Here is a 225263-nt window from a genome sequence, read left to right as displayed (position 1 = left end):
GCGCGCGGCGGTGAGGTCGGTGAAGGCGTTGACCGCGGTGTCGGTGCGCTCGATGCGCGCCAGGCTCGCCTGCACCAGCGCCTCGGCCGTCACCGTGCCCGCGCGCACCGCGGCGGCCATGGCGTGTGCCGGCCCGAGGAGCAGCTGGTCCGCGTTCATCGCTGCACCTCGTCGGGGCCGATCGGCACGAAGGCGCCGGCCGGCTCGTCGTGCGGCGCCAGCGGCAGGCCATTGACCAGCGCCGCCATGTCGGCCGCGAGGCCGAAGTAGCGCAGCACGCCGGGCCGGTGCACGGGCGACAGGGGCAGGCCGACGGCCGCCGAGGCGGCGTCGACGTAGGCTTCGATCTGCGCAGGTGTCATCGTCATCTGCGAACCTCCCGCTGGAAGATCTCCAGGCTCAGCTTCTTCGTGGCCACGAACGACGGCTCCGACAGCGTGGCCACGGTGCGCGGCCGCGGGTCGTCGTAGCGCAGGATTTCGGCCACTTTGGTGGGCCGCTTGGTCAGCAGCAGCACCTCGTCGGCCAGGTACACGGCCTCTTCGAGATCATGCGACACCAGCAGCATCGTGGTGCCGGTCTGGATGAACACCTCCTGCAGCTTCTCGCGGATGAAGAGCGTCATCTCGAAGTCGAGCGCCGAGAAGGGCTCGTCGAGGAACAGCACTTCCGGCCCCGGGGCCAGCGCGCGCATGATCGACGCCGTCTGCTGCTGCCCGCCCGACAGCTCGTAGGGGTAGCGGTTGAGGTCGAACTTGACGTCGAACGACGCCACCAGCTCGGCCATGCGCCGGTCCACCTCGGCCTTGCTGCGGCCTTCCAGCTTCAGCGGGTAGGCGATGTTGTCGATCGTGCGCATCCACGGGAACATCGCCTCGCGGTAGTTCTGGAACACGTAGCCGATCTTGGTGTCCTTCAGGCTCTTGCCGTCGAACAGGATCTGGCCCGAGTCGATCGGGATCAGCCCCGCGATCATGTTGATCAGCGTGCTCTTTCCGCAGCCGTTGGGCCCGAACACCGAGACGATCTTGTGCTTGGGGATGTCGAGGTCGAAGTTCTCGTACAGCGGCCAGCCGGCGAAGTACTTCGTCAGCCCGCGGATGGTGATGTGCGTGCCGGCCGGGCCGGGCACGAAGGGCCGTTGCGGAACGTCCGCGACGACCGGGGCGTTGAGGACTGCGCTCATCGGCCGCTCCAGTGGACGATCTTGCGTTCCATCACCAGGAACAGGATGTTGAGCACGTAGCCCAGGATGCCCGCGGCCAGGATGGCGGCGTACATCGTCTTCACGTTCAGCACCTGCTGCGCGTCGATGATGCGGTGGCCCAGGCCGTTGTCGGAGCCGATGAACATCTCGGCCACCACCACGATCACCAGCGCCATCGACACCGCCGAGCGCAGGCCCACGAAGCTGGGCTGCAGGCTTTCCCACACCAGCACGTCCTTGAAGATCTGCCAGCGCGTGGCACCCATCACCTTGGCCGCCATCACCCGCTGCTTGCGCGCGTTGATGACGCCGTAGGCGCTGTTGAACACCACGATCAGCAGCGCACCGAACGCGGCGATGGCCACCTTGTTGATGTCGGACACGCCGAAGATCAGCAGGAAGAGCGGAATCAGCGCCGACGACGGCGTGGAGCGGAAGAAGTCGATCAGGAACTCGACGCTGCGGTAGGCCTTCTCGTTGCTGCCGAGCAGCACGCCCAGCGGCACGCCGACCACCGCCGCGATGAGGAAGGCCTGCACCGTGCGCCACACCGTCACCGCGAAGTCGAGCAGCAGCGGGCCGCCGGCCAGGCCGCTGACCAGCGTGCCCAGCGTGGCCGCGGGCGGCGGCAGCAGGATGGGCTTGATCAACCCGGCGCGCACCACCAGGTCCCACACGATGAAGAGCACCAGCGGCCCGAGGAAGGGCAGCAGCCGCCCCGCGTCGAAGCGCCGGGGCTGGCGCGCCGCGGGGGCGTTGGCCGACGACGCCCAGGGCGCCGCGGCAGAGGACGTGTCGGCCATGTGTCTTACCCCTTGTAGATGAGGGACTGCACGTCGAGCTTCTTCTCGAACACGCCCTTGTCGGTGAACAGGTCGAAGAACTTCTGGAAGGCCGCCACGTCGGCCGGCTTGAACTCGTTGTAGAGCATGTACGAGGCCAGCGGCACCTCGCCCGTCAGCGGCCCTTCGATGGCGGTGTAGCCCTTCAGGTACTGCCGCGCCTCGGCCGGCTGGTTGCGCACCAGCTCGATGCCCTTGGCATACGCCGCGATGTACTTCTTGGTCTCGGCCGGGTACTTCTTGATGAACTCGGTGGTGAGCGCGGCCGAGCCGCCATGCCAGGGTGCCAGCGGGTCGCCGAGGATGTACTTGGCGATCACGCCCGCTTCCAGCACCCGCGTGGTGCCGTTGAGCCGGCCGACGGTGCCGGTGGGCTCGAGCGTGTAGACCGCGTCCACCTGGCCAGCGGCGAGCGCCGCCACGTGCTGGCCGATCGGCAGCTCCGTCACCGTGGTGCCGGGCGCGCCGGCGCGCTCGAGCACGGCCAGCGCCAGCGTCTTGTTCTGGATGCCGGGGCCGCTGGCCACGCGCTTGCCCTTCAGCTCGGCGATGGTCTTCACCGGGCTGTCCTTGGGCACCAGGAACTGGTCGAGCACGTACTTGGCGTTGCTCGGGTTGGTGGCGATGATCTTGAAGAGGCCGGGCGAGGCGATCTCGCCCACGCCCAGGTTGCCCGAGCCGGTGCCGTTGGAGCTGCCGTCGCAGCGGCCGGCCAGCATGGCTTCCATCACCTGCTGCGCGCCGGCGAACTTGAGCGCCTCCACGTCGAGGCCGGCTTCCTTGAAGTAGCCCTTCTCCACGGCGGCGAAGAACGGCAGGCCGGCGGCCACCGGCCAGTAGCCGATGCGGATCTTGGGGCCGGCCTGCGCGCGCACCAGCGCGGGCGCGCCCAGGGCGGCCACCGCGGCGGCGGCGCCGAGCAGCTGGCGCCGCGTCGTGGGCAAGGGGGAACGTCGGTTCATCGTCAACTCCTGGGGGCGAAAGAGAAAAGTCGAAAGGCGGCGCGTCAACGCGGTGCGCTGCGCGCCTTCATGTCGGCGATGTAGGCGCGCCAGCCGCCGAAGGCGGTGACGTCGGTGGCGGCGGCCAGGGCGTGCCCTTCGCAGATGAAGCCGTGCACCTGCGTGCCGTCGGCCAGCTCCAGGCTGCCCAGGCCCAGCGGCGCGGGGATCAACGCGAGGAACGAGCCCACGTGCTTCAGCGGCACGTTCCACACCTCCACCGCGATGGCCGCGCCGCCTTCGGCCACGCGCTGCAGGCCGGGCTTGGGCGGCGTGGTGTTGGGCAGCGCGTAGAGCTTGTAGTGCGGCGCGGTGGTGGTGGCTGCGCGCAGCGTGGCGCTGCGTTCGGTCAGCTGGCCGTTGAGCGGCATGCCCGACAGGTGCGCACCCACCACGGCGATGGGCATCGTCGGCTCGGCGGCGGGCCAGCCGCCGCGCTGCGCCGGTGCGCCGGGGTAGGGCACGTCGGTGGCGCCCAGCGGCAGTGCCAGCGCGGCCTGCCAGCCGGCACCGAAGTGGGCCAGCGCGGCGTCGGCGTTGCCGGGCGCGATGAAGGTCACGCCGAAGGGCAGCCCGCCTTCGGTGAAGCCGGCGGGCAGCGCCAGCGCGCACCAGCCCAGCAGGTTGACGAAGTTGGTGTACGTGCCCAGCCGCGAGTTGGCGCCGATGGGGTCGGCGTCCACCTGCGCGAAGGTGGGGTGGCCCGGCGCGGTGGGCACCATCAGCACGTCGACCTGCTGCCACAGCGCGGCGGCACCCTGCTGCGCCGCGCGCAGTGTGTACTGGCCGCGGAAGGCGTCGGTCGCCGTCATGCCGACGGCCTGCTCGACGACGGTGCGCACCGTGGGGTCGAGCGCCTCGGGCGACTGCTCGAGCAGCGCCTGCACGGCCGCATGGCGCTCGGCCACCCAGGGGCCGCCATACAGCAGCTGGGCCACCGCATGCAGCGGGGCGAAGTCGATCGGCACGATCTCGTGGCCCTGCCGCTGGGCCTGCGCCACCGCAGGCGGCCAGGCGGCGGCGTGCGTAGCATCGAGCACCGGCGTCATCGGCACGCCGATGCGCAGCCGCGCCGGCAGCCGCGCCGGGCCGGGCTCGAAGCGGCTGTAGGCGTCGTCGGCGTCGGGGCCTTCCATCACGGCCAGCACCGCGGCGGCGTCTTCCACCGTCAGCGCGAAGACCGAGACGCAATCGAGGCTGCGGCAGGCAGGCACCACGCCGGTGGTGCTGACGCGGCCCGGCGTGGGCTTGAGCCCGACGATGTTGTTGAAACCCGCGGGCACCCGGCCCGAGCCGGCCGTGTCGGTGCCCAGCGAGAACGCCACGTCGCCGCGTGCGGCCACCACCGCCGAGCCCGAGCTGGAGCCGCCGCTCACGCGGCTGGCATCAAAGGTGCTGGCAGGCCGGCCGTAGGGCGAGCGTGCACCGACGAGCCCCGTGGCGAACTGGTCGAGGTTGGTCTTGCCCATCCACACCGCACCGGCATCGAGCAGGCGCTGCACGGGCACGGCGTGGCGCCCGGCCACGTGGCTGAACGCGGGGCACGCGGCGGTGGTGGGGGCGCCGGCCACGTCGATGTTGTCCTTCACCGCGAAGGGCACGCCGAACAGCGGCAGCGCCTGCCACAGGGCCGCGCGGCCGGCCGGGTCGGCGGCGGTCGCGGCGAGGCGGGCCTCCAGGGCCGCGGCCTGCGTGCCCACCTCGTCCGCGGTGGCGCGGTGGATCCAGGCTTCGCGCGGGCCGTCGGCGAGCCGGCGTGCGAGCGCGCCGAGCAGGTCGGCCGGCGATGCACCGCCGCGGTAGGCGGCGTGCCAGTCGGCCAGCGTCAGGGGCATGTGTTCGTTCATGGTGCACGTATTGGTATACCAGTTGGTGCACTTGCATCATCCGTGCCATGCGGCCCAGTGGCTCTTCCGGCATGTGGCCTCACCGGGGATGCGGGTGCCGGCGCTACGAGGCCGCCCGGGCACCGGAAAGCAGCGCCCGTCCATGGCTTGCTTCTTGCACCCTCCGGGTCGACCAACTGGTATCCCAGTTCGTATGCATCAAATTGGGGAACAGGAGCCACCCGTGCTGACGACTCTCGACGCCGCGCCCGAACCCATCCGCATCGACATCCGCAGGACGGCGGTGGTGATGATCGACATGCAGCGCGACTTCATCGAGCCGGGCGGCTTCGGTGAAAGCCTCGGCAACGACGTCTCGCTGCTGCGCCGAGCCATCGCGCCGTGCCAGGCGCTGCTGTCGGCCGCGCGCGCCGCTGGCATGCTGGTCATCCACACCCGCGAAGGCCACAGGCCCGACCTGCTGGATGCGCCCAAGGCCAAGATCGAGCGCGGCGCACCGAGCGTGCGCATCGGCGCGAAAGGGCCGATGGGCCGCATCCTGATCCGCGGCGAGCCGGGCCACGACATCATCCCCGAGCTGTACCCGCAGGCGGGCGAGCCGGTGATCGACAAACCCGGCAAGGGCGCCTTCTACGCCACCGAACTGGGGCCGATGCTGCACCACCGCGGCATCGAGAACCTCATCGTGTGCGGCGTCACCACCGAGGTCTGCGTGCACACCACGGTGCGCGAGGCCAACGACCGCGGCTACCGCTGCATCGTGCCCGGCGACTGCTGCGCGTCGTACTTCCCCGAGTTCCACGAGACCGCGCTGCGCATGGTGCAGGCACAGGGCGGCATCTTCGGCTGGGTGAGCGATTCGGCCCGCGTGCTCGCGGCGCTCGAGCGGCCCGCCTGACCACGCACCGCCCCGTTTTCTTCGTCCATCCGCCAATCCCCTCCACGACAGGAGCGCTCCATGACGACCACACGCATCGCGTCCACGCCCGCGCCCGGCCCCGGTCCCCGTCTCTGGGTGCCCGGCGACTGGAATGCCTTCTTCGGCTTCGGCACCAACATCCTCGTCAACCTGCTGGTGCTCACCGGCCTGTTGCGCTTCGTGCTGAAGATGCCCGACGACATCGTGTTCGGCCGCATCCTGCCGGCGGCGGGGCTGATGATGTTCCTGTCCACCGCGTACTACGCCTACCTGGCCTGGCAACTCGCCAAGAAGACCGGCCGCAGCGACGTGTGCGCGCTGCCTTCGGGCATCAGCGTGCCGCACATGTTCGTCGTGGTCTTCGTGATCATGCTGCCCATCTCGTTGAAGACGGGCGACCCGATCAAGGGCTGGGAGGCCGGGCTCACCTGGGTCTTCGTGCAGAGCTTCGTGCTGATGATCGGGGGCTTCATCGCGCCGGTGATCCGCCGCATCACGCCGCGCGCCGCGCTGCTGGGCACCCTGGCGGGCGTGTCGATCGCGTTCATCGCCTTGCGCCCCGCGCTGGAGATGTTCATGACGCCGCTGCTCGGCGTGGTGTGCTTCGCGATCATCCTGGTGAGCTGGTTCGGCGGCGTGCGCTGGTTCCGCGGCATCCCGGCCGGGCTGGTGGCCATCGCGGTGGGTTGCCTGATCGCCTGGGGCTCCACCGCGCTGGGCATGCCCGTCGGCGGCATGAGCCTCGCCAACCTCGCGGCCTCGTTCTCGAACTTCGGCTTCTCCGTGCCGCTGCCGGCGGTGGGCCATGTGTTCTCGGGCTTCGAGTTCCTCGCCATCATCCTCGTCACCGCCATCCCCTTCGGCATCTACGACCTCGTGGAAGCGATGGACAACGTGGAAAGCGCGGCCGCGGGCGGCGACAGCTTCCCGACCACCCGCGTGCTGACGGCCGACGGCGTGGTGAGCCTCATCGGCTGCCTGATGGGCAACCCGTTCATCAACGCCGTGTACATCGGCCACCCGGGCTGGAAGTCGATGGGCGGGCGCATTGGCTACTCGGCGGCCACCGGCATCGCGGTGCTGCTGATGTGCTGGCTGGGCATCATCGCGGTGATGACCTCGCTGATCCCGGTGGTCGCCATCGCGCCCATCCTGCTCTACATCGGCATGCTGATCGGCGCGCAGGCCTTCCAGGAGACGCCGCGCAGCCACGCGCCGGCCGTCATCCTCGCCTTCATGCCGCACCTGGCCGCGTGGGGCAAGCTGCAGATCGACAACGCGCTGGGCGCCGCCGGCACCAGCGCCGCGGCGGTGGGCTTCGACAAGCTGGGGCAGATGGGCGTGCTGTACCACGGGCTCGAGGTGCTGGGCGGCGGCGCCATCCTCGGCGGGCTGATCCTGGGCGCGATCGCCGTCTTCATCATCGACCGCGAGCTGGTGAAGGCCGCGGCCTTTGCGGTGGCCGGCGCGTTGCTCACGTTCTTCGGCTTCATGCACGGCGAGCGCATCGGCATCGGCCAGAGCCTGTCGGTGGCGGTGAGCTACCTGGGCTTCGCCGCCGTGCTGCTGGCCTGCGCGAAGTTCGCGGTGGTGGAGCCGAAGGGCGCGGAGCATGGGCATGCGGAGCCGGCGGAGGAGGGAGGGCATCCCGCCGTGGCCTGAGGCCGCGCTTCTCCTTTGTGTCGGCGCTGGCATCAGCCAGCGTAGTGTCTGTGCAGGTCGCAGCCGTGGCCACGTCCAGCGCCATGCTGGCCCCGACGGCTGCGGGCAGCCGCGCCGTGCGGTTGACGGTCGTCAACGACCTGGGCAAGCACGCCACGATCTACGCGACGGTGGCGGCCGTGAGGAGTGGCACGTTGGGCGACGGGTGGGGCATCGCTCGATATGCTGCCGGCTCTGCTGGAGGCTGCTGCGACGCTGGGCCTTGGCCACGCGGGTGCTGGTCAGCTCAGCTGCCGAAAGCTCATTAACAACCTGGGTTTTGAAGGCTCCAGATTTCGGTAGAAGTTTGAGAGGTTGAAACTCGCAGTGAAATCAAAAGGTTGAGAGAAGTGTGTTCCCCACGCGGGTGGGGATGAACCGTACAGCGGATAGTCTCGCGCGACGCCACCGATGTGTTCTCCACGCGGGTGGGGATGAACCGCCGACGCTGTACAAGGCCGGCGCTGAGAAGTTGTGTTCCCCACGCGGGTGGGGATGAACCGTTGTCGAGGATCTGGCCGGCCTTGGCCTTGTCGTGTTCCCCACGCGAGTGGGGATGAACCATATTCCTTCAAGGGCTTCGCTTCCGGGTAGGTCGTGTTCCCCACGCGGGTGACCCTGGCACCAACCTCGAGGCCATGACAACGGACGCCCCTTCCTCATGCCGAGGGGATGTAGCACCTTCGCAATACCAGATCCTGCGCCGCCCTGCACAATCGGCAGCCCGCGGCGCCACAGCCGCAGCGCCGAGAAGAACGATGGAGACCACCGCCCCGGCCGTGCATCGGCCCGATTCCCGCTACGCCCTGTTCCGGCTGGCGCTCACGCTGCTGATCATGACGGTTGGCAGCAGCGGCATGTATGTCGTGTCGGTGGTGCTGCCGGCCGTGCAGGCCGAGTTCGGCGTGGCGCGGGCCGATGCCTCGCTGCCCTACACGCTGCTGATGCTTGGCTTCGGCCTGGGCGGCATGGTCATGGGGCGGCTGGCCGACCGGTGGGGTGTGATGTGGCCCTTGCTGATCGGCGCGGCCAGCCTGGGCATCGGCTATGTGGCCTGCGGCCTGGCCGGTGGCATCGTCGCCTTTACGGTGGCGCAGGCGCTGCTGGTGGGCATGTTCGGAAGCGCGGCGGCCTTCGCGCCGCTGGTGGCCGATACGTCCCTCTGGTTCGTCAAGCGGCGCGGCATCGCGGTGGCGGTATGCGCCAGCGGCAACTACGTGGCCGGCGCGGTCTGGCCGCCGATCGTGCAGCACTTCGTCGAGCAGGTCGGCTGGCGGCAGACCTACATCGGCATGGGCCTCTTCTGCGGCGTGACGATGGCGGCGCTGGCGCTCTTCATGCGGGCCCGCCCGCCCGCCCTGGCCGAGTCCGGCGCCACGCCCGCCATGGCCAAGGCCGGCGCGGCGCCGGTCGGCAACGCCCTGCGCCCCTTCGGCTTCAGCATCGGCACCGCCCAGGGCCTGCTGTGCGTGGCGGGCGTGGCCTGCTGCGTGGCGATGGCGATGCCGCAGGTGCACATCGTGGCCTACTGCGCCGACCTCGGCTACGGGCCGGCGCGCGGGGCGCAGATGCTGTCGCTGATGCTCGGCTTCGGCGTGGTGAGCCGGCTGGTCTCCGGCGCCATCTGCGACCGCATCGGCGGCCTGCGCACGCTGCTGCTGGGCGGCGCGCTGCAGTGCGTGGCGCTGATCCTCTTCCTGCCCTTCGACGGGCTGGTGTCGCTCTACGTGGTCTCGGCGCTGTTCGGGCTGTTCCAGGGCGGCATCGTGCCGTCCTACGCGATCATCGTGCGAGAGCACTTCCCGCCGGCCGAGGCCGGTGCGCGCGTGGGCACGGTGCTGATGTTCACGCTCTTCGGCATGGCGCTGGGCGGCTGGATGTCGGGCAAGGTGTTCGACCTTACCGGCAGCTACGACGCAGCCTTCCTGAACGGCATCGCCTGGAACCTGCTGAACCTGGCGATCGCCGTCACGCTGCTGGTGCGCACGCGGCGCCGCGGCGGGGCCGTGCCTGCGGCAGCCTGAGCGGCCGCGAAAGGGTTCAGCCCGCGGTCTCGATCGCGAGCAGCTCGGCCGCCAGCGCCTCGGCCACTTCGATGCCGTCGACGCCGGCCGACATGATGCCGCCGGCGTAACCCGCGCCCTCGCCGGCCGGATACAGGCCGGCGACGTTCAGGCTCTGGTACTTGCGGTTGCGCGTGATGCGCAGCGGCGACGAGGTGCGCGTCTCGACGCCCGTGAGCACCGCGTCGGGCATCGAGAAACCACGGATCTGGCGTTCGAAGGCCGGCAGCGCCTCGCGGATGGCGGCCAGCGCGTAGTCCGGCAGGCTGCCGCGGCCGGGCTCGGCCAGGTCGGTGAAGTGCACGCCCGGTTTGTACGACGGCAGCACGTCGCCGGCGGCGCTGGAGCGCTGGCCCTGGATGAAGTCACCCACCAGCTGCCCCGGCGCGTGGTAGCCGCCGCCGCCGAGCTCGAAGGCCCGCGACTCCCAGTGGCGCTGGAAGGCGATGCCGTCGAGCGGGTTCACCGGCCCGTCGCCGAGGCCATCCTGGCGGTAGTCCTGCGGCGTGATGCCGACGACGATGCCGGCATTGGCGTTGCGCTCGTTGCGGCTGTACTGGCTCATGCCGTTGGTCACCACCCGGCCTTCTTCCGAGGTCGCGGCGACGACGGTGCCGCCCGGGCACATGCAGAAGCTGTAGACGGAGCGGCCGTTGCGGGCGTGGTGCACCAGCTTGTAGTCGGCCGCGCCGAGGATCGGGTGGCCTGCATTGGGGCCGAAGCGGGCGCGGTCGATCACGCCCTGCGGGTGCTCGACGCGGAAGCCGATCGAAAACGGCTTGGCCTCGAGGAACACCCCGCGTTGCTGCAGCATCGCGAAGGTGTCGCGGGCGCTGTGCCCCAGGGCGAGCACCACGTGGTCGGCGGCGAGCTCCTCGCCCGAGGCCAGCGTCAGCCCGCGCAGGCGGCCGCCTTCGATCAGCAGGTCCGTCACGCGCTGCTCGAAGCGGATCTCGCCGCCCAGCGCCTCGATCTCGGCCCGCATCTTCTCGATCATGCTGACCAGGCGGAAGGTGCCGATGTGCGGCTTGCTGACGTAGAGGATCTCTTCCGGCGCGCCGGCCTTGACGAACTCGGTGAGCACCTTGCGCGTCAGGTGGCGCGGGTCGCTGATCTGGCTCCACAGCTTGCCGTCGCTGAAGGTGCCGGCGCCGCCCTCGCCGAACTGGACGTTCGAGTCCGGATCGAGCACGCCCTGGCGCCACAGGCCCCAGGTGTCCTTGGTGCGCTCGCGCACGGCCCGCCCGCGCTCGAGCACGATGGGCCGCAGACCCATCTGCGCCAGCACCAGCGCGGCGAACAGGCCGCAGGGGCCGAAGCCGACGACGACGGGCCGCGGCCGGCCGGCGGCATAAAAGTCCACCGGCGCGTGGCCGATGAAACGGTAGCGGGTGTCGGGGCTGGGCCGCACCTGCGGGTCGCCCTGGAAGCGCTGCAGCAGCGCGGCCTCGTCGACGCCCGGGGCCAGTTCGCAGTCCAGGGTGTAGCTGAGCACCACCGCGGACTTCTTGCGGGCGTCGTACCCGCGGCGGAAGACGGTGAAGTCCTTCAGCTCGGCGTCGGCCAGGCCCAGCCGTGCGCACGCCGCCGGGCGCAGCGCGTCGGCGGCGTGGTCGAGCGGGAGGCGAAGTTCGGTGATCCGCAGCATCGTGGAGTCAAGGCTGGGGCCGTGAGCACGGCATCAGCGGATCAGGCAGCGCTCAGCCGCCCTTCTTCGCCCGCTTGCCGGGGTTCTTCTTGCTGCGGGTGTGCGAGCCGCGTTCCAGGCTGACGCGCTGGCCGCCGCCGCTGCGCCGGGTTCCCGGCACGGGAGGGGTCGCCTTGCGTTCGGCTTCGGTTCTGTACTTGGTGGCCATCGGATGGTGCTCCGTCAATGAATCGACAACCCGCAATTAGGCCACAAGGGCGGGGCGCCCCGGCGGGGGCGGGCGGGGCCGCCGGCCGTACGCCATCCGGCGTATGGTCCAACCCCGGGGTCGTCCCTAACCTGCCGGTGTCCGATTTCTCGCGGTCACCACCAAGTTCAAAGGGGCAACCATGACCACTCGCCGTTCCTTCTCGATCTCGCTCACCGCCGTCGCGCTGGCCGCGCTCGGCGCCACCGCCGCCCATGCACAGGAGACCATCAAGGTCGGCATCCTGCACTCGCTGTCGGGCACCATGGCCATCTCCGAGACCGTCCTGAAGGACGTCGCGCTGATGACGATCGACGAGATCAACGCCAAGGGCGGCGTGCTCGGCAAGAAGCTGGAGCCGGTGGTGGTCGACCCCGCGTCCAACTGGCCCCTCTTCGCGGAGAAGGCGCGCCAGCTCATCACCAAGGACAAGGTCGCCGCGACCTTCGGCTGCTGGACCTCGGTGAGCCGCAAGTCGGTGCTGCCGGTGTACGAAGAGCTGAACAGCCTGCTCTTCTACCCGGTGCAGTACGAAGGCGAGGAGCTCAGCAAGAACGTCTTCTACACCGGCGCCGCGCCCAACCAGCAGGCCATCCCGGCGGTCGAGTACCTGATGAGCAAGGACGGCGGCAGCGCCAAGCGCTTCGTGCTGCTGGGCACCGACTACGTCTACCCCCGCACCACCAACAAGATCCTGCGCGCCTTCCTGAAGAGCAAGGGCGTGGCCGAGGCCGACATCATGGAGGAGTACACCCCCTTCGGCCACTCGGACTACCAGAGCATCATCGCCAAGATCAAGAAGTTCTCTTCCGAAGGCAAGAAGACCGCGGTGGTCTCCACCATCAACGGCGACTCCAACGTGCCCTTCTACAAGGAACTGGGCAACCAGGGCCTGAAGGCGACCGACGTGCCGGTGGTGGCCTTCTCGGTGGGTGAGGAGGAGCTGCGCGGCGTCGACACCAAGCCGCTGGTGGGCCACCTGGCCGCGTGGAACTACTTCATGTCGGTGAAGAACCCGACGAACGACGCCTTCATCAAGGCCTGGAGCGACTACGCCAAGGCCAAGAACATCCCCGGCCACAAGGACAAGCCGCTGACCAACGACCCGATGGAAGCCACCTACATCGGCATCCACATGTGGGCGCAGGCCGTCACCAAGGCCAAGAGCACCGACACCGACAAGGTTATCGCCGCGATGGCCGGCCAGACCTTCAAGGCGCCGGGCGGCTTCACCAGCACGATGGACAAGGAGAACCACCACCTGCACAAGCCGGTGTTCATCGGCGAGGTGAAGGCCGACGGCCAGTTCAACGTGGTCTGGAAGACGCCGGGCCCGGTCGTGGCCGATCCGTGGAGCGACTACATCCCCGAGAACAAGGGCAAGAAGAACGTGCCCGAGAAGAAGTGAGCTGAGAAGACTGGAACCGGGCCGGCCGGCCCGCTCCCGGCGGGAGCGCGGCCGGCCTCTTGTTGGGGAGTGGAACGTGAAGCAGGTGCTCTTGATCGCCCTGGGGCTGCTCGCGCTCGTCGGCAGTCCGGCGGTGCAGGCGCTGACGCCGCAGCAGGCGCGAGCGATCGCCACCGGCGACAGCGACGACCGCATCGCCGCGATGCAGGCGGCGCTGGCCGCGGGCGATGCGGGGCTGGCGCCGCTGGCGCAGGCCCTGATGGACGACGCCGTGAAGCTCACGCCCGAGCGCGTGCTGATCGTGCGCGACGGCCAGGCCACCGATGCCGCCACCGGCCAGGCCGTGGCCGCGGTGCCCGACGACGCGGAAGACCCCGTCAACAACAACCGCATCCGGCGTGCGCTGCAGGCCGCGCTGGCATCGCTGAAGCTCTTTTCCGCCGACCGCGGGGAGCGCGCGCAGGCCATCGCGCAGTTGCGCGACCAGGCCGACGAAGGCCTGATGCCGCTGCTCGACAAGGCCGAGGCCGCCGAGCCCGACGCCGCGCTGAAGAAGCAACTCGGCCTGCTGAAGGCCGGCGTGCTGGTCGCCTCGCCCGATGCCGCCAAGCGCCTGGCCGCGGCGCAGCTGCTGGAAGCCAGCGACGACCCCAACACCCGCAGCCTGCTGCTCGAGCGCCTGGCGACCGGCGGCGAGAGCGATCCCGCGGTGCGCGCCGCGCTGCAGGAGGCGCTGTCGTCGGTCGAGACGCGGCTCGCGCTCGGCGAGTGGCTGGGCGTGCTGTTCACCGGCGCGAGCCTGGGCTCCATCCTGCTGCTGGTGGCGCTGGGCCTGGCCATCACCTACGGCCTGATGGGCGTCATCAACATGGCGCACGGCGAGCTGATGATGATCGGCGCCTACGCCACCTTCGTGGTGCAGAACGTGTTCCGCACGTACTTCCCCGGTGCGTTCGACTGGTACGTGCTGGCGGCCATCCCGCTGTCCTTCCTGGCGAGCGCGCTGGTGGGTGCGGCGCTGGAGCGCAGCGTGATCCGCTGGCTCTACGGCCGGCCGCTGGAGACGCTGCTGGCCACCTGGGGCATCAGCCTGATGCTGATGCAGGCGGTGCGTTCGCTCTTCGGCGCGCAGAACGTGCCGGTCGAGAACCCGGCATGGCTGTCGGGCGGCCTGCAGGTGATGAGCAACCTCACGCTGCCCTACAACCGCCTCGCGATCCTGGCTTTCGCGTTCATCGTGCTCGGCGGCGTGGCGCTGCTGATCGCGAAGACGCGGTTGGGCCTCTTCGTGCGCGGCGTCACGCAGAACCGCCGCATGGCGTCCTGCGTGGGCGTGAACACGGCGCGTGTGGACACCTATGCCTTCGCGCTGGGGGCCGGCATCGCCGGGCTGGCCGGCTGCGCGCTGTCGCAGGTCGGCAACGTGGGCCCCGACCTGGGCCAGAGCTACATCGTCGATTCGTTCATGGTGGTGGTGCTGGGCGGCGTGGGCCAGCTCGCGGGCACCGTCGTCGCGGGGCTGGGCCTGGGCGTGCTGAACAAGCTGCTCGAAGGCTGGGCCGGTGCCGTGCTCGCCAAGATCATGGTGCTGGTGTTCATCGTCGTCTTCATCCAGAAGCGGCCGCAGGGGTTGTTCGCAATGAAAGGCCGGAGTGCGGAAGCATGACTACGATTTCCTTGAACCTGCCGCAACCCAAGCGCGGCGCGCTGCTCGGCCCCAAGGGCTGGACCGGCGTATTCGCCGCGCTGCTCGCCATCTGCGTGCTCGCGCCGGTGCTGAACCTGGTGGTGCCCGAGGGCAACGTGTTCCACCTCAGCGACTACTCGGTGGGCCTGATCGGCAAGATCATGTGCTACGCCATCTGCGCGCTGGCGATGGACCTGATCTGGGGCTACACGGGCATCCTGAGCCTGGGCCACGGGCTGTTCTTCGCGCTGGGCGGCTACGCGATGGGCATGTACCTCATGCGCCAGATCGGCCGCGACGGCAACTACAAGAGCGACCTGCCCGACTTCATGGTGTTCCTCGACTGGAAGGAGCTGCCGTGGCACTGGGCGCTGAGCGATTCGTTCATCGCGCAGATGCTGCTGGTGGTCCTGGTGCCCGGCGCGCTGGCCTTCGTGTTCGGCTTCTTCGCGTTCCGTTCGCGCATCAAGGGCGTGTACTTCTCGATCATCACGCAGGCGATGACCTTCGCGGCGATGCTGCTGTTCTTCCGCAACGAGACCGGCTTCGGCGGCAACAACGGCTTCACCGACTTCAAGCGCATCCTCGGCATGCCCATCGCCACGCCAGGCATGCGCATCACCCTCTTCGTGCTGACGGGGCTGGTGCTGGTGGGCTTCTTCCTGATGGCGCGCTGGATCGTCGGCAGCAAGTACGGCCGCGTGCTGCAGGCCATCCGCGACGCAGAGAGCCGCGTGATGTTCACCGGCTACGACCCGCTGGCCTACAAGCTCAGCATCTGGACGCTGTCTGCCGTGATGTGCGGCGTGGCCGGTGCCTTGTACGTGCCGCAGGTGGGCATCATCAACCCGGGCGAGATGTCGGCCGCGGCCGGCATCGAGATGGCCATCTGGGCCGCGGTGGGCGGGCGCGCCACGCTGATCGGCCCGATCGTCGGCGCCTTCTTCGTCAACGGCGCCAAGAGCTGGCTGACGGTGGTGGCGCCCGAGTACTGGCTCTACTTCCTCGGCGCCCTCTTCATTGCCGTGACGCTGTTCCTGCCGCAGGGCATCGTGGGGCTGTTCCGCAAGGTCAAGCAGGAGAAGAAACTGTGACCCCTGATCTGATGGAAGCGGGCGCCAAGGTGCGCGCCGAGCACGATGCGCGGCTGGATGCCTACGGCGGCGGCTCCGGCGGCGGGGCCACCTACGGCCGCGTGGCCCGCGCCGGCGTGCCCGAGTTCGCGCAGGGCGTGGCGCTGTACGTCGACGACATCACCGTCAGCTTCGACGGTTTCCGCGCGCTGAACGCCTTGTCGCTGACGATCAATGTGGGCGAGCTGCGCTGCATCATCGGCCCCAACGGCGCCGGCAAGACCACGATGATGGACGTCATCACCGGCAAGACGCGGCCCGACAAGGGCAAGGTGCACTTCGGCTCCAACATCGACCTGCTGCGCCTGCGCGAGAACGACATCGCGCAGATCGGCATCGGCCGCAAGTTCCAGAAGCCGACGGTGTACGAGGAGCTGAGCGTGTTCGAGAACCTCGAGCTCGCGCTCAAGGCCGACCGCCGCGCGCGCGCGAGCCTCTTCCACCGCCTCACCGGCGAGCAGCTCGACCGCATCGGCGAGATCCTGGCGCTGATCCACCTGAAGGAATCGGCGCAGCGCACCGCGGGCCTCCTGAGCCACGGCCAGAAGCAGTGGCTGGAGATCGGCATGCTGCTGATGCAGGACCCGAAGCTGCTGCTGCTCGACGAGCCCGTGGCCGGCATGACCGACGAGGAGACCGAGCGCACCGCCGAGCTCTTCCTGTCGCTCGAAGGCCAGCATTCGCTGGTGGTCGTCGAGCACGACATGAAGTTCGTCGACGAGCTGACGCAGGGCCGCAAGAAGGTGACGGTGCTGCACGAAGGCAGCGTGCTGGCCGAAGGGCTGCTGTCGGAAGTGCAGGCCAACGAGAAGGTCGTCGAGGTCTACCTCGGCCGCTGACCAGAACGGGGGACAACATGCTGAATGTCGAAGGCCTGAACCAGTACTACGGCGGTTCGCACATCCTGCGCAACCTGTCGTTCGAAGCGAAGATCGGCGAGGTCACGGTGATCCTCGGCCGCAACGGCGTGGGCAAGACCACGCTGCTGAAGAGCCTGATGGGCGTGGTGCCGATCAAGACCGGCAGCATCAAGCTCGACGGCCAGGAGATGGGCAAGGAGCGGCCCTACGAGCGCGTGAAGCGCGGCGTGGGCTACGTTCCGCAGGGCCGCGAGATCTTCGGCCGGCTGACGGTGGAGGACAACCTGCGCATGGGCCTGGCCTACAAGTCGGGCAGCACGCCGATCCCGCCGGAGACCTTCGAGCTGTTCCCGGTGCTCAAGCAGATGATCAACCGCCGCGGCGGCGACCTGTCGGGCGGGCAGCAGCAGCAGCTGGCCATCGGCCGCGCGCTGGCGGCGGGCCCCAAGCTGCTGATCCTGGACGAGCCGACAGAAGGCATCCAGCCGTCGATCATCAAGGACATCGGCCGCGTGATCCGCATGCTGGCCGACCGCAAGACGATGGCCATCGTGCTGGTGGAGCAGTACTACGACTTCGCCGAAGAGCTGGCCGACCAGTACCTGGTGATGGAGCGCGGCGAGATCATCGCCCGCGGCCGCGGCAGCGAGATGCAGGCCAACGGCGTGCGCGAGCTGATGTCGATCTGAGGTCCGCTACTTCGCGAGCACCTTGTCCAGCGCGGTGGCCAGGTGGCCCACCGTGCGGTCGACGTTGCGCCACTTCTCCAGCCCGAACAGGCCGATGCGGAAGCTCATGAAGTCCGGCCCCTCGTCGCATTGCAGCGGCACGCCGGAGGCGGTCTGCAGGCCGGCCTCGATGAACTTCTTCGCGCTCTGGATGCCGGGGTCGGTGGTGTAGCTCACCACCACGCCGGGGGCCTTGAAGCCTTCGGCGGCGACGCTGGGAAAGCCCCTGGACTCGAGCAGCGCGCGCACCTTGGCGCCCAGCTCGACCTGCGCGTCGCGCACCGGCCCGAAGCCCCATTCGCGCGTTTCGCGCATCACGTCGCGCAGGCGCACCAGCGCGTCCGTCGGCATCGTGGTGTGGTACGCGTGCTGGCCCTTTTCATAGCCTTCGGCGATCTGCATCCACTTCTTCAGGTCGCAGGAGAAGCTGCTGCTCGTGGTGCCGTCGATGGCCTGGCGCGCGCGTTCGCTCAGCATCACCATCGCGCAGCAGGGCGAGCCGCTCCAGCCTTTCTGCGGCGCGCTGATCAGCACGTCGACGCCGGTGGCCTGCATGTCGACCCACATCGCGCCGGAGGCCACGCAGTCGAGCACGAAGAGGGCGCCCACCTCGTGCGCGGCGTCGCTGACGGTGCGCAGGTAGTCGTCGGGCAGCAGGATGCCGCTGGCCGTTTCCACGTGCGGCGCGAACACGACCTTGGGCTTCTCGGCGCGGATGGCGGCGGCCACTTCGGCGGCCGGGCACGGGGCCCACGGCGCCTGCGGGCCGTCGCCCTGGCGGCGGGCCTTGCAGACCACCGCGCCGCCGCCAAGGTTTCCTGCATCGAAGATCTGGCTCCAGCGGTAGCTGAACCAGCCGTTGCGCACGATCAGCACCTTCTCGCGGTTGGCGAACTGGCGCGCCACCGCCTCCATGCCGAAAGTGCCGCTGCCAGGCACCAGCACCGCCGTGTGTGCGTGGTACACCTCCTTCAGCATCGCGAGGATGTCCTGCACCACGCCGGTGAAGCGCTTGGACATGTGGTTCAACGCGCGGTCGGTGTAGACCACCGAGAACTCGAGCAGGCCGTCGGGGTCGATGTCGGGAAGCAGGCCGGGCATGGGTGTCGTCTCCGTGGTGGTTGGACGGGCGCCGGGGCCGGTGCGCGGGGCATCGGCAGGGGGGCGCCGCGGGGCTACGAGTGTAGCCAGCACCCTGCGCTCGGCGGGGGCGGTGGCCGGGGCTGTGCGCGGCCTGGCTCAGCCGCCTCGCCGGTACTGCCAGACCCCCACCGCGGCGATCACGGGCAGGGCGCATTCGCCGATCTCCTCCAGCGCCGACAGCACGGTGTCGACGCTCGCCGACATCACGATGCCGAAGTCCTCGGCCAGGATCGCGAACGAGCGGTCGATGATCTTGGTGGCCACCAGCGTCACGATGAACGCCGCGACCGTCACGGCCAGCGGGCGGCGCAGGCGCAACTGTTGCCACACCGGCTTCGCGAAGCGCACGAGCAGCCAGAGGCCGGCCGCCGCGATCGCCAGCACGATGGGCAGCGCGATCAGCTTCTGGTGCAGGGGTGCGTCGCGCAGGTAGAAGCTGACCTTGAGCACGCTGGTGCCCGTCAAGGCCTTGTGCAGGTCGAGTTCGCGCGCCGCGAACGCCAGCAGCATCACGCCCACGCCGATGCGGCCCAGGCGCTCGTCGGCCGGGCCGCCCACCCACCACAGCGCGGCCACGGCCAGCACGTACAGCAGCACCGTCAGGTTCTCGATCGGCCCGCCCTCGTGGATGAGGTCGATCACGGTGTCGCGGGGCAGCGCCAGCCAGAGCAGCAGCGACAGCACCACCGCGAACAGCGCGGGCGCGAAGCCGGCGGCGGTGTAGGCCCAGGAGGCGCGGCGGGGCGCCGCGGTGGGCTGGGCGGCGGTGGAAGAGGGGCTGGTCATGTCGTGGGGGCCTGTCATCGGGCCGTCATGTTAGAGGCCGCCCGCAGGCGCTGCAGGCACGCGGGCAACAGCCTTGCCCGCGGCGCGGCGCCCATCGCGGGCGCGCTCATTGCCAGGGGGAGCCGCCGATACCATCTCCCCATGCAGCCTCCCACCGCCTCCTCCGCCACGGCCGGCCGCGCCGCCGGTGCCCCGTTCCCGCGCCTCGTCGGCGACGTCGGCGGCACGAACGCCCGCTTCGCGGTCTGCCGCGCACCCGATGCGCCGCCGTCCGACGTGCAGGCGCTGTCGGGCAGCGACTTTCCCACGCTGCAGGCGGCGCTGCGCCGCTACCTCGATGGATGGGAAGGGCCGCCGCCGAAGGTCTGCGCCATCGCGATCGCCAACCCGGTCCAGGGCGACCGGGTGCAGATGACCAACCACACCTGGTCGTTCTCGATCGAGGCGGTGCGGCGCGAGTTCGGATTCGACCGTTTTGTCGTCGTCAACGACTTCGTCGCGCTGGCGCTGGCGCTGCCGACGCTGGCGGCGCACGACCTGCGGCCGGTGGGCGGCGGGGCGGCCGTCCCGGGCGCGACGTGCGGCCTGCTCGGCGCCGGCACGGGCCTCGGGGTCGCGTCGCTCGCCTTCACGCACCGCGGCGAGGCGGTGGCCGTCGGCGGCGAAGGCGGCCACGTGACGCTGCCGGCCAGCCACGAGGGTCCGCCCGAGGAGGCCGCCGTGGTGGCGCGGCTGCATGCCCGTTTCGGCCATGCGTCGGCCGAGCGCGCGCTGTCGGGGCCGGGCATCGTCAACCTCTATGGCGCGCTGGCCGAGGTGCGCGGCGTCGCGGCGCCGCTGGACGATCCGGCCGACATCCTCGCCGCGGCGCGCGGCGGGCAGGACGCCCTGGCCAGCGCCGTGCAGGCCATGTTCTGCGGCCTGCTGGGCAGCGTGGCGGGCAACCTCGCGCTGACGGTGGGCGCGCAGGGCGGCCTGTACATCGGCGGCGGCATCGTGCCGCGGCTGGGCGATGCGCTGGCGCAATCGACGTTCCGGGCGCGCTTCGAAGCCAAGGGCCGCTTCCGCGGCTACCTGGAGCGCATCCCCAGCTGGGTGATCACCGCGGAGCAGTCGCCGGCGCTGCTCGGCGCGTCGCAGGCGCTCGACGCTGCCTGATGGGGGCGGCGGCCGGGCCGGCGCGCGTCAGGTGCGCCAGATGCGCGGCAGCGGCGCCGGCATCTGCCAGGCGGCACCGCGCCAGGCGGCCCATACCGCGGTGAGCAGGTTCAACGCGGGCTCGACCCGGCCGGCCAGCACCCGCAGCACCACCACCTCCGGCTGCGGCGCGCTGGCGCCGGCGGGGCAGGCTGCGGCGTGGCCTTCGCAGACCTGCCGTGCAGCGTCGAGCAAGGCATCCCGCCGGGCGGCGGCCAGCGGCTCGCCCGCCGCGAACCACAGGGTCGCCATCACGCGCCGGCCCGCCAGGCCCAGCGGCGAATCGAGCAGCGCGGCGTCGGCGGCGGCGATCGTCGCGCGTTCCAGCCAGCGGCCGGGCAGTTCCAGGTGCTGCCGGAAACGCCCGTGCGCGAAGGCCGCGCCGGTGGCCGGCAGGCCGAGCGCCAGCACGTCCCAGCCCATCATCTCGCCGCCGGGCGCCAGGTCGAACCGCATGCGGTTCTCGGCCTCGCAGCCGCTGTAGGCGATGGCTTCGAGCGGCAGCCATTCCAGGCGTGCGCCGGCCTCGACCCGGCAGTCGCATGATTGCAGGGCCGGCTCGCCGGCGCTGCGGTAGAAGCGCGTGGCCCCGGGCGTGGTGATCAGTGCATGCGTGCCGGGCTCCAGCCGCGCATCCAGCCGCAGCACGTCGCCCCCGACGACGCCGCCCGGCGGGTGCACCAGCACGTGGTGGCACACGGCCGGGCCTTCGGGGTAGAGGCGCTGCAGCACGCGCAGCGGGCCCTCGTGGCGGTCGAGCGCCACCGTGCGCTCGCCGTCGCGGGTGTAGTGCAGTTGCAGGTGGCCTGTCCAGCCCATGGCAGAAGAAACAGCGCGAAAGGGCCGGCACTCTACCCGGTGCGCTGCGTGGCGGCCCCGCAACGGCCTATAGTCCGCGCTCTGTTGCGGTGCAGCAATCCTGTCACGAAAGTTGCTTAGGGTGGCGTACCGTACCTGCAGGAGGCCGGCAGCAGACCGGGCCCTGGCGGGTTTGTCCGTCGTATGCCGTTCAGGGGGAATGTGATGACCGGTAAGCTGAAGATCGTCGCGCGCGGCTTGTGGACGCTGGCCGCGTTGGGGGCCGCGGGTGCCGCGCACGCCGCGCTGGAGCCGGCGCCCGCGGAGACGCGGGCCGTCGTGGTGGCGCACGGCCTGCCCGCGCTGGCCGGGGAGCCCGCGCACGCGGTGGCCGCGCCGGCCGAGGCGCGCGCCGAGGGCGTCGCCGCGTCCGACCTGGCGTTGCTGCTCGGCGGCATGGGTGCCGTCGGCTTCGTCGCCATGCGCCGCCGGGGCCCGGACGCCTGACGCGCCCGGCCGCCGCGGGCCGGCCGGCCCGCGGCAGTGCGCTCAGTACTCCCAGAAGATCCGCTGCAGCTCCGCAGTGGTTTGCGGCCGGGTCAGCGCGACCGCGGCCAGGATCTTGGCCTTCTGCGGGTTCAGGTCGTGCGCGACGACCCAGTCGTACTTGTCGTCGGGCTGCTCCGCGTTGCGCAGCACGAAGCCGCCTTCGCCGACCCGCGTCGAGCGCACGATCATCACGCCCTTGTCGCGGATGGCCTTGAGCTTGTCGACCGCGTAGTTCGGCACCGAGCCGTTGCCGGTGCCGGCGTGCACGATCGCCTTGGCGCCGCCCTGCACGGCGGCGTCGTACAGCGCCGGGTTCATGCTGCCGGAGCCGTAGACGATGGCCACTTCCGGCAGCGCCTCGATCTCGTCGATGTTGAACTCGGAGCCGGCGGTGTGGCGCTTGGCCAGCGTGCGGAACCAGTAGGTCTTGCCCTCGACCACCATGCCCAGCGGCCCCCAGGGGCTGGAGAACGCGCTGGTCTTGATGTTGACGCGCTTGCTCGCGTCGCGGCCCGACAGGATGTCGTCGTTCATCGCCACCAGCACGCCCTTGCCCTTGGCGCTGGGCGAGGCGGCGAGCACCACCGCGTCGTAGAGGTTGAGCATGCCGTCGGCCGACATCGCGCTGCCCGGCCGCATCGAGCCGACGACGACGATGGGCTTGTCGGTGCGGACCACCAGGTTCAGGAAGAACGAGGTCTCCTCCAGCGTGTCGGTGCCGTGGGTGACCACCACGCCGCTCACCGCGGGGTCCTTCAGCAGCGTCGACACCCGCTTGCCGAGCGTGACGAGCTTGTCGTTGGTGAAGCTCTCCGAGGCGATCTGGAAGGCCTGCTCCCCGCGCACGTTGGCGACGCTGGACAGCTCCGGCAGCCCGGCGATGAGCTGGTCGACCGGCACCTTGGCCGCCTGGTAGGTGGCGCTGTTGAGGGCCGACGCGCCGGCCCCGGCGATGGTGCCGCCGGTGGCGACGATGACCACCGTGGGCTTGGCGGCGCCAGGGGGCGGGGTCTGGGCCAGCGCCGGGCCGGCCGCAAGGCCGCCGGCGGCCGACAGCAGCAGGACGCACGCGGCGCGGCGGGTGAGATGGACAAGCTTCATGCACGCTCTCCTCGTTGTGAAAGGCGAAGCAGTAGATGCGAAAAACGGGCCGGCCACCGATACGGCTTGTGCATCCGGTCCATCGTGTTGTGCATGCTCAGCCCGTTCCGCGGGGCATCGTCGTGACGAGGGCGTCGTCCAGCGACGTCACGTTGCCGCAGGCATCGGGCTCGTAGCCCGGCAGCTGCTCCACCGCGGCGCGGAAGGCGTCGCTGCGCACCACCGCCAGCAGCGCCTGCAGCAGCGGCGCCTGCAGCGCGGCCGGCTTGCAGGCGAGGAAGTAGCGCTCGGCCTGCACGGGGATGAACTCCAGCCCGAAGCGCCGCGCAGCGGTCTCCACGCCGAAGGCCACGTCGGCCATGCCGCTGGCGACGTAGGCGGCCACCGCCGCGTGGGTGTGTTCGCCCTGCTCGTAGCCCGCCACGGCGGCGCCGTCGAGCCCGCGCTGCGCGAGCAGCAGCTCCAGCAGCAGCCGCGTGCCCGAGCCGCGCTCCCGGTTGATGAAGCGCAGGCCGGGCCGGGCGAGGTCGTCCACCGCATAGACCTTCTTCGGGTTGCCGGCGGCCACCATCAGCCCCTGCCGGCGCACCACGAGGTGGATGGCGCGCATGTCGCCGCGCAGCCAGCGGGCATGGTGCGCGAGCACCTTGGCGCCCAGCGGCCCCAGCGGCAGGTGCAGCCCGGCGACGTCGCAGCTGCCGCCGTGCACGGCCGCGGCGGCCTGCTCGGTGTTGCAGTACTTCAGCTCCAGCGGCAGCTGCGCCGCCTCCAGCTGGTGCGCCAGCGCCTCCACCGCGAAGCCGTGGCTCGCGAAGAGCCGCAGCGTGGTGCCGTTGGATGCCAGCAGCGTGTGCAGCTCGGCCTCCAGCTCCGAGGCCAGGCTTTCGAGCACCGGGGACAGCCGGGCACCGACGCGGCGGTCGGCCCACACGAGCGCACGCGCCAGCGGCGTCAGCACCGAGCCCTTGCCCCGCTGCATCGCCAGCAGCGGAGCGCCCAGCACGGCCTCGGCTTCGCGCAGGAGCTTCCAGGCATGGCGGTACGAGCCGCCCTCCTGCGTGCAGGCGGCCGAGAGGCTGCCGTGGTCCTCGACCAGCGACAGCAGTGCCAGCACCTTGACGGGCAGCGCCTGGCCGGTGGCGTTGCGGATGTGCCATTGCGGCTGGATCGAGACATGCAGCATGGGCGGCGGGGGGCAAAGGGCTATATATGCTCACATAAGCATAATGGGAGTGCAGGCACCGCCCCATTGAGAAAACTAGTGGCAAACCCTAGAGTCCGGGCTTCGATTTTCATGTGCTGCACAGTGCATATATGAGCGAACAACGGATCGAGTTCTACAAGGGCCCCGCTGGCGGCTGGGGCGCCTTGCGCAGCGTGGCGCACCAGCTGCGCCAGCACCGCATCGCGCTGAAAGGGCCGCGCACGCTGCTGTCCGCCAACCAACCCGGCGGCTTCGACTGCCCCGGCTGCGCGTGGCCCGACAGCAACTCGCGCACGGTGGATTTCTGCGAGAACGGCGTGAAGGCGGTGGCGGCCGAGATCACCGCAGACCGCGCCACGCCCGAGCTCGTCGGCAGCCACACGGTGGCCGAGCTCGCCACCTGGAGCGACCACCGGCTCGAAGCGCTCGGGCGCCTGACGCATCCGATGGCCTACGACGCCGCCGCCGACCGCTACCGCCCGATCGCCTGGGACGAGGCCTTCGCGCGCATCGCCCGGCACCTGCAGGCGCTCGACCACCCGGACCAGGCGGTGTTCTACACCTCGGGCCGCACGAGCAACGAGGCGGCCTTCCTTTACCAGCTCTTTGCGCGGGCGTTCGGCACCAACAACTTCCCCGACTGCTCGAACATGTGCCACGAGCCCAGCGGCCTGGGCATGAAGGCGAGCCTGGGCGTGGGCAAGGGGACGGTGGCGCTGCACGATTTCGGGCTGGCGGACGCCATCTTCATCTTCGGGCAGAACCCCGGCACCAACCATCCGCGCATGCTCGGCGAGCTGCGCGAGGCCGCGCGCCGCGGCGCCCGCATCGTCAGCTTCAACCCGCTGCGCGAGCGCGGGCTCGAGCGCTTCGCCGATCCGCAGAGCCCGTTGGAGATGGCCACGGGGGGCGCCACGCCGATCAGCAGCGCCTACCACCAGGTGCGCATCGGCGGCGACCTCGCCGTGCTGAAGGGGCTGTGCAAGCGCCTGTTCGAGCTGGACGACGCCGCGCAGGCGTGCGGCGCGCCGCGGGTGCTCGACGTCGCGTTCCTCGCGCAGCACACGGAGGGGCTGGCGGCCTTCGAGGCCGATCTCCGCGCCGAGCCCTGGGAAGCGATCGTCGAGGCCTGCGGCCTCACGCTGGCGCAGCTGCACGCCGCCGCCGCGGTGTATGCCGGCGCCGAGCGCGCGATCGTCTGCTGGGGCATGGGCATCACCCAGCATCCCCAGGCGGTGGCCGCGGTGCGCATGATCTGCAGCCTGCTGCTGTTGCGCGGGCAGGTCGGCAAGCCCGGCGCCGGCGCCTGCCCGGTGCGCGGGCACAGCAACGTGCAGGGCGACCGCACCATGGGCATCGACGAGCGGCCGACCGCGGCGTTCCTCGACCGGCTGCGCGACGTGTTCGGCTTCGAGCCGCCGCGCCGGGCGGGCCACGACACGCTCGCGGCGATCGAGGCGATGGCCCGCGGCGAGGCCAAGGTGTTCATCGGCATGGGCGGCAACTTCGCCGCCGCGGCGCCCGACACCCACGTGACCGCCGCCGCGCTGCGGCGCTGCGCATTGACGGTGCAGGTGTCGACCAAGCTGAACCGCAGCCACCTCGTGCACGGGCGGGAGGCGCTGATCCTGCCCTGCCTGGGCCGCACCGAGGTCGACCTGCAGGCCACGGGGCCGCAGGGCGTGACGGTGGAGGATTCGATGAGCATGGTCCACCTGTCGACGGGCGTGAACACGCCGGCGTCGCCGCACCTGCTGTCGGAGCCGATGATCGTCGCGCGCATGGCGGCCGCCGCGCTGCCGTCCAGCCGCGTGCCCTGGATCGACCTGGCGGGCGACTACGACCGCATCCGCGACCTCATCGCACGGGTGTTCGACGACTTCGCCGGCTTCAACGCGCGGGTGCGCGTGCCGGGCGGCTTCCGGCTGCCCAACGCTGCGGCCGAACGCCGGTGGGAGACGGCCAGCGGCAAGGCGCAGTTCAGCGTGCAGGCCTTGCCGCCGGCCGCACCTCCCGCGGCAGGGCGCAAGGTGTTCACCCTCGCCACCGTCCGCTCGCACGACCAGTACAACACCACCGTCTACGGCCTGGACGACCGCTACCGCGGCGTGTTCGGCCAGCGGCGCGTGGTCTTCATCCACCCGGACGACCGGCGCGAGCTCGGCCTGCCGCAGGCCGGCTGGGTGGACATCACCAGCGTGTTCGGCGACGATGACAGCCGACGCATCGAACGCTTCCTGCTGGTGGACTACGACCTCCCTCGCGGCTGCCTGGCCGGCTACTACCCCGAAACCAACCCGCTGGTGGCCCTGGCCCACCACGCGCAGGGCGCGCGCACGCCCGCCTCCAAGGCCGTGCCGGTCGTGCTGACGCCGCACGCCGCCACGCCGCGGGCAGCACGCCGGCCCCAGCCCGCCGAGGCGGCACCGGCCGATGCCTGAACCGGTCGCCGCTCCCACCGACGACGACGGCCGGCCGCTGCCGCCGGCCGTGCAGGCGGTCGAGGTGCAGCGCTGCCGTGCGCAGGGCGGGCCGCCGGCCGACGACACCGATGCCATCGCCGCCGAGGTGCCGGTCGCGCTCAGCTTCAATGGCCTGTCGCACGCGGTGATGATGGCCACGCCGGCCGACCTGCCGGCGATGGCGCTGGGCTTCGCGCTCTCCGAAGGGCTGATCGCGTCGGCCGCCCAGTGCTACGAGATCGAGGTGACGGCGGGCACGCTGGGCTGCCAGGTCGAGCTGCGCATCGCGCAGCAGGCCTTCGCGGGGTTGAAGGAACACCGGCGCGCGATGGAGGGCCGCACCGGCTGCGGCCTGTGCGGCGTGGAGAGCCTGGCCGCGCTCGACCTGGCGCCTGCGCCGCTGCCGCCGTCGCCGCCCGTCGAGGTGGCCGCCGTGTTGCGCGCGATGGCGCAGCTGGCGGCGCACCAGCCCATCAATGCGCAGACCGGCGGCTGCCACGCCGCGGGCTGGGCCCTGCCCGACGGCACGCTGCAGTTCGCGATGGAGGACGTGGGCCGCCACAACGCGCTCGACAAGCTCATCGGCCGCCTCGCGCAGGCGCGGCAGCTCGGCACGCCGGGCTTCGTCGTGATGTCGAGCCGCGCCAGCTACGAGCTGGTGCGCAAGTGCGCGCGCGTGGGCATCGCCACGCTCGCCACCGTGTCGGCGCCCAGCTCGCTCGCGGTGCGCATCGCGAGCGAGGCGGGCATCACGCTCTACGGCTTCTGCCGCGGCGAGCGGGCCGTGCGCTACGCCGGCGCGCCGGCGCTCAGCGGCGGTCGCGGTCCAGCGTGAACTTCTGCAGCCGCTTGGAGGTGTCGACCTCGCCGGTGTAGAGGTTGCCGCGCGAGTCGGTCGCCGCCTGGTGCAGCCAGTGGAACTGCCCGGCATTGCGGCCGTTGTGGAACTGCTTGTCCAGCACCGCGCCGCTGCTGCGGTCCAGCGTCCACACCACGTTGTTCTCGCCGTCCATCACCAGCAGGTAGCGCTGGTTGCGGTCGTTCGAGAAGGTGATGTCCCACACCGAGCCGTTGCCGCGCGTCTCCGGCCGCACGAAGAACTCCTTCAGGAACCGGCCGGCCTTGGTGAAGACCTGCACCCGGTTGTTCACGCGGTCGCAGACGTAGACGAAGCCGTCGTCCGACAGGCGCACGCAGTGCACCGGGTTGCGGAACTGCGTGGCCACCGGCGCCGTCGGGTCGTACGGACCGGGCGGCGTGTCGACCGGCGCGTTGCCGTAGGCGCCCCACAGGCGCTTGAAGGCGCCGGTGCGGGAATCGAAGACGATCACGCGCTTGTTGCCGTAGCCGTCGGCGAGGTAGACCTCGTTGGCGCGGTCGTCCACCGTCAGCGAGGCCACCTGCCCGAGGATGTCGGTGCGCAGGCTGTCTAGCGGGTCGGTGGAGGGCTGGCCGATCTGCATCAGGAAGCGGCCGCTGGACGTGAACTTGAGGATCTGCCGGTCCGCCGCGCCGTTGCCGCCGATCCAGACGTTGTTCTGGTTGTCGACCCAGATGCCGTGTTCGGTGGCCGGCCAGTTGTAGCCCGGACCGTCGCCGCCCCAGGAATTGATGACGTTGCCCTCGCGGTCGAACACCAGCACCGGCGGCGCCGGGAAGCAGCATTCGGACCGGGGAGGCGTCTGGGCGGCGCCCAGTTCGTCGACGGTGTTGCTGCGGGGCCGGTGCAGCACCCAGACGTTGTCGTAGCGGTCGACGGCGACGCCGGCCACCTGCCCGAGGATCCAGTTGTTGGGCAGCTGCTTCGGCCAGGCGGGGTCGACGGTGTAGTCGGGCAGGCCGCGCATCCTTTGCCACGAGCGGTCGGTCTGCCCGTCGTGCGCCCAGGCGGGCGGCGCGAACGCGCCCGCGACGACGGCGATACCGGCGAGCGCAAGCGTGCACAGAAGGGACGATGCCCTCCGGGTGGTCTTCTTTCTCACGTTGTCTCCTTCACCAATCGCGTGGGCTTGTGTGCCGCGGAGTCCGGCCACGCGTCGGGCTTTCTTCGGCCCTTTTGCAAGAAGGGTGCGGCGTTGTCCGTGAGCCTGCAGTTCTTGCTGCTGTGTGAAGAAGATATGAGCTGGCGCCCGAACTTCCGTTTTCTTCTGTAACGCCGGGAAGCGAACGGTTTCAGCTGGCGACAGCAGGGGGGGCCGCCGGCGGTTCGCGCAGCACCATCGCCGGCGCCTTCCACATCGGAACCCCCGCCGCGGGCAGCGCCTGCAGCACGGTGAACAGCAGCGTGCTCTTCACGCCGTAGGACTGCCGCGGGGAGCCGACGAAGCCGGTGGCATTGAAGACGACGTTGCCGGTGGCGTCGATGCCGTCGAGCTGCACGTTGGGCGCGGGCGTGTCCAGCACGTCGGGATGCTGCTGGAAGGCCTCGAGCAGGATCGTGCGCACCTTTTCGGTGTCCGTGTCCAGCGGCATCGGCAGCTTGATCTGCACGAGGCCGAGCGGGCTCTGGTGCGTCACGTTGCGCACGACCTTGGTGATGAACTCCGAATTCGGCACGATCACCGTCGAGCGGTCGCCCATCTGGATCTCGGTCGCACGCACGTTGATCCGGCGGATGTCGCCCTCCACCCCGCCCAGCGCCACCCAGTCGCCCACCTTCACCGGCCGCTCGGCCAGCAGGATCAGGCCGGAGACGAAGTTCGACACCACCGCCTGCAGCCCGAAACCAATGCCCACCGACAGCGCGCTGGCGATCCAGGCCACCTTGTCGAGCGCCAGGCCGATGGCCGAGAGCCCCAGCCCGATCGCCACCACCGTGCCCAGGAAGCCGACCAGCGTGCTGACCGAGCTGCGCATGCCGGCGTCGAGCGAGGTCGTCGGCAGGAAGCTGTCGGCCAGCCAGCGCCTGAGCGCGCGCATCGCCACCGTGGCGACGAGGAACACCACCACCGCCTGCAGCACCGCGGTGGGCCGCAGCTGCAGTTCGCCGACGCTGATGCCGGCGCTCAGCTGCTCGGTGCGGCGCAGCAGGTCCGACGGGCCCTCGCCGTAGGGCGCCAGGATCAGCACCAGCGCCACGAGCGCGACGGTCAGCCGCAGCGCGCCCGACAGCAGCACCGCGGCCTGCCTCCGCAGGCGCGCGGCGGGCGGCGGCAGTGCGCCGTCGCCCGCGGCGTCGCCCTGCCCGCCGAGCCAGGCATTGAAGGCGTCGCCGATCAGCGCGTTGACGATGAACGCCGTCATCGCCAGCACCGCGATCCAGGTGACCTGGCGGACCATGAAGGCGCCCAGCGCCACGTAGCCCACCAGCACCCCGAGCAGGCTCACGACCAGCACCGTCCAGGCGGTGACCAGCGCGGCCGTCATCCAGAACGGGCGGGGAGGCACCTTGGCGTCGGCCTCGGCGTCCGCGCCCGCCGCGCGGCGCTGCCGTTCGGCCAGGCGCACCGTGTGGGCCATCACCAGGCCCAGCGCCAGCGCGAACAGGCCGTTGATGGCGACCTCGGTCGCCAGCGTGGTCTGCACCACGGCGCCCAGCCGCTGCAGCAGCCAGCCCAGGAAGATCACCAGCCCGACCAGCGTCGGCTGCCAGCGCAGGCCAGTGGCCACCGCGTCCGGCAGCGGCAGCAACCGCCACGAGGGCCGCTTCGCTTCCAGCAGCGCCGAGCCGAGGCCGGCGACGTAGGCCGAGAAGCACACCGCGCCCACCCCGTTGGCCAGCAGCACGCGCGTGGGATCGTCCCGCTCCAGCGTCCAGCTCAGGCCGCGCATCGCCGCATAGGCGGCGATGCCGGGCACCATCATCGCGAGCAGGGCCTGCGCGACGGCATAGAGCGAGCGCCGCACGCGGCCGGAGGGCGCGCGTTCCGCCGCGATCTCCACCAGGTGCCGGCTCAGCCAGCGGCGCAGCGCGAACATGGCCGCGACGAGCGCGCCCAGCGCGGCCCAGGCCGCCGCGGGCGTGCGGGCCGCGCTGGCCTGCAGCTCGGCACCGAAGCGCGCCAGGCGCTGCAGGTCGCGCGGCAGGCTCACGCGCAGGTCGACCCAGAAGGACGGCGAGAGGATCGAGTCGGTGCGCTCGAACAGCTGCGCGCGGAAGCGTTCGCGCCGCTGGGCGCTGGCCTGGTCGGCGAGCTGCCCGCTTTCCACCACCAGCAGGCGCGCGAGCTTGATGCGGGCGTCCAGCGTCTCGACGGTCTTCTGCAGGCCCTTGCGCTGCTCGGCCACGTCGGCCGCCTCGGTGCCGTCGGCCGGCGGGCTGCCCAGTTCCGACAGCCTGGCCTGCGCGCTGGCCAGCTCCGGCGCCTGTTCGGCGGCCACCTGGTCCGCCTGCTCCAGCGTGCGCAGCAGCTGCGCACGCGCCTCGGCCAGCTCGGCGTCGGTGATCTTGTCGTCACCCAGGCGCGATTCGATGCGCTCGACCTGGCGGCGCGCCTCGTCGAGCACGGCATCCGGCCCCTCGGCGGCGCGGGCGGGATGCAGCGCCGCCAGCCCCAGCCAGGCCAGCAGCACCAGGGCCCTGAACACCGCCGGCCAGCCGGCCGGCCACGGCAGGGCCCGGCGGGGGGTCATGCGGCCAGGATGGAGACGGACTTGGTGTTGAGGTACGCCTCCACCGCCTCCGGCCCGCCTTCGGAGCCGTAGCCCGAATCCTTCACGCCGCCGAAGGGCATCTCGGCCGACGGCGCGGCCGGCTGGTTGACCCACAGCATGCCCAGCTCGAGCTCCTGCGCCAGCCGGTGCGCGTTCTTGATCGAGCGCGTGAACGCGTAGCCTGCCAGGCCGTAGGGCAGGCGGTTGGCCTCGGTGATCGCCTCGCCGAGGTCGTCGAACACACGGATCGCGGCGACGGGGCCGAAGGGCTCGTTGTTGAACACGTCGGCTTCCAGCGGTACGTCGGTCAGCACGGTGGGCGCGAAGAAGTTGCCGGTGCTGCCCACCCGCTCGCCGCCGGTGGCGATGCGGGCGCCCTTGCTGCGCGCATCCTCCATCACCTTGGCCATCGCGCTGACGCGCCGCGCGTTGGCCAGCGGGCCGAGCGTGGTGCCTTCGGCCAGGCCGTCGCCGACCTTCAGCCCCTCGGCGTACTTGACCAGCGCCTGCGCGAACTCGTCCTTCAGGCTGCGGTGGACCAGGAAGCGGGTCGGGGAGATGCAGACCTGGCCGGCGTTGCGGAACTTGGCCGCGCCGGTGGCCTTGACGGCCAGCGCGACGTCGGCGTCGTCGGCGACGATCACCGGGGCGTGGCCGCCCAGCTCCATCGTCACGCGCTTCATGTGGCGGCCGGCGAGCGCTGCCAGCTCCTTGCCCACCGGCGTCGAGCCGGTGAAGGTCACCTTGCGGATCGTGGGATGCGCGATCAGGTAGCTGGAGATCTCGGCCGGGTTGCCGAAGACCAGGCCCACCGTGCCCGCGGGCACGCCGGCATCGACGAACGCGCCCAGCAGCGCCGCCGGGGAGGCGGGGGTCTCCTCGGGCGCCTTGACCAGGAAGGAGCACCCGGTGGTGAGCGCCGCGCCCAGCTTGCGCACGACCTGGTTGATCGGGAAGTTCCACGGCGTGAAGGCGGCGACGGGGCCCACGGGCTCCTTCAGCACCAGCTGCTGCGCGGCCAGGTTGCGCGAGGGCACGATGCGGCCGTAGACGCGGCGGCCCTCGTCGGCGAACCAGTCGATGATGTCGGCGCCGGCCAGCACCTCGCCGCGCGCTTCAGCCAGCGGCTTGCCCTGCTCCTGCGTGAGCAGGCGGGCGATGGTGTCGGCGCGCTCGCGCAGCAGGCCCGCGGCGCGGCGCATGACGGCGGCGCGCTCGTGGGCCGAGACCTTCTTCCAGGCATCGAAGCCGCGCTGCGCGGCCGCCAGCGCCCGGTCGAGGTCCACCGTGCCGGCATGCGCCACCTTGCCGATGGGGGCGCCGGTGGCGGGGTTGATCACATCGAGCGTCTTGCCGCTGGCGGCATCGACCCATTGGTTGTCGATGAGCAGGCGCGTGTCGGGATAGGAGGCGGTCATCAGGAGTCTTTCGTCATCGGAGCCGGGGAACGGCGCACTTTACTGAACAAGCCATGGCAGTGCAGGTCAGGGGGTGAGCGCCGCCCCGGCGCAGGCCGCCGACACCACCGAGGCGATGGTGCGCACGTGGTTCCAGCGCCGCCATTCCCGCAGGTAGACCGGCCAGTACGCCGCGGCCTCGGGCGATGCGCTGTCCAGGCGCGCCAGGCGCTCGTTGCGTGGCACGTTGAACGCCGCCGTGACGCCGAACGAGCCCAGCAGATAGCACAGCCCGGCCACCAGCAGCAGCGCCGAGCGGCGCGTGCCCCACGGCACGAAGCCCGCGAAGACGCACAGGCCCGCGAACACCGCCGTCCCGACGAAGAGGCCGAGGAACAGCGGGTTGAGCACGACGGCGTTGATGCGCTGCATGGCCGCCACGCCTTGCGCGGCGGGGAGCTGCGACAGCGCCTTCATCACGAAGGTGGAGAACGCGAAGAACACGCCCCCCACGAGGCCCGCGCCCAGGGCGACCAGCAGGGGCAGCGTCGTCAGCATGGGATGGCGGCTCCTCGAGGATGGTTGAGCGCCATCCTATATGCGGCCGCGACGTGCGGCCTCACAGGCGCGTGTAGGTCAGCAGCCTTCCCTTGTAGGCCGCCTCGGTGGCCGAGGCGGGGCGGTCGAGCTTCTCCTCCGCCATGTCGAAGCCCTGCGCCGCCATCTCGCGGTTGAAGGCGGGCCGGTTGCCGCGGTTGGGGTCGACGATCCACACCTGCGCCGCCGGCGCCGCATGCAGGTCGATGAAGGCGGCCAGCGCGGCGCCGGTGCCGCGCTCGTAGAGCAGGTCGCTGCCGATCAGCAGGTCGAACAGGCCGCTCACCGCCTGCAGCACCGGCAGGCCCTCGCGCACCGGCTGCGGCAGGCTCCAGTGGCCGTAGCGGTACTTCATCGGCAGCAGGCCGTTGAGCCGCAGGTTCTCCGCGAGGAAGCCGCCCGCCAGCGGATGGCAGTCGCTGGCCGTCACGTCCGCGCCGCGGCGGTGGCTCACCAGGCTGGCGAGGCCGAGGCCGCAGCCGATCTCGAGGATGCGCTCCGACGCGCGCACCGGGCGCGTGGCCATGCGGGCGGCGAGCTGCGCCCCCGACGGCCACAGCAACCCGAAGAGCGGCCATGCCGCGGACGAGATGCCGATGCTTTCAGCATCGCCGAAGGGGTCGCTGAACTGCTGGCGATCGAGCAGCGAGCGGATGACGAGGTCATCCACGCCGGCCACCTCGACGCATTCTTGCTTGGTTTCATAGCCGGGCATCGCAGCGCATGCGAAGCCGGCATCCAAGAGGCTTCGGTCGGGGAAGGAAGGGCGCGAGTATGCGCCCTTCCCGTGCCGGCCCTACCTGGCGGCGATCACCGCCTCGACGATGGCGCGTGGCGCCTCGGCGTAGTGCTTGAACTCCATCGTGTACGTGGCGCGGCCCTGCGTGAGCGAGCGCAGCGTGGTCGAGTAGCCGAACATCTCCGACAGCGGCACCTCGGCCTTCACCAGCTTGCCGCCGCCGCCGGGCATGTCGTCCATGCCCTGCACCATGCCGCGCCGCGACGAGAGGTCGCCCATCACGTTGCCCATGAAGTCCTCGGGCGTCTCCACCTCCACGGCCATCATCGGCTCGAGCAGCACCGGCTTGGCGCGCCGCATCGCCTCCTTGAAGGCCATGGAGCCCGCCATGCGGAAGGCGTTCTCGTTCGAGTCGACGTCGTGGTACGAGCCGAAGGTGAGCGTGACCTTCACGTCCACCACCGGGTAGCCGGCCAGCACGCCGGCCTTCAGCGTCTCCTGCACGCCCTTGTCCACAGCCGGGATGTACTCCCGCGGGATGACGCCGCCCTTGATCGCGTCGACGAACTCGTAGCCCTTGCCCGGCGCCTGTGGCTCCAGCGTGATGACGGCGTGGCCGTACTGGCCGCGCCCGCCCGACTGCTTGACGAACTTGCCTTCCACGTCGGCTGCGGTCTGGCGGATCGTCTCGCGGTACGCCACCTGCGGCTTGCCCACGTTGGCTTCCACGCCGAACTCGCGCTTCATGCGGTCGACCAGGATCTCCAGGTGCAGCTCGCCCATGCCGGCGATGATGGTCTGGCCACTTTCCTCGTCGGTGCGCACGCGGAAGCTCGGGTCTTCCTGCGCCAGGCGGTTCAGCGCCACGCCCATCTTCTCCTGGTCGACCTTGGTCTTGGGCTCCACGGCCTGGCTGATCACCGGCTCGGGGAACACCATGCGCTCGAGGATGATGACCTTCTCGGGGTCGCACAGCGTGTCGCCCGTGGTCGCGTCCTTCAGGCCCACGGCCGCGGCGATGTCGCCGGCGCGCACTTCCTTGATCTCCTCGCGCTGGTTGGCGTGCATCTGCAGGATGCGGCCCAGCCGCTCCTTCTTGCCCTTGACCGGGTTGAAGACGGAGTCGCCCGCCTTCACCACGCCCGAATAGACGCGGAAGAAGATGAGCTGGCCGACGTACGGGTCGGTCATGATCTTGAAGGCCAGCGCGGAGAACGGCTCGTCGTCGGCCGGATGCCGCTCGGCCTGGCCGTCGTCCTCGGTGTGGCCCAGGATCGCGGGCACGTCGGCCGGCGAAGGCAGGTAGTCGATCACCGCGTCGAGCATGGCCTGCACGCCTTTGTTCTTGAACGCGCTGCCGCACAGCATGGGCACGATCTCGCCGGCGATGGTGCGCTGGCGGATCGCCTGCTTGATCTCGTCCTCGCTCAGTGCCTCGCCGCCCAGGTACTTGCCGAGCAGGGCTTCGCTGGCCTCGGCCGCGGCCTCGACCATCTTGTCGCGCCACTCCTGGGCCGTGGCCTGCAGCTCGGCGGGGATGTCGCGGTACTCGAAGCGCACGCCCTGGCCGGCCTCGTCCCAGTAGATGGCCTTCATCTTCACCAGGTCGACGACGCCCTGGAAGTGGTCTTCCGCGCCGACCGGGATCTGCACGGGCACGGCCACGCCCTTCAGGCGCTCGCCGATCTGCCGCTGCACGCGGAAGAAGTCGGCGCCGGTGCGGTCCATCTTGTTGACGAAGGCCATGCGCGGCACCTTGTATTTGTTGGCCTGGCGCCAGACGGTCTCGGACTGCGGCTGCACGCCGCCCACCGAGTCGTAGACCATCACCGCGCCGTCGAGCACGCGCATGCTGCGCTCCACCTCGATGGTGAAGTCGACGTGCCCGGGCGTGTCGATGATGTTGATGCGGTGCTCGGGGTAGTTGCCGGCCATGCCCTTCCAGAACGCCGTGGTGGCCGCGGAAGTGATGGTGATGCCGCGCTCCTGCTCCTGCTCCATCCAGTCCATCGTCGCGGCGCCGTCGTGCACCTCGCCGATCTTGTGGTTCACGCCGGTGTAGAACAGGATGCGCTCGGTCGTCGTCGTCTTGCCGGCGTCGATGTGGGCGCTGATGCCGATGTTGCGGTAGCGCTCGATGGGAGTCTTGCGGGACATGGTGGTCTTTCTGCAGGCCGCACCGTGCAGGGGTTGGGGTGCGGCGGTCCGAGAAGCGGCCCGGGTGCAGCGGTGCACCCGGCCGGCGCGTCATGGCTTGCGCAAAGCGCCCGAAGCCGGGCGGCACCAAACGCCAAAGCGTGCGCGCAAGCCGCCGCCCGCCTTGGCGGCTTGAATCGTGGCGATCAGCTTGTCATAGGTGCGCATGAGGTTTCTCGGCAGCCCAACCGATGTGGGGGCTGCAGGAAGCTTGCCAAGGGCGTGCGCAGCTTAGCGCGCTGTGCAATGGTCTGTTGCGCGGCAAGGCCTTGACCGGCCCGCCGGCGGGTCACCGCGCCCCGAAGCTTGCGTTTTCGAACAGATGCTTCAACGCGCGCGGCTGCGAGCGCCAGTACTGCGGTGGTGCCTTCACCTGTGCGCCCAGCTTCGCGGCGGCGTGCCAGGGCCAGCGCGGGTCGTACAGCATCGCGCGGGCCAGCGAGACGGCGTCCGCCTGCCCGGCGGCGACGATGGCCTCGGCCTGCTCGGGCTCGGTGATCAGGCCCACGGCGACCGTCGTGATGCCGGTCTCGGCCTTCACCTGCTGCGCCAGCGGCACCTGGTAGCCGGGGCCGAGCGGGATCGCCTGCTGCGGCGATACGCCGCCGCTGGACACGTGCATGGCCGCGCAGCCGCGGGCCTTCAGCGCTTCGGCGAAAGCGACGGTGCTGTCGATGTCCCAGCCGCCCGGCACCCAGTCGGTGCCCGAGACGCGCACCCAGACCGGCCGGTCGGCCGGGAAGGCGGCGCGCACCGCGTCGAACACCTCCAGCGGAAAGCGCATGCGGTTGGCCAGGCTGCCGCCGTAGTCGTCGGTGCGCTGGTTGGCGATCGGCGAGAGGAACTGGTGCAGCAGGTAGCCGTGGGCGGCGTGGATCTCGATGCCGTCGATGCCCAGCCGCGCCGCGCGGCGGGCCGCCTCGGCAAAGGCCTCGCGGGTGCGCGCGAGGCCGGCGGCGTCCAGCGCGATCGGCGGCACTTCGTCCGGCGCGTGCGGCAGCGCCGAAGGGGCCACGGCCTGCCAGCCCTGCGGCTCGCCGGGGCGGATCTGCGAGCCGCCGTCCCACGGCGCGCGGCTCGATGCCTTGCGGCCCGCGTGGCCGAGCTGGATCGCCACCTTGATCGGCGAATGCGCCCGGGCCGCGCGCAGCACGCCGGCCAGGCCCTCCTCGTTGGCGTCGCTGTACAGGCCCAGGTCGGCGGGCGAGATGCGGCCTTCGGCCAGCACCGCCGTGGCTTCCAGGATCAGCAGGCCCGCGCCCGACAGCGCCAGCGTGCCCAGGTGCACGGTGTGCCAGTCGCCGGGCGTGCCGTCGGTGGCCGAGTATTGGCACATCGGCGCCACGATGATGCGGTTGTCCAGCCGCAGGGGGCCGAGGTGCAGGGGCTCGAAAAGCAAACTCATGAAGTGGCCTTGCAAGGGGGAAGGGCGGCGCGCGGGGTCGGCACGCCGGGGGTGGCGGGAGAAAGCGTGGGGGAAGCCGGCGACCGGCTGGCGGCGGTATGCACGAGCAGCGCCGTCACCACCATCGCGATGCCGAGCAGCTCGGCCGCGGTGGGCGGCTTGCCCAGCGCCACGCTCATCAGCAGCGCCGACACCGGCACGAAGTTGAGGAACGCGGTGGCCGTGACCGCGCCGAGTCGGCGCACGCCGTGGTTGAAGGCCAGCACCGCGACGGCGGACGACAGCACCCCGGCGAACAGCAGCCCGTGCCACGAGCTCTGCAGCCCTTCGGCGCCGGGCGCGGCGGACAGCCCCACCGCGGTGGCGGCCAGCGTGCCCAGCAGCAGCAGCGGCCACGAGGCCAGCACCGTCAGCGCGGTGTACTCGACGACGTCGAGTTCCGGCATGCGCGCCGCGCCGCGGGTGTAGGCGATCCACCCCAGCGTGCCGGCCAGCGCGAGTGCATCGCCTAGCAGGTAGCCGGTGTTGAACGCGTCGCCCGACGAGAAGACGCCGGCCACCGTGGCCACGCCCGCCAGCGCCAGCACGGCGGTGAGCACGGCGGTGCGGGTGGGCCGCACGCCGTCGAGCGCCCAGCGCAGCAACTGCGTGGTCATCGGCACCGTGGCCATGATGACGGCGCCGTGCGAGGGCGCGGAATGCGACAGCCCTTCGAGCAGCATCACGCTGAAGACGCCGAAGCCCGCCACGCCGCGCCACGCGAGCGGGCCGGCATGCCGGCGCAGGCGTTGCCAAGGCGCCGCGCCGCGCGGCAGCAGCAGCATGGCGAACAGCAGGGCCGACAGGGTGTAGCGCACGAGCGTGAACCAGAACGGGTCGACGTGCTGGAGCACGTCCTTGCCGACCAGGAACATCGCGCCCCAGCTCGAGGTGGCGAGCAGCAGCGAGGCGATGCCGAGCGAGCGGGGCGAAAGCGGTGCGGTGGTGGCGTTCATGTGGGGCGATCCGGGACGCATTGGACCGTGGAAGCATCGTTGCTGCAGCGCGGCATGGCCATTCGCTTCTTTGGAGCCGGGTCTCAGCTTTTGCGAACGGACGGATGGCGCACGCGCGCACAGAATGCGCAGCCATGGAGCTCTACCAGCTGAAGACCTTCGTCGCGATCGCCCAGGAAGGCAGCCTCACGCGGGCCGCCGAGCGGGTGTTCACCAGCGCGCCGGCCGTCAGCGCACAGCTCAAGGCGCTGGAAGACGAGCTGGGCGTCAAGCTCTTCGAGCGCACGCCGCGCGGCATGTCGCTCACGCAGCCGGGCGAAGGCCTGCTGGCCGAGGCGCAGCGCACGCTGGAGGCCGCCGCGCGCATGCGCTCGACCGCCGAGCAGATCCGCGGCATGGCGCAGGGCGTGGTGCGCTTCGGCACCGTGGCCGACCCGACCACGCTGCGGCTGGGCGACGCGCTGGTGAAGCTGGCCGAGCGCCACCCGCAGGTGACGCTGCAGCTGAGCCAGGGCCTGTCGTACGAAACCATGCAGGCCGTGCAGCGCGGCGAGCTGGACTGCGCCTTCGCGCTGAGCGACAGCGAGGAGGCCGAGGGCCTGTCGCTGCACCGGCTGGGCCGCGTGGAGCTGGCCGTGGCGGTGCCGCGGCGCATGGCCGAGGCCCACCCGGACCTGTCGCTGGCGCAGGTGGCCAGCCTGCCGTGGGTCGGCACGCCGCCGTCCTGCATCCTGCGGGCGCACGTGGACCAGCTCTTCGCGGCGGCCGGCCGCGAGTTCCGCCAGGGCGCCACGTCGGACAGCGAGACCACCACGCGCAGCATGGTGGCCAGCGGCATCGGCGCGGGGCTGCTGCGGCGCGCCCATGCCGAGCAGGCCGAGCGCAACGGCGAGCTGGCCATCTGGCCCGGCTGGCGCTCGCACACCTGGGTGTGCTGGGTGTCGCCGGCCGGCCGCCAGCCGCCGGCGGTGGCCGCGGTGCGCGAGGCGGTGCTGGAATCCTGGGCCTAAAGTGTCGGCCGGGCTGCCGGCACGGCTGGCACCGAATTCGCTAGCGCTCGAGACAAGTGGCGATTGCCGGGAGGAGACACGGTGGCCAAGATTCCGCAAGGCGTAGGTCCGCGCCTGCCGCAGGTGGTGGTGCTGGTGGGTGCCACCGGCGACCTGGCGCGGCGCAAGCTGCTGCCCGGGCTGTTCCACCTGGCCAGCGCGGGCTTCATCCCCGGCTGCCGGATCATCGGCGTCTCGCTCGATGACCTGGACGCAGACGGCTTCCGCCAGGTGGCGCGCGGCGCGCTCGACGAGTTCGGCGCGCGCAAGGTGAGCGCCGAGGCCTGGGAGGCCTTCGCCGCGTCGCTCGACTACGTGCCGCTGTCGGGCGGCGCGCCGGCGCTGAAGGCCGCGGTGGAGCGGGCCGAGCAGTCGCTGGGCACCGAGAGCCAGCGCCTGCACTACCTGAGCGTGCCGCCCAACGCGGCGCTGCCGGTGGTGCGCATGCTGGGCGAGGCGGGGCTGGTGGCGCGTTCACGCATCGTGATGGAGAAGCCCTTCGGCACCGACCTGGCCAGCGCCGTGTCGCTGAACGCCCGGCTGCACGAGGTGTTCGCCGAGGAGCAGATCTTCCGCATCGACCACTTCCTGGGCAAGGAGCCGGCGCAGAACATCCTCGCTTTCCGCTTCGCCAACGGGCTGTTCGAGCCGATCTGGAACCGCAACTTCATCGATCACGTGCAGATCGACGTGCCGGAGACGCTGGGCCTGGGCAAGCGCGCGGGCTTCTACGAGCAGACCGGCGCCTACCGCGACATGGTGGTGACGCACCTGTTCCAGATCCTCGCCTTCATGGCGATGGAGCCGCCCACCGCGCTGGAGCCGCAGCCCATCAGCGAGGAGAAGAACAAGGTCTTCCGCAGCATGCTGCCGATCAACCCGGGCGACGTGGTGCGCGGCCAGTACAGCGGCTACCGCAGCGAGGAAGGCGTCGACCCCGAGAGCGACACCGAGACCTTCATCGCGCTGAAGTGCCACATCGACAACTGGCGCTGGGCCGGCGTGCCCTTCTACCTGCGCACCGGCAAGCGCCTGGCCGAGGGCCAGCGCATCATCTCCATCGCGTTCCGCGAGCCGCCGAAGAGCATGTTCCCGCCCAACTCGGGCGTGGGCTCGCAGGGCCCCGACCACCTGACCTTCGACCTGGCCGACGCCTCGAAGATGTCGCTCTCTTTCTACGGCAAGCGTCCCGGCCCCGGCATGCGGCTCGACAAGCTGAGCCTGCAGTTCGCGATGCGCGACACCGGCCTGATCGGCGACGTGCTCGAAGCCTACGAGCGCCTGATCCTCGACGCGATGCGCGGCGACCGCACCCTCTTCACCACCGCCGAAGGCATCGAGCGGCTGTGGCAGGTGTCGACGCCGCTGCTCGAATCACCGCCGCCGGTGCGCTTGTACGCCCAGGGCTCGTGGGGGCCGAAGCCGGTGCACCAGCTCATCGCGCCGCACGCGTGGCGGCTGCCGTTCGAGCGCGTGTGGCGGGATCCGAACGCGATGGGGAGCTGACCGCCTGCTGCAGGCCGTGTCCGCGGCGGTCAGGCCCTCGGCCGCACGGCGGCTCCCGCCTCGGCGGCGATCTCGTACGAGCGCAGCCGCGCGGCATGGTCGTACATCCCGCTGGCGACGATGACCTCGTCGACCCCGGTGCGGTCGACGAAGGCCTGCATGCCGGCCTGCACCGATTCGCGCGTACCGATGGCGGTGCACGAGAGCACCGAGTCGAGCAGCGCGTTTTCCGCGGGGCCGATGCGGTCGCGGTAGCCCGCGACCGGCGGCGGCAGGCGGCCGGGCCGGCCGCTGCGCAGGTTGACGAAGGACTGCTGCCACGAGCTGGCCAGCAGGTGGGCCTCGGCCTCGTCGTCGGCGGCGAACACGTTGAAGCCGGCCATCACGTAGGGCTTGTCCAGGAAGGCCGAGGGCTTGAACGTCTCGCGGTAGATGCCGATCGCCGCGATGAGCTGCTGCGGCGCGAAGTGCGATGCGAAGGCATAGGGCAGGCCCAGGTGGGCGGCGAGCTGCGCGCCGAAGGTGCTGCTGCCGAGGATCCACACCGGCACCTGCGTGCCCTGGCCCGGCACGGCCAGCACGGCCTGCCGCGGCGATTCGCTCATGAAGTCGATCAGTTCGACCACGTCCTGCGGGAACTGGTCGGCGTCGGACTGCAGGTCGCGCCGCAGTGCGCGGGCGGTGCGCTGGTCGGAGCCCGGCGCGCGGCCGAGGCCCAGGTCGATGCGGCCGGGGTACAGCGATTCGAGCGTGCCGAACTGTTCGGCGATGACCAGCGGCGAATGGTTGGGCAGCATCACGCCGCCGGCGCCGATGCGGATCGTCGACGTGCCCGCGCCGATGAAGGCCAGCAGCGTCGAGGTGGCCGCGCTGGCGATGCCGGGCATGCCGTGGTGCTCGGCGAGCCAGTAGCGCCGGTAGCCGAGCTTCTCGCCGTGCTGCGCGAGCGACAGCGAATTGCGGAAGGACTGGCCCGCGCTGCCGCCTTCGCAGATCGGCGACAGGTCGAGGATGGAGAGGGTGACAGCGGAGGACGAGGAAGGCGTGGCGGATGGCATGTCCGCATGATCCGCCGAAAGCAAAGAACGCAGCTGCGGCAGGGCGATCGCGCCGGGGCGCGGCTCAGCGCCGCCGGCCGCGCAGGCTCATCGGCCGCTGGCCGATGGCACGGAGCCGGCCTGCGCTTCGGCACCCGCCGCATCCTCGATGGCCATGTGCAGGCGCGCCACCGCCTCCTTCTCGCCCTTGATCGCGTAGGTGTCGTGGCCGCATTGCGGGCAGTGCGCCTCGAAGGCCGCGTCGATGCCCGGCAGCTCGGCGACGTCGACGGCATTGATGTCGGTCAGCTCCGTCTGGCAGTTGTTGCAGATGATGTGCTTCGGGCGCAGCGACAGCTGCTTCTCGATGGCGGCCTGCTTGCGCTGCTCCGGCGTGCCGCGGAGTTTGGCTTGTCCCATGGGCGACGGCTGTGTGGAGGGTTGATGTGGCGGCCTGGCCATGCCTCAGCCAAGCCTGTTGGCCGCGAGCGTACATGCATTCGTGGTTTGCGATTCGTCGACCGGTTGATCGCCAGACGCAAGCGGCGGCGGAGCCTTGGTTTCTGATTCTCCGAAATCGACCGCCGCCGCTGGTACAGGCTCTACGGCGTTTCTGGAGTTCCGAAACAAGGTCGGCGCTGCATCAGCACCGCGTGGTCAGCCCACCGGCACGTCGAACAGGCTCGTCGCCTCCAGCTCCAGCACCTGAACACCGTGCTGGTTCAGCAGCGACCAGCGCCAGCGCAGGATGCACAGGTTCGGCCGGCTCCCCGAACGCCGCGATTCCAGCACCTCGGCCCTCAGCCGCAGCACATCGCCCGGGCGCACCGGCGCCGGCCACTTCACGTACTGCAGACCGGGCGACGCGAACGATTCGGAGCCGGCCAGCGCGGCATCGGCCACCAGGCGCATCGCGATGCCGCAGGTGTGCCAGCCGCTGGCGATCAGGCCCTCGAAGGGGCCGCGGGCGGCGGCCTCGGGGTCGGTGTGGAACCACTGCGGATCGTAGGCGCGTGCGAACTGCAGCACCTCGGCCTCGGTGACCTCGTAGGGCCCGGCCTCGATGACCTGGCCGGGGTGGAAGTCGGCGAACCTCAAGTCGTCTCCAGGTGAAGGATCAGTAGGTCTCCAGGTGGAGACGGCCCTCCGCCTTCAGCATCGGCCCGAGGGTGTCCCACGCCAGCCCGGCCTGCTGCGCGACGTCGCGCAGCGCCAGCACCACGCCTTCTTCCATGCTCTTCAGGCCGCAGACGTAGATGTGCGTGTGGCCGTCCTTCAGCAGCTCGGCCAGGTCGGCGCTGCGCTCCCGGATCAGGTCCTGCACGTAGCGCTTGGGCTGTTCGGGCTGGCGCGAGAAGGCGAGGTTGATGTCGATGAAGTCCTTCGGCAGGTTCTGCAGCGGGCCGAAGTAAGGCAGCTCCTGCGGCGTGCGCGCGCCGAAGAACAGCATCAGCTTGCCGCCCTCGAACTTGCCCGTCTTGCGCAGGCGGCGGCGCCATTCGGTCATCGCGCGCATCGGCGCGCTGCCGGTGCCGGTGCAGATCATCACGATGTTCGAGCGCGGGTGGTTCGGCATCAGGAAGCTGTTGCCGAACGGGCCCACCACCTGCACCTTGTCGCCCACCTTCAGGTCGCACACGTAGTTCGACGCCACGCCGCGCACCGGGCGGCCCTGGTGGTCCTCGGTCACGCGCTTCACGGTGAGCGCGAGGTTGTTGTAGCCGGGCCGCTCGCCGTTGCGCGGGCTGGCCACCGAGTACTGGCGCGCGAAGTGCGCCTTGCCGTTGGCATCGACGCCCGGCGGCACGATGCCGATCGACTGGCCTTCGAGCACCGGGAAGGGCATGCCGCCGAAGTCGAGCACGATGTGGTGCGTCTCGCTGGCGAAGCCGCTCTCGGTGCAGTTGAAGTTCCCGACCACGGTGGCGGTGGTCGGCTTCTTCGGCGGATAGAGGTTGGTGTAGGCGTGCGCGGCCGACCACGGCGGCACGGTCGCGCCGTAGGCGGCCGAGTTGAACGGGGCGTTGATCGCCGAAGCGGCGGTCTCCACCACCGGCACGGGCTCGGCGGCCTGCGCCTCGTCGCCCACGCCGGCCTCGGCCAGTTGCTCGGGGGTCAGCTCGGCCGGGAGTTCGTCCCAGGTGAGCTGCTCCTCGATGCTGTAGGCGCGGGCGCGCGGCATCGTGCGCCAGTTGTCGATCGAGCCCGTGGGGCACGGCGAGATGCAGGCCATGCAGCCGTTGCACACGTCGGCCTTGACCACGTAGTTGCGGTCATCGTGCGTGATGGCGTCGACCGGGCACGTCGCCTCGCAGGTGTTGCAGCGGATGCAGATCTCGGGGTCGATCAGGTGCTGCTGGATGACGGCGACGTTGGTGGCCATGTCCATCTCAATCTCCGGTCAGGCGAATCGCACGTACTCGAAATCCACCGGCTGGCGGTTGATGCCCATCACCGGCGGGGTGATCCAGTTGGCGAACTTGCCGGGCTCCACGACGCGGCCCATCAGCGAAGCCACGAAGGCGCGGTCGTCGGGGGTCGGCAGCCATTCGGCCTTCTTGGCCTCCCATTCGACCTCGCCCACCACGCGGCCGTCGGGCGACATCCTGATGCCGGCCAGTGCGCCGATCTGGCGGTTGAACGCCTTGTGCGGCACCTGCAGGCGGAACGGGATGCCGGCCTTCTCGATGACCTTGTTCCAGCGGTTCACGCCGGCCACCGAGTCCTTGATGAAGTCGTCGCGCAGCACTTCGTTCAGCGCGTTGAGCATCGGCACTTCCTTCTCGACGAGCTGGCCGTTCTGCACTTCCAGCACCTTGTAGGTCTGGCCCTTCAGCACGTGGTCGTCGTCGCGCTTGCCTTCCTCGTAGCGGCCCTTCAGGCCCGAGCTGTAGAAGATGGCGGCGTTGCTCGACTGGTCGGCCCCGAAGAGGTCGATCGTCACCGAGTAGTGGAAGTTCAGGTAGCGCTGGATCGTCGGCAGGTCGATCGCGCCGGCCGCGCGGATCTTGTTGACGTCGTCGGTCTTCAGCTCGTTCATCACCTGGCAGGTGCGCGCGATGACGCGGCTCACGCCGCTCTCGCCCACGAACATGTGGTGGGCTTCTTCCGTCAGCATGAACTTGGTGGTGCGCGCCAGCGGATCGAACGCGCTTTCCGACAGCGCGGCGAGCTGGAACTTGCCGTCGCGGTCGGTGAAGTACGTGAACATGAAGAAGCTCAGCCAGTCGGGCGTCTTCTCGTTGAACGCGCCCAGGATGCGCGGGTTGTTCTCGTCGCCCGAGGTGCGCTGCAGCAGCGCGTCGGCTTCTTCGCGGCCGTCGCGGCCGAAGTGCTTCTGGAGCAGGTAGACCATCGCCCACAGGTGGCGGCCTTCTTCCACGTTGATCTGGAAGAGGTTGCGCAGGTCGTACATGCTGGGCGCGGTCAGGCCCAGGTGGCGCTGCTGCTCCACCGACGCGGGCTCGGTGTCGCCCTGCGTCACGATGATGCGGCGCAGGTTGGCGCGGTGTTCGCCGGGCACGTCCTGCCAGGCCTTCTCGCCCTTGTGGTCGCCGAAGTGGATCTCGCGGTTGGCGTCGCCCGGGTTCAGGAAGATGCCCCAGCGGTAGTCGCGCATCTTCACGTGGCCGAACTGGGCCCAGCCCTGCGGGTCGACGCTGACCGCGGTGCGCAGGTACACGTCGTAGTTGGTGGAGCCCTCGGGGCCGACGTCGTCCCACCAGTTGATGAAGTTCGGCTGCCAGCCCTCGAGCGCGCGCTGCAGCGTGCGGTCTTCGCTCAGGTTGACGTTGTTGGGGATCTTCTCGCTGTAGTTGATCGTGCTCATGTCCGGTTCCTCGTGCTGATCGTCGTAAGGCGCGTGGTGGGGCGTGGCTCTGGGCTAGACACGGTTCAAGTCGAAGGCGGCCTTGTCGCCCTTGCCGTAGACCTTCAGCGCGCCCTTCTCGCCGACGGCGTTGGGGCGGTTGAAGATCCAGTTCTGCCAGGCGCTCAAGCGGCCGAACACGCGGGTGACCATGTTTTCCTTGCTGCAGAAGCGCAGGTTGGCTTCCAGGCCGGTGAGGGCGTCGGGCGACATGGCGGCGCGTTCCTCGATGGCGATGCGGATCTCGTCGGCCCAATCGATGTCGTCGGGCGCGGCGGTCACCAGGCCCAGCTTCAGCGCCTCGTCGGCGTCGAGCGCGCGGCCCGCCGCAGCGCCGGCGGCATCGAGCGGCCCGCTTTCGTCGTAGAAGCGGCGCTGCAGGCGGCTCTGGTCGGTGACCAGCGGCAGCAGGCCGAAGTTGAACTCGTCGAGCGTGATGCGGGGCGCCTGGTCCGGGTCGTCCGGCAGCGCGAGCATGTAGGCGCGGTCGGCGGCGAAGGCCAGCTCGGCCAGCATGCCGGCGAAGCACGAGCCGCTCTCGATCAGGGCGAACAGCGAGCGCGACGACACGTCGAGGCGGGCGAAGGTGCGGCGCAGCAGGCCGATGGTCTCGCGCACCAGCCAGTGCTCGCGGTTCGCGAGCATCGTCGCGTCGGCGGCCAGCACCGCGGCGGCGTCGCCTTCGGTCTTCAGCAGCCAGGTGCCGATGTCGAGTTCGTTGGTGCGCAGCGAGAGGATGGCGTCGTCGAGCTGGCGGCCCATCGCGAGGGGCCACCAGGCGGCGCCCGCGGCCTCGATGCCGGCGATGTCGGTCGGCTGGGCGCCCGCGGGGGCCTTCACCGTCAGCGTGGCGGTGCGGCGGGTGCGGTCGATCTCGACCGCCACGTGCTCGTAGCGCAGGCTGTCGGCGCTCTCTTCGCGCTCGATGCGCGGCAGCGCGATGCCCTTGGCAGCGGTGGCCCGGCCGCCGGCATCGCCCAGCTTGGCGGCACGTTCCTGCACCACGGCGCCGAACTGCGCGGGCTTGGCCACCGCGTCGACCAGGCGCCATTCGACGGCACGCTGTCCGCGCACGCCTTCGACGCTGGTGCAGAAGATGTCGGCCAGGTCGTGGCGCACCTTGCGCTTGTCGGTCACGCGGGTCAGGCCGCCGGTGCCGGGCAGCACGCCCAGCAGCGGCACTTCGGGCAGCGAGACGGCGGAGGATCGGTCGTCCACCAGCACGATGTCGTCGCAGGCCAGCGCCAGCTCGTAGCCGCCGCCGGCGCAGGCGCCGTTCACCGCGGCCAGGAACTTCAGGCCTTCGTGCTTCGACGAGTCTTCGATGCCGTTGCGGGTCTCGTTGGTGAACTTGCAGAAGTTCACCTTCCAGGCGTGGGTCGACAGGCCCAGCATGAAGATGTTGGCGCCCGAGCAGAAGATGCGGTCCTTGGCGCTGGTGACGATCACCGTCTTCACCTCGGGGTGCTCGAAGCGCACGCGGTTGAGCGCGTCGTGCAGCTCGATGTCGACGCCCAGGTCGTAGCTGTTGAGCTTGAGCTTGTAGCCGGGGCGGATGCCACCGTCCTCGGCGATGTCGAGCGACAGGCGCGCAATGGCGCCGTCGGTGCTGAGCGACCAGTGCTTGTACTGCGCTGGTTCGATGCGGTAGTCCACGCGGGGCTGGGCGGCAGTGTTTGAGGTCGGGTCGCTCATGCAGGTCTCCTTGGAGCGGTGCGAAGCAAAGTGCTTCTTCAGGATTCGATGAAATGCATGATAGTGCCTGTATTGGGGCGAGTCAAGGCGTGTTGGTGTGCAGTAAAGTGCATGCAAACCCGAACTTGGTCGAACGGCGCGAGAAAGGCCGCGCTCAGGCCGGCAGGGCGAGCACCTCGCGCGCCATCCCCCGCAGCGCGGCGAAGCTCTGGCCGAGCGACTGGCCGCTGGTGTCGAGCTTGAGGTCAGCCTTGGAATAAAAAGCGGCCCGGCCGCCGAGGATGCGGCGCAGGTCTTCCATCGCTTCCTTGCTGGCGGCCATCGGGCGCAGGTCGCCCTGTTCCGCCACGCGGGCCATGTGCTCCTCGGGCGATGCCTGCAGCCAGATGGTGGTGCAGTGCGCCAGCAGCAGGTTGAAGGTGGCGGGGTCGGAGACGATGCCGCCCGGCGTGGCGATCACCACGTCGGCGTAGATCTGCACGGTTTCCTCCAGCGCCCGGCGCTCGTAGCGGCGGTACGCGGCGGTGCCGTACAGGTCGTGAATCTCGCGGATGCTGCAGCCCGCCACTTTCTCGATCTCGCGGCTCAACTCGATGAAGGGCAGGTCGAGGTCGTCGGCCAGCATCTGGCCGAGCGTCGATTTGCCGGCGCCACGCAGCCCGATCAGGGCGATCCTGCCGCCGCGCGCCGCGTCGCCGCCCGGCTGGCCCAGCAGTTCGGTGAGCGCGATGCGCGCGCGGCGCAGTTCGGCTTCGCTGCGGTGCTCCAGCATCTCGCGGATCAACAGCCACTCGGGCGAACTGGTGGTCACGTCGCCCAGCAGCTCGGCCAAAGAGCACTGCAGCGCCAGCGCCACCTGCTGCAGCACCAGGATCGACGCGTTGCCGATGCCGTATTCCAGGTTGGCGAAGTGGCGCTCCGAGACATCCGCCGCCATCGCCGCCTGCTTGCGGGTGAGCCCCCGCCGCGCACGCAGCGTGCGCACACGCTCACCCAGTGCCAGCAGCAGTGGGTTCTTGCCTTCCTCCGCTGCCGCGTCGCCGGTGTCGGTCGCGGCGCCCTCGGGTCGCACTTCAGCCCTGTCGTTCATGTTGTGGAGTGGTTGGGGGCTAGGGGTAATCACCAGAACTGCACTATATTGCTTGACGCTGCATGGTCGGGTCGCTATCTTCACGCCACAGGCAAGATACTTCATTGCCTCGAGTGCATCAAGCGAGAACAGCAGCCGGGAGCCCGCCAGCATGTCGCAAGCCCTATTTCACCAACTGATCGCCGACGTGGCCGCGCAGGTGGCCGGCCGGCCGCTCGACGGCGAACTGGACCGCTGGCTGAACGCCGAGATGGGCCCCGACACCCCCGTGTACCGCGGCCTCCGCCAGGCCTGCATCGACGGCGTGGCCGAAGGCTGGATGTGCGACCGTGAAGGCGGCGGCATCCGCTACGGCCGCGTGTTCAAGGCGGCTGACGACCTGCACCGCTTCTCCGTCGACGTGGTCGAGATGCAGGACATCGCCGGCCCGCACCATGTGCACCCGCAGGGCGAGATCGACCTGATCATGCCGCTGGAAGGCGATGCCCGCTTCGACGGCCGCCCGGCCGGTTGGTGCGTCTACCCCCCCGGCAGCGCCCACCGCCCCACGGTGAGCGGCGGCCGCGCGCTCGTGCTCTACCTGCTGCCCGAAGGGCAGATCGAGTTCACCCGGGCCGGCGCTTGAACGCCCCCTTCGAGGACCGCCACGTGACTGAATTGCTCTCCAACCACCTCGCGGGTCGCTGGCAGGCCGGCCGCGGCCATGGCTCGCCGCTGTTCGATCCCGTGCTGGGCCACGAACTGGTGCGCGTCGATGCCGAGGGCCTCGACCTGGCCGAGGGCTTCGCCTTCGCCCGCGACACCGGCGGCGCCGCGCTGCGCGCGATGCGCTACGGCGAACGCGCCGCGATGCTGTCGGCCGCCCTCAAGGTCATGCAGGGCCGGCGCGCGCACTATGAAGAGATCGCGATCGCCAACTCGGGCACGGTGAAGAACGACACCGCGGTCGACGTGGACGGCGGGCTCTTCACGTTGGGGCAGTACGCCAAGTGGGGCGCCGCGCTGGGCGATGCGCGCTTCCTGCGCGACGGCGACGCGGTGCGGCTCGGCAAGGAGCCCCTCTTCCAGTCGCAGCACCTGCAGGTGCCCACGCGCGGCGTGGCGCTCTTCATCAACGCCTTCAACTTCCCCTCGTGGGGCCTGTGGGAGAAGGCGGCGCCGGCGTTGCTGTCGGGCGTGCCGGTGATCGTGAAGCCCGCCACCGCCACCGCCTGGCTTACGCAGCAGATGGTGAAGGACGTGATCGATGCGGGCGTGCTGCCGCCGGGCGCGCTCAGCATCGTCTGCGGCAGCGCCAAGGGCCTGCTCGACCAGCTCCGGCCGTTCGACGTGCTCTCGTTCACCGGCTCGGCGGCCACCGCCGCGGTGATCCGCTCGCACCCCGCGGTGGCCGAGCGCTCGGTGCGCGTGAACATCGAGGCCGACAGCCTGAACTCCGCACTGCTGCTGCCCGATGCCGAGCCTGGCAGCCCGGCGTTCGACCTGCTGGTGCGCGAGGTGGTGCGCGAGATGACGGTGAAGTCGGGCCAGAAGTGCACCGCCATCCGCCGCATCTTCGTGCCCGAGGCGCTGTACGGCGCGGCGGCCGAGGCCCTCGGCGCCAGGCTGGCCAAGACCACCGTCGGCAACCCACGCAACGAGACGGTGCGCATGGGCGCGCTGGTGAACCGCGAGCAGTTCGACAACGTGAAGGCCGGCATCGCGCAATTGCGCGAACAGGCCGACGTGCTGCACGACGGCAGCGCCGCACCGCTGGTTGATGCCGACCCGGCCGTGGCCGCCTGCCTGGGACCGGTGCTGCTGGGCACCGGCCGCCGCGACGTCGACGGCGCCGCAGCGGTGCACGACGTGGAAGTGTTCGGCCCCGTCGCCACGCTGGTGCCCTACCGCAGCCTGGCGCAGGCGCATGCGCTGGTGCAGCGCGGCCAGGGCTCGCTGGTGTCGTCGCTGTACGGCGACGACGCGCAGGCCTTGGCCGCGACGGCCGTGGAACTGGCCGCCTGCAACGGCCGCGTGCACGTGGTCACCCCCGACGTGGCCCAGGCCCACACCGGCCACGGCAACGTGATGCCCCATTCGCTGCACGGCGGCCCCGGCCGCGCGGGCGGCGGCGAGGAACTGGGCGGCCTGCGCGCGCTGAACTTCTACCACCGGCGCGCCGCGGTGCAGGCGAGCGAAGCCGTGCTGGCCAAGATATGACCCACCCCCGTAGCGCCTGCGGCGCTCCCCCTCCAGGGGGCGCCACCAGCGGACCGGCGAAGCCGGATCCGCGGTGGCCGCTGGGTCTTCGGCGCATGCCGGGGTCAGCGAGCAAAGAGGTGGACATGCCTGTGCGAGGAGATATGAGATGACGTTGCCCAGTACCTTCAACTTCGCGCAGCACCTGCTCGACCTGAACGCCGGGCGTTCGGGCAAGACGGTCTACATCGACGACCACGGCGCGCTCACCTACGGCCAGTTCGACGAGCGGGTGCGCCGCCTGTCGGCCGCGCTGCAGGCGCTCGGCCTGCGCCGCGAGGAGCGTGTGCTGCTGCTGATGCACGACGTGAACCACTGGCCGGTGAGCTTCCTCGGTGCGATGCACGCCGGCGTGGTCCCGGTGGCCGTCAACACGTTGCTCACGCCCGACGACTACGCCTACATGCTGGCCAACAGCCGCGCGCAGGCGGCGCTGGTGTCGGGCGCGCTGCTGTCCACGCTGCAGGCCGCGATGGAGAAGGCGCCGAACGAGCTGCGGCACCTCATCGTCTCGCACCCCACCGGCGAGCTTCCGGCCGGCGCGCAGGCGTTCGATGCGCTGCTGGCCGCCCATGCGCCGGCCGTGGCACCGGCACCCACCAGCCCCGACGATCCCGGCTTCTGGCTCTTCTCGTCGGGCTCCACCGGCAAGCCCAAGGGCACTGTGCACACGCACGGCAATCCCTACTGGACGGCCGAGCTGTACGGCAAGCCGGTGCTCGGCCTGACGGAAGACGACGTGTGCTTCTCGGCCGCCAAGCTGTACTTCGCGTACGGCCTGGGCAATGCGCTCACCTTCCCGCTCAGCGTGGGCGCGAGCGTGGTGCTGATGGCCGAGCGGCCGACGCCGGCCGCCACCTTCCGCCGCTGGCAGGGTGCCAGCGAAGCGCAGGCCGGCCTCAAGCCGACCGTGTTCTTCGGCGCGCCCACGGGCTTTGCCGGCATGCTGGCCTCGCCCGACCTGCCGGCGAAGGACGCGGTGGCCCTGCGCATGTGCTCCTCGGCGGGTGAGGCGCTGCCGGCCGAGATCGGCCAGCGCTTCAAGGCGCACTTCGGCGCCGAGATCATCGACGGCATCGGCTCCACCGAGATGCTGCACATCTTCATCTCCAACCGGCCGGGCGACATCCGCTACGGCACCACCGGCCGGCCGGTGGAAGGCTACGAGATCGAGCTGCGCGACGAGGCCGGCCAGCCGGTGCCGGTCGGCGAGGTGGGCGACCTCTACATCAAGGGCCCCAGTTCGGCGCTGATGTACTGGGCCAACCGGGAGAAGAGCCGCGAGACCTTCCAGGGCGGCTGGACCAAGAGCGGCGACAAGTACAGCCGCGACGCCGACGGCTACTACACCTATGCCGGCCGCAGCGACGACATGCTCAAGGTCAGCGGCATCTACGTCTCGCCGTTCGAGGTCGAGGCCACGCTGATGCAGCACCCCGCGGTGCTGGAGAGCGCGGTCATCGGCAAGGAGGACGACGAGGGCCTCACCAAGACCAAGGCCTTCGTGGTGCTCAAGCCCGGCGCGGCCGCCACCGACGCCGAGCTGAAGGCCTTCGTGAAGGAGCGGCTCGCCCCCTACAAGTACCCGCGTTTCATCGAGTTCGTCGACGAGCTGCCCAAGACCGCCACCGGCAAGATCCAGCGCTTCCGGCTGCGCGAGCGCGAGAAGCAGGCATGAGCGGTACGGCGTTCGTCACCATCCACTGGCGCGGCCAGCCCGTGCGCATCGAGCATGCCTGGCTGCGGGCGCAGGACAGCGCGGCACCGCTGGTCGTGTTCCTGCACGAAGGGCTCGGTTCGGTGTCGATGTGGAAGGACTTCCCGCAGCGCTTCTGCGAGGAGCTGGGCGTGCGCGGGCTCGTGTTCTCGCGCCCCGGCTACGGCCGCTCCACGCCGCGCGCGGCCGACGAGCGCTGGGCGCCCGACTTCATGCACCGGCAGGCCGACGAGGTGCTGCCGGCGCTGTTCGATGCGCTGGAGATCGACACGCCCTGGCTCTTCGGCCACAGCGACGGCGGCTCGATCGCGCTGCTGTACGCCGCGCGCCACGCGGTGGCCGGCGCCATGGTGCTGGCGCCCCACCTCTTCGTCGAAGCGCTGTCGGTCACCAGCATCGAAGGCGCGAAGCAGGCCTACCTCACCACCGACCTGAAGCAGCGCCTGGCGCGTTACCACGACGACCCGGATTCGGCGTTCTGGGGCTGGAACGGCATCTGGCTCGACCCCGCGTTCCGCAGCTGGAACATCGAGGCCGAGGTGGCGCGCATCGAGGCGCCGCTGCTCGCCGTGCAGGGGCTCGACGACGAATACGGCACGCTCGAACAGATCCGTACCATCCAGCGGCTGCGCCCGGGCACGCAGCTGCTGGAGCTTCCCGCGTGCGGCCACTCGCCGCATCGCGACCAGCCGGTGGCGGTGATCGCTGCCGCCCAGGCCTTCATCCGCACCAACCACACCACAAGGGGACCACGATGATCCGATCGACCGCATTCGCTGCCTCGGCACTCGCCGCCGCGCTGGCCCTGGCCTCTCCGCTCGCGATGGCGCAAGGCGCCAAGCTCAAGGTCGGGCTGATGCTGCCCTACAGCGGCACCTTCACCGCGCTCGGGGTGGCGATCGAGAACGGCTTCAAGCTCTACGTCGACGAACAGGGCGGCAAGATCGGCGGCCGCGAGATCGAGTTCTTCAAGGTCGACGACGAATCCGACCCCGCCAAGGCCACCGACAACGTCAACAAGCTCATCAAGCGCGACAACGTCGACGTGATCGTCGGCACCGTGCACTCGGGCGTGGCGATGGCCATGGCGCGCGCGGCCAAAGAAAGCGGCACCCTGCTGATCGTGCCCAACGCCGGCTCCGATGCGGTGACGGGCCCGATGTGCGCACCGAACATCTTCCGCAGCTCGTTCTCGAACTGGCAGTCTTCCTACGGCATGGGCACCGTCGCTGCCAAGCAGGAGAAGAAGAAGACCGCGATGACCATCACCTGGAAATACGCGGCCGGCGAGGAGATGACCAACGCCTTCAAGGAAGGCTTCGAGAAGGAGGGCGGCAAGGTCTCGAAGCAGATCACGCTGCCGTTCCCGAACGTGGAGTTCCAGGCGCTGCTGACCGAGATCGCCGCGGCCAAGCCCGATGCGGTGTTCGCGTTCTTCGCCGGTGGCGGCGCGGTGAAGTTCGTCAAGGACTATGCCGCGGCCGGCCTGAACAAGACCATCCCGCTGTACGGCCCGGGCTTCCTCACCGACGGCACGCTGGAGGCGCAGGGCGACGCGGCGCAGGGCCTGCTGACCACGCTGCACTACGCCGACGGCCTGAACACGCCGAAGGACAACGCCTTCCGACTGGCCTATGCCAAGTCGTTCAAGATCCAGCCCGACGTGTACGCGGTGCAGGGCTACGACGCGGCGCAGATCCTGGCCACGGGCCTGAACGCGGTGAAGGGCGACGTGAGCAAGAAGGCCGAGTTCGCGGCGGCGGTGGAGAAGGCGAAGTTCGACAGCCCGCGCGGCGTGTTCACGATGTCCAAGTCGCACAACCCGATCCAGGACATCTACCTGCGCAAGGTCGACGGCAAGGAGAACAAGGTGGTCGGCATCGCTTCCAAGCAGCTGTCCGACCCCGCCCGCGGCTGCAGGAACTGAGCCCACTCGCGGCTGAGAGCGTGACATGGACATCGCGACCTTCCTGGTCCAGTGCCTGAACTCGGTTCAGTACGGGCTGCTGCTGTTCCTGCTGGCGTCGGGGCTGACGCTGATCTTCGGGATCATGGGCGTCATCAACCTGGCCCACGGCAGCTTCTACATGCTGGGCGCCTACATGGCGTTTGCGCTGAGCCCGCTGTTCGGCGACCAGTTCCTGGTGATGCTGGCGGTAGGCGTGGCGCTGGCGGCGGTGTTCGGCTACCTGCTGGAGTGGGCGTTCTACAGCTACCTGTACCAGCGTGAACATCTTCAGCAGGTGCTGATGACCTACGCGCTGATCCTGGTGTTCGAGGAGCTGCGTTCCATCCTGGTGGGCAACGATGTGCACGGCGTCAAGGTGCCGCCGTGGCTGGAAGGCAGCTTCGCGCTCGGCGACGTGATGAGCTACCCGTGGTATCGGCTCTTCGCCTCGGGCGCCTGCATCGTGCTGGCGGTGGCGCTGTACTGGGTGGTCAACCGCACCAAGCTCGGCATGATGATCCGCGCCGGCGCCAGCAACCGCGACATGGTGCGGGGCCTGGGCATCGACATCCAGCGCCTGTACCGCATCGTGTTCGCGGCCGGCGTGGCGCTGGCCGCGCTGGCCGGCATGATCGCGGCGCCCATGTCGAGCGTGTACCCGGGCATGGGCGGCAGCGTGCTGATCATCTGCTTCGTGGTGGTGGTGATCGGCGGCATCGGCTCGATCACCGGCGCGCTCGTCGCCTCGCTGCTGGTGGGCTTCGTCGACACCTTCGGCAAGGTGTTCTTCGCCGAACTCAGCGGCATGGGCATCTACGTGCTGATGGCCATCGTGCTGATCTGGCGCCCCGAAGGCCTGATGGGCCGCAAGGCCTGAGCGGGGGAGAAGGCATGACCACGTCCCTGCAAGCCCCGCTGCCGTTGAAAAAGCCCTCCCAAGGCCCCTCCATGCAAGCGTCGAACCTCAAGTCGATGGCGGTGCCGCTGCTGGTGGTGGCCGCGCTCGGCGCACTCGCCCCCACCCTCAGCCCCTACCTCACCGACCTGGTGCTGAAGGTGATGATCCTCGCGATCTTCGCGCTCAGCCTGGAGCTCGTCGTCGGCATGACCGGCCTGGTGAGCCTGGGCCATGCGGCGTTCTACGGCATCGGCGCCTACGTGACGGTGCTCGGCTCGGGCGACAGCGGCGGCTCCATCGCCGTGCTGCTGCCGCTGGCCATGCTGGGCGCCGCGGGCTACGCGCTCTTCGTCGGCGCCCTGGGCCTGCGCACCAAGGGCGTGTACTTCATCATGGTGACGCTGGCCTTCGCGCAGATGGCGTACTTCGTGTTCCACGACACGAGCCTCGGCGGCGGCAGCGACGGCATCTACCTTTACGTGCGCCCGTCGGTCGGCCCCATCGACCTGGAGAACCGGCTCACGCTCTTCTACGTGGCGCTGGCCGGCCTGGCCGGCACCTACGGGCTGCTGGCGCTGATCCGCCGTTCGCGTTTTGGCGCGGCGCTGGCGGGCATCCGCGTCAACGAGCAGCGCATGCGCGCCACCGGCTTCCCGACCTACGGCTACAAGCTCGCGGCCTTCGTCATCGCCGGTGCGCTGGCCGGTCTGGCGGGCTTTCTCGTGGCGTCGCGCGACGGCGTCGTGAACCCCGAGATGCTGTCGTGGCACGTGTCGGGCGACGTGCTGTTGATGATCATCCTCGGCGGCCTGGGCCACCTGCGCGGCGCTGTGATCGGCGCGGTGGCGTTCACGCTGCTGAAGGAACTGTTCTCCACCCACGCGCTGGTCGGGCCGCTCGCCGACCACTGGCAGCTCTCGCTGGGCATCACCATCATCGTGTTCGTCGCGCTGCTGCCCAAGGGCCTGATCGGCTTGATGGAGCGCCTGTCACCGAAGGGGAATGCCTGATGAGCGCCGTGATGCCGATGCTCCGTGTCGAAGCCCTCACGCGCCGCTTCGGCGGGCTGGTGGCGGTGGGCAACGTCGCGCTCGACCTGCACGTGGGCGAGGTGCATGCCGTGATCGGCACCAACGGCGCCGGCAAGTCGACGCTGATCAACATGCTGTCGGGCGAGATCGCGGCGTCGTCCGGCCGCATCCACTTCGACGGGCAGGACATCACCGGCTGGTCGCAGCCGCGCCGTGCGCTGGCCGGTGTGGGGCGCAGCTACCAGCGCACGACGATCTTCCCGGAGTTCACCGTGCACGAGAACTGCCGCCTCGCCGCGCAGGCCGCGCACGCGAAGCCCTGGGCGCTGTGGCAGGCGTCGGCCGCGTGCGAACGCAGCAACGCGGCGGCCCACGCGGCGCTCGAAGCCGCCGGCCTGGCCGACGAGGCCTTGCGCATCGCAGGCACGATGAGCCACGGCGGCAAGCGCCAGCTCGAAGTGGCGATGTGCTTGGCCACGTCACCCCGCGTGCTGCTGCTCGACGAGCCGCTGGCCGGCATGGGCGCGGAAGAAACCGACCGCATGCTCTCGCTGCTGCAGCGCCTGAAGGCATCGCACGCGGTGCTGCTCGTGGAGCACGACATGGACGCGGTGTTCCGCATCGCCGACCGCATCACGGTGATGGTCAACGGCAGCGTGATCGCGACCGGCGAACCGGGCTACATCCGCACGCACCCCGAGGTATTGACGGCGTACCTCGGCGACCACGAAGCGGCGCATTGAGATGGACCGTTGCCTTGGCTTGCTGGTGAGGCGGGCGGGCGCGGCAGGCGGTGCCCGCTGGGGGCTCATGCCGGGGTGGTCGGCCCTGCGGGCCGACTCCGCTGCGATGCTCGGGCCGAGGTCGTGCCGCATAACTCGCTACGTTCGCTTCGCTCACTGCGCTCAAACAGACGCGGCAAGTCAGATGTTGAAGCGCGCTGCGCGCGCCGACCTCGACCCTGCGCTTCTCGCCACCCCAGAAATCGCCCCCAGCGGGCACCGCCTGCCGCGCAGGCACCGGTGGTTCTGTTTGCCGAAGAACCCCACGCACCTGCTCGACGGTGTACGAGGCGAAGCGAGTACGCCAGCAGCGCGAATCACCAACATGTCTGCGGAGGGCCCCATCGACCGAGCACCGCAAGGAAGTCGGCGCAACGCGCCGACCGCCTCGGTCGCACGCTCCCGCATAACCGCCCACCCCGCAGCCCGTCACCTCACCAACCCCAGCGCCAAACAAGGCAGCCAGGCCAAGGAAACCCAACCATGCTGAAGATCCAGGGCCTCAACACCTACTACGGCGACAGCCACATCCTGCGTGGCGTCGACGTGGAGATCCCCGCGGCCACGTCGGTCGGCCTGCTCGGCCGCAACGGCATGGGCAAGACCACGCTGATCCGCTCGCTGATGGGTTACGTGAAGCCCGCCTCGGGCCGCGTGCAGGTCGACGGCAAGGACGTGACCGGCCAGCCGCCCGAGAAGATGGCGCGGCTGGGCATCGGCTACGTGCCCGAAGGGCGCGGCATCTTCCCGAACCTGAGCGTGCGCGAGAACCTCGTGATGAGCGAGCGACCCGGCCTCGACGGCCGCCGCGAGTGGACCTTCGACCGCGTGATGCAGACCTTCCCGCGGCTGTCGGAACGGCTGGACCACGGCGGCCAGCAGTTGTCGGGCGGCGAGCAGCAGATGCTGTCCATCGGCCGTGCGCTAATGACCAACCCGCGCCTGATCATCCTCGACGAAGCCACGGAGGGCCTGGCGCCGCTGATCGTGGCCGAGATCTGGCGCGTGATCGGCGAGATCCGCGCCACCGGCATCGCGACGCTGATCGTCGACCGCGACTGGCGCAAGGTGCTGGCACACACCGAGCAGGCGGTGGTGATGCAGAAGGGCCGGATCGAACTGGCCGGGCCTTCGCGTGAACTGGCCGAGGCGAAGGACCGCCTGGCCGACTACCTGGGCGTCTGACGCGCACCGACATGGCAGAGATGCAGGCGGTGCGCCGCGCTGTCTGCGTGGATGCCGACCAGGCGCGCGACGCCGAGGGCGCGCTGCTGCTGCCGCAGCCGCCGAACTGGGGCGGCGTGCCGGTGCGCTGGAACAGCATCCCGGCCCAGGAGGTGCGCGGGCCCACCTACTGCGACGCGCCCACCGTGCTCGTCGCCACCGAAGGCACCGGCCGGCGCTGGTACCGCACCGGCCTGCGCGAGCTGGCGCTGCACACCGCGCCGCGCATGGTCGAGCTGTACGGCACCGGCTACGAGATGGACCGCTCGGAGTGGAAGGGCAGCGAAGGCCGGTGCATCGCGCTCCAGTTCACGGCCGACCTGCTGGAGCCCCTGCTGCACGAGGCCGCGCCCGGCTTCACGCTGCAGACCCGCCACGAGCTGTTCGACGAGCGCATCGCGGGCCTCGCATTCCTGCTGTTCGAGGAGGCGCGGCAGGGTGCGCCCGCCGGCCGGCTCTATGCCGAGGGGCTGACGCTCGCGCTGCTGGGCTGCCTGCAGCAGGCGCATGCGGCCCCGAAGCCCGAGGCCGCGCCGCGCCGGGCGGCGGCGCTGTCGGCCCTGCAGCGGCAACGCGTGGTGGCGCTCATCGACGGCCACCTCGGTGAAGACCTCAGCGTGTCGCGCTTGGCCGGCGAGGTGGCGCTGAGCCCTTTCCACTTCGCGCGGGCGTTCAAGGGCAGTTTCGGCATCACCCCGCACCGCTTCGTGCAGCAGCGGCGCATCGACCGCGCGGTGCAGTGGCTGACGCAGCAGCCCGAGCGGCCGATCGTGGACATCGCGCTCGACCTGGGCTTTGCGACCCAGGCCCATTTCACCGAGGCTTTCCGCCGCATCACCGGCGTGACGCCGGCCCGCCTGCGGCGCCGGTAGGCGCATCGCGAAACCCAGCTTTCCGACAAGCCGCGCAGCAATCCGACAGACGGCGAAGGGGTGTGCTTCTTATCGTGGCCGCGGCCCGGCCAACGGGGCTGGGCGATGGACCCCACGACGAGGAGACAACGATGACGAAGACCTTCGCGACCGCTCAGGGCCGCGACACCACGGCCCGCCGCAGGGCGCTGCTGGGCGCCTGGGCCGCGGCGGCCGCGGGCACGTCCCTGCTGGCGGCCTGCGGCGGCGATGGCGGCGGCGGCAGCCCCGCGCCCGCCACGCCGGTGGCGCTGGCCTGCGACGAGAGCCTGAAGACCGCGTTCAAGCCCAATGCCGACACCACCGTGACGCTGGTCAAGGCCTTCAAGCAGGGCGACGTGCTCACCTTGTCGGGCGCCGCCAGTGGCACCAAGGCCGCCAGCGACGTGTGCCTGGTCAAGCTGATGGTGGGCCCGGGCCATCCGGGGCCGGCCGATGCGCCGTCGACCTCGGCCGGCATCGGCATCGAGGTGTGGCTGCCGGCGCAGGCGAAGTGGAACAACCGCGTGCGCGTGCTGGGCGGCGGCGGCTGGGCCGGCGGCTCGGCCATCAGCTCGCTGACGGCCATCGGCGGCCTGAACGCGGCCACGCTCGCCGCCTCCGAAGGCTCGGTGACGGCCGTGACCGACACCGGCCACACGGTGTCGGGCACCGGCTCGTTCGCGATGAACCCCGACGGCAGCATCAACACGACGCTGTGGAAGGACTTCTCCGAACGCGGCATCCACGAGATGGCGGTGAAGACCAAGGCGCTGGCCACCGGCTTCTTCCTCTCGGCGCCGAAGTATTCGTACTGGGACGGCTGCTCCACCGGCGGCCGCCAGGGCCACAAGGAGGCGCAGGCCAATCCGGCGGATTTCGACGGCATCCTGGCCGGCGCGCCGGCCTTCAACTGGACGAAGTTCATCACCGCCGAGCTGTACCCGCAGGTGGTGATGCAGCGCGACCTGGGCGGCGTGCCGCTGACGCCCGCGCAGCTCGCGCTGGTGTCGGCCGCGGCGGTGAGCGCCTGCGACACGCAGCTCAACGGCCAGCACGACGGCTATGTCAGCGACCCCGCGCAATGCCGCTACGATCCGACGCAGGACGCCTCGGTGCTGTGCACGGCCAGCGGCGGCACCAACGCCACGGCCGCCTGCGTGAGCACGGTGCAGGCGCAGGCCTTCAACAAGATCTGGTACGGGCAGACGGCCGACGGCTCGGTGCCTTCGCCGGCGGCGGACGTGGGCTACAACCTGTACCCCGCGTCGAACCAGCTCTGGTACGGCCTCACGCGCGGTACGGCGCTGAACGGGCTGGCGGGCTCGGCCAACGGCGTGCCGGCGCCGTTCACCATCGCGTCGGACACCGTGGCGCTGAGCCTGCAGGATGCGCGTTACGCCACGCCGGGCTTCGTCAACGCGACCGGCAACGGCGCGGACCGCTGGAAGACGCTGACCTACGCGGAGCTGGCCAACGCCTCCGCGCAGGGCGTGGCGCTGCAGGCCTCGTTCGCGAACATCAACACCGACAACCCCGACCTCACGGCCTTCCGGGACCGCGGCGGCAAGATGCTGATGTACCACGGGCTGGCCGACGTGCTGATCCCGCCGCAAGGCTCGATCAACTACTACACGCGGGCGTCCAACGTCGTGGGGGGCTACGCGGCGGCGCAGCAGTTCTACCGGCTCTTCATGGTGCCCGGCATGGGCCACTGCTCGGGCGTGGGCTCCGCCAACGGCGTGGCCGGGGTCAGCCCCGCGGCCAACCCGCCGTTGCCGGCCCCGAACCAGCTGTTCAACGTGCTGGTGGACTGGGTGGAGAACGGCAGGGCGCCGGAGACCATCGTGGTCGAGACCGCCGACAAGGCCGTCAGCCGGCCGCTGTGCCTGTACCCGAAGAAGCTGGCGTACGTCGGCGGCGACGTCAAAGCGGCGGCGAGCTACGCCTGCCGGTGAGATGAAGTGATGCCGCAGACGTCATGAAGGAGGCCGCGCCAGCGATCGGCGCGGCCTTTGGCTTCACGCCTTGCCGTCGGAATCGGCGGGCTTCGGGTCGGCCTTCGGTTCGGCGCCCGAGGGGGTGCCCGATGCAGCAGGGCCTTCAGGTTGCCGGCGCGGGGCGGGCCGGTCGTCGTGCTGCCGCGCGGGGCGGGGCCGCGGTTGGCCGGCAGGCTGCCCGGCGGCTCGTTCGGGCCGGCCGGGCCGGTCGCCACCGGGCCGGCCGGGGCCTTCACGGCGGGGCGGACGGTTGCCGTCGCCACGCCGGTCACGCGGCGGCCGATCGCCCCCCGGCCGGCCTTCAGGCCGTGGCCCGTCCTGCGGGCCGCGATGGCCCGCATGGCGCTGGCCGGGCGGTTGCGCGGGGCGGGGCGGCCGTTCGGCTTCTTCCTTGCGGGCCTGGGCCAGCACGGCTTCCAGCGCCTCGAGCGTCATGCCCTTGAGCGCGGCGAAGTTTGCCAGCGTCAGCGGCGTGCGCTGCGAGGCGTAGAGCAGGTCGGCGCGTTCGCGGCGTTCCTTGTCCGCCTCGACGGCCTGGCGTTGCTGCGCCCGCGCGGCCTTCTCGGCCTGGGCTTCCTGCTGGCGGCGGGCCTTGGCCGCTTCGATCTCGCGTTCACGGCGGGCCTGGTTCTCCTGCTGGCGCCGTTCCTGGTGCAGGGCCTTGCGGCGCGCCAGCTCGGTGGCCGCGGCGTTGCGGTGCTCTTCGCTCAGCTCGCCGGCCGGCTGGCCGTCGAGGTCGAACCGTTCGGTCGACGTCGACAGCGCCTTCAGGTAGGCGTTGCCCGTGGTGAAGCGATGCAGGAAGGCCGACAGCGCGCGCTTGGTGAAGACGCCGGGCGCGCGCTGTTGGATGTCGGCCTGGATGCGCAGCTTGAGCGGCTTCGGGGTGGCGCCGAAGAGCGCCGGGAAGCGTTCGGCCAGCAGCGCGCCGCAGGCAGCGGGCGACAGTTCGTTCGCGGCAGCAGGGGCCTGGGCAGCACCTTCGGCCGGGGCCTCGGCTGGTGCAGCCTCGCCAGCCGCCTGCGGTGCAGGTGCCGCGGTGGGCGCCTCTGGCACGTCGGGCACCTCCGGCGCGGCGGCGTCTGCCGCAGCGGCCGTCGGCGTGGCAGGGGCGTCCTGTGGCGCGGGCGCCGGGGCGGCCGTGTCGATGGCGGCAGGCGCGGGCACGGGGGTGCCGTCGTCTTGCGGTGGCTGGGCAGGGGTATCGGAAGCGTTCGCGGTCATGGCAGGCGTCGGTCAAATCGGCGCGAAGGGCGGATTGTGCCTGCCGCCACCCGCCGACCCCCCGCCGCACCCGCCCGCCGTTCGCCAATAGGGAAAGCCCCAAGCAGGACGACCCTCGATCGACTTGATTGCACCCATTTTTTGTATACAAATATCGCATGCGTCGCTGCAGTCCGCGGCACGCAGCGGCAGGCGGTTCTTCCGCTGCAGTTCCACCGCCCGCCGACCCCCTTCCCGCAGAGGAGCTTTCCATGACGACAGCCATCAGTGCAGGCGCGGCCCCGGCGGCCGCCCCCGCGCACACGGAATCCAACGCGTTGATCAAGCCGGGCTACGACCCGCGCCTGACCAACGAGGACCTTGCGCCGCTGAAGAAGCAGACCTGGGGCCAATACAACATCTTCGCGTTCTGGATGTCCGACGTGCACAGCGTCGGCGGCTACATCACCGCGGGCAGCCTGTTCGCGCTCGGCCTGTCGAGCTGGCAGGTGCTGGTGGCGCTGCTGGTGGGCATCGTCATCGTGCAGTTCTTCTGCAACCTGGTGGCCAAGCCCAGCCAGGTGACCGGGGCGCCGTACCCGGTGGTGTGCCGCGCATCGTTCGGCGTGCTGGGGGCCAACATCCCGGCCATCATCCGCGGGCTGATCGCGGTGGCCTGGTACGGCATCCAGACCTACCTGGCGTCGAGCGCCTTCATGATCCTGGCGCTGCACTTCTTCCCGAACCTGGCGCCGTACGCCGACGTCACGCAGCACGGCTTCGTGGGCCTGTCGACGCTGGGCTGGGTCGCCTTCATGGTGATGTGGGTGCTGCAGGCCTTCGTGTTCTGGCACGGCATGGAAGCCATCCGCAAGTTCATCGACTGGGCGGGCCCCGGCGTGTACGTGGTGATGGCCATCCTGTGCGGCTGGCTGGTGTGGAAGGCGGGCTGGCGGAACATCGACCTGAACCTGGGCGGCGTGAAGTTCCAGGGCTGGGACGCACTGCCGGTGATGCTCTCGGCCATCGCGCTGGTGGTGAGCTACTTCAGCGGCCCGATGCTGAACTTCGGCGACTTCTCGCGCTACGGCAAGAGCTTCGACGCGGTGAAGAAGGGCAACTTCTGGGGCCTGCCGGTCAACTTCGTTTTCTTCTCGCTGCTGACGGTCATCACCACCGCCGCCACGCTGCCGGTCTTCGGCGAGCTCATCACCGACCCGGTGCACACCGTCGGCAAGATCGACAGCACCACCGCCGTGGTGCTGGGCGCGCTCACCTTCATGATCGCGACCGTCGGCATCAACATCGTGGCCAACTTCGTGTCGCCGGCCTTCGACTTCAGCAACGTCGCGCCGCAGCACATCAGCTGGCGCACCGGCGGGATGATCGCCGCGGTCGGCTCGATCTTCCTGACGCCCTGGAACCTCTACAACAACCCCGAGGTCATCCACTACACGCTGGACGTGCTGGGTTCGTTCATCGGCCCGCTGTTCGGCATCCTGATCGCCGACTACTACATCGTGCGCCGCCAGCGCATCGTCGTCGACGACCTCTACACGATGGACCGCCAGGGCAGCTACTGGTATCGCAACGGCTACAACCCGAAGGCGGTGCTCGCGATGATCCCGTCGGCGCTGATCCCCATCCTGTGCGTGATCGTGCCGGCTTGGCGAGGCGCCGCGAACTACGCCTGGTTCATCGGCATGGGCTTGGGCTTCGTCATCTACGCCCTGCTCAACCGCAAGGGCTGACTTCTCCAGAGACCACCATGCGCATCAAGATCATCAACCCCAACACCACCTGGAGCATGACCGAGAAGATCGGCGCCTGCGCCCGCGCCGTGGCGCGGCCGGGCACGCAGATCGTCGCGGTCAGCCCCGCGATGGGGCCGGCGTCCATCGAAAGCCACTACGACGAGGCGCTGGCCGTGCCCGGCCTGCTGCAGGAGATCGCGGCCGGCGAGCGCGACGGCATCGACGGCTACGTCATCGCGTGTTTCGGCGACCCGGGGCTGAAGGCCGCGCGCGAGCTGGCGCGCGGGCCGGTGATCGGCATCGCCGAGGCCGCGATGCACATGGCGAGCTTCATCGGCAGCCGCTTCAGCGTGGTCACCACACTGGGCCGCACCATCGGGCAGGCACGCCACCTGGCCGAGGCCTACGGCATGGAGCGCTTCTGCGCCAACGTGCGGGCCTGCGAGCTGCCGGTGCTCGAACTGGAGGAACCCGGTTCGCAGGCCCGAGAGCGCATCGTCGCCGAATGCCGGCGCGCGCTGGACGAGGACGGTTCCGACGTCATCGTGCTCGGCTGCGCCGGCATGGCCGACCTGTGCGAACACGTGGCGGACGTGCTGGGCGTGCCGGTGATCGACGGCGTGACGGCAGCGACGCAGCTGGTGGAGTCGCTGGTGGCGCTGCGCCTGCGCACCAGCAAGCGCGGCGAGCTGGCGCGGCCCCTGCCGAAGCCGATGGCCGGCCTGCTGGAGGGCTTCTCGCTGGCCCGATGAGCCGCGGCCCGGCGCGGCGCCCTGGCTGGTGGGCCACAATGCCGGCCATGCCGCGCGCCCGCAAGAACCCCGAGTCTTCGCCGCCTGCCGCCGTGGAGCCCGCAGGCGGCGTGGCCGACAAGCAGGCCTCGGTGGAGGGCATCGCGCAGGACCTGGCAACCGCCATCGTCGAGAAGCGGCTGCCGCCCGGCACCTGGCTGCGCGAGGAGGCGCTGGGCCGCGTGTACGCGGTGAGCCGCACCAAGGTGCGCGCGGCGCTGCTGATGCTGTCGAAGGACAAGCTGATCGAGATCATTCCCGACAAGGGCGCGTTCGTCAGCCGCCCCACCGTGCAGGAGGCGCGCGAGGTGTTCGGCGTGCGCCGCATCCTGGAGGCGGAGGTGGTGCGCCTCTTCGTCGCCTGCGCGAAGCCGCGCGACTTCCAGATGCTGGAGCAGCACATCCGCGTCGAGCGCAACACGCTGCGCGAATCCGCTGCCACCGGCACCACCGTGCGCGAGAGGCTGCTGGGCGATTTCCACGTCGTGCTGGCGGAGGCGGCCGGCAACCGCGTGCTGGCCGAACTGGTGCGTGAGCTGGTGGCGCGCAGTTCGCTGATCGCGATGCTGTACCACTCTGCCAACGATCCGCATTGCTCGTCGGACGAGCACGCGGAGTTCCTGCGCCTGTGCCGCCGGGGCGATGCCGACGCGGCCGTCGCCAGCATGATCGGCCACCTGGACCGCATCGAAGCCAGCCTGCAGCTCGACGCGGAACGCGGCGATCGGCAGCTCGACCTGGTGAAGGCGCTTCTGGCCTGAGGACGCCGCCCCGCCGCAGGGGCTTCCGTGGCTGTTGCCGTCAGCGTATGCGCTGGGTATCGAAGCCCTGCGCGTTCATCGTCGAGATGATCGTGTCGACGTGCGCATCGCCGCGGGTCTGGATCACCACGTCGATTTGCGCGCGCTCCACCGGCAGCGAGCTGAAGGCGCGCTGGTGCTGCACTTCCTCGATGTTGGCGCCCATCTCGCTGAGCAGGCGCGCCACCACCGCGAGGGAACCGGGCACGTCGCGCACGTTGACGCGCAGCCGCACCAGCCGGCCCGACTTGACCATGCCCCGGTGGATGATCTCGGCCAGGAGCAGGGGCTCGATGTTGCCGCCCGAGAGCACCAGGCCCACCTTGCGGCCCGCGAACCGGGCGCGGTGGGCGAGCAGCGCCGCGAGGCCGACGGCGCCGGCCCCCTCGACGACGGTCTTCTCGATCTCCAGCAGCATCAGGATGGCCTGCTCGATCGTGTCCTCGCCCACCAGCAACACGTCGTCGACGAGCTGCCGGATCAGCGGCACGGTGAGTGCGCCGGGGGCGCTGACGCCGATGCCGTCGGCGACGGTGGTCTGCGCGCAGGCGCGCTGCTCGCCGTGCTTGGCGTTGAAGACCGCCGGGAAGCGATCGGTCTGCACGCCGACGATCTGCATCCCGGGCCGCATCGCCCGGGCCGCCACGGCCAGCCCGCTGATCAGGCCACCGCCGCCGATCGACACGACCAGCGTGTCGATGTCGGGCTGCTGGGCCAGCATCTCCAGGCCGATGGTGCCCTGGCCGGCGGCGATGTCGAGATCGTCGTAGGGGTGCACGAGCGTCAGGCCGCGTTGTTCGGCCAGCTGCAGGCCATGGGCGCGTGCCTCGTCGAAGGTCTCACCCTCCAGCACCACCGTGGCGCCGAACCGGCGCGTGTTGTCCACCTTCACCGCGGGTGCGAAACGCGGCATCACGATGGTGGCGGGGGTTGCCATGCGCTGAGCGTGGTAGGCCACGCCCTGGGCGTGGTTGCCCGCCGAGACGGCCAGCACGCCGCGGCGGCGTTCGTCTTCCGTCAGCAGCGAGAGCTTGTTCAGTGCGCCGCGCTCCTTGAAGGAGGCCGTGAACTGCAGGTTCTCGAACTTGAGGAACACCTCGCAGCCGGCGATGGCCGACAGCGTCCGCGAGGGCAGGCAGGGGGTTTCGAGCAGATGGCCACGCAGCCGACCGGCGGCGGCGTGGATGTCTTGCACGGTGAGCGTCGCTGTCACGATCGTTTCCTTCGACGGGCCGGCGGCGTGCGCCGAGGTCCGTCAATGATCGCAGCTTGTTCGCCCGGGAGGCGGCCACGGCGCGTTGCGCCGCAGGCGCCGGCCGATCAGCGCGGCTGGCGGCGGCGGCGAGCCACCATGCCCAGCGCGGCCAGGCCACCCAGCATCAGCGCGTAGGTTTCGGGCTCGGGCACCGGCGTCGTCAGCGAGATGTTGTCCAGCGAGCCGCCGTGCGTATCGCTCTTGCCGAGCGCCCAGAACGACAGCACGGTGGAGTGGCCGTAGGAGCCGGTCACGTCGAAGCTGTAGGTGCTCCACTGGTGCTCGGACGTCGCGTTCGTGGCGCTCAGCAGCGTGATCGGCTTGAGCCCCCACATCACCAGGATGTCGTTGCTGTGCGCGCCCAGCGAGGCCGTGCCCGGACGGGCGGAGTACGAGAAGCTCAGCGTGTAGTGCTCGCCGAACGACGTGGCGATGGCCTGGGCGATGAAGCTGTTGCCCGTGGTGTCGAGCTCGATGAAGTTGTTGCCGTCGAACGCCGAGCCGGCCACGTCGTTGCGCAGTTCCACGCCGCGCGGGCCACTGGTCCAGCCCGGCAGGCTGCTGTAGATGTTCCAGGTGCCGGCGGCCTGCGTCGTGGCTTCGAAGCTGCCGTTCGTGACGAGGTTGGTGGCAGCATTCGCGGAGAAGCCGGTCACGGCCAGAGCGGCGACGGCGGAGGCGAGGAGGTACTTCATGGAGGGCCCTGCGAGGTGGTGGTACTGCACGCTCCCGAGGTCCGGGAGCGAAGGGCTGCAGTATCAAAACGTGTCCGCGCCGGCGCGCCCCCGCGAACCAAGGGCCGACGCCGTGGGGCGCATCGGTTTGCCAAATCGTCCGCGGTTGCGCCGCTTCGGTGGCGCTGCTTCGCGGGGCGCCGTAGCGCCGTAGCCACAGTGTGTTGACCGCAAAGGCGGCGTCTCGCGCCTTAAACTGTGGGTTATGTCGTGTGCCATCACCCTCATCAGCGCCGCTGCAGCCCCCAAGGTTGCGGGTGGGCACGATGGCGCGTGCGTTCTCGCCGGAAACCGACGGGCAACGCCCCGTCCCATGGCCGCACAGGCCTGAGCCCGGCGACCAGCCCTTCCTCTCTTCGCGCAGTTCTCCAGGTCGCCGGGCTCCCACCCACCCGCGCCACCCCTATTCCGGAGCACCCCATGGAAGCCGCAGTGCTGGAACGCACGTTGACCGAACTCGACCACATTCGCCTGACCCGGCTCGTCCAGCGAGCCGCTGGATCCGCCCTCGCGCAGGCGAACCATCCCTTGTGCAAGCTGCTCGACGCTGCCGACGTCGTGCCGTCGCAGGCGATCCCGCGCGATGTGGTGACGATGAACTCGCGCGTCGAACTGTGGGATCCGGCGACCGAGCAGTGCAGCACCATGACGCTGCGCTACCCGGCGGACGCGGATCCGGCGTCGGGTGCGGTGTCGGTGATGTCTCCGTTGGGCATGGAACTGCTGGGCCTGCCGGCCGGCAGCACCGTGCGATGGGGGACGGCGGACGGACGCAGCCATGGCGCCGCGCTGGTTTCCGTGCTGTTCCAACCCGAAGCCGCGGGGGATTACCTCGCCTGATGCCGGCCGCAGCGACCGGAGCGTGACGCGTCCCCACCCAAAAAGCTTCACAGTCCAAAAAGCTGTGCTATAGTCATGGACTCGGTTGCACGGCAACGCGCAGCCGGTCAGTGGTCTCTTCGCAGCAATGCGGACGCCGCAGGAGTGGTAGTTCAGTTGGTTAGAATACCGGCCTGTCACGCCGGGGGTCGCGGGTTCGAGCCCCGTCCACTCCGCCAACAAAATCAACGGGTTGCAGCAGAGATGCTGCAGCCCGTTGTGCTTTTTGGCCCACGCGCTGCGGCCTGCCGCAGCCTCGGACCCCGTGGGCCCCCGGGGGTCGATCGGCACGTCAGCACATCACCAGGTCCGTGTGGCCAAAGCCCTGGGTGTAGTCCAGCACGGAGATGACCACGGGCGACACGCGGAACACTGCGACGTCGGCGGCCGTGGGCATGGGGCCGGGCATCGACTTCTGGGGCGGGTATTTCGCCATCATCAGCTGCAGGGCTTTCTCCGCTTCGGCCGGGTCATCCACCGCGCGGGCGCGTGCCGCCATCGACAGGCCCGTGATGTCCATCACCTGCGGCGTGTCGTCGTCGATCGTCAGCGACACGCGGTCGTCGTGCGCGAGGTTGGCCGCCTTCTGGCTGTCCTTTCCGCAGATGAAGTAAAGCGTCAGGCCCTCGCTCGCATAGCCCACCGTCGTCGCCTGCGGCCAGCCGTCGGGCCGCAGCGTGGCGATCGTCATGACACGGTGCTGCTCCAACAGCGCCAGGATCTTGCGTTGGGTCGCGGCGTCCATCGCGGTCACTCCGCGGCCTGCCGCCAGACCAGCACCGGGATCGCCGAGTGGGTCAGCACCAGCTGCGTCTGGCTGGCCAGCAGCATGCCCGCCACGCCGCGGCGGCCGTGCGAGGCCATCGCGATGCAGTCGCATCCCCTGCGCCTGGCCTCGTCGAGGATGCATTCATAGACGTGGTCGTTGACGCAGCGCACGGTGTCGCAGGCGATGCCGCTCTCCGAGGCCGCCTTCGTGACGAACGCGAGGTAGCGGTCGGCGTGCGCCTGGCTGTCGCGCTCGTACTCGTCTCGCGTGTCCTCGAGCACTTCCGCGCGGTAGCTCAGCACGTGGAACTCGGGGCTCACGTGCAACGCGGTGATGCGAGCGCCGAGCGCGCGCGCGAACTGGACGCTTCTCAAGGCCGCGCCTTCCGAAAGCGGCGAGCCGTCGGTGGGAACGAGGATGTGCTTGAACATGGCGATCTCCCGGATGAAGTGCGTCCAAGCGTAGTGCGGCGATGCGGCGGGGCATTGACGCGGCGCAAGCGCGCGCCATCCGGCCGGGCAACGCAACAACCAGCGCCTTGCGCTGGATCAGAGCGCATGCCGCGCGCCGCGCCGATAGTGGCCAGTGGAACGGCCCCGGACCACCGTGCGGCGCACAGGAGCAAGCCATGTCCATCGAACTCCAGACGGAAGACGCCCCGGCCCACCTGCTGGCGCTGATGCTTGCCGCTGCCCACGGCCAGGGCGACGTGATGCAGCGGCTCGACGCGCTCGACGCCTTCGCCCGCCTTGGTGTGAGCCGAGACCGCTTCGCCGAGGTGCTCGGCCCGCCAGGCGACGCGCCCGGCACGCATTGGGGCGACTGCTCCTGGCTGCCCCAGGCGGAGGAGGAGCAGCTCGATCGGTGGCTGGATGCCGTCGTCGATCGGCCGCAGCGCCTGCTGTTGTGCCGGCTGGCGGCCGACGTGCTGGGCGCCGACGACAGCGTGGCACACAGCCGCCGACTGGTGCTCGACCACGCGCTGGCGCGCTGGCACGTCGATCCGGCTGAGCTGCGGGCTCAGCGCACGACCAGCACCGGCACCTGGCCGAGGTGCACCACCTTGTAGGCGACCGAGCCGAGGAGGAGCGACTCCGCCGCCGTGAGGCCGTGCGAACCGATCGCGATGCCGCGGCTGCCGAGTTCACGGGACAGCGCCACGATCCGCTCGGCCGCGTCGCCCATGCGCACGTGGAGCCGCCAGCCGATGTCCGCGCGCTCCACCAGGGCGCGCGCGGCAGCGGACGCGTGCCAGGCGCGCGGCAGCATCCCGGCCTCCGCGGCCTCCTTGACCAGCCAGGGTTGCACATGCACCAGGTCGACCGTGGCAGGCGCTTCGCGGGCAACGACCTGCACCACCATCGCTGCGGCGCGCAGGGCGCCTTCAGAGCCGTCGATCGCGACCAGCCAGGTGTCGGTGCGCCCGGTGCGGTCCGCCGGGACCGTGCCCCAGCTGGCGGCGACCAGGCGGCCGAGCTCGTCGCGCGCCGTCCAGTCCGGCGCGGGCATTGCGGGAGGCGTCGTGGCGCTCATGTCGCGCGATGGTCGAGCTTGCGGTCGGCGAACCGCAGGCTGAGCAGCACGGAGGCCAGGATCACCGAGCCGACGATCGCCAGCGACCACTGGACCGGCAGGTGGAACCAGGGCGCTGCCAGCATCTTGCCGCCGATGAACACGAGCACCAGCGCGAGCCCGTACTTGAGCAGATGGAAGCGCTCGGCCATGTCCGCGAGCAGGAAGTACAGCGCCCGCAAACCCATGATGGCGAAGATGTTCGAAGTGAAGACGATGAACGGGTCGGTCGTCACCGCGAAGATCGCCGGGATGCTGTCGACCGCGAAAACCAGGTCGCTGGCCTCGATCATCACCAGCACCAGGAACATCGGCGTGGCCCACCGCACGCCGTCGATGCGGACGAAGAACTTCTCGCCGTGGAACCCCGGCGTGATGCGCATGTGCCCGCGCAGCCAGCGCAGCAGCGGGTTCTTCTCCAGGTCCGGCTTGTGCTCCGCGAAGACCAGCATCTTGATCCCGGTGATGATGAGGAACGCGCCGAACACGTACAGGATCCACGCGAACTCGCTCACCAGCCAGACCCCCGCGAGGATCATGCCGGCGCGCATCACGATCGCGCCGAGCACGCCGTACAGCAGCACCCGCCGCTGCAGCTCCGGCGGCACGGCGAAGTAGCTGAAGATCATCACGAAGACGAACATGTTGTCGACCGACAGCGACTGTTCGATCAGGTAGCCGGTGATGAACTCGAGCGCCTTGCGGTTGGCCATCTCGCGGCCGGCGGCGGCGTCGAGGTACCACCACAGCAGCGCCGCGAAGCTGAAGGCCATCGTGACCCAGGCCGCCACCCAGCAGCCGGCTTCCTTGACCGAGACGCGGTGCGCCTTGTTGCCACCGAGCACGAAGAGGTCGAGGGCCAGCATCGCAACGACGAAGAGGATGAATCCGCCCCACATCGGGCCGGTGGCGAAGGAGTCGATGTTCATGGTGTGTTGGTGAGGGGGTGCTCCGTACAGCGGGTGCGGAAGGGCGGGTCCTCAGGAGCCGCTCGCCCAGAGCAGTGCCATGCCGGCACCCACGCCGGCCGGGATGCCCACCCGTTCGATCATGCCCGCCGGTGCGCCGCCGATGACCTCGACCGGCACCGGGCAGCACTCGAGCAGCTGGTTGGTGAGCGAGTTCTCCACCGCGCGCACGAGCGCGCTCTTGCGCGCGGTGCCGATGAGGACACGGTCGCAGCGCAGCCGGCGCGCCGCTTCGGCGATGGAGCGGGTCCTGTCGCCCACCTCGATGTGCACGCCGTAGGGCACGCCCGCGGCATCGAGCAGTTGCCGGGCGCCGGCGAGCGCCTCGTCGGCCCGTTCACGGTGGAACTCGGCGCACACCTCGTGGTCGACGTGGCGCGCGACGTGCGCCGAGAAGGGCGGCTGCACGTTCAGCAGATGGACCCACCGCACATCACCGCGGTGGAAGGCGTCGATCGCGTGCTGCACCGCCAGCAGCGCGCTGGGCGATCCGTCGCAAGGCAGAAGGAGCGTGACCATGTCGATTCTCCAGGCAGGGTGGGGGCGTACGCCGGCTCGGCGGTGCCGCGTCGGTGGCCTGTCGACAATCTAGGACCATGTACCGTCCGTGAAAATCAGATTGTTTCGGGTGGATGTTCCGAGAAAACCTGACAATCGTGCCGCTGCCATGAACTACAAGCATCTGCATTACTTCTTCCAGGTGGCCAGGCTCGGCGGGGTGGCGCGCGCCAGCGAACACCTGCACCTGTCGCCGCAGACGATCAGCGGCCAGATCCAGGCACTGGAGGAAGCGCTCGGTACGCCGCTCTTCACCAAGAGCGGGCGCGGCCTGGCGCTCACCGAGGCCGGGCGCATGGTGCTCGGCTACGCCGAGGCCATCTTCTCGATCGGCGCCGAGCTGGAAGAGGCCGTCCGGGAGCACCCCGGCCGGGGCAAGCTGCTGGAGTTCCGTGTCGGCGTGGCCGATGCGGTGCCCAAGACCATCGCCTGCCGGCTGATCGAGCCCGCCACGCAGCTGCCGGAGCCGGTGCGCATCGTCTGCCGTGAATGGAAGCTCGACATGCTGCTCGGGGAATTGGCGCTGCACCGCCTCGACCTGGTGATCGCCGATGCACCCATCCCCACCGCCGTCAGCGTGCGCGCGTTCAACCACCCGTTGGGCAGTTGCGGCATCAGCTTTTTCGCCGCGCCCTCGTTGCTCGCATCCTCGGGCCGGCGCTTCCCGGCCTGCCTCGACGGCGCCCCGATGCTGATGCCGGCCGAGGAGTCGGCGGTCGGGCAGCGCCTGCGCGTGTGGTTGCAGGCGCGGTCGCTGCGCCCCCGGGTGGTCGCCGAGTGCGACGACAGCGCCCTCGTCAAGGAATTCGGGCGGCGGGGCATGGGCGTCTTCATCGGCCCCACGGTGCTCGAGCGCGACATCGAGAAGCAGTACGGCGTGCGCGCGCTCGGTGCGACGCCCGAGGTGGTGGAGACGTTCTTCGCGATCTCGGTCGAGCGCCGGATCACGCATCCGTGCGTGACGGCGATCACCGAGGCGGCGCGCAACGAGCTGTTCGCGCCGCCTGCACGGCGGCGTGCGAGGCGTGCCGCCGCCTGAGCGCTTCGCCACCGGCGCTGCGCGTCATGCGATCCGCCGATCGAGGTAATTCAGCAGGGCGAGGTCGACCTGTTCGCACAGCGGCGCTGCGCGTCGAACACGTGCATGGAGCCCGCCGCGCCCACGGCTGCAGCCTTCGCGCTTGCCGAACATCTCGGCCATCAGCGCGGCCATGGGCACGCCGCGGGCCAGCGCATGGCCGTGCTCCCGGTACGTGGCCAGGATGTTGTCGTCGTCGTGCAGCCCGGGCATCGCGCCGGCCGCCACCGCCTCCTGGCCGATGCACAGGTGCAGGAAGCCGCGGATCTTGCCGGCGCCGTAGAGCTCGGCACAGGCTTCCTCGAAGCGCCGGATGCGCAGCATCTGCCGCAGCAGCGCCAGGGCGTCGTCGCTGGTGGCGCCCAGGGGAGCGCCCGCGGCCCGGTGCTCGGTTGGCGGGCGGGTCGACGCAGCGCGTCTCATGCAGCCTCCAGTGCCGATGTGTCGCCTTCGGGGAGGCCGAGTTCGCGCGCCTTCAGCAGCCTGCGCATGATCTTGCCGCTGCGGGTCTTGGGCAGCGCCTCGGCGAAGGCGATTTCCTTCGGTGCCACGGCCGCCCCGAGCCGCGTGCGCGCGAACCCGAGCAGTTCCCGCTGCAGGGCGTCGCTCGCGGCGATGCCGGGCTTCAGCGCGACGAAGGCCTTCACGGCCTCGCCGATCAGCGGGTCGGGCTTGCCGATCACGGCCGCCTCGAGCACCGCCGGGTGCGCCATCAGCACCGACTCGACCTCGTACGGCCCGATCAGGTGACCGGCGGACTTGATCATGTCGTCGGCGCGGCCGACGAACCAGTAGTAGCCGTCGGCGTCCCGGCGCGCAAGGTCGCCGGTGAGGTACCAGTCGCCGGCGAAGCACCGCGCGTAACGGGCCTCGTCGTTCAGGTAGCCGCGGAACATCGACGGCCAGCCGCGCTTCAGTGCCAGCTCGCCGTCGAGGCCGGGTTCCTCGATCGGCGCCACCCCTCCGTCGGCCTCGCGCCGCACGACGGCCGCGGTCACGCCCGGCAGCGGACGCCCCATCGACCCCGGACGCACCGCCATCCCCGCGCAGTTGGCGATCATGATGCCGCCCGTCTCGGTCTGCCACCAGTTGTCGTGGATGGGCAGCCCGAACGCCTCCATCCCCCAGGCCACGGCCTGCGGATGGAGCGGCTCGCCGACGCTGGCGATGAAACGCAGCGCGGCATACCGATGCGCACGCGCCGTGGCCGCGCCGCCCTTCATCATCATGCGCACGGCGGTGGGCGCCGTGTACCAGACGTTCACCCGTTCGCGTTCGAGCGTGGCGTACCAGCGCAGCGCGTCGAACTCGCCTTCGTCGACGATCACCGTGAGGCCGTGCGAGAGCGGCGCGATGATCCCGTAGGAGGTGCCGGTGACCCAGCCGGGGTCGGCCGTGCACCAGAAGACGTCCCCGTCACGGAGATCCAGCGCGTACAGGGCCGTCGCGTGGTGGGCGACCACCGCCTCGTGCACGTGCAACGCGCCTTTCGGGGCGCCGGTGGTGCCGCTGGTGAAGTGCAGCAGCGCAGGGCTCTGCGGGTCGGTGGGGCCGATCTCGTAGGCCGGGCTGGCCGATGCCAGCAAGGCCTGCCAGTCCAGCGTGGCCGTCGGCAGTCCGTCCCGTTCGTCGTCCTGCACGACGATCACGTGCGCCAGGGCCGGCAGCTGTTGGCGGATGCCTTCGACCTTGCGCCGGTACAGCGTGCTCGTGGTGACGAGCACCCTGGCGTTTCCCAGCGCCAGGCGGGTGGCCACCGGCTGCGGCCCGAAGGCGGAGAACAACGGCGTCACGACGCAGCGATGCTTGAGCGCACCCAGCAGCGCGACGTGCAGCGTGCCCACGCGGCCCAGCAGCGTGAACACGTGGTCGCCCGCGGCCACCCCCAGCCCGCCGAGGGCGTTGGCGAAGCGGCTCGATCGCGCGCCGAGCTCCGCATAGCTCAGGTCCTGCGCCGTGCCGTCCTTGCGGATGCAGCGCAGCGCCGTGCGGCCGGCGTGGGGCCCTGCAGCATGGCGGTCGACGGCTTCATGCGCGATGTTCAGCCCACGGCCCCGCGGCAGCCCCTGCAGCCAGCCTCGCGCCATGTCCCACGAGAAGCGCGCGCGATCGGTGCCGGGATCGGCCGGGATCGGCGCAGGGGTGCGTACCGGTTCCATCACAGGCAGGTTATGCAGGGTGCTGCACAGGGCCTTGCGCCAGGGCAAGCGCGGTGCCGCTCAGCGCGCGATGATGCTGCCGACCGATTCACCGGCGGGTTGCAGCGGGCCCAGCGGGTTGACCTGCCGTTCGGTGCGGTCGATGCGGGGCTCGCCGGCGTGGCTGCGAAACAGCACCGTCCCGTCGCGTACCGCGACCAGGCCTTCGAAGCGCCAGCCGGCGATGCGGGTCACGCGCCGGAAGTTCAGGAAATCCAGCAGGAAGCCGCCTTCCCGGCGGCGCTGAACGACGCCGAAGTGGAATTCGTAGGCGACGCAGGCCTCGCGCGCGAGGATGCAGTCGCGGATGCCGCGGTCCAGCGCCTCGAACGGCACGCCCGGGTCGGGCGACAGCCGCGCCGTGAGCCGCGGATACGGGATGCGGGTGACGTTCTTGCTGTGTTCGAGGTCGTAGCCCAGCGCCTTCAACTGGTCGATCCCGGTCTCGTAGGGAACGACCCGCTCCAGTGCGAGCGCCGCGGCCTCGAAGCTGTCGAAGCCGGAGGCGCTCACCGCCTGGCCGCGGGGCAGCAGCCCGGCGCAGCCGGCCAGGCAGAGGCTGCAGGCGCACGCGGCCAGCGCGGCCCGGGGGAGAACGCGGCAGGGGAGTCGCTCGGGCACCATGTGCCCATTGGATGCATGCCGGGCTCCGCAGGGCTTGCGTTGCGTCAAGGCGCGCTGCCGTCACGTGCCGCGAGCGGCGGTGCCTTGGAGGTCGCGCACCACGCGCATCGTCCTGCGGTCGCCGGGATCCTGCTGCACGCTGAACTGCAGCTGGCGGGCGAACTTCAGCATCTCGTGGTTGCTGGCCAGCACCAGCCCTTCCATTCGGGCGAGGCCATGGGCCCGCGCCGTGTCGATCAACGCCTGCATCAGCAGGCCGGCCACCCCGCTGCCCTGCCAGGCGTCGTCGACGGCGATGGCGAATTCGCAGCCCGTGCCAGACGCGTCGACGACGTAGCGGGCCACGCCCAGCGGCACCTCGCGGCCTTCGCGTAGCACGGTGGCGATCAGCGCCACATGGGCGACGCCGTCGACCTGCGTGAGCTGCCTGAGCTTGTCCGCCGGCAAGGTGTGCAGCGCCACCATGAACCGCCTGTAGCGGGACTCGTCGGAGAGGTGCGCGACGAACTCGACCTCCAGCGCGGCATCCGCCGGCCCCATCGGCCGCAGCGTCACGGCCGAGCCGTCGCGCAGGCGCCGGGTGCATGGCTGCGATGCAGCCGCCTGTGCGCGGGGGGCCGGGGGCGCTCGGCGGTTCCGGTGCGATGCGATGTAGGCCACCATCGCATCGAGGGTCGCGACCCGGCCCTGGTCCACGGCGGGGATCTCGACCTGCAGCCGCTCGTGCAGCGCCGAGATCAGGTTGAGCCAGTCCAACGAGTCGAGCTCGATCTGGTCGCGCAGGGGGGCTGACGGCAGGATCCGGCCGACCTCGCATTCCGGGGCGATCGAGGCGATCGTGGCGCAGACGGCGGCGCGGATGCCGTCGGCGTCCCGGCGGGTGCGTACGCCGCTGCTGCCCATGCCTCAGTGCAGCGCGTCGCAGAGCGCTTGCGCGAGCGCGTCGCGGCTGTACGGCTTGCGCAGCAGCGGCCAGCGCGCGGGCATGTCGAGCATTTCCGTCGAGTACCCGGACATCAGCAGCACCTTCAGGGCCGGCCACCGCTCGCCCGCCTGCCGCGCGAGCGCGGTCCCCCGCATGCCGCGGCCGAGCGCGATGTCGGTGAGCAGGAGATCGAAGGGCTGCGCCCGCGGGCCGCGCTCCAGCAGGGCCAGGGCCTCCTCCGCCGTGGCGCAGGCCGTGACATCGCAGCCGATCGCGGCCAGCAGGCGCGTGGTGACCGCCCGCACTTCGAGCTCATCCTCCACCACCAGCACGCGCAGCCCCGGCGGCACGCTGGAGGCTGTCTTCGCGGGGCCGTCGGGCCGGCCTGCCGCCAGCGGCTGGGGCAGGTAGACCGTGACCGTGGTGCCACGGCCGGGCGCGCTCTGCAGCGCCACAGCCCCCCGGGACTGCGTCACGAAGCCATACACGGTGCTCAGGCCCAGCCCGGTGCCGCGCCCGGCCTCCTTGGTCGTGAAGAAGGGCTCGAAGGCGCGCTCCGTCACCGCCTCCGACATGCCGCTGCCGGTGTCCCGCATCGCGACCGCGACGTAGCGTGTGCCCGGGGCGGCCTGCTCGGGCTGCGCCACGCCTTCGGGCAGCTTGTCCACCACCTGCGCGGTGAACGTGAGCGTCCCGCCGTCGGGCATGGCGTCGCGCGCGTTGATCGCGACGTTCAGCAACGCCGACTCGAGCTGCGTGCGGTCGGCGAGGCAGTGCAGCCCGTCGTCGTCGGGCAGCATCACCTCGATGCGGATGCGCTGGTCCAGGGTGCGGCGAAGCATGTCGGCCAGCGAATGGACGAGCCGCCCGATGTCGATGCAGGAGGGCTGCAGCACCTGGCGGCGCGAGAACGCCAGCAGCTTCTCCGTCAACTCGGCAGCCCGCCGGGACGCCTTCGCGGCGGCGCCCACCATCTGCTGCAGCGCCGGATCCCGGACGACGGCCGGCACCTCCAGCATCGCCTGCAGGTTGCCGGAGATCACCGTGAGCAGGTTGTTGAAGTCGTGCGCGATCCCGCCTGTGAGCTGGCCGACGCTCTCCAGCCGCTGGGCATGGTTGAGTGCCTCGTCGCTGCGAGCACGCTGCAGCCCCGTCGCCACCAGGCTCGCCAGCGCCTGCAGGAAGCGCAGTTCCTCGTCGCCGAAGGACGCCTGCGGTCCCCCTCGCACCGCCAGCACGCCGATGGTCTGGCCCCGGTCGGTCAACGGAACCGCCAGGGCGCTCGTCAGTCCTGCCTCCCGGTACGGCGCGGCCACCTGGAAGGTGGGCCGGTGCTCGGCGTCGGCCACCAGGGCCTCCCGGCCGGAGGCGACCATGTGCCCGGGCAGGCTGTCTTCGCTGTTGGGCACCTGCATGCCCACACCCAGCGCCGGCAGCAGGCCCACGCCGCTCGCGAGCGTGAAGTGCAGGCGGTGGGGCGCCAGCAGGTAGACGGCCGCATGCGGCACGCGCAGCGTGTCGGCGGCCACCCGAGGCGCCTCGTCGAGCAGCTGTTGCGGGTCCCGGCTGTCGACCGCCAGCCGCCCGAACTGGGCCACCCGGTCGCTGTAGCGTGCCCGTTGCAGCGCCTGCTGCACACGCGGGTAGCCCTCGATGCCCCGTACCGCCGCCACGACGTACGGCAGGCCCTGTTCCTGCAGGGGGCTGAGGGCGATCTCGACCATCACCTGCGTGCCGTCGCGCCGCTTGGCGACCAGCTCCGTGCGGGTGCCCATGGGCCTCGCGCGGGGCGCACGGGCGTATGCGGACCGGTAGGCCGCATGGCGCGGCCGGATGGCGTCCGGGACGAGTTCGTCGACCGAGAGCCCCGTCAGCTCCTCGATCGCGTAGCCGAGGAGCTCGGCCGCCGCGGGGTTGGCCATCACGATCTGGCCGCTGGCGTCGACCAGCAGCAAGGCGTCGGGGTAGGCCGTGAACAGCAGGCGGAAAACGGTCTGCTCGTCGATCGAAGGGGGCGCGACATCCATCCGGCACTCCAGGCCCGGCATTCCCGCCGAAGATCCGTTCCTGGAAACTTACGCCGCGGATCGGCCGCCGTCCAGTGGGAGCCCGCCGGCGCACAGGCGCCGGTCACAGCAGCACGCCAGCGGCGCGCGGCTCCAGCAGGCGCTGCACGAAGCCCGCCAGCGCCTCGGTGCTGGCGATGTGCAGGTGGCGGCGGCCGCGTTCGGTGAACCGGATGTGTCCCTCGCGCGCCAGGCGGCTCAGGGCCCGGCTGACGCTCTCGAGCGTCATCCCGAGGTAGCTGCCGATCTCCGCGCGCGTCATGCGCAGCGTGATCTGGTCGGTGCGCAGCCCGCACTGGCCCAGCGAGTCGGCCCAGTGGCGCAGGAACTCGGCGACGCGGGCGTCCGCCGGCAGCGTGCACAGCGACAACAGCGATTCGCGGTCGCGCGTGATGGCCTGGCTCATCGCGCCGTGCAGCAGCGCCAGCAGCGCGGGGCAGTCGACGCCGGCCTGCAGCAGCGTGTCGTAGCGGATGCTCCAGACCTCGCTGGTGTCCATCGCGATGGCCTCGCAGGCATGGCGGCCCGCGGCGATGCCGTCGAAGCCGAGCCAGTCGCCCTTGAACTGCAGGGCGACCACTTGCTCGCGGCCGTCGGCCGTGATGTTGACAACCTTGAAGCAGCCCGAATGCACCAGGTGCAGGCTGCTGAACGGCTCGCCGGCGCGGCAGGGCGCGTCCCCGGCGTGCAGCAGCCGGCGCTGCAGGGGCACGCGCTGCTCCAGCAGTGCGAAGACGTCAAAGAGGCCCGTCTCGGTGCATGCGCCGGTGCTTCGGGCGGGTGGGGTGGCGTGACGCAGATCCATTCGCTGCTCCTTCCGACATGAAAGGCAGCTTAGGCAGCGCCTGCAAACGCTCCGGCAATGCCCGGCACCGGTGAGTAACGCTCTGTGAACCGTCGATGAACGGCGTGTGTCCGGCCGCGCGCTGGCCGGCCGGCCCCTTGTCCCGTCCGCGTGGCGGCCGCGACGCGCGCCGCCATGGCGGGCCGTTCCGCAGCGGCGGCGGCCCGGCGAGGCGTCATGGTCGATTCACACAGCGATACACGGCGACGCGGTGCATTGATGCCCGGTTGTTCCCGCGATGAGGGGCGCGGCTATGCGTTTCCCTGCGACGAGGTCGGGCACGTCGACATGGACACGCTGAGCCCGCAGGCGCTGGACAACTACTTCTATGCGCGCGCCGTCGTCGGCCGTGAGCTTTCCTTCCCGGTGGTCGAGGTGCCCGCCCGCTGATGCGCGCCGCGACCCGCCTTGCGCAAGATCAAATGCCGCCAGCGGTGTCCGGCGCACCATGGCGGCACAGGACGGCAGGTTGCGATCGCCCCCCTGATCTTGCGCTGACGCCTGGAGGAATGCGAGATGGACCTGCCCACCCAGAACCACCTGACCCAATTGCGCGACCTGCTGTCGTACCGCCTGCGGGCGTTGCGCTCGGAGATCGACGCGGCCGGGCAGCGCCGCATGGAGATGCCCGACGGCGGGCCGCGCGATGTGCGTGATCGCAAGGAGGATGCCGCAGAGGCGATGTCCTCCGGGATCGAAGCCGCCGAGGTCGAGCGCGACGTCGAGGAGATGGCCCAGGTCGAGGCGGCGTTGCGTCGGCTGGACGAGGGCGTCTACGGCGACTGCCTGGACTGCGGCGAGCCCATCCCGTTGCAGCGCCTGTTCGTCCAGCCCGCGGCCGAGCGCTGCGCGGCTTGTCAGGCGGCAAAGGAACGGCTCGCCCTGCACGACCGATGAGGCAAGGCCCCGCCGCGAGATGGATCAACAGGACCTGCCCATCCGCCGCGTCGCCATCGACACCTGGCGCGAGAACGTCGCCTACTTGCACCGCGAGTGCCCCGTCGTGCGGGCCGCGGGGTTCCAGGCACTGTCCAAGGTGACGGTGCGGGTGGGCGACGGCCAGATCAACGCCGTGCTCAATGTGGTGGACGACGAGCAGGTGGTCCGGGTCTGCGAACTCGGCCTGTCGGAGGATGCCTTTGCCCGGCTGGGCGCCGCGGACGGCGCGCTCGGCGCCGTCGCCCCGGCGGTGGAGGCGGCATCGATGCCCGCGCTGCGCCGGCGCATCGCCGGCGAGCGGCTGGCACGCGACGACTGGCACGCGGTCGTCCGCGACATCGCACAGGCGCGTTACTCGAAGATCGAGCTGGCCGCCTTCATCGTCGCGGCCACCGGCTACGAGCTCGACCGGGAGGAGGTGCTCTACCTGACCGAGGCGATGATCGCGGCGGGTCGCCGGCTCGATTGGCAGCGTCACGTGCGCGGCGGGCCCGTCGTCGACAAGCACTGCATCGGCGGCATCCCGGGCAACCGCACGTCGATGCTGGTCGTGCCCATCGTCGCGGCGCACGGCATGCTGTGCCCGAAGACGTCGTCGCGGGCGATCACCTCGCCGGCGGGCACCGCCGACACGATGGAAGTGCTGGCCGACGTGGAACTGCCCCTCGCCCGGCTGGAGCAGATCGTGCGCGACACCAACGGCTGCCTCGCGTGGGGCGGCAGCGCCGATCTGTCCCCGGCGGATGACATCCTCATCTCCGTGGAGCGGCCCCTGGGCATCGACTCGCCCGGGCAGATGGTCGCGTCCATCCTGTCGAAGAAGATCGCCGCGGGCTCCACCCACCTGGTGCTCGACATCCCGGTCGGCCCCACCGCCAAGGTGCGGTCGATGCAGGCGGCGCTGCGCCTGCGCAAGCTGTTCGAGTACGTGGCCGATCGGCTTGGCCTGGTGCTGGACGTGGTGATCAGCGACGGCCTGCAGCCGGTCGGCCGCGGCATCGGGCCGGTGCTCGAGGCGCGCGACGTGATGGCGGTGCTGCGCAACGACCCCGCCGCGCCGTCGGACCTGCGCGAGAAGGCGCTGCGCCTGGCCGGGCGGGTGATCGAGTTCGACGCGGACGTGCGCGGCGGCGGCGGCTGGCGCATCGCCCGCGACATCCTCGAGAGCGGCCGCGCCCTCGCGAAGATGGAGGCCATCATCGACGCCCAGGGGCGCCGCGCACCGCCTGCGCTCGGCGGGCTGACGCACGAGGTCCGTGCGGAGCGCGCCGGCCGCGTGCTCGCCATCGACAACCTGCAGCTGGCGCGCATCGCCCGGCTGGCTGGCGCGCCGCAGGTGGCGGGCGCGGGCGTGGACCTGTTGCGCAAGGTCGGCGACGCCGTCGAGCCCGGCGCACCGCTGTACCGGCTGTACGCGCAGTACCCGGCCGACCTCGCGTTTGCGCTGGCGCGTGCCGAACTGGCGAGCGGCTACGTGCTGGGCGACATGGCGGCGCCATGCGCGGCCTGACGCAGCTGCTGGTCTTCGACGACACCGAGCGGCCTGCCGCGCAGAGGCTCGGCGCGGCGCTGGGCGTGCCGGTCGCCGGCGTGCAGCGCCACCGGTTCCCCGATGGCGAGCTGCGGTTGCGGCTGCCGCCGCGCCTGGCGGGCCACGTCGGGCTGTGGCGCAGCCTCGGCCGGCCGAACGAGAAGCTGGTCGAGTTGCTGATCGCAGCACCGGCGGCACGGGCGCTGGGTGCCCGCGAGCTCACCCTGGTCTGCCCGTACCTCGCCTACATGCGCCAGGACGCCGCGTTCACGCCCGGCGAGGCGGTCAGCCAGCGGCACGTCGGCCGGTGGCTCGCCGGCCTGTTTGACACCGTGGCGACCGTCGATCCCCACCTCCACCGCGTGGCCACGCTGGACGAGGTGCTCCCCGGCTGCCGGTGCATCACCGCGTCGGCGGCCGGTGCGCTGGGCGAGCATGCGGCCCGCAGGCTCGGCGATCCCCTGCTGCTCGGGCCGGACGAGGAAAGCCTGCCCTGGGTGCATGCCGCTGCGCGGGCAGGGGGCGCCTGCCGCGGCGGCGATGCGCCGCTGGACCATGCGGTGTGCATCAAGGTCCGTGGCGGCGACCGCGAGGTGCGGGTCACGCTGCCCGCGGCCTTGGACCTGAGGGGGCGCGAGGTCGTGCTGGTCGACGATGTCGCCAGCACCGGCGCCACCCTCCGCGCCGCGGCGCGCCTGTGCCTTGCGCAGGGGGCGAGCAGCGTCGACGTGGCCGTGGTGCATGCGCTGCTGTCGCCGGCCGGCAGCGCCGGCTTGCATGCCGCCGGCGTGCGCGGCCTCTGGAGCACTGACAGCATCGTGCATCCGAGCAACACGATCGACATCGTGCCCGCGTTGCTCGCGGCGTTCGAGGCCGCCGGGATCAGCCGCTCGCCCGCTGCTTGATCTCCGTCAAGCCCCGTCCTGGCACGGTTGCGGAGACTGGCGTTCGACGCAAGGCAACGCCCCGGATGGGAGGTGTCCATGGCTGACGCATTCGACCCATGGCAATCGGCTGCGATCGCAGCCGATGTCGTGGCGGCAGGCGCGAGCCCGCAGGCGCTGGCGCAGCGCCGTGCCTCGCGGCTGGCGACGTTGCTGAGGGCGGCGCGGCGGCGCTCTCCGCTCTGCCGGGAGATGCTTGCGCCCTACGGCGACCTGGCCGGCGTGGCGCTGCAGGATCTGCCCGTGATGCGCAAGCCGCAGCTGATGGCCCGGTTCGACGACTGGGTGGGCGACCGGGCGCTGTCCCTGCCCGCGTTGCGCCGATTCGTGGCCGACCGCACACGCATCGCGCAGCCGTTCCTCGGGCGCTACACCGTCTGGGAGAGCTCGGGCAGCAGCGGCGAGCCGGGCCTGTTCGTCCAGGATCCGCAGGCGATGGCGGTGTACGACGCGCTGGAGGCCTGGCGCCGGCCCCTCGTGCGGCCGTTGCTGCGCCTCGTCGATCCGCTGTACCTGGGCGAGCGCATCGCCTTCGTCGGGGCGATCGACGGGCACTTCGCGACGACGGTGTCGCTGCAGCGGCTGCGCCGGCTCAACCCGGCATGGGGTGCGGTGCTGCGCTTCGTCTCCTTCCTGCAGGCCACGCCCGCGCTGGTGGCCGCACTGGACGCCTACCGCCCGACCATCGTGGCGACCTACCCCAGCGCGGCGGTGATGCTGGCGCAGGAGCACCGGGTGGGCCGGTTGCGCCATGCACCCGCCGAAGTGTGGATGGGCGGCGAGACGCTCACCCCTGCCATGCGCCGCTTCGTCACGGAGACCTTCGGCTGCGCCGTGGTCAACAGCTACGGCGCCTCGGAGTTCCTCGCGTTGGCGAGCGAATGCAGCCACGGCAGCCTGCACCTGAACAGCGACTGGGCCATTCTCGAGCCGGTGGACGGCGCCGGCCGCCCGGTGCCGGCGGGCGAGACCGGCTCGACCGCGCTGCTGACCAACCTCGCCAACCATGTGCAGCCGCTCATCCGCTACGACCTGGGCGACCGCGTCACCTTGCGGCCGCAGGGCTGTGCCTGCGGCTCGGCGCGGCCTGTGGTCGAGGTGGAGGGCCGCTGCGACGACACGCTGTACGTTCCCGCGGCGCAGGGCGGCCGGGTGAGCATCCTGCCGCTGGCGGTCTGCACCGTGCTGGAGGAGGCGGCGGGCCTGTTCGACTTCCAGCTCGTGCAGGTGCGGCCCGGCCGCCTCGTGCTGTCGACGGCGCAGCCGGGCCGCACCGGCGACGACGCGCTGCAGCGCGCCCGCGCCTCGCTGGCGGCTTTCCTGTCGGCGCAGGGCGCGCCGCACGTGCAGATCGCGTGCCGCCATGCAGGGCCGGACGTGCGCGGTCGCAGCGGCAAGGTGCAGCGTGTGGTCTCGCTCGTGGCACCGCACCGGGCCGCGACGCCATGACCCGGCGGATCCTCATCGTGCAGGGCCACCCGGATCCGGCCGCGGCCCACTTCGGCCACGCATTGGCGCAGGCGTATGCGGAGGCTGCCAGCGGCGCGGGCCACACGGTGCGGACGGTCACGGTCGCACAGCTCGACTTCCCGCTGCTGCGCAGCCAGGAGGCGTGGGCCCACGGCCCCGTGCCCGCTGCCCTGGCGCCGGCACAGCAGGCCATCCTGTGGGCCGAGCACCTGGTGGTGTTCTTTCCGCTGTGGCTCGGCGGCATGCCGGCGGTGCTGAAGGGGTTCTTCGAGCAGGTCGCCCGACCGGGCTTTGCGATCTCGCAGGAGCGCAACGCGCTGGGCCTGCCCGAGAAGCTGCTGGCCGGACGGTCCGCCAGGATCGTCGTCACCATGGGCATGCCGGCGCCGGTCTACCGCTGGGTCTTCCACGCGCACAGCGTCAAGGCGCTGGAGCGCAACATCCTCGGCTTCGTCGGCATTGCGCCGGTGCATGAGACGCTGGTCGGCATGGTGGAGGGCCGGCCCGAGGGGCGCGAACGCGCGCTCGCGCGCATGGCCCAGCTCGGCCGACGCGGCGCTTGAACGGCCACGAACGGCCCCTCACGACAGCGCATCGAGCAGCACCGCCTGGATCAGCGCGCAGCGGCGTTCGGCCGGCGTGCCGAGGGCGACGCTGCCGACCGGCGCCGCGGCCCAGGCATCGGCCAGCGTGGCGATCGGATGGCCCGGGGTGCCGATGCTGTCGAAGACCGGGATGCCGGCGTTCTTCCCGAGGCCGTGCACCAGGTCCGGTTCCACACCGAGGCAGACCACGGCGTCGTAGAGCCGGCCGAGCAGCTGCGCCGAGGCCTGCAGCCGCTGCGGCGTGCTGCCGGAAGGCAGGTCCGGGCCGACGCGCGCGACCCGGCACCCGAGCGCTGCGGCAGCCTGCGTGAGCAGGGCGATGTCGCTGGCGTCGGCCGCCGCGCCGCACAGCAGCCCGATGTTCCTGCCGTGCAGCGCCGGCGGCACGGCGCCCGTCCGGCGGGTATCGCTCAGGGCCTGCGCACTGGCCAGCAGCGCCGACTTCTCCTGTGGGCTCAGGGACGCGAAGTCGTCGGCACAGCGGTGCGGCAGGTGGCTGGTCATGTTGCGGCGCCGGTCGGCCCTCACATCGCGTCAGGGCTCGGTGCCAAGACTAGCGGTCGTGCGGGGCGGCGGCTTGACGCGCATCAAGCCATCCTCGCGTCGGCGCGGCGGCCTCCGGCGAGATCAGCGCCTCGTCACCGGGGCGACGAGGATATAGCCGGCGCCGCGCACCGACTTGATGATCTGCGGGTCGTCCGGTTCGTCCTCGAGCTTCCTGCGCAGCCGGCCCACCTGGACGTCGATGGTGCGGTCGAACGGCGCGCCTTCGCGCCCACGGGTCTGCTCCAGCAGGAAGTCGCGCGACAGCACGCGGCCGGGATGGCGCACGAAGGCGCACAGCAGGTCGAACTCGCCGCCGGTCAACGGGATCTGGCGGCCCTGCGGGTCGGTCAGGCGGCGTGCAGCCATGTCCAGGCGCCACGACGCGAAGACATGCTCGCCGCCCTCGCGCGGCGCGGGGTCCGCCCCGGCCGCTGGCGGCGCGCCGGCAGGCTCCAGCCGGCGCAGCACGGCCTTGATCCGTGCAAGCAGCTCGCGCAGGTCGAACGGCTTGGTGACGTAGTCGTCGGCGCCGACCTCGAGGCCGACCACCTTGTCGACCGAGTCGCCGCGGCCGGTGACGATCACCAGGCCGCAACGCCAGTGTTCGCGCAGCCGGCGCGCGATCCCGAAGCCGTCGTCGCCCGGCAGGCCCAGGTCCAGCAGCACCACGGCCGGGGCGTCGCGGGCCATCAGCGCCATCAGGGCCGGCCCGTCGTGCAGCTGCGTGACCCGGTAGCCGTGGCCCTGCAGGTAGTTGGCCAGCAGCAGCGTGATGCCCTCTTCGTCGTCGACGACGGCGAGGTGGGTTCGGGCGGGTGTCGCTGCCGGTGGGAACGTCACGCGTGGAAGCGTAGCAGTTCGGTCGGTGGTGGGCAAAACACGCGAGGCCCGGCCAACTGGGCGGGATTCCTGCGCCTTATCCGCGGTTCGGGCCGTTTTCGTTTCGTACAATGGAACGTAACGAGAGCCCTTAAGCAGGCTGGGTCCCTCGCTCCTTCGAGCTTCCAGGAACCAGCATGCTTTCCATCCGGCAGCACGGCTTCGACTTTTTCCATTCCGTGGCGGCATGCGCCGGCCGGGCGCTCCCGGCGGCCGCGCTCCGCGGTCCGGACCCCTCCGCATCCCCCTCGGCCGCCACGCGCGTCCTCCGCCGCACGCGGCCTCGCGCCGCCGGCGCGTACCCGCCTTCTCGGCAGCAGGGCGTCACGCTGATCGTCGTCCTGGTGTTGCTGCTGGTCACCCTGCTGGGCGGCCTGTCGATGGCACGCATGAGCGAAGTCGGCTCCCTCGTGGCGGGCAACGTCGCCTTCAAGGAGCGCGCGCTGCAGGCGTCCGAGGTCGGCGTCAATACCGCCTTCGCAGCCGTGCTGGCGCTGGCCAACGACAACGGCGACCAGGGCGGCTGGTACTCCGCGACCCTGCGTGCCCCCAACGAGGACGGCGTGCCGGCCGTCGACTGGGACCGCATGCCGCTGGTCCAGGTCGGCAGCCGCGGCGAATTCCAGGTGCGCTACTTCGTCGACCGCCAATGCACGGCGGCCATCGTGAGCGACGTGATGCGCCAGTGCCTGCTGCGGGAGAGCGCGTCCAAGGGCGCCGTCTCGGCCAACAACGACGGCACGGATGCCCTCGATCCCGCCGCCGGACAGCAGTTCCGCATCACGGTGCGCGTGACGGGTCCCGGCGGTTCCACCACGTTCGTGCAGTCGCTGGTGACCAAGGGGGCCACGGGGCCTGTCTAGACATCTCCCTGTCCAATCCAACGGGTACACCCAGGATGAAGAAACTCGCCTGCATCGCACGATCCTGGATCGCACTGGCCGGCCTGGCATTGAGCACGGCGGCCTGCGCCACCGACGTGTCCAAACGCCCGCTGCGGGTCGACAGCAACGTCAAGCCGAACGTCATCTTCGGCATGGACGACTCCGGCTCGATGGACTGGGAGATCCTGGTGTCGGCCGACAGCGGCCTGATCTGGTGGGATAGGACCACCAAAAGCTACTGGGGCGACGGCGGCTTCCTGCGCACCGGTTGGTACTACATGTACTACCTGTTCCCGGTAGATTGGGGCAACGGCGGCAATTTGTATTCGGAGTACTCCGGCGTCGTGCCGCCGTCGCCCCAGTTCGCGCCTGCGCGGTCCGCCGCGTACAACCCGCTTTACTACAACCCCAGCGTGACCTACGCGCCTTGGCCCACGGCCTTCCACGATTCGCAGGTCCAGGTCTACCAGAACGCGGATCCCACCGCCGCGAAGTCGCATCCCGCGGTGCCGGCGTCGATCACCATGAACCTCACGGCGGACCGGAGCTTCGACATCTACTATGAGGCGGGCATGCTCAGGCCGGACGGCACCATCGGAGAGGATTGGGCGTACATCTCCACGTCGTACTTCCCTGCGACCTACTGGGTGCTCGACGACAGCTGCGTCGCGTCCAGCCACTGGGCGAGCACCTGCGTCGTGGCGCCCGACGGGCGCAAGCTGCGCAAGTACGAGATCCGGCCCGGCAACACCTTCCCGTCCGGCCGCAACTACGCCAACGAAATCCAGAACTTCGCCAACTGGTGGAGCTACTACCGAAAGCGCAAGCTGATGCTGGCCGGCGCGATGGGCACCGTGCTCGACGACCTGACGGGCATGCGCCTGGGCGTCGTCCACTTCAACAGCTACAACCGCGTCGCGCTGACCATGTACGACGCCGACAGCGGCGACAGCGCCAGCAACCGCCACCGCGTGGCCGGGATGTTCTACACCAACCCCGCCGACGGCAGAACGCCCACCGCCAGCACGCTCAACGAGATCGGGCAGCGCTACCTCACCGACAACCAGGTCATCCAGTACTCCTGCCAGCGCAACAACGCCTTCATCGTGACGGACGGCTTTGCCAACGACAGCTACACCCCGCCCGCCTACGATGCCGGCCTGTACGGCAGCGGCGCGCCCTACCAGACCACCACTCCCGGATCCATCGCCGACGTCGCGCTTTCGTACTTCACGCTGAACCTGCGCAACGGCCGCACCGCGTCCGGCGAAGGGCGCGCCTTGTCCGACGGGCGCGTGCCGCTCACCAACCAGGGCGTTAAGAACCCGGACAAGAACCAGAACCTGCACATGAACACGTACGGGATCACGCTGGGCGCACGCGGCACGATCTGGCCCGGCATCACCGATCCCTTCGCCGCCACCTTCGCCTGGCCCTACCCCGCACCGGATACCGCGGCCTCCATCGACGACCTGTGGCATGCCACGATCAACGGCCGGGGCCAGATGTATGTGGCGGACGACGCGCAGCAGGCGGCGATCAACATCCGCGACGGTCTGAACGACATGATCAACCAGACCGGCGCGCAGTCCGCCGTGGCGGTCAGCTCCCCCAACCTGGCCCGCAGCGACGGCAAGGCCTACATGGGCCTGTACACCACGGGGAGCTGGGGCGGCGATGTGACGGCCAACACCCTTAACACCTCGACGGGCGCCATCACGACGCAGGTCTGGTCGGCTGCCGAGCAGCTGAACCAGCGCACGTCCCCGCGGGTGATCAGCACGTTCAGGAGCCCGTTCACCGCGGCGGCCGTCGGATCGCGGGTCAGCGCTAACGCGGCCGGCCGGGCCGCGCTCTTCGACTTCCTGCGGGGCAGCCGCAGCGGCGAAGGCACGACCTACCGCCGCCGTACCAGCGTGCTGGGCGCGGTGATCAACGCCAAGCCGGTGGTGCTGGACAAGGTGGTCTACGCCGCCTCGGGCGAGGGCATGCTGCATGCCTTCGACGCAGACACGGGCAGCGAGTTGTGGGCGTACGTGCCCGGCTTCGTGCTGAGCGGCATGGCGGCCACCGCCTCGCGCAACTACTACTTCGAGACGCTGCTCGACGGCACGCCCTCGGTGGCGGCGCTGTCATCGACGCAGAAGGTGCTGGTGGCGGGGCGGGGCGCCGGGGGCGGCGGCTACTACGCGCTGGACATCAGCGCCGCCCGGCAGGCGATGACGGAGCAACAGCGGGGCGACACCGCCCTCTGGGAGATCGTGCACGGCGGCGACTTCATCCTCGGCCAGTCAGTGGGCCGTCCCGTGGTCGTCAATACGCGCAGCCATGGCTGGGTGGCGCTGATCACCCAGGGCTACAACGGGAGCACCGACGGCCGCGGCCGCCTCTACATGGTCAGCGCGACCACGGGCGCGCTGCTGCGGACCTTCACCGTCAGCGGCGACAGCGCGGGTGATCTCGGCCTCGCGCAGGTCACCGCCGCGTTGGAGTCCGATGGGCGGGCGGTCCACGTGTATGGCGGCGATCTCCAGGGCAATCTCTGGCACTTCAACCTCGAGGACGGCACCGCAGCGCGGATGGCCACCTTCATGTTCTGCCAGCAAGTCCAACCCATCACGGCCGCGCCCGAGATCGTGCTCGTGGGCAAGCAGCGCGTGGTGCTGGTCGGCACGGGCAGGATGCTCGGCCCGAGCGACTTCAACGCGACCACGACGCAGAGCTTCTACGCCATCAAGGACGACGGTGCCACCCTGGCGGCCGAGGCCGTCCGCAACGCGCTGGTGCAGCGCACCGTGGCCACGAACGGCAGCGCGCAGACCATGACCGGGCCTGCGCTGGACTGGAGCCAGAAGTCCGGCTGGTACTTCGACCTGCCGTCGAACCTGCAGGTGACGACCACGCCCACGGCAGCCTATGGCGGTGCGGTGTTCACCGGCAACAAGACCAACACGGCCGACTGCTGGGCGGCGTCGTCGCTGTTCGTCATCGACTTCACCACCGGCAAGAACCTCGGGAGGTCGGAGTGGGTCATGACGGCGCTGAGCGAGCGCAGCACCGCGTCGGCGGCGCTCGTCTTCAATCCTGACAAGCGCTGCACCGGCGAATGCAGCAGCGGGGTCGGTGCGCCCCCGCCGCCCAAGCCCCCGTGTGCCAGCGTCGTCAAGAGCGACGGCACGACGGAGTGCAAGGAGATCGACCCCGACACCGGCGTCGAGAGCCGCCGCAACGCCTGGCGTCAGATCCGGCTGGGCGACCGGTAGCCGTCGCGGCGGCTCAGTCGCGGGCCAGCCGCCGGTTGAGGCCCAGTGCGCCCAGCGTGCACACCGCGCCGGACAGCAGATAGACGCTGACGTAGGCGAGCCCGAAGTGGGCCGAGAGCCCCAGCGCCACCAGCGGCGCGAAGGCGGCGCCGATGAGCCAGGCGACGTCGGCCGTGAGCGCGGCACCGGTGTAGCGGTACTTCGACGCGAAGTTGGCCGTCACCGCGCCTGCGGCCTGCCCATACGACAGGCCCAGCAGGACGAAGCCCACCAGGATGAAGACATCCTGCCCGAGCGTGCCGCCGTCCAGCAGCGTCGGGGCGAAGCCGCTGAACACGGCGATCAGGCCGGCCGCGCCCGCGAGCGTCCGCCGGCGCCCCACGCGGTCGGCGATCCTGCCCGAGGCCACCATGCTGATCGCGGCCAGCACGCCGCCGATGATCTGGATCACCAGGAACTCGCTGACCGATTGGTCGGCGTACAGCAGGATCCATGACAGCGGGAACACCGTGACGATGTGGAACAGCGCGTAGCTGGCGAGGGCGGCGAAGGCGCCGATCAGGATGTTCTCGCCCTGCGACCTGAACAGCTCCACCACGCCGGTGGGCTCCAGTTCGCGTTCGTTCAGCTGCTGCTCGTACTCGTGCGTCACGACCAGGCGCAGCCGCGCGAAGAGCGCCACGACGTTGATCGCGAAGGCGACGAAGAACGGATAGCGCCAGCCCCAGGCCAGGAAGTCCTGCGAGGACAGGCTGGAGTACAGCAGCGCGAACAGCCCGCTGGCGAGGATGAAGCCGATCGGCGCGCCCAGCTGGCCCAGCATCGCGTACCAGCCGCGGCGGTCCTTCGGGGCGTTGAGGGCCAGCAGCGAGGGCAGCCCGTCCCACGAGCCGCCGAGCGCGACGCCCTGCGCGATCCGGAACACCGACAGCAGCACGATGGAGGTGAAGCCCAGGCTGGCATAGCCGGGCAGGAAGGCCATGCCGGCGGTCGACGTGCCCAGCAGGAAGAGCGCGGCGGTCAGCTTGGTACTGCGGTCCCAGCGGCGCTGCATCCACATGAACAGCGCCGTGCCGAAGGGCCGTGCGATGAACGCGAAGGAAAAGATCAGGAAGGAATACAGGGTGCCGGTCAGCCGGGTTTCCTGCGGGAAGAACACCGCCGGGAACACCAGCACGGCGGCGATGCCGAAGACGAAGAAGTCGAAGTACTCGGAGGCGCGCCCGATGACGACGCCGACGGCGATCTCTCCGGGGGCGACCTTGGCATGTTCGGCAGCGCTGCGCTGGCCGTACGGCGAGGGGGAGGGCAGGGCGTGGCTGGCTGTGGACATCGTTTCAGCAGGGGAGGGAGACCGGACACATCAGGATAGGACAAAACGTCCAATCGCCGGTTCCGAACAATTCGCCTACATTCGGCGCCCATCCGCAATCCGCGTTTTCCCGGTACACGTTTTTTCCTGGTCCGGCAATGACCCTCCTCAAGAAATCCCGCGGACTGCTGCTGCTGCCCGCCCTGCTGCTGGCAGGCTGCGACCTCGTGCTGCTGAACCCCTCCGGCGACATCGCCGCGCAACAGGGGAGGCTGATCGTCGTGTCGACGCTGCTGATGCTGCTGATCATCGTGCCGGTGATGGCGCTCACGGTGTTCTTCGCCTGGCGCTACCGGCAGTCGAACACCCGGGCCACCTACGCCCCGGACTGGGACCATTCCACCCAGCTCGAGCTGGTGATTTGGGCGGCGCCGCTGCTGATCATCATCGTGCTGGGCGCGATCACCTGGATCAGCACCCACACGCTCGACCCCTACCGCCCGCTGGACCGCATTGGCGCCGGCCGGCCCGTGGAACCCGGCACCCAGCCGCTGGTGATCGAGGTGGTGGCGCTGGACTGGAAGTGGCTCTTCCTCTACCCCGAGCAGGGCGTGGCGACCGTCAACGAGGTCGCGGCGCCGGTGGACGTGCCCATCCAGTTCCGCATCACCTCCTCGACGGTGATGAATTCGTTCTTCATCCCCGCGCTGGCCGGCCAGATATACGCGATGCCCGGCATGGAGACCAAGCTCCATGCCGTCATCAACAAGCCGGGCGACTACGAAGGCTTCTCGGCCAACTTCAGCGGCGACGGCTTCTCCGGCATGCGCTTCCGCTTCCACGGCATGGACCAGGCCGGCTTCGAGCGCTGGGTGCAGAAGACCAAGGCGGAGGGCGGCGAGCTGAGCCGCCAGGCCTATCTGGAACTGGAGAAGCCGAGCCAGCGCGAGGCCGTGCGCCGCTACGCGAGCGTGGCCGACGGCCTGTACGACGCCATCGTCAACCGCTGCGTGGAGGCCGGCAAGATGTGCATGAAGCACATGATGGCGATCGATGCGCAGGGCGGCCTGGGCCTGGCCGGCACCACCAACATCGCGTCGGCCGCCTGGCGCGACAGCGAGCTGCAGCGCCGCTACGTCGAGGCGCTGTGCACGCCAGACAACCCGACCGGCCTGTCGCTCGCCGGCGGCGCGGCACCGCTGGTGCGCTGAGCCTGCACCCCGCGCTCCCATGAAGCTCCGGGCGGCACGCCGTGCCGCCCCACCCTTGGCACCCGAGATCCACGATGTCTGACCAACCCGACCTGACGAAGCTCCTCTTCGGTCGCCTGTCCTGGGACGCGATCCCGTTCCACGACCCCATCCTGCTGGGCACCTTCATCGCCGTGGCGCTGGGCGGCGCCGGGCTGCTGGGCGCGCTGACGTACTACCGCGTCTGGGGCACGCTGTGGCGCGACTGGTTCACCAGCATCGACCACAAGAAGATCGGCATCATGTACGTCGTGCTCGGCCTCGTGATGCTGCTGCGCGGCTTCGCCGACGCGGTCATGATGCGCATGCAGCAGGCCGTCGCCTTCGGCGACAACGCCGGCTTCCTGCCGCCGCACCACTACGACCAGATCTTCACCGCCCACGGCGTGATCATGATCTTCTTCGTGGCGATGCCGCTGGTCACGGGCCTGATGAACTACGTGGTGCCGCTGCAGATCGGCGCACGCGACGTGGCCTTCCCGTTCCTGAACAACTTCAGTTTCTGGATGACCACCAGCGGCGCCGTGCTGGTGATGATGTCGCTGTTCGTCGGCGAGTTCGCGCGCACCGGCTGGCTGGCCTATCCGCCGCTGTCCGGCATCATCCACAGCCCCGACGTGGGGGTCGACTACTACATCTGGTCGCTGCAGATCGCGGGGGTCGGGACGCTGCTGTCGGGCATCAACCTGCTGGCCACCATCGTCAAGATGCGCGCACCGGGCATGACGATGATGAAGATGCCCGTCTTCACCTGGACCTCGCTGTGCACCAACGTGCTGATCGTCGCCGCGTTCCCGGTGCTGACGGCCGTGCTGGCGCTGCTCTCGCTCGACCGCTACGCCGGGACCAACTTCTTCACCAACGACCTTGGCGGCAACGCCATGATGTACGTGAACCTGATCTGGATCTGGGGCCACCCCGAGGTCTACATCCTGGTGCTGCCGGTGTTCGGCATCTTCTCGGAGGTGGTGTCCACCTTCTGCAGCAAGCGCCTGTTCGGCTACGCGTCGATGGTCTACGCCACCGTCGTCATCACGATCCTGTCGTACCTGGTGTGGCTGCACCACTTCTTCACGATGGGCTCGGGAGCGAGCGTCAACTCGTTCTTCGGGATCACGACGATGATCATCTCGATCCCGACCGGCGCGAAGATCTTCAACTGGCTGTTCACGATGTACCGCGGCCGCATCCGCTTCGACGTGCCGATGATGTGGACGGTGGGCTTCATGCTGACCTTCGTGGTCGGCGGCATGACCGGCGTGCTGCTCGCGGTGCCGCCGGCCGACTTCGTGCTGCACAACAGCCTGTTCCTGGTCGCGCACTTCCACAACGTCATCATCGGCGGCGTGCTGTTCGGGCTGATGGCCGGCATCACCTACTGGTTCCCGAAGGCCTTCGGCTACAAGCTCGATCCGTTCTGGGGCAAGTGCTCCTTCTGGTTCTGGCAGATCGGCTTCCTCTTCGCCTTCATGCCGCTGTACGTGCTCGGCCTGATGGGCGTGACGCGGCGGGTCAGCCACTTCGAGGACGCCTCGCTGCAGATCTGGTTCCAGATCGCCGCGTTCGGCGCCTTCCTGATCGCCCTGGGCATCGCGGCGTTCCTGATCCAGCTGGTCGTCAGCTTCCGCCGCCGCGAGTCGCTGCGCGACCACACGGGCGATCCGTGGGACGGCCGCACGCTCGAATGGTCGACCTCGTCGCCGCCGCCGGTCTACAACTTCGCGTTCACGCCGCAGGTGCACGACAACGACGCCTGGTGGGACATGAAGCGCCGCGGCTACGAACGCCCGCTCGACGGCTACCGCCCGATCCACATGCCCAGGAACACGGCGGCCGGGGTCGTGCTGGCGGGCCTGAGCACGGTGCTCGGGTTCGCGCTGATCTGGCACATGTGGCCCCTGGCGGTGCTGTCGTTCGCGGTCATCGTGATCTACACCATCGTCCATACCTTCAACTACCAGCGCGACTACTACATCCCGGCGGACGAGGTCGTCCGCACCGAGGCTGAACGCACCCGACTGCTGGCCGCCCATGTCTGACATCACCGCCCCCTCCGTTCCCGGCGCCCTGGGCGCCGCGCCGCGCCCGGCCTTCCACGTGACCGGGGACCACCATCCCCAGAACGGCACGCTGCTCGGGTTCTGGCTGTACCTGATGAGCGACTGCCTCATCTTCGCGTGCCTGTTCGCGGTCTACGGCGTGCTGGGCCGCAGCTACGCGGCCGGCCCGTCGGGTGCCGACCTGTTCGACCTGCCGCTGGTGGCGATCAACACCTCGCTGCTGCTGCTGTCGTCGATCACCTACGGCTTCGCGATGCTCGAGATGCAGCGCCACCGGATGCGGCCGACCCTCGTGTGGCTGGGCGTGACCGGCCTGCTGGGGGCCGGCTTCATCGGGCTGGAGCTGTACGAGTTCGCCCACCTGATCCACGTCGGCGCCGGCCCGCAGCGCAGCGCGTTCCTGTCGGCGTTCTTCGCGCTGGTCGGCACGCACGGCCTGCACGTGACCTTCGGGATCGTCTGGCTCGTCGTGCTGATGGTGCAGCTGCGCCAGCGCGGCTTCGTGCCCGAGAACAAGCGCCGCCTGATGTGCCTGTCGATGTTCTGGCACTTCCTGGACGTCGTCTGGATCGGCGTGTTCACCTTCGTGTACCTGATGGGAGTGCTGCCATGAGCGCGGACAACGGCCACCAAGACGACCACCACCACGACCACCACGAAGACGACGGCGCCAGCCACGGCACGTTCAGGGGCTACGTCACCGGCTTCCTGCTCTCGGTGGTCCTGACGGCCATCCCGTTCTGGCTCGTGATGGGCAAGGTGCTCGACAAGCCGAGCACGACCGCGCTCGTGATCCTCGGCTTCGCGGCGGTGCAGATCGTCGTGCACATGGTGTACTTCCTGCACATGAACGCCCGGTCGGAGGGCGGCTGGACGATGCTCGCGCTGATCTTCACCTTCGTGCTGGTGGTGATCACGCTGAGCGGCTCGCTGTGGGTGATGTACCACCTCAACCACAACATGATGCCGGCGTCGGCGCACGACATGCGCAACATGCCGTGAGCGGCCGCGCCGCCGTGCCGCGCCGGCCGCGTTCGCGCGCCTTCCTGGCCGTGTGCGCGGTGCTCGCGCTGGCGCTGGTGGCGGGGCTCGCCGCGCTCGGCACCTGGCAGGTCGAGCGCCGGGCCTGGAAGCTGGACCTCATCCAGCGCGTGGCCGAGCGGGCGCACGCGCCGGCGGTGCCGGCCCCCGGCCCCGCGCAGTGGCCCGGCATCCGGGCGGCCAGCGACGAATACCGGCGCGTCAGCGTCGCCGGCACCTTCCTGCACGACCGGGAGACGCGGGTCCAGGCCACCACCGCGCGGGGCGCGGGCTACTGGCTGCTGACGCCGCTGCGCACGGCCGACGGCAGCATCGTGATCGTCAACCGCGGCTTCGTGTCCTCGTCCAGCGGCCCCGCCGCGCGCAGCGCCGGGGCCGTCACGGTGACCGGCCTGCTGCGCATCTCCGAGCCCGGCGGCGGCTTCCTGCGGCGCAACGACCCTGCAGCCGACCGCTGGTACTCCCGCGACGTGCAGGCCATCGCGGCGGCGCGCGGCCTGTCGCCGGTGGCGCCGTACTTCATCGATGCCGAGGCCGCGCCAGCGCCGGCCCCGCTGGCGCAAGGGGAGGCACCGGTCGCCGGCCTGACGGTGATCGCCTTCCATAACAATCACCTGGTGTATGCGATCACCTGGTACGCGCTCGCGCTGATGGCCGCCGCTGCCGCCACCTTCGTGGCGCTGGACGAGCGGCGGCTGCGCCGTGGCTGCGCCGGCCGTGGAGGCGAGGGTGGCGCTGCGGACTGAAGCCGCCGTCGCGGGCGAGCTCGAGCACGCCACCGGCCGCAAGAACCTGCTGCAGCTCATCCAGCTGCGCTGGATCGCGGTGGTGGGCCAGGTCGCGACCATCTCGGTCGTGCATTTCGGGTTCGGCATCCGGCTGCCGCTGGAGTCGATGCTGGCCGTGCTGGCCTGCCTGGTGGCCTTCAACATCGCGGGGCTGCTGCGCGCCCGGGCACGGCGGCCCGTCACCAACTATGAGCTGTTCCTGGCGCTGCTGGTCGACGTCGGCGGCCTTACCGCGCAGCTCTATCTCAGCGGCGGCGCGACGAACCCGTTCGTGTTCCTCTACCTGCTGCAGGTCATCCTGGGCGCGATCCTGCTCCAGCCCTGGTCGACCTGGACCATCGTCGCGGCCACGGTCGCCTGCATGGCCGGGCTGGCGCTGTTCGGCCGGCCGCTGGCGCTGCCGCCGGACCACGACCGCGGCCTGCAGAGTCCGTACATCCAGGGCCTGCTGATCTGCTTCGCCCTCAATGCCCTGCTGCTGGTGATCTTCGTCGGGCGCATCGGCCGCAACCTGCGCGAGCGCGACGAGCGCCTGGCGGACCTGCGGCAGCGGGCCGCGGAGGAGGAGCACATCGTCCGCATGGGCCTGCTGGCCTCGGGGGCGGCGCACGAGCTGGGCACGCCGCTGTCGACGCTGGCGGTGATCCTCGGCGATTGGCGCCGCATGCCGCAGTTCACCGAGGATCCGGACCTGCTCCAGGAGATCAGCGAGATGCAGGCCCAGGTGCTGCGGTGCAAGGCCATCGTCGGAGGCATCCTGCTGTCGGCGGGCGAGGCGCGCGGCGAGGCGCCTGCCGAAACCACGCTGCGCACCTTCATCGACGGACTCGCGCAGGCGTGGTGCAGCACGCGCTCGACCCCCTCGTTCGTCTACGACAACCGGATCGACCCGGACCTGCCCATGGTCTCGGACTCGGCGATCCAGCAGATGGTCTGCAACGTGCTCGACAATGCGCTGGAGGCCTCGCCGCACTGGCTGCGCCTGGAGGCGGAGCTGGAGGGCGGCACGCTGAAGCTGACGGTGATGGACGCCGGCCCGGGCTTCACGCCGCAGATGCTCGCGGAGTTCGGCAAGCCCTACCTGTCGAGCAAGGGCCGGCCCGGCGGGGGGCTCGGGCTGTTCCTCGTCGTCAACGTGGCGCGCACGCTCGGCGGCAGCGTGTCGGCCCACAACCGCCCCGGCGGCGGCGCCGTGGTGGTGCTGCGGCTGCCGCTGGCGGCCATCGCCCTCGAGCAACATGATGGATCCGGAAGCTGAAGAACGGTCGCTGCTGGTCGTCGAGGACGACGCGGCCTTTGCGCGCACGCTGAGCCGCTCCCTCGAGCGGCGCGGCTACAAGGTGCTGCTCGCGGCGAGCCTGGGCGAGGTGGAGGCGGTGCTGGAGCGGCATTCGCCGCAGCGCGCGGTGGTCGACCTCAAGCTGCAGGGCGACGCTTCCGGGCTTGCCTGCGTCCGGGCGCTGCATGCCCACGACCCGGAGATGCTGATCGTCGTGCTGACCGGCTTCGCGAGCATCGCCACCGCCGTCGAGGCGATCAAGCTCGGTGCCTGCCACTACCTGGCCAAGCCCTCGAACACCGACGACATCGAGGCCGCCTTCGGCCGTGCGGCGGGGGATGCGGAGGTCGAAGTGCAAGGCCGCTCCACGTCGATCAAGACGCTCGAATGGGAGCGCATCCACGAGACGCTGGCGGAAACCGGCTTCAACATCTCCGAGACGGCGCGGCGCCTGGGCATGCACCGCCGCACGCTGGCGCGCAAGCTGGAGAAGCAGCGCGTGAAGTGAGTTGCCGCCGGCGCCCGGCAGCGCTTCAGTTCCAGCGCCAGGGCTGCACGATCTTCTCGACACTGCCGGCCGCGAGCGTGTAGACGCTGGTGCCCATCACCGAGTCGACGCGCCGCGCCTGCAGCGGGCCGCGCACCCAGACGGCGTCCATCGCGTGCAGGTTCGCCGCCGGCTCGGCCAGCGTCACGTGCACGATCTGGTTGGCCGGCGGCGGCGGGGTGTGGATGCAGGCGCCGAAATGCGGCACCAGCAGGAACTCCTTCAGTGCGCGGCCGGCCTGCTGCAGCGGCACCACGTAGCCCGCCAGGTTGACCGGCAGGCCGTCCATGGCGGCATGGGGCGGGGCCTCGTCCCAGCGCATGCGCTGCATCAGCTCGACGGCGCGCGGGTCGTCATCCCGCAGCGCGCCGATGTCCTCGGCCGACAGCCCCTCGTGCGGGTGCCAGCCGGGCGGCAGCAGGTCGGCCCAGGTGATGGTCCTGTAGCCGGGCACCGACGGCACGGGTGGTGCCTCGGCCGCCTGCGGTTCGGCCTCGCGCCAGGGCGCGGCCAGCCACAGGGCCGCCGCTGCGAGCACGAGCGCACCGGCGGCAAGGGGCGGCAGCAACTGGCGGCGGTGGATCTTCATGCAGGTGCTCCGTGGCGCAGTTCACTCGCTGTGACGCATGAACCGTGCCGATGACGGGGGGCCCGTGCCTCAGCGTCCGCTGTCCCACGGCAACCTGGCCGGCGGGCCCCAGGGGGCGAGGGCGGGGGCCGCCACGGGTGGGGGCGGGCTCGGCGGGGGTGCCGGGGGCGGCCCGGCAGGCGGCCCGGGCGCCGGCGGCGGCGGTGGTGGAGAAGGCGGTGGAGGAGGAGGCGGTGGCGGCGACGGCGGCGGGGGTGCGGGCGGCAGCACCCGGGACTCGATCGCCTGCAGCATCTGCGCCTCGCTGATGCCGTACTCGAACACCACCTGCACCGGCTGCGACGGCAGGTACTTCTGCTGCCCTGCCGAGACGGCGGGCGACCACAGCTCCAGCGTGACCATGTAGGCGCCGGCCGGCGGGCTGCCGATGGCGCTGCAGGCGGTCGTCGCAACGCTGTCGGCGGCCGCGGTGATCTTCCAGTCGAGGTGCGCGTGGATGCCGCCCCCGCTGCCGGCGCGCGCGATGGCCGCGGTGAGTGGGCCGGAGACGCCCGAGGCCGCGAAGCGCGTGCCGCGCAGCCAGTAGTGGTACTCGTTGGTCCACTGGGCCGGATCGCGGATGTAGTTGCGCAGCACCTCGGGCGGCACCGCGCCGAAGAGCGCGATGCTCACGCCTGCCGGCGCCGGCCCCCACGCCGCGGTCTGCGGGTTCCAGTACAGCAGCGTGCCCAGCGCGCGGAAGTGCACCTCCTCGTTCTGCAGGAAGTGGCCGCCGAAGGCCTGGAAGCCCGGATCGTCGGTGGCGCAGTCGCCGCCCTCGAAGTCGCCGAAGTAGCCGGGAAAGATCTTCTGCCCGGTCTGGTGGTCGATCGGCAGCCGGCCGGCCAGGCCCAGGTCGCCGAAGAACTCGGTGGCGATGCGGCTGCCCGCCTGGGGACCCTGGCTGGTGCGCAGCTCGATGTCGAAGTGAAGGGCCCACGCGGGTGATGCGACCTGCATCGCAACGACGAGCAGCCTCGCGTAGCGCAGCGACGGTGATCGCGTGTGCATGGCGTGGGTGCCGCGGGCACCGGCGCGGCCGTGCGGCACGGGCCGGCGGATCATGCTCAGCGGGCCGAGCGGCGGCGGGCCGCCATGCCCACGGCGCCCAGGCCGAGCAGCATCAGCGCGTAGGTGCCGGGCTCGGGCACCGCCGTCACCAGGGAATCGACCGCCAGCTCGAAGTCCTCGTGGCTGAGCCCGTAGTTGAACGCGATGTAGAACGGGGTCGACGAGGCGTAGTCCGGCGAGGTGAGCTGCAGCTGGATCAGGTAGGCGCCCTCGGTGCCGAGCGGGTTGGTGCTGAAGGGCACGTGGGCGTGGACGCCGCCGCCGGCGTCGACCCGCGCGATGTAAGACGAGGCGCCGGCGGCCACGCCGCTGCCGGTCCATTGCGTGTCCTGGCCCGCGGCGTCGCGGATCGAGACGTAGTCGCCGGCGGCGGCCGTGCCCCACGCGGTGCCGTTCCAGAAGCCCAGCGCGCCCACGCCCGCGAAGCTCAGGAAGGTGCCCGGCAGCAGCGCGGCGCCGTCCTGCGTCTGGAAGCCGGGGTTGCTGGTCTGGTAGTAGACGAACTGGTCGCCGAACTCGGCCTCGTAGAGCTTGTGGCCGCTGGCGGTGGTCTGGAAGCCGCCGCCCAGGACCAGCTGGCCGCCGACCGCCGACACGGCGACGTCGCCGGCATGGTCGTGCTCGCCGACGGCGTGCGCTGCGAAGGGGACGAGGCTGCCCGCGGCCAGCAGGCCGGCGATGGCGAATCGATCGAACATGGTTTTTCTCCTGGGCGTTGGTTCATGTCATGCAACGTTGTTGCAATGTACATTAAAAGCAACTCAGTTGCACTATAGTCCGGAACATGCAACATGATTGCGAATCCAAGCCGGCGCCGGCCGAAGCCGCCCGCGCACGCCGCCGCCTGCCGTGGCCCGCGCTGGTGGTGGCGGCCGGGGTGCTGGCGGAAGGCGCGCGCGCCGCGCCGCAGCCGCCCGAGCTCCCGGCGTCCGGGGCCGCGCCTGCCGAGCCGTCGGTCACCGTCACGGTGACGGGCTCGCGCAACGCGCCGCCCCCGCAGGGCGCCGGCCCGCACTCGGTGCTGAGCGGCCCCGGGCTGCGCGGGCGCGTGTCGTCCACGCTGGGCGCGACGCTGCAGGACGAGCTGGGCGTCGGCAACGCCAGCTTCGGCCCCAACGTGGGCCTGCCGGTGATCCGCGGGCAGGGCGGCTCGCGCACACGGGTGATGCAGGGCGGCCTCGGCACGCACGATGCCTCGTCGGTCAGCGCCGACCACGGGGTGATGGTGGAGCCGGCGCTCGCCGAGCACATCGTCGTGCACCGCGGCCCTGCGGCGGTGCGCTTCGGCGGCAGCGCGATCGGCGGCGCGGTGGAGATCGACGAGCAGCGCATCCCGATGCGCCGGCCGGCCCGGCTGCGCTCGCGCGCCGAGGCGCGTGCGGGCACCGACGGCCGCCTCGGCCTCGTCCGCCTCGACGGCCCGGCGGGCGAGTCGCTGGCCTGGCACGTCGACGTGCACGGACGGCACAGCCCGCGCACCCGCATCCCGGGCTGGGCGCTCGACGAGGCTGCGATCCGCGAGCAGTTCCAGCTCGTCAACGGCCGCAACACCCGAGGCCACATCGACAACACCGACGCCCGCACCGAAGGCGGCGCGCTGGCGCTCAGCCGCGTGTACGGCGACGGCGCCTTCGGCCTCTCGGTCTCGCGGCTGAGCCAGGGCTACGGCATCCCGCCGGGGGCGCACTCGCACGGCCCCGGCGCCCCTGGCGCCGCAGTGCCCGAGGAGCGGGTGCGCATCCAGGCGCAGCAGCGCCGCGTCGACTTCCAGGGCGAGTTCGACCTGCCGGCCGAGGCCGCGCCGCAGCTGCGCGTGCGGCTCACGCACGTGGACTACGGCCACGACGAGGTGGACGGCGGCCTCGTCACCACGCGCTTCCGCAACCGGGTGCTCGAAGGCCGCGCCGAGCTCGACCACGCCTGGGCCGCGAGCGGCTCGGGCACGCTGGGCCTGCAATGGCAGGACAGGCTGTTCTCTGCGCTGGGCCAGGAGGCCTTCGTGCCGCGCACCCGCGTGCGCAGCGTCGGCGTCTTCGCGGTCGAGCGCGTGGGCTGGGGCCGCTGGCAGCTCGAGGGCGGCCTGCGCGCGGAGTACCAGGAGAGCCGTCCGCCCGACACCTTTCCCATCGAGGCGCTGGGCGGCGAGGTGCCGCTGCAGACGCGCCGCTTCTGGCCCGGCAGCCTCTCGCTCGCGCTGCAGCGCGCCTACGGCGCGCCGGCGACGGCCGCGGCGCCGGAGCAGGCCGTGCCGGCCGCCGCGCCCGGCGGCAGCGTCACGCTGACCCACTGGCGCGTCAGCCGCGCACCCGACGTGCAGGAGCTGTATGCCGGCGGCCCGCACATCGCCACGCGCAGCTTCGACCTCGGCAACACCGGGCTCGACATCGAGAAGCTCATCGGCTGGGACCTGGGCTGGCAGCACGCCCAGGGCCGCGTGTCCTGGCGCGCCAACGCCTACCGCTACCACAGCGACAGCTACATCTACCAGCGCAGCCTGGGCTGGTTCTACCGGCCCGAGGAAGGCAAGGCGACGCTGCTGTGCGTGCGGCTCGACCATTGCCTGCCCGCCACCAAGTACGAGCAGGCGCCGGCCCGGCTGCACGGCTACGAGGCCGAGCTGGCCTACCGCCTGCCCTGGGCGGCGGCGGGCGATCCGCGGCTGGTGCTGTTCTCCGACGCCGTGCGGGCGCGGCTGGATGGCGGGCACGACGTGCCGCGCATGCCTCCGCAGCGGTACGGCCTCAGCCTGCAGGTGCAGCAGGGGGCGTGGTTCGGCGACCTGCGCGCGACCCGCGCACGCGCGCAGCGGCGGCCCGGCGAGAACGAGACCGCGACGAAGGGCTACTTCCAGCTCAACGCCAACCTGCGCTGGTCGACGCGCCTGGACGGCGGCCGGCTGCTGAGCCTGTTCCTGGCCGGCCGCAACCTGACGGACCAGGCGATACGCAACAGCGCTTCATTCATACGCAACTACGCACCCGAGCCGGGGCGCAGCGTGCATGCCGGCCTGGAGGTGCGGCTGTGAGGATCATGCGGACCTTCTGGCACGCCGCCTGGTGGGCGGCGTGCATCGCGCTGGCGGCCTGCGGCGGCGGCGACGGCCGGGGCGAAGACGCCATCGCCACGCCCGAGCCCTCGTCGCGCTGCGAGGGCTGCCAGCGCGGGCGCCTCACCGGCACCGTGAGCATCGGCCTGCCGCTGGCCGGCGCGCAGGTCGTGGTGCGCGATGCGGCCGGCGGGCAGGCGGCGGGGGCCACCGACGACGCCGGCCGCTACGACATCGACGTGTCGGCGCTCGAGGGCACGCTGGTGGTGCAGGCGCTGGGCAGCGCGGGCGGCCAGGCGCAGCTGCTGCATGGCACGGCGCTGCGCAGCGAGGTGGGGGTCGCCGTCGTGAATGTCACGCCGCTGACCGAGATGGTGCTGGCCCAGGCGCTGGGCGGCCACCCCGCCGACCTGCTGCAGGCCGGCCGGGCCGAGTTCCTGCGGATCGACGGCGGCCTGCCGGAGGCCCACCGCCGCGTCGCGCAGGCGGTGGGCGGGGTCCTCGAGGCAGCCGGCGTCCCTGCCGGCGCCGACCTGCGCACATCGCCCATGGAGCGCCTGCCCGCGCTGGCGCGCGCATTGGCGCTGCTCGACGTCGCGCGGGCCGAAGGGGGCCACGCGGTGCGCCACCTGGCGATGGCCCCCGGCGATGCGCTGGCCTTGCGCTTCGCGGGGGCGGGCGAGCCGGCGACACTGCCGCCGCCCGGGCCCGGCCTGTTCACGGTGCTCGATGCGGCCCGGTCGGCGCTGCCGGGGCTGCAGCAGCGCCTGGACGCGCTGGCGGCGCTCTACGCAACCGGCGTCCCGCCGGCATCGGCGCTGGAAGACTTCGTGGCGCCTTCGCTCCACCACGCCGGGCTGGATGCGCAGGGCTTCCTGGCCCAGGTGCTGCGCAGGCAGGACGCCGTCGCACGGGGCGGCTTCAGCCTGCAGGGCGTGCGCTTCGACGAGCTGCGCCTGCGCGGCGTGGGCGACGGCGGGCAACGCCTGTACGTGAGCTGGCGCGTCGTGCCCCGCCCGCCGCACGCGCCGTACGACGAGACGATGTGGTTCTCGCAGGCCGACGGCCGCTGGCGGATGCTGGGCGACGGCCTGGCGGCGCGCGTGCGGGTGCGCAACGCGGCGCTGCTGGGCCCGCGCGCGCGCAGCGAAGGCGCGGTGCGCAGCCTGGCGGGCGTGGCCTGCCACGAGGCCGCTGGGGGAGTGGCCGGCGCGGCGCGCGAGCGGTGCAGCATCGAAGGCGGCCTGGGCGATGTGCCCGCCGGCGGCTGGCTCGACCTGGGCGAGGTCGGCGATCCGCGCTTCGGCGTGCGCACCCTCTATTGGTCGGACGCCGCCTCGCCGCTGCAGCGCCTGGCCGACCATCGGCAGCGCAGCAGGCTGCTCGGAGAGCCCAGCGCGCAGGTCGTCAATCACCTGCTGTTCGAGCTGGACGCCCTGCAGGTCGATCCGCGTGCGGTGCGCGCCGTCGTCACCGGCCCGGGCCTGCCCGCGACGGGGCTCGCGCTGTACCCGCCGAAGCACGAAGCCGCTTCGCTGCCCTTCGCGCACTGGACGCTCGACCCCGAGGGCCTGCAGGACTGGCATGCAGTGCGGCTGCCCGACGCCGGCCCGCCGGGCAGCGGCGCCCCGTACCGCTTCCTGCTGCTCGACGCCGCCGGCGCCGCCGTGCAGGCCGTCGAGGCGAGCCTGCCGAGCGCACCCCTCGACGAGGCCAGCCTCTTCGCGCAGCGCGACCGGCTGTTCGCGCAGTGGGACCTGGCGGCGCAGCCGCTGGCCCAGCCCACGCTGGCGAGGCTGCTGGCGTCGGACAGCGCCGAGGGCGATGCGCTGGCGGTGTCCCAGCCGTGGCGTGCGCCCGCCGGACATGGGGTGCGCAGCCTGCACGTCGATCTCGAGTGGCACCGTGCGGCGCTGCCCCCCGACGCGGCACCGCGGCAGACGCTGCGGCAGCGCTGGGCGGTCGACGGCGGCGACCGGTTGCTGCAGGCCGCGCTGCCGGCGCGCGAAGGCCATCGCACGGTGTGGCTGAACGTCGTGCTCAGCGCGGGCGATGCGTTGGGCAACCGCTACCTCCACCACGTGTCGCCCGACAACCCGCATTGACGACGCTGGCATGGGCCCTGCATGAACGCCGGAGAGTGCGCGACCTACAATTTGGGCCATGCCCGCCCGAAAATCTTCCCGTACCAGCCGCGATGCCCAGGCGCTCGAAGCGCGCCGCGAGGCCCATCGCCAGCAGCTGGCGGATGCGGGCCTGCGCGTCACGGCGGCGCGGCTCGCGGTGCTGGAGGCGGTGGAATCGGCGCAGGCTGCCGTCAGCCATGCCGACATCGAGGCGGCGCTGGCGGAGCCGCTGGACCGGGTCACGCTCTACCGCACGCTGGACAGCTGCGTCGAGGCCGGCCTGCTGACCAAGTCGGTCGGCAGCGACCGCGTGAGCCGCTTCGCGCTGCTGTCGCCGAACGGCGGCGACCATGCCGAACACGCCCATTTCCACTGTGACGACTGCGGGCGGGTCTATTGCCTGCCCAGCCGCCCGCCGCGCCCGCCGGCCGTGCCCGACGGCTTCGCGGTGGAGGGCGTCGACCTGCACGTGCACGGGCATTGCGCCGCGTGCCAGCCGGCCCCGTCGGGCCGGCACCGCTGACGGGCCGGCCCCCGCCGCGTCAGTGTGCGCGGCGGCGGTGGCGCGCGAGCGCGGCGGCGGCCGCCAGGCCCGCCAGCATCAGCGCCCAGGTGCCGGGCTCGGGCACCGGCGCCGCGACCGAGAAGTCGTAGTAGAAGCTGCCGCCGTCGCGCACCGCGCCGTTGCTGCCCAGGTTGACCAGCGAGAACTGCGCGCTGTAAGTGCCCGGCGCCGCCGCGCCGTCGGTGTAGAAGGTCGGCAGGAACGACAGCGCGCTGCCGCTGCCCAGCGTGAACACGCTGCCCGCGCCGCCGCTGAACACATCGAGGTGGTCGCCCACGGCCACCTTGAGGCCGTCGCTGATGCCTTCGAGCCTGAGGCCCACGACCACGTCGCCGTAGGCCGCATTCCAGCGGCCGCCGCTGCTGCCGTAGAGCACCTCGGCGGCATCGCCCCGGCCGACGAGCGACTGGATGGAGGCCGCGCCGAGGTAGCTGTAGTCCGCCGCCGGCGTGCCTTCGGGCAGCACCCCGCTCACCCACTGGCCCGCGAAGGCGCCGGTGCCGGCCTGCAACGCGATCGACGAGGCGGCCTCCGTGACGCGCGAGCTCATCTCGGGCAGGCGGTTGTTGGCGCTGGTCGGCAGCACCACCGGCGAGGCCGCCGTGCCGCCGTAGCTGTAGGCGCCGATGCCGTGGAAGTGGTTGCCGTGGTCCAGCAGCAGGGTCAGGCGCCCGGCGTTGGGGTTCGCCATGCCGGCGAAGGTGCCCGAGGCCACCGTCGCGAGGCTGTCGACCCCGATGTAGAAGCCGATGCCCTCGGCCGCGCGGATGCCCGAGGCGTGGGCCGGGGCCGCGAGGGCCGCCGCGGCGGCGATGGCGGCCGCGAACCGGCCGATGGTGTGGGGTGCTTGCATGTACTCCGTCCTGTCTTGATGGGGGTTGTCGCCGCCCTCCGGCAGCGGCATTGATTATGCAACTAAGTTGCATTTAAGGCGACCAGACACAGGCTGTTGACAGCCGCGCGCTATCCTGCGCGCCGCGCGGCCGGTGCCGCCGTTTCCGGAGCCTCGATGACTTGTTCCTTGAACCGCCTGGCCGGCGCCGCGATGCTGTGGCTGGCCGCCGCTGCCGCCCCCTGCCACGCCGACAGCCTGGCCTCTTCCGCCTTGAGCGCAGGCTCGGCCTCGGTCGGCAGCGTGTCCGATTCGATCAGCGGCTCCAGCAACAGCTCGTCGCGCAACGACCGCGTGGCCGAAGGCGACTACCGCATCGTCGAGGTGGCCGCCGCCGGGCGGCCCGGCGGGTTGCGGCTGACGCTGCAGCCGGCCGATCCGCGGCCCGGCGCGGAAGACTTCGTGCTCGACCTGCCCGCGCGGACCGGCGGGACCTGGGCCCTGGCACAAGGCGACCTCATCACCGCGCGGCACCGGCCCTACGGGCTGGAGTTCGCGCGGGCCGACACCCGCGAGGCCTTCTTCCTCGCGCTGGCCGACGACTGGTTCCGCGAACTCGCGCCGAAGGCCGTGCCGCTGTGAGGTCGAGCCTGCGGCAGGCGCTGGTGCTGGCCGCGGGCCTCGCCGGCTGCGTGGCGGCCTGCAACGCAGCCTCCGCGGCGCCGCTGCTGTGCGACCGCGGCGTGCCGATGACGGCGGCGCAGCAGGACCGGCTGCTGCGCTTCGCGGCCATCGTCAAGCAGGCGCTCGACGGCTCCGGCCGCGAGGTGGCGCTGGTCGCCCGCTCGGGCCTGGACCTGCAGCGCTTCGGCATCCGCTACTCCCATGCCGGTGTCAGCCTCCAGGCCAGCGGCAACGGGCCGTGGTCGGTGCGCCAGCTCTACTTCGCCTGCGAGGAAGGCCGGCCGCGTCTCTATGACCAGGGCATGGCCGGCTTTGTGCTGGGCACCAGCCGGCCGGAGATCGGCTACATCTCCGCCGTGTTGCTGCCGGCGGCACCGGGTGCGGGGCTGGCCCGGGCCGCGCTCGACGACCCGCTCGCCGTTCGGCTGCTCGCGCCGCGGTACAGCGCCAATGCCCACGCGTTCGGCCTGCGCTACCAGAACTGCAACCAGTGGGTGATGGAGATGCTGGCGGCGGCCTGGGGCTCGCTCGGCGAGGGCGACGACCTGCGCCCGCAGGCCCAGCGGTGGCTCGCCGCCAACGGCTATGCGCCGGAGCCGGTCGACGTCGGCTCGCACCTGCTGATGGCAGCGGGCGCCTTCGTCCCCTGGGTGCACTACGACGACCATCCCGAGGAGGACCGCTTCGCGCTGAAGCTGCGCGTCAGCCTGCCGGCCTCCATCGAGGCCTTCGTGCGCGAGCACGTGCCGGGAGCCGAGCGCATCGAGCTGTGCCACGACGGCCGGCAGGCCGTGGTGCGCCGCGGCTGGGCGCCGGTGGCCGAAGGCTGCCGGCCGGAGGCCGGCGACGAGGTGATCGCGCTGGATTGAGGTGCCCGGCCGCGCCGCCGGCGTGACGGGTTCTTGATCTGCATCATGGCGCGGGCGCATCGGCACCGCGCAGGCGGAACCGCCGCGCGCGGCGGCAGGTCGTCCCGGTGTGGCGTGTCGGGAGCACGCCGAGGAGGACCCGACCATGCCCGACCCCCGCGCCCGAGAGACCGGCGGCACCGCCGACGTGCCGCTCTGGCACACGCTGCCGGCCGAGCAGGCGCAGGCGCTGTTGCGCACCGGCGTCCAGGGCCTGGACGCCGCAGAGGCGGCGCGGCGCCTTGCGCAGCACGGGCCCAACCGCCTGGCCCCGCCGCGCCGGCGCAGCGCGCTGATGCGGCTGCTGCTGCAGTTCCACAACATCCTGCTCTACGTGATGCTCGGCGCGGCGGTGGTCACCGCGGCGCTGGGGCACTGGCTCGACACCACCGTGCTGCTGGCCGCGGTGCTCATCAACGCCGCCATCGGCTTCATCCAGGAGGGCAAGGCGGAGGATGCGCTCGAGGGCATCCGCGCGATGCTGTCGCCGCACGCGATGGTGCTGCGCGGCGGCGAGCGCCGCGAGATCGATGCCGCCGGCCTGGTGCCGGGCGACGTGGTGGCCGTGGCCTCCGGCGACCGCATCCCCGCCGACCTGCGGCTGCTCGCCGCGCATGAGCTGCGGGTGGAGGAGGCGGCGCTGACCGGCGAGTCGATGCCGGTCGAGAAGGACACCGCGGCGGTGGCCGCCGACGCCCCGCTCGGCGACCGCAGCGGCATGGCCTACGCCGGCACGCTCGTCGTGCACGGGCAGGCCACGGGCCTGGTCGTGGCCACCGGCGGCGCGACCGAGCTGGGCCGGATCAACCGCATGCTGGCCGGCATCGAGGCGCAGACGACGCCGCTGCTGCGGCAGATCGACCGCTTCGGCAGGGTGCTGGCGGTGGCCATCCTGGCGCTGGCCGCCGCCACCTTCGCGCTCGGCACGCTGTGGCGCGGCCACCCGCCTGCCGAGATGTTCATGATGGTGGTGGCGCTCGCGGCCTCGGCCATCCCGGAGGGGCTGCCGGCGATCATGACCGTCACGCTCGCGCTCGGCGTGCAGCGCATGGCCCGGCGGCAGGCCATCGTGCGGCGGCTGCCGGCGGTGGAGGCGCTGGGCGCCGTCACGGTGGTGTGTTCCGACAAGACCGGCACGCTCACCCGCAACGAGATGACGGTGCAGCGCGTGGTGTGCAGCGGCCAGGTGTTCGACGTCGGCGGCGTGGGCTATTCCCCGGTGGGCGGCTTCAGCCTCGACGGCCGCGCCGTGCCGGCGGACCGCCATCCCGCGCTGGCGCTGGCCGTGCAGGTGGGCGTGCTGTGCAACGACGCACGGCTGCGCGAGGCGGCGGGGCAGTGGCACGTCGAGGGCGATCCGACCGAAGGCGCGCTGCTCGTGCTCGGCCGCAAGGCGGGCCTGGCGCAGGGCGACGCGCAGGCGCGGTGGCCGCGGTGCGGCGTCATCCCCTTCGAGTCCGAGCACCGCTTCATGGCGACCCACCATGTCGATGCCGGCGGCCAACCCTGGCTCTTCGTCAAGGGCGCACCGGAGCGTGTGCTGGACCTGTGCCATGCCGAGGTCGGGCCCGGCGGCGAGCCGCAGCCGCTGGAGATCGACACCTGGCGCCGCTGGGCGACCGACACCGCCGCGCAGGGGCTGCGCCTGCTCGGCCTGGCCTGCAAGCGCGGCGCGCCGGCCGGCGAACGGCTCGCGTTCGCCGACGTGGAGGGCGGCTACACCATGCTCGCGCTGGTCGGCATCGTCGACCCGCCGCGTGCCGAGGCGGTGCAGGCGGTGCGCCAGTGCCACCAGGCGGGCATCCGCGTGAAGATGATCACCGGCGACCATGCCGAGACCGCACGCGCCATCGGTGCGCAGCTGGCCATCGGCGTGGGCCGGCCGGCCGTCACTGGCGCCGAGATCGCGCTGATGGACGACGCGGCGCTGCGCCGCACCGTGCACGACGTGGATGTGTTCGCCCGCGCCAGCCCGGAGCACAAGCTGCGCCTCGTGCAGGCGATGCAGGACAGCGGCCACGTGGTGGCGATGACCGGCGACGGCGTCAACGATGCGCCGGCGCTCAAGCGCGCCGACGTCGGTGTCGCGATGGGCCTCAAGGGCACCGAGGCGGCCAAGGAGGCCGCCGACATGGTGCTGGCCGACGACAACTTCGCGACCATCGCGCGGGCCGTGCGCGAGGGCCGCGCGGTCTACGACAACCTGAAGAAGTTCATCCTCTTCATGCTGCCGACCAACGGCGGCGAGGCGCTGGTGGTGATCGCGGCCATCCTCTTCGAGCTGACGCTGCCGCTCACGGCCGCGCAGGTGCTGTGGATCAACATGGTGACCTCCAGCACCCTGGGCCTCGCGCTGGCGTTCGAGCCGCCCGAGGGCGACGTGATGCAACGCCGCCCCCGCCCGCCAGCGGCGGCGCTGCTGTCGGGCTTCTTCGTGTGGCGGGTGCTGATGGTGGCCACGCTGATGATGGCGTGCTCGCTCGGCCTCTTCCTGTGGGAGCTGTCGCAGGGCACCGACCTCGCGGTCGCGCGCACGCTGGCGGTCAATGCCATCGTCGTGGCCGAGATGTTCTATCTCGTCAACAGCCGGCATTTCTTCGCGCCGGTGCTGAATCGGCAGGGCCTGACCGGCAACCGCTACGTGCTGCTGGCGATCGCCGCCTGCGTGCCGCTGCAGCTCGCCTTCACCTACCTGCCGGCGATGCAGGCATTCTTCGGATCGGCCGGGCTGTCGGCGCTGGAGTGGCTCAAGGTGCTGGGTGCGGGGCTGTTCGTCTTCCTCGCCGCGGAACTGGAGAAGCTCGTCATCCGTCGTACCGGCATCGTTGCGTGAACACACCGTCTGGAGGAAACCATGACCCTGCCCGTCCTGCCGCCGTGGATGTCCGGCCCACCCGTGCGGATGCTGCTCGCCACCGACCTCAGCGCCCGTTGCGACCGCGCGCTCGACCGTGCCGTGCAACTCGCCGAGGCCTGGGGGGCCGACCTGGTCGTGCTGCACGTCGTGGAGGTGCCGCGCGCGCCCGACCTGGTGCTGAACTGGGTCGACGGCGAGGATGACCGCGAGCGCCTCGCGCAGGCACGCGAGCAGTTGAAGACCGAACTGGCCGGGCTGCAGGCCCATGGGCGCGTGGTGCTGGCGCATGGCGCCACGGCCGCCGTCATCGCCGAGGTGGCCGCGCGCGAAGGCTGCGGCCTCATCGTCACCGGCATGGCACGCGACGAGCCCTTCGGCCGCTTCCTCGTCGGCTCCACGGTCGAGAAGCTGGCGCGCAGCGTGCCGCAGCCGCTGCTGGTGGTGCGCAACCGCCCGCGTGCACCCTACCGCAAGGTGGTGGTGGCGAGCGACTTCTCGCCGCCGTCGCGCCATGCGCTGCACGCCGCGAGCCGCTTCTTCCCGCAGGCGGCCTTCACGCTCTACAACGCGCAGCCGCCGGCCCGGCCCGACCTGGATGCGCAGCGCAGCCTCGTCGCGGCGCGCGCCGAGGCTGAGGAGTTCATCGCCGGCAGCGACCTGCCCGAGGCGCTGCACCGCCGGCTGCCGGCGGTGGTCGACGCGGGCGCGATCGAGAGCCTGCTCACCCGCTACGTGCGCGACAACGGCATCGACCTCGCGGTGATCGGCACGCACGGCCGCGGCGGGCTGCTGGGCGCGCTGCTCGGCAGCGTGGCGGCGCAGCTGCTCGACTGGCTGCCGTGCGATACCCTGATCGTGCGGGCGCCGTGACGACGTCCCTGCCTGCGAGCCATGCGCTACGAACTCACCGACCTCAAGCTTTTCCTGGAGATCGCCCAGGCCCGCAGCCTGTCTGCCGGTGCCGCAGGCGTGCACATCACGGCGTCGTCCGCGAGCTATCGCCTGAAGAACCTCGAGCAGGCCATGGGGGCGCCGCTGTTCGTGCGCACCCCGCGCGGCATGGACCTGACGCCCGCCGGCGAGGCGATGCTGGAGCATGTGCGCGAGCTGTTCGAAGGCGTCGAGCGCATGCACGGCGACGTCGGCCGCTATGTGTCGGGCCTCAAGGGGCACGTGCGGATCGCTGCCAACAGCAGCGCGCTGAACGGCTTTGCCACCGCGTCCATCGGCCGCTTCCTCGTGCTGAACCCCGACGTCGACGCCGACATCGAGGAGCGTCAGAGCGAGACCATTCCCGCCGCGGTGCTGGCCCGCGAGGTGGACATCGGCATCTTCGCCGGCGGCACCGAGGTCGGCGGGCTGGAGGTCCACCGCTATGCGATGGACCAGCTGGCCATCGTGGTGCCGTCGAACCACGTGCTCGCCGCGGAGCCGGAGGTCAAGCTGGGTGCCGCGCTCGAATTCGACTTCGTCTGCATGAGCCGCACGAGCAGCAACTTCCTCTTCCTGCGCGACGCGGCGATCCGCGTCGGCAAGCCGGTGCGGGCACGGCTGCACGCACACAGCTTCGAGGCGGTGCTCTCGCTGGTGGCCGCGGGGCTGGGCATCGCGCTGGTACCCAGCAGCCTGCTGGCCAAGCCGCCGGCCGGCATCGCCACGCTGCGCCTGGCCGAGCCCTGGGCCCGCCGCGAACTCAACCTGGCCGTGCGTGCGGAAGGGCGCCTGCCGCTCTTCGCCACCGCGCTGCTGCAGTTCCTGCTGGACGATCCGCGGGTCGCCATGACGCGCGAAGCGCCCTGAACGAAGCCTAGGGGTTTCCACCGGGGCTTTGACGGGCTCGAAACACCGCTTCGAATCTTTCGGATGGATCGGCCGCGGGCCGATTTCTACACTGACTCCGCACTGGTACGGGGCCGGCAGCCCCGGCTCGACAGCACTACTCGGAGACAGCATGACTCACGCCGCTCAACGGCCCGGCAAGCTCGCCGCAGCCCTCGTCCGTTCCCTCTTCGGCATCGCAGCGCTGGCGGGTGCCGCCGGTGCGTTCGCGCAGCAGGGCTACCCGCACAAGCCGGTGACCATCGTCGTGGCCTTCGCGCCCGGCGGCATGACCGACATCGTCAGCCGCGCCCTGGCGAAGGAGCTGGGCGAGGCCTACAAGCAGACCTTCATCATCGAGAACCGCGCCGGCGCGGCGGGCCAGATCGGCACCGAGTACGTGGCCCGGCAGCCGGCCGACGGCTACACGCTGCTGGTGAGCGCCACGGGCCACGTGATCGGCCCGGTCCTGCAGAAGAAGGTGAACTATGACCCGGTGAAGGACTTCGAGGCGATCGGCATCCTCGCCAAGGCGCCCAACCTGCTCGTCGTCAACCCGGGCGTGCCGGCCAAGACGGTGCCCGAGTTCGTCGCCTGGGCGAAGACGCAGCGCAGCGTTCCCTACGCGACCGCCGGGGCCGGCGGCTCGACGCACCTGGGCGGCGAACTGCTGCGCCACCTGAGCGGCCTGCCGCTCACGCACGTGCCCTACAAGGGCGCGGCGCCCGGCACGACGGCGGTGCTGGCCGGCGAGGTGCCCGTGGCGTTCCAGGACTCGATGAGCGTCTCCAGCTTCATCGCCTCCGACAGGCTGCGCCCCATCGCCATCGCCAGCGGCGAGCGCAGCGCGGTGTTCCCGCATCTGCCGACGCTGAAGGAGTCGGGCTACAAGAACTTCGACGTCTACACCTGGCTCGGCCTGTATGCCCCCGCCGGCACCCCGCACGAGATCGTCAGCCAGCTCAACCAGACGGTGAACCGGATCATGAACTCGCCCGCGATGGCCGAGCGCCTGCGCGCCCAGTACAGCGAGCCGGCCGGCGTGATGGACCTGGCGCAGACCAGGGACTACGTCGTCCGCGAGGTCGCCAAGTGGCGCGAACTGGTCAAGGTGACCGGCGTCAAGGCCGAAGACTGACGAGGGGCCGAGCATGCAAGAACAGGCCGGTGCCTCGCTGCAGGCGTTTGCGCAGGAGGCGCGCTACTTCGCCACGTTGGCCCAGGGCGTCTTCGAGATCCCGTGCTGCCAGGACTGCGGCCGGTGGCACTTCTATCCCCGGGCCTGCTGCCCCTACTGCCACTCCGAGTCGCTGGCCTGGCGCCGCCCTTCGGGGCGGGGAACGGTCTACTCGACGACCACGGTCCGCAAGCCTGCGGGCGGCGACTATTGCGTCTGCCTCGTCGACCTGGACGAAGGCCCGCGCCTCATGAGCACGGTCGTCGATACGCCGCCGGCCGAGGTGCGGATCGGGCAGCGGGTCGAGGCACGGGTGCAGGTCGACGGGGATGCAGCGCTGCTCGTCTTCGCGCCCGCCGGAGGCCGGCCATGACGACGTCTCTGCGCGGGCAGGTGGCCATCCTCGGCACGGGGCTCGCCGGCATGGGCCATGCCGGCGGCGCCACCGAGCAGGAGATCATCTCGCGGGCCGCCCATGCCGCCGTGCGCGCCAGCGGCCTGCGCATGGCCGACATCGACGGGATCATCACCTCGAGCCTGACGTCGCCCTGGTGGGTGATGCGCATGGCCGAGTACCTGGGCCTGCGGCCGCGGTTCTCCGACAGCACCATGTTCGGCGGCTCGTCGTTCATCGCGGACCTGCAGGTGGCGGCGATGGCCATCCTGTCCGGCCGCTGCAACCATGTGCTGGTCTGCTACGGCGCGACGCCGCGCAGCGCGCCGAGCAGCAGCAAGATCAACCAGATGCGCGCGGAGCTGGACCCCCAGCCCTACGAGCACCCGTACAAGCCCTTCAACCCGGTCTCCAGCTACGCGCTGGCCGCCGCGCGCCACATGCACGAGTACGGCACGACGCGTGAGCAGCTGGCCGAAGTGGCGGTCGCCGCGCGCCGGTGGGCGATGCTGAACCCGGACGCGTTCATGCGCGAGCCGCTGTCCATCGAGGACGTGCTGGGCTCGAAGATGATCTCGGACCCCCTCACCGTGCGCGACTGCTGCCTGGTCACCGACGGGGCCGGCGCCTTCGTCGTCAGCGCATCGCCGCGGGCGAGAGACCTGCACCCCGCGCCCGTCTACGTGCTCGGCACCGGCCACGCGCACTGGCACCGCCAAATCTCCTGCATGGAGGACCTCACGGTCACGCCCGCCCGCGACTCCGGCGCCGCCGCGTTCGCCGAGGCAGGGCTCGCACCCGCGGACATCGACGTCGTCGAGCTCTACGACGCCTTCACCATCAACCCCATCCTGTTCCTCGAGGACCTGGGGTTCTGCAAGAAGGGGGAGGGCGGCGCGTTCGTCTCCGGCGGCCGCATCGCACCGGGCGGCGCATTCCCGCTCAACACGAACGGCGGGGGCCTGTCCTGCACCCATCCCGGCATGTACAGCATCTTCCTCGTGATCGAGGCCGTCACCCAGCTGCGTGCGCAGGCCGGGGCCCGCCAGGTGGCCGGTGCCCGGACGGCCCTCGTCCACGGCAACGGGGGCGTCCTGTCCAGCCAGGCCACCGCCATCCTTTCCACCCAGCACTGAGAGACCGAGGGTGATCGACAAGTTCATCGAGAGCGTGGAGGCGGCGGTCGCCGACATCCACGACGGGGCCACCGTGCTCGTCAGCGGCTTCGGCCTGGCCGGGCAGCCGGTCGAGCTGCTGGATGCCCTGTGCCGCCAGGGCGCACGCGACCTCACCGTGGTGTGCAACAACAGCGGCAGCCATGACGGCGGCCTGGCCCGGCTGATCCGCCTCGGGCGGGTGCGCCGCCTGATCGCCTCGTACCCGCGCGGCGCGGAGGCGGGCGCGTTCGAGCAGGCGTACGCCGAAGGCCGCATCGAGTTCGAGTGCGTGCCGCAGGGCACCCTGGCCGAGCGGCTGCGCGCCGGCGGGGCGGGCCTGGGGGGCTTCTTCACGCCCACGGCCTACGGCACCCGGCTCGCCGACGGCAAGGAAACGCGTGTCATCGACGGCCGCGGCCATGTCTTCGAGCACCCGCTGCGAGGCGACTTCGCCTTGGTCAAGGCGCTGGCAGGCGACCGTTGGGGCAACCTGGTCTACCGGAAGGCCGCGCGCAACTTCGGGCCCGTCATGTGCATGGCCGCCCGCAAGGCGGTGGTCCAGGTTGCGCAGCGGCGCGCGCTCGGCGAGCTCGACCCGGAAGCCATCGTGACGCCGGGTATCTTCGTCGCGCGGCTCGTTTGTGTCGGCGCGGGCTCCGCACCGGCGTCCGTGGACGAACCAGCGGAGGCGCTGGCATGACGCCGCGGCGCAGCAGGCAGGAGATGGCGCGGGCCGTCGCCCTCGACATCCCGGACGGCTCGTACGTCAACCTCGGCATCGGCCTGCCGGTGATGGTCGTCGCGCATTGGCGCGCGGAGCAGGAGATCATGGTGCACAGCGAGAACGGCATCCTGGGGATGCGCTCGCTCGATGCTTCGGAGCCGGTCGACCCCGAGATGATGAATGCCGCCAAGCAGCCGGTGGCGCTGGTGGAGGGCGGGTCGTTCTTCCACCACGCGGACTCCTTCGCGATGATGCGAGGCGGCCACCTCGACTTCTCGGTGCTGGGCGGCTACCAGGTCTCCCAGGCGGGCGACCTGGCCAACTGGTCGCTGGGGCAGCCCGGCGTGGCGGCGGCGGTCGGCGGGGCGATGGACCTGGTGGTCGGCGCGCGGCAGGTCTACGTGCTGATGGAGCACACCACGCGCGACGGCCAGCCTCGCCTCGTGCGCGAATGCGACCTGCCCCTCACCGGCGTGCGGTGCGTGACGCGCGTCTATACCGACCTCGGCACCTTCGAGGTCCAGCCGCAGGGGCTCCGTGTCATCGACATGGTGGCAGGGCTGACCCGCGATGCGCTGGTGGCGTGCACCGGCGCCGCGTTGATCTTCGATTGAGCGCAGCGGCCATGTCGTCAACGGGCTCGCTGGATGCCTTCCGCGCGGAGGTGCGCGGCTTCCTGGCCCGACGAAACCGAGATCGGCCGCGGCGTGAAGCGCCTGCTGGACCTCGAGCACAGCTTCGGCGGCGAACGCCACCACCTCGCCCGCGTGGCGCGGGCCTCCGGCTGCAGCGCCGCCATTTCCTCCTGAAGCCATGATGACGACCGAAGCACCCGACACCCTCTCCGACACCGTCCGCCTGCACACGCAGGACGGGGTGGTCGTCCTGACCATCGACAACCCGCCGGTCAACGGCCTGGGCAATACCGTGCGGGCGGGCCTGTTCCGCGGCCTCGAGTACGCGATCGCCGAGCCGCAGGTGCGTGCCGTCGTCATCGCGGGGGCGGGCAGCATGTTCTGCGGCGGCGCCGACATCCGCCAGTTCAACACGCCGGCGGCCGCCGAACTTCCGCTGTCGCGCGACGTCCAGGCGCTGATCCGGCATGCGAACAAGCCGGTCGTCGCGGCCATCCACGGCGCTGCGCTGGGCGGCGGGCTCGAGCTGGCCCTGGCCTGCCACTTCCGCGTGGCGAGCGCGCAGGCGTCGCTGGGCCTGCCCGAGGTGCAGCTGGGCCTGGTCCCGGGCGGCGGTGGCACGCAGCGCCTGCCCCGGCTCATCGGGGCGCGCGCCGCGCTGGAAATGATCGTGCAGGGCAGGCCAGTGGATGCCGCGAAGGCCTGCGCCCTGGGGCTCGTGGATGCCGTCGCGCAGGGACAGCTGCTGGCATTCGCCACGGCGTTTGCGCTCGAGCAGGCGGCCGCCGAGGGCAGCCTGCCCGATCTGCACGGCCGCATGCCGGCGCTCGACGAGGTGGACTTCGCCGCCGTGCGCGCCGGCCTCGATCCCAGGGCGCGCAACCACAAGGCCCAGAAGGCTGCGGTCGATTGTGTCGAGATGGCCTGCCAGCACGAGCTGGCACACGGGCTCGACCTGGAATGCGAGGTGTTCCTGAAGCTCGTGGCGGGCCCGGAGTCGCACGCGCTGCGCCATCTCTTCTTCGCCGAACGCCAGGCGCCGAAGTTCGAAGCGCGCATCCCCGCCGACACGCCGGCCATCGCTTCGGTGGCCGTGCTCGGCGCCGGCACCATGGGGGGCGGCATCGCCATGGCCTTCGCGAACGCCGGCCTCCCGGTCACGCTGGTGGAGCGCGACCAGGCGGCCCTGGATCGGGGCCTGTCGCTCGTCCGCCGCAACTACGGCGTGACGGTGGAGAAGGGCAAGCTGTCGCCGGCCGAGGTGGAGGCCCGCCTCGCGCGCATCCGCTCCAGCCTCCGCCTGGAGGACGTGGCCGAGGCCGACCTGGTGATCGAGGCCGTGTTCGAGGACATGGCCGTCAAGCAGGAGCTCTTCGGCCGCCTCGACACCCTGTGCAAGCCCGGCGCCATCCTGGCGAGCAACACCTCGCGGCTCGACATCGACCGCATCGCGTCGGCGACCGGCCGCCCCGAGGACGTCATCGGCCTGCACTTCTTCAGCCCGGCCAACGTGATGCGCCTGCTGGAGGTGGTGCGCGGCGAGCGCACCTCCGACGCCGTGATCGCGCGCTGCATGGCCATGGCCCAGGCCATCGGCAAGATCCCGGTGCTGGTGGGCGTCTGCGAGGGCTTCGTCGGCAACCGCATGCTGACCGGCTACTGGCGCGAAGCCTGGTTCATGCTGGAGGAGGGCGCCCGGCCCGAGCAGATTGACGCGGCCATGAAGCGGTTCGGCATGGCGATGGGCCCGCTCGCCATGGCCGACCTCGCGGGGCTGGACATCAACTGGGCGACGCGCCAGAGGCTTCTGGCCACCTGGCCGCCGGGCCTGCGGTATCCGCGCGTGGCCGACCGCATCTGCGAGGCGGGCCGGCTGGGGCAGAAGACCGGCGCGGGCTACTACCGCTACGACAACGGCAGCCGCCTCCCGCAACCCGATCCGCAGGCGATGGCCATCATCGAGGCCGCCGGCGCGGAGGCGGGTTTCACGCGACGCGCGTTCACCGACGAGGAGATCGTCGAGCGCTGCGTGCTCGCCCTGGTCAACGAAGGGGCCCGCATCCTGGACGACGGCATCGCCCGCCGGGCGTCGGACATCGACGTCGTGTACGTGCACGGCTACGGCTTCCCCGCATGGCGCGGCGGGCCGATGCACTACGCCGGCACGCTGGGCCTGGAAGCGGTACTCGCACGCCTGCGGGCGCTGGAGGCGGCGCACGGCGCGCAGTGGACGCCGGCGCCGCTGATCCAGCGGCTCGTGGCCGACGGCCAGGCCGGCTTCTGACGACTTCCTTGGAGACCCCCATGCTCGACAACGCCCTTGCCGGCATCAAAGTCATCGACCTGTCCCGCATCCTGGCCGGGCCCTGGTGCACGCAGAACCTGGCCGACCTCGGGGCCGAGGTCATCAAGGTCGAGCAGCCCGGCCGCGGCGACGACACCCGCCAGTGGGGGCCGCCGTACCTGGAAGACAAAGCGACGGGCGAGCAGCTCTCGGCCTACTTCTCGTGCTGCAACCGGGGCAAGGTCTCGGTCGCCGTCGACTTCTCCTCGGCGGAAGGCGCCGCGGCCATCCGCGAGCTCGTCCGGGACGCCGACGTGCTGGTGGAGAACTACAAGGCCGGATCACTGGCGAAGTACGGTCTCGACTTCCCGAGCCTGCAGGCCCTGAACCCCCGGCTCGTCTACCTGTCGATCACCGGCTACGGCCAGACCGGGCCCATGGCGGACAAGCCCGGCTACGACTACGTCTTCCAGGGCATGGGCGGCCTGATGAGCTACACCGGCCAGCCCGACGGCGAGCCGGGCGCGGGCCCGCTGCGCACCGGCGTGGCCGTCATCGACCTGTCCACGGGCCTGTACGCCACTTCCGCCCTGCTTGCCGCGCTGTTCCAGCGGCACACGACGGGGCGGGGGCAGTACATCGACATCGCGCTGCTCGACGTGGCCGTGGCCATGAACGCCAACCAGGGCGCCAACTACCTCGTCTCCGGCAAGAACCCCGAGCGCAGCGGCAACGCCCACCCGAACTGCGCGCCCTACGAGGTGTTCCGCTGCGCGGACGGGCACCTGATCCTCGCCATCGGCAACGACGGCCAGTTCCGGCGCTTCTGCGCGGTGGCCGGCCATCCCGAGTGGGCGGACGACCCCCGGTTCCGAAGCAATGCGCTGCGCATCGTGAACCTGCCGGCGCTGCGGGGGCTGCTGCAGGAGGCCTTTCCCACGCGCACCCGCCGCGCGTGGACCGACGCCTTCGACCAGGCCAACGTGCCCTGGGGCCCGATCCACAGCCTGCAGGAAGTCTTCGCGCACCCGCAGGTGAAGCACCGCCGGCTGCTGCAGGTCGTGCACGACCCCCGGCTCGGCGAGGTGCCCACGGTCCGCAACCCGATGTTGAGCGGAAGCGGCAGGAATCCGTCCTCGGTGCTGGCGCCGCCGTTGCTGTCCGGCGCCTTGCACCTGCCACCCCCTGCGGGCCTCGAGCAGAGCGCCCCCGCCACCCGCCACCCCTCCACCTCCTCATCATGAACAGACGCGATCTCCTGCAGGCCGGCATGGCCCTGGCCTGCACCTGCGCCACCGGGCCCGCCCGGGCAGCGGGTTACCCGGACAAGCCGGTCAGGCTCATCGTCCCGTATGCCCCGGGCGGCACGACCGACCTCCTGGCCCGCATCGTCGCCACACGGCTGCAGGCGGCATTCAAGCAGAGTGTCCTGGTGGAAAACCGCCCCGGCACCGGCGGCGGACTGGGCACGGCCCACGCCGCCAGGCAGCCCGCCGACGGCTACACGCTGGTCATGCTCGTCGAGAGCTCGCACGCCGTGAACCCGAACGTCTACCAGAAGACGGCGTACGACCCGGTGAAGGACTTCGCCCCCATCAGCAACATCGCCGATGTGCCGAACGTGCTGGTGGTCAACCCGAAGCTGCCGGTGCAGGACCTGCAGGGGCTGATCGCGCTGTTGAAGGCCAACCCCGACAAGCATTCCTTCGGCTCCTCGGGCAACGGCGGCCTGAGCCACCTGAACGGCGAGATCTTCAAGCACGTCACCGGCACGCAGATGCTGCATGTGCCGTACAAGGGCCTGGGGCCGGCGCTCGTCGACCTGGTGGCCGGGCAGATCGACGTGGTGTTCGACAACATCCCGTCGTCGGCCGGCATGCTGGCGGCGGGGCAGACGCGCGCGCTGGCGGTGGCCGCGCCGTCCCGCCTGAAGCTGCTGCCGCAGGTGCCGACGTATGCGCAAGCCGGCCTGCCGCAGCTCAACACGCCGTCCTGGTTCGGCATCGGCGCGCCGGCCGGGACACCCGAGGCCGTGCTCGACGTGCTCAACCAGGCCGTGCGGGCCGTGCTGGCGGAACCCGACGTGGTGGCCGCCATCGAGAAACAGGGTGCGCTTCCCAGCCCGATGTCGCGCGCGGCGTTCACTGCGTTGGTGCAGCGCGAGAACGGCCGATGGAAGCAGCTCGTCCAGGACATCGGCTTCGAGAAGATGTGAAAGAGAACACCATGAATGCCACTCCCGAGTGGACGCATGCGGCCGTCGACGTGGACGGCCAGGGCGTCGCGACCGTCACCATCCGCAACGCGGGCAGCCTGAACCTCCTGGGCACGCCGGTCATCGCGGACCTGCGCGGGGCCTTCGAGCGCCTCGCCGACCGAGAGGACCTGCGTGCCGTCGTGCTCCGGGGCACGGGCGACAAGGCGTTCGTGGCAGGCGCCGACATCAAGGAGATGGGCACCCTGGTGCCCGAGTCCGCACGCACGTTCATCGAGGGGCTGCGGCAGCTCTGCGAGGCGGTGCGGCAGTGCCCCGTGCCGGTGATCGCGCGGCTCGCGGGCTGGACGCTGGGCGGCGGCCTGGAGCTGGCGGCGGCGTGCGACGTGCGCATCGCCTCCAACCGTGCGCAGTTCGGCATGCCCGAGGTCAAGGTCGGCATCCCGTCCATCATCCATGCAGCCCTGCTGCCGCGGCTGATCGGGCAGGCCCGCGCGGGCTGGCTGCTGCTCACCGGCGAGAACATCGACGCCGCGCAGGCGCTGTCGTGGGCCCTGGTCGACGGCGTGGTGCCGCTGGACCGCCTGGACGACGAGGTGGCGCGCCAGGCGGGCAGTTTTGCCTCGTGCGGGGCGCACGTGCTGCGCCAGCAGAAGCGGCTGCTGCGGGAGTGGCAGGCGCAGGACCTGGACACCGCCATCCGGCGCGGCGTCGACGAGTTCGCATCCGCCTTCGCGACCGGCGAGCCGGCACGGTTCATGGCCCCCTACCTCCGGCACCGGAAGGCCTGATGGCCGTCGACCTCGGCAGCGTGGGCCGGTCGCTCGGCCCGCGCGAGGTGCACTGGTCGGCACGCGACGTGATGCTCTACGCGCTCGGCGTCGGGGCCGGCCAGGCCGATGCCTGCCAGGAGCTCGAGTACACGACCGAGAACAGCACCGGCGTGGCACTGAAGGTGCTGCCGACGTTTGCGCTGACCCTCGTGCAACGCGCGGCGCTGCGTCCAGGCTTCGGCGATGTCGACCTCTCCGACATCGTGCATGCCGGCCAGCGCCTGAGCCTGCACCAGCCGCTGGACATCGACGGCACCGTGGCCGTCAGCGCCGCCATCGGCGCGGTCGAGCCCAAGCGCTCGGGGACGCTGGTGCACGTGGACTCGGACCTGAGGAGCCCGCGGGGGTCCCTCGTCGCGCAGGCCCGGTCCACGCTCTTCGTGCGTCGGTGCGCCGATGGGGCGAGGCTGCCGGGCCGGACGGCGCAGGAGGTCGAGGCGCCCGGGCCGGATGCGCCGGCCGTGCGGCGCATCCTGGCCCCGACGAGGCCGGACCAGGCGCTGCTGTACCGGCTCGCGGGCGACGTCAATCCGCTGCACAGCGACCCGCTCGTCGCCGAACGGGCGGGGCATGGCCGGCCGATCCTGCACGGGCTCTGCAGCCTGGGCACGGCGGTGCGGCGCCTGCTGTCCGAGTTCCGGCTTGATGCCGGCGCGGTGCGCGGCGTGGAGGCGCGGTTCACCGGGCCGGTGTGGCCCGGCGAAACGCTGGCCATCGACGCGGTCCGGGCGGACCAGGCGCTCAGGTTTTCCGCCAGGGCGGAAGGAGGCCGACCGGTGCTGGCCGCCGGCGTGCTGCACTTCGACGGGGCCCTGCGGCCCACCGGCCTCGCAGCGGTTAACCTGCGCCGATGCTGAAGACCCTGAAAGAGCTGTTCGACGCCCTGCGCACGCCGGCGGCCGGCGGCGGCGCGCCGCACCAGCTGGAGCTGGCCACCGCGGTGATGCTGGTGGAGGTGATGCGCGCCGACGCGGAGATGTCCGATGCGGAGCGCGACGCCGTCATCGCCGGACTGCGCGACAAGTTCCACCTGGCCGACGACGAGCTGGCGCAGCTGGTGGCGCTGGCCCACCAGGCCTCCCGCGAGGCCAGCGACTATTTCCGGTTCACGTCGATGATCAACGACGGCTTCGACATGCCGCAGAAGCTGCGCATGGTCGAGCACATGTGGCGCGTGGCCTATGCCGATGGCGTGCTCAGCGCGCACGAGAACCATGTGATGCGCCGGCTCGCCGACCTGCTGCACATCCCGCACGGCGCCTACGTGCACGCGAAGATGCGGGCTCAGGCGGCACAGGGGCTCTGACATGGCCGCCCTGCCGGCGCAGGCCGGCCGTGCCGACCGGCTCGACGCCCTGCGCGGCGCGGCGATGGTCTGGATGGCGGCGTTCCACTTCTGCTTCGACCTGAACTTCCTGCGCTTCATCCCGCCGCAGGACTTCTACAACGATCCGCGCTGGACGCTGCAGCGGCTGTGCATCGTCAGCCTGTTCCTCGCCTGCGCGGGCGTGTCGCAGGCGCTGGCGCTGCGGCAGGGCCAGCGCTGGGGGCGCTTCTGGCGGCGCTGGCTGCAACTGGCCGGCTGCGCGCTGCTGGTGAGCGTGGGCTCGTGGTTCATGTTCCCGGCCTCCTTCATCAGCTTCGGCGTGCTGCATGGGCTGGCGGTGATGCTGGTCGTCACGCGGCTGACGGCGCGCGCGGGGGCCTGGCTGTGGCCGGCCGGCCTGGCGGCGGTGCTGCTGCCGCAGTGGGTGCAGCATCCGTTCTTCGATTCGCGCTGGACCGACTGGATCGGCCTGGTCACGCACAAGCCGGCGGTCGAGGACTACGTGCCGCTGCTGCCGTGGCTCGGCGTCGTGTGGTGGGGCCTGGCGGCCGGCCAGTGGCTGGCCGCCAGCCGGCCCGCGTGGCTGATGGGGCGGCTGCCGCGGCCGCTGCGCGGCCTGGCGGCGCTGGGCCGCTGGCCGCTGACCTTCTACATGCTGCACCAGCCGGTGCTGATCGGCCTGCTGTTGCTGGCCGACGCGCTGCGGCGCTGAGCCGCAGCGGCCCGCGCGGCTCAGACCTCGTGCTTGTCCGCCTCGCTGGTGAAGGCGTCGGCGTAGAACTCCTCTTCCGGCAGGCGGCACTGCGCGACGAGGTCGCGCTGCGCCGACTCGACCATCACCGGCGCGCCGCAGGCATAGACCTGCCAGCCCGAGAGGTCCGGCAGGTCGGCCATCACCGCCTGGTGGACGAAGCCGGTGCGCCCGGTCCAGCCGTCCTCGGGCCGGGCCTCGCTCAGCACCGGGATGTACTCGAGGTTCGGCAGCGCGGCCGCGGCCTGCACGGCCCAGTCGTGCAGGTAGAGGTCGGCACGGCTGCGGCAACCCCAGTACAGCCGGGCCGGCCGGGTGATGCCCTTGGCCTGCATCAGCTCGACGATCGCCTTGATCGGTGCGAAGCCGGTGCCCGAGGCCAGCAGCACCATCGGCTTGTCGCTCTCCTCGCGCAGGAAGAAGCTGCCGAAGGGGCCTTCGATCCGCAGGATCTCGCGTTCCTTCATCGCGCCGAACACGTGGTCGGTGAACTTGCCGCCGGGCAGGTGGCGCAGGTGCAGCTCGATCGAGCCGGCGGGCGGCGGCGTGCCGCCGGCCGCCGGCCGGGGGGTCAGCGGCGCGTTGGCCATGCTGTAGCTGCGGCGGGCCCCGTCGCGCAGGATGAACTCGACGTACTGCCCCGCGTGGTACTGGAAGGCCACGTTGGCCGGCAGCTGCAGGCGCATGACGATCACGTCGGGCGCGGCACGCTCCAGCGTGCTGACGCGGGCGGGCATCTTCAGCACCGGGAACTCGCCGGCGCCCGGCACCGTGCGCGCCTCCAGCACGCAATCGGTCTGCGGCGTCGCGCAGCAGGTGAGGATCAGGCCCTGCTCCTCCTCGGCCGGCGTCAGCGCCTTGACCTGGTGGGCGCCGTGGATCACGCGGCCTTCGAGCAGGCGGCTCTTGCAGGAGCCGCAGGCACCGTCCTTGCAGCCGTAGGGCAGCCCGATGCCGGAGCGGATGGCGGCGGCGAGGATGGTGTCGTCGCGCGGCACGTCGAACGACACGCCGGCGGGCTGCACGGAGATGGAAAACGTCATGATGGAAGCGAAGGGATACGCGGCCTCTAAACTCGTCCGGCCGATTGTGCCCGCCCCCTCCCGACCCTCCGCCCGTCCCCGTCTCGCCATGCGCCTCCACCGTCCTGACCTGCTCATCGTCGGCTGCGGCGACGTCGGCCTGCGCGTGCTGCGCCTGCTGGGCCGCCGCTGGCGCGTGCTGGCGCTGACCTCGCAGCCGGCCCGCTGCGCCGAGCTGCGGGCCGCGGGCGCGCTGCCGCTGGTGGCCGACCTCGACAACGCTGCCAGCCTGCGGCGTGCCGCGGGGCTGGCGCCGCGGGTGCTGCACCTGGCGCCGCCGCCCGCGCAGGGCGAGGCGGACCGCCGCACCGCCCACCTGCTGCAGGCGCTCGCGCGCACGGGCGTGGTGGAGCGGCTGGTCTACGTCAGCACCAGCGGCGTGTACGGGGACGCGGCCGGGGCGCGCTTCGACGAGACACGCACCCCGCGGCCCGCGACCGCGCGCGGCCGGCGGCGGGTCGATGCCGAACGCCGGGTGCGGGCCTTCGGGCGGGCGGCCGGGGCGTCCGTCTGCGTGCTGCGCGTGCCGGGCATCTACGCGCTCGACCGCGAGGGCGGCGATCCGCGCGAGCGCGTGCGTCGCGGCACGCCGGTGCTCGCCGCGGTCGACGACGTCTACACCAACCACATCCATGCCGACGACCTGGCGCGGGCCTGCGTCGCGGCGCTGCTGCGCGGCGCGCCCCAGCGCATCTACCACGCCAGCGACGACACCGAGCTGCGCATGGGCGACTACTTCGACCTCGTGGCCGACCTGCACGGCCTGCCGCGCCCGCCGCGGCTGTCGCGTGCCGAGGCCGCGGCGCGGCTGTCGCCGGTGCAGATGAGCTTCCTGTCCGAGTCGCGCCGGCTGGACAACCGGCGGCTCACGCACGAGCTGGGCGTGCGCCTGCGCCATCCGACGGTGCGAGAGGGCCTGCTGGCGCGCTGAGCGTGCCCGCAGCGCGCGGCCCCCGCGGGGCGCTCAATGCGTGGCGCTCGGCGCGTTCTGGCGCAGCCTCATCACCGCCAGCTGCAGCGTGCGTGCGTCGTTGCTGGCGCGGTGGCGCGTCACGCGCAGCTCCTCGCTGGCGGCGCGCCGCGCATCGTCGAACGACGAGGTCTGGGCCTCGTCGAGCAGCATCCGCAGGTGTTCGAGCCGGAAACGCGGCCGCAGGCCGGCGGCCTCGAACAAGGTGGCCAGCCAGACGTAGTCGTGCGCCCAGGCGTCGGTGTAGACCGTGCGGCCCTCCAGCTCCGTGTTCAGCAGCTCGGCCACCGCCCGTGCGCTGCGGCCGTGCAGCAGGGCGGTTTCGCGGGAGATGCCGTGCAGGTGCTGCGCGGCGTCGTCCCAGTGTGTCCACTCGGGCTGGGGCCGCACCAGCGTGCACAGGGCCCGGCCGTCGGGCAGGGCCACGCCGACCTCGACCGGGTAGCTGTGCCGGCCGAACCCGGAGGCCTCCACGTCCAGCACGCAGGGGGCCTCGCTCGGGATGTCGGTGTCGTTCATGCCCGAGCATAGCGGCCCTGTCGCCGGGGCGACAAGCTGCGCGGCCGCGGCCTCAGGCCAGAAGGTCCTGCGTCTCGGGATGCCTTCGCATGTAGGACGCCACGTAGCTGCAGGTCGGGCGCACGCGCCAGCCAGCCTCGCGTGCGTGGGCGAGCGCCGCGCGCACCAGCGCGCCGGCGATGCCGCGGCCTTCGAGGGCCGGCGGCACCAGCGTGTGGTGCATCACCGCGGTGCGGCCCTGCAGCGTGTATTCGGCGACGCAAAGCAGGCCGTCGATGGTGGCCTCGAAGCGCCCGGCCGCGGTGTTGTGGATGACCTCCACGGCGGGCGAGGGGCTGCCGCTCATGGCGCCGCCTTCGTGGCGTGGGCCGGCGCGCGGCCCAGCTGCTGCCACAGGAACACGTAGCCCAGCGCCATCATCTCGGCGCGCTGCGCGTTGTCGGCGGCGCCGCCGTGGCCGCCCTCGATGTTCTCGTAATAGAGCGTCGCATGGCCCAGGGCCATCATGCGGGCGGCCATCTTGCGGGCGTGGCCGGGGTGCACGCGGTCGTCGCGGGTCGAGGTGGTGAAGAGCACCGGCGGCAGCGCCGTGCCGGGCGCCAGGCCCGCCAGCACCTGGTATGGGCTGTAGCGGGAGATCACCGCCCAGTCCGCCGGATCGTCGGGATTGCCGTACTCGCCCATCCAGCTCGCGCCGGCCAGCAGCAGGTGGTAGCGCTTCATGTCGAGCAGCGGCACCTGGCACAGCACGGCGTTGAAGAGCTCCGGCCGCTGCAGCATCACCGCGCCGACCAGCAGGCCGCCGTTGCTGCCGCCCTGGATGCCCAGGCGCGCCGGCCGGGTCACCTTGTTCGCGACGAGGTCCTCGGCGACCGCGATGAAGTCGTCGTAGCTCTTCTGCTTGTCGGCCTTGATCGCGGCCTGGTGCCAGCCCGGCCCGAACTCGCCGCCGCCGCGGATGTTGGCGACGACGAACACGCCGCCGTGCGCCCCCCAGACGTTGCCGCTGGCCGCGGCATACCAGGGCTGCAGCGGCACCTCGAAGCCGCCGTAGCCGTACAGCAGCGTGGGGTTGTCGCCGTCGGCGACGGCGCCCTTGGGCCAGACGACGAAGTAGGGCACGCGCGTGCCGTCCTTCGACTTCGCGAAGCGCTGCTCCACGCGCATGCCGGCGGCGTCGAAGAAGCGCGGCGAGGACTTCAGCGTCTCCCGCTCGTCGGTGCCGGCCTGGCCGAGCGACAAGGTGTCGGGCGTCAGGAAGTCGACGGCCGACAGCAGGTAGTGCTCGCCAAGCGGGTCCTTCGGCAGCAGCGGGTCGTGCAGCGTGGAGACGCCCAGCGTGCCCGGGTAGGGGGCGTCGACCGGGCGGCGTTCCCATCCGCCTTCGGCGGGGCGCAGTTCCTCGAGCCGGCTGGCGACGTTGTCGCTGACGGTGAGCACCAGCCGCGTGGCCGTGGTCGCGTAGCCGGCGAGCGAGCGCGTGGGCGTCGGGGCGAAGAGGCTCGTGTAGCACCGTGCGTCCCTGCCCTTCGGGTCGAGGTAGGCGGCGGCGTCGGTGACCAGCAGCGAGCCGCGCGGGAAGAGCGTGTCGCCGGCCCGCAGGTCGCTGCGCAGTTCCACCAGCAGCTTCTCGCGCCAGAAGCTCAGCGTCGCGTCGGTAGGCTTGTCGATCGGCAGCAGCCGGTCCTCGCCGGCGGCCTGCTCGAGCAGGAACTCGAGCGAGTTGTAGAAGTCGGTGGCGCGGCTGAACACCGTGCGCTCGTAGCCGGGCGTGCGGTCGACGCTCACGCTGACGGAGACGTCGCCGCGCTCGCCCTCGAACACCGTGCGGGCCTCGGCCAGCGGCTGGCCGCGCCGCCAGCGCTTGATCACCCGAGGGTAGCCGGAGTCGGTGAGCGAGCCGGGGCCGAAGTCGGAGGCGACGTACAGCGTGTCCTCGTCGATCCACTCCAGGCGCGACTTGGCCTCGGGCAGCACGAAGCCGCCGTCGACGAAGCGCTTGTCGACGCTGTCGAACTCGCGGGTGACGGTGGCGTCGGCCCCCCCGCGCGACAGCGACAGCAGGCACCGCCGGTAGTCCGGCCCGAGGCAGGTGGCGCCGGCCCAGACCCAGTTCTCGCCCTCGTCGGCGGCCAGCTTGTCGAGGTCGAGCACGGTTTCCCAGGCGGGTTCGGCGCGGCGGTACTCGGCGAGCGTGGTGCGCCGCCACAGGCCGCGCGGGTGGTTCTCGTCGCGCCAGAAGTTGTAGAGCGCGTCGCCGCGGCGCGCCACGGCGGGGATGCGCGCCTTGGAGTCGAGGATCTCCCTCAGCCGGTCGCGCATCGGTGCGAAGCGTTCGTCGCCTTCGAGCTGCCGGCGGGCGACGGCATTGCGTTCGCGCACCCAGGCGAGCGCCTGCTCGCCCTGCACGTCTTCAAGCCAGAGGTACGGGTCTTCGGGAGGAGTTTGGGCGGTCACGGGGCTCAGGAAGGTCAGGCAGGACAGGAGGAGGGCGAGGCTGCGGCGCATGGCGGATGGGCCGGCCCGGCGCGGGCCGATGGCGGTCGATGATAGGGGGCGCGGTGGATTGGAAATATGATCCTCAATGTTCGATATGAAAGAGGTCTTGTGGCATCTCGATCGGATCGGGCGAGACAACAACATCAGGAGGATCCCCCGATGAGCCATTGGTTCGACCCGGGGCGCGCCACGGCGCGCGCCCTGTTCTGCGGCGCGACGCTGGCGGCGCTCGCGCCGTGCGTGCTTGCACACGACCCGGCCGTGCTGCGCAGCCTGCGGCCCGGCCACCCCACCGGCCACCTCCAGCGGCCCGGCAGCGCGGTCTGGCCGCCGCAGCCGCAGGGCATCACCGACGTGATCGACCATTCCGACCCCGGCGCGGAGCAGCGCCGGTCGTTGGGCCGCAGCCTGGCATTCAGCCGCGTCGAACAGCGCTTTGGCGAGGAGCCCGCGCTGCGGCCCTTGCGCGAGCGCCGGCTCACGCCGCTGGCGGTGGTGGAGGTGAGCGACCCGGCGCGTGGCATCGTCACCGAGCGCCGCTTCCAGTTCTTCGACCGGCAGGCCAATGCCACCGTCACCGTGGCGGAGCCCATCGTCGGTGACACGACGGTATCGACGACGCCGGCGGCCGAGTACCAGCCCGAGATCACCGCCGACGAGGAGCGCGAGGCGATCGCGCTGGCGCGGGCGTTTTTCCTGCGCCGGGGTGACGGCCGCGTGGGGCGGCTCGAGGGCTTCGCGATCCAGGCCTACAAGCCCGAAGGCCGCGGCTTCTACGACGGTCGCGTCGTCTACGTCTCCTTCCATGTCGACAACGACGCGAACCCCGAGTACGTCGCCTGGGTCGACCTGAGCGCCCAGCGTGTCATCAAGAGCCGCAAGGAGCCGCAATGAGCGGCCGGTCGAGTGCATGGCGCGGCCTGGCCGCGGGCCTGGTGGCCGGGGCGGCCCTCGGTGGTGCCTGGGCGCAGAGCGGCACGGTCGACTGGAACGGCTGGCGCTTCCAGTACAACGTGAGCGGCCTGTCGGATGGGCTGTCGCTGTCGGGCGTCAGCTACAACGGCCGGCCGCTGATCGACAAGATCAGCATGCCTGTGATGCGTGTGTTCTACGAGAACAATGCCTGTGGCCCCTACGCCGACCGCCTGGGCGGCGCGCTGTCGGCCATCCCGTGGGCGAGCGGCGCGACGCTGGCGCGGCGCGAGTTCACGCTCGACGGCCGCCGCTGGTACGAGATCGGCATCCGCGACCAGATCGGGGCCTACGACCTCTACCAGGCCTACTACATCAGCAGCGACGGCGTCATCGACGCACACGTCTACGGCAAGGGGCTGCAGTGCGTGGTCACGCATGTGCACTACCCCAACTGGCGCATCGACTTCGGCCTCGACGGGGCCGCGGCGCAGGTGGTCGAGCGTGATGCGGGCAGCGGCTACGGCCAGATGGCGAGCGAGTTCGATGCGGCCGCGGGCAGCGCGGCGCAGCACCGCTGGCGCGTGCGCAACCCCTCGACGGGGCTGGCGATGAAGGTGCTGCCCGGCTTCACCGGGTTCACGATTCCCGACAGCAACAACAGCCCGGTGCCCGGCCACGATCGCAACACCGTGTTCGGCCGCGTCTACCAGGCCGCCGAGGACGTGGGCTGGACGCAGGGCCCGAACGTGCAGGTGCCCTACGGCAACGGCGAATCGCTGGTCGGCCGCGACGTGGTGCTCTGGTACGAGGCCTACATGCCGCACACCGCGGCGGAGGGCGCCAACCTCTGGCATTCGGTCGGCGTGCGGATGGAGGTCGAGGATGCGGACGCACCGCCCCCGCCACCGCCGCCCCCTCCACCCCCTCCGCCGCCGCCCGCGAACACGGTCGCCGAGCACGAGCCGAACGACACGATCGGCTCGGCGCAGCGGCTTGCCCTGGGTTCGACGCTGCGCGGCACGATGACCGCGCGCGGCCAGAACGACTATTTCGCGGTCACGGTGCCGGCCGGCGCCACGGTGCGTGCGACGCTGACGCCGCCCGCCGGCGCGGACCACGACCTGTACGGCTACTCCGGCCGGGGGTCGCAGGTGGCCGCCAGCCGCCTGGGCGGCAGCGCGGTCGACGAGATCACGGTCACCAACAGCGGCCGCCGCGATGCGGTGTATTACCTGCGCGTGGAATCGTATTCCCACGTGCGCGGCAGCACCGCCGGCTACACGCTGGCCGTGGTGCGCACGCGCTGACGTGTCAGGCGGCGGCCTTCAGCACCTGGGGCGTCACTTCCACCGACTGCTGGCCGTCGCCCACCCACACCGTGCCGTCCTGCACCGTGAACTGCAGCTGCATCGTGCGCTGTGCGAGCGCGGCCAGGGCCTGGCTCTGTTCGGCCGGCACCTGCCACACGGCCAGCCGGGGGGCGCGCGCGACCTTGTTCTGCAGGCCGGCCCACCAGATCGGCGTGCTGGCGGCATAGGCGATCACGGTCACGCGGTCGGCCCGGCCGGCCGCCTTGATCATGCGGCGGTCGTCCGGCTGGCCCACCTCCACCCAGTGCAGCAGCTGGCCGCTGAGGTCGTGCTGCCAGAAGTCGGGTTCGTCGGTGTCCGAGATGCCCTTGGCGGCCTCGAGCCGCCCGTGCTCGTCGGTGGCGGGCACGTTCAGCGCGAACGCGAGGATGCGCATGAGCAGCCGCTCGTCGGTCTCGGAGGGGTGGCGCGCGAGCGTGAGCGCATGGTCGGCGTAGACGCCGCGATCCATGTCGGCGATCTGCAGTTGCGCCTTGAAGATGGTGGACTTGATGGCCATGAGGGGCGCCACTGTGCCACAGCGCGCCGTGTGCGATCTGCGCACGCGGCCCGGGTAATCCCGTTCGGGCCGGCCGCCGCGCCTGATGGACACTGCGCCCGTTTCAAATTTCACCCGGAGACTGCCGATGAGCTCGTTCACGCAACGTCTGGCACTGGGCCTGGCCGCCGCCGCGGCCATCGGCGGCAGTGCCCATGCCCAGGAAGTGACGCTGAAGGTGCACCACTTCTGGCCGCCGGCCGCCATGCCACCGACCAAGATCCTGCAGCCTTTCTGCGACCAGATCGCCGCGGACTCCAACAACCGCATGAAGTGCCAGGTGTTCCCGGCCATGCAGCTGGGCGGCACGCCGGCGCAGCTGATCGACCAGGCGCGCGACGGCGTGGTCGACATCGCCTTCACGCTGCCGGGCTACACCGCGGGCCGCTTCCCGATCATGGAGGTCTTCGAGCTGCCCTTCATGAACAACTCGGCCGAGGCGGGCGCCAAGGCGTCCTGGGACTACTACCAGAAGTACGCGACCAAGGAGTTCCCGGGCCTCAAGCCGCTGATGTTCAGCATCCACGACGAGGGCTACCTGCACACCCGCGACAAGCAGATCAAGTCGCTGGCCGACCTGAAGGGCCTGAAGCTGCGCGCGCCCACGCGCCAGACCAACAAGCTGCTGGCGGCGCTGGGTGCCACGCCGGTGGGCATGCCGCTGCCGGCGGTGGCCGACGCGGTGAGCAAGGGCACGATCGACGGCTTCGCACTGCCGTGGGAGGTGATCCCCTCGGTCAAGCTGCACGAGATGGTGAAGTTCCACACCGAGACGGATCCGTCGCGCCCGGCGCTGTATTCGGCGGGCTTCATCCTGGCGATGAACCAGGCGAAGTACGACGGCCTGCCGCCCGACCTGAAGGCCATCATCGACAAGCGCAGCGGCGCGGTGCTGTCGGCCTTCGCCGGCAAGGTGTGGGACGAGAGCCAGGCCGTGGGCCGCAAGCCCGCGGTCGACCGCGGCAACACCTTCTACACGCTGCCCGCCGCCGAGGTCGACCAGTGGATCAAGGCCAGCGCGCCGTTGTACGAGGAATGGGTGGCCGACATGAACAAGCGGGGCCTGCCCGGCCAGCAGATGCTGCAGGACGCACGCGACCTGCTGGTCAAGTACAAGAAGTGATGCCCGGCACGATGCCTATCGTGCTGCGCCGGCTCGCGGCGTGGTTCGCCTGCGCGGGCGGTGTCGTGGCCTGCGCCGTTGCGCTGATGGTCGTGGCCAGCATCGCCGGCCGCGCGGCGATGTCGCAGCCCATCCCGGGCGACGTGGAGCTGACGCAGTTCGGCATCGGCCTGGCGATCGCGCTGTGCCTGCCCTGGGCGCAGCTGCGCGGCGCGAACATCATCGTCGACTTCTTCACCCAGCGCGCCGGCGCCGGCGCGCTGCGCCGGCTCGACGGGCTGGGCAGCCTGCTGCTGGCGGCGATGGTGGGCGTGCTCGCGTGGCGGTCGGCCGTCGGCGCGGCATCGGTCGCCGAGGCGCAGGAGCAGACGATGATCCTGGGCCTGCCGATGTGGTGGTCCTACGCGATCCTCTCGCCCGGCCTGGCGCTCACCGCGGTGATCGCGCTGGTGCAGGCGGTGCTGCACTGGGGCGGCCGGCCGGCCTTCGTGGAGGCCGAATGAGAGGCCCTGTGCCAACCCAGCTGCGGGCCGAGCGCCGGGCCGCTCCCAAGCCGGCCCGCATCCCCCTGGGGGATCGACCGACGTATTCGGCGGGCGAGGGGCTGTCATGAGTGCGGTCACGGTGGGCCTGGTGATGTTCGGCGCCATGCTGGCGCTGATGGCGATCCGCACGCCGATCGCGGTCGCGATGTTCGTGCCCGGGGCCATCGGCTACTGGGCGATGACCAACGACGTCGCGCTGCTCAATGCGCTCAAGGGCAGTGCGGTCGCGCGGCTGACGGTCTACGACCTGAGCGTGATCCCGCTTTTCCTGCTGATGGGCCAGTTCGCGACGCAGGGCGGGCTGAGCCGCGACCTGTTCCGGGCGGCGGCCGCGTTCGTGGGGCACATCCGCGGCGGCCTGGCGATGGCGGCCATCATGAGCGCGGCGGCCTTCGGCGCGGTGTGCGGCTCGTCGGTGGCGACCTCGGCGACGATCACGCAGGTGGCCTACCCGGAGATGCGCAAGCACGGCTACCACGGGCGCCTCTCGACCGCGGCGCTGGCCACGGGCGGCACGCTGGGCATCCTGATCCCGCCTTCGGTGCCGCTGGTGGTGTACGCGATCCTGACCGAGCAGAACATCGCCAAGCTCTTCGCGGCGGCGATGGTGCCCGGCCTCATCGCGACCCTGGGCTACGTGGTGGTGGTGGCGCTGTACTGCCGCCTGCGCCCCGCGCTGGCCACGCCGAGCGAGCCGATGCCGTGGGCCGGCCGCTGGCGCGCGCTGCTGGGCATCTGGCCGGTGGCGGCGCTGTTCGCGCTGGTGTTCGGCGGCATCTACGGCGGCATGTTCTCGCCCACCGAAGGTGCCGCGGTCGGGGCGCTGGGCACCTTCGTCATCGGGCTGCTGCGCGGCGAACTGGGCTGGGCGGCGCTGCGTCGCAGCTTCCTCGGCGCGGCGGAGACCTCGGCGATGGTCTTCATGATCTTCCTCGGCGCGGACATGATGAACGCCTCGCTCGCACTCACGCAGATGCCGGCGCAGCTCGCCGACTGGGTGGGCCACCTGCAGGTGCCGCCGCTGGCGATCGTCGGTGCCATCCTCGTGTGCTACGTCATCCTCGGCTGCGTGATGGACGAGCTGTCGATGCTGCTGCTGACCATCCCGGTGATCTTCCCGACGGTGATGGCGCTCGATCTCTGGGGCCTGGCGCCCGAGGGCAAGGCCATCTGGTTCGGCATCCTGGTGCTGATGACGGTGGGCATCGGCCTCATCGCGCCACCGGTGGGGCTCAACGTCTACGTGGTCAACAGCATCGCCAAGGAAGTGCCGATGTCGGAGACCTACAAGGGCGTGTTCCCGTTCCTCGCGAGCGACGTGCTGCGCGTGCTGGCGCTGCTGATGTTCCCGGCGCTGAGCCTGGGGCTGGTGCAGGCGCTGTTCTAGCGCGGCGCGGCGGACGCGCCCCGCGTCAGGCGGTGACGTAGTCCGGGAAGCGCTCCCGGATGTCGTCGACCCGCCCGAGCGTGCCCGACAGGTGCTCGCGCAGCGCCTCCTGCGCGGCCTCCGGCGCGCGCTTGGCGATCGCGTCGACGATGCGGCGGTGGTCGCGCACCACGCGCTTCGCCTTGCCGTCCGACGGCAGGTCGAGCCGGCGCAGGCGGTCGATGTGGCCGCTCATGCGCCGCACCAGGTCGTAGAGGTCGGGTGCGCCCGCGGCCACGTACATCATGCGGTGGAAGGCGTGGTCGGCGGCGATGAACTCCTCCGGCTCGCCGCCGGCCAGCGCGGCCTGCAGGTCGACCTGCGCCCGCAGCTTCGCGACGATCGCGTCGTCGTCGTCGAGCGCGAGCGTGCGCACCACCTCCAGCTCGATCGCGCAGCGCAGGAAGTGCGCCTGCTGGGCCGACGGCAGGTGGATGCGGCTGACCAGGGTGGCGTGCTGCGGAAAGATGTCCACCAGGCCTTCCTGGCCCAGCTGCATCAGCGCATCGCGCACCGGCGTCTGGCTGACCTGGAAGCGCTCGGCCAGCTCGGCCCGCGACAGCACCGTGCCGGGCGCCAGCTCGAGCGAGACGATCATCTCGCGCAGGCGCTCGAAGACCTGCGGGGCGGCTTGCCGGGTTCGGTCGAGCTTGTGCGGTGGCTTCATGGCGTGGGCGGTCAGGGCTCGAAATTCTAGTGGGATGCCTCGTTGACACACTAATACATTAGTGCTTCACTAGCGCCGCACCCAACGACATCCCCTGACGGAGACAACCCCATGAATCGCCGATCCGCCCTGCTTGCGGCCGCCTGTGCCTGCGCCTTCTCTTCGGTAGGTGCCCAGGCGCCGGAGTGGCCGGCCGCCAAGCCGATCACCTACGTGGTGCCCTTCACCGCTGGCGGCTCGACCGACGTGGTCGGCCGCACCATCGCCCAGAAGCTCCAGGAGTCGCTGAAGCAGACGGTGGTGGTCGAGAACAAGCCCGGCCAGGGCGGCGGCATCGGCGCGAGCTACGTCGCGAAGGCGCCGGCCGACGGCTACACGCTGTTCGGCGGCACCATCAGCACCCACGCGATCAACGCCAGCCTCTACAAGAAGCTACCCTACGACCCGGTGAAGGACTTCGAGCCGGTGGCGCTGATCGCCTTCCTGCCCAACGTGCTGCTGGTCGACCCGAACCTCGGCGTCAACTCGGTGGCCGAGCTGATCGCGCTGCTGAAGAAGGACGAGAAGAAGCGCACCTTCGCCTCGTCCGGCGCCGGCACCTCCACCCACCTCGCCGGCGAGATGTTCGCCGACCTCATCGGCATCCCGCTCACGCACGTGGCCTACAAGGGCACGCCGCCTGCGATGGTCGACGTCTCGTCCGGCCAGGTCACCTTCATGTTCGACCAGATGACCGCGGCGCTGCCGCTGCTGCAGGCCGGCAAGCTCAAGCTGCTGGCGGTCACTACCGGCAAGCGCATCGCCCTCTCGCCCGAGACGCCCACGATGGTCGAGGCCGGCGTGCCAGGCTTCGAGATGTCGTCCTGGCAGGCCGTGTACGCGCCCAAGGGCACGCCCAGGCCCGTGGTGCAGCGGCTCCACGGCGAGATCGCCAAGGCCCTCAGGCAGCCCGACGTGCAGGCCAAGCTGGGCGGCCAGCTCGGCATGGAGATCGCCGCAGGCAGCCCCGAGGAACTCGCTGCGCTGATGCAGAAGGAGATCCCGCGGTGGGCCGCGCTGGTCAAGAAGTCCGGCGCGTCCGCCGATTGACGCCACAGCCCCGACACCCCCCCCAACGATCATGCGCCGCGACATCCGCATCACCGACATCCGCATCACGCCCATCGCCTTCCGCGACGGCCCGTTGCTCAACGCCGCCGGCATCCACGAGCCCTGGGCGCTGCGCGCCATCCTGGAGTTCGAGACCTCCGACGGCCGCATCGGCATCTCCGAGACCTACGGCGACGCGCCGATGCTGGCGGTGCTGGCGCAGGCGCGGCCGGTGATCGTCGGGCTCTCGCCGTTCGACCTCAACGTGATGGAGGAGCGGGTGCGCGCCACCGTGCGGCCGGTGGCCGGCGCGGTCGAGTTCACGCTGGCACCGGGCTCGCACAGCGCGAAGAACGCGGCCAAGGTGATCAGCGCGTTCGAGGTGGCGATGCTCGACCTGCAGGGCCAGATCGTCGGCGCGCCGGTGGTCGACCTGCTCGGCGGCGCGGTGCGCGACCGTGTGCCCTACAGCGCGTACCTTTTCTTCAAGTACGCCGAGCACCATGGCAAGCCCTACGCGCCCGACGCCTGGGGCGAAGGCCTGAGCCCGGCGCAGATCGTCGAGCAGGCGCGGCGCATGATCGGCCTCTACGGTTTCCGCAGCATCAAGCTCAAGGGCGGCGTGTTCGAGCCCGCGCACGAGATCGCCTGCATCCGTGCATTGAGCGAAGCCTTCCCCGGCATGCCGTTGCGGCTCGACCCCAATGCCAACTGGTCGCTGCAGACCAGCATCGCCGCCGCGCCCGAGCTCGATGAGCTGCTGGAGTACTACGAAGACCCGACGCCGGGCCTCGAAGGCATGGCCGAGCTGGCGCGCCACACGCGGCTGCCGCTGGCCACCAACATGGTGGTCACCACCTTCGACGAATTCCGGCGCGGCGTGGCGCTCGGCTCGGTGAAGGTGGTGCTGTCCGACCACCACTACTGGGGCGGGCTGCGCGCCACGCGTGAGCTGGCGCGCATGTGCGAGGTGTGGGGCCTGGGCATCTCGATGCACTCCAACTCGCACCTGGGCATCAGCCTGATGGCGATGACCCACGTGGCGGCCAGCGTCTCCAACCTCGGCTATGCATGCGACACGCACTACCCGTGGCAGGAGGAGGAGGTGATCGCCGGCGGTCGCGTGGCCTTCGATGAGGGCGCCGTCAGGCTGCCCGCCTCGCCCGGCCTGGGCGTGCAGCTCGACCGCGAGGCGCTGGCCCGGCTGCACGAGCAGTACCTCGCCTGCGGCGTGAGGCAGCGCGATGACCTGGCGCAGATGCGCAAGTACCAGCCGGATTTCGCGGGCACGTCGCCGCGGTTCTGAGGCGCGCCGCGCCTCCGCGGGCTACCGCACCCGCAGCACCCGCATCCCGACTTGCTCGCCCGCCGGGCGGTCGAGGATGCGGATCGTCGTCTCGCGCGGGGTGAAGCCGTCGGGCAGCGGCACGCTGCCGCGCACCACCTGGTGCCCGTTGATCTGGATCGTCACCGGCGGCGCCTTGACGGTGGATTCCGCGCCGCGGGCCTCGCCGGCCACCACGAGCTGCAGCACGCCGCTCATCGGCTTGCCGCTGCTGCGGCCGTCGCGCGTGAGGACGAGGTCGTAGTCGAGCGCCGAACCGGTCGCCTTGAACTGCCCGGCGCGGATCTCGACGCGGCCGCCGCGCGGGTCGGAGGGCAGCGCGGCGACGACCGCCGCCAGGTCTTCGCGCAGCCGCGCCACTTCGGCGCGGCTCGACTCGAGCGTGCCGGCCGCCTGGGCGCTGCCTTTCTGCGCGGCGTCGAGCTTGGCCGTGGTCTCGGCGAGCTGGCGCTGCAGTGCGTCGCGCTGTGCGCTGGCCTGCTCGTGCGATGTGCGCAGCGCGGCCGATTCGCTGGCGGACAACCGCGGGGGCAGGTACTTCTGCTGCACCACCACCACGCCGGCGCCGCCGATGGCCACGCCGCTGAGCCAGAGCCACAGCCACGGCGGGATCAGCCGGCGCTGGCGGCGGCGGCCGTAGGGGTCGAAGGGAACGGGCTTGAATCTGCTGAACATCCCGCAAGCCTACAACCCCCCTCCACACGTTTCGATACGCCCGTGCAGACCTGTAACGAGCGTGCGGGGCGCAGGCTCAACTTGTATCAGGCTGTTAAGCTTCCGCGCCGATGCGGCCCACGACGGCGACCGCGCTTCAGCCCGCGATGGATCGATGCCTTACCTCGTGCCTGGCCTGCTCCCGTTGTTGCGATCGACAGGCGCCCTGGCGCTGCTGGTGTGCGGCCTGTTCCTGCTCCCTGGCGAGGCGATGGCGCAGGATGCCGCAACCGCCGCCCGGTCGCCGCTGCACCTCACCGACGCACAGCACGCCTGGATCGCGCGGCACCCGGTGGTGCGCGTGGGCATGTCGACGGAGTCGCCGCCCTACTACTTCGCCGACCGGCAGGGGCGCTACGAAGGCTTCGTGATCGAGCTGATGAACCGCCTGGCCGAGCGGGCGGGCCTGCGCATGGAGTACCACCGCTACGCCCGCTTCGGCGACACGCTGCAGGCCATGCAGCGGGGCGAGATCGACCTCACGCCCTTCACTGCCGAAACCGCCTCCCGGCGCGAGCTGCTGCACTTCGTGCGGCCGCTGTTCTCCACGCAGATGGTCTACGTGGCCGACCGGCGCCTGGGCGACGTCACCGCCGATGCGCGGTTCAGCGGCTACCGCGTCGCGGCCGAGCGCCTGTCGACGGCGGCCGAACTGCTTGCCGAGCACTACCCGCAGGCCCGTGTGCAGCATTACGACTCGGCCGAGCAGGCGCTGCTGGCGGTCGCCAGCGGGGAGGCGGACGTCTTCATAGGCTTCCGGCAGGTCGCGGTGTACTACATGGAGAAGCACCTGACGGCCAACCTCGCGCTGCGCGGCGCCATCGCCACGCCGGGCACCGCGCTCGGGCCGGCGGTGCGCAAGGACCTGCCGGAGCTGGCGGCCATCCTCGACCAGGCGGTCGCCGGTCTCGGCACCGACGAGATCGCCGCAGTGGCCGCCAAATGGCTGCCGCGCAGCGTGCTCGGGGCCGACGTGCGGCCGCAGACCACGCTCACCGACGCACAGCGGGCATGGATCCGCGCCCACGGCAGCCTGCGCGTGGGGTTCGATGCGGCCTTCGCGCCGATCGCGTTCACCAGCCTGGCCGGCGGTTTCGACGGCCTGGCCGCCGACATCACACGGGCCGTGGCCGGCAAGGTGGGGCTGATCGTCGCGGTCGAGGAAAGCGGCAGCTTCGCCGACGTCTATGCGCGGGCGCTGCGCGGCGACATCGACGTGATCGCGGCGGCCGCCCGCAACAACGAGCGCGGACGGGACTTCGACTTCGTGGGCCCGTTCCTGCGGGTGCCGACCGTGGTCGTCGCGGCCTCGGACCGCGACCTCGACGCCGGCCTCGACGCACCGGGCCGCCGGCGCCTGGCGCTGCTGCGCGAGCACTTCCTGCTGCCGCTGCTGCGCTCGCGCCACCCGAACCTCGCGCTGCAGGAGTACGCGACGCAGGCCGAGGTGCTGCAGGCCGTGCGGCGCGGCGATGCGGAGCTGGCGATCGGCAACATGAAGGTCGTCAACGAGCTGCTCGAGGCACGGCATGCCGGCGCGCTGCGCACCATCGGCACCGTGCCGCAGGGCGACAGCGAGCTGTACTTCGCCGTGCGCAAGAGTCTGCCGGAGATGGCCGGCGTGCTGCGCGCCGGCCTTGATGCGATGACGCCCGCGGAGCGGGCGGCGATCGACAACCGGTGGCTGCGCGTGCAGTTGAACCAGGGCGTGCCCTGGGGGCGCGTGCTGGCGATCGGCGCGGCCGGCACCGCGCTCGCGGGGCTGGTGATCGGCAGCCTGTGGATCGGCAACCGGCGTCTGCGGCAGGCGCAGCGCACGCTCGACGATGCACGGCGGCTGGCCGAGGAGCAGGTGGCCGCCCGCGCGGCTTTCACCGCCTACCTCAGCCACGAACTGCGCGGCACGCTGGGCGGCATCGTCGGCGGGTTGGGCCTGCTGGAGGCGGGCGCGATGGGGGCCGACCGGCAGCGCCAGCTGCTCGGCGCGATGCGGGCGTCGTCCGGCGGCCTGCTGGACCTGTGCGAACGCACGCTGGATTTCGAGCGCATGCTGCAGGGCGGGCTCGACCTGCAGCCCGCGCCGGTGCTGCTGAAGGAGGTCATCGACACCGCGCTGGCGCCGTGGCGCGTGCAGGCCGAGCTCAAGGGCCTGGCGCTGCAGGCCAGCCTGCGGTTCGCCCCGGACCTGCGCGTGCACTGCGACGCGGTGCGGCTGACGCAGGTGCTGCAGAACCTCGTGGGCAATGCGGTGAAGTTCACCGTGAAGGGCAGTGTCGAGATGGCGGTCGCCGTCGAGCGGGGGGGGCCGGCGGGCCTGGTGCTGCGCGTGACGGTGGCCGACACCGGCCCGGGCATCGCGGCGGACGATGTCGCGCAGCTCTTCAGCGCCTTCACGCAGGGTGAAGCCGGGCGGCGCTCGCGGCGCGGGGCGGGGCTGGGGCTGTCGATCTGCGCGCGCATCGTGTCGGCGATGGGCGGCACGATCGAGCTGGCCGAGTCGTCGTTCGCGGGCAGCACCTTCGCGCTGCAGCTGCCGTTGAGGCGGGCGCCGACGGCGGGAGTGGATGCGCCGGCAGCGGCGGATTGCGTGGCGCCGGGCTGACCGCATCGATCAGCCGGCCTGGCCGCCCAGCTCCTCGACGGCCTTGTGCAGGAAGGCCGCGATCTCCTCCTTGCCGGGCAACTGCACCTGGTAGCGTGACACGAAGAGCTGGTTGCTCATGCCCGCCAGCGCGTACTGCACCAGTTCGGTGTTCTTGCCCGTGCACAGCAGGATGCCGATGGGCGGCTGGTCGCCGTCGCTCATCTCGTGCTGCCGGTAGTAGCCCACGTAGCTGTTGAGCTGGCCCAGGTGCTCGTGGCGGAAGGCGTCGTTCTTCAGTTCGATGAGCACATGGCACTTGAGCACGCGGTGGTAGAAGACCAGGTCCACGAAGAAGTGCTCGCCGCCGATCAGCAGCCGCTTTTGCCGTGCCTCGAAGCAGAAGCCGTGGCCCAGCTCCAGCAGGAAGGCCTGGAGCTTGTCGAGCAGGGCGTCTTCGAGCTCACCTTCGGTCACCACCTCCTGGGCCTTGAGGCCCAGGAACTCGAACACGTAGGGGTCGCGGATGAGCTGCTGCGGTGCGGCCCGCTCGGCGCTGGCATGGGCGCGCTTCGACAACGCGGCCTTGTTCGTGGACAAGCCGCTGCGCTGGTAGTACTGCGTGGCGATCTGGCGCTTGAGTTCGCGCACGGACCAGGTGCCGCGCAGAGTTTCGGCTTCATAGAAGGCGCGCTGCTGCTTGTCGTCCAGGTCCACCAGTTGTTCGAAGTGGCTGTATGAGAGGCGGTTGACGAGCAGTGCCGGGTACGCTGCGGACACGGCCGGCGATTGTGCGGACGGCGTCCGCACTTTCTCGCCGCGCGGCGGCGCCGGCTGCAGCGCTGCGAATGGTGCGGACACCGTCCGCACAATCTGCGGGTAGGCCCGGTAGAACGCCAGGTAGCCGTAGAGCTGGCGCCGGCCGCTGTTGCTGACGCCATGGCTGCGCAAGGCTTCGGACAGTTCGGCCAGCAACCGGTCGCCATAGGTGGCCCGGTCCGCGCCCTGCAGTTCGTAGTGGTGGATGTGCGCACCGATCAGCCAGTTGCGAAAGGTCAGGCTGATGTTGACGGCCCGCGTGGCTTGGCTGGCGCACTCCTGGTGCACCTGGCGGATGCTGGCCACCAGCGCGGCAAAACCCGGTGCCGACGGTGGCTTCGTGGGGCTGCGCCTAGACGGCATGGCCCGGCGCGGCGACGTTTTTGCGGATATCCCAGATCTCCGACATCGCCTCCGCGAAGCTGTCAGCCACCGCCTGCGCTCCCGCATGCCGGTGTGCGCTGACGACCCAGCGCCCCGCCACCATCACGTCCCGCCAGGGGCGGCCCGGGCTGGAGAACACCAGCGCGTCCAGCAGGTGCGTGGGCGGGATGCCCCTCAGCGCGTGGTCCTGCAGGTCGGCCACCAGCAGGTCGGCCCGCGCGCCGGCCTGCAGGCCCCAGGGGCCGAGGCCGGCCGCCGCGCCGCTGCCGGCCTGCACACGCGCCCACAGCCGCTCGGCGGTGGCCGGCTGCCCGGCCTCGGGGGCGGCGCTCACGTTGCGCTGCCGGCGTGCCAGGCGCTGGCCGTATTCGAGCAGGCGCAGCTCTTCGCGCCAGGCGCGTGTCACGTGGCTGTCGGAGCCGAGCGCCAGCGGGGCCCCGCTCGCCAGCCAGCCGGGCAGGTCGGCCAGGCCGTCGCCGAGGTTGGCCTCGGTGCTGGGGCACAGCACCGCGCCGGCGCCGGCCGCGGCCACCGCGTCGATCTCGGACGGCGTGGTGTGCGTGGCGTGCACGAGCTGCCAGCGTGCATCCAGCAGCCCCTGCCGCGCGAGCCATTCGATCGGCCGCTGGCCAGTGTGGCGCAGGCAGTCGTCGACCTCCGAGGTCTGCTCGGCCACGTGGATGTGGATCGGCCCGTCGAAGCCCTCGGCCAGCGTGCGCAGCCGGCCGATGGCCTCGGGCGGCGCGGCGCGCAGCGAGTGCAACGCCAGGCCTGCGGTGAGCAGCGGGCGGCCCGATGCGGCCAGCCGCTGCCGCGTGGCCCAGATGCCCTCGGCCGTGCTCGCGAAGCGCCGCTGGTCGGGCCGCAGCGCCGGCTGCGCGAAGCCCGCCCGTTCGTACAGCACCGGCAGCATCGTCAGGCCGATGCCGGCGTCGGCCGCGGCATCGGCCAGCGCCCAGCTCATCGCGAGCGGGTCGCCGTAGGGGCTGCCGTCCTCGTCGTGCTGCAGGTAATGGAACTCGCACACCTGCGTGTAGCCGCCGCGCAGCAGCTCCACGTACAGGTGCGTGGCGATCGCGCGCAGTTGCCCGGGCGTGATGCGCAGCGCCACCTGGTACATGCGGTCGCGCCAGCTCCAGAAGTCATCGGCCGCCTGCTCGCGCCGCTCGGCCAGGCCCGCGAAGGCGCGCTGGAAGGCGTGGCTGTGCGCATTGACCAAGCCCGGCAGCACCGGGCCGGCGAGGCGCTGCGCGTCCGGGGGGGGCTCGGCCACGCCGGGCCGCACCTCGGCCCAATGGCCTTGCGCGTCGACGGCCAGCAGCACGCCGTCATGCCAGCCGGCGGGCAGCCAAGCACGCGGCGCCCACCATCGGGCGGCCACGCTCAAGCCGGCCTCCAGTCGAGCATGGCCTGCAGCAGGCGGCGCAGCAGCGGCGTGATCTCGCCGGCGCGCAGCGCATGCCACTCCGCGGGGCTGCTTTCCTCCAAGTAGCAGCGCCAGCACATCTCGAGCTGCACCGCGTGCACGCCCCGGGCGGGCGCGCCGTAGAAGCGGGTGATGTGGCCGCCCTTGAAGCGGCCGTCGACCACATGGCTGTGCTGCGTCTGGCTGGCCAGCACCGCGGCCAGCGCGTCGCGCAGCGACGGGTCGCAGGCCGTGCCGCCGGCCGTGCCGAGGTTGAGCGCCGGCAGCGTGCCTTCGAAGAGCCAGGGCAGCTCGCTCTTGATGCTGTGGCCGTCGAACAGCACGACGTGGCCATGCTCGGCACGCAGCCGTGCCAGTTCGCCCGCCAGCGCCTCGTGGTAGGGGCGCCAGAAGAGGTCGACGCGCTGCTGCACCTCGATGTCGCCGGGCGCCTGGCCCTCGCGGTACAGCGGCTCGCCGGTGAAGAAGCGGGTCGGGCAGAGTTCGGTGTTGTTTGCGCCCGGGTACATCGGCGTGTTGTCGGGCGGCCGGTTCAGGTCGACCACGTAGCGGCTGAAGTGCGGCACGAGCAGGCTGGCACCCAATTCCTGCGCAAAGCCGTACAGCCGGTCGAGGTGCCAATCGGTGTCTTCGACGGCCAGCGCGCGCGGCACGAAGCGCCCGCGCAGTTCGGGCGGGATCTCCCGGCCCGCATGGGGCACGCTGACCAGCAGCGGCCGCCGGCCCGGGTGCAGGGTGAACACGGTGTGATCGGTCATGCTGTCTCCTTGCGCGTGTGGCGGCATACGTCCGGGCCGCCGGGCGCGCCGTGCAGACTGTGCCCGATCCAGAAGCCGCACGGGCCGGCGTCGCCGCCACCGCCATCGTCCGCGATGGGGTCATAGCGGCAGGGGGCGCCGCCTTCGTGCCACAGCAGGGTGAACGGCGCGACCGGCACGGCCTCGCCGCCGGCGGCCCGCCAGGTGCCGGCGGCCAGCGCGAACAGGCCGCGCGCCTCGAAGGGCTCGCACCATTCGACGCCCGGCACCACCGTGCGCAGCACGCCGCTGCCGCGTTGCACCATCACGTTGAGGTTGCGCGTGGGCCCGTCGATCAGGCGGCAGCCGGGCGCCGCCGCACCATCGAAGGCCAGCGGGGGGTCGCTGCGCGTCTGCCGCACGCGGCCCGCCGGCAGCGCGAGCAGCACGCCGGCCCCTTCGAGCATCGCGAACCAGCGCTGCACGCCCGGGAAGGCGGAGAAGTCGCCGTCGCGCTCGACGTCCGCCACGCTGATGCGCAGGGCCCAGCCGTCGTCCTGCGGACTGGCGCCTGCTGCCGGCCGGCGCAGCAGCTCGCGCGTGTGCCCGCCCCCGTTGCGCCAGGGCAGGGGCGCCTGCGCGTGCAGGGGGATGAGCGAGGCGGTCACGGCTTGAAGTGGCCTTCGATGAGGTAGCGCGAGCCCGGGTGCACCAGCCGCGCGAGGGTGATGCCGACGCCGCGGCTCTCGGTGCGGCGCACGATCACGAGGCAGGCCTCGTCGCGGCGGATGCCGAGCAGCCGTGCCTCCTCGGCCGTCGGCGGGCTGGCCTCGATCGCGTAGTGCGCTTCCCAGGTCGGGGCGACCGTGCGCAGGTAGTTCGTCGGGGTGGTCTGCTCGAAGTCGACGCCCAGGTAGCCGGGCGCGCAGGCGGGGTTGACGTAGCGGTCCTCGCACTGCAGCGGCACGCCGTTGTCGAGGTGCACGATCCGCGTATGGAACACCTTCGCGCCCTCGGCCATGCCGAGCTGGTGGGCGAGTTCGGCGGTGGCGCGCTCCGCCTGCTTGAGGTGGACCACCGCGCGGTGCTCGTGGCCGCGCGCGCCGATTTCCTCGTGCAGGTCGCGGATGGTCAGCCGCGACGACACCCCGTGCAGCTGCGCCGCGTAGGTGCCCGAACCCTGCACGCGGTCGACCAGCCCTTCGCTCTGCAGTTCGCGCAGCGCACGGTTGACCGTCATGCGGCTGACCGAGAAGCGCTGCACCAGCTCGGCCTCCGAGGGCATCAGCGTGCCGGGCGTCCAGCGCCCGCGCGCCAGCTCGCGCTTGAGGTACTGCTTGACCCTGGCATACGGCGGCAGGGGCGCGGGGGAGGTCTTGATGGCCATGGGCAACATCCTACTTGCCTGAAGTTGTATAGACAAATAGAGTCTGCAGGATGGCGACCCTCGAAATCGATCCCGGCCGGCTGACGCTCGATGCGCTCCAGGCCATCCATGCCGGCGGCGTCGAACTGTCGGTTGCCCCGCACGCCGCCGCTGCCGTGCAGGCGAGCGCCGCCGTGGTGCAGGCCGCGGCCGCGGGCGAGGCTCCTGTATACGGCGTCAACACCGGTTTTGGCAAGCTCGCCAACCAGCGCATCAGCGAGCAGGACCTCGACACCCTGCAGCTCAACCTGATCCGCTCGCACAGCGTGGGGGTGGGGGCGCCGTTGCAGCCGGCGGTGGTGCGGCTGATGCTGGCGCTCAAGGCCGCCAGCCTGGCGCGCGGCCATTCCGGTGTGCGGCCGGTCGTCATCGAGACGCTGCTGGCGGTGCACAACGCCGGGCTGGTCCCCTATGTGCCCAGCCAGGGCTCGGTGGGCGCCTCGGGCGACCTGGCGCCGCTGGCGCACATGACGCTGGCGCTGATGGGCGAGGGCGACGTGCTCACCGCCGACGGCGGCCGCCGCCCCGCCGCCGCCGCGTTGCAGCAGGCCGGCATCGCACCGCTGAAGCTCGCCGCCAAGGAGGGCCTGGCGCTGATCAACGGCACGCAGACCTCCACCGCGCTGGCGCTGCACGCGCTGCTGGCCTTCGAGCCGGTGCTCGAATCGGCGCTGGTGGTGGGGGCGCTCACCGTCGATGCCGCCCGCGGCAGCGACGGCCCGTTCGATCCGCGCATCCACGCGCTGCGCGGCCAGCCCGGGCAGATCGACGTGGCGCAGTACTACCGCGCACTGCTTCAGGGCAGCCCGATCCGGGCTTCCCACGTCCAGGGCCCCAAGTCGGGCGCTGCGCGTCCGCCGTCCCCCGAGGGGAGCGGGCCTCGCTGGAGCGGCCAGTCGCTGGCCGAGGGCGACGACCGCGTGCAGGACCCGTACTGCCTGCGCTGCCAGCCGCAGGTGGTGGGCGCTTGTCTAGACCAGTTGCGGCATGCGGCGCTCGTCCTGGTGCGCGAGGCCAATGCGGTGACGGACAACCCGCTGGTGTTTGCCGAAGACGGGGCGATGGACCCGGCGCTGGGCCGCCCCGAGCCGGGTCGCGCCCCCTCGGGGGGCCGCGAGCGCAGCGAGCTTGGGGGCACCATGATCTCCGGCGGCAACTTCCACGCGGAGCCCGTGGCACTGGCGGCCGACGCGATGGCGCTGGCGATCGCCGAGGTGGGCGCCATCGCCGAGCGGCGCATCGCCATGCTGATCGACACCGGCGTATCGCGCCTGCCGCCCTTCCTCACCGCCAACGCGGGCCTGAACAGCGGCTTCATGATCGCGCACGTCACCGCGGCGTCGCTGGCCAGCGAGAACAAGTCGCTCGCCCACCCCGCCAGCGTGGACAGCCTGCCCACCTCGGCCAACCAGGAAGACCACGTCTCGATGGCCACCTTCGCGGCGCGCCGGCTGCAGCCCATGATCGCCAACACCGCGCACATCCTCGGCATCGAGCTGCTGGCAGCGGCGCAGGGCATCGAGTTCCTGCGGCCGCTGCGCAGCTCCGGCGCGCTGGAGCAGGTGCATGCGCTGCTGCGCAGCCAGTGCCCCAGCGTCGACGTGGACCGCTACCTCGCGCCCGACATCGAGCGCGCGACGGCGCTCGTCACCAGCGGGGCGCTGGCGCGCATCTTGCGAACGCTGCCCGCCTTGCCGGTGCTGTGGATTCCGGCCTGACCCATCCCACCCGAGAGAAAGAATCACCATGAAGCTCAAGCCCGCGCTGATGGCGTCCCTGGTTGCCGCGGCCTGCGCCGCCGTGGCGCCGATGGCGTCCGCCCAGGAAACCAAGGTCGCCATCGGCATCTCCGGCTGGACGGGCTTCGCGCCGCTCACGCTGGCCAAGGAAGCCGGCCTCTTCAAGAAGCACGGGCTCGACGTCACGATCAAGAAGATTCCGCAGAAGGACCGCCACCTCGCGCTGGCCTCGGGCGACATCCAGTGCGCGGCCACCACGGTCGAGACCTGGGTGGTCTGGAACGCCAACGGCGTGGCCAGCACGCAGATCTTCCAGATGGACAAGAGCTACGGCGCCGATGGCCTGGTGGTCAAGCCGGGCATCGAGAAGATCACCGACCTGAAGGGCAAGACCCTCGCCGCCAGCGCGCCCGGCACCGCGCCGTACTTCGGCGCCGCATGGATCCTGAAGAAGAACGGCATGTCGATCAAGGACGTGAAGGTGCTGACGCTGGAGCCGCAGCCGGTGGCCAACGCGTTCCTGGCCGGCACCGGCGGCATCGACGCCGGCATGACCTACGAGCCGTACCTGTCGAGCGTGCGCGCCAAGCCCGAGGCGGGCAAGATCATCGCCACGACGATCGACTACCCGATGGTGATGGACACCTTCGGCTGCACGCCGAAGTTCCTGGCCGAGAACCCGAAGGCGGCCAAGGGCTTCGCCGACGCGTACTTCGATGCGGTCGAGATGATCAAGGCCGAGCCCAAGAAGAGCTTCGAGATCATGGGCGCCGACGTCAAGCAGACGGCCGAGGCCTTCGAAGCCTCGCAGAAGTTCCTGCGCTGGCAGGACAAGGCGGCGAACCAGAAGTTCTTCGCCGGGGAGTTCCAGCAGTTCACCAAGGAGGCGGCCGACCTGCTGCTGGAGGTGGGCATCATCCGCCAGATCCCCGACCTGACGAAGCTGGCCGACACGCAGTTCATCAAGTAACGCAGGGCCTGCCACACCTCGCCCATGACGCCGCTCAAGCCCGTCAGCCCCGGCCTGCGCATCGCGCTCGGGGCCGCCTTCTTCGTCCTCTTCTTCGCCGTCTGGGCCATCGCCACGCTGGGCGGCCACGTCAGCAAGACCTTCCTGGCCGACCCAATCACGATGGTGAAGAGCGGCTGGACGCTGCTCACCGAGATGGGCTTCGCCGTCGACATCGGCATGACGGTGTGGCGCGTGCTGGGCGGCTTCACCATCGCCGCGGTGCTGGCGTTGCCGCTGGGCGTGGCCATGGGTGCGTACAAGCCGATCGAGGCGTTCTTCGAGCCCTTCGTCAGCTTCGCGCGCTACCTGCCGGCCAGCGCGTTCATCCCGCTGCTCATCCTGTGGGCGGGCCTGGGCGAGGCGCAGAAGCTCTCCGTCATCTTCATCGGCAGCTTCTTCAACCTGGTGCTGATGATCGCGGTGGCGGTGGGCAACACGCGGCGCGACCTGGTGGAGGCCGCCTACACGCTGGGTTGCGGCGACCGGGGCGTGGTGCGGCGGGTGCTGATCCCCGGCGCGGCGCCGGAGATCGCCGAGATCCTGCGCATGGTGCTGGGCTGGGCCTGGACGTACGTGATCGTCGCCGAGCTGATCGGCGCGTCCAGCGGCATCGGCCACATGATCACCGACAGCCAGGCGCTGCTCGCCACCGACCAGATCATCTTCGGCATCATCGTGATCGGGCTCATCGGGCTGGCGAGCGATCTGCTGTTCAAGACGGTCAACCGCAAGGTGTTTGCCTGGGCGGCACTGGGAAGGTGATCGAGGGCCTATGGCAGAGAGGCCGACGTTGTTGCTCTGCGGACCCTGGGCCGTGCCTGAGCGCCCCGTCGTCCCGCGACCGCGCCGTTGACCTCCGAAGCCACTGAACGGGAAAGCCCATGACCATCCTCCTCGAAGTCAAAGGCGTCGAACGCCGCTTCCAGTCGAGCCACGGCAGCACGTTGGCGCTGTCGGCCACCGACCTGCAGGTGGCCGAGAACGACTTCATCACCATCCTCGGCCCGTCGGGCTGCGGCAAGAGCACGCTGCTGCGCATCGTGGCCGGGCTCGACCACCCGACCGCCGGCGAGGTGCTGCTCGACGGCCGGCGCGTCACCGGCCCCGGGGCCGACCGCGGCATGGTGTTCCAGAGCTACACGCTGTTCCCCTGGCTCACGGTGCGCGACAACGTCTGCTTCGGCCTGCGCGAGCGCGGCCTGCCGCGGGCCCAGCAGATCGAGATCGCGCAGGGCTTCATCCAGAAGGTGGGCCTGACCGGCTTCGAGCACCACTACCCGAAGCAGCTTTCCGGCGGCATGCAGCAGCGCACGGCGCTGGCCCGCGCGCTGGCCAACGGCCCTCGCATGCTGCTGATGGACGAGCCCTTCGGCGCACTCGACCACCAGACGCGCGAGCTGATGCAGGAGCTGCTGCTCGGCATCTGGGAAGCTGAGCGCACCACGGTGCTTTTCGTCACCCACGACATCGACGAGGCCGTCTTCATGGGCAGCCGGGTGATGGTGATGAGCGCGCGGCCCGGCCGCATCAAGCTCGACCGGCCGGTGCCCATCCCGCACCCCCGCCACTACGCCGTGAAGACCACCCCGGCGTTCTCGGCGCTGAAGGCCGAGCTGACCGAGCAGGTGCGCATCGAGGTGCTGGCCGCCCAGGCGGCGATGGCCTGACGAACGTGCGCCGGGCCGCTGGCGCCCGGCAGGCGCCGCGACTCAGCGCCGGCCGAAGGCGCCGCGCAGGCCTTCGGTGGCCTGCAGCGTGCCGACCTCGATGCCGTTCCAGTTGCGCAGCACCCCGCGGCTCAGGCTGGCGAGCAGGCTCGCCTGCGCGTCGTCCAGCGGCAGCAGCGCCTCGATCACCGCCGCCATCGCCACCTCGGCCGCGCGTGCGTTGTTGCCGTCGTCCATCTTGATCGCCACGCCCAAGCCCAATGTGGGCAGCGCGGCGCAGAAGACGCCTTCGGCGCCCACCTTGCAGAACACCCGCTCGCCCAGGCGCTCCATCACGCGGGTGTCGAAACGGCCGGTGCCCGCGACCATGAACGGCGCGGCCGCCACGGCACGCCGCAGCCGGGCCGCGGCCTGTGCGCGGCCGGGCGAGAGGCCCTGGCCGGTGGCCACGCGCGCAAAACCCCGGGCCAGCTGCCGCAGCGGGATGCCGTAGGTGGGGATCGAGCAGCCGTCGGTGCCCATGGGCGCCCGCGAGAGGTCGCAGCCGGTGGCCGCCTGCAGCGCGGCCGTCACCTCGCGCATCACCGGATGCCCCGGCTGCAGGTAGCCGCCGACGAAGCCGCCGGGCTCCCGGCCGGCCTGCCGCGCCATCAGGCAGCCCAGGCACACTAAGCCCGCGTGCTTGCCGGAGCAGTTGTTGTGCAGCGCGCTCGGCGCCTGGCCCGCTGCGGCCAGGGCACGGGCCGCGCCCTCGTGCCCCGGCCAGTGGGCGCCGCATTCGAGCGCCGCGGGGTCCAGGCCGGCCTTGGCGAGCATCGACGCGGCCGTGCGCACGTGCGCGGGCTCGCCGTTGTGCGAGGCGCAGGCCAGCGCAAGCTCCTCGTCGGTCAGCCCGAAGTGCTCGGCCGCGCCGCTGTCCACCAGCGGCAGCGCCTGCAGCACCTTCACCGCGGAGCGCGGGAACACCGGCCGGTCGATGTCGCCGAGCGCGGTGTGCAGCGCGCCGTCGGCCTGCGCGATCGCCAGCGCCCCGCGGTGGAAGGACTCGACCACGCCGCCGCGGGTGGCCTCGACCAGGATGGGGTGCTGCTGCATCGTCGTCTCCTCCGCCGGCGTGCCGGGCCGGGCCACTGTAGCGCCGGCATCGACAATCCCGGTGATGGATGTCCTGGGGATCGACTTCACCAGCCGCCCGACGGCGCGCAAGCCCATCGTCGTCGCGCAGGGCCGGCTCGAAGGGGTGCGGCTCGGCCTGCAGCGGCTGGAGGCACACCCCAGCTTCGAAGCCTTCAGCCAGCGGCTGGAGGTGCCCGGGCCCTGGGTCGGCGGCTTCGACCTCCCCTTCGGCCTGCCCCGCGCGCTGGTGGAGGCGCTGGGGTGGCCCGGCGACTGGGCCGCGCTGATGTCGCACTACGCGGGCCTGCCGCGCGACGAGGTGCGGCGCGCGTTCGCCGCCTTCTGCGCGGCGCGGCCCGCCGGCAGCAAGTTCGTGCACCGCGCCTGCGACGGGCCGGCCGGCTCCTCGCCGTCGATGAAGTGGGTCAACCCGCCGGTGGCGCTGATGATGCACGCGGGCGTGCCGCTGCTGCGTGCGGCCGGGCTGCACCTGCCGGGCCTGCAGGCGGGCGACCCGACCCGCGTGGCGCTGGAGGCCTACCCCGGGCTGCTGGCGCGCGAGCTGATCGGGCGCCGCTCGTACAAGAGCGACGACCGTGCGAAGCAGACGCCCGAGCGGCTCATTGCCCGCAAGGATGCCCTGGAGGCGCTGGAACAGGGCCGCACGCGCCTGGGCCTGCGCCTGAGGCTCAGCCACGCGCAGCGCGACCAACTTGCCGACGATCCCTCGGGCGACCGGCTCGATGCCGTGCTGTGCATGGTGCAGGCCGCCTGGGCGAGCCGGCAGCCGGACTGGGGGCTCCCGCAGCCCATGGACCCGCTCGAGGGGTGGATCGTCAGCGCGCCCGCCGGCGGCTGAGCTGGTCGCTGGGCCGGCAGGCGCAGGCGCTTCGGCGCCGCATCGCGGCGGCTGCGCCGTTAGTCGATGGTTGGCCGTTCCTGTGTTGCCGCTTCATTGCCAATGAAAGCAAATGTGTTTTTTTGGGTGGCGGTTATGCGGTACACCGCACTTTTCCATCCGGGTTAACACCTCGCTTGCATTTTGACCAAAGTCCATACAGTCAACTTCGCACAGCGCTGGTGCGAAATTACAACAGCCGCCCATGCAGCGCACCATCCAGGTGCGTTCTCGGCGGCATACAGGAGACAACTCGAATGGCTAACCGATCCTCGTTGCGTCGGCTGGGGCTGGCGTGCGCGATGCCCCTGCTCCTCAGTGCCTGTGCGGGCATGCACCACCACGGAGGGGGTGCCCATCCCGGCGGGGGCAAGGCCGTCGTCGCCACCAGCGACGCCCCGGCTGCCATCGGCCCCTACTCCCAGGCCATACGGCATGGCAACACGCTGTACCTGGCGGGGCAGATCCCGATCGACCCGAAGACCAACCAGCTCAACACCGGCACGATCGAGGAGCAGACGCGCCTCGTACTCGACAACCTGAAGGCCGTGCTGGCGGCCAGCGGGATGACGATGGACAACGTCGTGCTGACCCACGTCTTCATGAAGGACCTGAACGACTTCGCGAAGATGAACGCGGTCTACGCGACCTACTTCACCGACAAGCCGCCGGCCCGTGCCACGGTGCAGGTGGCTCGGCTGCCGCGCGACGTGGCCGTCGAGATCTCCGCCGTCGCGGTGCGCTAGCCGAGCGCGCCGGCTGCGCCGCTGCGGCGGCGCGCCGGCTTTCCCGACCTGTTCGTTCCGACCGTTTTCGACGCGCCGGGCGCCGCGTTGCGCCCATCTGGACCCCCGTGTGTTCATTCCACCCCGACGTTAGGAAGGAAGATCCCATGTCCGAGCACGAAACATCCCTGTCGTTCGAACCTGAAGCGACGCCGCAGCGGCGCAGCTTCTTCAAGCTGGTGGGCGCCGGCGCCGGCGCGATGACGCTGGGCGCGCTGCCGCTGGTCAGCAAGGAGGCCTTCGCGGCCACCAACCACGTGATGGGCGAACCCTTGCCCGCCTTCACGCTGGACCCGTCCATTCTCTACATGAACATCGGCACGACCGGCTCCACGCCGGCGCACCTGCTGAAGGCCTTCGACGACTACAACCGCCTGGTGGCGCGCGATCCGCGCGAGAGCCTGGGCGGCACGACGCCGATGCGCGCGGCCATCGCCCCCGGCTTCGGCTGCGAGACCGAAGAAATCGTGATGAGCTACAACACGACGGACGGGATGAACAAGATCCTGGCCGGCGTGGAGCTCAACGCCGGCGACGAGATCATCACCACCAACCACGAGCACCCGGGTGGCAACGGCCCGATGAACCTGCTGGCCTGGCGCAAGGGCGTGGTGATCAAGCGGGTGAACCTGCCGGTGGGCAACAACCAGACCGCGCAGGACTACGTGAACCTGTTCGCCGCGGCGATCACGCCGGCCACCAAGGCCTTCGTGTTCTCGGCGCCCACGTACCTCACCGGCACGATGCTGCCGTACAAGCGCCTGGCCGCGCTGGCGCAGCAGCACAACATCATGACCATCGTCGACGGTGCCCACATCACCGGGATGATGAACATCAAGTTCCACGAGACCGGGATCGACTTCTGGGGCTGCTCGGGCCACAAGTGGCAGTGCGGGCCCGGCGGCACCGGCATCCTCTACATCCGCAACCGCGTGAGCCAGTACAACCCGCTGCCGCTGTTCAACTTCTGGCCGAGCAACACCAACAACACCGCGCTCACCGGCCCGCGCACCAACGCCAACGCGGCCACCTACACCATCGGCACGCGCGTGCAGAGCATCGGCAACCCCAACTACCCGATGCTGAAGGTCTTCTCCGAGTGCTGCACCTACTGGGACGAGATCGGCCGCGCGGCGATCGAGGCGCACGACCTGGCGCTCTCGGCCTACCTGAAGCAGAAGATCGCGCAGTACTGGGGCGTCTCGCGGCTGTATTCGCCGATGGGCGATCCGGAACTGGTCTCGGCGCTGACCTCGTTCAGCCCCTTCCACGCCTCCAACCTGGTGCTGGCCACCGGCTCGGCGGCGACGGCGGAGACCACGCAGTCCAACCAGTTCGTGGAGCGGCTGCGCACGCAGTACGGCATCGTGGTGCGCAACACGGCCGTGCCGGTGATCGGCTCGCCGGCACCGCACCACCCGCTGCGCATCTCGACCCATCTGTTCCATTCGGCGCAGGACGTCGACCGCCTCGTCGCCTCGATGCGCGAGCTGACCAAGCTGATGCTTTCGGGCCGCTGAACAAGACCATTCCTGCAGGAGAGAAACCCATGAACACCAAGCACACCATGATGGCGCTGGCGATCGGTGCCGCCTTCCTCACCACGGGCGCGCAGGCGGCCATGCTCGACTTCAGCGGCACCACCGCTGGCGGGCCGACCTTCGACCGGCCCCTCGAGACACTGGACTTCCTGCCCTTGATCGGCGAGGACGCGCGCTACAACGCGTTCCAGTTCACCGTCGACACCAGCGGCTTCTACAACTTCCTCAGTACCGTCACCGGCTGGGACAACTTCACGCTGCTCTACGGCCCCGGCTTCAACGCCGCGTCGCCGCTGACCAACGCGCTGGCGGCCAACGACGATTTTGGCGCCCCGGGCCAGTCGGGCTTCTCGTTCGGCCTGACGGCCGGCGTCGCGTACACCTTCGTGACGACGGGCTTCGACGGGGCGGTGGACTTCGGCGCCTTCAACAACAGCATCGCGGGGCCGGGCAGCATCGCGGCGGTGCCGGAGGCGGGCACGCTGGCCATGATGGCGATGGGGCTGGCGCTGGTCGGGCTGCTGCGCCGCCGGCGCTGAGGGCGCGTTCGCCCGGGCGGGCGGACGGCGGCGGCTTCGGTAGGATGGCCTGATCAAGACGCCACCTTTCCGACCCGCCGCCTGGTTCACCCGCCAGCACTGGAAGCCCTTCGCCTTCCAGCGCGAGGTATGGGCCGCCATGGCCGCTGGCGACAGCGGCCTGCTGCACGCCACCACCGGCGCAGGCAAGACCTACGCGGTGTGGTTCGGCGCGCTGGCGCGCGCGCAGGCGATGGGCGTGCCGATGGCCGGCCGCGCCCCGCCGCCGCTGGGCGTGCTGTGGCTCACGCCCATGCGCGCGCTGGCCGCAGACACCACGCGGGCCCTGGAGGCGCCGCTGGCCGAGGTGGCGCCCGCCTGGACGGTCGGCCGGCGCACCGGCGACACCGCGGCGGCGGAGCGTTCCCGCCAGGACCGCCGCATGCCGACGGCGCTCGTCACCACGCCCGAATCGCTCACGCTGATGCTCACGCGGGCCGCCGCGCGGGACGATCTCGGCCAGGTGCACACCGTCATCGTCGACGAATGGCACGAGCTGATCGGCAACAAGCGCGGCGTGCAGGTGCAGCTCGCGCTGGCCCGGCTGCGGCGCTGGAACCCCGGCCTGGTGGTGTGGGGCCTCTCGGCGACGCTGGGCAATTCGCAGGAGGCGATGGCCGTGCTCGTCGGCGGGCCCGGCGGGCGGCTGGTGCGCGGCCGCGTGCCCAAGGTGCTGGCGATCGACACGCTGCTGCCGGCCGATCCCGGCCGCTTCTCCTGGGGCGGCCACCTGGGCGCGCAGATGCAGCAGCCGGTGGTGGAGGAGATCGACCGCTCGGGCACCACGCTGGTCTTCACCAACGTGCGCTCCCAGGCCGAGGCCTGGTACCAGCTGCTGCTGTCGGCGCGGCCCGACTGGGCGGGCGTCGTGGCCCTGCACCACGGCTCGCTCGACAAGAGCGTGCGCGAGTGGGTGGAGCTCGGCCTGAAGGAGGGGCGGCTCAAGGCCGTCGTCGCCACCTCCAGCCTCGACCTGGGCGTCGATTTCCTGCCGGTGGAGCGGGTGCTGCAGATCGGCAGCGCCAAGGGCGTCGCCCGCCTGCTGCAGCGTGCGGGCCGCAGCGGCCATGCGCCGGGGCGGCCCAGCCGCGTGACGCTGGTGCCCACGCAGGCGCTGGAGCTGGTGGAAGGCGCCGCGGCCCGCCGGGCCGCGCGGGCCGGCCAGGTCGAGGGCCGGCACTCACCGGCCAAGCCGCTCGACGTGCTGGTGCAGCACCTCGTCAGCGTGGCGCTGGGCGGGGGCTTCGAGGCCGACGCGCTGTTCGACGAGGTGCGCAGCGCGCCGGCCTATGCCGCGCTGACGCGCGAGGAGTTCGACTGGGCCGTCGCCTTCGTCGAGCGCGGCGGCGACAGCCTCGGCGCCTACCCCGACTACCACCGTGTGCAGCGCGACGAGCACGGGGTGTACCGCGTGCCCGACGCGGGCATCGCGCGCCGCCACCGCATGGGCGTCGGCACCATCGTCAGCGATTCGACGATGCCCATCGAATGGGTGTCGGGCGGCCGGCTCGGGCACATGGAAGAGAGCTTCGTCGCGCGGCTGAAGCCGGGCGACTGCTTCGTCTTCGCCGGGCGTGCGCTCGAGTACGTGCGCACGCGCGACATGACCGCCTACGTGCGCAAGGCGAGCAGCCGGCGCGGCGTGATGGCCTCGTGGAGCGGCAGCAAGATGCCCTTGTCGAGCGAGCTGGCCGATGCCGTGCTGGCCCTACTGCACGACGCCGCGCAGGCTGCCGCCGACGCGGGCGGCGCCGCCGCGGGCCGGCCACCGCCGCGCCGCGGCGCCTTCGCGGAGCCCGAGATGCGGGCCGCCTGGCCGATGCTGCAGGCCCAGCTGCGCCTGTCGCACCTGCCGCGGCCGGGGCGGCTGCTGGCAGAGCGCTACCGCTCGCGCGAGGGGCATCACCTCTACCTCTACCCGTTCGGCGGCCGCAACGTGCACCTCGGGCTCGCGCAGCTGCTGGCCTGGCGCTTCGCGCGCGGCCAGCCCAACACCTTCTCGATCTCGATCAACGACTACGGCTTCGAACTGCTGAGCGCGCTGCCGCTGGACCTGGCGCCGCTGCTCGACGGCAGCGTGCTGGCCGCCGAGGCGCTGATGCACGACGTGCTGGCCAGCCTCAATTCCAGCGCGCTGGCGCGCAAGCGGTTCCGCGAGATCGCGCGTGTGGCCGGGCTGGTGTTCAGCGGCTATCCCGGTGCGCCCAAGAGCACGCGCCAGCTGCAGGCCTCGTCGACGCTCTTCTACGAGGTCTTCCGCAAGTACGACGCCGGCAACCGGCTGCTGTCGCAGGCCGAGGAGGAGGTGCTCGCGCAGGAGCTGGAACTCGGCCGCCTGGGCGACACGCTGGCGCGCATGCGCACGCAGCGCATCGACCTGGTCGAACTGCCGGCGCCCAGCCCCTTCAGCCTGCCGCTGATGGTGGAGCGCTTCCGCGAGCAGCTCAGCACCGAGAAGCTCGCCGACCGGCTGGCCCGGGTGCTGGCGGCGGCCGAGGCGGCACTCGACGCGCCGCCCGCCCGTACCATCGCGCGCCATGACATCGCGCCGAAAGCCTGAAGAAGCTCCGCCACCCGCTGCCCCGGCGCCCGCGCCGCGCCGCCGCTCGAACAGCGTGACGGTCAACGACGTGGCGCGCGTGGCCGGCGTGTCGGCGATGACCGTGTCCCGCGCCGTCAACGTGCCCGAGCGCCTGCCGCCGGCGACGCTGGCGCGGGTGCAGGCCGCCATCGCGCAGACCGGCTACGTGCCCAACCTGCTGGCCGGCGGGCTGCGCTCCAACAGGAGCCGGCTCGTCGCCGCGCTGGTCCCCACGCTGGACAGCCCGGTCTTCGCCGAGCTCGTGCAGGGGCTGACGGCCGCCCTGCATGCCCGCGGCTACCAGCTGATGCTGGGCCAGACGGGCTACACCGAATCGCACGAGGACGAGTTGCTGCGCGCGGTGATCGGCCGCCGTCCCGACGGCATCCTGCTCACCGGCGTGCGGCATTCGCCGCAGGCCCGCCAACGCCTGGCGGCGGCCGGCATCCCGGTGGTCGAGACCTGGGACCTGACCGACCAGCCGATCGACATGCTGGTGGGCTTCTCCCACCCCGCGGTGGGCGAGGCGGTGTGCCGCTACCTGCACGGCCGCGGCCGCCGCCGGCTGGCGGTGATCGGCGGCAACGACGAGCGTTCGCGCCGCCGCAGCGATGCGTTCTGCGCCACCGCGCGGGCGCTGGGGCTGGCACCGCCCGTGGTTCAGGAGGTGCCGGCGCCGACCACGCTGGGCAGCGGCCGGGCGGCGCTGCTCGCGCTGCGCCGCGCCGACGCAGCGGTCGACGGCATCTTCTGCAGCTCCGACCTGCTGGCGCTCGGCGTGCTGACCGAGGCGATGGTGCAGGGCGTGCGCATTCCGGAGCAACTGGCCGTCGTGGGCTTCGGCGACCTCGCGTTTGCGCGCGACCTGCATCCGGCGCTGACCACCGTGCGCATCGACGGCACCCGCATCGGAGAGGAGGCCGCGCGCTGCCTCGTCGACCGGGCGGAAGGGCGGACGGCGCCCGCCGACGGCGCCCCGGTGGTGGACACCGGCTTCTCCATCGTCGAGCGCGCCAGCGCCTGAGGGCCGCCGCAGACGGCAGGCACCCGCACCGCGGCGGATGGCATCATCCCGGGCCCGACGCCTTCTGCCGCCCGATCCCGTGAAGCGCTTGTCCTCCCTGCTGTTCGCCAGCCTGCTGTTCCTGCCCTTGGTGCCCGCCGCCCAGCCTGCCCCGGGCCCGAACGCGCAGGCCCCCCTGCTGACCCGCGATCAACTGCGTGCCTGCATGGACCGCGAATCGCGGGTGGAGGGCGGCCGCGCCGACCTCGCGCAGCGCAAGGCCGCGCTCGACGCACAGCGGGCCGGCATCGTGGAACTCGCGGACGAACTGCGCGGGTTGAAGGCGGAGGCTGACGCGCAGCAGGCGGCCGTGGCCCGGCGCAACGAGCGCATGCGGGCGCTGGCGGGCCGCATCGAGTCGTTCAACGAGCGTGCCGGCAGGCCGCCCGCCGATGCCGCCGCGCGCGAGGCGCTGCTGGCCGAGCAGGCCGCGCTGAAGACCGAATCGCAGGCGCTGGAAGCCGACGGGCCTGCGCTGAAGGCGGCCTACGAGGCGGCCGTCGAGGCATTGAATGCCAAGGCCCAGGTGCACGACGAGCGTGCCGGCGCCTGGAACGGCCTGCAGGCGCGCCTGGCGGCCGACAGCCGCGGCCTGGAGGAAGCGCGCCAGGCCTGGCTGCGCGAGTGTGCCGACCGTCGTTTCCGCGAGGACGACGAGAAGGCCATCAAGGCCGGCCGATGAGCCACCCCCCGCCGATGGGCCCCCGCCGGTCCGATGCCGATGCGGTGGTGGCCGCCACCCGCGCCTGGCTGGAACACGCGGTGATCGGCCTCAACCTGTGCCCTTTCGCCAAGGCGGTGCACGTGCGCGGGCAGGTCCGCTATGCGGTGAGCGATGCGGCCGACACGCACACGCTGCTGGAGGCGCTGCGGGCCGAGCTGCTGTCACTGGCCGCCGCCGATCCGGCGCAGGTCGACACCTGCCTGCTGGTCCATCCCGGCGTGCTGAACGACTTCGACGACTACAACCAATTCCTCGGCGCGGCCGACGCGCTGCTGGCGCAGCTCGGGCTGGACGGCGAGCTGCAGATCGCGAGCTTCCACCCCCACTACCGCTTCGCCGGCACCGAGGCCGACGACGTCACCAACGCCACCAACCAGTCGCCGTACCCGATGCTGCACCTGCTGCGCGAAGCGAGCATCGACCGCGCCGTCGCGGCGTTCCCCGAGCCCGAGGCGATCTACGAATCGAACATGCGCACGCTGCAGGCCATGGGTCCGGACGGCTGGGCAGCGCTGCGCAGGCAGTGGGAGCCTGCCGCGCAGGAGCCGCCGCCGGGCGGCACGCCACGCGATTGAGCCAGCGCGCGCAGCGCCGCCCGCTACCATCGCGCGCCCGTTCACGCTCAACAACCCACAGGTGCCCTATGGCCGGTTCCAGCCTGCTCGCATTGATCGACGACATCGCGTCGGTGCTCGACGACGTCGCGGTGCTGACCAAGCTCGCGACGAAGAAGACCGCCGGCGTGCTGGGCGACGACCTGGCGCTCAACGCGCAGCAGGTCACCGGGGTCAACGCCGACCGCGAGCTGCCGGTCGTCTGGGCGGTGGCCAAGGGCTCGCTGCTCAACAAGGCGATCCTGGTGCCGGCGGCGCTGGCGATCAGCGCCTTCGCACCCTGGGCCGTCACGCCGCTGTTGATGCTGGGCGGCGCCTTCCTGTGCTTCGAGGGAGCTGAAAAGCTGGCGCACCGTTTCCTGCATCCGGCCGACGCCTCGGCGCAGGCGCACAAGCAGGCGGTGGCGGACCCGTCGGTCGACCTGGTCGCCTTCGAGAAAGGGAAGATCAAGGGCGCGGTGCGCACCGATTTCATCCTGTCGGCGGAGATCATCGCCATCACGCTGGGCACGGTGGCCGGCTCGCCGTTCACCACGCAGGTCGCGGTGCTGGTGGGCATCGCGTTGTTGATGACGGTGGGCGTGTACGGCCTGGTGGCCGGCATCGTGAAGCTCGACGACGCCGGCCTGGCGCTGAGCCGCGGCGCCAGCGCGGGCACCCGGGCGCTCGGCCGCGGCATCCTCGCGGCGGCGCCCTGGCTGATGAAGGGCCTGTCGGTGGCCGGCACGGCCGCGATGTTCCTGGTGGGCGGCGGCATCCTCGTGCACGGCCTGGCGCCGGTGCACCATGCCATCGAGGCGTTCACCGCGCCGCTGGGCGGCATCGTGGGCTGGCTGGCCGAGGCGCTGGCGAATGCGGGCGTGGGCCTGCTGGCCGGGGCGGCCGTGCTGCTCGTGGTGACCGCGGTGCAGCGCCTGCGCGGCGGCCGGGCGCACTGACCAAGCCCGCGGCGGAGAAGAGATGCGCCTGCTGCTCGCGCCCATGGAGGGGCTGCTCGATTTCCCGCTGCGCGACGCGCTGACACGCGTGGGCGGCATCGACCGCTGTGTCTCGGAGTTCATCCGCGTCACCGGCACGCTGTTGCCGGAGCGGGCGTTCCTGCGCGTCGTGCCCGAGCTGAACCACGGCGGCCGCACCCGCGCCGGCGTGCCGGTGCGCGCGCAGCTGCTGGGCTCCGATCCGGCCTGCCTGGCCGACAACGCGGCGCGCCTGGCGTCGCTCGGGCCGGCAGGCATCGACCTCAACTTCGGCTGCCCGGCCAAGGTCGTCAACCGCCATGGCGGCGGCGCGGCGCTGCTGGACGAGCCCGAGCTGATCGCGCGCATCGTCGCCGAGGTGCGGCGCGCGGTGCCTGCGCAGATGCCGGTGTCGGCCAAGATGCGGCTGGGCTTCAACGACGACGCCCGGGCGATCGATTGCGCGCAGGCGATCGAAGCCGGCGGCGCCTGCGAGCTGGTCGTGCACGCACGCACCAAGGCGCATGGCTACCGTCCGCCGGCGTACTGGGAGCGCATCGCCGACATCCGCGCCGCGGTGCGCCTGCCCGTCGTCGCCAACGGCGAGGTGTGGACGGTGCAGGATGCCCGGCGCTGCCTGGAGGTGTCCGGCTGCCAAGCGCTGATGCTGGGCCGCGGCATGGTGGCCGATCCGGGCCTGGCCCTGGCGGTGCGCGGCGCGCTCGAGCCCGTCGACTGGGCCGTGCTGCTCCCGCTGATCGCGGATTTCTGGCAGCTGGTGGCCACCCGCGTCGAGCCGCGGCACCGGGCGGGGCGGCTGAAGCAGTGGCTCAATTTCCTACGCCGGCGCCACCCCGAGGCGGAGGCGGCGTACCAGGCAGTGCGCACCGTCAACGATCCCACGCGCGTCGCGCAGCTGCTGTTCGATGGGGCGGCGCCTCACAACGTGTCAGCCAAACTGCTACATCCCGCGTAGCAGAGAGCCGACACACCCTTGCGGTGGGGGGAGATGGCTCTCCCGAGGGGTGGTGTCTACGCTTGCGAGCAAGGACGATGTGATTACAGCCCATCCCTCTTGGAGCGACGCCATGACCCCACTTGCATTGCATGCCGAGCCCGCGACTTACGAGCTGCGTTTCGAATCCCTGTTCCACGCCGGTCGGGCCCTCACGTTCCCGTGCGACGAACATGGCGCCGTTCAGATGGATGCGCTGAGCCCCCGTGCCCTCGACAACTACCTGTACGCCCGCGCGGTCGTCGGCCGCGAGTTCTGCCCGCCGGCCGTCTGCTTGAGCGATCGCCTGCACTGATCCCGGTTCAACCGCGCGGCGACGCGCGGATGCGTGGTCACCGGTGCACGGCGTGGGCGGCCTGCAGCAGCTGGGCCACGACCCCCACGGCGATCACCTCCGGCTCCTTGCCAGGAATGCCCTCCACGCCGATGGGGCAGGTCATGCGGGCCAAGGTGCCTGCCGCGACGCCCTTGTCTTCCATCCGGTGTGTGAACCGGGCGCGCTTGGTCGCCGAGCCGATCAGCCCGAAATAGCCGAAATCGCCGCGGCGCAGGATCGCTTCCGTGATGCGCAGGTCCAGGTCGTGGCTGTGGGTCAGCACCAGGTAGAACGCCCCGGGCGGGGCCTGCGCCACCTCCGCCTCCACCGCATCGACCGCCAACGCGCGGATGTGGTCGCAGGGCGTGAAGGCGGTGGCGCCCGGAAACTGGTCTTCCCGCTCGTCGATCCAGTCCACACGGCAGTCCAGTGTCGACAGCAGCCGCGCGATGGCCTGGCCGACGTGGCCGGCGCCGTAGAGCTGCAGATGGAACATCGGGGGCGGCTCGGGCCATGCTGCGAGCGCGGCGTCGTCGAGCCAGTCGAAGGCCAGCGTCACGGCCCCGCCGCAGCACTGGCCCAGTGCGGGCCCCAGGGGGTAGTGGCGCTGGAAGGGCGCCTGGCCCTCGGCGAGCATGCTGCGCGCGGCCTCGATGGCCTTCAACTCCAGGTGCCCCCCGCCGATGGTGCCGATGGCCTCCCGCTGCGACACGAGCATGCGCGTGCCCGCATGGCGGGGCGCCGAGCCGCGCGAGGCGAGCACCTGCACCACGATGGCCGGGTGCTGCGCAGCGCGGCGCCAGGCCTGCGCGGTGCGGCGGACGTTGCGGTCCATGGCGCGGCCCGCGTGCTCAGGCTGCGGCCTTCACCGCGGTGATGGCCGCCAGGATCGCCTCCGACGTCGCCGGCGCGCGCAGCGGCGGATCGATGCGGTGGCCGCCCACGGCCGACACGGCGTCGCGGATCGCGAAGAACACCGAGAACGGCAGCAGCAGCGGCGGCTCGCCCACGGCCTTGCTGCGGTGGATCGAATCCTCCGCGTTGCGGCCCTCGAAGAGCCGCACGTTGAAGACGGGCGGGCAGTCGTTGGCGGTCGGGATCTTGTAGGTGCTGGGCGCATGCGTGGTGAGCTTGCCGGTCTGCGGGTGCCAGACCAGTTCCTCCGTCGTCAGCCAACCCATGCCCTGGATGAAGGCGCCTTCCACCTGGCCCACGTCGACCGCCGGATTCAGCGAGCGCCCCACGTCGTGCAGCACGTCGGCACGCAGCAGCTTCCATTCGCCGGTGAGCGTGTCCACCAGCACCTCGCTCACGGCCGCGCCGTAGGCAAAGTAGTAGAACGGCCGGCCCTGCATCTTCTCGCGGTCCCAGCTCAGGCCAGGTGTCGCGTAGAAGCCGTCGGACCAGAGCTGCACCCGGTCGAGGTACGCCTGCGCGACGACGGCGTCGAAGGGCAGCGTGCGGCCGTTCACCTGCACCTGGTCGTTGGCGAAGACCACGGCCGACGGCTCGCCGCCGTGGTGGCCGGCGATGCAGGCGGCGAGCCGCTCGCGAATCTGGCGGGCGGCGTCCTGCGCGGCCTTGCCGTTCAGGTCGGCGCCGGTGGAAGCGGCGGTGGCCGAGGTGTTGGCGACCTTCTGCGTGTCGGTTGCGGTCACCCGCACCTTCTCGAAGCTCACGCCCAGCTCGTGGGCGACCACCTGCGCCACCTTGGTGTTCAGGCCCTGGCCCATCTCGGTGCCGCCGTGGTTCACGAGGATGGAGCCGTCGTTGTAGACGTGCACCAGCGCACCGGCCTGGTTGAAGTGCTTGACGTTGAACGAGATGCCGAACTTCAGCGGCACCAGCGCGATGCCGCGCTTGAGCACCGGGCTGGTGTCGTTGAAGGCGGCCACGGCCGCGCGGCGTGCGCTGTAGCCGCTGCCCGCTGCAAGCTGGTCGACCAGTTCGTGGATGACGTTGTCGGTCACCGTCTGCAGGTAGGGCGTGACGTTGCGCTCGGTGGTGCCGTAGAAGTTGGCGCGCCGCACGGCCAGCGGGTCGCGGCCCAGCTGCCGCGCCACGCCGTCGAGGATGTTCTCGATCGCGATCGCGCCCTGCGGTCCCCCGAAGCCGCGGAAGGCGGTGTTGCTCTGCGTGTTGGTCTTGCCCGAGAAGCCGTGCATCGCCACGTCGGGCAGCCAGTAGGCATTGTCGAAGTGGCAGAGCGCGCGGGTCATCACCGGGCCGGAGAGGTCGGCCGAATGGCCCGCGCGCGAGACCATCGTGATCTCGGCCCCGAGGATGCGGCCTTCGTCGTCGAAACCCACCTCGTAGTCGTACCAGAAGCAGTGGCGCCGGCCGGTGACCATGAAGTCGTCGTCGCGGTCGAGCCGCAGCTTGACGGGGCGGTTCAGCCGCTTCGCCGCGATCGCGGCCACGCAGGCGAACAGGCCCGATTGCGATTCCTTGCCGCCGAAGCCACCGCCCATGCGCCGGCACTCCACCTGCACGTGGTGCGCATGCAGCTTCAGCGCATGCGCCACCAGGTGCTGCATCTCGCTGGGGTGCTGCGTCGAGCAGAAGACGTGCATGCCGTCGTTCTCCTTCGGCACCGCGTAGCTGATCTGGCCTTCGAGGTAGAACTGCTCCTGCCCGCCGACGTCGAACGTGCCTTTCAGCCGGTGCGGCGCCTTGGCGATGGCGGCCTGCGCGCCGCCGTCGTTGGTGCTGCGCACCAGGTGCATCGGCGGCACCACGTACTGCTGCTTGGCATGCGCGTCCTGCGGCGTCAGCACGGGCGGCAGCGCGTCGATCTGCAGCACGTCCTTGGCCTTGGCGGCGGCGCGGCGGGCCTGGTCGCGTGTTTCGGCAATCACCGCGAAGACGGGCTGGCCAAGGTAGCGGATCTCGCCGTCGCAGAGGATCGGGTCGTCGTGGACGATCGAGCCGCAGTCGTTCGTGCCGGGCACGTCGGCGGCGGTGAGCACCGCCACCACGCCGGGCAGGGCGCGGATCGGGTCGAGCTCGGCCGATCTCAGCGTGCCGTGGGCGACCGGCGAGAGGCCCAGTGCGCAGTGCAGCGTGCCGGCCAGTTCGGGCAGGTCGTCGATGTAGGTGGCCTCGCCGGCCACGTGCAGGTGGGCCGACTCGTGCGGCCGGCTGATGCCCACGCGCGCGCCGGCCTTCAGCCGGGCCGCCTCGGCGTTTTCGTCGATGCGGTAGGCGGTGTTCTTCAGGTAATCGGCGAAGGCCTCGTCGGGCTGCAGCAGGCTGGGGGCGATGGGCTTGTTCATGGCGTTGCGCTCCTTCCGTCAGACTGCCGCATGCGGCATCACGCTGAACACGCTGGTGGCCGCGGCCGGCAGCGGATCGGCCGTGCGCGTCTCCAGCCAGAAGCGCTGCAACAGGTTTTGCGCCACCTGCATCCGGTACGCAGCGCTGGCGCGCATGTCGGTCAGCGGCTTGAAGTCCTGGACCAGCGCGGCCTGCGCGGCCTCGACACTCGCTTCGGTCCAGGGCTGGCCGACCAGCGCGGCTTCCGCGCCCGCGGCCCGCTTCACCGTCGCCGCCATGCCGCCGAAGGCCAGCCGCACGCTGCGCACGGTGTCGCCGTCCAGCTCGATCGCGAAGCCCCCGCACAGCGCGGAGATGTCGCAATCGAAGCGCTTGCTGATCTTGTAGGCCCGCACCTGCCGCTCGAACGCCGCGGCCGGGATGGACAGGCCCTGCACGAACTCGCCGGGCTCGAGCCGGTTCTTCATGTAGTCGATGTAGAACGCGGGCAGCGGCATGCGGCGCACGCGCTCGCCCAGGCGCAGCTCGATCTCGGCGTCGAGCGCCATCAGCACCGGCGGTGAATCACCGATGGGCGAGCCGTTGGCGACGTTGCCGCCCATGGTGCCGGCATGGCGGATCGGCGGCGAGGCGAAGCGCAGCCACACGTCGGTGAGCGACGGCGCGCGTGCCGCCAGGGCCTGCCAGGCCTCTTCGAGCGACGCACCCGCGCCGATGTAGAGTGCCTCGCCGGCCGCGTCGCGACGCACTTCGATCACTTTCAGCGCTTCGACGTTGCCGAGGTAGAGGATCGTGCCCAACTCGCGGAACTGCTTGTTCACCCACAGGCCGATGTCGGTCGAGCCGGCCAGCAGCGTGGCCTGGGGATGGGCGACGCGCAGCGCAGCCAGCTCGGCGAGCGAGGTCGGGGCCAGCAGCTTGTCGGCCTGCTCGCCGGAGCCGCGGGCGCCGGCGTATTCGAGCGCGGCCTGGGCCTGCAGCGATTGCAGCGCGGCCACCACCGGCGCGGTGTCCAGCCGCGCCGCCGGCAGGTCGAACATGCGCTGGCCGGCGTCGAGGATGGGCCGGTAGCCCGTGCAGCGGCACAGGTTGCCCGACAGCTCGTCGGCCATCTGCTGGCGCGTGGGTTGCGTGCCGGCTGCCTGGTGGTGCTCGTAGGCCGACCACATCGACATCACGAAGCCCGGGGTGCAGAAGCCGCACTGCGAGCCGTGGCACTCGACCATCGCCTGCTGCACCGGGTGCAGCGCGCTGGCCTGGATCTCCTTGAGGTCCTCGACCGTGAACAGCGCCTTGCCGTGCAGCGTGGGCACGAACTGGATGCAGGCGTTGACCGACTGCAGGCGCAGGCCGCCGACGGCGCCCGGCGTGCCGGGGGCCGCGAGCTCGCCGATGACCACGGTGCAGGCGCCGCAATCGCCCTCGTTGCAGCCTTCCTTGGTGCCGGTGCAGCGCGCGTCCTCGCGCAGCCAGTCGAGCACGCTGCGGGTGGGATGCACGCCGCCGACGTCGACGACGCGGCCACGGTGCCAGAAGCGGACAGGTTGGGTTGTCATGGGGTGTGAACTTACTCGCGATCGGCCGGGGCGTGAATACGATCACCCCCATAGCACCTATCGAGCCAGCCATATGACGCAGCGCGCCGAGTTCGACAAGATCGAGCTGTACCTCATCCGCGTCCTCCATACCGTGATCGTCGAACGCAGCGTTTCCCGCGCCGCCCTGCGCTTGCAGAGCACGCAGCCGGCCGTCAGCGCCCAGCTCAAGCGGCTGCGCGAGCTGACGGGCGACCCGCTGCTCGTGCGCGCCGGCAACGGCATGACGCCGACTGCCGCGGCGCTGCAGCTCGTCGGCCCCGCCGCCAGCCTGCTGCAGGCGGCCGACGCGATCTTCAGCCCGCGGGTGCGCGGCGCCGCCTTCGATCCGCAGGCAACCACCGCCACCTTCCGCGTCGCCGCCAGCGATTACATGGACCCCACCTTCCTGCCCGAACTCGTCGCGCAGGTGCACGAGGCGGCGCCGCACGCGCGGCTGGAGCTGCTGCCGCTGTCGGGCGATTTCGACTACCGCCGCGCGCTGGCCGCCGGCGAAGTCGACCTCGTGGTCGGCAACTGGCTGCACCCGCCGGAGGAGCTGCACCTCGGCCGGCTGATGTCCGACGAGATCGTCTGCCTGGTGGCGCAGGGCCACCCCGTGGTGAGGCTGGCCGAAGGCACGGGCTGGACGATCGAGAAATACCTCGGCTGCGAGCATGTGGCGCCTGCCCCGTTCAGCCCGGGCGCCCCCGGCGTGATCGAGGACCACCTCGCGTCGCTGGGCGTCAAGCGCCACCTGGCGGTGCGCAGCGCGCACTTCAGCCTGATTCCCCTGATGGTGGCGCGCAGCCGCCTGCTGCTGACCACCGGGCGCCTGTTCTGCACGCGTTACGCTGGCGTCCTGCCCGTGCGCATCGTGCGCTGCCCGGCGCCGTTTCCGCCGCTCACCTACTACCAGCTGTGGCACGACCTGACGCACGCGTCGCCGTCCATGCGCTGGCTGCGCGACCAGGTGCGCGAAGTTGCCCGGCGCGTGGCCGGCCAGCCGGCTCCCCCGGCGCCGCACTGACTCCCCGACACCATGACACAGCCCAACGCCATGCCCCGACGCCTTGCCCTCCGCGGCGACCTGCTCGATTTCACCGCGACGCCGGAATGGGGCGCGGTCGACACGCCCGCACTGCGCTGGCGCCCCGACCACTGGCTGCTGGTGGAAGATGGCCGCGTCGCCGGCGTGCAGCCCGGCCACCAGCCGCCCCCCGAAGGCTGGCAGCAGCACGACCACCGCGGCCGGCTCATCCTGCCCGGCTTCATCGACACGCACGTGCACAGCCCGCAGCTCGACGTGATCGGCAGCTACGGCACCGAGCTGCTCGACTGGCTGAACACCTACACCTTCCCCGCCGAGAGCCGCTTTGCCGACCGGGCCGAGGCCGAGGCCGGCGCCGCGCGCTTCGTCGATGCGTTGCTGGCCCAGGGCACCACCACGGCGGTGGTGTTCCCGACCGTGCACAAGGTGAGTGCCGAGGCGCTGTTCGCCGAAGCCCATCGCCGCGGCATGCGGCTGGTGACCGGCAAGGTGCTGATGGACCGCCATGCGCCCGACAACCTGCGCGACGACGTGGTGCAGGCCGAGCGCGACTGCATTGACCTGATCGAGCGCTGGCACGGCCGCGGCCGGCTGTCGTACGCGGTGACCGTGCGCTTCGCGCCCACCAGCACGCCGGAGCAGCTGGCCATGGCGGGCGCGCTGTGCGCCGCCTACCCCGGCCTCTACATGCAGACCCACGTCGCCGAGAACCGCGACGAGGTGCGCTGGGTGCACGAGCTCTTTCCCGAGGCGCGCAGCTACCTCGACGTCTACGCCCGCGCCGGCCTGATGAACGAGCGCAGCGTGCTGGCGCACGGCATCTGGCTCGATGACGGCGACCGCGCGGCGCTGCGCGCCTCGGGGGCGCAGATCGCGCACAGCCCCTCGTCCAACCTCTTCCTCGGCAGCGGCCTCTTCGACTGGCGAGCCACCGAGGCGGCCGGCGGCGCGGTGTCGCTGGCGACCGACGTCGGCGGCGGCACCAGCCTGTCGATGTTGCGCACCATGCTCGATGCCTACAAGGTGCAGGCGATGCAGGGCCAGCGGCTCACCGCCTGGAAGGCGCTGCACGCCGCCACGCTGGGGGCTGCGCAGGCGCTGGGCCTCGGCGACGAGATCGGCGCCTTCGAGCCCGGGCGTGCCGCCGACCTGTGCGTGTGGGACTGGGCGGCCGACCCGGTGGCCGAGCGCCGCATGGCCGTGGCGCAGGGCCTGCACGAAAAAGTGTTCGCCTGGATCACGCTGGCCGACGACCGCAACCTGGCTGCCGCCTACGTCCAGGGCCTGCCGCAGTACGAACGGCGTGGAGGCGCCATGGCGGCGGTGCCCTGACGTCCCGGCGCGCCAGCGCCTTCCGGTGAACACGACAACACACAACCGGCCGAGAGCCGGAGGAGACAGCCATGCCCTTGCTCGAACGCCTGTTCCACCTGCGCGACCACAACACGACGGTGCGCACCGAACTGATCGCCGGCCTGACGACCTTCCTGACGATGGCGTACATCATGTTCGTCAATCCGTCGATCCTCGGCGACGCCGGCATGCCCAAGGGCGCGGTGTTCGTCGCCACCTGCCTGATCGCGGCGCTGGGCTCCACCATCATGGGCCTCTACGCCAACTACCCGATCGCGCTGGCGCCGGGCATGGGGCTCAACGCCTACTTCGCCTACGTGGTGGTGATGCACATGGGCTTCACCTGGCAGGCGGCGCTGGGGGCGGTGTTCGTCTCGGGCTGCCTGTTCTTCGCCGTCACGGTGCTGCGGCTGCGGGAGCTGATCCTCAAGGCCATACCGCAGCCGCTGCGCATCGGCATCACGGTGGGCATCGGGCTCTTCCTGGCGATCATCGCGCTGAAGAGCGCCGGCATCGTCGCACCCTCCAAGGCCACCTACATCACGCTGGGCAACCTGCACACGCCGGGCGTGGCGCTGGCCACGCTGGGCTTCTTTGCCATCGTGGTGCTCGACCGGCTGAAGGTGCCCGGCGCGATCCTGATCGGCATGCTGGCGGTCACGGCGCTGTCGTTCTGGGTGGGCGGCAACACCTTCGCCGGGGTGTTCTCGGCGCCGCCGTCCATCGCGCCCACCTTCCTGCAGCTCGACATCGCCGGCGCGCTGAAGGGCGGCATCCTGAACGTGATCCTGGTGTTCTTCCTGGTCGAGCTGTTCGATGCCACCGGCACGCTGATGGGCGTGGCCAAGCGCGCCGGCCTGCTGGTGCCCGGCCGCATGGACCGGATGAACAAGGCGCTGATGGCCGACAGCGGCGCCATCTTCGCCGGCTCGCTGCTCGGCACCTCCAGCACCACCGCCTACGTGGAGAGCGCCGCCGGCGTGCAGGCCGGCGGGCGCACCGGCCTGACCGCCATCACGGTCGCGGTGCTGTTCCTGGCCTGCCTCTTCATCTCGCCGCTGGCGGGCTCGGTGCCGTCCTATGCCACCGCGCCGGCGCTCTTCTTCGTGGCCTGTTTAATGCTTAGGGAGATCACCGAACTGGACTGGGACGAGACCACCGACGTGGTCCCGGCCGCGGTGACGGCGCTGATGATGCCGTTCACCTACTCCATTGCCCACGGGCTGGCCTTCGGCTTCATCACCTACGCGGTGCTGAAGCTGCTGACCGGGCGCGGCCGCGAGGTGCATTGGATGGTCTGGGTGATCGGGTGTATTTTCCTGTTCAAGTACATCTACCTTGGCGGCGAATGACGACGACAGACAAAGGGATCATCGAGGGGGAGGGCGGCGTGCTGAGACTCGAGCTTTCCAACATCAGCAAGCAGTATCCGGCGGTCAAGGCCAACGACGGGGTGAGCCTGCGCGTGAAGCCGGGCGAGATCCACGCCGTGCTGGGCGAGAACGGCGCCGGCAAGAGCACGCTGATGAAGATCATCTACGGCGCGGTGCGGCCGGACGAAGGCGTGATCCGCTGGAACGGCCAGGCGGTGAACATCCGCAATCCGCAGGAGGCGCGGGCGCTGGGCATCAGCATGGTGTTCCAGCACTTCTCGCTCTTCGACACGCTGACCGCGGCCGAGAACGTCTGGCTCGGCCTCGACAAGAGCATGACGCTGGCCGAGGTGACCGAGCGCATCCGCAAGGTCTCGCACGCCTACGGGCTCGAGGTCGACCCGCTGCGCCCGGTGCACAGCCTGTCGGTGGGCGAGCGCCAGCGCGTCGAGATCGTGCGCGCGCTGCTGACCGACCCGAAGCTGCTGATCCTCGACGAACCCACTTCGGTGCTGACGCCGCAGGCGGTGCAGAAGCTCTTCGTCACGCTGCGCCAGCTGTCGGCCGACGGCTGCGCCATCCTCTACATCAGCCACAAGCTCGACGAGATCCGCGCGCTGTGCCACCACTGCACCGTGCTGCGCGGCGGCAAGGTCACGGGCGAGGTCGACCCGTCGACCGAGACCAACGCCGGCCTGTCGCGCCTGATGATCGGCGCCGAGCCGCCGCAGCTGAAGCACAACCAGTCCCACCCCGGCGCCGTGGCGCTGGAACTGAAGGGCCTGACGCTGGCCAAGCAGAGCCCCTTCGGCACCTCGCTGGCCGACATCGCGCTGCAGGTGCGGGCGGGCGAGATCGTCGGCGTGGCCGGCGTCTCGGGCAACGGCCAGCAGGAGCTGATGGCGGCGCTGTCGGGCGAGGACCGGCGTGCCGTGCCGGGGTCGATCACGCTTTTCGGCCACGATATCGCGGGCGCCAGCCCGTCGAAGCGCCGGCACCTGGGGCTGCACTTCGTGCCCGAGGAACGCCTGGGCCGCGGCGCGGTGCCCACGCTCAGCCTGGCACAGAACACGCTGCTGACGCGCACCGAGGCGGTGGGCGCGGGCGGCTGGATCCGCGTCGGCCAGGTGCAGAAGCTGGCCGAGGATTTGATCCGCCGCTTCAACGTGAAGGCCGGCGGGCCGGGCGCGGCGGCCAAATCGCTGTCGGGCGGCAACCTGCAGAAGTTCATCGTCGGCCGCGAGATCGACGCCAAGCCCAAGGTCTTCATCGTCTCGCAGCCCACCTGGGGCGTGGACGTGGGCGCCGCGGCGCAGATCCGCGCCGCGCTGCTGCAGCTGCGCGACGAGGGCTGCGCGCTGCTGGTGGTGAGCGAGGAGCTGGACGAACTCTTCGAGGTATCCGACCGGCTGGTCGTCATCGCACAGGGCAAGCTGTCGCCCAGCGTGCCGGCCGCGGAGGCGACCATCGAGACGATCGGGGAGTGGATGTCGGGCCTGTGGCCCGGCGCGGAACGCACCAAGGCCGCGGAGGTGGACCATGCTCAAGCTTGAGGCGCGCCCGCAGCCTTCGAAGGTGATGTCGCTCGGCTCGCCGCTGATCGCGCTCGCGCTCACGGTGGTGCTGGCGAGCCTGCTGTTCGTCGCGCTCGGCAAGGATCCGGCGCGCGGCCTCGCGATCTTCTTCGTCGAGCCGCTCAACGGCCTGCGCGCCACCGCCGAGGTGCTGCTGAAGGCGACGCCGCTGATGCTGTGCGCGCTGGGCCTGGCGGTGTGCTACCGGGCCAACGTGTGGAACATCGGCGCGGAAGGCCAGTTCCTGCTCGGTGCCATCGCCGGCGGCGGCGTGGCGCTGTGGCTCACCAACCTGGGTGTCACCGGCGTGCGCGGGCTCTACGCGCCGCTGGTGCTGCTGGCCGGGGTGGTGGGCGGCGCGGCGTGGGCGGCCATCACCGCGCTGCTGCGCGACCGCTTCAACGCGAGCGAGATCCTCGTCAGCCTGATGCTGGTGTACGTGGCGCAGCAGCTGCTGAACTACCTGGTCTTCGGCCCGTGGAAAGACCCGATGGGCTTCAATTTCCCGCAGACCAAGACCTTCGACGCCAGCACCTGGCTGCCGGTGATGCTCACCGGCACGCGGCTGCACTGGGGCATCGTGGTCGCGGTGGTGATGGTGGCGCTGTTCTGGGTGTTCCTGTTCCGCATGTACCGCGGCTACCAGCTGCAGGTGGGCGGGCTCGCACCCATGGCCGCGCGCTACGCCGGCTTCTCGTCGCGCTCGGCCCTGTGGACGGCGCTGCTCGTCTCCGGCGGCATGGCCGGCCTGGCCGGCGCGATGGAGGCGGCCGGGCCGCTGCGGCAGCTCACGCCGCACGTGTCCACCGGCTACGGCTTCACGGCCATCATCGTCTGCTTCGTCGGCCGGCTGCATCCGGTGGGCATCGTGTTCTCGAGCGTGCTGCTGTCGATGATGCTGATCGGCGGCGAGCTGGGCCAGTCGCGCCTGGGCCTGCCCAACGCGCTGACCGGCGTGTTCCAGGGTTCGCTGCTCTTCCTGCTGCTGGCCTGCGACACCCTGATCCACTACCGGGTGAAGTGGCGCGCGGCGCCCCGGCCCGTGGCCTCGCCCCCCTCGGTCGCCACCCCCGCATCGGCCCTGAAGGAGGCCCAGCCGTGAACGAAATCGCCCTGCTCGTGGCCGCCACGCTGGCCTCCGGCACGCCGCTGGCCGTGGCCGGCCTGGGCCTGCTGCTGAATGAAAAGGCCGGGGTGCTGAACCTCGGCGCCGAGGGGATGATGCTGGTGGCCGCCATCGCGGGCTTCGCGGCCGCCCTGTCCACCGGCAGCGACACGCTGGCCTTCCTGGCCGGCGCGGGCGCCGGGGCGCTGATGGCGGCGGTGTTCGGCCTGCTGGTGATCGGGCTCAACACCAACCAGTACGCCACCGGCCTGGCGCTCAGCCTCTTCGGCGGCGGGTTCTCGGCCTTCGTGGGCGTCTCTTTTGTTGGCAAGAAGCTCGCCGACCGCGTGCCGTTTGAGGTGCCGCTGCTGGCCGACATCCCGTTCATCGGGCCGGCGCTGTTCAGGCAGCACCCGATGGTCTACGTGGCGATCGCGCTGGTGGCCGGCCTCGCGTGGTTCCTCTACCGCAGCCGCGCCGGCCTGGTGCTGCGCGCGGTGGGCGAGTCGCCCGAGTCGGCGCACGCGCTGGGCTACCCGGTGCGGTTGATCCGCTTCGCGGCGGTGCTGGGCGGCGGCGCGCTCTGCGGCGTGGCGGGGGCCTTCCTGTCGGTGGTGTATGCGCCGCTGTGGGTCGAGGGGCTGGTGGCCGGCCGGGGCTGGATCGCGCTGGCGCTGACCACCTTCGCGACCTGGCGTCCGGCACGTGTCTTGCTCGGCGCCTACCTGTTCGGCGGCGTCACGATGCTGCAGTTCGCGCTGCAGAGCGCGGGCGTGGAAGTGTCGAGCCAGCTGCTGTCGATGCTGCCGTACCTGGCCACGATCGTGGTGCTGGCGTTGATCTCGCGCAACCCGCTGTGGATCCGCATCAACATGCCGGCCTCGCTCGGCAAGCCGTTCCATCCCGGCGCCTAACATACGCGTCCCGTCCGTCCGATTCCTGTTTCCTTCGAGGAGCCAACATGACTGTTCTGAGCAAGCGCAACCTGCTGAAGTGGGCTGCGCTGTCGTCCGTGGCCGCGGCCGCGCTGGTGGGTTGCGGCAAGAAGGAGGAGCCCGCGCCGGTGGCCGCCGCTCCCGAGTCCGCGTCCGCGCCGGCCCCCGCGCCCGAGCCGCTCAAGGCCGCATGGGTGTACGTCGGCCCGGTGGGCGACGCAGGCTGGACGTTTGCGCATGACCAGGGCCGCAAGGCCGTCGAGGCCGAGTTCGGCGACAAGGTCAAGACCACCTTCGTCGAGAAGGTGCCCGAGGGCGCCGACGCCGAGCGGGTGATCCGCGACCTGGCGACGCAGGGCAACAAGATCATCTTCGCGACCTCGTTCGGCTTCATGGAGCCGATGCTGAAGGTGGCGGCCGAGTTCCCCGACGTGAAGTTCGAGCACGCCACGGGCTACAAGACCGCGGAGAACATGCGCATCTACGATGCCAAGTTCTTCGAGGATGCCTACCTCGCCGGCATCATCGCCGGCACGATGAGCAAGACGGGCACCATCGGCTTCGTCGGCTCGTTCCCGATCCCCGAGGTGCTGCGCAACATCAACGCCTACACCCTGGGTGCGCAGTCGGTGAACCCGAAGATCAAGACCAAGGTCGTCTGGGTCAGCACCTGGTTCGATCCGCCGAAGGAAGGCGAGGCCGCGCAGAGCCTGATCAACGGCGGCGCCGACGTGCTGCTGCAGAACACCGACTCGTCGGCCGTGCTGCAGACCGCCGAGAAGAACGGCAAGTACGCCTTCGGCTGGGACAGCGACATGAGCGCCTTCGCGCCCAAGGCCCACCTGGGCTCGGCCGTCGCGCTGTGGGGCGGCTACTACAAGAAGGCCATCAAGGACGTGATGGACGGCACCTGGAAGACCGAGCGCACCGTGTGGGGCGTCAAGGAAGGCCAGAACGACCTGGTCAAGGTGGCCGACGTGGTGCCCGAGGACACCCGCAAGAAGATCGACGAGATCAAGGTGCAGATGAAGGCGGGCGACTTCGAGGTGTTCACCGGCCCCGTGGTGGACAACGCCGGCAAGGAACGCCTGCCGCAGGGCAGCAAGGCCGACCAGGACTGGAAGGACAAGATCGACTTCTACGTCAAGGGCGTCGAAGGCAAGATCCCGTCCGCCAAGTAAGCTGCATCCCCCGCCGGGCCGCCCGCCAGCCGTCAGGCCGGGCGGCCTTTTTCATTCCCGGAGCCTGCCACGATGACCGAAGCCGGCCTTGCCCACGTCGCCCATTTCCACCCCGTGCTGCTCGCCAGCAGGCTCGACGACGCGCGCGCCGACGGCCGCCGCTGCCCGGTGCAGGCGCACCTGCTGGGCACCGACCTGGCGATCTGGCGCGACGATGCCGGCCGCGTGCACGCCTTCGACGACCGCTGCCCGCACCGCGGCGCATCGCTCTCGATGGGCCGCATCGAGGACGACCGGCTCGAGTGCGCGTACCACGGCTGGCGCTTCCGGGCCGGCGGCCAGTGCACCCACGTGCCCGCCGTGCCCGACTGGGCGCCGCCGGCCGGCCACCGCGTGCAGGCCTACCTCGCCCGCGAGGCCTACGGCCTGGTGTGGGTGGCGCTGAAGCCCGCCGTGGCGGGCGAGCCCGAGCCGCCGCTGCCGGCCTTCGCGGCCGAGGGCGACCCGCACCTGCGCAAGGTGAACTGCGGGCCGTACGACGTGGAGACCAGCGCGCCGCGCATCGTCGAGAACTTCCTCGACATGGCGCATTTCGGCTACGTGCACGAAGGCTGGCTGGGCGCGCGCGACCACACCGCGCTGGAGCCCTACCGCGTCACCGCCACCGACACCGGGTTCATCGCGACCGAATGCCGTGCGTGGCAGCCGCAGTCGAGCGTGCAGGCCAAGGCGGGGGCGATGGTCGAGTACACCTACGAGGTGAACGCGCCCTACACCGCCATCCTCACCAAGGTGCCCGATGCGGCCACGGTGAAGGTGGCAGGCTTCCGCGAATCGATCGCGATGTTCGTGTGCCCGCTGTCGCCCGAGCGCAGCCGCGCGTGGATCCGCCTGGCCATGCTCGACTGGGACTCGACCGACGCGCACCTGCAGGGCTTCCAGCACACCATCTTCATGCAGGACAAGCCGGTGCTCGAATCGCAGCGCCCGCGCCTGCTGCCCATCTCGCCGCAGGCGCCGGTGACCGAACTGCACAGCGCGGCCGACCGTGCTTCCACCGCCTACCGCCGCTACCTGCGCGAGAGCGGCATCACCTTCGGCGTCTGCTGATCGCCCTGAATTCCCTGGAGACCGACATGCCCCTCGAACTTGCTTCCCGCCTCGACAAGATCGGCCGCGACAAGCTGCCCGGGCTGCTGCACGGCATGCCCAAGTGCGAGCTGCACATCCACATCGAAGGCTCGCTGGAGCCGGAGCTGATCTTCGCGCTGGCGCAACGCAACGGCGTCACGATCCCGTACGCCAGCGTCGAGGCGCTGCGCGAGGCCTACGCCTTCACCGACCTGCAGAGCTTCCTCGACATCTACTACGCGGGTGCCAGCGTGCTGCTGAAGGAGGAAGACTTCTTCGACATGGCGATGGCCTACTTCCACCGGGCCAAGGCCGACAACGTCGTGCATGCCGAGCTGTTCTTCGACCCGCAGACCCACACCGACCGCGGCGTGCCGTTCCAGACCGTCATCGACGGCCTGACGCGGGCCGGCGAGACCGCCCAGCGCGAGCTGGGCGTGAGCAGCGCGCTGATCATGTGCTTCCTGCGCCACCTGAGCGAAGAGGCCGCGTTCGAGACGCTGGCGCAGGCCATGCCGTTCAAGGACCGCTTCATCGGCGTCGGCCTCGACAGCGGTGAGCGCGGCAATCCGCCCGAGAAGTTCGCGCGTGTGTTCGAGCAGTGCCGCCAACTGGGGCTCCACCTCGTCGCGCATGCCGGCGAGGAGGGCCCCGCCGCCTACATCGAGACCGCGCTCGACGTGCTGAAGGTCGAGCGCATCGACCACGGCGTGCGCTGCGTCGAGAGCCCCGCGCTGGTCGAGCGCCTCGCGCGCGAGCAGGTGCCGCTGACCGTGTGCCCGCTGTCGAACGTCAAGCTCTGCGTGTTCGACACGATGGACCGGCACAACCTGGCCGCGCTGCTGGAGGCCGGGCTCAAGGTGACGGTGAACTCGGACGATCCGGCCTACTTCGGCGGCTACATGAACGCCAACTTCGACGCCACGTTCGACGGCCTGCCGCAGCTCGGGCCGCGGCACGCCTACGTGCTGGCGCGCAACAGCATCGAGGCGAGCTTTGCCGCCGAAAGCGCCAAGGCCGAGTGGATCGAGCAGCTCGACCGGGTGTTCGCCGACGCGGCCTGAAGCGGCTGCGCCGCCGGCCTCAGGCCGGCACCGAGGGCGGCTGCGGCTTGCCGCGCAGCAGCACGACCATCAGCGTGCCGAGGCCGGCCATCCCGGCCAGCGCGGCAGCCCCCAGGCCCCAGACCAGCCACACCACGAAGCCGGCCGAGGCGCCCAGCCAGCCCAGGCCGGCCTGCACCAGGTCGAGCGCGAGCTGCAGCATCGCCTGCCAGCCGGGCACCCAGCGGTCGATCCACTCCCCGAACGGGATCTGCTCGATCAGCGGGCGGAGGTCGGCCGCCCAGCCGGCGCCGTGCACGAGCAGCACGTGCAGCCCCCAGGCGGTGAGCGACCACAGGCCGAGCAGGACGGCGGTGACGATCCAGATGGCGATGATCATGGTGGTGAGGGGCGGCCGAGGCGTAGAAGGGTGAACGGAGGTGTTGGAGCGCCCTGCGTGCCAGGGTTCCCTAGAATGCGCGCCTTCATCAGGCCGGCGGGTGCGCCACCACCCGCCGGCTTTTCCATTGTGGCCATGTCGAGGACAACCATGTTCAAAAACCTCATCCGGGCGCTGGTGCGCCCGGCCCGGCGCATCGCGCTGTCCGCCGTCTTCTGTGCCCTGGTGCCGCAGCCCGTGCTCGCGCAGCAGGCGCCGCTGAAGATCGGCTTCGTCTACGTCACGCCCATCGGCAGCGCCGGCTGGACCTACCAACACGAGCAGGCCCGCCAGGCCATGCAGCGCACGCTGGGCAGCCAGGTGTCGAGCGTGTTCGTCGAATCCGTGGCCGAAGGCCCCGATGCCGAGCGCGTGATGCGCGACCTGGCGGCACAGGGCTGCCGGCTCATCGTCGCGACGAGCTTCGGCTACCTCGACCCGGCGCTGCGTGCCGCCGCCGATCTGCCGGACGTGAAGTTCGAGCACGCCGGCGGCTACAAGCGGGCTGCCAACCTCGCGACCTACAACGCGCGCTTCTACGAGGGCCGCTGGCTGGCCGGCTACCTGGCGGGCCGCACGAGCCGCAGCGGCGTCGCCGGTTACGTGGCGGGCTTCCCGGTGCCGGAGGTGATCCAGGGCGTCAACGCGTTCACCCTGGGCATGCGCGCCGCCAACCCGCGCGCGACCGTGCGGGTGCTGTGGCTCAACACCTGGTTCGATCCGCCGCGCGAGCGGGAGGCGGCGCTGTCGCTGGTCAACGCCGGTGCCGACGTGCTCACCAACCACAGCGGGTCGCCGGCGGTGCCGCAGCTGGCCGAGGAGAAGGGCGTGCGGTTGATCGCGTACCAGAGCGACATGCGGGCGTTTGCGCCCCGTGCGCAGCTGGCCGCGATCACCAGCGACTGGAGCGCCTACTACACGCGCCGTGCGCAGCAGGTGGTCGGCGGCCAATGGTCGTCCTCCAACACCTGGGGGGGCGTCAAGGATGGCATGGTCCAGCTCGCCGCGATCGACCCGTCGGTGCCGCAGGCGGTGCGGGCCGAGGTGGCGCAACGCCGCCAGGCGCTGGTGGCCGGCCAGGCCGTGCCGTTCTCGGGCCGCCTGGTGGACCAGTCCGGCGTGGTGCGGCTGGCCTCGGGCGCGCTCGACGACGCCGCCATCGCCAGCATGGATTGGTTCGTCGAAGGCGTTGTTGGCAGCCTGCCGGCGCGTTGACTACCAATTGTTTCAAATTCACTGATATGAATTGATTAATGACATTTAATTAGGGCTGTTTCCGACTCGGTACTTCTGATAATGCAGCCGTTGCTGCTCTGGAGAACCGGGTTTGAAGCTGACGCTGGAAACCAAGGCGGCCTGGGTCGGCGCTGCCTTGGTCGTTGCGCTCATGGGCGTGGTGGGCAGCATCCAGCACAGGTACATCGCACGCGATGTGAAGACGCTGCTGCAGGCACAGCAGGCGGCGCTGGCCGAGTCGGTGGCCGACAGCCTCGGCGACAAGGTGGAGCTCTACCGCGGCGTGCTCGAACTGAGCGCCACCCCGATCGACGCGGCGCTGCTGTCCGACGAACCGCGGCTGCGGCGCTTCCTGACGCGTGCCACCGGCCTGCAGGCGTTGTTCGAGGGCACGTTCGTCGTGTCGCCGTCGGGCGACGTGCTGCTGTCGGAGCCGCGGCGCGGCGACGGCCGGCCAATCAACGTGGCCGACCGCGATTACTTCGTGGGTGCCATGCGGACCGGCCAGGTGAGCCTGTCCGCCCCGGTGATGAGCCGCGTGCGCAACCAGGCCGCGGTGTTGATGGCGGCCCCGCTGCGGGCCCGCGACGGCAGCTTCCTCGGGGTGCTGGGCGGGGGCATCGAGATCGAGCGCGACAACCTGCTGGGCCGCCTCGGTGCGCTGCCGGTCGGCCGGACGGGGCACTACGAGATCGTCACGCGTGGCGGCACGCCGGTGTACGTGGCGCATCCCGACCGCGCGCTGCTGCTGCAGCCCGAGCGCGGCGGCTACGGCGCCGGCGACATCGTGACCCGCAAGGCCGTGCGCAACACCGACTGGGAGCTGCGGGCCGTGCTGCCGGCCTGGGAGGTCGAGGCGCCGATCCAGCAGGCGCAGCGCCGGCTGCTGCTGCAGCTCACGCTGCTGGGCGGTGCGATGGCCGCGCTCGCCTGGCTGGCCATGCACCGGCTGCTGCGCCCGCTGACCGCGCTGCACCAGGCGATGCGGGCGTGGCGCGCGTCGCCGGATGCGCCGCTGCGCCTGCAGACGACGCTGCGCGACGAGCGCGGCGATCTCGCCCGCGAGTTCGAGGCGATGGTCAAGGAGTGGCGCCAGCGCCAGGCGGAGGTGGCCGCGGTGAGCGACGCCTCGCCGCTGGGCCTGTTCCGTGCCGGCGTCGACGGGGCGATCACCTATGCCAACGACGCCTACCTGCGCATGCATGGCCTGCCGCCCGCCGGACCCGGCGCGCCGGGCCTGTGGATGGCGCCGGACCAGCGCGATGCGGCGCTGGCGTCCTGGCGCGAGGCGGCGCAGCGGCGCGAGGGCGTGCGCAGCGTGCGCTGCGTCCAGCACGGCGACAGGCGCGCCACCCTGTCGCTGCGCTGCGCCCCGCTCGTGGTCGACGGCCGCCTGGAGGGGTTCGTCGGCACGGTGGAAGACATCACCGAGCGCGCCGCGGCGGACGAACGGCTGAAGGCCGTCAATGCGATCTTCGATGCCACGACCGACTACGTGGTGCAGGCCCGGCTGGACGGCCACCTGATCTACATGAACCCGGCGGCACGCCGCGCGGCGCGCATCGGGCCGCACGATGCGGTCGGCCACCGGCACTTCAGCGAATTCCATCCGGTCTCGGTGCGCGAGCGGTTCGCCGCGGAGATCCTGCCCCACGTGAGGCAGCACGGCGTCTGGGTGGGCGAGACCGCGGTGATCGACGGCAGCGGGCGCGAGGCGGTGGCCAGCCACATCGTGCTGGGCCACCGCGGCTCGGACGGCCGCCTCAGCCATTTCTCGGCCATGCTGCGCGACGTGTCGGGCGAGCGCGCCACGCAGCAGGAGCAGCGCCGGCAGGCCGCGACGCTGCGCTCGGTCACCGAGGCGATCCCGGCGATGGTGGCCGCGGTGGGCCACGACGGGCGCTACCGGTTCGTCAACAGCGCCTTCGAGCGCTGGCATGGCGTGTCGCGCGACAAGGTGATCGGCCGCACGGTGCGCGAGGTCTTCGGCGACGCGGAGCACCGGCGCCACGAGGCGTGGGTGGAGCGGGTGCTGGCTGGCGAGAGCGTGCGGTACGAAGCCGGCGACGCCGGGCCCCAGGCGCAGCGCCACCTGCTGATCAACCTGGTGCCGCTGCGCCTGGACGACGCCAGCATCGACGGCTACGTCAGCGTCGGCTACGACATCAGCGAGCACAAGGAGCATGCGGCGCGGCTGGAGGCGCTGTCACGCACCGACGCGCTGACGGGGGTGCTCAACCGCGCGGGGCTGCAGCACCGCCTGGACAAGCTGCTGCAGGACCGGCGGTGCGGCCAGCTCGCGCTGCTCTACATCGATCTCGACCATTTCAAGCCTGTCAACGACCAGCACGGCCACCAGGCGGGCGACACGCTGCTGCGGCAGTTCGCACAGCGCATCCAGGCCCTGGTGCGCCCGACCGACAGCGTGGCGCGGTTGGGCGGCGACGAGTTCGCGATCCTGCTGAGCCACCTGCGCGAGCCGGGCAACGCCGACCGCGTGGCCGGCAAGGTGGTGGAAGCGGCGCAGCGGCCGTTCGACATCGACGGGCTGCGGCTGCGGGTGGGCGCGAGCGTCGGGGTGGTGCTCGCGGCTGTCGAGGAGGGCGCGCGGCCCGATGCCACCGCGCTGATCGCCCAGGCCGACGCGATGCTCTACCAGGCCAAGCGCGCCGGCCGCGGGCGTCACATGCTCGCGGCGTCGACCTGGAGCGAGCTCGCCTGAAGCGCCTCGGCGAGGCGCGCCGCGCCCGGGCCGAACGCGTAGGCGTCCATGCCCAGCGCCCCGAAGGTCACCGCCTCGTGCAGGCGCTGCGGCGTGGCGTCACGCCCGCCTGCGCCGGCCGCCACGTACCAGGGCAGCAGGTGCTCGTCCGTCGGGTGCATCAGCGCGGCATGCGGGGCGCTGCTGCGGTAGTCGAGCAGGGCGTCCCAGTCGCGCGCGGCCGACCGGGCCGCCATCCAGGCGCGGAACTCGGCGCTTTCGGCCATCTCGGGCTGCCCCACGCCCTGGTTCGCGACAAAACGGCCCAGCAGGCGCAGGTTGTGCGTGATGCTGCCCGTCCCGATGATCAGCACGCCCTCGTCGGCCAGCGGCGCGAGCGCGCGCCCCAGCGCGAACTGCTCGGCAGGGCGCCACGTGGGCACGTAGGCCAGCGGCAGCACGGGGATGTCCGCTGCGGGGTAGATCCATCGCAGCGGCGTCCAGATGCCGTGGTCCAGCCCGCCGTCGTCCAGGCGGTGCGCCGCGATGCCCTCGGCCGCCAGCAAGGCCTGCACGCGGGTGGCCAGCGCCGGATCGCCGGCCGCGTCGTAGCGCAGACGGTACAGGGCATCGGGGAAGCCCCCGAAGTCGTACACCGCGGTGTGGCGCGGCGCCGCCAGCAATGCGGGTTCGCGCGTCAGCGAGTGCGCCGAAACCGCCAGAATGGCGCTCGGCCGTCCGGTGGCTGCATCGATCGCGGTCCCGAGGCGCTGCCAGAAGCGGCCGGTCTCGCCGGGCTCGAGCGCCGTCATCGGCGAGCCGTGCGACAGGAAGAGGGCGGGAAGGGAGGTGTCCATCGTGAGCCTATTGCAGCAGGGGCGGCGCCCACGGCGGTTCGACGGCTTTGCACGCGGCGTTGCAGCGCGGTGATGGGGCGGGCGCCGCCCTCCTGGCCGGGCGCGCCGATTGCTCGCGGCATCGCGTGGCCCCCGCTGCAGGGCTGCGCATGTCGATCCTCCCGGAGGCCACCATGACCGCTTCACCATGCGCCCTGCCGTGACCTCGCCCAGCAGCCTTGCGCCGCCTCCCCGTCTCGGCTACCTGCAGTCGCGGCTGCTGTGGATCGTGCTGGCGGTCGCCGCGCCGCTGACCGTGCTGCTCGCCCTGTCGATCCTCGATGCACGGCGGGCGGCCGAGCACGAGGCCTTCACCTCGCTGCGGCAGCGCGCGGACCAGGCGGCCGACCGCATGTTCGACATGCTCGAGAAGACCGAGCACCTGCTCGACTTCATGGCGAGCCGCCAGCGGCTGCGGGAGATGCGCCGCGATGCGTGCGAAAGCATGGTGGCCGGCGTGTCCGGCTCCAACACCTTCTACACGAACATCGGGCTCATCGACACCGGCGGCGTGATGGTGTGCTCGTCGGCGCCCAGCCCCGGCCGCACCCGGTTCGGCGATTTCGCCTGGTTCCGCGCCGGCTTCGCGGCCGACGGCATCTGGCTCAGCGATCCGCTGCGCGGGCCCATCAGCGGGCGCATGGTCCAGTACATGACGCTGGCGGTGCGGGACGCCTCGGGCGCCAAGGTGGGGCTGCTGGCGGCGTCCATCGACCTGGCGCCGCTGAACCGTGCGCTCGAGCCGCTGGTCTCGCCGCCCGGGGCGTCGGTCGGCATCCGCAAGGACGCGGTGTTCGTCACCCGCCTGCCGCAGCCCGAGCGCTGGATGGGCCGGCCGGTCCCGGCCACGCTGCTCGAACCCGAGCGGCTGGGCGATACGCAGGTCCGGGTGGGGATCGGCGTGGACGGCACCCGCCGGGCCTTCGCGGTGGCGCCGCTGCCGAAGTACGGCCTCGAAGCGGCCGCCGGCATGCCGGAGCACGCCGTGTACGAGGAGGCCAATGCCGAGGCGCTGCGCCGCGCGTTGGCTGCGGCGCTGACGATCGCGGTGGCGCTGATCGGCGCGTCGCTGGCGGCGCGGCGCCTCGCCGGCTCCCTCAGGAGCATCGCGGACACTGCGCGCCGCCTGCATGCCGGCGCCACCGACGTGCGGGCGGACGCCACGCTGCCGGGGGAGTTCGGCGAGGTGGCGGTGGAGTTCAACCGGCTGATGGACCGCAACGACGAGCGGGCCGCGCAGCTGGTGCAGTCCGAGCAGCGGGCCGTGCGGCTGCGGCGCTTCCATGAGACCCTGTCGGCCGTCGGCCAGGCCATCGCGCGGCAGGCCGCGCCGGCCGAGCTCTACGAGGAGGTCTGCCGGGCGTGCACCCAGTCGGGCCTGGCCACCGCGGCGTGGATCAGCCGGCCGGCGCAGGAGGATCTGCGCATCGTCGCGCAGGCTCCAGGCGCCGCTGCCGGACTGCCCGTGCACTGGGGGCAGCGCGAGGCTGGTGTGACCCGGGCCGCCGTGCGCCGGCGCGGGCCGGTGCAGGAGGCGTGCGGGGAGGGCGTGTGCGTCGCGGCCATTCCCCTGCTCTCCGCGGATGACGTGACGGGGGCCCTGACCTTGCGGGGCGACCACGGCATGCGCTTCGACGGCGAGCTGGCGCAGCTGCTGGCCGCGCTGGCGCGGGAGATCTCGTTCGGCCTCGACCTGGAGAAGCACCGGGCCGAACGGGTGGCGCTCGACGCCGCGAAGGCGGAGAGCCGCGCGAAGACCACCTTCCTGTCCCACGTGAGCCACGAGCTGCGCACGCCGCTGAACGCGGTGCTCGGCTTCTCCCAGCTCGTGCGGACGAAGGCGGAGGCCCGCGCGGACGAGGAGGATCGCGAGCACCTCGGCCACGTGCTCGCGGCGGGCCGCCAGCTCAAGGCGCTGATCGACGACCTGATGGACGTGTCGCGCATCGAGGTCGGCGAACTGGCGGTCTCAATGGCCGACGTCGACGTGGTCGGCAAGCTGGCCGGCGTGCTGCAGCTCAGCCGGCCCGTGGCGGAGCTGCACCGGGTGTCCCTGCACCTCGAGGCCGGCGATGCCTCGGCGCTGGTCGTGAGGACGGATCCGGTGCGGCTGCGCCAGGTGTTGATGAACCTCGTGTCCAACGCCATCAAGTACAACCGGCCCGGCGGGCATGTGTGGGCCGGCGTGCAGGCCGATGCCCGCCAGGTGCACATCCGCATCCGCGACGACGGTGTCGGCATGGCGCCGGCCCAGCTCGACGGCCTGTTCCAGGCCTTCAACCGGCTGGGCCGAGAGCGGTCGGGCATCGAGGGCACCGGGATCGGCCTGGTCATCACGCGGCGACTGGTCGAGCTGCTGGGCGGCCGGCTCGCCGTCGAAAGCCGGGAGGGGGCGGGCACGACGGTGGCCGTGACGCTGCCGAACGAGAAGCCCCTGGGCGAGGCGGTGCCGAGCGTGCTTGGCGACCTGGCCGCGGCGCCCGAGGCGCAGCCGGCCGAAGGGCTGGTGCTCTACATCGAGGACCACCCGGTGAACGCGGTGCTGGTCGAGCAGGTGCTGGCGCAGGTGCCGGGCGTGGAGGTCATGGTCTGCGCCACCGGCGAGGAAGGCCTGCGCTTCGCCGCGGAATGCCAGCCCCACCTCGTGCTGCTGGACATGCAGCTGCCCGACATCCAGGGGATCGAGGTCCTGGCGCGCCTGCGGTCGAGCGCCCGCACGGCCTCGATACGCGTCATCGCGCTGTCGGCCAGCGCCATGCCGCAGGAGGTGGAGGCCGCGCTGCGTGCCGGCGCGCAGGCCTACTGGACCAAGCCGATCGATTTCCACCAGCTGCGCTCGGGCGTCGCGAAGGTGCTGCGGGAGGAGTCGGCCCGCCGGCAGCGCGCCGCCGCCAGCGCACAAAAAAAAGCGGGCCCCGAGGGGCCCGCATGAAGCACACGGAATGTGCCAGGAGGAGACAACAAAGAAACGGTGCGTCAGGCGGCCTCTTGGTGGCGGCCGGCCATCAGGATGGAGGCGTGCAGGCGGTTGACCGCGTCGTTGGCGGAGGCCTTGCCATGGTTGGAGAGCAGGTTCCAGACGAGTTCGTCGTCCATGCGGAAGCGGCACAGCAGGGTGTTGCCCGAGGCGATCTTCATGATCTGGGCGGCCGACAGCGTGCCGATGAGCGTGGCGGTGTCCTCGCTGATGCCCAGGCGGTACAGGGCCTGCTCGCGGTCCGCGCGGATCAGGCTCTGCGCCAGCATCAGGTAGCTGAGGTTGGCTTCGCGGATTTCGGCAAGGATTTGGTCGGCGGTCATGGCGGGCTCTTCCTGTTGGGGTGCAGCGGTGTCGCTGCGATGGAATGAACTGTAGGCACCGGAACGGCTTGGCAAAAGCGGCCTTGCTCGGTCCGTGCTGTCTCCGTTGTTCGGGAGGTCTGTCAGTGAACTTCCTACAGGTTTACCCGGGCGCCTGTCGGGGACGGCGGCCTGGTGTACCGTGCCGTCCATGACACCCAGCCCTTCCTCCACGAGCGTCCCGTCGTCTGCGCCTTCGGTGTGGCTGCTGGCGTGGCGCCAGACCGTGCGCGACTTCCGGGCCGGCGAGCTGCGCCTGCTGGTCGTCGCGGTGATGCTGGCCGTGGCGGCGCTGACGGCGGTCGGCTTCTTCGCGAACCGGCTCAACGGCGGGCTGGAGCGCGACGCGGCGCAGTTGCTGGGCGGCGATGCGGTGGTCGCCAGCGACAAGCCGACGCCCGCAGCGCTGATCGAGGACGCCCGTGCCCGCGGACTGCGCACGGCCACCAGCGCCGTGTTCCCGAGCATGGGCCGTGCGCCGGACGCGCTCGGCGGTGCGTCCCGGCTCGTGGCGGTCAAGGCGGTGGGCGAGGGCTATCCGCTGCGCGGCCGGCTGCGGGTCAAGTCCGCAATGGATGCGCAGGAGCAGGCCGCCACGGGCGGGCCGTCGCCCGGCACGGTATGGGTCGATGCCGCGGTGCTGGAATCGCTGGCGCTGCGGGTCGGCGATGCGCTGCTGCTGGGCGACGCATCGCTGCGCATCGACCGCATCATCACGATCGAGCCCGACCGCGGCGCCGGCTTCGTCAGCTTCGCGCCGCGGGTGATGCTCGCCGAGGCCGACCTCCCCGCCACCGGCCTGATCCAGCCGGCGAGCCGCGTGACCTACCGGCTCGCCGTCGCGGCGCCCGGCAGCAGCCTGGCCGAGGTGGGGCGCTACGTGCGCGACGTGCGCCAGCGCATCGACGGCGACCACCTGCGCGGCGTCGAGATCGAATCGCTGGAGAACGGCAGCCCGCAGATGCGGCGCACGCTCGACCGCGGCGAGAAGTTCCTCAACCTGGTGGCGCTGCTCTCGGCGCTGCTCGCGGCGGTGGCGGTGGCCATCGCGGCGCGCGACTTCGCCAACCGCCACCTGGACGACTGCGCGATGCTGCGTGTGCTGGGCCAGCCGCAGCGGTCGATCGCGCTGTCGTACGGCCTGGAGTTCGGGTTCGTCGGCCTGGTGGCCAGCGCGCTGGGGGTGGTGGTCGGCTTCGGGGTGCACCACGTGTTCGTCTGGCTGCTCGCCGGCCTGGTGCAGGCGGAGCTGCCTGCGCCGGGCGCCTGGCCGGCGCTGTTCGGCCTGGGCGTCGGCCTGACCCTGCTGCTGGGCTTCGGCCTGCCGCCGGTGCTGCAGCTGGCGCGCGTACCGCCGCTGCGGGTGATCCGGCGTGATGTCGGGGCGCTCAAGGCCTCGTCGCTGCTGGTGCTGGCGGCCGGCACGCTCGGCTTCGCGGGGCTGCTGCTCGCGGTGTCGTCCGACCTGACGCTGGGGCTGATCGCCGTGGGCGGCTTCGCGGCGGCGGTGGTGGTGTTCGCCGCGCTGTCCTGGGTGGCCGTGCAGGTGCTGCGCCGGGCCGTGCCAGAGGCGCGCGCGCCGCGCTGGCTCGTGCTCGCGACGCGGCAGATCGCCGCGCGGCCCGCCTTTGCGGTGCTGCAGGTGTCGGCGCTGTCGGTCGGGCTGCTGGCCCTGGCGCTGCTGGTGCTGCTGCGCACCGACCTGATCGACAGCTGGCGCAGCGCCACGCCGCCCGACGCGCCGAACCGTTTCGTGATCAACCTGCAGCCCGACCAGGCCACGGCCTTCCGCGGCGCGCTCGCCGAGGCCGGCGTGCAGCGCTACGACTGGTTCCCGATGATCCGCGGCCGGCTGGTGGCGATCAACGGGCGCGCGATCACGCCGGAGAGCTACACCGACGACCGCGCGCGCCGCCTGGTCGACCGCGAATTCAACTTGAGCCACGACGCCGTGCTGCCGCAGCACAACCAGGTGATCGCCGGCCGCTGGATCGCCGACGAACCCGATGCCGTCAGCGTCGAGAGCGGCCTGGCCGAGACGCTGGGCCTGAAGCTGGGCGACCGCATGCGCTTCGACATCGGCGGGCAGCTGCGCGAAGGGCGCATCACCAGCCTGCGCAAGCTCGACTTCGCGTCGATGCGCGTCAACTTCTTCGTGATGTTCCCGCTCGCGCAGATGGACGACGTGGGCACCACGTACATCAGCGCGTTCCGTGCGCCGGACACGCCGGGCTTCGACAACCGGCTGTCGCGCGATTTCCCCAACATCACCAACGTGAACGTGTCGGCCTCGCTAGCGCAGGTGCAGCAGGTGCTGGACCAGGTGATACGCGCGGTCGAGTTCCTGTTCGGCTTCACGCTCGCGGCCGGGCTGGTGGTGCTGTTCGCCGCCGTCACCGCGACGCGCGAGGCACGCTCGCGCGAGTTCGCGATCATGCGGGCCATGGGGGCCGGCCGCACGCTGCTGGCCAGGGTGCAGCGCACCGAGCTGCTGGGGGTCGGTGCGCTCGCGGGCCTGCTCGCGTCCGGTGCCGCGATGGGCGTGGGCTGGGCGCTGGCGCGCTATGCGTTCGAGTTCAACTGGACGGCGCCGTGGTGGGTGCCGGTGGCGGGCACCGCGGCGGGTGCGCTGCTGGCGCTGATGGCCGGCTGGTGGGGCCTGCGGGAGGTGCTGCAGCGCCCCGTCGTCGAGACCTTGCGGCGCGCGCAGGCCTGATCCCCGGGGGCGGCTGGGGCGGGGCGGCGGCCCGCTACAGCCGGGGCGGCAGGCGGCCGATAAGCGGGGCTGTTGTCGTCGAGTTGTCCATGAACGCTTTCTTCTCCCCAGCCGTCCGGCTGATGTCCCGCCTGCGGCTGAAAGGCAAGTTCCTGCTGGCCGGCGTGCCCCTCGTGCTGCTGCTGGTGTGGATGGCCTGGCTGTCCGCGGCCTCGCTCGGCGCCCGTGTGCAGGGCCTGGAGCGCAAGCGCGTCGCGATCGCGCTGATGGGCGATCTGGTGGCATGGAACAAGGCGCTCATCGACAGCCGCCGCGCGGCGATCACCGGCCAGCCTGGCGATCCCGCGGTCATGGCGGCCTTCACGCGGCAGGCCGAGGCGGTCGAGCGGCAGCTGGCCGTGCTGGGCGCGCACGTCGAGTCGGCCCGCCCGCAGGTCGACATGCGCGAGGAACTGCACGGCCTGCAGCAGGGCTGGAAGGCGCTGCGCCAGGCGGTGCAGGCGCTGCCGCCCGATGCCGGGTTCCCGCAGAAGGCGTTCGCGGCACATGCGCCGGAATACAGCCGCCTGTATGCCTTCATGCGCGATCTCGGCAAGAAGTCGGGCCTGTCGCAGGACGCCGACGCCGACCTGTTCTACCTCGGCTACGCGCTGGCGAACAACACGCCGTCGACCGCCGGCATCACCGTGCGGATCGCGGCCTACGCGACGCTGAACGTCAACCGCGGCACCGTCGACGCGAAGGACAGGATGTTCTACGAGGTCACCGACGCCCGCCTGAACGACACGTTCGGGGGCGTCGAGACCCTGCTGTCGCAGGCGATGGCGGCCAACCCCGTGGTCGACGAGGCGCTGGGCCAGCGCATCGAAGCGTTGAAGGGCAGCTCCAAGCAGCTGCTCGCCTTCGTGCGTGAACGCTTCACCTCGGTGGACCAGGTCGGCGCGACGCAGCAGGACGTGGCCCGGGCGGCGGCGGCCACGACCGACGCGGCCTGGGAGCTGGTCGACCGCAACCGCGCGGTGCTGGAGCAACTCGTGGTCGAGCGTGCCGCGCAGGCTGCACGCCACCGGATGCTGCTGATGGCCGCGGTGTGTATCGGCATGCTGGGCACGTTGTGGCTCTACGTCGGCATCTTCCTCAGCATGGCCGGCAGCCTGCGCCAGGCCTCGGCGGCGGCACGGGCGATCGCGGCAGGCGAAATCGGCACCGTGCCGGTGCCGGCCACGGCGGACGAGTTCGCCACGCTGATGCAGGACCTGCGCGCGGCGGACCAGGCGCTGGCCGGCGTGATCTCGGGGGTGCAGCAATCGTCGGATTCGATCGCGACCGCGTCGTCCGAGATCGCCCAGGGCACGCAGGACCTGAGCCACCGTACCGAGGAAACGGCCAGCAGCCTGCAGCAGACCGCGAGCTCGATGGCGGAGGTCAAGCAGAACGTCGACCAGGGCGCCGGCGCGGCCACCTCGGCGCAGGCGTTGGCGGCCCAGGCGGCTGCCGTCGCGCAACGCGGCGGGGAGGCCGTGGCGCAGGTGGTCAGCACCATGGGGGCGATCAGCAGCAGCAGCCAGAAGATCAGCGACATCATCGGCGTGATCGACGGCATCGCCTTCCAGACCAACATCCTGGCGCTGAATGCCGCGGTGGAGGCGGCCCGCGCCGGCGAGCAGGGCCGCGGCTTCGCGGTGGTGGCCGGCGAGGTGCGCACGCTGGCCCAGCGCAGCGCCGACGCGGCCAAGGAGATCAAGGCCCTGATCGGCAGCAGCGTGGCCCAGGTGGACACCGGCAGCCGGCTCGTCGGCGATGCCGGAAGGACCATCCGCGAACTGGTCGATGCAGTCGACGGCGTGCACACGATGATCTCGGAGATCACCCGCAGCACCCAGCAGCAGACGGTCGGCATCGGTGAGGTGAACACGGCGGTCGGCGCGCTCGACCAGGCCACGCAGCAGAACGCCGCGCTGGTCGAGCAGAGTGCTGCGGCGGCCGAGAGCCTGAAGGCCCAGGCACGGCAGCTGGCGGCGCTGGTAGGCCGGTTCCGCCTGCACAGCGCCTGAGCGAGGGCCGGCGGCTGCGCCGTTACGGCGCAGGCCCCGTGGCCCGTGGCGCGGGGCCTTCCAGGCCGCCCGGCGCTGCGAACGCGAGCGCCTGGATGCCGTGGGCGAGGTACGCCGCCTCCACCACGATCGTCTGCGCGGTCGCGGCGCCTGCCATGAAGCGGCCGTCGTCGCGCATGAACAGCCGGTCGCTGCTGCCATCGGCGGGGCGGACGGCGGGCAGCACGAAGGGTGGCTCGGCATCGAAGCGGATGCGCACCTGGCAGAAGTCGGGCCCGACGGGGCAGACGAACCGGCCCTGCTCGGTGCGCAGCGAGAGCTGGATGCCCCCGGGGAAGTGGCCCGTGCGCATCACGAGCTGCCCCTTGCGGCCAACGCCGCCGGATGCGCCGGGTGGGGAGGCCGTGCTCGACAGGGTGTACCTGCGGTACGACTCGCCGGTCTTGTCGTCCTTGATGAGTTCCTTTGTCCACTGTGCCGTGGCGACCGGGCAGGCGAGGGTGGTCAAGGCGGCGAGCGCGAGGGCGGCGGCGGGGGATTTCATCGGCTGATGGGTGAAGGCGTCGGCTGCCTACGCGGCGTCCGCGGTATACCCGAATCGGCACAAAAAAAAAGCCATCGACGGGTTGTGTTCGCGGCGTGCCTGTGGGGCGGGCGACGTTCCTGCCGCGTTCCGTGATCTGGTTGGCACCACTTGGCACTGCAGCCGCCGCAACCCCTGCCCCGCGGGGGGGTGGTCATGTGCGCTCACTTCTTTCGGGTGGCAGGATCGGTTCATCCTTCCACCAAACCCCTCGAGCGGGATAACGATCATGAAGTTGAAGACGTGCCGCATCTTCGTCACCCAGGGTTGGCGCACGACCCCCCGCAACGTCGACTTGCTGCTGGCAGCGGACCGGCCGCCAGCAGCGGTTTTCGAATGGCTGGACTCTCCTGACGGGGACAGCAGCCCTGCACTGGCCGTGGAGCTCGAGCCGGAGTGGCTCTACGAGATCTGCGGCCGCCACGACGTGACGCACCTCTACGAGCTGCCCGTCCACTCGCCGACGGCGATGACCGTTGCCTGAGGCTGCGAAATCTCAAAACAAAAAAGCCCCGTTTGCCGGGGCTTTTTGCTGCGGCTTCAGAGGTGATCTGAAGGCCTGCGTGTCTGGCGGAAAGGGTGGGATTCGAACCCACGGTACGGTATAACCGTACACCGGATTTCGAGTCCGGCGCATTCGACCACTCTGCCACCTTTCCGGGTATTTACTGCGTGGTCTCGCTGTGTCAGCGAAGCCGCGCAGTATAGCCGATCATCCGCGCAGGATGTCCAGTCCGCCCATGTACGGGCGCAAAACCTCAGGCACGCGGATGGCGCCGTCGGCTTCCTGGTAGTTCTCCAGCACCGCCACCAGCGCACGTCCCACCGCCAGGCCAGAGCCGTTCAGCGTGTGCACGAGTTCGGGCTTGCCTTGTGCGTTGCGGAAGCGCGCCTGCATGCGGCGGGCCTGGAAGGCTTCGCAGTTGGAGCAGGAGCTGATCTCCCGGTAGGCGCCCTGCGCCGGCACCCACACTTCGAGGTCGTAGGTCTTGCTGGCGCTGAAGCCCATGTCGCCCGTGCACAGCGACAGCACGCGGTAGGGCAGGCCGAGCTTCTGCAGGATCGCCTCGGCGTGGGCGGTCATCTGCTCCAGCGCCTCGTAGCTCTTCTCGGGCTGGACGATCTGCACCATCTCGACCTTGTCGAACTGGTGCTGGCGGATCATGCCGCGCGTGTCGCGCCCGGCACTGCCGGCTTCGCTGCGGAAGCAGGGGCTGTGCGCAGTGAGCTTGATCGGCAGCTGCTCGGCATCGACGATCTGGCCGCGCACGGTGTTGGTCAGCGAGATCTCCGACGTCGAGATGAGGTACTGCTCGGCCTGGTCTTCGTCGCCGCCGCGCAGCACCCAGAACATGTCTTCCTTGAACTTCGGCAGCTGGCCGGTGCCTTCGAGGATCTCGCGGTTGACGATGTAGGGCGTGTAGCACTCTGTGTAGCCGTGCTCGCCGGTCTGCACGTCCAGCATGAACTGCGCCAGCGCACGGTGCAGCCGGGCGATCGGGCCGCGCAGGAAGGTGAAACGCGACCCCGACAGCGCAGCGCCGGTCTCGAAGTCCAGGCCCAGCGGGGCGCCAAGGTCGACATGGTCCTTCACCGCGAAGTCGAACTGCCGGGGCGTGCCCCAACGGCGCACCTCGACGTTGCCGCCCTCGTCGGCGCCGACGGGCACGCTCTCGTGCGGCAGGTTGGGCACGCCCATCAGCAGGGCCGAGAGTTCGAACTGGATGACTTCGAGCCGGTCGGCCGAGGCCTTCAGCTCATCGGCGATGCCGGCCACCTCCGCCATCACCGGGGCGGTGTCCTCGCCCTTGCCCTTGAGCTGGCCGATCTGCTTGCTGAGGCTGTTGCGCTTGGCCTGCAGCTCCTCGGTGCGGGTCTGCAGGCGCTTGCGTTCGCCTTCGAGCGAGGTGAAGCGCTCGACGTCGAGGAAGGGTTGCGGGCTCTTGCGGGCTTCGAGGCGCTGCACGACGCCGTCGAGGTCGCGGCGCAACTGGCTGATGTCGAGCATGGGAAATCCTTGGGGGAGAAAGCTGTACGGTCGAGCGTCCGGGCGGAGCCGGCGACGGTGCTGGCGGGGGCCGATCGGCGTCCGGGATCAGGATCGGGACGAATGCACCTCGGCCATCGACTTGTCACCCAGGCCCATCGGCAGCGGAAAGCGGATGGTCTCCTGCACGCCGTCCATCTTGCGCACGGCGACCGCACCCAGCGCACGCAGCCGGTCGATGACCTGCTGGACCAGGATGTCGGGCGCCGAGGCGCCGGCCGTCAGGCCCACGCGCGGCCGCCCTTCGAACCACTGCGGCTGGAGGTCGTCCGCGGCGTCCACCATGTAGGCCGGCGTGCCCAGCCGTTCCGCCAGTTCGCGCAGCCGGTTGCTGTTGCTGCTGGTGGGGCTGCCGACGACGATGACCACGTCCACCTGCGGGCTCAGCAGCTTGACGGCGTCCTGCCGGTTCTGCGTGGCGTAGCAGATGTCCTGCTGCTTGGGCTCGCGCACCTGCGGGAAGCGGGCCTTGACCGCAGCCAGAATCTCGGCCGCGTCGTCCACGCTCAGCGTGGTCTGCGTCACCACGGCCAGCCGGTCCGGCCGCTGGACCGGCGCGCGGGCCACGTCGGCCACGTCCTCGACGAGGTAGATGCCCTCGGTGAGCTGGCCCATCGTGCCTTCGACCTCGGGGTGTCCCTTGTGGCCGATCATGATGAATTCGTAGCCTTCCTTGTGCAGCTTGGCGACCTCGACGTGCACCTTGGTCACCAGCGGGCAGGTCGCGTCGAAGACGCTGAACCCGCGCGCCGCGGCCTCCTGCCGCACGGCCTGCGACACGCCGTGGGCGCTGAACACCAGCGTCGCGCCGGGCGGCACATCCGACAGCTCCTCGATGAAGATGGCGCCCTTGGCCTTGAGGTCGTTCACCACGTAGGTGTTGTGGACGATCTCGTGGCGCACGTAGATCGGGGCGCCGAACTTGCGGAGCGCGCGCTCGACGATCTCGATCGCACGGTCGACCCCTGCGCAGAAGCCGCGCGGCTCGGCCAGCAGCACTTCGTGTTGCGTCATCAGAGCACCCCGATCACCGACACCTCGAACGTGAGGGGCACGCCCGCCAGCGGGTGGTTGAAATCGAACAGCAGCCAGTCGTCCCCGACCTCTCGCACGACGCCGGCGTAGCTGCCCCGCCCGTCCGGCGTGGGGAACTGCACCACGTCGCCGCGGTGGTAGCTGGCGTCGGCGTCGCCCAGCTCGTGCAGCAGCGAGAGCTTCACGCGCTGCAGCAGCTCGGGGTTGCGGTCGCCGAACGCCTCGCCTGGCGCCAGCTCGAAGGTCTGCCGCGCACCCTCCGGCAGGCCGATCAGGCGGACCTCCATGGCCGGGGCCAGTTCGCCGGTGCCCAGCGACAGGGTCGCGGGCTTCTCGTTGAACGTATTGACGATGTCCGCGCCGTCGGGGCCGGCGAGGCGGTAGTGCAGGGTCAGGAACGACCCCGGGGCGATGACGGTCACGGTGGCGGGTGGGCGATAGACTGGAAGGCGATTTTACGGGCCGCGCCCTCCCGCCCATGTCACTCAAGGACTTGCCCGCCGAATTGCGCCCGCGCGAGAAGCTGCTGGCCCGCGGGCCGTCGGCCCTGGCCGACGCCGAACTGCTGGCCCTGCTGCTGCGCACCGGCGTGGCCGGGCAGGGCGTGCTGCAGATGGCGCAGGCGCTGCTCGACCGCTTCGGCGGCCTGCAGGGCCTCATGCGCGCGACCCTGGACGAGCTGAAGACCTTCAAGGGCCTGGGCGGCACGGCCAAGCGGGCCGAGCTCGCGGCGGTCCTGGAGATCGCGCGCCGCACGCTCGCGCAGCAGCTGGCCGAACGGCCGCTGTTCGATTCGCCCGGGGCGGCGAAGGACTACGCCGCCCTGCACCTGCGCGGCCTGCCGCACGAGGTGTTCGCGGTGATGTTCCTTGATGCGCGCCATCGCCTGCTGTGCCTGGAGGAGATGTTCCGCGGGACCTTGACGCAGACGTCGGTCTATCCGCGCGAGGTGGTCAAGCGCGCGCTGGCGCAGAACGCCTGCGCTGTGGTGCTGCTGCACAACCACCCTTCCGGCCACGCGGAGCCTTCCGCCGCGGACGAGGCGCTCACGCAGGCCCTGCGCAGCGCGCTGGCGCTGGTCGACGTGCGGGTGCTCGACCATCTGATCGTCGGTGCGGGCGTCGTGACATCGTTCGCCGAGCGGGGGCTGCTGTGAAGCTCAACGACCTGAAGGCGCTGGGCCCGGTCAAGGAGGCGCTGGCGCGGGCGGCGCGCGAGGCCGCCGAGCGCCGCGCCGAGGCCGCGCGCCAGGAGCGCGAGCGCCACCTGTTCCAGCGCAGCGTCGGCGAGGTGACACCGCTGCGCGATGGCGGCAGGGTCGTGCTGGCCAGGCCGCGTCCCGCACCCTTGCCGCGCCAGCGCGAGCTCGACGAAGCCGCGGCGCTGCGGCAGGCGCTGTCCGACGAGTTCGATGTCGAGTCGCTGCTCGAAACCGACGAAGGCCTGAGCTTCCGGCGCAGGCATGTAGGTGCCGACGTGCCGCGGCGCCTGCGCCGCGGACAGTGGGCGATCCAGTCGCAGATCGACCTGCACGGCTTGCGGCGCGACGAGGCGCGGGAGCAGCTCGGCGCCTTCCTGCATGAAGCGCAGGCCGCGGGCCATCGGTGCATCAGGGTGGTCCACGGCAAGGGCCTGGGCTCGCCCGGCCGCACGCCCGTGCTCAAGGGCAAGGTACGGGCGTGGCTGGTGCAGAACCAGTTGGTACAGGCGTTCGTGCAGGCCCGTGCCAGCGAAGGCGGACACGGGGCGCTGGTGGTTCTTCTGGCGCCGAGAACGCAGGAAACGTAGTCTTTCCATCCCTCCTTTTGACGAGGTAGGGATAGCGGCGTGCACCCTGCATCACGATACATTCACATTCTTTTACGAGCGGCCGAAAAGGAGCCCCGAATGAACACCTCAACACTCCGTGGCACCCGATCGGGCCGCCTGGCCAGCCTCCTCGCGATGACGGGCAGCGTCGCCCTGCTTCTGGGCGGATGCGTCGCCACCAACCCGGAGATCGGAGGCGGCTCCAAGACGGCTGTCACCGGGGCCGCGGGTGGTGCCACCGCTGAAAACGCCAACAGCGCGCTGGAGCGCTGCGACCAGTCGCTCGGCACCTTGGGCGTGGTGGAAGACCAGAGCGCCACCTGGTACCAGTACCTCGCCAACTACAAGCTTGGCTCGACCGTGCCGGTGCTGCGCATGATGATCCAGCAGTCCAACTGCTTCGTCATCGTCGAGCGCGGCCAGGCGATGAACAACATGAACGTCGAGCGCCAGCTGCAGCAAAGCGGCGAGATGCGCGGCGGCAGCAATTTCGGCAAGGGCCAGATGGTCGCCGCCGACTACACGATGAGCCCGAGCATCCAGTTCAGCCAGAACACCGGTGGCATGGGGGGCGGGCTGGCCGGCTTCAGCCGCGGCCTGGGTGTCTTCAGCGCGGTCGCAGGCGGCATCAAGAGCAACGAGGCATCGACCACGCTGGTGATGATCGACAACCGTTCCGGCGTCCAGCTGGCCGCGGCCGAGGGCAGCGCCAAGAACATGGACTTCAACATCATGGGCGGCCTGTTCGGCGGACTGGCAGGCGGCGGCGCCGCGGGTTACTCCAATACGCCCGAAGGCAAGATCATCATCGCGGCCTTCACTGATTCATATAACCAGCTCGTGCGTGCCGTGCGCAACTACAAGGCGCAGACGGTCAAGGGCGGGCTGGGTACCGGCGGTGCGCTGGGCGTGCAGGGTGGCACCACGGCGGCCTCGCAGGAACTGGCCCCTGCCGCGCCGGCGGCCAAGCCGGCCGCCAAGCCGGCGCCGGCGAAGAAGGCGCCGGTGAAGAAGTAACCGGCTCATTTCGCCCCTGAGCAGCCCGCGGACGACGACCCGCGGGCTGTTTTGCTTCTGGCGTGCCGGGGGGCGGATCAACCGCCGCGGTTGCGCATCCAGTCGGCGGTGCCGGCAAACGCCTTGGCGAGGCGCTGCGCCATCGCGGCATCGATCGCCAGCTCCGCCATCGCCTGCTGCATGCAGGTCATCCACTGGTCGCGTTCGCTGATGCCGATCGGAAAGGGCAGGTGGCGTGCGCGCAGCCTCGGGTGGCCGAATCGCTCGATGTAGTGGTCCGGGCCGCCCAGCCAGCCGCAGAGGAACCAGAACAGCTTGTCGCGCGAGCCGTCCAGGCTCGTCGGGTGCAGGGCACGCAGGCCGGCATAGGCCGGCTCCAAGTCCATCAGGTCGTAGAAGCGGTCGACCAGCGCACGCACCCCGGGTTCGCCGCCCAGCAGCTCGAAAGCGGTGGGGGCGTTGGGTTCTTCGATGTCCATCAGGCCATTTTCGCCGCCAGCGCCGCCATCGCCTGGGCCGCGGCCGAGCCGGGGTAGCTCTCGAGCAGCAACTCGCGGCGCAGCACCGCATCGCGCACGCTGGTGTCGGAGGGAACCTCGCCGACGAAATCCAGCTGCATCGGCGTGTCCAGGCCCGGGTTCACGTAGCGGTCGATGACCGCCTGAAGCTGGTTGCGGATGGCGCGGCCTTCGCCCGGCCGGCCGGCCTGGTTGACGACCAGGCGCACGCTGCGGCGCTCCTGCGTGGCGGCCAGCACCTTGATGGTGGCGTAGGCATCCGTCAGCGAGGTGGGCTCGGGGGTGGCGACCACGAGCACCTCGTCCGCCAGCGACACGGTGTACAGCACGACGTCGGAGATGCCGGCGCCCGTGTCGAGCAGCACGCGGTCGTAGCGGGGCTTGATCGTCTCGACGACCTCGATCAGACGGTCGCGCACCTCCGGCGTGAGCCGGGAGTACTCGACCATGCCCGAGCCCGCGAGCAGCACGGCGAAGCCACCGGGCGCCTGCAGCGTGGCTTCCTCCAGCGTGTGCTCGCCGGTGAACACGTGGTGCAAGGTGATCTTGGGCGCGAGGTTGAGCACCACGTCGAGGTTGGCGAGGCCCAGGTCGGCGTCAAGCACGAGCACGCGCTCACCGCGCCGGGCCAGGGCGGCCGCCAGATTGGCCGCGACGAAGGTCTTGCCGACGCCGCCTTTTCCGCTGGTGATGGCGGTGATGCGAGCCGCCTTGGCGGTGGAGGTGGTCATGGGCGGTCTTCGATGTCCTGGAACTGGGAGGCGCCGAACAGCATCCCCTTCTCTTCTGCGCTGACCAGCGACACCGCTACCGGCTCCAGGCAAAAACGGTTGCGCCCCTCCGCCTTGGCGCGGTAGAGCTGCACGTCGGCGCGTTCCATCCACAGCAGCGCGGTGGAGCGCACCCATTGCGGCGCGAAGGCGCCACCGATGCTGACGGTGATGGGGAGCCGGTGCAGCGCGCCCGCTTCGGCGCGGATGGCCACCGGATCGCGTTCGATGCGCCGGCGCACACGCTCGGCGACGGTGGGGCCGAAGGCGGGCGGGCAGTTGGGCAGCACGATCGCGAACTCTTCGCCGCCCACGCGCGCGACGGTGTCCATCGGCCGAACGCACTCGAGCAGCACCTCGGCCACGGCCTTCAGCACCATGTCGCCGGCGTTGTGGCCGTAGCTGTCGTTGATCTGCTTGAAATGATCGAGATCGAGCACCAGCAGCAGCGCCGGCTCGCCCGAGCGGGCCACGCGGTCGACCTCTCGGCTCAGGGCCATCTCGAAGTGGCGGCGGTTGGCCAGGCCGGTGAGCGCATCGCGCACCGAGAGATCGCACAGCGCGTCGACGATCGACTGCAGCCAGCGCGTGCTGCCGGGCTCGCCCGGCAAATCGGTGTGCCCGGCCTGCCGCAGCAGCGACAAGGCGGCCTCCAGCTGCAACCCGCCTGTGAGCGGGAACTGCTGGCTCATGGTCGGAAGCGGGTCCAAGGCGGTGGCGGTCATCGGCAGGTTCGCAGTCTAGTAGGCGTTTGGGTCGTTCAGGAGCGATAAGCGGGCCAAACGCCCTGTTCTTCCGTCGCTGGGCCGCCAGGCGCTGCCCGAGACTCGCCAGCACCGCAGTTGCGCGCAGCGGGCGTCCAGCGACGTCCCACCACTTGCATGAACACCGCCGACATCCAGACACGTCAACCCGAACCCTTCGCCGCTGGACGGGCGGACCAGGAGTTCGCTTTCGCAAAGACCGATTTCGACCGGGTGCGGCAGCTCATCTACCAGCGCGCGGGCATCAGCCTGCACGAAGGCAAGCAGGCCATGGTCTACAGCCGCCTGTGCCGGCGCCTGCGGGAGACGGGACACCAATCGTTCGCGAACTACCTGCAGTGGCTGGAACAGCACGGCGGCGCCAGCGGCGAGGCGGAGTGGCAGGAGTTCGTCAACTGCCTGACCACGAACCTCACCTCCTTTTTCCGCGAATCGCACCATTTCGATGCGCTGGCGGTGGACCTGCGCGAGCGCGCCGGGCGGCCGCTGCGCATCTGGTGCAACGCGGCCTCGACGGGCGAGGAGCCCTACACCATCGCGATGACCGTGGCCGAGACGCTGGGCAGCGGCGGCAACGCGAAGATCGTGGCGACCGACATCGACACCAAGGTGCTCGATACCGCGCGGCGCGGCGTCTACGACGCGAACTCGCGCGGCCTGTCGCCGGAGCGGCTCAAGCGCCACTTCCTGCGTGGCACCGGGCAGAACGCCGGGCTGCTGCGGGTCAAGCCGGAGCTGGCGCGGCTGATCGAATTCAAGACCTTCAATTTGATGTCGACAACGTGGCAGTTCGGCGAGCCTTTCGACCTCGTCTTCTGCCGGAACGTGATGATCTATTTCGATGCCCCGACCCAGCGCCGCGTGCTCGAGCGCACCCACGCCGTGATGCGTCCAGGCGGGCTGCTCTACGTGGGGCACTCCGAGAACTTCTCCGATTCACGCGACCTGTTCCGGCTGCGCGGCAAGACCATCTACGAACGGTTGTGAGGGACGTCCCCGCCATGCCTCTGCCTTCTTCCTCCGCCGCACGCACGCCGCCGGGCGTGAAGCCCAACGCCGGGCTGGCCCCGGGCGTGTCGACCGCGGCAGGCGCGCTGCTCGCCAAGCTCAAGGCGCAGCCGCGCAAGCCGGGCGAGGCCTCGTTCTTCTTCTACGAATCGCACTTCAAGAACGTCGCCGTCAAGGTGCTGCCGGGCGAGTACTTCGTCTATGACGAGGACATGCTCATCATGACGACGCTGGGCTCCTGCATCGCGGCCTGCCTGTGGGACCGCGACCGCCGCATCGGCGGCATGAACCACTTCATGCTGCCCGACGGCGGCGGCGCCAACGACAGCGGCCGCTACGGCTCGTTCGCGATGGAGCTGCTGATCAACGAGATGATGAAGCGCGGCGCATCGCGGCTGTCGATGGAGGCCAAGGTCTTCGGCGGCGGCGCGGTGGTCAGCGGCATCAACAGCATCAACGTCGGCGAGCGCAACACCGAGTTCGTGCTCGACTACCTGAAGACCGAGCGCATCCCCGTCGTCAGCAAGGACGTGCTGGACGTCTTTCCGCGCAAGGTCGTCCTGCTGCCCGCCAGCGGCAAGGCCATGGTCAAGCGCATGGCGCTCACCAACCCCGAGGCGCTCGTCGCCCAGGACCGTGCGGCCGCGCAGAAGGCGGTGCCCGCCCACAGCGGCGGAGGCTCGGTCGACCTGTTCTGAAGCGCCGTATCCCCGAGAAGAAAGCAGTCAACATGGCCAAGATCAAAGTGGTGGTGGTGGACGATTCGGCGCTGGTGCGCAGCCTGCTGTCCGAGATCATCAACCGCCAACCCGACATGCAGTGCGTCGGCGTCGCGAGCGATCCGTTCGTTGCCCGCGAGACCATCCGCAACCTCAACCCGGACGTCATCACGCTCGATGTCGAGATGCCGCGCATGGACGGCCTGGACTTCCTGTCCAAGCTGATGCGGCTGCGGCCGATGCCGGTGGTGATGGTCTCCACCCTGACCGAACGCGGCGCCGACGTGACGCTGCGCGCGCTGGAGCTGGGCGCGATCGACTTCGTCGCCAAGCCCAAGATCGGGTTGGCCGACGGCATCCGCCAACTGGCGGAGGACATCACCGACAAGATCCGCATGGCGGCGCAGGCCCGCATCCGCCGCAGCGCGGGGCCCGCTCCCGCGGCCGGCGAAGCCGCGCCGGCACGGCCTGCGGCCGCGGCGCCGTCGCCGCTGGGGCGGCTGTCGACCGAGAAGATCCTCTTCATCGGGGCCTCGACCGGCGGCACCGAAGCCACCAAGGACGTGCTCACCGGCCTGCCGCCCGACTTCCCGGCGGTGATGATCACGCAGCACATGCCGCCTGGGTTCACCACCAGCTATGCGAAGCGGCTCGACGGCCTGGCGCGCATCCGCGTCAAGGAAGCGAGCGACGGCGAGCGCGTGCTGCCGGGCCACGCCTACCTGGCGCCTGGCGGGCTGCACCTGTCGGTCGAGCGTTCCGGCGCCAACTACATCGCGCGTGTGCGCGACGGCGAGCCCGTCAACCGCCACAAGCCGTCGGTGGAAGTGCTGTTCGAGTCGGCCGCGCGCGTGGTCGGGCCGAACGCGCTGGGCCTGATGCTTACCGGCATGGGCGCCGATGGTGCGCGGGCGATGAAGGCCATGCGCGATGCCGGCGCCTACAACGTCTGCCAGGACGAGGCGAGCTGCGTGGTCTTCGGCATGCCGCGCGAGGCCATCGCCCATGGCGCGGCCAACGACGTGCTGCCGCTGAACCGCATCGCCTCGCACCTGGTGGAGCGCCTGCGCAGCACCGCGGGCATGTCGACCAACCGCGTCTGAGAACGGGCCCGGCCGCGGCAGGGCAGCGCTGCCCTGCCGATCCCGTCAGGGCAGGAAGAGCGCCTGCAGGTCGCTGAGGAAATCGAAGCCGCGGGCGGTGGGCTGCACCCGGGCCGCATCGGCCTCCACCAAGCCCTTCTCCCGCGCCTTTGCCAGGGGTGCCGCCAGCACCGAGGCCGGCAGGCCCGTGCGTTCGCTGAACTGCTGCAGCGTGAAGCCTTCCTTGAGCCGCAGGGCGTTGAGCATGAACTCGAACGGCAGCTGCTCGCGCACGACCTCGTGCTCGTTCGATATCGCCTGTCCGGCTGTCGCCTTGGCCATGTAGGCGGCCGGCTCGCGCCAGCGCACCTGGCGCAGGATGCGGTTGGGGAACGACAGCTTGCCGTGCGCGCCCGCGCCGATGCCCAGGTAGTCGCCGAACTGCCAGTAGTTCAGGTTGTGCCAGCAGCGGTGGCCGTCGCGCGCGAAGGCCGAGACTTCGTAGCGCTGCAGGCCCGTATCCGCGGTGCGCCCGGCGATGAGGTCGAGCATGTCGGACGCGAGGTCGTCGTCCGGCAGGGCGGGCGGGTGGGTCGCGAACCAGGTGTTGGGCTCGAGCGTCAGGTGGTAGATCGAGAGGTGCGGCGGCTCGAATGCAAGCGCCGCGTCGAGGTCGGCCTGCAGCGCCTGCAGCGACTGGCCGGGCAGGGCGTACATCAGGTCGATGTTGAAGGTTTCGAACACCTCGCGCGCCTCGGCCACCGCGGCGCGGGCCTGGGTGCTGTCGTGCACCCGGCCGATCGCCTGCAGCGCTGCATCGTCGAAGCTCTGCACCCCGATCGACAGCCGAGTGACGCCTGCACGGTGGAAGTCCCGGAAGCGGTCGCGCTCGAAGGTGCCTGGGTTCGCCTCCAGAGTGATCTCGCAGCCCGGCTCCAGCGGCAGGCGCGCGCGGATGTCGCCGAGCAGCCGGTCGATCCCGGCGGGCGAGAACAGGCTCGGCGTGCCGCCGCCGATGAAGATGCTGTGCACGCGCCGGCCCCAGACCAGTGGCAGCGACGCCTCCAGGTCGGCCACCAGCGCATTGAGGTAGGCGGCTTCCGGCACCGACGCCGCTGCCAGCTCATGCGAGTTGAAGTCGCAGTAGGGGCACTTCTTCAGGCACCAGGGCAGGTGCACGTACAGCGACAGCGGCGGCAGCGCCGGCAGGGTGACGCTGCCGGGGCGGTGCAGCCTGATGACGGACTCGGCCATGGTTCGCCCGGCCGTCAGCCCAGCCGCCACGCGTCGCGCATCAGGGCGGCCATCTGGCGCGCCGCCAGAGCGCGGTGGCTGTGCTGGTTCTTCACATCGGCGGGGAGCTGCGCGACCGCGAGCCCCAGCGCGGGGATCTGCAGCAGCGGGTCGTAGCCGAAGCCGCCCGAGCCCACCGGCGCCTCGCGCACCTCGCCTTCCCAGCGGCCGAAGGCGATCAGCGGCTCGGGGTCGGCGGCCGAGCGCACGGCCACCAGCGTGCTGACGAAGCGCGCCCGCCGGTCCGCCGCGCTGCGCAGCCGGTCGAGCAGCAGGGCGTTGTTCGCCGCATCCTGCAGCTGGCGCAGCGCCTCGCGGTCGGCGGGGGCGGGCTGCGGCAGCGGCGCAAAATGCGCCGAGGCCACCCCCGGTGCGCCGCCCAGCGCATCGACGCAGAGGCCCGAGTCGTCGGCGATGGCCGGCAGGCCGGTGGCCGCCGAGGCGTGGCGTGCCTTGGCCAGCCCGTTCTCGACGAAGGTGTGGAACGGCTCCTCGGCCTCGGCAACGCCCATCGAGCCCTGCGTCACCAGCTCGATCGGCAGCGATGCGAACAACGCCTGGAGCTCCGCGAGCTTCTTGGCGTTGTTGGAGGCGAGGACGAGGCGCATCACGCCGCCAGGCCGAGCGCGGCCTTCTGCGCCGCCACCAGCTCGCCGATGCCCTTGCCGGCCAGCCCGAGCAGCGCGTCCATCTCGGCGCGCGAGAAGCTCGCGCCTTCCGCCGTGCCCTGCACCTCGACGAAGCCGCCGCGGCCCGTCATCACGACGTTCATGTCGGTGTCGCAGGCCGCGTCCTCGGTGTATTCGAGGTCGAGCAGCGGCGTGCCCTCGACGATGCCGACCGACACCGCGGCAACGAAGTCGCGGATCGGGCTGTCGGCGACCAGGCCGCGCTCCTTCAACCAGCTCACCGCGTCGTGCGCGGCCACGAAGGCGCCGGTGATCGCCGCGGTGCGCGTGCCGCCGTCGGCCTGCAGCACGTCGCAGTCGAGGCTGATGGTGCGTTCGCCGAGCTTGGCGAGATCGAACACGCAGCGCAGCGAGCGGCCGATCAGGCGCTGGATCTCCTGCGTGCGGCCGCTCTGCTTGCCGCGTGCGGCCTCGCGGTCGCCGCGGGTGTGGGTGGCGCGGGGCAGCATGCCGTACTCGGCTGTGAGCCAGCCTTCGCCGCTGCCGCGCTTGTGTGGCGGCACGCGTTCTTCCACCGAGGCGGTGCACAGCACCTTGGTATCGCCGAACGCCACCAGCACCGAGCCTTCGGCGTGCTTGGTGTAGCCGCGGGTGATGGAGACGGCGCGCATGGCATCCGCCGCGCGGCCACCCGCGCGCAGGAAATCGGTCATCGGGAACCTCAGGTTTTCTTTTGGGAGGAGCGGCGGATCGCTTCGTTGATCTCTTTGATCGAACGCTCGATCTCGGCGTCGTCGAGGTCGTCGCCCGCCTCGCCGATCACGCTGGCCTGGATGGTAGAGGCAAACACCTCCTCGCCCAGCGTGCGGGTGGAAACACCGCCGCGCTGGCGGCGGTCCTCGGACGACTCCCATTCCATGGCGATGGCCGTCACGTTGTCGCACTTGGGGCCGCCGAGCCGCAGCGCGGATTCGACGAGTTCCGGCACCGCCTCGTGGATCGGCTGCTGCGAGAGACGGTCGGTGATCTCGGTGTCGCTGACGGGGCCCCACAGGCCGTCGGAGCACAGCAGCACACGGTCGCCGGGCTCCAGCAGCAGCGGTCCGGTGGTGTCGACCACTGGCTTGCCGGGGCTGCCTAGGCAGGTGAACAGCACGTTGCGGTTGAAGCGCTCGCGCATCGGCACGACCTGGCTCAGCGTCTCCTGCAACTCGGAATACGAGTGGTCACGCGTGCGGGCGATCAGCTTGCCGCCACGCACCAGGTACAGCCGCGAGTCGCCGCAATGGGCCCAGTAGGCTGCATCGCCTTGCATCACGCAGGCCACCAGCGTGGTGCGCGGCGTGTCGATCAGTGCCTTCTCGGTGGCGTAGCGCAGCAGCTGCTGATGGCCGGCGATCAGGCCGTCGTGCAGGAAGCGCAGCGGATCGGCGAGCCGCGGCTTGGCGTCGCGCTGGAAGCGCCCCGCCAAAGTTTGCAGCGCGAGCTGCGCCGCGACCTCGCCCTCCGGGTGCCCGCCCATGCCGTCGGCGAGTGCGAAGAGGCCGGAGTCCCGCGTGTAGCAGTAGCCCATGCGGTCTTCGTTCTTCTCGCGGCCGCCCTTGCGGCTGACCTGGTAGACGCCGAACCTCATGGCAAGGGCCTCACGACTTGGCGCCGCTCTTGAGGTTCTCGAGCTGCAGCTTCAGGCGCTCGCTGAAGCTGAGCTTCGTGTAACGCCGCTCCGACTCGCGTGCGAGTTCCTTCTGCAGCGCAAACACGCTTTGGGGCCGCGACAGCGGATCGAGCGACATGCACCATTCCGTCACCTCGATGAGATTGTCGGAGTAGACGTTGCGCAGCCGCGAGAGGCTGAGCGCCAGCCGGTCCTTCTCGATGCGCTGGGGGGCATCGTTGGGCGGGTAGCCCTGCATGCAGGCATAGATGCAGGCGCCGATCGCGTAGATGTCCGTCCACGGACCCAGCGTGCCGTCGCGCCGGTACATCTCGGGTGCTGCAAAGCCGGGCGTGTACATCGGGCGTATGAAATTGCCCTCTTTCGACAGCACCTCGCGTGCTGCGCCGAAATCCAGCAATACCGCCTTGTTGTCGTTGGTGATGAAGATGTTCGCAGGCTTGATGTCCAGGTGGAGCATCTTGTGCTGATGCACGATGCGCAAGCCGCGCAGGATCTCGTCGAAGAGCGAGCGTATCGTCGATTCGCGAAACACCTTGTCACGCTTGAGTTCGCGCGCGGTGACGATGAAATCCTGCAGGGTGTCGCCCTGCAGATAATTCATCACCATGTAGACGGTTTCGTTTTCCCGGAAGAAATTGAGAACCGAGACCACACTGGGGTGGCTGATCTGCGCGAGCGAACGGCCTTCTTCGAAGAAGCTCTTCAGGCCCAGGCGGTACAACGGCTGTTTTTCCGGCTTCACGCGGGGCGTGAGTTCGCCGGGCGAGCGCTCGGCGAGCGACGAGGGCAGGTATTCCTTCAGGGCCACCAAGTGGCCTTGGTCGTCTTCGGCGAGATACACGACACCGAATCCCCCGGCGGCGAGCTTCTTGACGATCTGGTAGCCGCCCACCACGGTGCCCGCTGGCAACGGGGCGGGTTTGGGCTTTGACATAATCGAATTTTGGGAACAGGGTTCAATGGCAGTCTACAGCATGACCGGTTATGGCTGCGCCACTGCGGGCGCCGCTGCAAACTCCGAAAACCCGTCCTTTTCCGGCGTTGGCGTCACCGTCGAATTGAGGTCCGTCAACAGCCGGTTCCTGGATCTGGCATTTCGGTTGCCCGACGACCTGCGCGGCCTGGAGCCGGCCCTGCGCGAGTTGATCGGCGGCGGATTCCGGCGCGGCAAGATCGAGCTGCGCCTGGCCGGCCAGCGCGAGGCCGACAACCACTGGCCGCAGCCTTCGCCCGAGCAGTTGATGCGCCTGGCGCAGCTCGAGGGCACCGTGCAGACCTGGCTGCCGAAGGCGCCACCGTTGTCGGTGCACGAGGCCCTCAATTGGTGCCGCGGCGCGTCGGCGGCCGAGAAGCTGGACGAGCCCGCGCTGGAGGCGGCCCGCCAGGCGATCGTCGCGTTGCGTGAAGCTCGCGCACGGGAGGGCGAGCGTCTCGTCGGCGTGCTGATGGAGCGCATCGGCCGGCTGCGCGAGCTGGCGGCCCAGGCCAAGCCGTTGCTGCCGGCGGTGGTGCAGCGTCAGCAGCAGCGTTTTCTCGACCGCTGGAACGAGGCGCTGCAGATGGCCGGCGCAGGCCAGGCCGTGAGCGAGGAGTCCCAGCGCGACCGGGCGCTGAACGAAGCTGCCGCCTTTGCGATCCGCATCGATGTGGCCGAAGAGCTGTCGCGCCTGGGCGCCCACCTCGACGAGATCGAGCGCCTGCTGAAGGCCGGCGGCGAGATTGGCAAGCGGCTCGACTTCCTGATCCAGGAGCTTCACCGCGAGGCCAACACGCTGGGCTCGAAGTCGGCGGCGTTGGAGCTCACGGGCATCTCCGTCGAGATGAAGGTGGCGATCGAGCAGATGCGCGAGCAGGTGCAAAACTTGGAGTGAGGTCTCGGGGGGTTCCACCAACTCCCACGAAACAACGCAACCTGTTGTCGCATAAGGATATTTTGTCTCAGGCCGTCCCAGGCCGTCCCAGGGCGTCGCAGCGCAGCGCGCGCAACCTGTGGGGTTTATTGTGGGGTTTTTCGGGTTCGCGTCGGTCTGGACGTGGGGCCCGACAAAAAAACCCCACAGCCTCACAGGAGCTTGGGACATGAAGAGACAGCAACGCCCGGTCACCGATCGGGAGCTCAGAGCGTGGCTCGCCGCCGGTCCGGTGGACCGCGGCGTGGGTGAAGGATTGACCTTCGTCGCCACAGCAACGGCAGCGCGCTCGGGGAAGGCCTCGTGGATCCTCCGATACCGGCTCAACGGCCGATCGAGGGAGAAGGTCCTGGGGCGCTATCCCGAGTTGTCGCTGAAGGACGCTCGTGAGCAAGTCCGGCAAGACCGGGCGCAGATCGAGCGGGGCGTCGACGTGGCAGCGGCCAAGCAGGCGGAGAAGGCGCTCCTGCTAGAAGTGCCCACTGTGCAGCGCCTTGGCGAGGCGTGGTTGGCAAAGTACATCCGCCCTCGCCACAAGAACCCCGAGGTCGTCGCCCGGGTGCTCCGCCGGCACATCGACCCGGTGTTAGGTTCCATGGCGCCACCCGACGTACAGCCGGCTCACATCGATCGGGTGCTGACCCGCATCGTTGCCGGCGGCGCGCCCACCGTGGCGAACGACGCGCTGCGCTACATGAGCCGCATGTTCAGGATGGCGGTGCGCAACCAATGGATCGAGCGCAATCCGGCGGCCGATTTCGAGCTGGCCGACGCTGGGGGCGATGAAGTGCCCCGCGACCGCTGGCTCAACATCGAAGAACTGCAGCAGCTGGCATCGGCAATGCGGACCACGGCCAACTTCGGGCGGCAGAATGAGCTGGCGGTCTGGCTGCTGTTGGCGCTGTGCGTCCGCAAGATGGAACTGTTGTCGGCACGCTGGGATGCGTTTGACCTAGACGCCGGCATCTGGACGCTGGCCAAGGAGAACACCAAGACGCGGGCGTCGATTCGCATCCCCTTGGCGGACCCCGTCCTGGCATGGCTCAAGGAAGCGCGGGTGTACTCGTTCGGCGATCCCCACGTCTTCCCGCCTCGCCGGCTGGTCCGTACCCGGTTGGGCGTGAACCGCAAGAACAGGTTCGACCATGTCAGCCCAGATACGCTCAACGTTGCGCTCAAGCGATTGAGCGTCCCCGACATCGAGCACTTCACAGTGCACGACATGCGACGGACAGCGCGGACGCACCTCGCCAGCCTTGGCGTTGACCGCTTCGTGGCCGAGCGCTCGCTCAACCACAAGTTGGGCAACGTAGAAGGGATCTACGACCGGCACGACTACTTCGCGGAGAGGGCCAAGGCGCTCGGATCCTGGGCGGCATTGCTGCAGAGGATTGAGACCGGCCGCGAGCTTGCAACGCAGCAGACTGAAGCGGGTCGGACGAAGACAAGGGCGATGCCGCATGGACTTGCGCCGCGCCGGACTGTTAAGCCGTAGGTCTCTGGTTCGAGCCCAGGGTGGGGAGCCAAGAAACACGAGAGCCAGCAGGTGAGCGCCTGCTGGCTTTTTCGTTTTCTGGATCCGCTCCGTTACCGTACTGTTGCCGTAAGGAGCCAAGCACCGACGGACACACCGCGGCCGCGTCGTGGATCGAGCCCGGGCTCTGCGGGCGACGACTCATCCGGTGAAATCGTCGCGCCTCTCGGTCTCCGGGGAGACTAGATTCGAGCCAGGACCTGCTCTCGGAGCATCGCGATGACCACCGACGCCATCGACCAGCCTCGCTCGCTTGCCGAGCCAAGCGCCACCCTCTTCCTGCGTATCGGAGTCGTCATGCGTCTGACGGGCCTTGGCCGCTCGACCATCTACCGGCTTATGGCCGACGAGGAATTCCCGTCACCGGTTCGGCTGACCAAGCGCGTCGTCGCGTGGCGACGATCGGACCTCGAACGGTGGAGCGAAGCCCGCCCCAAGGCGACTCACTGAGGAGCACGGCGTGCTGAACCGTGCGGCCCGTCTGGCCGCCGCGCATCGCCGCTACACCTGCGTGAGGAACTTCAGCATGGCGCCGAGCAGCAAGAGGCCGAGTGCGAGGCGACCCCAGCGCCATGTCGTGAAGTGGTAGCGATGGTTCTCGCAGACAGCGCGATGCAACCGACCGATGGCACTGAGCACCGCGAGAGCGATCACCATCGGTCCGACGATGCCCGCCGGCTGCGGCAAGTGCGTCGCGACAGCAATCCAGACGCTCGGCCATCCCGCTGCATCGGCAACCGACAGCAGCCTTCGGCCCGGCCAGTACGGGACATCCGGAAGTGGTGCGCGGGCAAGAATGAGCCACATGATCGAACTCGATGGCGCGGTACCCGATGGTTGCATCATCCGTTCGCCGCGCATAGCAGAGTTACCGCGAGAGGCAGACAAGCGGCCACAGCAGCATCGGCAGCCAGCACCTGCGCTTCGCGCCATGCGAGGCGTTCACTACGGCACAGCAACTGGCAACGTGATGGTTAGGCGCGTTCCGCGGCCCGGTGCGCTCTCGAACTCGAAGTCGCCTTGCAGCGCGGCAGCGCGTTCACGGATGCCAAGGAGCCCGAGTCCGCGCGAAGCGTATGGCCCGGGGGCGAAGCCCCGTCCGTCGTCCTCGACGACCAGCGCGATCCGGTCTTGGCCAAGCAGTCGCAGCGTCACGCGACAGCGACTGGCGCCAGCATGCTTGGCGACGTTGGACAAGGCCTCCTGCAGCATGCGGTAGGCGGCGATCGACACCGCCTCCGGAAGTTGAGGCAGCGGCTCGGCAACGAGCTCGAACTTGCAGTGGCGATCGAGCTCGGCGAACGATCGAACCGTCTCCTCGGCTGCGCCGGCCAGTCCAAGCGCATCGATAATCTCGGGCCGCAACTTGCGGACGATCGCCCTGGCGCGGGCATAGATGGTGTCGACAAGTTCGACGATTCGCGTCGCCGCCGCCTGCATCTCCGTGTGACCTTGCTCGGCGGCTGCCGACGACAGTGCCTCGGCCTGCATCCTCACGGAGACGAGGACCGCGTTGAGGTCGTCGTGAATCTCGGTGGAGATGCGTCGTCGCTCGTCTTCAACCAGTTCGTTGCCCCGGGCGATGAGACGCCCCTTCTCTTCGTCGCTGATCCGGACGCGCTGCATCGCCTCGCTCAGTTCAGCCGTGCGGGCGGCGACCTCGGCTTCGAGCTGCTCGTGCGTGATGCGCAGGCCCTTCGCCATCTCGACGACGGCCGATTGAAGCTCCGCCAGCTCGCCGGTTGCCCCTGGGCGCATTCGCACGTCGTACCTGCCGTCGCGCAGTCGGCGCAGCGCCTGCATCACGTCCTTCAAAGGTTCGCGCAGCCGGCCGGCCAGCATCAGCGCGATGCCAAGACTCGCAATGGTCGCGAGCAGCACCAGCGCGCTTCCCGTCGCGAGCCGCCGCACGCTTGCAGCGACGACCGGATCGGCGGACATGCGGACGTGGACGAGACCAAGTGGCGGGCCGGACCGGCGGCCGGCGGACTGGGTATTGGCGGCTACGTCGAATGTGTCGACGTTGATCGGCTGCGATTCGATGGACACCTCGAACTCAACACTTTGCGTGTGGACGGCGGGCGATACGACTTCGACGATGACTCGCCGATCCCTGTCGAGTAGTCGGACGGCAATCAGGCTCGGATCGGCTGCCATCAGATCGCGAACGGTCCGTTCCACTGCTTCAGCGTTCCCGGAGACGACGGCATAGCGGCTCCCTTCGGCAAGCGCCGCGGCGACGGACCGACCGCGCTCGCGGATCTCGGTCGCGGCGTCGCGCAGCGACAGCCAGTACATCGAGGCGTTGCCCGCAACCAGCATCAAGGCCGTTGGCAGCAGTGCGAGCATAAGGAGCCGCGAGGCGATGCTCCATCGTGACGGGTCGAACCATGGCTTCATGGCCGATCTCCCAGGTTGCGGGCCGAAGCGTCGACTACGATGTCGAGCGATCGGGCGACGCTGTCGTTGATCGCCACACGCCAGTAGCGCGGGTACTGGGCCGCCGGGAGTCGGCCCTCGGTGACGGTGCTGAGCAGTTCGACGACATGCGCAGCCAGGTCATCGGCGCTGGAGAACGCCGACGCGAGCGTGCCGGCGTTGACCAGGGCGGCGGAGAAGCCGAACGCTGGCTGCCGTCGCCGGTAGGTGGACTCGAGGAGCTCGCGCAGGCTGTCCGGCGTGTAGATATCGCTATCCGGATAGGTCAGGATCGCGTCGGCGGTGCTCAGGCGCAGCAGGTTGCGTGACAGCCCGATCGCAGGGTCGTAGGCTTGCACCATCGCCGACAGCCCGGTGGCATCGGCCTCGGCCTTGATCGCTGCCTCCATGTAGTTGGATTGCGAAGACACGAGTGCGCCGACCGTCACCGGCCTGCGCATGATCGCGGCAATCGTGCGCATCTGCTGCGCCGGTGACGACTCGGCGAACAAGGCGGTGACGCCACGGGACGGCCGAGCGCCCTGTTCGACGATCCGCCCGTATGCCTGTCGTGACACGAGCGCCGCGATCAACGGGGCATCGAGCGCGATTGCGAGCGCCTGCTGCAGTGCTCGCGGGCCGACGGCGACATAGGCCAAGGGCGCCGGTCGGCCCCTGGCAGCTGCGGGGATGTCGCTGGATGAGGTGACGGCAGCCCACCGCGCGCGCAGCGCCTGGACAAGCGCGACGTGCTGTGCCGTCTGCGCGGCCAGCAGCAGGCGCAGTTCACCCCGAGGCTGCGCGCCGGCCGTGGCCGCGACAACCAAGCCGCAGGCCAGCCGCAGCAAGTCGCGGCGGCTCGGCCCGGCGGCGGCGGCGCGCGGCACCGGTTAGGGCACGGTCACGCCCAGACGCAAGAACGCAGCGAGTCGATTCGAGCGACGGCTTTCGAGCGCCTCGGCCGATCCGACCGAGTAGGCGGTCGTCGGCGAGTCGAGGCGCTGCAGCCCGAACGTGGCACGCCAGCGTGTGCCGTTGCCCGAGAAAGCCCGTGACAGGCTCAGGTCAGTACGCCCGTAGGCTGACTGCTGGTGCCCATCCCCCGACTGTCCGGCGTAGGCGATGGCCGCTTCCCACCCGTCAGCGAACTCGCGGCTGAGGCCGACGGCACCGCTGTGGCGCGACCACTGAGTGCGCTCGAGGATGTCCGTGGCGTCGCGGTTGTCGAGATAGGCGTAGTTGGCGTAGCCGTTCCAGCCCGACGGCATGCGCAGCGTGAGTTGAAGCTCGGCACCGGTCAACCGGACGCTGCCCGCGTTCGTCGGCACGAGGCCGGCAAGATTGGTTCGCTCGGAGATCAGGCTGCTCAGGTGGTCGTCGAAGACGCGGACATCGAGGAGCAGACCCAGGCTCTGCGCGTTCAGCAGGTAGCCGACCTCGCGCGAGCGGATGCGCTCACTTGTCAGGTTCCCCGGGCCCGTGCGGCTTTGGTAGAACAAGGTGGTCGTAGACCCGTGCAACGGCGGTGTCATGCCATCGAATCGGTAGCTCCAGTTCGTGCGCTGCTCCTGGATGTCGGGACTGCGCGTGCCGTTGGAGAAGACGACCCGCAGCGTGTGTCCCGGGGCCAACCTCAGGTTGGCCGCGGCGCGCGGAGAGAAGGTCGAGGGACTGAGCGAGTTGCGCTCCGCGTATCCGCCCAGATTGAGCGTCAGGTGCCCAGTCGGACGGTACTCGACGTTGCCGAAGAGCCAGCGGACGGAACTGGTCTGCTCACCGCCGAGAAACGTCTGGCTCTCCCCTCCCTGGCGACGAAGGCCAAGACCGGCGACGACGCGCAGTTGGTCGGAGAACACGAAGGTGTCCTGTACTTCCAGATCGAGCCTCCTCTGGACGACGTCCTGGTTGGCTCGACCGCAGCGCGGTGCAAGTGCCCCGGCGCCGAGGGCCTGGATCGCGCCAATGGCCGCGACGGCCAGGGCGTCGTCGCCCGGCGTGCCACCGCTTGGAACACCGCCTTTGATGATCGTGTCGGCATACGTGGGGTTGGCGCGCCACAACGCAAACATCTCCGGCAGCAGTGCGACCGTCGGCAGGCATGTTGTCCAGGGCTGTCGACTCGACTGTCGCGCATGGTCGATGCGCAGTGACAGCTCGTGATTGGCTGCCAGCTGCGTAGTCCAGCGAGCGCCGGCGTAGATGTCTTCGAACCGGCGATCTGGATAAGTCTGCTGGAAGTTGTCGATGAACGGGATCTGGGCAGTGCCGCGGGCGACGGACGCCTGGAGCGCGAGCGTCGAACGCTCGCCGAGCCGCGACTGCGATCGCACGGACAGGTGGTCGTTGCGAATGCTGTCGTGGCCCGCTGCATCCTGGGTCAGCGTGTCGAACCCGCGGTCCCGCGAAGTACCGACAGTCACACGGAGCGCTGTGTCGCCGAGCCGGAGTCCAAGGCGGGCCGTCAGATCGCGTACGCCATCGGTCCCCGCCGTCCCCGCCGCGAACCCGATCGGAACATCGTTCGGGTTCTTGGTGATGATGTTGATCACGGTGAGCATCGAGTTCGGCCCGTAGCTCGCAGAGTTCGGGCCGCGCGTGACCTCGATGCGCTCCACGTCTTCGATGGCGACCGGCAGTTGCGACCAGATCACTTCGGAAAAGGCTGGTCGGTAAACCGAAATGCCGTCGATCAACACGTTCATGCGTCGCGGCGACAGCGTGTTCGTGCCGTGGTAGCTGATCTGGTATTCGGGACCGGTGGCCTGGATCACCGACATGCCGGGCACGAGGCGAAGCGCCTCCGGGATCGAGCGGATGCTGAAGCGCTCGATCGTCTCGGCCGAGATGATGGTCACGCTGGCAGGTACGTCGGCCAGCGACTGGACGAGCCGGGTGGGAGTAATGACCGCCGGATAGCTTGAATCCAGAGGATCGGGCAACACGGTCTGCGCGCCGTTCTGCGCACCGGCCAGCAGCGCGCCGAAGGAAGCGAGGAACACGAGAGTTCGGCGCATGGTCACCTCACTGCGTAGGGATAGGTGAAGCCCAGGAAATGGATCGAGTTAAGCGTGAAGTGCGCGACGATCGCGGCCTCGATCCGCCCGGTCATCGCGTAGGCCAGCCCGTAGCCGACACCGGCGATCGACGCGACGACGATCAGCACCGGTCCCCCGCCGGCGTGCGCGAGGCCGAACAGCACGCTTGCTGCCGCGAGCGGCAGCCATGTCAACCGCGGGCGGTCCGCCACCATCCGCGCCAGCCGGTGCTGGAAGACACCCCGGAACAACGCCTCCTCGAAGAGGCATGTGAGTACCAGGTTGATGGCCATCCACGCCGGAGTGATCGACGGCAACTTAGGGTCGTAGCGGACTGCACCAGCGGCGATGGCCAGGCCGACCACGACGGCTGCGGTCGCGGCGCCGACCAGCACGCCGATGCCTGTCGCACGCAGCCAGTCCGACCCCGGTCGAGCACGTGCACAGAAGCAGGCGAGCAGGAGCACGCCTGCAAGGGCCTTGTCGTAGTTGGCCTTGAGCGACATCTCCGCCGACGCGGCGCTGAGTCGAATGCTCTCCGCCACGACGTGCGGCGCGAAGCCGGGCAGGCGATGAGTTGCCAGCGCTCCGGCAAGCAGGAGTGCCGCGGCGCCCCAGGCCAGTCGCACGCGGCGCTCGTGCGAGCGCTGGTACAGATGCGCGGTACCCCAGAGCGCCATTGCGACAGGGACGCCACGCCAGTCCATGAGACCCTCTCCGAGCGCGGCGACGCCGGATGCGAGGAGAAGCAGACGCCAAGGCCACTCCGCCCAGCGGGGCAAAGTCATCGCCACCCCCCACGCTGCGATGGCCGCGAGGCCGAGAAGCGCGAAGGTCAGCGGCATGGCTGGGCCCGAGGTCGACAGGCCTCGGCGGCGCTTACGGGTCGATCATCCCGTAACGCACCGCCAGACGGGTCATCTCCGCCGTGCGCTGCACGCCGAGCTTCTCGCGAATCGCCTGTGCGATGACGCCGATGGTCTTCGATGACAGGCTCATCTGCTCGGCGATCTCGTTGTTGGTGAGGCCGTTGGCAAGCTGGACGAACACCTCGGCCTCGCGAGGGTCAAGCCGCGCCCGGGGCGAGTCGTCTCCACGCACGCCGAGCAAGGCGAGACGCTCCGCGATGGCAGGAACAAAGTAGGTCTTGCCACGAGCGGCTTCGGTGATGGCCTGCGCGAGCACGTCGGGCGGCTGGTCCTTGGTGACGTACGCCGATGCGCCTAGCCGGTAGGCCTCGCGGATCACCTCGTCCTGATCGAACTGGCTGTAGAACACGATGCGCGCCTCGGGCAGCTGCGACAACAGGCCGCGAGCGACGTCCAAGCCGGTGGCGCTGTGCCCGAAGCGCAGGTCCAGGACCAACACGTCGGGGCGGCATTGCCGGAAACGGCCGAGGACTTCGTCAGCACTGCCCGTCTCGCCGACGATCCGCATTCCTCGCTTGCTCAGGGCGGCGCGCAGCCCCTCGAGAATGAGAGGGTGATCGTCGGCGAGCAGCACTTTGATGGTAGCCATGTGTTCTATCTGACGGAAGAGCCATGACCGGCTTATGGAAATTGAATGTTACTCGTGCGGGTGCAGAAGCGGAAGAGTCGCTTCTGGGACGGTTTGATGCCACGCGGGACAACCAACAGGCCGCAGGCACCCGCTTCTTGACCGTACGGTACGCCGAACAGACCGTCCCATGGGTTGCACAGGGACTTCTACACAACTAACCTACAGCTTCCAGTGGATAGAAGTCCGCCGGCCGACCTACCATCGACAATTGTCCACATGCCACGTGAAACCCAAGGAAGGCGCAGCTGTTCGAGCGACTCGAAGCGGAGTGAGCGCGTCGGCGTCGAGGGGCACCAAGCCAGCGCGCACGTGCGCATCATGTCGGCGGAGGGACGTGACGGGGTTCTTCGTTTTGTGCTGCGCCGTGTTGCTGGAGGTCTGTATGTCGAACGCGAGGAACTTCCGCGAAGGGGAACCCGCACGAGCATCTCCGTCGAGTTCAAGGACCGAGAGGGATTCGAGCGCTGGTGCAGCGACGACCCCAGCCGCTTCAACAGCCCCCTGCTTCACCGGCAGGTCTGCAGGAGCGCCGACGAGCTGTGGCAAATGGACAGCTGACCGGACGACGCTTGCGGGAACGCTGGCTGCCTGGGTCGGCGACGAGCGCTACGCGGCACGCGTTTCGGAGATCGTGGAACGCATCGCCACTGCGGCCGACCAGGCGGAGCTTCATCGACTGTTGCGGGATGGAGTCGCCGCCTTGGGTGCTGAGCGCGCCGCGTTCGTCAGCTTCGAACGGGAGAACTCGGAGTTGTCGTCCTGCCGCTTCATGCTCGACTGCTCGCCTCAGTGGTGCCGGCGCTATCTCGAACGTGGCGGGCCGAGCATCGATGCCTGGGTCAGGTACGCCGCGCATGAATCCGAGCCGGTCCTCGCCAGCGCGCTGAACATCGTCGATCCGGCCCAGCAAGCTGTCGCTGCGTTGGCGCTCGAAGCGGGCTTCGCATCAGCCTTGCTGATCCCGGCGCACTCGGGCGCCAACCACCCGCGGGTCAGCTTGCTGTGCCTGGGACACTCGATACACGGTTACTTCGAGGCGAGCGGCCTATCGCGGGTGCGTGTCTGCGCTCGAGCGCTGGCCCTCGAACTCCATGACTGGTGGTCGGCGCGGATTCGGAGCGAGACCCTGGCGCGGTCGCGGATCACGCCGGATGAACTGTGCCTGTTGGAACGCTTGTGGCTCGGCCAAACCAGCAAACGCATCGGAGCTGAGCTGGAACTCAGCAAGACGGCCGTCGACTCGCGGTTCCGGCGCTTGGTTGTAAAGCTGGGTGCCACGAGCCGACGGAGCGCCGCGAGGATGGCTGTCGAGTGTGGGCTGATCGCCCAATAGGAGGGTTTCGGCGGTCAGGCGCGGCTGGCAGCCACTGCGCAGACCTTCTTGGTCGGTTCCTTCAAGACTGGGTGCTGTCGTTCGCCGATCTCAGGTGGCCGGCAGCGCACGACCCCAAGCTATCGTACGTCTTTGCGGAAAGCCGCCGCACATCAGAGCTTTGCCTTTCGCGGTAGTCAGCCTGGTAGCAGCCGTTGGAGGCCGCCGAGAGCGGCCATGTGCGGTCAATCGTCTTATGCAGCAGTGAGCAAAGCCTAACCAAGCGTCGCGAGGCGTCTTGATGCCCAGACTGAACGGCTGACCTTCGGTTGGACTGCGCTTCCAGTTACGTTCTCCGTAAAATGTCGATTTCTTCTTTTGGCCACGTCAGCGATTCGACTCCGCCGACGATCCCGGGACTGCGAGAAGACCAATCCGATGATCCGCCGTCCGATGTCCGCCGCCGCGAATGCCGTCCGAACCGGTCCGACGAGGCGACTTGCCAAGCTCGAGCAGCGGCTGCTGTCCTGGTTGATGGCTCGCGCGGAGAAGCGAGGCGACGAGAGCCCTTGGATGCAGCGTCACGACGCGCTGACTGGCCTGGCAAATCGGCTGACGTTCGAGGACAACTTGCGCCAGCTGCGGCGGCGCGACGTCGCGGGGTCGATCGCCGTGCTCGACTTGGACGGCTTCAAGGTGGTCAACGATCGGTATGGCCACGCCGCCGGGGACGCGGTTCTATGTGCAGTGGCCGCACGCCTGCTGGCCACGGTCAGTGCCGATGTACTGGTCGCCCGCTACGGCGGCGACGAGATCATCTTCTTCATCCCCGGAGAGATGGGTCGTGCAATCCCGCTGCTTGAACGCGTGCGTCTGGGCATCAGCCAGCCCATTGATATGCATGGGGGGCAGTTGTGCGTCACTGCCTCCATTGGGGTAGCGCCGCTGCCGATGTCGATCGGGCTGAGCGAGGGCATGACCTCTGCGGACATGGCCATGTACGCCGCCAAGAGCAACGGCCGCGACCGGGTGCTGGCCTTCAGCCCGGAAACGCAAGGCGTCGTGGTCGCTCGGCGCGAACTGGCCAAGACGGTGGTGATCTTGCAGGAGCGCAATCGCCAATTGCAGGAGCAGGTGCATTTGGACGCGTTGACCGGCCTGGGCAACCGTCGGGCACTCGACGAGGTGCTGGAAGTCAGTTGCGGCGGAGAGCCGCGCCTCGCAGGCCACTGCGCCGTCGCCTTCCTCGACATAGATCACTTCGGCAGTTTCAACAAGCACCATGGTGATGACCGCGGGGACGAAGCACTTCGCCAAGTTGCCCAGCTCGTCAAGAGCAGCGCACGACGGGGTGATCTCGTGTTCCGCAAGGGCGGCGAAGAGATCGTGGTCGTGCTGCCCGGCGCGACCGAGGAAGAGGCCCAAGCGGCAGGCGAGCGCATGCGTTCGGCCGTTCAGGAGGCAGCCATCCAGCATGTCGCCTCGCCGACGGCGCCGGTGATCACCATCACGGTTGGCGTTGCGTCATCGCACGGAAGGAAGCAGTCGACCGTGCACCAGCTGATGAACCTGGCTGCAGAGGCAGCCATGCGCGCCAAGGTGAAGGCTCAACGCAACCAGGTGCACTTGGCCTGAACGCAGAGCGCTCGCGTCGACGCTGGCTGATTTGCCTAAACCAGATGATCGCTGGGGGGACGCGGGCTGTCCCACGGGGTGGCGATCCCCCGACCCTAGAGCTGCCGTTCAACAAGGTCGGCAGCAGAGCTGACGCTCGGGAAAACCCGAAACCGACCCAATTCCGTCATTCGAGCCTCTACAAAGCTCCCCGACGGTCGAACGAATCTCTTGCGGGCCTCACCTCCGCGAAGCTGCCGCTCGTGGCCACCCGGACCCGGCGAGATGCGACTGTAGAAGTCTGTTTGCCGACTGGTCACTCCAGCACCTTCACCGACAATCGTTCCTGCGTTGCTGAGCAGGGCGAGAGGACCCCTTGCGACGCGCTCTCCGGCATCACGGCGGCGCTGACCCGAGGAGCACAACTGTTGCGCACATCTCGCGTTCGTCAGCCGTAGAAACCGAAGCCAACTATCAACGCCAATCCAACCGGCACAGTAGCCGCAAGTATTGTTCGATCCCGCGAAGCAGGCGATTGCCGAGCACCGGCAAGCGTTAGAGCAAGGGGAAACACCATTCCCACCCAGAGGATGCCGTAGAGCGACAGCCGGTCCGGGTCGGCCTTCGCCCAAGCGAGCAAATTCCACCGCGACAGGCTCATTTCCCAATAGAACGTCTGGCTCGTGAGGAGCGACAGAATTGTTCCTGCGCCGACCATGGTGGCCGATCCCGCCCACAATCGGACGCCAAGTCGCAATGCTGCGGCCTCCGCCGCGACCAGCGCAATCCGCCGCAGAACGATGAGTTGGGACAGGCCAACCATGGCTGCAGCCGTGCTGATGACGCACCAAACGCTGACCGGATGATCGGAGATTGACTGCGCAAGATGGGTGCGCCGCTCAGCGAGGCTCGACATACTCGGTGAGGCTCCAACGAACAACATCTGCAGAAGAATCTCCAGGAGCATCGCAGCGAAATACCCCTGCAACAGTAGGAGGATGCGATCGGACTGGAAGGCCGCAGCGAGGCCTTCTAGTGCCGCGCGCCGATGCTCTCGCTCCGGATGCGTACCGAGGACGCGTGCGATGACTCGCGCGAAGCGCCCGCTATTGGTCGGGCGGAGCTTCTCCATGATACCCGAGGCGCTCCTGACGAGCGTTGACGCAACGGCGTCGGCATGAAATTCCCGCAGCCGCATCGCGGAGCGGCGCTCGAGCATAAAGAGGAGCGTCAGCGTCCCAAGCGAGACACTGTTAGTGAAAAGCGCGATCCAGGAGTTCGCCAAGCTTGAGATAACCGCTTGGAAGCCGAACCGCCATGTGACGGCAATCCCTTCCCCAATCGCCCACAGCACGCGGGCGAAGGCCGCAAGCAGAAACAGCGACCCGGCAAGGTAGGCGCTGCGCACGATGCGGTCGGTCCTAGCGTCGTTCGATGCAAGATGCGTTAGCTCATGTGCCACGACAAAGGAGAAATCCTGCGGTGCAAAAATCGATTCTCGCAGTCGGGCGACCCCGATCCGGACGATCCGCCGTCGGTAAGCTTGGACTGCTTCGATTTCGCCACCGCCAAACGCCTGCGTCTCGACCGAGATCCCCATGCGCCTGGACAGTTCGTCAACGATCCGGGACACCGTCGCGCCAACAGGGGGAGCCTCGCCGGGCCGCCCGACAGTACGAGCGGCGAACTGCTCCGATCCGATGATTAACGCTGCGAGAAGCCCCAAGTAGATAAGGAAGGCATGGGCGACGTGCCCTAGTGGAGCGCCGAGGGGGAAGAGCAGGTCGGACAGCTCAAAGGGGTATGCTGACCCGACCAGGAGCGTCGGAACAGCGCAAAGCACGAGGACGAGGAGTGCTGACCGCAGCTTTGATTCCTGCCGCATCTTCGCCAACGACAAGGCGACGGCGTCATCTCGCATGCGGCGACCGCCCAGCGGCCGTGCGCTAAGAATCCAGCCGTGCCGCGACTGACTTGAGAAGCTTGTCGAGCTCCTCAGGTTTAAGTTTGGCGGCGCGCGCATCGCGCTCCACTACCGCGAGGACCTCGCGGCGCCCTTCGGCAGTGAGCACGCCGGCCAGACTGCTGTTCTCTGGTGCCTTGAGCCACTTCTTAAGGCGCTGGACACCCGAATCGACGAGGAACTTCTTGACGATCTCGCCGCCAATGCTGATCGCCCATTCGCTCAGCTTGTCGAAAACAGTGCGGCCCACGATGACGGCGACCATGCCTAGAACTCCGGCGACCTCTGGCGGCAAGCCCATACCAGTGCCTGCGCGCCGCCTCGAATCGACATCGGATGCCGTGGCGTCGTAGGCTTCGAAGAACTCAATCTCAACGGGAGCAACATCCTTCAGAAGAGATTTTGCAAAAACGCTGCGCGCAGTCGAACCTGACATATCTAGCTCCTTCCGGCACTGCTTTCGCAGCGGCGCGCCCTTGGCCGAACGCGTCGCTGCGCCTCAAGGCCTTGATGATAGGGACCGTAGGCTCCCAGTCCAGTGGAGGTGCCCCAATGAACGAGAGGCTTCCTAACGCACTCCCATCGCGCCGGTGCCCATTGATGGGCTTGGGGTAGCGCGGGCGCCCATGAGCCGCCTGTCACCAGAGACGGGTCCTGGCCGAGTCCTGGTGACCACCAACGTCAGTTTCCTGGACGCGAGATGAATGGGATCGAGGCTTGGTCGTCCGACTGCTTCCTGGAATGTGGGAGGTCAGCAACGGGTCGTCCGCTGCCGACCGCGGATTTCGGCTATCCGGTGGCCCAACGTGTGCGTCAGCTTTCCGGCAGTGAGCTCGCGCGGCCGACCGGCGCTGGGCGACCCGTTGTAGCCGCAGGCTCAATCGTCTTGCATGACAGCAATGTGCCCAAAGCCGAAGTCCGAGCTTGACGAAGGAGGACGGCGCGGCAGCGATTGCTACCGGTCGGACTGCCAGCCCCGAGTCAGGTCCCGGCTAGGAACGATCCCTGGCGGAAGGCGGCTTTGCAGCAGCAGACTTGCCATGTCAGTTTTCTGCTGCGCTGCGTGCCAAAGTAGCCGTCACTTCGAATGCGCCATCCCAACCAACCGCACAACGATGTAGTTCATCTGGACGGCCAGCGCCACCGACATCCTGGCCAAGGTGACCCGGGCCAAGGCAGCCTTGGTCGCGGCGGCAGGATAAGTACAGAACAGGGCGGCGCACTGCACTAGCTTCGGGGAACCATCGTCATTTCGATCAACGCAACCGACCTGCTCGTCTTTTTCGATCCGATCGTTCTGAAGCGCCCCGGAGTTCGCGGAGGCCAGTTGCTTTGAGTCAGACGTTGATCGCGGCCTGACCAGCGCGGTTGGAATGGTATCGGTCCTCGAACTC

Annotated in this window: 206 protein-coding genes and 2 tRNA genes (1 of these 208 running past the window's edge); 118 read left to right on the top strand and 90 right to left on the bottom strand. The window is 70.6% G+C overall.

Features of this window, described 5'->3' with window-relative positions; all coding sequences use genetic code 11:
- The 6 genes in view from V4F39_RS02915 to atzF are tightly spaced (at most 44 nt apart) and all read right to left on the bottom strand, a layout consistent with a single transcriptional unit that may run on beyond the window.
- Window positions 1-159: the 5' portion of an AtzE family amidohydrolase gene (locus V4F39_RS02915; protein WP_332287737.1), read on the bottom strand. Its footprint begins 1257 nt before the window's first position; 159 of the gene's 1416 nt are visible here — the first part of the coding sequence; the start codon lies at window positions 157-159; its stop codon lies off the left edge, out of view.
- Window positions 156-368, bottom strand: a complete 213-nt coding sequence (locus V4F39_RS02910) for a DUF4089 domain-containing protein (RefSeq protein ID WP_332287736.1) — start codon at window positions 366-368, stop codon at window positions 156-158. The genes V4F39_RS02915 and V4F39_RS02910 overlap by 4 nt, the downstream gene beginning before the upstream one ends.
- Window positions 365-1186: an ABC transporter ATP-binding protein gene (locus V4F39_RS02905; RefSeq protein ID WP_332287735.1), complete on the bottom strand. Its 822-nt coding sequence runs from the start codon at window positions 1184-1186 to the stop codon at window positions 365-367. Before V4F39_RS02905 ends, V4F39_RS02910 begins: the two co-directional genes overlap by 4 nt.
- The gene (locus V4F39_RS02900) at window positions 1183-2010 is read right to left on the bottom strand and encodes an ABC transporter permease (RefSeq protein ID WP_332287734.1); all 828 of its coding nucleotides are present in this window, start codon (window positions 2008-2010) and stop codon (window positions 1183-1185) included. Before V4F39_RS02900 ends, V4F39_RS02905 begins: the two co-directional genes overlap by 4 nt.
- A 5-nt stretch (window positions 2011-2015) precedes the next feature.
- On the bottom strand, window positions 2016-3011 hold the full coding sequence (locus tag V4F39_RS02895) for an ABC transporter substrate-binding protein (RefSeq protein WP_332287733.1): 996 nt from the start codon (window positions 3009-3011) through the stop codon (window positions 2016-2018).
- A gap of 44 nt (window positions 3012-3055) precedes the next feature.
- Window positions 3056-4897, bottom strand: coding sequence for an allophanate hydrolase (gene atzF, locus V4F39_RS02890; RefSeq protein ID WP_332287732.1), 1842 nt, complete (start codon window positions 4895-4897; stop codon window positions 3056-3058).
- A 226-nt stretch (window positions 4898-5123) separates the two neighbouring features.
- Between atzF and V4F39_RS02885 the strand changes: the two genes are divergently transcribed.
- From V4F39_RS02885 to V4F39_RS02875, 3 genes are all read left to right on the top strand, one after another.
- The gene (locus V4F39_RS02885) at window positions 5124-5795 is read left to right on the top strand and encodes a cysteine hydrolase family protein (RefSeq protein ID WP_332287983.1); all 672 of its coding nucleotides are present in this window, start codon (window positions 5124-5126) and stop codon (window positions 5793-5795) included.
- Window positions 5796-5855: 60 nt separating this feature from the next.
- Window positions 5856-7478 (top strand): hypothetical protein, encoded by a 1623-nt coding sequence (locus V4F39_RS02880; protein WP_332287731.1) that lies wholly within the window; start codon window positions 5856-5858, stop codon window positions 7476-7478.
- Window positions 7479-8275: 797 nt separating this feature from the next.
- Window positions 8276-9541, top strand: coding sequence for an MFS transporter (locus tag V4F39_RS02875; protein ID WP_332287730.1), 1266 nt, complete (start codon window positions 8276-8278; stop codon window positions 9539-9541).
- A gap of 16 nt (window positions 9542-9557) precedes the next feature.
- On the opposite strand, the gene V4F39_RS02870 is transcribed toward V4F39_RS02875, so the two are convergent.
- Window positions 9558-11228 carry an NAD(P)/FAD-dependent oxidoreductase gene (locus V4F39_RS02870; RefSeq protein WP_332287729.1) on the bottom strand — a complete coding sequence of 557 codons (1671 nt, stop codon included), beginning with the start codon at window positions 11226-11228 and terminating at the stop codon, window positions 9558-9560.
- Between the two features lie 52 nt (window positions 11229-11280).
- Window positions 11281-11436 carry a hypothetical protein gene (locus tag V4F39_RS02865; RefSeq protein ID WP_332287728.1) on the bottom strand — a complete coding sequence of 52 codons (156 nt, stop codon included), beginning with the start codon at window positions 11434-11436 and terminating at the stop codon, window positions 11281-11283.
- Window positions 11437-11617: 181 nt separating this feature from the next.
- Here V4F39_RS02865 and urtA point away from each other — a divergent pair, with 181 nt between their 5' ends.
- From urtA to urtE, 5 genes are all read left to right on the top strand, one after another.
- A complete protein-coding gene (gene urtA / locus V4F39_RS02860; RefSeq protein ID WP_332287727.1) occupies window positions 11618-12883 on the top strand; it encodes an urea ABC transporter substrate-binding protein in 1266 nt (421 codons plus the stop codon).
- 76 nt (window positions 12884-12959) lie between these two features.
- Window positions 12960-14549 (top strand): urea ABC transporter permease subunit UrtB, encoded by a 1590-nt coding sequence (gene urtB, locus V4F39_RS02855; protein ID WP_378235025.1) that lies wholly within the window; start codon window positions 12960-12962, stop codon window positions 14547-14549.
- Complete coding sequence (gene urtC / locus V4F39_RS02850) at window positions 14546-15664, top strand: urea ABC transporter permease subunit UrtC (RefSeq protein ID WP_332287726.1); 1119 nt, start codon at window positions 14546-14548, stop codon at window positions 15662-15664. The genes urtB and urtC overlap by 4 nt, the downstream gene beginning before the upstream one ends.
- Complete coding sequence (urtD, locus tag V4F39_RS02845) at window positions 15661-16542, top strand: urea ABC transporter ATP-binding protein UrtD (RefSeq protein WP_332287725.1); 882 nt, start codon at window positions 15661-15663, stop codon at window positions 16540-16542. Before urtC ends, urtD begins: the two co-directional genes overlap by 4 nt.
- Window positions 16543-16559: 17 nt before the next feature.
- Window positions 16560-17252: an urea ABC transporter ATP-binding subunit UrtE gene (gene urtE / locus V4F39_RS02840; RefSeq protein ID WP_332287724.1), complete on the top strand. Its 693-nt coding sequence runs from the start codon at window positions 16560-16562 to the stop codon at window positions 17250-17252.
- A 6-nt stretch (window positions 17253-17258) separates the two neighbouring features.
- Here urtE and V4F39_RS02835 read toward each other — a convergent pair whose 3' ends face one another.
- Complete coding sequence (locus V4F39_RS02835) at window positions 17259-18392, bottom strand: aminotransferase class V-fold PLP-dependent enzyme (protein WP_332287723.1); 1134 nt, start codon at window positions 18390-18392, stop codon at window positions 17259-17261.
- 138 nt (window positions 18393-18530) lie between these two features.
- Complete coding sequence (locus tag V4F39_RS02830; RefSeq protein ID WP_332287722.1) at window positions 18531-19220, bottom strand: hypothetical protein; 690 nt, start codon at window positions 19218-19220, stop codon at window positions 18531-18533.
- A 141-nt stretch (window positions 19221-19361) separates the two neighbouring features.
- Here V4F39_RS02830 and glk point away from each other — a divergent pair, with 141 nt between their 5' ends.
- The gene (gene glk / locus V4F39_RS02825; protein ID WP_332287721.1) at window positions 19362-20378 is read left to right on the top strand and encodes a glucokinase; all 1017 of its coding nucleotides are present in this window, start codon (window positions 19362-19364) and stop codon (window positions 20376-20378) included.
- Between the two features lie 27 nt (window positions 20379-20405).
- Here the strand turns inward: glk and V4F39_RS02820 are convergent, their stop codons facing one another.
- Window positions 20406-21236 (bottom strand): urease accessory protein UreD, encoded by an 831-nt coding sequence (locus V4F39_RS02820; RefSeq protein ID WP_332287720.1) that lies wholly within the window; start codon window positions 21234-21236, stop codon window positions 20406-20408.
- Between the two features lie 204 nt (window positions 21237-21440).
- On the opposite strand from V4F39_RS02820, the gene V4F39_RS02815 reads away from it, so the two are divergent.
- A complete protein-coding gene (locus V4F39_RS02815) occupies window positions 21441-21722 on the top strand; it encodes a hypothetical protein (protein ID WP_332287719.1) in 282 nt (93 codons plus the stop codon).
- A 42-nt stretch (window positions 21723-21764) separates the two neighbouring features.
- Here the strand turns inward: V4F39_RS02815 and V4F39_RS02810 are convergent, their stop codons facing one another.
- Entirely contained in the window at window positions 21765-22865 is a 1101-nt protein-coding gene (locus V4F39_RS02810) for an asparaginase (protein WP_332287718.1), read from the bottom strand.
- A gap of 97 nt (window positions 22866-22962) precedes the next feature.
- Window positions 22963-24048, bottom strand: coding sequence for a substrate-binding domain-containing protein (locus V4F39_RS02805; RefSeq protein ID WP_332287717.1), 1086 nt, complete (start codon window positions 24046-24048; stop codon window positions 22963-22965).
- Window positions 24049-24179: 131 nt separating this feature from the next.
- Here V4F39_RS02805 and V4F39_RS02800 point away from each other — a divergent pair, with 131 nt between their 5' ends.
- Both V4F39_RS02800 and fdhD read left to right on the top strand, forming a co-directional pair.
- Complete coding sequence (locus V4F39_RS02800) at window positions 24180-26510, top strand: FdhF/YdeP family oxidoreductase (RefSeq protein ID WP_332287716.1); 2331 nt, start codon at window positions 24180-24182, stop codon at window positions 26508-26510.
- Window positions 26503-27366, top strand: a complete 864-nt coding sequence (gene fdhD / locus V4F39_RS02795; RefSeq protein ID WP_332287715.1) for a formate dehydrogenase accessory sulfurtransferase FdhD — start codon at window positions 26503-26505, stop codon at window positions 27364-27366. The genes V4F39_RS02800 and fdhD overlap by 8 nt, the downstream gene beginning before the upstream one ends.
- Here fdhD and V4F39_RS02790 read toward each other — a convergent pair.
- From V4F39_RS02790 to V4F39_RS02755, 8 genes are all read right to left on the bottom strand, one after another.
- Window positions 27341-28513, bottom strand: a complete 1173-nt coding sequence (locus V4F39_RS02790; protein WP_332287714.1) for an NHL repeat-containing protein — start codon at window positions 28511-28513, stop codon at window positions 27341-27343. The genes fdhD and V4F39_RS02790 overlap by 26 nt on opposite strands.
- Before the next feature lie 190 nt (window positions 28514-28703).
- A complete protein-coding gene (locus tag V4F39_RS02785; protein WP_332287713.1) occupies window positions 28704-31103 on the bottom strand; it encodes a DUF3772 domain-containing protein in 2400 nt (799 codons plus the stop codon).
- Window positions 31100-32542 carry an NAD-dependent succinate-semialdehyde dehydrogenase gene (locus tag V4F39_RS02780; protein ID WP_378235024.1) on the bottom strand — a complete coding sequence of 481 codons (1443 nt, stop codon included), beginning with the start codon at window positions 32540-32542 and terminating at the stop codon, window positions 31100-31102. Before V4F39_RS02780 ends, V4F39_RS02785 begins: the two co-directional genes overlap by 4 nt.
- Window positions 32543-32608: 66 nt before the next feature.
- On the bottom strand, window positions 32609-33079 hold the full coding sequence (locus V4F39_RS02775) for an anthrone oxygenase family protein (RefSeq protein ID WP_332287712.1): 471 nt from the start codon (window positions 33077-33079) through the stop codon (window positions 32609-32611).
- Window positions 33080-33140: 61 nt separating this feature from the next.
- Complete coding sequence (locus tag V4F39_RS02770; RefSeq protein ID WP_332287711.1) at window positions 33141-33833, bottom strand: class I SAM-dependent methyltransferase; 693 nt, start codon at window positions 33831-33833, stop codon at window positions 33141-33143.
- Window positions 33834-33914: 81 nt separating this feature from the next.
- Window positions 33915-36014, bottom strand: coding sequence for an elongation factor G (gene fusA, locus V4F39_RS02765; RefSeq protein WP_332287710.1), 2100 nt, complete (start codon window positions 36012-36014; stop codon window positions 33915-33917).
- Between the two features lie 328 nt (window positions 36015-36342).
- Entirely contained in the window at window positions 36343-37458 is a 1116-nt protein-coding gene (locus V4F39_RS02760) for an NADH:flavin oxidoreductase/NADH oxidase (protein WP_332287709.1), read from the bottom strand.
- Window positions 37455-38453: a DMT family transporter gene (locus V4F39_RS02755; protein ID WP_332287708.1), complete on the bottom strand. Its 999-nt coding sequence runs from the start codon at window positions 38451-38453 to the stop codon at window positions 37455-37457. Before V4F39_RS02755 ends, V4F39_RS02760 begins: the two co-directional genes overlap by 4 nt.
- A 134-nt stretch (window positions 38454-38587) precedes the next feature.
- Here V4F39_RS02755 and V4F39_RS02750 point away from each other — a divergent pair, with 134 nt between their 5' ends.
- Window positions 38588-39463 carry a LysR family transcriptional regulator gene (locus tag V4F39_RS02750; protein ID WP_332287707.1) on the top strand — a complete coding sequence of 292 codons (876 nt, stop codon included), beginning with the start codon at window positions 38588-38590 and terminating at the stop codon, window positions 39461-39463.
- Window positions 39464-39544: 81 nt separating this feature from the next.
- The gene (gene zwf / locus V4F39_RS02745) at window positions 39545-41008 is read left to right on the top strand and encodes a glucose-6-phosphate dehydrogenase (RefSeq protein WP_332287706.1); all 1464 of its coding nucleotides are present in this window, start codon (window positions 39545-39547) and stop codon (window positions 41006-41008) included.
- A 29-nt stretch (window positions 41009-41037) separates the two neighbouring features.
- On the opposite strand, the gene V4F39_RS02740 is transcribed toward zwf, so the two are convergent.
- The 7 genes from V4F39_RS02740 to V4F39_RS02710 all read right to left on the bottom strand — a co-directional run bounded on the left by V4F39_RS02740 (window position 41038) and on the right by V4F39_RS02710 (window position 48698).
- Entirely contained in the window at window positions 41038-42066 is a 1029-nt protein-coding gene (locus V4F39_RS02740) for an LLM class flavin-dependent oxidoreductase (RefSeq protein WP_332287705.1), read from the bottom strand.
- 87 nt (window positions 42067-42153) lie between these two features.
- On the bottom strand, window positions 42154-42465 hold the full coding sequence (locus tag V4F39_RS02735) for a hypothetical protein (protein ID WP_332287704.1): 312 nt from the start codon (window positions 42463-42465) through the stop codon (window positions 42154-42156).
- A gap of 237 nt (window positions 42466-42702) precedes the next feature.
- Complete coding sequence (locus tag V4F39_RS02730; RefSeq protein ID WP_332287703.1) at window positions 42703-43143, bottom strand: MaoC family dehydratase; 441 nt, start codon at window positions 43141-43143, stop codon at window positions 42703-42705.
- 19 nt (window positions 43144-43162) lie between these two features.
- Window positions 43163-44434, bottom strand: a complete 1272-nt coding sequence (gene boxA / locus V4F39_RS02725) for a benzoyl-CoA 2,3-epoxidase subunit BoxA (RefSeq protein ID WP_332287702.1) — start codon at window positions 44432-44434, stop codon at window positions 43163-43165.
- A gap of 12 nt (window positions 44435-44446) precedes the next feature.
- Window positions 44447-45874, bottom strand: a complete 1428-nt coding sequence (gene boxB / locus V4F39_RS02720) for a benzoyl-CoA 2,3-epoxidase subunit BoxB (RefSeq protein WP_332287701.1) — start codon at window positions 45872-45874, stop codon at window positions 44447-44449.
- 54 nt (window positions 45875-45928) lie between these two features.
- The gene (boxC, locus tag V4F39_RS02715) at window positions 45929-47608 is read right to left on the bottom strand and encodes a 2,3-epoxybenzoyl-CoA dihydrolase (protein WP_332287700.1); all 1680 of its coding nucleotides are present in this window, start codon (window positions 47606-47608) and stop codon (window positions 45929-45931) included.
- Window positions 47609-47762: 154 nt separating this feature from the next.
- Window positions 47763-48698, bottom strand: coding sequence for a helix-turn-helix transcriptional regulator (locus tag V4F39_RS02710; protein ID WP_332287699.1), 936 nt, complete (start codon window positions 48696-48698; stop codon window positions 47763-47765).
- Window positions 48699-48849: 151 nt separating this feature from the next.
- On the opposite strand from V4F39_RS02710, the gene V4F39_RS02705 reads away from it, so the two are divergent.
- From V4F39_RS02705 to V4F39_RS02655, 11 genes are all read left to right on the top strand, one after another.
- Window positions 48850-49323 (top strand): DUF4863 family protein, encoded by a 474-nt coding sequence (locus V4F39_RS02705; protein WP_332287698.1) that lies wholly within the window; start codon window positions 48850-48852, stop codon window positions 49321-49323.
- A gap of 23 nt (window positions 49324-49346) precedes the next feature.
- Entirely contained in the window at window positions 49347-50897 is a 1551-nt protein-coding gene (locus tag V4F39_RS02700) for a 3,4-dehydroadipyl-CoA semialdehyde dehydrogenase (protein ID WP_332287697.1), read from the top strand.
- Window positions 50898-51045: 148 nt separating this feature from the next.
- Window positions 51046-52614 carry a benzoate-CoA ligase family protein gene (locus V4F39_RS02695; RefSeq protein WP_332287696.1) on the top strand — a complete coding sequence of 523 codons (1569 nt, stop codon included), beginning with the start codon at window positions 51046-51048 and terminating at the stop codon, window positions 52612-52614.
- Window positions 52611-53411 carry an alpha/beta fold hydrolase gene (locus V4F39_RS02690; RefSeq protein ID WP_332287695.1) on the top strand — a complete coding sequence of 267 codons (801 nt, stop codon included), beginning with the start codon at window positions 52611-52613 and terminating at the stop codon, window positions 53409-53411. Before V4F39_RS02695 ends, V4F39_RS02690 begins: the two co-directional genes overlap by 4 nt.
- A complete protein-coding gene (locus V4F39_RS02685; protein ID WP_332287694.1) occupies window positions 53408-54580 on the top strand; it encodes an ABC transporter substrate-binding protein in 1173 nt (390 codons plus the stop codon). Before V4F39_RS02690 ends, V4F39_RS02685 begins: the two co-directional genes overlap by 4 nt.
- A 25-nt stretch (window positions 54581-54605) precedes the next feature.
- The gene (locus tag V4F39_RS02680) at window positions 54606-55478 is read left to right on the top strand and encodes a branched-chain amino acid ABC transporter permease (RefSeq protein WP_332287693.1); all 873 of its coding nucleotides are present in this window, start codon (window positions 54606-54608) and stop codon (window positions 55476-55478) included.
- 71 nt (window positions 55479-55549) lie between these two features.
- On the top strand, window positions 55550-56509 hold the full coding sequence (locus V4F39_RS02675) for a branched-chain amino acid ABC transporter permease (protein WP_332287692.1): 960 nt from the start codon (window positions 55550-55552) through the stop codon (window positions 56507-56509).
- 11 nt (window positions 56510-56520) lie between these two features.
- Window positions 56521-57273, top strand: a complete 753-nt coding sequence (locus V4F39_RS02670; protein WP_332287691.1) for an ABC transporter ATP-binding protein — start codon at window positions 56521-56523, stop codon at window positions 57271-57273.
- 522 nt (window positions 57274-57795) lie between these two features.
- On the top strand, window positions 57796-58497 hold the full coding sequence (locus V4F39_RS02665) for an ABC transporter ATP-binding protein (RefSeq protein WP_332287690.1): 702 nt from the start codon (window positions 57796-57798) through the stop codon (window positions 58495-58497).
- Window positions 58498-58508: 11 nt separating this feature from the next.
- Window positions 58509-59408 carry an AraC family transcriptional regulator gene (locus tag V4F39_RS02660; RefSeq protein WP_332287689.1) on the top strand — a complete coding sequence of 300 codons (900 nt, stop codon included), beginning with the start codon at window positions 58509-58511 and terminating at the stop codon, window positions 59406-59408.
- A gap of 131 nt (window positions 59409-59539) precedes the next feature.
- Window positions 59540-61384 (top strand): tannase/feruloyl esterase family alpha/beta hydrolase, encoded by a 1845-nt coding sequence (locus V4F39_RS02655; RefSeq protein ID WP_332287688.1) that lies wholly within the window; start codon window positions 59540-59542, stop codon window positions 61382-61384.
- A 63-nt stretch (window positions 61385-61447) separates the two neighbouring features.
- Here the strand turns inward: V4F39_RS02655 and V4F39_RS02650 are convergent, their stop codons facing one another.
- A complete protein-coding gene (locus tag V4F39_RS02650; protein ID WP_332287687.1) occupies window positions 61448-62650 on the bottom strand; it encodes a ProQ/FINO family protein in 1203 nt (400 codons plus the stop codon).
- 251 nt (window positions 62651-62901) lie between these two features.
- On the opposite strand from V4F39_RS02650, the gene V4F39_RS02645 reads away from it, so the two are divergent.
- Genes V4F39_RS02645 through V4F39_RS02635 form a run of 3 tightly spaced genes read left to right on the top strand, consistent with a single transcriptional unit; the run spans window position 62902 to window position 65935 of the window.
- Window positions 62902-64380 (top strand): NCS1 family nucleobase:cation symporter-1, encoded by a 1479-nt coding sequence (locus tag V4F39_RS02645; RefSeq protein ID WP_332287686.1) that lies wholly within the window; start codon window positions 62902-62904, stop codon window positions 64378-64380.
- A gap of 17 nt (window positions 64381-64397) precedes the next feature.
- Window positions 64398-65135: an aspartate/glutamate racemase family protein gene (locus V4F39_RS02640; RefSeq protein ID WP_332287685.1), complete on the top strand. Its 738-nt coding sequence runs from the start codon at window positions 64398-64400 to the stop codon at window positions 65133-65135.
- A gap of 47 nt (window positions 65136-65182) precedes the next feature.
- On the top strand, window positions 65183-65935 hold the full coding sequence (locus tag V4F39_RS02635) for a GntR family transcriptional regulator (protein ID WP_332287684.1): 753 nt from the start codon (window positions 65183-65185) through the stop codon (window positions 65933-65935).
- Window positions 65936-65975: 40 nt separating this feature from the next.
- Here V4F39_RS02635 and V4F39_RS02630 read toward each other — a convergent pair whose 3' ends face one another.
- The gene (locus tag V4F39_RS02630; RefSeq protein WP_332287683.1) at window positions 65976-67187 is read right to left on the bottom strand and encodes a threonine ammonia-lyase; all 1212 of its coding nucleotides are present in this window, start codon (window positions 67185-67187) and stop codon (window positions 65976-65978) included.
- 107 nt (window positions 67188-67294) lie between these two features.
- Window positions 67295-67924 (bottom strand): FxDxF family PEP-CTERM protein, encoded by a 630-nt coding sequence (locus V4F39_RS02625; RefSeq protein WP_332287682.1) that lies wholly within the window; start codon window positions 67922-67924, stop codon window positions 67295-67297.
- A gap of 459 nt (window positions 67925-68383) precedes the next feature.
- Here V4F39_RS02625 and rnk point away from each other — a divergent pair, with 459 nt between their 5' ends.
- Together rnk and V4F39_RS02615 are read left to right on the top strand one after the other, a co-directional pair.
- Entirely contained in the window at window positions 68384-68803 is a 420-nt protein-coding gene (gene rnk, locus V4F39_RS02620) for a nucleoside diphosphate kinase regulator (protein WP_332287681.1), read from the top strand.
- A 141-nt stretch (window positions 68804-68944) separates the two neighbouring features.
- Window positions 68945-69021 (top strand) — tRNA-Asp (locus V4F39_RS02615).
- A 113-nt stretch (window positions 69022-69134) separates the two neighbouring features.
- On the opposite strand, the gene V4F39_RS02610 is transcribed toward V4F39_RS02615, so the two are convergent.
- Both V4F39_RS02610 and V4F39_RS02605 read right to left on the bottom strand, forming a co-directional pair.
- Complete coding sequence (locus V4F39_RS02610) at window positions 69135-69587, bottom strand: pyridoxamine 5'-phosphate oxidase family protein (RefSeq protein WP_332287680.1); 453 nt, start codon at window positions 69585-69587, stop codon at window positions 69135-69137.
- A gap of 5 nt (window positions 69588-69592) precedes the next feature.
- Window positions 69593-70042: a universal stress protein gene (locus tag V4F39_RS02605; RefSeq protein ID WP_332287679.1), complete on the bottom strand. Its 450-nt coding sequence runs from the start codon at window positions 70040-70042 to the stop codon at window positions 69593-69595.
- 197 nt (window positions 70043-70239) lie between these two features.
- Between V4F39_RS02605 and V4F39_RS02600 the strand changes: the two genes are divergently transcribed.
- Entirely contained in the window at window positions 70240-70680 is a 441-nt protein-coding gene (locus V4F39_RS02600) for a hypothetical protein (protein ID WP_332287678.1), read from the top strand.
- Here V4F39_RS02600 and V4F39_RS02595 read toward each other — a convergent pair.
- The 3 genes from V4F39_RS02595 to V4F39_RS02585 are packed head-to-tail and all read right to left on the bottom strand — an operon-like array spanning window position 70632 to window position 72670.
- Window positions 70632-71144: a universal stress protein gene (locus V4F39_RS02595; RefSeq protein ID WP_332287677.1), complete on the bottom strand. Its 513-nt coding sequence runs from the start codon at window positions 71142-71144 to the stop codon at window positions 70632-70634. The genes V4F39_RS02600 and V4F39_RS02595 overlap by 49 nt on opposite strands.
- Window positions 71141-72112: a TerC family protein gene (locus tag V4F39_RS02590; protein WP_332287676.1), complete on the bottom strand. Its 972-nt coding sequence runs from the start codon at window positions 72110-72112 to the stop codon at window positions 71141-71143. Before V4F39_RS02590 ends, V4F39_RS02595 begins: the two co-directional genes overlap by 4 nt.
- A 51-nt stretch (window positions 72113-72163) precedes the next feature.
- On the bottom strand, window positions 72164-72670 hold the full coding sequence (locus V4F39_RS02585) for a universal stress protein (RefSeq protein ID WP_332287675.1): 507 nt from the start codon (window positions 72668-72670) through the stop codon (window positions 72164-72166).
- A gap of 148 nt (window positions 72671-72818) precedes the next feature.
- Here V4F39_RS02585 and nhaR point away from each other — a divergent pair, with 148 nt between their 5' ends.
- Window positions 72819-73748, top strand: a complete 930-nt coding sequence (gene nhaR, locus V4F39_RS02580; RefSeq protein ID WP_332287674.1) for a transcriptional activator NhaR — start codon at window positions 72819-72821, stop codon at window positions 73746-73748.
- Window positions 73749-73772: 24 nt separating this feature from the next.
- Here nhaR and V4F39_RS02575 read toward each other — a convergent pair whose 3' ends face one another.
- From V4F39_RS02575 to V4F39_RS02550, 6 genes are all read right to left on the bottom strand, one after another.
- Window positions 73773-74210, bottom strand: coding sequence for a thiamine pyrophosphate-dependent enzyme (locus V4F39_RS02575; RefSeq protein WP_332287673.1), 438 nt, complete (start codon window positions 74208-74210; stop codon window positions 73773-73775).
- On the bottom strand, window positions 74207-75946 hold the full coding sequence (gene acsA / locus V4F39_RS02570; protein ID WP_332287672.1) for an acetate--CoA ligase: 1740 nt from the start codon (window positions 75944-75946) through the stop codon (window positions 74207-74209). The genes V4F39_RS02575 and acsA overlap by 4 nt, the downstream gene beginning before the upstream one ends.
- Before the next feature lie 60 nt (window positions 75947-76006).
- Window positions 76007-76606 (bottom strand): hypothetical protein, encoded by a 600-nt coding sequence (locus V4F39_RS02565; RefSeq protein ID WP_332287671.1) that lies wholly within the window; start codon window positions 76604-76606, stop codon window positions 76007-76009.
- Window positions 76607-76669: 63 nt separating this feature from the next.
- A complete protein-coding gene (locus V4F39_RS02560) occupies window positions 76670-77512 on the bottom strand; it encodes a GNAT family N-acetyltransferase (RefSeq protein ID WP_332287670.1) in 843 nt (280 codons plus the stop codon).
- A gap of 3 nt (window positions 77513-77515) precedes the next feature.
- Window positions 77516-79561 (bottom strand): PAS domain S-box protein, encoded by a 2046-nt coding sequence (locus V4F39_RS02555; RefSeq protein ID WP_332287669.1) that lies wholly within the window; start codon window positions 79559-79561, stop codon window positions 77516-77518.
- 103 nt (window positions 79562-79664) lie between these two features.
- Window positions 79665-80405, bottom strand: coding sequence for a Crp/Fnr family transcriptional regulator (locus V4F39_RS02550; protein ID WP_332287668.1), 741 nt, complete (start codon window positions 80403-80405; stop codon window positions 79665-79667).
- A 258-nt stretch (window positions 80406-80663) separates the two neighbouring features.
- Here V4F39_RS02550 and V4F39_RS02545 point away from each other — a divergent pair, with 258 nt between their 5' ends.
- The 6 genes from V4F39_RS02545 to V4F39_RS02520 all read left to right on the top strand — a co-directional run bounded on the left by V4F39_RS02545 (window position 80664) and on the right by V4F39_RS02520 (window position 85891).
- Window positions 80664-80834, top strand: a complete 171-nt coding sequence (locus V4F39_RS02545) for a hypothetical protein (RefSeq protein WP_332287667.1) — start codon at window positions 80664-80666, stop codon at window positions 80832-80834.
- 126 nt (window positions 80835-80960) lie between these two features.
- Complete coding sequence (locus tag V4F39_RS02540; protein WP_332287666.1) at window positions 80961-81341, top strand: TraR/DksA family transcriptional regulator; 381 nt, start codon at window positions 80961-80963, stop codon at window positions 81339-81341.
- A 19-nt stretch (window positions 81342-81360) separates the two neighbouring features.
- The gene (locus tag V4F39_RS02535; RefSeq protein WP_332287665.1) at window positions 81361-82893 is read left to right on the top strand and encodes a thymidine phosphorylase family protein; all 1533 of its coding nucleotides are present in this window, start codon (window positions 81361-81363) and stop codon (window positions 82891-82893) included.
- A complete protein-coding gene (locus tag V4F39_RS02530; protein WP_332287664.1) occupies window positions 82881-83819 on the top strand; it encodes a ribose-phosphate diphosphokinase in 939 nt (312 codons plus the stop codon). Before V4F39_RS02535 ends, V4F39_RS02530 begins: the two co-directional genes overlap by 13 nt.
- 78 nt (window positions 83820-83897) lie before the next feature.
- On the top strand, window positions 83898-85307 hold the full coding sequence (locus V4F39_RS02525; protein WP_332287663.1) for a phenylacetate--CoA ligase family protein: 1410 nt from the start codon (window positions 83898-83900) through the stop codon (window positions 85305-85307).
- Window positions 85304-85891, top strand: a complete 588-nt coding sequence (locus V4F39_RS02520) for an NAD(P)H-dependent oxidoreductase (RefSeq protein WP_332287662.1) — start codon at window positions 85304-85306, stop codon at window positions 85889-85891. Before V4F39_RS02525 ends, V4F39_RS02520 begins: the two co-directional genes overlap by 4 nt.
- Before the next feature lie 18 nt (window positions 85892-85909).
- On the opposite strand, the gene V4F39_RS02515 is transcribed toward V4F39_RS02520, so the two are convergent.
- Entirely contained in the window at window positions 85910-86437 is a 528-nt protein-coding gene (locus V4F39_RS02515; protein WP_332287661.1) for a Rossmann-fold NAD(P)-binding domain-containing protein, read from the bottom strand.
- Window positions 86438-86560: 123 nt separating this feature from the next.
- Window positions 86561-87319: a response regulator transcription factor gene (locus V4F39_RS02510; RefSeq protein ID WP_332287660.1), complete on the bottom strand. Its 759-nt coding sequence runs from the start codon at window positions 87317-87319 to the stop codon at window positions 86561-86563.
- Between the two features lie 176 nt (window positions 87320-87495).
- On the opposite strand from V4F39_RS02510, the gene V4F39_RS02505 reads away from it, so the two are divergent.
- Together V4F39_RS02505 and V4F39_RS02500 are read left to right on the top strand one after the other, a co-directional pair.
- Window positions 87496-88221 carry a PilX N-terminal domain-containing pilus assembly protein gene (locus V4F39_RS02505; RefSeq protein WP_332287659.1) on the top strand — a complete coding sequence of 242 codons (726 nt, stop codon included), beginning with the start codon at window positions 87496-87498 and terminating at the stop codon, window positions 88219-88221.
- A gap of 35 nt (window positions 88222-88256) precedes the next feature.
- Window positions 88257-91505, top strand: a complete 3249-nt coding sequence (locus V4F39_RS02500; protein ID WP_332287658.1) for a pilus assembly protein — start codon at window positions 88257-88259, stop codon at window positions 91503-91505.
- A gap of 13 nt (window positions 91506-91518) precedes the next feature.
- Here the strand turns inward: V4F39_RS02500 and V4F39_RS02495 are convergent, their stop codons facing one another.
- Window positions 91519-92838: an MFS transporter gene (locus tag V4F39_RS02495; RefSeq protein ID WP_332287657.1), complete on the bottom strand. Its 1320-nt coding sequence runs from the start codon at window positions 92836-92838 to the stop codon at window positions 91519-91521.
- 137 nt (window positions 92839-92975) lie between these two features.
- On the opposite strand from V4F39_RS02495, the gene cyoA reads away from it, so the two are divergent.
- The 7 genes from cyoA (at window position 92976) to V4F39_RS02460 (ending at window position 99743) form a co-directional block, all read left to right on the top strand.
- Complete coding sequence (cyoA, locus tag V4F39_RS02490; RefSeq protein ID WP_332287656.1) at window positions 92976-94028, top strand: ubiquinol oxidase subunit II; 1053 nt, start codon at window positions 92976-92978, stop codon at window positions 94026-94028.
- 74 nt (window positions 94029-94102) lie between these two features.
- The gene (gene cyoB, locus V4F39_RS02485; RefSeq protein WP_332287655.1) at window positions 94103-96106 is read left to right on the top strand and encodes a cytochrome o ubiquinol oxidase subunit I; all 2004 of its coding nucleotides are present in this window, start codon (window positions 94103-94105) and stop codon (window positions 96104-96106) included.
- On the top strand, window positions 96099-96740 hold the full coding sequence (gene cyoC / locus V4F39_RS02480) for a cytochrome o ubiquinol oxidase subunit III (protein WP_332287654.1): 642 nt from the start codon (window positions 96099-96101) through the stop codon (window positions 96738-96740). Before cyoB ends, cyoC begins: the two co-directional genes overlap by 8 nt.
- Complete coding sequence (gene cyoD / locus V4F39_RS02475; RefSeq protein WP_332287653.1) at window positions 96737-97129, top strand: cytochrome o ubiquinol oxidase subunit IV; 393 nt, start codon at window positions 96737-96739, stop codon at window positions 97127-97129. Before cyoC ends, cyoD begins: the two co-directional genes overlap by 4 nt.
- Window positions 97126-97914 (top strand): SURF1 family protein, encoded by a 789-nt coding sequence (locus tag V4F39_RS02470; RefSeq protein WP_332287652.1) that lies wholly within the window; start codon window positions 97126-97128, stop codon window positions 97912-97914. Before cyoD ends, V4F39_RS02470 begins: the two co-directional genes overlap by 4 nt.
- On the top strand, window positions 97904-99214 hold the full coding sequence (locus tag V4F39_RS02465) for an ATP-binding protein (protein ID WP_378235039.1): 1311 nt from the start codon (window positions 97904-97906) through the stop codon (window positions 99212-99214). Before V4F39_RS02470 ends, V4F39_RS02465 begins: the two co-directional genes overlap by 11 nt.
- A complete protein-coding gene (locus V4F39_RS02460; RefSeq protein ID WP_378235017.1) occupies window positions 99198-99743 on the top strand; it encodes a response regulator transcription factor in 546 nt (181 codons plus the stop codon). The genes V4F39_RS02465 and V4F39_RS02460 overlap by 17 nt, the downstream gene beginning before the upstream one ends.
- A gap of 25 nt (window positions 99744-99768) precedes the next feature.
- Here the strand turns inward: V4F39_RS02460 and V4F39_RS02455 are convergent, their stop codons facing one another.
- From V4F39_RS02455 to V4F39_RS02445, 3 genes are all read right to left on the bottom strand, one after another.
- The gene (locus V4F39_RS02455) at window positions 99769-100371 is read right to left on the bottom strand and encodes a DUF3299 domain-containing protein (RefSeq protein ID WP_332287649.1); all 603 of its coding nucleotides are present in this window, start codon (window positions 100369-100371) and stop codon (window positions 99769-99771) included.
- Between the two features lie 69 nt (window positions 100372-100440).
- A complete protein-coding gene (locus V4F39_RS02450; protein ID WP_332287648.1) occupies window positions 100441-101475 on the bottom strand; it encodes a hypothetical protein in 1035 nt (344 codons plus the stop codon).
- A gap of 2 nt (window positions 101476-101477) precedes the next feature.
- Window positions 101478-102179 (bottom strand): PEPxxWA-CTERM sorting domain-containing protein, encoded by a 702-nt coding sequence (locus V4F39_RS02445; protein ID WP_332287647.1) that lies wholly within the window; start codon window positions 102177-102179, stop codon window positions 101478-101480.
- Window positions 102180-102265: 86 nt separating this feature from the next.
- Between V4F39_RS02445 and V4F39_RS02440 the strand changes: the two genes are divergently transcribed.
- The 3 genes from V4F39_RS02440 to V4F39_RS02430 are packed head-to-tail and all read left to right on the top strand — an operon-like array spanning window position 102266 to window position 107176.
- The gene (locus V4F39_RS02440; protein WP_332287646.1) at window positions 102266-104506 is read left to right on the top strand and encodes a TonB-dependent receptor; all 2241 of its coding nucleotides are present in this window, start codon (window positions 102266-102268) and stop codon (window positions 104504-104506) included.
- A complete protein-coding gene (locus V4F39_RS02435) occupies window positions 104503-106632 on the top strand; it encodes a hypothetical protein (RefSeq protein ID WP_332287645.1) in 2130 nt (709 codons plus the stop codon). The genes V4F39_RS02440 and V4F39_RS02435 overlap by 4 nt, the downstream gene beginning before the upstream one ends.
- Window positions 106633-106690: 58 nt before the next feature.
- A complete protein-coding gene (locus V4F39_RS02430; RefSeq protein WP_332287644.1) occupies window positions 106691-107176 on the top strand; it encodes a Fur family transcriptional regulator in 486 nt (161 codons plus the stop codon).
- Window positions 107177-107195: 19 nt separating this feature from the next.
- Here the strand turns inward: V4F39_RS02430 and V4F39_RS02425 are convergent, their stop codons facing one another.
- Window positions 107196-108071 (bottom strand): all3515 family Zur-repressed PEP-CTERM protein, encoded by an 876-nt coding sequence (locus V4F39_RS02425; RefSeq protein WP_332287643.1) that lies wholly within the window; start codon window positions 108069-108071, stop codon window positions 107196-107198.
- A 156-nt stretch (window positions 108072-108227) separates the two neighbouring features.
- Here V4F39_RS02425 and V4F39_RS02420 point away from each other — a divergent pair, with 156 nt between their 5' ends.
- From V4F39_RS02420 to V4F39_RS02340, 17 genes are all read left to right on the top strand, one after another.
- A complete protein-coding gene (locus tag V4F39_RS02420) occupies window positions 108228-108692 on the top strand; it encodes a hypothetical protein (RefSeq protein ID WP_332287642.1) in 465 nt (154 codons plus the stop codon).
- Window positions 108689-109603 carry a DUF2145 domain-containing protein gene (locus V4F39_RS02415; protein ID WP_332287641.1) on the top strand — a complete coding sequence of 305 codons (915 nt, stop codon included), beginning with the start codon at window positions 108689-108691 and terminating at the stop codon, window positions 109601-109603. Before V4F39_RS02420 ends, V4F39_RS02415 begins: the two co-directional genes overlap by 4 nt.
- Before the next feature lie 145 nt (window positions 109604-109748).
- Window positions 109749-112475, top strand: coding sequence for a cation-transporting P-type ATPase (locus V4F39_RS02410; RefSeq protein WP_332287640.1), 2727 nt, complete (start codon window positions 109749-109751; stop codon window positions 112473-112475).
- A gap of 21 nt (window positions 112476-112496) precedes the next feature.
- Window positions 112497-113369 carry a universal stress protein gene (locus V4F39_RS02405; protein ID WP_332287639.1) on the top strand — a complete coding sequence of 291 codons (873 nt, stop codon included), beginning with the start codon at window positions 112497-112499 and terminating at the stop codon, window positions 113367-113369.
- A 21-nt stretch (window positions 113370-113390) separates the two neighbouring features.
- A complete protein-coding gene (locus V4F39_RS02400) occupies window positions 113391-114299 on the top strand; it encodes a LysR substrate-binding domain-containing protein (RefSeq protein WP_332287638.1) in 909 nt (302 codons plus the stop codon).
- Between the two features lie 151 nt (window positions 114300-114450).
- Window positions 114451-115455: a tripartite tricarboxylate transporter substrate binding protein gene (locus V4F39_RS02395; protein ID WP_332287637.1), complete on the top strand. Its 1005-nt coding sequence runs from the start codon at window positions 114451-114453 to the stop codon at window positions 115453-115455.
- A 13-nt stretch (window positions 115456-115468) separates the two neighbouring features.
- Entirely contained in the window at window positions 115469-115867 is a 399-nt protein-coding gene (locus tag V4F39_RS02390) for a Zn-ribbon domain-containing OB-fold protein (protein WP_332287636.1), read from the top strand.
- On the top strand, window positions 115864-117024 hold the full coding sequence (locus V4F39_RS02385; RefSeq protein WP_332287635.1) for a thiolase: 1161 nt from the start codon (window positions 115864-115866) through the stop codon (window positions 117022-117024). Before V4F39_RS02390 ends, V4F39_RS02385 begins: the two co-directional genes overlap by 4 nt.
- A 10-nt stretch (window positions 117025-117034) precedes the next feature.
- Window positions 117035-117745 carry a 3-oxoacid CoA-transferase subunit A gene (locus tag V4F39_RS02380; RefSeq protein WP_332287634.1) on the top strand — a complete coding sequence of 237 codons (711 nt, stop codon included), beginning with the start codon at window positions 117035-117037 and terminating at the stop codon, window positions 117743-117745.
- Entirely contained in the window at window positions 117742-118383 is a 642-nt protein-coding gene (locus tag V4F39_RS02375; protein ID WP_332287633.1) for a 3-oxoacid CoA-transferase subunit B, read from the top strand. Before V4F39_RS02380 ends, V4F39_RS02375 begins: the two co-directional genes overlap by 4 nt.
- Window positions 118384-118582: 199 nt before the next feature.
- Window positions 118583-120688, top strand: coding sequence for a 3-hydroxyacyl-CoA dehydrogenase NAD-binding domain-containing protein (locus tag V4F39_RS02370; protein ID WP_417281690.1), 2106 nt, complete (start codon window positions 118583-118585; stop codon window positions 120686-120688).
- Between the two features lie 20 nt (window positions 120689-120708).
- The gene (locus V4F39_RS02365) at window positions 120709-121932 is read left to right on the top strand and encodes a CaiB/BaiF CoA transferase family protein (protein WP_332287632.1); all 1224 of its coding nucleotides are present in this window, start codon (window positions 120709-120711) and stop codon (window positions 121930-121932) included.
- Window positions 121929-122903, top strand: coding sequence for a Bug family tripartite tricarboxylate transporter substrate binding protein (locus tag V4F39_RS02360; RefSeq protein WP_332287631.1), 975 nt, complete (start codon window positions 121929-121931; stop codon window positions 122901-122903). The genes V4F39_RS02365 and V4F39_RS02360 overlap by 4 nt, the downstream gene beginning before the upstream one ends.
- Window positions 122904-122914: 11 nt before the next feature.
- On the top strand, window positions 122915-123694 hold the full coding sequence (locus V4F39_RS02355) for an enoyl-CoA hydratase (RefSeq protein ID WP_332287630.1): 780 nt from the start codon (window positions 122915-122917) through the stop codon (window positions 123692-123694).
- Window positions 123694-124593: a MaoC/PaaZ C-terminal domain-containing protein gene (locus V4F39_RS02350; RefSeq protein ID WP_332287629.1), complete on the top strand. Its 900-nt coding sequence runs from the start codon at window positions 123694-123696 to the stop codon at window positions 124591-124593. Before V4F39_RS02355 ends, V4F39_RS02350 begins: the two co-directional genes overlap by 1 nt.
- Complete coding sequence (locus tag V4F39_RS02345; RefSeq protein ID WP_332287628.1) at window positions 124587-125042, top strand: tellurite resistance TerB family protein; 456 nt, start codon at window positions 124587-124589, stop codon at window positions 125040-125042. Before V4F39_RS02350 ends, V4F39_RS02345 begins: the two co-directional genes overlap by 7 nt.
- 1 nt (window position 125043) lies before the next feature.
- Window positions 125044-125775, top strand: a complete 732-nt coding sequence (locus V4F39_RS02340; RefSeq protein WP_332287627.1) for an acetyltransferase domain-containing protein — start codon at window positions 125044-125046, stop codon at window positions 125773-125775.
- Window positions 125776-125795: 20 nt separating this feature from the next.
- Here the strand turns inward: V4F39_RS02340 and V4F39_RS02335 are convergent, their stop codons facing one another.
- Window positions 125796-126857 carry a CDP-6-deoxy-delta-3,4-glucoseen reductase gene (locus V4F39_RS02335; protein ID WP_332287626.1) on the bottom strand — a complete coding sequence of 354 codons (1062 nt, stop codon included), beginning with the start codon at window positions 126855-126857 and terminating at the stop codon, window positions 125796-125798.
- A gap of 88 nt (window positions 126858-126945) precedes the next feature.
- Here V4F39_RS02335 and V4F39_RS02330 point away from each other — a divergent pair, with 88 nt between their 5' ends.
- Window positions 126946-127827 (top strand): NAD-dependent epimerase/dehydratase family protein, encoded by an 882-nt coding sequence (locus V4F39_RS02330; protein ID WP_332287625.1) that lies wholly within the window; start codon window positions 126946-126948, stop codon window positions 127825-127827.
- A 33-nt stretch (window positions 127828-127860) separates the two neighbouring features.
- Here V4F39_RS02330 and V4F39_RS02325 read toward each other — a convergent pair whose 3' ends face one another.
- Genes V4F39_RS02325 through V4F39_RS02315 form a run of 3 tightly spaced genes read right to left on the bottom strand, consistent with a single transcriptional unit; the run spans window position 127861 to window position 130893 of the window.
- A complete protein-coding gene (locus tag V4F39_RS02325) occupies window positions 127861-128385 on the bottom strand; it encodes a 3'-5' exonuclease (protein ID WP_332287624.1) in 525 nt (174 codons plus the stop codon).
- 52 nt (window positions 128386-128437) lie between these two features.
- On the bottom strand, window positions 128438-128731 hold the full coding sequence (locus V4F39_RS02320; RefSeq protein ID WP_332287623.1) for a GNAT family N-acetyltransferase: 294 nt from the start codon (window positions 128729-128731) through the stop codon (window positions 128438-128440).
- Window positions 128728-130893 (bottom strand): prolyl oligopeptidase family serine peptidase, encoded by a 2166-nt coding sequence (locus tag V4F39_RS02315; RefSeq protein WP_332287622.1) that lies wholly within the window; start codon window positions 130891-130893, stop codon window positions 128728-128730. Before V4F39_RS02315 ends, V4F39_RS02320 begins: the two co-directional genes overlap by 4 nt.
- Window positions 130894-131043: 150 nt before the next feature.
- Here V4F39_RS02315 and V4F39_RS02310 point away from each other — a divergent pair, with 150 nt between their 5' ends.
- The gene (locus V4F39_RS02310) at window positions 131044-131778 is read left to right on the top strand and encodes a hypothetical protein (RefSeq protein ID WP_332287621.1); all 735 of its coding nucleotides are present in this window, start codon (window positions 131044-131046) and stop codon (window positions 131776-131778) included.
- Window positions 131775-133106 carry a hypothetical protein gene (locus V4F39_RS02305; RefSeq protein ID WP_332287620.1) on the top strand — a complete coding sequence of 444 codons (1332 nt, stop codon included), beginning with the start codon at window positions 131775-131777 and terminating at the stop codon, window positions 133104-133106. The genes V4F39_RS02310 and V4F39_RS02305 overlap by 4 nt, the downstream gene beginning before the upstream one ends.
- Window positions 133107-133110: 4 nt before the next feature.
- Here V4F39_RS02305 and V4F39_RS02300 read toward each other — a convergent pair whose 3' ends face one another.
- Entirely contained in the window at window positions 133111-133668 is a 558-nt protein-coding gene (locus V4F39_RS02300; RefSeq protein WP_332287619.1) for a YaeQ family protein, read from the bottom strand.
- A gap of 127 nt (window positions 133669-133795) precedes the next feature.
- Between V4F39_RS02300 and V4F39_RS02295 the strand changes: the two genes are divergently transcribed.
- From V4F39_RS02295 to V4F39_RS02285, 3 genes are all read left to right on the top strand, one after another.
- Complete coding sequence (locus tag V4F39_RS02295) at window positions 133796-134830, top strand: TRAP transporter substrate-binding protein (protein WP_332287618.1); 1035 nt, start codon at window positions 133796-133798, stop codon at window positions 134828-134830.
- Window positions 134830-135333, top strand: coding sequence for a TRAP transporter small permease (locus V4F39_RS02290; RefSeq protein WP_332287617.1), 504 nt, complete (start codon window positions 134830-134832; stop codon window positions 135331-135333). Before V4F39_RS02295 ends, V4F39_RS02290 begins: the two co-directional genes overlap by 1 nt.
- Window positions 135334-135439: 106 nt before the next feature.
- Window positions 135440-136762, top strand: coding sequence for a TRAP transporter large permease (locus tag V4F39_RS02285; protein ID WP_332287616.1), 1323 nt, complete (start codon window positions 135440-135442; stop codon window positions 136760-136762).
- Window positions 136763-136787: 25 nt separating this feature from the next.
- Here V4F39_RS02285 and V4F39_RS02280 read toward each other — a convergent pair whose 3' ends face one another.
- Window positions 136788-137468 carry a GntR family transcriptional regulator gene (locus V4F39_RS02280; RefSeq protein ID WP_332287615.1) on the bottom strand — a complete coding sequence of 227 codons (681 nt, stop codon included), beginning with the start codon at window positions 137466-137468 and terminating at the stop codon, window positions 136788-136790.
- A gap of 111 nt (window positions 137469-137579) precedes the next feature.
- Between V4F39_RS02280 and V4F39_RS02275 the strand changes: the two genes are divergently transcribed.
- Together V4F39_RS02275 and V4F39_RS02270 are read left to right on the top strand one after the other, a co-directional pair.
- Window positions 137580-138557, top strand: coding sequence for a Bug family tripartite tricarboxylate transporter substrate binding protein (locus V4F39_RS02275; RefSeq protein ID WP_332287614.1), 978 nt, complete (start codon window positions 137580-137582; stop codon window positions 138555-138557).
- 31 nt (window positions 138558-138588) lie between these two features.
- On the top strand, window positions 138589-139863 hold the full coding sequence (locus V4F39_RS02270; protein ID WP_332287613.1) for a glucarate dehydratase family protein: 1275 nt from the start codon (window positions 138589-138591) through the stop codon (window positions 139861-139863).
- Window positions 139864-139884: 21 nt separating this feature from the next.
- Here V4F39_RS02270 and V4F39_RS02265 read toward each other — a convergent pair whose 3' ends face one another.
- On the bottom strand, window positions 139885-140577 hold the full coding sequence (locus V4F39_RS02265; RefSeq protein WP_332287612.1) for a hypothetical protein: 693 nt from the start codon (window positions 140575-140577) through the stop codon (window positions 139885-139887).
- A 184-nt stretch (window positions 140578-140761) separates the two neighbouring features.
- Between V4F39_RS02265 and V4F39_RS02260 the strand changes: the two genes are divergently transcribed.
- Window positions 140762-143218, top strand: a complete 2457-nt coding sequence (locus V4F39_RS02260; protein ID WP_332287611.1) for a transporter substrate-binding domain-containing protein — start codon at window positions 140762-140764, stop codon at window positions 143216-143218.
- Window positions 143219-143227: 9 nt separating this feature from the next.
- Here the strand turns inward: V4F39_RS02260 and V4F39_RS02255 are convergent, their stop codons facing one another.
- Genes V4F39_RS02255 through hutC form a run of 5 tightly spaced genes read right to left on the bottom strand, consistent with a single transcriptional unit; the run spans window position 143228 to window position 147950 of the window.
- The gene (locus tag V4F39_RS02255) at window positions 143228-144322 is read right to left on the bottom strand and encodes a PDDEXK nuclease domain-containing protein (RefSeq protein WP_332287610.1); all 1095 of its coding nucleotides are present in this window, start codon (window positions 144320-144322) and stop codon (window positions 143228-143230) included.
- A gap of 46 nt (window positions 144323-144368) precedes the next feature.
- Complete coding sequence (locus V4F39_RS02250; protein WP_378235014.1) at window positions 144369-145787, bottom strand: formimidoylglutamate deiminase; 1419 nt, start codon at window positions 145785-145787, stop codon at window positions 144369-144371.
- On the bottom strand, window positions 145784-146584 hold the full coding sequence (gene hutG, locus V4F39_RS02245) for an N-formylglutamate deformylase (RefSeq protein ID WP_332287609.1): 801 nt from the start codon (window positions 146582-146584) through the stop codon (window positions 145784-145786). The genes V4F39_RS02250 and hutG overlap by 4 nt, the downstream gene beginning before the upstream one ends.
- Window positions 146581-147231: a HutD/Ves family protein gene (locus tag V4F39_RS02240; protein ID WP_332287608.1), complete on the bottom strand. Its 651-nt coding sequence runs from the start codon at window positions 147229-147231 to the stop codon at window positions 146581-146583. The genes hutG and V4F39_RS02240 overlap by 4 nt, the downstream gene beginning before the upstream one ends.
- Complete coding sequence (gene hutC, locus V4F39_RS02235) at window positions 147228-147950, bottom strand: histidine utilization transcriptional repressor HutC (protein WP_332287607.1); 723 nt, start codon at window positions 147948-147950, stop codon at window positions 147228-147230. Before hutC ends, V4F39_RS02240 begins: the two co-directional genes overlap by 4 nt.
- Before the next feature lie 50 nt (window positions 147951-148000).
- Between hutC and hutH the strand changes: the two genes are divergently transcribed.
- From hutH to V4F39_RS02215, 4 genes are all read left to right on the top strand, one after another.
- On the top strand, window positions 148001-149707 hold the full coding sequence (gene hutH / locus V4F39_RS02230; RefSeq protein WP_332287606.1) for a histidine ammonia-lyase: 1707 nt from the start codon (window positions 148001-148003) through the stop codon (window positions 149705-149707).
- Window positions 149708-149735: 28 nt separating this feature from the next.
- Window positions 149736-150698: an ABC transporter substrate-binding protein gene (locus tag V4F39_RS02225; RefSeq protein WP_332287605.1), complete on the top strand. Its 963-nt coding sequence runs from the start codon at window positions 149736-149738 to the stop codon at window positions 150696-150698.
- Window positions 150699-150722: 24 nt separating this feature from the next.
- Complete coding sequence (locus V4F39_RS02220; RefSeq protein WP_332287604.1) at window positions 150723-151502, top strand: ABC transporter permease; 780 nt, start codon at window positions 150723-150725, stop codon at window positions 151500-151502.
- A 119-nt stretch (window positions 151503-151621) separates the two neighbouring features.
- Window positions 151622-152407, top strand: coding sequence for an ABC transporter ATP-binding protein (locus V4F39_RS02215; protein ID WP_332287603.1), 786 nt, complete (start codon window positions 151622-151624; stop codon window positions 152405-152407).
- Window positions 152408-152449: 42 nt separating this feature from the next.
- Here V4F39_RS02215 and V4F39_RS02210 read toward each other — a convergent pair whose 3' ends face one another.
- Window positions 152450-153502, bottom strand: coding sequence for an asparaginase (locus V4F39_RS02210; RefSeq protein ID WP_332287602.1), 1053 nt, complete (start codon window positions 153500-153502; stop codon window positions 152450-152452).
- A gap of 64 nt (window positions 153503-153566) precedes the next feature.
- Here V4F39_RS02210 and V4F39_RS02205 point away from each other — a divergent pair, with 64 nt between their 5' ends.
- The 11 genes from V4F39_RS02205 (at window position 153567) to V4F39_RS02155 (ending at window position 164573) form a co-directional block, all read left to right on the top strand.
- A complete protein-coding gene (locus tag V4F39_RS02205) occupies window positions 153567-154382 on the top strand; it encodes a DUF429 domain-containing protein (RefSeq protein WP_332287601.1) in 816 nt (271 codons plus the stop codon).
- A 296-nt stretch (window positions 154383-154678) separates the two neighbouring features.
- Window positions 154679-155167: a RidA family protein gene (locus V4F39_RS02200; RefSeq protein ID WP_332287600.1), complete on the top strand. Its 489-nt coding sequence runs from the start codon at window positions 154679-154681 to the stop codon at window positions 155165-155167.
- 146 nt (window positions 155168-155313) lie between these two features.
- On the top strand, window positions 155314-156726 hold the full coding sequence (locus V4F39_RS02195; protein WP_332287599.1) for an aminotransferase class V-fold PLP-dependent enzyme: 1413 nt from the start codon (window positions 155314-155316) through the stop codon (window positions 156724-156726).
- Window positions 156727-156755: 29 nt separating this feature from the next.
- Complete coding sequence (locus tag V4F39_RS02190) at window positions 156756-157286, top strand: PEP-CTERM sorting domain-containing protein (RefSeq protein WP_332287598.1); 531 nt, start codon at window positions 156756-156758, stop codon at window positions 157284-157286.
- Between the two features lie 49 nt (window positions 157287-157335).
- On the top strand, window positions 157336-159885 hold the full coding sequence (locus V4F39_RS02185; RefSeq protein WP_378235038.1) for a ligase-associated DNA damage response DEXH box helicase: 2550 nt from the start codon (window positions 157336-157338) through the stop codon (window positions 159883-159885).
- Complete coding sequence (locus tag V4F39_RS02180) at window positions 159863-160930, top strand: LacI family DNA-binding transcriptional regulator (protein ID WP_332287597.1); 1068 nt, start codon at window positions 159863-159865, stop codon at window positions 160928-160930. Before V4F39_RS02185 ends, V4F39_RS02180 begins: the two co-directional genes overlap by 23 nt.
- Window positions 160931-161009: 79 nt before the next feature.
- Entirely contained in the window at window positions 161010-161651 is a 642-nt protein-coding gene (locus V4F39_RS02175) for a hypothetical protein (RefSeq protein WP_332287596.1), read from the top strand.
- Window positions 161648-162268, top strand: a complete 621-nt coding sequence (locus V4F39_RS02170; RefSeq protein WP_332287595.1) for a DUF1415 domain-containing protein — start codon at window positions 161648-161650, stop codon at window positions 162266-162268. Before V4F39_RS02175 ends, V4F39_RS02170 begins: the two co-directional genes overlap by 4 nt.
- Window positions 162269-162336: 68 nt before the next feature.
- Window positions 162337-163245, top strand: coding sequence for a DUF808 domain-containing protein (locus tag V4F39_RS02165; protein WP_332287594.1), 909 nt, complete (start codon window positions 162337-162339; stop codon window positions 163243-163245).
- 22 nt (window positions 163246-163267) lie between these two features.
- Entirely contained in the window at window positions 163268-164239 is a 972-nt protein-coding gene (locus V4F39_RS02160) for a tRNA dihydrouridine synthase (protein ID WP_332287593.1), read from the top strand.
- Window positions 164240-164351: 112 nt separating this feature from the next.
- Window positions 164352-164573: a hypothetical protein gene (locus V4F39_RS02155; protein ID WP_332287592.1), complete on the top strand. Its 222-nt coding sequence runs from the start codon at window positions 164352-164354 to the stop codon at window positions 164571-164573.
- Window positions 164574-164610: 37 nt separating this feature from the next.
- On the opposite strand, the gene xdhC is transcribed toward V4F39_RS02155, so the two are convergent.
- From xdhC to xdhA, 3 genes are read right to left on the bottom strand one after another with little or no spacing between them, the layout of a single operon-like run.
- Window positions 164611-165429 (bottom strand): xanthine dehydrogenase accessory protein XdhC, encoded by an 819-nt coding sequence (gene xdhC / locus V4F39_RS02150; protein WP_332287591.1) that lies wholly within the window; start codon window positions 165427-165429, stop codon window positions 164611-164613.
- A gap of 16 nt (window positions 165430-165445) precedes the next feature.
- Complete coding sequence (gene xdhB / locus V4F39_RS02145; protein ID WP_332287590.1) at window positions 165446-167869, bottom strand: xanthine dehydrogenase molybdopterin binding subunit; 2424 nt, start codon at window positions 167867-167869, stop codon at window positions 165446-165448.
- Window positions 167870-167887: 18 nt separating this feature from the next.
- Window positions 167888-169426 (bottom strand): xanthine dehydrogenase small subunit, encoded by a 1539-nt coding sequence (gene xdhA, locus V4F39_RS02140; protein ID WP_332287589.1) that lies wholly within the window; start codon window positions 169424-169426, stop codon window positions 167888-167890.
- A gap of 73 nt (window positions 169427-169499) precedes the next feature.
- On the opposite strand from xdhA, the gene V4F39_RS02135 reads away from it, so the two are divergent.
- The 9 genes from V4F39_RS02135 (at window position 169500) to V4F39_RS02095 (ending at window position 180211) form a co-directional block, all read left to right on the top strand.
- Window positions 169500-170474 (top strand): LysR family transcriptional regulator, encoded by a 975-nt coding sequence (locus V4F39_RS02135; protein WP_332287588.1) that lies wholly within the window; start codon window positions 169500-169502, stop codon window positions 170472-170474.
- 30 nt (window positions 170475-170504) lie between these two features.
- The gene (gene guaD, locus V4F39_RS02130) at window positions 170505-171827 is read left to right on the top strand and encodes a guanine deaminase (protein ID WP_332287587.1); all 1323 of its coding nucleotides are present in this window, start codon (window positions 170505-170507) and stop codon (window positions 171825-171827) included.
- A gap of 71 nt (window positions 171828-171898) precedes the next feature.
- Entirely contained in the window at window positions 171899-173200 is a 1302-nt protein-coding gene (locus tag V4F39_RS02125) for an NCS2 family permease (RefSeq protein WP_332287586.1), read from the top strand.
- Window positions 173197-174774: an ABC transporter ATP-binding protein gene (locus V4F39_RS02120; protein WP_332287585.1), complete on the top strand. Its 1578-nt coding sequence runs from the start codon at window positions 173197-173199 to the stop codon at window positions 174772-174774. The genes V4F39_RS02125 and V4F39_RS02120 overlap by 4 nt, the downstream gene beginning before the upstream one ends.
- Window positions 174761-175897, top strand: coding sequence for an ABC transporter permease (locus V4F39_RS02115; RefSeq protein WP_332287584.1), 1137 nt, complete (start codon window positions 174761-174763; stop codon window positions 175895-175897). The genes V4F39_RS02120 and V4F39_RS02115 overlap by 14 nt, the downstream gene beginning before the upstream one ends.
- Window positions 175894-176814 carry an ABC transporter permease gene (locus V4F39_RS02110; RefSeq protein ID WP_332287583.1) on the top strand — a complete coding sequence of 307 codons (921 nt, stop codon included), beginning with the start codon at window positions 175894-175896 and terminating at the stop codon, window positions 176812-176814. The genes V4F39_RS02115 and V4F39_RS02110 overlap by 4 nt, the downstream gene beginning before the upstream one ends.
- A gap of 47 nt (window positions 176815-176861) precedes the next feature.
- The gene (locus tag V4F39_RS02105) at window positions 176862-178016 is read left to right on the top strand and encodes a BMP family ABC transporter substrate-binding protein (protein WP_332287582.1); all 1155 of its coding nucleotides are present in this window, start codon (window positions 176862-176864) and stop codon (window positions 178014-178016) included.
- Window positions 178017-178088: 72 nt separating this feature from the next.
- On the top strand, window positions 178089-179126 hold the full coding sequence (locus V4F39_RS02100; RefSeq protein ID WP_332287581.1) for an aromatic ring-hydroxylating dioxygenase subunit alpha: 1038 nt from the start codon (window positions 178089-178091) through the stop codon (window positions 179124-179126).
- Window positions 179127-179152: 26 nt separating this feature from the next.
- Window positions 179153-180211, top strand: coding sequence for an adenosine deaminase (locus V4F39_RS02095; RefSeq protein WP_332287580.1), 1059 nt, complete (start codon window positions 179153-179155; stop codon window positions 180209-180211).
- A gap of 19 nt (window positions 180212-180230) precedes the next feature.
- On the opposite strand, the gene V4F39_RS02090 is transcribed toward V4F39_RS02095, so the two are convergent.
- Window positions 180231-180590, bottom strand: coding sequence for a hypothetical protein (locus tag V4F39_RS02090; protein WP_332287579.1), 360 nt, complete (start codon window positions 180588-180590; stop codon window positions 180231-180233).
- Between the two features lie 150 nt (window positions 180591-180740).
- Here V4F39_RS02090 and V4F39_RS02085 point away from each other — a divergent pair, with 150 nt between their 5' ends.
- Together V4F39_RS02085 and V4F39_RS02080 are read left to right on the top strand one after the other, a co-directional pair.
- Complete coding sequence (locus tag V4F39_RS02085) at window positions 180741-181844, top strand: BMP family ABC transporter substrate-binding protein (protein WP_332287578.1); 1104 nt, start codon at window positions 180741-180743, stop codon at window positions 181842-181844.
- Window positions 181845-181956: 112 nt separating this feature from the next.
- Window positions 181957-184587: a diguanylate cyclase domain-containing protein gene (locus V4F39_RS02080; protein ID WP_332287577.1), complete on the top strand. Its 2631-nt coding sequence runs from the start codon at window positions 181957-181959 to the stop codon at window positions 184585-184587.
- On the opposite strand, the gene V4F39_RS02075 is transcribed toward V4F39_RS02080, so the two are convergent.
- Window positions 184548-185423, bottom strand: a complete 876-nt coding sequence (locus V4F39_RS02075; protein WP_332287576.1) for a dioxygenase family protein — start codon at window positions 185421-185423, stop codon at window positions 184548-184550. The two genes, V4F39_RS02080 and V4F39_RS02075, sit on opposite strands and share 40 nt — an antisense overlap.
- Window positions 185424-185610: 187 nt before the next feature.
- Here V4F39_RS02075 and V4F39_RS02070 point away from each other — a divergent pair, with 187 nt between their 5' ends.
- Window positions 185611-188394 (top strand): ATP-binding protein, encoded by a 2784-nt coding sequence (locus V4F39_RS02070; RefSeq protein ID WP_332287575.1) that lies wholly within the window; start codon window positions 185611-185613, stop codon window positions 188392-188394.
- Between the two features lie 44 nt (window positions 188395-188438).
- Here the strand turns inward: V4F39_RS02070 and flhD are convergent, their stop codons facing one another.
- Window positions 188439-188762, bottom strand: coding sequence for a flagellar transcriptional regulator FlhD (gene flhD / locus V4F39_RS02065; protein ID WP_332287574.1), 324 nt, complete (start codon window positions 188760-188762; stop codon window positions 188439-188441).
- Window positions 188763-188952: 190 nt separating this feature from the next.
- On the opposite strand from flhD, the gene V4F39_RS02060 reads away from it, so the two are divergent.
- Complete coding sequence (locus V4F39_RS02060) at window positions 188953-191517, top strand: ABC transporter permease (RefSeq protein ID WP_332287573.1); 2565 nt, start codon at window positions 188953-188955, stop codon at window positions 191515-191517.
- A gap of 89 nt (window positions 191518-191606) precedes the next feature.
- Window positions 191607-193571, top strand: a complete 1965-nt coding sequence (locus V4F39_RS02055) for a methyl-accepting chemotaxis protein (protein ID WP_332287572.1) — start codon at window positions 191607-191609, stop codon at window positions 193569-193571.
- Window positions 193572-193593: 22 nt separating this feature from the next.
- On the opposite strand, the gene V4F39_RS02050 is transcribed toward V4F39_RS02055, so the two are convergent.
- A complete protein-coding gene (locus V4F39_RS02050) occupies window positions 193594-194115 on the bottom strand; it encodes a hypothetical protein (RefSeq protein ID WP_332287571.1) in 522 nt (173 codons plus the stop codon).
- A gap of 268 nt (window positions 194116-194383) precedes the next feature.
- Between V4F39_RS02050 and V4F39_RS02045 the strand changes: the two genes are divergently transcribed.
- Window positions 194384-194638: a hypothetical protein gene (locus V4F39_RS02045; protein ID WP_332287570.1), complete on the top strand. Its 255-nt coding sequence runs from the start codon at window positions 194384-194386 to the stop codon at window positions 194636-194638.
- A gap of 84 nt (window positions 194639-194722) precedes the next feature.
- Here the strand turns inward: V4F39_RS02045 and V4F39_RS02040 are convergent.
- From V4F39_RS02040 to V4F39_RS02025, 4 genes are all read right to left on the bottom strand, one after another.
- Window positions 194723-194813, bottom strand: a tRNA-Ser gene (locus V4F39_RS02040).
- Window positions 194814-194866: 53 nt separating this feature from the next.
- Entirely contained in the window at window positions 194867-196162 is a 1296-nt protein-coding gene (gene serS, locus V4F39_RS02035; protein WP_332287569.1) for a serine--tRNA ligase, read from the bottom strand.
- 87 nt (window positions 196163-196249) lie between these two features.
- On the bottom strand, window positions 196250-197215 hold the full coding sequence (gene ispH / locus V4F39_RS02030; RefSeq protein WP_332287568.1) for a 4-hydroxy-3-methylbut-2-enyl diphosphate reductase: 966 nt from the start codon (window positions 197213-197215) through the stop codon (window positions 196250-196252).
- Complete coding sequence (locus V4F39_RS02025) at window positions 197215-197658, bottom strand: FKBP-type peptidyl-prolyl cis-trans isomerase (RefSeq protein ID WP_332287567.1); 444 nt, start codon at window positions 197656-197658, stop codon at window positions 197215-197217. The genes ispH and V4F39_RS02025 overlap by 1 nt, the downstream gene beginning before the upstream one ends.
- Before the next feature lie 56 nt (window positions 197659-197714).
- Between V4F39_RS02025 and radC the strand changes: the two genes are divergently transcribed.
- The 3 genes from radC (at window position 197715) to V4F39_RS02010 (ending at window position 200062) form a co-directional block, all read left to right on the top strand.
- Complete coding sequence (radC, locus tag V4F39_RS02020; RefSeq protein ID WP_332287566.1) at window positions 197715-198392, top strand: RadC family protein; 678 nt, start codon at window positions 197715-197717, stop codon at window positions 198390-198392.
- On the top strand, window positions 198389-199024 hold the full coding sequence (locus V4F39_RS02015; protein ID WP_332287565.1) for a Smr/MutS family protein: 636 nt from the start codon (window positions 198389-198391) through the stop codon (window positions 199022-199024). The genes radC and V4F39_RS02015 overlap by 4 nt, the downstream gene beginning before the upstream one ends.
- Before the next feature lie 99 nt (window positions 199025-199123).
- A complete protein-coding gene (locus V4F39_RS02010; protein ID WP_332287564.1) occupies window positions 199124-200062 on the top strand; it encodes a CsgG/HfaB family protein in 939 nt (312 codons plus the stop codon).
- A gap of 77 nt (window positions 200063-200139) precedes the next feature.
- Here V4F39_RS02010 and V4F39_RS02005 read toward each other — a convergent pair whose 3' ends face one another.
- From V4F39_RS02005 to V4F39_RS01995, 3 genes are read right to left on the bottom strand one after another with little or no spacing between them, the layout of a single operon-like run.
- Window positions 200140-200541, bottom strand: a complete 402-nt coding sequence (locus tag V4F39_RS02005) for a group II truncated hemoglobin (RefSeq protein ID WP_378235013.1) — start codon at window positions 200539-200541, stop codon at window positions 200140-200142.
- The gene (locus tag V4F39_RS02000; RefSeq protein WP_332287563.1) at window positions 200541-201311 is read right to left on the bottom strand and encodes a MinD/ParA family protein; all 771 of its coding nucleotides are present in this window, start codon (window positions 201309-201311) and stop codon (window positions 200541-200543) included. The genes V4F39_RS02005 and V4F39_RS02000 overlap by 1 nt, the downstream gene beginning before the upstream one ends.
- Complete coding sequence (locus V4F39_RS01995) at window positions 201308-202042, bottom strand: GGDEF domain-containing protein (protein ID WP_332287562.1); 735 nt, start codon at window positions 202040-202042, stop codon at window positions 201308-201310. The genes V4F39_RS02000 and V4F39_RS01995 overlap by 4 nt, the downstream gene beginning before the upstream one ends.
- Window positions 202043-202231: 189 nt before the next feature.
- Between V4F39_RS01995 and V4F39_RS01990 the strand changes: the two genes are divergently transcribed.
- From V4F39_RS01990 to V4F39_RS01980, 3 genes are read left to right on the top strand one after another with little or no spacing between them, the layout of a single operon-like run.
- A complete protein-coding gene (locus V4F39_RS01990; protein WP_332287561.1) occupies window positions 202232-203101 on the top strand; it encodes a CheR family methyltransferase in 870 nt (289 codons plus the stop codon).
- 14 nt (window positions 203102-203115) lie between these two features.
- Window positions 203116-203820, top strand: a complete 705-nt coding sequence (cheD, locus tag V4F39_RS01985) for a chemoreceptor glutamine deamidase CheD (protein WP_378235012.1) — start codon at window positions 203116-203118, stop codon at window positions 203818-203820.
- 32 nt (window positions 203821-203852) lie between these two features.
- Window positions 203853-204944: a protein-glutamate methylesterase/protein-glutamine glutaminase gene (locus V4F39_RS01980; protein WP_332287559.1), complete on the top strand. Its 1092-nt coding sequence runs from the start codon at window positions 203853-203855 to the stop codon at window positions 204942-204944.
- Between the two features lie 45 nt (window positions 204945-204989).
- Here the strand turns inward: V4F39_RS01980 and hemW are convergent, their stop codons facing one another.
- From hemW to V4F39_RS01955, 5 genes are read right to left on the bottom strand one after another with little or no spacing between them, the layout of a single operon-like run.
- The gene (gene hemW / locus V4F39_RS01975) at window positions 204990-206177 is read right to left on the bottom strand and encodes a radical SAM family heme chaperone HemW (RefSeq protein ID WP_332287558.1); all 1188 of its coding nucleotides are present in this window, start codon (window positions 206175-206177) and stop codon (window positions 204990-204992) included.
- A 14-nt stretch (window positions 206178-206191) separates the two neighbouring features.
- Window positions 206192-206824, bottom strand: a complete 633-nt coding sequence (locus V4F39_RS01970; protein ID WP_332287557.1) for a non-canonical purine NTP pyrophosphatase — start codon at window positions 206822-206824, stop codon at window positions 206192-206194.
- Window positions 206824-207558: a ribonuclease PH gene (gene rph / locus V4F39_RS01965; protein ID WP_332287556.1), complete on the bottom strand. Its 735-nt coding sequence runs from the start codon at window positions 207556-207558 to the stop codon at window positions 206824-206826. Before rph ends, V4F39_RS01970 begins: the two co-directional genes overlap by 1 nt.
- An 8-nt stretch (window positions 207559-207566) precedes the next feature.
- Entirely contained in the window at window positions 207567-208478 is a 912-nt protein-coding gene (locus V4F39_RS01960) for a PP2C family protein-serine/threonine phosphatase (RefSeq protein ID WP_332287555.1), read from the bottom strand.
- Between the two features lie 10 nt (window positions 208479-208488).
- The gene (locus V4F39_RS01955; RefSeq protein ID WP_332287554.1) at window positions 208489-209457 is read right to left on the bottom strand and encodes a serine/threonine protein kinase; all 969 of its coding nucleotides are present in this window, start codon (window positions 209455-209457) and stop codon (window positions 208489-208491) included.
- A 25-nt stretch (window positions 209458-209482) separates the two neighbouring features.
- Between V4F39_RS01955 and V4F39_RS01950 the strand changes: the two genes are divergently transcribed.
- The 3 genes from V4F39_RS01950 (at window position 209483) to V4F39_RS01940 (ending at window position 212417) form a co-directional block, all read left to right on the top strand.
- A complete protein-coding gene (locus V4F39_RS01950) occupies window positions 209483-210394 on the top strand; it encodes a YicC/YloC family endoribonuclease (RefSeq protein ID WP_332287975.1) in 912 nt (303 codons plus the stop codon).
- A 208-nt stretch (window positions 210395-210602) separates the two neighbouring features.
- Window positions 210603-211928, top strand: coding sequence for a tyrosine-type recombinase/integrase (locus tag V4F39_RS01945; protein ID WP_332287553.1), 1326 nt, complete (start codon window positions 210603-210605; stop codon window positions 211926-211928).
- Window positions 211929-212186: 258 nt separating this feature from the next.
- Window positions 212187-212417, top strand: a complete 231-nt coding sequence (locus V4F39_RS01940) for a helix-turn-helix transcriptional regulator (RefSeq protein ID WP_332287552.1) — start codon at window positions 212187-212189, stop codon at window positions 212415-212417.
- A 51-nt stretch (window positions 212418-212468) separates the two neighbouring features.
- Here the strand turns inward: V4F39_RS01940 and V4F39_RS01935 are convergent, their stop codons facing one another.
- The 6 genes from V4F39_RS01935 to V4F39_RS01910 all read right to left on the bottom strand — a co-directional run bounded on the left by V4F39_RS01935 (window position 212469) and on the right by V4F39_RS01910 (window position 218938).
- Window positions 212469-212774 carry a hypothetical protein gene (locus V4F39_RS01935; protein WP_332287551.1) on the bottom strand — a complete coding sequence of 102 codons (306 nt, stop codon included), beginning with the start codon at window positions 212772-212774 and terminating at the stop codon, window positions 212469-212471.
- Between the two features lie 138 nt (window positions 212775-212912).
- On the bottom strand, window positions 212913-214367 hold the full coding sequence (locus V4F39_RS01930) for a sensor histidine kinase (protein ID WP_332287550.1): 1455 nt from the start codon (window positions 214365-214367) through the stop codon (window positions 212913-212915).
- Window positions 214364-215272, bottom strand: coding sequence for a hypothetical protein (locus tag V4F39_RS01925; protein ID WP_332287549.1), 909 nt, complete (start codon window positions 215270-215272; stop codon window positions 214364-214366). Before V4F39_RS01925 ends, V4F39_RS01930 begins: the two co-directional genes overlap by 4 nt.
- Window positions 215273-215275: 3 nt before the next feature.
- On the bottom strand, window positions 215276-217399 hold the full coding sequence (locus tag V4F39_RS01920; RefSeq protein ID WP_332287548.1) for a TonB-dependent receptor plug domain-containing protein: 2124 nt from the start codon (window positions 217397-217399) through the stop codon (window positions 215276-215278).
- A gap of 2 nt (window positions 217400-217401) precedes the next feature.
- Window positions 217402-218265: a CPBP family intramembrane glutamic endopeptidase gene (locus tag V4F39_RS01915; protein WP_332287547.1), complete on the bottom strand. Its 864-nt coding sequence runs from the start codon at window positions 218263-218265 to the stop codon at window positions 217402-217404.
- 34 nt (window positions 218266-218299) lie between these two features.
- The gene (locus tag V4F39_RS01910) at window positions 218300-218938 is read right to left on the bottom strand and encodes a response regulator transcription factor (protein WP_332287546.1); all 639 of its coding nucleotides are present in this window, start codon (window positions 218936-218938) and stop codon (window positions 218300-218302) included.
- 258 nt (window positions 218939-219196) lie between these two features.
- Here V4F39_RS01910 and V4F39_RS01905 point away from each other — a divergent pair, with 258 nt between their 5' ends.
- The 3 genes from V4F39_RS01905 (at window position 219197) to V4F39_RS01895 (ending at window position 221927) form a co-directional block, all read left to right on the top strand.
- Window positions 219197-219538 (top strand): hypothetical protein, encoded by a 342-nt coding sequence (locus tag V4F39_RS01905; RefSeq protein ID WP_332287545.1) that lies wholly within the window; start codon window positions 219197-219199, stop codon window positions 219536-219538.
- 73 nt (window positions 219539-219611) lie between these two features.
- On the top strand, window positions 219612-220313 hold the full coding sequence (locus tag V4F39_RS01900; RefSeq protein ID WP_332287544.1) for a helix-turn-helix transcriptional regulator: 702 nt from the start codon (window positions 219612-219614) through the stop codon (window positions 220311-220313).
- A 417-nt stretch (window positions 220314-220730) separates the two neighbouring features.
- The gene (locus V4F39_RS01895; protein ID WP_332287543.1) at window positions 220731-221927 is read left to right on the top strand and encodes a diguanylate cyclase domain-containing protein; all 1197 of its coding nucleotides are present in this window, start codon (window positions 220731-220733) and stop codon (window positions 221925-221927) included.
- 427 nt (window positions 221928-222354) lie between these two features.
- On the opposite strand, the gene V4F39_RS01890 is transcribed toward V4F39_RS01895, so the two are convergent.
- The 3 genes from V4F39_RS01890 to V4F39_RS01880 all read right to left on the bottom strand — a co-directional run.
- Entirely contained in the window at window positions 222355-223827 is a 1473-nt protein-coding gene (locus V4F39_RS01890) for a M48 family metalloprotease (RefSeq protein ID WP_332287542.1), read from the bottom strand.
- A gap of 25 nt (window positions 223828-223852) precedes the next feature.
- Window positions 223853-224305, bottom strand: a complete 453-nt coding sequence (locus V4F39_RS01885; RefSeq protein WP_332287541.1) for a hypothetical protein — start codon at window positions 224303-224305, stop codon at window positions 223853-223855.
- A gap of 642 nt (window positions 224306-224947) precedes the next feature.
- Window positions 224948-225263, bottom strand: a 316-nt coding sequence (locus V4F39_RS01880) for a hypothetical protein (protein WP_332287540.1), incomplete at its 5' end; no start/stop codon positions are given.

It is taken from the genome of Aquincola agrisoli, from assembly GCF_036621135.1.
Lineage (GTDB): Bacteria > Pseudomonadota > Gammaproteobacteria > Burkholderiales > Burkholderiaceae_C > Aquincola > Aquincola agrisoli.
Note: the sequence above shows the minus strand (reverse complement) of the source record. Positions and strands in the feature narration are given on the sequence as shown.

Coding starts and splice junctions, on each gene's coding strand:
- V4F39_RS02910 (WP_332287736.1), bottom strand. CDS start 368: ATGACGATGACACCTGCGCAGATCGAAGCCTACGTCGACGCCGCCTCG.
- V4F39_RS02905 (WP_332287735.1), bottom strand. CDS start 1,186: ATGAGCGCAGTCCTCAACGCCCCGGTCGTCGCGGACGTTCCGCAACGG.
- V4F39_RS02900 (WP_332287734.1), bottom strand. CDS start 2,010: ATGGCCGACACGTCCTCTGCCGCGGCGCCCTGGGCGTCGTCGGCCAAC.
- V4F39_RS02895 (WP_332287733.1), bottom strand. CDS start 3,011: ATGAACCGACGTTCCCCCTTGCCCACGACGCGGCGCCAGCTGCTCGGC.
- atzF (WP_332287732.1), bottom strand. CDS start 4,897: ATGAACGAACACATGCCCCTGACGCTGGCCGACTGGCACGCCGCCTAC.
- V4F39_RS02880 (WP_332287731.1), top strand. CDS start 5,856: ATGACGACCACACGCATCGCGTCCACGCCCGCGCCCGGCCCCGGTCCC.
- V4F39_RS02875 (WP_332287730.1), top strand. CDS start 8,276: ATGGAGACCACCGCCCCGGCCGTGCATCGGCCCGATTCCCGCTACGCC.
- V4F39_RS02870 (WP_332287729.1), bottom strand. CDS start 11,228: ATGCTGCGGATCACCGAACTTCGCCTCCCGCTCGACCACGCCGCCGAC.
- V4F39_RS02865 (WP_332287728.1), bottom strand. CDS start 11,436: ATGGCCACCAAGTACAGAACCGAAGCCGAACGCAAGGCGACCCCTCCC.
- urtA (WP_332287727.1), top strand. CDS start 11,618: ATGACCACTCGCCGTTCCTTCTCGATCTCGCTCACCGCCGTCGCGCTG.
- urtC (WP_332287726.1), top strand. CDS start 14,546: ATGACTACGATTTCCTTGAACCTGCCGCAACCCAAGCGCGGCGCGCTG.
- urtE (WP_332287724.1), top strand. CDS start 16,560: ATGCTGAATGTCGAAGGCCTGAACCAGTACTACGGCGGTTCGCACATC.
- V4F39_RS02835 (WP_332287723.1), bottom strand. CDS start 18,392: ATGCCCGGCCTGCTTCCCGACATCGACCCCGACGGCCTGCTCGAGTTC.
- V4F39_RS02830 (WP_332287722.1), bottom strand. CDS start 19,220: ATGACCAGCCCCTCTTCCACCGCCGCCCAGCCCACCGCGGCGCCCCGC.
- glk (WP_332287721.1), top strand. CDS start 19,362: ATGCAGCCTCCCACCGCCTCCTCCGCCACGGCCGGCCGCGCCGCCGGT.
- V4F39_RS02820 (WP_332287720.1), bottom strand. CDS start 21,236: ATGGGCTGGACAGGCCACCTGCAACTGCACTACACCCGCGACGGCGAG.
- V4F39_RS02815 (WP_332287719.1), top strand. CDS start 21,441: ATGACCGGTAAGCTGAAGATCGTCGCGCGCGGCTTGTGGACGCTGGCC.
- V4F39_RS02810 (WP_332287718.1), bottom strand. CDS start 22,865: ATGAAGCTTGTCCATCTCACCCGCCGCGCCGCGTGCGTCCTGCTGCTG.
- V4F39_RS02805 (WP_332287717.1), bottom strand. CDS start 24,048: ATGCTGCATGTCTCGATCCAGCCGCAATGGCACATCCGCAACGCCACC.
- V4F39_RS02800 (WP_332287716.1), top strand. CDS start 24,180: ATGAGCGAACAACGGATCGAGTTCTACAAGGGCCCCGCTGGCGGCTGG.
- fdhD (WP_332287715.1), top strand. CDS start 26,503: ATGCCTGAACCGGTCGCCGCTCCCACCGACGACGACGGCCGGCCGCTG.
- V4F39_RS02785 (WP_332287713.1), bottom strand. CDS start 31,103: ATGACCCCCCGCCGGGCCCTGCCGTGGCCGGCCGGCTGGCCGGCGGTG.
- V4F39_RS02780 (WP_378235024.1), bottom strand. CDS start 32,542: ATGACCGCCTCCTATCCCGACACGCGCCTGCTCATCGACAACCAATGG.
- V4F39_RS02775 (WP_332287712.1), bottom strand. CDS start 33,079: ATGCTGACGACGCTGCCCCTGCTGGTCGCCCTGGGCGCGGGCCTCGTG.
- V4F39_RS02770 (WP_332287711.1), bottom strand. CDS start 33,833: ATGCCCGGCTATGAAACCAAGCAAGAATGCGTCGAGGTGGCCGGCGTG.
- fusA (WP_332287710.1), bottom strand. CDS start 36,014: ATGTCCCGCAAGACTCCCATCGAGCGCTACCGCAACATCGGCATCAGC.
- V4F39_RS02760 (WP_332287709.1), bottom strand. CDS start 37,458: ATGAGTTTGCTTTTCGAGCCCCTGCACCTCGGCCCCCTGCGGCTGGAC.
- V4F39_RS02755 (WP_332287708.1), bottom strand. CDS start 38,453: ATGAACGCCACCACCGCACCGCTTTCGCCCCGCTCGCTCGGCATCGCC.
- V4F39_RS02750 (WP_332287707.1), top strand. CDS start 38,588: ATGGAGCTCTACCAGCTGAAGACCTTCGTCGCGATCGCCCAGGAAGGC.
- V4F39_RS02740 (WP_332287705.1), bottom strand. CDS start 42,066: ATGCCATCCGCCACGCCTTCCTCGTCCTCCGCTGTCACCCTCTCCATC.
- V4F39_RS02735 (WP_332287704.1), bottom strand. CDS start 42,465: ATGGGACAAGCCAAACTCCGCGGCACGCCGGAGCAGCGCAAGCAGGCC.
- boxA (WP_332287702.1), bottom strand. CDS start 44,434: ATGGACATGGCCACCAACGTCGCCGTCATCCAGCAGCACCTGATCGAC.
- boxB (WP_332287701.1), bottom strand. CDS start 45,874: ATGAGCACGATCAACTACAGCGAGAAGATCCCCAACAACGTCAACCTG.
- boxC (WP_332287700.1), bottom strand. CDS start 47,608: ATGAGCGACCCGACCTCAAACACTGCCGCCCAGCCCCGCGTGGACTAC.
- V4F39_RS02710 (WP_332287699.1), bottom strand. CDS start 48,698: ATGAACGACAGGGCTGAAGTGCGACCCGAGGGCGCCGCGACCGACACC.
- V4F39_RS02705 (WP_332287698.1), top strand. CDS start 48,850: ATGTCGCAAGCCCTATTTCACCAACTGATCGCCGACGTGGCCGCGCAG.
- V4F39_RS02695 (WP_332287696.1), top strand. CDS start 51,046: ATGACGTTGCCCAGTACCTTCAACTTCGCGCAGCACCTGCTCGACCTG.
- V4F39_RS02690 (WP_332287695.1), top strand. CDS start 52,611: ATGAGCGGTACGGCGTTCGTCACCATCCACTGGCGCGGCCAGCCCGTG.
- V4F39_RS02685 (WP_332287694.1), top strand. CDS start 53,408: ATGATCCGATCGACCGCATTCGCTGCCTCGGCACTCGCCGCCGCGCTG.
- V4F39_RS02680 (WP_332287693.1), top strand. CDS start 54,606: ATGGACATCGCGACCTTCCTGGTCCAGTGCCTGAACTCGGTTCAGTAC.
- V4F39_RS02675 (WP_332287692.1), top strand. CDS start 55,550: ATGCAAGCGTCGAACCTCAAGTCGATGGCGGTGCCGCTGCTGGTGGTG.
- V4F39_RS02670 (WP_332287691.1), top strand. CDS start 56,521: ATGCCGATGCTCCGTGTCGAAGCCCTCACGCGCCGCTTCGGCGGGCTG.
- V4F39_RS02665 (WP_332287690.1), top strand. CDS start 57,796: ATGCTGAAGATCCAGGGCCTCAACACCTACTACGGCGACAGCCACATC.
- V4F39_RS02660 (WP_332287689.1), top strand. CDS start 58,509: ATGGCAGAGATGCAGGCGGTGCGCCGCGCTGTCTGCGTGGATGCCGAC.
- V4F39_RS02655 (WP_332287688.1), top strand. CDS start 59,540: ATGACGAAGACCTTCGCGACCGCTCAGGGCCGCGACACCACGGCCCGC.
- V4F39_RS02650 (WP_332287687.1), bottom strand. CDS start 62,650: ATGACCGCGAACGCTTCCGATACCCCTGCCCAGCCACCGCAAGACGAC.
- V4F39_RS02645 (WP_332287686.1), top strand. CDS start 62,902: ATGACGACAGCCATCAGTGCAGGCGCGGCCCCGGCGGCCGCCCCCGCG.
- V4F39_RS02640 (WP_332287685.1), top strand. CDS start 64,398: ATGCGCATCAAGATCATCAACCCCAACACCACCTGGAGCATGACCGAG.
- V4F39_RS02635 (WP_332287684.1), top strand. CDS start 65,183: ATGCCGCGCGCCCGCAAGAACCCCGAGTCTTCGCCGCCTGCCGCCGTG.
- V4F39_RS02625 (WP_332287682.1), bottom strand. CDS start 67,924: ATGAAGTACCTCCTCGCCTCCGCCGTCGCCGCTCTGGCCGTGACCGGC.
- rnk (WP_332287681.1), top strand. CDS start 68,384: ATGGAAGCCGCAGTGCTGGAACGCACGTTGACCGAACTCGACCACATT.
- V4F39_RS02610 (WP_332287680.1), bottom strand. CDS start 69,587: ATGGACGCCGCGACCCAACGCAAGATCCTGGCGCTGTTGGAGCAGCAC.
- V4F39_RS02605 (WP_332287679.1), bottom strand. CDS start 70,042: ATGTTCAAGCACATCCTCGTTCCCACCGACGGCTCGCCGCTTTCGGAA.
- V4F39_RS02600 (WP_332287678.1), top strand. CDS start 70,240: ATGTCCATCGAACTCCAGACGGAAGACGCCCCGGCCCACCTGCTGGCG.
- V4F39_RS02595 (WP_332287677.1), bottom strand. CDS start 71,144: ATGAGCGCCACGACGCCTCCCGCAATGCCCGCGCCGGACTGGACGGCG.
- V4F39_RS02590 (WP_332287676.1), bottom strand. CDS start 72,112: ATGAACATCGACTCCTTCGCCACCGGCCCGATGTGGGGCGGATTCATC.
- V4F39_RS02585 (WP_332287675.1), bottom strand. CDS start 72,670: ATGGTCACGCTCCTTCTGCCTTGCGACGGATCGCCCAGCGCGCTGCTG.
- nhaR (WP_332287674.1), top strand. CDS start 72,819: ATGAACTACAAGCATCTGCATTACTTCTTCCAGGTGGCCAGGCTCGGC.
- V4F39_RS02575 (WP_332287673.1), bottom strand. CDS start 74,210: ATGAGACGCGCTGCGTCGACCCGCCCGCCAACCGAGCACCGGGCCGCG.
- acsA (WP_332287672.1), bottom strand. CDS start 75,946: ATGGAACCGGTACGCACCCCTGCGCCGATCCCGGCCGATCCCGGCACC.
- V4F39_RS02560 (WP_332287670.1), bottom strand. CDS start 77,512: ATGGGCAGCAGCGGCGTACGCACCCGCCGGGACGCCGACGGCATCCGC.
- V4F39_RS02555 (WP_332287669.1), bottom strand. CDS start 79,561: ATGGATGTCGCGCCCCCTTCGATCGACGAGCAGACCGTTTTCCGCCTG.
- V4F39_RS02550 (WP_332287668.1), bottom strand. CDS start 80,405: ATGGATCTGCGTCACGCCACCCCACCCGCCCGAAGCACCGGCGCATGC.
- V4F39_RS02545 (WP_332287667.1), top strand. CDS start 80,664: ATGCCCGGTTGTTCCCGCGATGAGGGGCGCGGCTATGCGTTTCCCTGC.
- V4F39_RS02540 (WP_332287666.1), top strand. CDS start 80,961: ATGGACCTGCCCACCCAGAACCACCTGACCCAATTGCGCGACCTGCTG.
- V4F39_RS02535 (WP_332287665.1), top strand. CDS start 81,361: ATGGATCAACAGGACCTGCCCATCCGCCGCGTCGCCATCGACACCTGG.
- V4F39_RS02530 (WP_332287664.1), top strand. CDS start 82,881: ATGCGCGGCCTGACGCAGCTGCTGGTCTTCGACGACACCGAGCGGCCT.
- V4F39_RS02525 (WP_332287663.1), top strand. CDS start 83,898: ATGGCTGACGCATTCGACCCATGGCAATCGGCTGCGATCGCAGCCGAT.
- V4F39_RS02520 (WP_332287662.1), top strand. CDS start 85,304: ATGACCCGGCGGATCCTCATCGTGCAGGGCCACCCGGATCCGGCCGCG.
- V4F39_RS02515 (WP_332287661.1), bottom strand. CDS start 86,437: ATGACCAGCCACCTGCCGCACCGCTGTGCCGACGACTTCGCGTCCCTG.
- V4F39_RS02505 (WP_332287659.1), top strand. CDS start 87,496: ATGCTTTCCATCCGGCAGCACGGCTTCGACTTTTTCCATTCCGTGGCG.
- V4F39_RS02500 (WP_332287658.1), top strand. CDS start 88,257: ATGAAGAAACTCGCCTGCATCGCACGATCCTGGATCGCACTGGCCGGC.
- V4F39_RS02495 (WP_332287657.1), bottom strand. CDS start 92,838: ATGTCCACAGCCAGCCACGCCCTGCCCTCCCCCTCGCCGTACGGCCAG.
- cyoA (WP_332287656.1), top strand. CDS start 92,976: ATGACCCTCCTCAAGAAATCCCGCGGACTGCTGCTGCTGCCCGCCCTG.
- cyoB (WP_332287655.1), top strand. CDS start 94,103: ATGTCTGACCAACCCGACCTGACGAAGCTCCTCTTCGGTCGCCTGTCC.
- cyoC (WP_332287654.1), top strand. CDS start 96,099: ATGTCTGACATCACCGCCCCCTCCGTTCCCGGCGCCCTGGGCGCCGCG.
- cyoD (WP_332287653.1), top strand. CDS start 96,737: ATGAGCGCGGACAACGGCCACCAAGACGACCACCACCACGACCACCAC.
- V4F39_RS02460 (WP_378235017.1), top strand. CDS start 99,198: ATGGATCCGGAAGCTGAAGAACGGTCGCTGCTGGTCGTCGAGGACGAC.
- V4F39_RS02455 (WP_332287649.1), bottom strand. CDS start 100,371: ATGAAGATCCACCGCCGCCAGTTGCTGCCGCCCCTTGCCGCCGGTGCG.
- V4F39_RS02450 (WP_332287648.1), bottom strand. CDS start 101,475: ATGATCCGCCGGCCCGTGCCGCACGGCCGCGCCGGTGCCCGCGGCACC.
- V4F39_RS02445 (WP_332287647.1), bottom strand. CDS start 102,179: ATGTTCGATCGATTCGCCATCGCCGGCCTGCTGGCCGCGGGCAGCCTC.
- V4F39_RS02440 (WP_332287646.1), top strand. CDS start 102,266: ATGCAACATGATTGCGAATCCAAGCCGGCGCCGGCCGAAGCCGCCCGC.
- V4F39_RS02430 (WP_332287644.1), top strand. CDS start 106,691: ATGCCCGCCCGAAAATCTTCCCGTACCAGCCGCGATGCCCAGGCGCTC.
- V4F39_RS02425 (WP_332287643.1), bottom strand. CDS start 108,071: ATGCAAGCACCCCACACCATCGGCCGGTTCGCGGCCGCCATCGCCGCC.
- V4F39_RS02420 (WP_332287642.1), top strand. CDS start 108,228: ATGACTTGTTCCTTGAACCGCCTGGCCGGCGCCGCGATGCTGTGGCTG.
- V4F39_RS02410 (WP_332287640.1), top strand. CDS start 109,749: ATGCCCGACCCCCGCGCCCGAGAGACCGGCGGCACCGCCGACGTGCCG.
- V4F39_RS02405 (WP_332287639.1), top strand. CDS start 112,497: ATGACCCTGCCCGTCCTGCCGCCGTGGATGTCCGGCCCACCCGTGCGG.
- V4F39_RS02400 (WP_332287638.1), top strand. CDS start 113,391: ATGCGCTACGAACTCACCGACCTCAAGCTTTTCCTGGAGATCGCCCAG.
- V4F39_RS02395 (WP_332287637.1), top strand. CDS start 114,451: ATGACTCACGCCGCTCAACGGCCCGGCAAGCTCGCCGCAGCCCTCGTC.
- V4F39_RS02390 (WP_332287636.1), top strand. CDS start 115,469: ATGCAAGAACAGGCCGGTGCCTCGCTGCAGGCGTTTGCGCAGGAGGCG.
- V4F39_RS02385 (WP_332287635.1), top strand. CDS start 115,864: ATGACGACGTCTCTGCGCGGGCAGGTGGCCATCCTCGGCACGGGGCTC.
- V4F39_RS02375 (WP_332287633.1), top strand. CDS start 117,742: ATGACGCCGCGGCGCAGCAGGCAGGAGATGGCGCGGGCCGTCGCCCTC.
- V4F39_RS02370 (WP_417281690.1), top strand. CDS start 118,583: ATGATGACGACCGAAGCACCCGACACCCTCTCCGACACCGTCCGCCTG.
- V4F39_RS02365 (WP_332287632.1), top strand. CDS start 120,709: ATGCTCGACAACGCCCTTGCCGGCATCAAAGTCATCGACCTGTCCCGC.
- V4F39_RS02360 (WP_332287631.1), top strand. CDS start 121,929: ATGAACAGACGCGATCTCCTGCAGGCCGGCATGGCCCTGGCCTGCACC.
- V4F39_RS02355 (WP_332287630.1), top strand. CDS start 122,915: ATGAATGCCACTCCCGAGTGGACGCATGCGGCCGTCGACGTGGACGGC.
- V4F39_RS02350 (WP_332287629.1), top strand. CDS start 123,694: ATGGCCGTCGACCTCGGCAGCGTGGGCCGGTCGCTCGGCCCGCGCGAG.
- V4F39_RS02345 (WP_332287628.1), top strand. CDS start 124,587: ATGCTGAAGACCCTGAAAGAGCTGTTCGACGCCCTGCGCACGCCGGCG.
- V4F39_RS02340 (WP_332287627.1), top strand. CDS start 125,044: ATGGCCGCCCTGCCGGCGCAGGCCGGCCGTGCCGACCGGCTCGACGCC.
- V4F39_RS02335 (WP_332287626.1), bottom strand. CDS start 126,857: ATGACGTTTTCCATCTCCGTGCAGCCCGCCGGCGTGTCGTTCGACGTG.
- V4F39_RS02330 (WP_332287625.1), top strand. CDS start 126,946: ATGCGCCTCCACCGTCCTGACCTGCTCATCGTCGGCTGCGGCGACGTC.
- V4F39_RS02325 (WP_332287624.1), bottom strand. CDS start 128,385: ATGAACGACACCGACATCCCGAGCGAGGCCCCCTGCGTGCTGGACGTG.
- V4F39_RS02320 (WP_332287623.1), bottom strand. CDS start 128,731: ATGAGCGGCAGCCCCTCGCCCGCCGTGGAGGTCATCCACAACACCGCG.
- V4F39_RS02315 (WP_332287622.1), bottom strand. CDS start 130,893: ATGCGCCGCAGCCTCGCCCTCCTCCTGTCCTGCCTGACCTTCCTGAGC.
- V4F39_RS02310 (WP_332287621.1), top strand. CDS start 131,044: ATGAGCCATTGGTTCGACCCGGGGCGCGCCACGGCGCGCGCCCTGTTC.
- V4F39_RS02305 (WP_332287620.1), top strand. CDS start 131,775: ATGAGCGGCCGGTCGAGTGCATGGCGCGGCCTGGCCGCGGGCCTGGTG.
- V4F39_RS02300 (WP_332287619.1), bottom strand. CDS start 133,668: ATGGCCATCAAGTCCACCATCTTCAAGGCGCAACTGCAGATCGCCGAC.
- V4F39_RS02295 (WP_332287618.1), top strand. CDS start 133,796: ATGAGCTCGTTCACGCAACGTCTGGCACTGGGCCTGGCCGCCGCCGCG.
- V4F39_RS02290 (WP_332287617.1), top strand. CDS start 134,830: ATGCCCGGCACGATGCCTATCGTGCTGCGCCGGCTCGCGGCGTGGTTC.
- V4F39_RS02285 (WP_332287616.1), top strand. CDS start 135,440: ATGAGTGCGGTCACGGTGGGCCTGGTGATGTTCGGCGCCATGCTGGCG.
- V4F39_RS02280 (WP_332287615.1), bottom strand. CDS start 137,468: ATGAAGCCACCGCACAAGCTCGACCGAACCCGGCAAGCCGCCCCGCAG.
- V4F39_RS02275 (WP_332287614.1), top strand. CDS start 137,580: ATGAATCGCCGATCCGCCCTGCTTGCGGCCGCCTGTGCCTGCGCCTTC.
- V4F39_RS02270 (WP_332287613.1), top strand. CDS start 138,589: ATGCGCCGCGACATCCGCATCACCGACATCCGCATCACGCCCATCGCC.
- V4F39_RS02265 (WP_332287612.1), bottom strand. CDS start 140,577: ATGTTCAGCAGATTCAAGCCCGTTCCCTTCGACCCCTACGGCCGCCGC.
- hutG (WP_332287609.1), bottom strand. CDS start 146,584: ATGACCGATCACACCGTGTTCACCCTGCACCCGGGCCGGCGGCCGCTG.
- hutC (WP_332287607.1), bottom strand. CDS start 147,950: ATGGCCATCAAGACCTCCCCCGCGCCCCTGCCGCCGTATGCCAGGGTC.
- hutH (WP_332287606.1), top strand. CDS start 148,001: ATGGCGACCCTCGAAATCGATCCCGGCCGGCTGACGCTCGATGCGCTC.
- V4F39_RS02225 (WP_332287605.1), top strand. CDS start 149,736: ATGAAGCTCAAGCCCGCGCTGATGGCGTCCCTGGTTGCCGCGGCCTGC.
- V4F39_RS02220 (WP_332287604.1), top strand. CDS start 150,723: ATGACGCCGCTCAAGCCCGTCAGCCCCGGCCTGCGCATCGCGCTCGGG.
- V4F39_RS02215 (WP_332287603.1), top strand. CDS start 151,622: ATGACCATCCTCCTCGAAGTCAAAGGCGTCGAACGCCGCTTCCAGTCG.
- V4F39_RS02210 (WP_332287602.1), bottom strand. CDS start 153,502: ATGCAGCAGCACCCCATCCTGGTCGAGGCCACCCGCGGCGGCGTGGTC.
- V4F39_RS02205 (WP_332287601.1), top strand. CDS start 153,567: ATGGATGTCCTGGGGATCGACTTCACCAGCCGCCCGACGGCGCGCAAG.
- V4F39_RS02200 (WP_332287600.1), top strand. CDS start 154,679: ATGGCTAACCGATCCTCGTTGCGTCGGCTGGGGCTGGCGTGCGCGATG.
- V4F39_RS02195 (WP_332287599.1), top strand. CDS start 155,314: ATGTCCGAGCACGAAACATCCCTGTCGTTCGAACCTGAAGCGACGCCG.
- V4F39_RS02190 (WP_332287598.1), top strand. CDS start 156,756: ATGAACACCAAGCACACCATGATGGCGCTGGCGATCGGTGCCGCCTTC.
- V4F39_RS02180 (WP_332287597.1), top strand. CDS start 159,863: ATGACATCGCGCCGAAAGCCTGAAGAAGCTCCGCCACCCGCTGCCCCG.
- V4F39_RS02170 (WP_332287595.1), top strand. CDS start 161,648: ATGAGCCACCCCCCGCCGATGGGCCCCCGCCGGTCCGATGCCGATGCG.
- V4F39_RS02165 (WP_332287594.1), top strand. CDS start 162,337: ATGGCCGGTTCCAGCCTGCTCGCATTGATCGACGACATCGCGTCGGTG.
- V4F39_RS02160 (WP_332287593.1), top strand. CDS start 163,268: ATGCGCCTGCTGCTCGCGCCCATGGAGGGGCTGCTCGATTTCCCGCTG.
- V4F39_RS02155 (WP_332287592.1), top strand. CDS start 164,352: ATGACCCCACTTGCATTGCATGCCGAGCCCGCGACTTACGAGCTGCGT.
- xdhC (WP_332287591.1), bottom strand. CDS start 165,429: ATGGACCGCAACGTCCGCCGCACCGCGCAGGCCTGGCGCCGCGCTGCG.
- xdhB (WP_332287590.1), bottom strand. CDS start 167,869: ATGAACAAGCCCATCGCCCCCAGCCTGCTGCAGCCCGACGAGGCCTTC.
- xdhA (WP_332287589.1), bottom strand. CDS start 169,426: ATGACAACCCAACCTGTCCGCTTCTGGCACCGTGGCCGCGTCGTCGAC.
- V4F39_RS02135 (WP_332287588.1), top strand. CDS start 169,500: ATGACGCAGCGCGCCGAGTTCGACAAGATCGAGCTGTACCTCATCCGC.
- guaD (WP_332287587.1), top strand. CDS start 170,505: ATGCCCCGACGCCTTGCCCTCCGCGGCGACCTGCTCGATTTCACCGCG.
- V4F39_RS02125 (WP_332287586.1), top strand. CDS start 171,899: ATGCCCTTGCTCGAACGCCTGTTCCACCTGCGCGACCACAACACGACG.
- V4F39_RS02120 (WP_332287585.1), top strand. CDS start 173,197: ATGACGACGACAGACAAAGGGATCATCGAGGGGGAGGGCGGCGTGCTG.
- V4F39_RS02115 (WP_332287584.1), top strand. CDS start 174,761: ATGCTCAAGCTTGAGGCGCGCCCGCAGCCTTCGAAGGTGATGTCGCTC.
- V4F39_RS02105 (WP_332287582.1), top strand. CDS start 176,862: ATGACTGTTCTGAGCAAGCGCAACCTGCTGAAGTGGGCTGCGCTGTCG.
- V4F39_RS02100 (WP_332287581.1), top strand. CDS start 178,089: ATGACCGAAGCCGGCCTTGCCCACGTCGCCCATTTCCACCCCGTGCTG.
- V4F39_RS02095 (WP_332287580.1), top strand. CDS start 179,153: ATGCCCCTCGAACTTGCTTCCCGCCTCGACAAGATCGGCCGCGACAAG.
- V4F39_RS02090 (WP_332287579.1), bottom strand. CDS start 180,590: ATGATCATCGCCATCTGGATCGTCACCGCCGTCCTGCTCGGCCTGTGG.
- V4F39_RS02085 (WP_332287578.1), top strand. CDS start 180,741: ATGTTCAAAAACCTCATCCGGGCGCTGGTGCGCCCGGCCCGGCGCATC.
- V4F39_RS02075 (WP_332287576.1), bottom strand. CDS start 185,423: ATGGACACCTCCCTTCCCGCCCTCTTCCTGTCGCACGGCTCGCCGATG.
- V4F39_RS02070 (WP_332287575.1), top strand. CDS start 185,611: ATGCGCCCTGCCGTGACCTCGCCCAGCAGCCTTGCGCCGCCTCCCCGT.
- flhD (WP_332287574.1), bottom strand. CDS start 188,762: ATGACCGCCGACCAAATCCTTGCCGAAATCCGCGAAGCCAACCTCAGC.
- V4F39_RS02060 (WP_332287573.1), top strand. CDS start 188,953: ATGACACCCAGCCCTTCCTCCACGAGCGTCCCGTCGTCTGCGCCTTCG.
- V4F39_RS02055 (WP_332287572.1), top strand. CDS start 191,607: ATGAACGCTTTCTTCTCCCCAGCCGTCCGGCTGATGTCCCGCCTGCGG.
- V4F39_RS02050 (WP_332287571.1), bottom strand. CDS start 194,115: ATGAAATCCCCCGCCGCCGCCCTCGCGCTCGCCGCCTTGACCACCCTC.
- V4F39_RS02045 (WP_332287570.1), top strand. CDS start 194,384: ATGAAGTTGAAGACGTGCCGCATCTTCGTCACCCAGGGTTGGCGCACG.
- serS (WP_332287569.1), bottom strand. CDS start 196,162: ATGCTCGACATCAGCCAGTTGCGCCGCGACCTCGACGGCGTCGTGCAG.
- ispH (WP_332287568.1), bottom strand. CDS start 197,215: ATGACGCAACACGAAGTGCTGCTGGCCGAGCCGCGCGGCTTCTGCGCA.
- radC (WP_332287566.1), top strand. CDS start 197,715: ATGTCACTCAAGGACTTGCCCGCCGAATTGCGCCCGCGCGAGAAGCTG.
- V4F39_RS02010 (WP_332287564.1), top strand. CDS start 199,124: ATGAACACCTCAACACTCCGTGGCACCCGATCGGGCCGCCTGGCCAGC.
- V4F39_RS02005 (WP_378235013.1), bottom strand. CDS start 200,541: ATGGACATCGAAGAACCCAACGCCCCCACCGCTTTCGAGCTGCTGGGC.
- V4F39_RS02000 (WP_332287563.1), bottom strand. CDS start 201,311: ATGACCACCTCCACCGCCAAGGCGGCTCGCATCACCGCCATCACCAGC.
- V4F39_RS01995 (WP_332287562.1), bottom strand. CDS start 202,042: ATGAGCCAGCAGTTCCCGCTCACAGGCGGGTTGCAGCTGGAGGCCGCC.
- V4F39_RS01990 (WP_332287561.1), top strand. CDS start 202,232: ATGAACACCGCCGACATCCAGACACGTCAACCCGAACCCTTCGCCGCT.
- cheD (WP_378235012.1), top strand. CDS start 203,116: ATGCCTCTGCCTTCTTCCTCCGCCGCACGCACGCCGCCGGGCGTGAAG.
- V4F39_RS01980 (WP_332287559.1), top strand. CDS start 203,853: ATGGCCAAGATCAAAGTGGTGGTGGTGGACGATTCGGCGCTGGTGCGC.
- hemW (WP_332287558.1), bottom strand. CDS start 206,177: ATGGCCGAGTCCGTCATCAGGCTGCACCGCCCCGGCAGCGTCACCCTG.
- V4F39_RS01970 (WP_332287557.1), bottom strand. CDS start 206,824: ATGCGCCTCGTCCTCGCCTCCAACAACGCCAAGAAGCTCGCGGAGCTC.
- rph (WP_332287556.1), bottom strand. CDS start 207,558: ATGACCGATTTCCTGCGCGCGGGTGGCCGCGCGGCGGATGCCATGCGC.
- V4F39_RS01960 (WP_332287555.1), bottom strand. CDS start 208,478: ATGAGGTTCGGCGTCTACCAGGTCAGCCGCAAGGGCGGCCGCGAGAAG.
- V4F39_RS01955 (WP_332287554.1), bottom strand. CDS start 209,457: ATGTCAAAGCCCAAACCCGCCCCGTTGCCAGCGGGCACCGTGGTGGGC.
- V4F39_RS01950 (WP_332287975.1), top strand. CDS start 209,483: ATGGCAGTCTACAGCATGACCGGTTATGGCTGCGCCACTGCGGGCGCC.
- V4F39_RS01945 (WP_332287553.1), top strand. CDS start 210,603: ATGAAGAGACAGCAACGCCCGGTCACCGATCGGGAGCTCAGAGCGTGG.
- V4F39_RS01940 (WP_332287552.1), top strand. CDS start 212,187: ATGACCACCGACGCCATCGACCAGCCTCGCTCGCTTGCCGAGCCAAGC.
- V4F39_RS01935 (WP_332287551.1), bottom strand. CDS start 212,774: ATGTGGCTCATTCTTGCCCGCGCACCACTTCCGGATGTCCCGTACTGG.
- V4F39_RS01930 (WP_332287550.1), bottom strand. CDS start 214,367: ATGAAGCCATGGTTCGACCCGTCACGATGGAGCATCGCCTCGCGGCTC.
- V4F39_RS01920 (WP_332287548.1), bottom strand. CDS start 217,399: ATGCGCCGAACTCTCGTGTTCCTCGCTTCCTTCGGCGCGCTGCTGGCC.
- V4F39_RS01915 (WP_332287547.1), bottom strand. CDS start 218,265: ATGCCGCTGACCTTCGCGCTTCTCGGCCTCGCGGCCATCGCAGCGTGG.
- V4F39_RS01910 (WP_332287546.1), bottom strand. CDS start 218,938: ATGGCTACCATCAAAGTGCTGCTCGCCGACGATCACCCTCTCATTCTC.
- V4F39_RS01905 (WP_332287545.1), top strand. CDS start 219,197: ATGCCACGTGAAACCCAAGGAAGGCGCAGCTGTTCGAGCGACTCGAAG.
- V4F39_RS01895 (WP_332287543.1), top strand. CDS start 220,731: ATGATCCGCCGTCCGATGTCCGCCGCCGCGAATGCCGTCCGAACCGGT.
- V4F39_RS01890 (WP_332287542.1), bottom strand. CDS start 223,827: ATGCGAGATGACGCCGTCGCCTTGTCGTTGGCGAAGATGCGGCAGGAA.
- V4F39_RS01885 (WP_332287541.1), bottom strand. CDS start 224,305: ATGTCAGGTTCGACTGCGCGCAGCGTTTTTGCAAAATCTCTTCTGAAG.